Genomic DNA, 230686 nt, shown 5'->3' with positions numbered 1-230686 from the left:
CGATGTCAGCATGCCGGTCTATCGTTTTGGCCAGCAAGCATCGAATACGCCCACCGGCAGCGATCCGACTGCGGCACTGGAACGCTGGACGCCATCGCTGTATCAGGAAGACGCGCTCAAAGGTGTGCTGCTTCAGCGGCGTGGCGCTGGCCTGAACCTGAGTGCCGGGACCAATCTCTCCACGGGCGCATTGGCAGCGACCACAGCGCTGAATGTGGGCAAAGGTACGGTCGTCACGGTCGATCCAGGCCAAGCGATCAACCTGCGCAGCATCGGGCAACTGACGGTCGACGGCACGCTCAATGCCTGGGGCGGCACTGTCAGCCTCATGGGGTTGAGCAATGTCGACTCCGAAAGAGTTGAGGCCAATGGCCATGGCCGTTCGATCTGGATTGGCGAGCAGGCGGTAATTGATGTGGCATCGCGTGCAGTGACGGCGGTCAACAGTCGCGGCCATGCGTATGGGCAAGTGCGCAATGGCGGCAAAATCACGGTGGGCGGCGATATCGATCTGGCCAGCGGCATTGCCAAGGCCAGCGATCTGTTTGTGGTGGTACGTGACGGTGCGCGCCTTGACGCGTCCGGTAGCCAAGCGCAGTTGGATGTACCGGGGCAAGGCCCCACCCGAGTGGCCAGCAACGGCGGCAACATTGCCTTTGCCTCCAACAATGGCCTGTATCTGGACGGCAGCTTTATAGCCAATGCCGGGGGCGTCGGGGCAGCGGGCGGCAGTCTGTCGCTGGCTCTGGAAAGCCCGTACTCCATCAAAACGTCGGTGACGGATCGCGTGCTCAACGTGCGCGAAATGGTGCTGGGCCAAGTGCATCAGCGCAGTACGTTGGCAGACACCGCGCAGGCTGCCGCCGACAGCCTAGAGTACGGCCATGCGCGCCTCGGGGTAGACCAGATTAGCGCCGGTGGTTTTGACAACCTGGCTTTGCTTACGAATGGCCTGCTGAGCGTTGACGGTGATGTCTCGCTGAACATGGGCCAGAGCCTGCGCTTATACAGCGGGGCCATGGGGCTGAGTGACAACGCGCCCGTTGATTCGCGAGTTAACCTGTCGGCGCCTTACCTGCTACTCGCCGGTATCCTCGACCCGCTGCAAGCCAAAGATCAGTACCGCCACCCGGTGTTGACCACCGGCATGTCCCTGCGTGACAGCCAGGCGATGTTTGAGACCAACGCCAACCTGATTGATGTGCGCGGCAACGTACAGTTTGGTAACAACAGCCTCTTGTTGCCAAATGGCGTGTTGAATGGCGTCGATCGTCGTGGTTTTGATGATGTGCACCTGATCAGCCAGGGCGATCTGCGCTTCCTTGAGGGTGCGGACGAACTCAGTCAGGGTATTAACACTCAATTGATGACCCGGGGTGATATGACCCTGATGGCCACTCAGTTGTATCCGGCCACGGCCGTCGGTGCGCGGGTGCTGGCGGGCTACCTCAACGGCCAGCGTGAGGGTGGCTTTAACTACGACCCGACCCGTGTCCTGACCATTGGCCGCACCGGTAACAGCGATGTGCCTGTGCCTTACTCAGCCTTCGGCCGCCTGCAACTGGGCGGCCCCACCATCAAGCAAGGCGGGGTCGTACGGGCGCCGCTGGGGCTGATTGAAATTGGCACCTTGCGTTCACAGCGCGTCGAATTGCTGCCCGGCAGCCTGACGTCGGTCAGCGGCAAGGGGCTGATCCTGCCTTACGGCGGCACAGTGGATGGTCAGGTTTATAAGTACAACGGCAAGGACGTGTCGTTCCTGGGGTTGGGCGGGATCATCAACCTGGGTGGCGATCTGCAAGTCGGTATGATCCTCGGCGGTGAGTCGCTGGCCGTGATGTCTGGGGCCACGGTAGATGTTTCGGGTGGCGGTGAGTTACTGGGTGCGGGGTTTATTTCTGGGCGCGGCGGTTCTACCGATGCACGCTTCAACCCGTTGGTACAGTTCGGCGCCAATAGCGGCTTTACCCTGCCAGGGCTCGCGACCAACCCAGTCTATGCAATAGTCCCCGGCGTGCAGCCGGGCCAGGCGCCAATGGCACCAGAGGGCGGCGCGACTGAACCGCTGATTGGCCAGCAAGTCACGCTAGGTGCCGGTGTGCCAGGGTTGGCCGCTGGCACCTATACCTTGATGCCGTCAACCTATGCCTTGATGCCGGGTGCTTACCGGGTAGAGATCAACGGCCTGGCCGGGGTCGGTGTTGAAGGTAGCACTCAGCAGATGCGCAATGGTTCTTGGTCGACTGCCGGGCGCTTGTCCATTGCCAATACCGGGATTAGCAATAGCACGGCCACCCCGTTAATTCTGACGTCGGCCGATACCTTGCGCCGATATTCCCAGTACAACGAAACCCGTTACGCGCAGTTCGCCATCGCTGACGCCGCCAAGCTCGGGGTGCCGAGGCCGCAGTTGGAGGCCGATGCCAGAACCTTGAAACTGGCCTTACGCCCTGGCGCCGGAACACAGGCATTTTCCTTTGACGGCGTGGGGCGCTTTGATGCCGCCACGGGAGGGTATGCAGGCTCGGTGGCGGCGATGAATATGGGCACCGGCGGCATCGAAATCGTTGCGGCCGGCAAGGCCGCAACGCCGGGCTTTAGTGGCGTCACCGTGTATGCAGAGAGCCTCAATGCGCTGGCCCCAGCACGGCTAGTGATTGGCGGCCTGCCTCAGGTTACGTATGGCCAACTCGGCAATTACGTTAACTTTTCCAACTCCAACACGGGCTCGATCACCCTGCGTGAAGGCGCAACCTTGGCGGCACCCGAAGTGTTCTTGGTGACCTTGAACGGCGGCATTAACGTGGAGCAGGGCGCTGCAATCAATACCATCGGGCGTGGCAAAGCCACTTATGACGGCCGTGATGGCTTTGTCTATAACGTGTTAAATAACATGCTGGCGGTGTCCAATGGCTTGATCAACGCGATCAGCGCAGCGCCAGTCGGCGACAGTCTAGACATCCAACTGGCAGTGTGCGCCAGTGAGCCGTGCAGCGGCACCACGGCGCTGTACTCGGAAGGCAGCATCGTCGCCCTGACCAGCAAAGCCCTGAAAATGGGCGATGACATACGTTACGGCACGCGCCACCTCAACCTGGGTGTCTCGAGCATCAACGTTGGCAGCACTGAAGCCTTGGCGGCGGCCGCGTCTGCTAATCGCCTGCCAACCGGGATTACCCTGAATCAGCAATTGATCGACCGCTTGCTGCGCGGTGACACGCAGTTCGGCGCGCCCGCCTTGGAAACCCTGCAACTGTCGGCACGCGAGAGTTTCAACTTCTTCGGCACCACTGCGCTGGATACCTACGACTCGGTCACCGGTAAATCCTTGCTGGACAACTTGATGCTCTCCACCCCGGCGATTTATGGCGCGGGTAACGCCGGTGATGTGGCCACCATTCACACGGCAAATCTGATTTGGCAGGGCGCTGACAACCTGCCTTCGGCCCCGATAGCCGGTGGCGTAGGCAATGGTAGCGGGCGTCTGGATATCAAGGCCGAGAGCATTGCATTGGGTTACGGCAGTTTTTCTCAGCCGAGCAAACGCAATAGTCAGGATCGCCTGATCTTGGGGTTTACCGACGCGAACATGAATGCCAGCCAGCGCATCACCGCCAATTACACCGGCAGCCTCTCGGTCTATCAACGCCAGGGCGCTTTTGATCCGATCAGCGGCTTTGCTTACACGGGTGGCAACTTCAACATCCTGACGCCGTTGATGACCGGCGAGGCAGGGTCGATCAATCGCATTACGGCCGGTGGCAACATTGATATCAGCGCCTCGCCGGGCACCTATAAAGAGGTCAAGGGCGTTGGCGCTGAGCTGTCCCTCAAAGGCGACAGCATTCGCGTGGCCAGCGCCGTGGTCCTGCCCAGTGGCAAGCTCACACTGGATGCCCGAGGCAACCTTGTATTGACCGATGACGCGCAGATTGATGTCTCAGGCCGCGCAATTGCATTTAACGACGTGACTAAGTATTCGGCGGGCGGCGAGGTGCTGCTGCAAAGCCGCACAGCCAATGTGCTGCAAGCTGCAGGCTCGACCATCAATCTGTCAGCCACCCATAACCAAGCAGGCAAGCTGCGCGCAGTCGCGGTGCAAAGCGGCGCCGGTACGGTTGATCTGGCTGGCAAGGTCATCGCCGGCAGCAGCGGTGTATACGACGCCGGTGGTACGTTCGTGCCGTACCTGGCAGGCGTGCTAGAGATTCAAGCCCAGCGCCTAGGGGGCAATGGCTCCCTCAGTGAGCAGTTCGCGACCCTCAACCAGCGCCTTAACCAGGGCGAAGTGTTTGGCGCGCGTAGCTTCCAGATCAAACAGGGCGACCTGGTGATGGGTAACGACGTCAAAGCCAACAACGTTAATGTCTCGCTGGACAACGGCAGCCTGCGCGTTTCTGGCCGGGTGGACGCCAGTGGCGAACGAGTCGGCACTATCAGCCTGGCCGCCAAGCATGGCCTGACCCTGGACGGCACTGCGGTACTGGATGCCCATGGCAGCCAACTGCGACTCGACAGCTACGGCAAGATTATTGATTCACCGAACCGCGCCATAGTGGTGCTCAGCTCGGGCGAGGGCCTGTTGACCCTGAGTGATGGCATGCACATCGACGTGCGTCACGGCACCGCCGGCACGGTTGGCAATGATGGACGCAATCGCGGCACCTTGGAATTGAGCGCACCACGCCTTAACAATAAGGACATCGCCATCGATGCCCGTGGTCAGTTGACGATTCAGGGCGCACGCTCGATCGCGGTCAACGGCATGGCCCGCTATGACGATGCCCCGACAAAAACCGATGACAGCGCCAGTGGGCGTCCATATCAGGTGATTGATCAGGCTTACTTGGATCAAAAGCATGCGCTGAGCGTGCAGTTCATCAACGCTGCCCTGAGCAACCAAGACCTGATGAACAACAGGCTTTCGGGCCTGAACAATGCCACTTACGCCGACGCTTTACACCTGCGTCCGGGCGTTGAAATCGTCAGCAAAACCCCGGACGGTGATCTGGTGGTGCAGGGCGATCTCGACTTATCCGGGTATCGCTATGCCAGCCTCAACCCGCACACCCAAAAGAACAATGCCGTGTATGGCTCCGGTGAAGTGGGCAGCCTGACCTTGCGCGCCGGGGGTGATCTGAACATCTACGGCAGCATCAACGACGGCTTTGCACCGCCGCCGCCGACCGATGACGACAACGGTTGGGTGCTGCTGCCGGGTATTGACTACACCAACGGCACACGTGTGATTCCGGGCAGCGGTGTGACCCTGGCTGACGGGACGGTGTTCCCCGGCGGTTCCACCCTCAACTTCGACCTGCCAATCAAGGCCACAACGCTGCTCCCGGGCAGCCGCTTGCCGGTTGCTGCCACACTGACCCAGCCACTGGCTCTGAGTGCCGGTACCGTATTGGCGGCTGCCGTACGCGATGCTTCAGGCAACGTACTGATCGCCGCCGGTACCCGGTTGATTCAGGATCAGACGCTGCCAGTTGGCACCGTTTTGGAGGCCGGGAACGTGTTCCCAAGCTACTTGGGTGTCGCTGCGATGACCTGGCCCAAGGGGGTGCCGTTGACGGGCAGCGTGACGCTCAATGGCAACCAGGTGATGCCACGTGGGGCTCTGCTGCCTGCGGGCACCAACGTCAAATTGGCCAATGGCGCAACCTCGGTACAACTGCGCGTCGAGGAAGCAGGCAGTCAGGGCAAGAACTGGGGCATTGCGCCTATGTTGACCGAAGGCTCGCAAGCCTGGTCGATCCGCTTGGTGGCCGGTGCTGATACCCAAGCCGCGGACAGCCGTCAGTTGCAACCCATTCCCGCCACGGGGCACTTGCGCCTTGCCGACACCCATTACGGCTCATTTGGTAAAGGGACGCAGGTCTGGACACTCGATGGTTCTATGGACTGGTTTGGCGACGACAGCATGGTCGGGCAGCCAATCGACTTTGTGAACGATGCCTACCCCGGCATGTGCGATGACTCGCCGTACTACTGCGCTGCAAGCGGCGGGGCTTACGACCTTGAAATCGGCGGCAGCACCCGTTTCAGCGTGATCCGGACCGGCGCGGCTGATCTGGAGTTGCTCGCGGGTGGCAACCTGAGCATGGAATCGCTGTTCGGGGTGTATACGGCGGGCAGTTCTTCTTATGCCGCCTCGTCCAACGACCCATTCAACCTTGCGCGGAGTAAGGGCGGCGATGGCAAGGTATTGGCTAACGCTGGCGGGAACGAGCAATGGGTCAATGGCGGGCCAGATAGCCTGTACCGTGCGTGGTACCCGGAGGGTGGCGGCAACCTGTTGTTAAAAGTGGGCGGCAACCTGACCGGCGACATCATGAGCATGGCGCCGATCAGTTTAGGGCGATTGACCCGCAGCGATGTGGGGCACGACACGGCGAACGTTGGCGATTGGTTGTGGCGCCAAGGCAATAACAAGACTGGTAGCCAAGCGCAGTCAACCGCCTGGTGGATCAACTTTGGCACCTACATCGCCAATATGTCCGATAACGGCGGCGCCGATCAGATGACCGGATTCACCGGCTTTGGCACCTTGGGCGGCGGTAACCTAGATATCGACGTGCGCGGCAATGCCGGGATCAGCAAGCCGCTGGGCTTTGGCAGTCAAAGCCTCAACGGCCGCAGCCCGGGACTGGTCCTAGCGGTGGGCAGCACGGGGCGCGTCGGGGCTGATGGCAGCCTGCAACTGACTGGCGGGGGTGATTTGAACCTACGCGTGGGTGGCTCCCTCAACGGCGGCAGTGACGTCTACCGGGACCACCTCAATGGCGCATTGGTGAATCTGCGCGGGCATGTGCAGATGACCGGCGCCGCGCTGGGCAACCTGACCTTGCGCTATGGCATTCGCAGTGACAGTCAGAGCCCTAGTGAGGTTCGGGCCCTAGATGCCTTGCGCTCTACGTCGGCGATTGCCGCTGGCGGTTTGAGCCTGTTACCGGGCGACGCCACGTTCAGCTTGGCAACTCGTGGCGATTTGGTATTGCAGGATGTGGGAGACCCTGGACGTGCGTCGCAAATGAATGCCCTGGCGTATGAGCGAGGTGGCGTTTACGGCGTTGGCCAGAGCTGGTTCAGCCTCTGGACCGAGCGCACGGCCGTGGACCTGTTTTCCAGCGGGGGCAACCTGACACCGCTGACCGTGACCCAAGAAACGGACATGGCTGCTGTATACCCCGCAACCTTACGCGCCGTCGCGGCCAATGGCAGCCTGTATTACGGCTATTCTTCGGCGTTTAACACCGATGACAAGGCGATGCGGGCGTTGGTTTTGGCACCGTCGACCAAAGGCCAATTGGAACTGCTGGCGAGGGACTCGATTTATGGCGGCGGCTTGAGCATTAGCCGCTCCAGTGCCGCTCCAGACACCTTGGCGAGCATTCTGAACCCGGCTTACACGGGGTTCATCAATAAAATCGTGGTAAACGGCAGCGGTAATTTGGGCAGCGATGGCAATATTGCCCGTTGGGGCCTTCACCCACTGTTTGCCTTTGGCCCCAACACCGCGAGCATGGCCTGGGGCGATGCCCTTGAGCCTGCACGTTTCTATGCCTTAGACGGTGATCTGCTGGGTGTCAGCAGTGGGCGCACACTCACTATGATGGGATCAAACGACCCACGTTATCGCCAGACCTATTACGAAGGTGCAGGGCCAGTGTGGATGCTCGCGGGACGCGACATCGTCAGCAGCGGTACGCCGCTGGGCGGTATCTTCGGGGGGCTGTCGGGCACCGGTGAATACACCCTGTCCGGTAACGTGTTCGTGCACAACAACCCCAATGACATCTCTATTGCCAGTGCTGGTCGCGACATTCTCTTCAGCAACTTTAGCGTGGCCGGGCCGGGCACGCTGGAGCTGACGGCGGGCCGTAACATCCTTATGCAAGACAAGGTCAGTGTCACCAGCCTAGGCGGGGTGGCTCCCGGCGACATACGCCCTGGCGCAAGCATCGTGATGCAAGCAGGCTTTGGTCCCAATGGGGCGGATTTCCTGCATTTTGTCCAGGCTTACCTTAACCCGGCCAACCTCGTCCAGCCGGGTGAGGCGCTGTCCATCCAAGGCGGCAAAGTCGCCAAGACCTATGAAAACGAACTGGTCACCTGGCTGGCCGAGCGCTTCGGTTTTGTCGGTGATAGCGCTCAGGCTCGGGGCTTTTACGCGGCGCTGCCCTCCGAGCAACAACGGGTCTTCGCCCGTGACGTGTATTTCGCCGAACTCAAGGCCTCCGGTCGTGAGTACAACCAGCAAGGCGGCGTGCGCCAGGGCAGTTATGTGCGTGGGCGCTCGGCAATTGCCGCGCTGTTCCCGGAAAAGGACGTGGCTGGAAACCCGATCACTTACAAGGGTGATATCACAATGTTCGGCGGCGCTGGCGTACACACCGATTTCGGTGGTTCGATCCAGTTACTGACCCCCGGCGGTGGCCAAACTTTCGGTATCGAGGGTAATGCGCCCCCGGCGTCGGCGGGCATTATCACTCAAGGCGCGGGCGACATTAGCCTGTATTCCCTGAGGAGCATTTTGCTGGGCCAAAGCCGGATCATGACCACCTTCGGCGGTTCAATCATGGGTTGGTCGGGGGCCGGTGACATCAACGCCGGTCGTGGCTCCAAGACCACCGTGGTGTACACGCCACCGAAGCGGGTTTATGACTATTGGGGCAACGTCGGCCTAGCGCCATCGGTACCGAGCACCGGTGCCGGTATTGCAACGCTTAACCCGATCCCAGAAGTACCGGCAGGTGATATCGACCTCATTGCGCCACTGGGCACCATTGACGCGGGGGAGGCGGGAATCCGGGTATCCGGCAACATCAACATCGCCGCTTTGCGTGTGGTCAATGCCGCAAACATCCAGACCCAGGGCAAATCGAGCGGAGTGCCGGTGTCGGCCACTGTCAATACCGGGGCCTTGAGTTCTGCCAGTTCTGCTGGCTCGGCAGCAGCCCAGGCCGCCGACAGCGCAACACGCAACCAGCAAGCAGCCGCGCGGCAGGCAAGGGCTTCAATCGTGACAGTTGAAGTCTTGAGCTTTGGCAGTGAACCGGTGCAACGCGATATAGAGCAAACCCCAAAAACCACAGGCTACAACCCAAACAGTCCGGTGCAGATCATCGGTGCTGGGCCGTTGAGTGACCATGCGCAAGCCAGCCTCACCGATGAGGAGCGCCGTCAAATAAGTCTCTAACCGCAGCACGGTTTTGTAGTTTTCCCTTGGGGTGGTCGTTGATCACCCCTCTTTTTTCTCAGCACCGCATTCGTGTTTTTTTATGAACTTTCAATGACAAGGGTTCGGTCCAGCCCTCCCGCAACGGCCTATTTCCTGAACGTGAAGCTCACCTTAGGGCGAGAACCAATGAGGATGACCCCAGATGGTCCGTTGCAAAGCACCGATTAACTCCAAAGCTCAAGGCCCTGGCGGCCCTACGATTCTGCGGCTTAAGCCCTTGGCCCATGCCATCGCCTTACTGATGGTCGCAGGCAGTGCCCACGGTGCCACAGTGTTCAGCGCTGGCTGGTTCGCCGACAAGGGCGCGTCTCAAGCCGCCACTGCTGCGCGAACGCAGGCGCAGATGCCGAAGATCCCGTCGCTGAACCAGCAGGCCAAAGTCAATCAGCAGTTGCAACGGTCCCTAACCACGCTCAATACCACGGTCGCGGCCATTGCTGCTCAGCAAGCGGCTCAAGCTGCCGGACGCCAAGCGGCGTTGGGCCAGGTGACGACTATTGCTGATGGTCTGGGCAAAGGCGGCTTGCAGGTCGACAACAGCCTGACCCAAGGCTGGACCAACGCCAAAAGCCCGACTCAAAGCCAATCAGGTGGCAAGACCACCGTCAGTATTGAACAGACCGCTGACAAGGCGATCCTCAACTGGGAAACCTTCAACGTAGGGCGCAACACCACGGTCGATTTCCAACAGCAGTCGAACTGGGCTGCGCTTAACCGGGTCAACGACCCCAACGCCAAGCCAAGCGAAATTCAGGGGCAGATCAAAGGCGCCGGTACGGTCATGATCATGAACCGTAACGGCGTGGTGTTCAGCGGCACCAGCCAGGTCAACGTGCGCAACTTGGTGGCCGGTGCCGCCACCATCACCGACGACCAATTCACCCAGCGCGGTATTTACGTGGATGTGGACGGCTCTAGTCCGACCTTTACCGACGCCGCAGGCAACGTTGAGGTCCAACGTGGCGCAGTGATTCAGACCCACGCCGCCACGCTGTCTACCGAATCCGGTGGCTACGCCTTGTTGCTAGGCTCGGAGGTTGAAAACGCCGGCACCATCATCACCCCAAAGGGCCAGACCACACTGGCCGCGGGCGACAGTTTTTACATCCGCCGTGGCGTGGGTACCTCGGGCAACCAGAACTCCACCACACGCGGCAATGAAGTCGCGACCAGCCTCGAAGCGGGGAGTACGGCAGGTAAGGTCAGTAACAATGGCCTGATCATGGCTTCGACGGGTGACGTCACGCTGACCGGGCATAAGGTCGAGCAAAACGGCGTGGCCTTGGCCAGCACCTCGGTGGACACCCGAGGCACTGTCCACCTGTTGAACTCGGTCACTGACAGCACTGGCACGGTCACCTTGGGCAAGGGCAGTACCACGGCCATTCTGCTGGAGGGCAGCGACGCCACTGCGCTTAACAGCCAGCGTGATAATGGCCTGCTCAACCTCGACGGTCGTCCGAACCCGGTCAACAATGCTACCGGGCTGTTCGATAACCTGAGCACCATCAGTGATCGTATCGACCAGTCGCGGATCGACATCGTCAGCGGCGGCACCGTTGAGTTCAAGGACGGTTCCACCACCTTGGCCACGGGTGGTCAGGTTGCTGTGACAGCCGCGCAGCGCAGCCTGGTTCGCGACGGGGCAATGGTTGACGTGTCGGGTGCGGTTGGCGTCAAAGTGTCGATGGAATCCAACATCATCAAGATCAACATTCAGGGCAACGAGCAGCGCGATGCGCAGGTCAACCGGGATGGCGGCAAGCTGATCAACAACGATGTCTGGGTCGACCTGCGCGCGCTGGTATTTGTGCCAGCGGGCACCAACGGCTATGCCACTGATCGCTGGTACACCGCTGGTGGCCTGCTGGAAGTCGGCGGCTATCTGGGCACCCAAGGTCATAGCGTTCGTGAGTGGATGGCACAGGGCGGCACACTGACCTTTACCGGTAACGAAGTAGTCACCGAAAAGAACGCGCAATTCAATCTGTCGGGTGGCACGGTCGATGTGCAGGGCGGTTCAATTCGCCAAACCTGGCTTAAAGGTCCGGATGGTCGCTTGTATGAATTGTCTAAGGCGCCCGGCGACATTCTTTACTCCGGTATCTATAAAGGGTTTGAAGACACCAACGCGCGCTGGGGTCGCACCGATTTTTACTACAACCCGCTGATTGCCCCGAAAAGCCGAAACGAGGCCGGTTATACCGTGGGCCGCGACGCTGGCAAGCTGGTGATCAGTACCACTGGCGCAGTGCTCGAAGGGCACTTGATCAGTGACGTGTTCGAGGGCGAGCGCCAGGTCAAGACCCCAACGATCAATACGGATGGTTATCAGCAGACACCCAAAGCTGCGGCCCAGCGTGCGCAACTGATCATCGGTAACTACACGCCAGTCTTTAATAAGAGCACTGGCACGTTGCGCTACAGCCTGAACCCGGTCACCAACGAGATTGTGTTTGAGTCCAATGCGCAAAAAATCGCTGATGGCCTGAACCTGGACACAGCATTGCCTACGGATCGTCAGGGCAAGGTCGTTCTCGACAGCGACCAGCTTAATGGCGTTGAACTGGGCGCAATCAAGACCTCTGCCAATCAGCAGATCACTGTCAACGGCGCACTGAAAGTGGCCGATGGCGGCGACATAACGCTGTTCACTCCTAAAGCGGCGATTAATGCCAACCTGACCGCTCATGCGGGCAGCATCAATGTGGGCAATATATTCCTTCAGCCCGACAGAGAGCGCGACATGGCCGTGGGTGATGTGTACCTACAGCCCACAAGCGAGGCTCCGGCATGGGTCAAGTTGGCTGGCGGAGTCAAGCTCGACGCAACTGGACGCTGGAACAACCTGGCTCAGGACGGCGTGAACAACAGTGGTGCCGCGTACATGAATGGCGGCAATGTGTCGCTGCGCACCACCGGCGACCTGAATCTGGCCCAAGGCAGCGTGATAGATGTGTCTTCCGGGGCCACGGTGGGTCTGGATGGCAAGTTCATCGGCGGCAAGGGCGGCAGTGCAACCCTGGCGGCCATGGATACGCTCGAGTTAGGCAGTGAACTGCGCGCTTACGGGCTGACGGGCGGCGGAAAGCTGGCGGTACAGGCGCGTAAAGTCCAGATCGGTGAAAGCGCCACGGCACCTGACGCCGACACCCTGCATGTCTCGGGTGATTTCTTCAAAAAAGGCTTCTCGGCCTACGACATTACCGGCAACGAAGGCCTGCTGATCACAGATGGCACTCAGGTCGATGTCACGATGCCGGTTTATCGCCAAGGTGACAGGGCGTCGACCTCGCCAACCGGCATCGACCCGGCCACCGTACTAGAGCGCTGGACACCCTCGCTGTACCAGGAAGATGCGCTCAAGGGTGTGTTGACTCAGCGTCGTGGCGCGAGCCTGAACTTGAACGCGGGCACCACCATCGCCTCCGGCGCGCTGGCCGAGACCACTGCACTGACCGTGGGCAAGGGCTCAGTGATTAATGTCGACCCTGGCCAGGCAATCAACCTGCGCAGCATCGGCCAACTAACGGTCGATGGCACGCTGAACGCTTGGGGCGGCAGTGTCAGCCTTACGGGCCTGAGCAACAGCGAATCCAGTGCAGTTGATGGTATCGGTCACGGCCGCTCGATCTGGATCGGTGGGCAGGCAGTGATTGACGTGGCCTCGCGTGCCGTGGCCGCCACTGACAACCGCGGACGTGCGTATGGGCAGGTGCGCAATGGCGGGCAGATCATCGTCGGTGGCGATGTCGACCCCGGCACCGGCATCGCCAAGGCCAGCGATCTGTTTGTGGTCGTGCGTGAAGGCGCACTTTTGGATGCGTCCGGCAGTCAGGCGTTACTCGATATACCGGGGCAGGGCCGGGTTAACGTGGCCAGCAATGGCGGCAACATTGCCTTCGCCTCCAATAATGGTCTGTACCTAGACGGCCGCTTCAAGGCGAATGCCGGGGGCGAGGGTGCCGCAGGCGGGAGACTGTCGCTGGCGCTGGAAGCCCCGTATTACTTGAGGGAATACGTCACAGACCGAGTATTGCCAGTGCGTGAACTGGTACTGAGCCAGCAGCATAAAACCATCAACGTGCCTGACAGCGCCGAAGCTGCGGCAGACTCGTTGATCTACGGTCACGGCGCGCTGGGTGTGGACCAGGTCAAGGCCGGTGGTTTTGACAACCTGACGTTGCTGGTCCGTGGTGTGTTCAACGTTGACGGTGATATCTCGCTGAACCTAGGGCAAAGCCTGCACCTGTATACCGGTGGCATTAACCTGACACGCAACGCCAACCCAACGTCGCGCGTTAACCTCAGCGCCCCGCATGTGGTGCTCAGTGGCATGCTTGAACCGGACAAATCCGGTATGGAAGCTTGGACCCGACCTTACATCGCTGACACGTCGCCAGGGTTGCGCAGTCAGGGCACGTTAATCGTTGACAGCGGTTTGCTGGACATTCGCGATCGCTTTGGGTTTGGCGACACGAAGAGCTTCGATAACGTCCAGCTCAACAGCAGCGGCGATCTGCGCTTTCTTGCTGGGCGCGATGGCGGCGACACTTCCAGTGGCTTCAGCACCCAATTACGTGCGGCAGGTGACTTGACCCTGCGCGCCGCGCGCATCTACCCGGGCTCTGACATCAAGGCCCAAGTGCTGGTGGGCGACGTTGACACCCTTAACAACCAAGTGGTTTTTGATCCGACCCGTTCCCTGACGATCGAAAAGGTCGGTGATGATCATGGTGTGGCCCCGGACTCTGTGTTCGGCCGCCTGCAATTGGGGGCTTACACCATTAAACAGGGCGGTGTATTACGTGCGCCGCTGGGGCTGATTGAGCTCGGTAACGCGGGCAACTCCCGGGTAGAACTGTTGCCGGGCAGCCTCACATCGGTCAGCGCCAAGGGCCTGGTGCTGCCATACGGCGGCACAGTGGATGGTCAGGTGTATCGCTATAACGGTAAAAATGTGGTCTTCGTCGGGCAGGGCGGCTTGGGGCAGACAGGCAGTGGCGAGCTCACAATAGGCGTGATTCTAGGGGGTACCAAGGCAACGGTATTGCCCGGCGCCACACTGGACTTGTCTGGCGGCGGTGAGTTGCTGGGTGCAGGCTTTATTTCCGGGCGTGGGGGCTCTACTGATGCACGCTTCAATCCGCTGGTTCAGTTTGGTGCCACTGGCGGCTTTAGCTTGCCAGGGCTGGGCACCAACCCGATCTATGCCATTGTGCCGGGCGTTCAACCGGGTTATGCACCGGCCACGGGCGAAGCTGGCGCGAGCACGCCGCTGGTGGGCCAGCAAATCACCCTTGGCGCAGGCGTACCGGGCTTGCCCGCGGGCACCTACACCTTAATGCCATCTACCTACGCCTTGAAGCCGGGCGCCTTCCGGGTGGAAATCAACGGTTTTGCCGGGCAGGGCAGTGATGGCGCAACAACACTGATGCGCAACGGTTCGTGGTCAACGGCCGGGCAACTGTCGATTATCAACACCGGCATGCACAACAGCGTTAACAGCCAAGTGATCCTGACGTCTGGCGACACCTTGCGCCGCTATTCGCAGTACAACGAAACCAGCTACGCGCAATTTGCCATCGCCGATGCAGCCAAGCTCGGTGTACCACGGCCCATGCTGGAGGCGGATGCCAAAACCCTCAAGTTGGCGTTTGGCGGCGGCGCAGGCAGAGATACCTTCACGTTCGAGGGCATTGGCCAATTTGAAGCGGCCCAAGGCGGTTACGGCGGTACCGTGGGCGTGATCAACCTGGGCGGCGAAACGGTCGAGAACTGGCACACCCAAATCGTCGATGCCAACAGCCCTCTGGAGGCCTTCGAGGGGCTGACGCTCACGGCCCAAAGCCTTAACAATCTGAATGCCAAACGCATCTTTATTGGCGGCTTGCCGCAAGTGGAATATGGCCGCAACGGGAATATCATCAAGTTCCCATTTGGTGTGAACACACCGGGCAACTCGGTGTTCCTGCGCAGCGGTGCGACTCTCTCGGCCCCCGAAGTGGTGATCGTGGCGGGCCCCGGCAATATCGTGGTGGAACAGGGCGCTTCGATTACAACCTTAGGCCGTGGCGCAGCGATCTATGACGCCCGTGATGGCTTTATTTATGAAGGCGTGCCGAGCCTGTTGGCCGTGTCCAATGGCCTGCTCAATGTGCTGCCTTATCTCAACCTCAATAAAGAACCGACGGGCAATATCCAGATCGGCGTGTGCCCGAACAGTAACTGCTCAGGCCAGACCACCATCTATTCGCAGGGCAGTATTGTCGCGGCGACCGACAAAGCCCTACAACTGGACGATGCCGTGCGTTATGGCACCCGTCACCTGACGCTGGCCTTGAGCAATATCAACGTCGGCAGCACGACTGCGCTGGCGGATGCCAGCGCACGCGCTGTGCTGCCATCGGGCTTGACCCTTAACCAGCATGTGCTTGAACGCTTAATGCGCGGTGATACCAGCACGGGGAGCCCGGCACTGGAAACCCTGCAACTGTCGGCGGGCCAGGCGTTCAACTTCTATGGTTCCACGTCTCTGGACACTTACGACGCACAGACCGGCAAGTCGTTGCTGAACAACCTAGTGCTGACGACCCCGGCGATCTACGGCTCGGGCAATGCCGATAATGTGGCGACCATCCACACCGCCAATCTGATCTGGCAAGGCGCCACGGGAGCACCGGGTGCGGTTATCAGCAACGGTGCGGGCACGGGGAACGGGCGTCTGGATATTAACGCCGAGCGTATCGAGTTCGGCTATGGCCCGTTTGCCCAGCCAAGCAACAACACAGTGTTTGACCGCCTTGTGCTGGGCTTTGCCAGCGTCAACCTGAATGCCAGCGATCGCATCACCGCCAACTACAAAGGCAGCCTGTCGGTGTATCAACACCAAGGCGCGTACGATCCGGTCAGCGGTTTTGCCTACAGCGGCGGCAATCTTAATATTTTGACGCCGCTGATGACCGGCGAAGGCGGTTCGTTGAGTCGCATAACGGCGGGCGGCACGATTGATATCTCCGCGTCTGCCGGCCCCCGCGGCACGGTCAAAGGCTACGGTGGCGAGTTGTCTCTCAAGGGCGATTCCATTCGCCTGGCGTCGGCAGTCGTGCTGCCGAGCGGCAAGGTCACACTGGACGCCACACATGATGTGGTTTTAACCGATGAATCGTTGATCGATGTGGCCGGTCGTGCCGTGGTGTTTAACGACATCACCCAGTACGGTGCAGGCGGGGATGTGCTGCTCGACAGCCGCTACGGCAATATCCGTCAGGCGGCAGGTTCGACCATAGACCTGTCGGCCAAGCACAACCAAGGTGGCAAATTGCGCGCCGTGGCGCTGGATGCGGCGAATGGCATGGTTGATCTGCAAGGCAAAATCCTGGGAGGCAACAGCGGTTACTACAATGCCGTTGGTACGCTTGTGCCGTATCAGGGCAGTAGCGTCGAAGTTCAAGCCCAGCGTCTGGGCGCCAGTGCTTCGCTGGATCAACAGTTTGCAGCGCTTAACCAGCGCCTCAATGACGGCGAAGTCTTCGGTGCACGTAGCTTCCAGCTCAAGCAAGGTGACCTGACGATAGGTGACGGCCTCAAGGCCAACATTATTAACGTCTCGGTAGACAGCGGCAGCCTGCGCGTCACAGGCCGAGTGGACGCCAGCGGTGAACGCGTGGGCAGTATCAACCTGGCCGGTAAAAATGGCCTGACCTTGGACGGCAGCGCAATGCTCGACGCCCACGGCAGCCAAGTGCGCGTCGACAGCTACGGCAAAATCATCGATTCACCGAACCGGGCAATGGTGGTACTGGCTTCCGGCACCGGGCAACTGACCCTAGCGGATGGCCTGAGTATCGACTTGCGACACGGCACTGCGGGCACCCCGGGCAATGATGGGCGCAATCGCGGCACCCTGGAAATGAATGCGCCTCGTCTGAACAGCAACGACATCGCCATTGATGCCAGCGGCCGACTGGACATTAAAGGTGCGCGGGCAATCACCCTCAACGCAATGGCGACTTACGACGACGCGCCCCTGATGACCGATCCGACGGCTAGCGGTAGGCCGTATCAGGTGATTGATCAGGCGTATTTGGATGGCAAGCACGCCTTGAGCACGGCGTTTATCAATGCAGCGTTGAAAAACAGCAATCTACTGACCCAAAAACTCGCCGGTTTGAACAACGCCACTTACGCCGACGCGTTCCATTTGCGTCCGGGCGTGGAAATCATCAGCAAGACTCCGAATGGCGATCTGGTGGTGCAGGGCGATGTCGACCTGTCCGGCTATCGTTACGCCAGCCTCAACCGCAACAGCCAGAAAACCTCGGTGTACGGCTCCGGTGAGTCTGGCAGCCTGACCTTGCGCGCCGGGGGGGACCTGAGCATCTACGGCAGCATCAACGACGGCTTCGCGCCCCCGCCGCCCACCGTGGATGACAACGGCTGGGTACTGTTAAAAGGACGCGACTTTAGCAGCGGCGGCACCATCGTGCCGGGCAATGGCGTGGTTCTGGCGGATGGCACCACCTACATGGCGGGCTCGGTGTTGAACTACGACTTGCCGATCAAAGGCACGACGGTGGTGGCTGGAACGCGCTTACCAGCGCGGGCGACATTGGCCCAGGAACTCACCTTGCCTGCTGACACGGTATTGGCGGCGGCGGTACTGGACGCTTCGGGCAATACGCTACTGGCGGCAGGCACGCTGCTTAAGCAGCCGGTCACCCTGCAAGCAGGTACTCAACTAGATGCCGGTACCCTGTTGGGTCAACCCATCGAACTGCTGGCCATGCTTTGGCCTAAAGGGGTGCCATTGCCAGCCCTGTACCAAGCGCTGGACCCAGGCCGAAATGTCGTCACCCTAGATGGCAACATTGCGTTGGCGCGTGGGTCGCTGATTCCGATGGGCACCGATGTGAAGCTGGTAGGCAACGTTGATTCGATCAAGTTGCGGCCTGAAGTGGCCGGGCGCCAAGGCAATAATTGGGCGATTTCACCGATGCTGGCCGAAGGATCGCAGTCGTGGTCACTGCGCCTGGTGGCCGGGGCGGACACCGAAGCTGCGGACAGTCGTCTACTTCAGCCTCATCCGAGCAGCGGCACACTGCGCCTAGCCGACAGTCACTTCGGCATGTTTGCCAAACTGTTGCCGCCCAAAGGTGTGCTGGTGTGGAGCGCTTATGCGGTTGAAGACCTCGGGAATGCCGGGGTTGAAGTCAAGGAAGGTGATCCGGTAGATCAATCAATCCTGGATGAGTTTGGGCTGGGGACGGTTGCCGATTTTTGCACCAATTTCGCCGACTACTGCCAAGCCAAAATGATGTACGTCTGGACCTCGTACGCAGCGGGCATCCTGCAGAGAAGAGGCATCATCGTTGAAGTCGGAGGCGTGGTCGAAGATCGGATCCTGGAGTCTCTTGGGGTGAGAGGGGGCGCGTCTAAATTCTGCGTGGCCACACCGAGCTACTGCGTGTCGAAGAGCCCCAAGGAATATGCACCTCTGCCTTCCAGTTCGCGCTTCAGTGTGGTCCGTACCGGCACCGGCGACCTGCAATTGCTCAGCGGCGGCAACCTGAGCGTGGACTCTTCGTATGGCGTTTACACGGCGGGCACCTCGTCCACTGGCACTTACGCGGGTGACCCCTTCAACCAGCCTAGGGCGCTGAAGGGCGGTAGCACCGTGCTCAAGGAAAAACCTAGCTACTTTGAGCAGTTCGTCAACGGCGGCAGCGAAAGCCTGTACCGCGCGTGGTACCCGGAGGCGGGGGGGAACTTGACGTTGAACGTAAACGGCAACCTCACCGGCAATCTCGATAACGGGGGGAGTTACAGCCAACTCAGGCCTAACTCTGATGACAGCGGCAACAATACGGCCGATGTCGGCAACTGGTTGTGGCGCCAAGGCAGCGGCGATGTCGCAACAGGTGGGAAGGCTCAGCCGACAGCCTGGTGGATCAACTTTGGTACTTACACCAACATCATTTCTGACAACCTGATTGGCTTCACGGGTTTCGGCACCCTGGGCGGCGGTGACGTGGACGTTACCGTGGGGGGCGACGCGGGCTCCTTAAAAGAACCGACCTACACGATTGATGGGAACAACAAACGCACTCAGGGCCTGGTGCTGGCAGTTGGCAGCACGGGCCGGGTGAGCAACGATGGCAGCCTGCAACTGACCGGTGGCGGCGACTTACGACTGCAGGTCAGAGGTGCACTCAACCCTGTGAGCATTATTGAAACGGCCGGCAATCGTGACGGGGTGCTGACTAACACTCGCGGTAATGTGCACGTGCAGGCCGCCAGCATCGGGCGCGTCGATACGTTATACGGCACTACGGCTCAGGTGCCGGGTGATGTGCGTGCGGCTGACCCCCTGCGTGCCAGCCGCAGCCGACCGCAAGGTGGGGTGACGCTCGTGGCAGGCGATGCAACGTTCAGCTTGCATACCTTGGGCGACCTAGTCGTGCAAACGGTTGAGGATGCAGGGCGCGTGCGCCAGTACAACCAATCGGCCTTCAGCCGTAATGACGTGACTGGCGGCTCCAGCAGTTGGTACACCTTGTGGACCCCAAACACGGCCGTTGATCTGTATGCCGAAGGTGGCAACCTGACGCCTTTTCTGGTGGGTACGAACACGGACATGGCGGTGGTGTATCCATCGATCCTCAGGGCCACCGCTGCCAGTGGTAGCTTTTACTACGGCAAGGCCGCCACGAACCGTGATTACGACAGCTACAGCTACCCGATACTCCTGGCCCCGGGTAAAAACGGGCAATTGCAGTTCCTGGCGCAGGATTCGATTTACGCCGGTGGCTTTAGCGTCACCCAATCCGGCACGGCGCTCAGCAGTATGGCAACTCCATGGAATCCGGCCTTTTTTGCCACCCTAGGCTGGCAGAATTACAGCAATCTGTCGCAAACCGGTAACTACAACACTTACGGTAATCAGGGGCTGTCACTGTTTACGTTTGGCCCGGGTACTGCGAGTGAGCCGTTGAGCAATACCGCTGACCCTTCACGCTTTTATGCGGTGCAGGGCGACCTGATTGGGGTCAACAGCGGTCGGATCATTGCTTACAAAAACGCTGGCGTGCAGCATGCCGGCGAGACCTGGTACGAAGGCAGTCGTCCGGTGTGGATGATGGCCGGGCGCGATATCGTCAGTAGCGGTGCCAACCCGGGTGACAATGGCCAGATTTATCCGGAGGTGTTCGCCACGGGTAACCTGTTCGTTCACAACAATGCGACCGATATCTCCATCGTCTCAGCCGGGCGCGACATTATTTACAGCAGCTTTAACATTGCCGGGCCTGGCGCGCTGGAGATCACTGCCGGACGCAACATCGTGATGGACGATAAGGTCAGCGTGACCAGCATGGGTCCGATTGTTGCCGGTGACTTGCGTCAAGGCGCCAGTATTGCCATGCAGGCAGGGGCGGGGGCCAGCGGTGCGGATTACCAACGTTTTGTCGAGGCCTACCTTAATCCGGCCAACCAGTTGGCGCTGGGTGAACCCTTGTTGGCATCGGGCGCCAAGGTGCCCAAGACCTACGAAAAAGAGTTACTGGTCTGGCTAGGCGAGCGCTTTGGTTTTGTCGGTGACAGTGAGCAAGCAGTGGCTTACTTCAAGCAATTGCCAGGCGAGCAACAGCGCGTGTTTGCCCGCGATGTGTATTTTGCCGAGTTGGAGGCGGGCGGCCGTGAGTACACCCAAGCCGGTGGTGTGCGTGAAGGCAGTTACGCCCGGGGTCGGGCAGCGATTGCAGCACTGTTCCCAGCGAAAGACGTGGCGGGCAATGCCCTGAATTATCTGGGCGATATCCGCATGTTTGGCGGCGCTGGGGTTCACACCGACTTCGGTGGCTCGATCCAGATGCTCACCCCGGGCGGTAACCAGACGTTCGGCATCGAGGGCGTTGCACCACCGGCTTCGGCGGGGGTCATCACCCAAGGTGCGGGCAATATCCAGCTGTACTCGCTGGGTAGCATTCTGCTGGGCCAAAGCCGGATTATGACCACCTTCGGAGGCTCGATCATGGGCTGGTCCGCCGAGGGTGACATCAACGCCGGTCGGGGCTCAAAAACCACCGTGGTCTATACGCCACCGAAACGCACTTATGACAATTGGGGCAACGTTGCCCTGTCGCCGTCGGTGCCAAGTACTGGTGCGGGGATTGCAACGCTGAACCCGATACCAGAAGTGCCAGCAGGCGACATCGACCTGATTGCACCGCTGGGCACCATTGATGCGGGTGAAGCGGGGATTCGCGTGTCGGGCAACATCAACATTGCCGCCTTGCGCATCGTCAACGCGGCGAACATCCAGACCCAGGGCAAATCGTCCGGGGTGCCGGTGGCGGCGACCGTCAACACTGGGGCCTTGTCTTCTGCCAGTTCGGCGGGCGCCGCAGCGTCCCAAGCAGCGGACAACGCAGCACGAAACCAACAGGCGGCAGCACGTCAGAGCAGGGCTTCGATCGTCACGGTTGAAGTGTTGAGCTTTGGCAGCGAGCCGGTGCAACGCGAACCGGAACAGACCCAGGCGGTGCCGGGTTACAACCCCAACAGCCCGGTACAGGTATTGGGCGCAGGGCGACTGAGTGACCAGGCACGTGCGAACTTGACCGAGGATGAGCGAGGTCAGATCAGCCTGTAACCGCGAGACATCTTTGTAGTTCGACCTTTGGGGTGATCATTGATCACCCCTTTTTTTTGGCTCCTCATTGCGCTCCTACAGGGATTTTGGTGCGGCAAACGGCCCTGTTAAAAAAGATGAATGAAGCTTTTATGACATCAGTTCGGTAGCCCCCGACCACGCCGGTCTTACCTGTGTAACACGCTAGGCAACGGGTTTTATTACGGCAATTTAGGGGGCGGTGTGGAGCATTTGTTCAAGTCAATCAGGCCGGTTGGTGGCGCTGCGCTGTGCTGGCTGGCGCTAGCGCAACCGGTACTCGCCGAAGAGCAAGGCGCTCAAACGCAGAGCCCGGAGCGGCGGGTAGACGTCAACGAGTACTTTGTGCGCGGCAATACCGTGCTCGACGCCCGAGCCATCGAAGAAGCGGTATACCCGTTTCTTGGGCCGCAAAAAACCTTAAAGGACATCGAAGGTGCCCGTGACGCTCTACAGAAGACTTACCAAGAGCGCGGCTATCAGTCGGTGTTTATCGAACTGCCAGAGCAAAAGGTCGACGACGGTATCGTTTATCTGCAAGTCAGCGAAACCAAGGTGGGTCGCGTGCGTGTCGTCGGCGCCAAGCACTATTCCCCTGTGGAAATCCGTGAAGAAGTGCCTGGTCTCAAGGAAGGCACCGTGCCGGATTTCGCTACCGTGCAAACCCAGCTCGCAGGCCTCAACCGCACCGCTGGCCGCCAGGTCACACCGTTGGTACATGAAGGCCAGCGCCCCGGCACCATGGACGTCGACTTGCAAGTCGAAGACCAAAGCCCTTGGCACGCCAGTCTCGGCTTGAACAACGACTACAGTGCCGACACCGAAAAACTACGCAGCGTCGCCACCGTGGGTTACGACAACCTGTGGCAGTTAGGCCACAGCGTATCTCTGACGTTTTTCACCGCCCCCCAAGACATGGACAACGCCAAGGTCTGGTCCGGCTCCTATACCGCGCCGTTGAGCGAGCGCTGGAGCGTGCAGTTCTCGGGTTACCAGTCTGACAGCAACATCGCCACCATCGGCGGCAGTAACGTACTGGGCAAAGGCCATTCCTATGGCGTATCGGCCATTTACAGCCTCCCAGCCAGTGGTACGTGGGCCAACTCGTTCTCGGCCGGAATCGACTTAAAGGACTTCGACGAGCAACTGCGTTTTGGCGACAGCAGCGACCAAGTCCCGCTCAAGTACGCACCGCTGACCTTCGGCTACAACGGCTACAACTACACCGAACAATCGCAGCTGGGCCTGAACCTCAACTTGGTGATCGGCACCCGTGCCTTCTTCGGTTACGGCAGTGATTCCCAGGAATTTCGCGACAAACGCTGGGACTCCAGCCCAAGTTTCGCCGTGCTCAAGGGCGACGGGAACCTCACCCTCTCGTTCACCAATAACTGGCAAGCGGCAACCAAGGTTGGTTTCCAACTGGCGTCCGGTCCGCTGGTCTCCAACGAACAGTATTCCGCTGGCGGCGCCACCTCGGTGCGCGGCTATCTGGCGGCCGAACGCACGGGTGACGAAGGCTACTTGCTGTCGCAAGAGCTGCGCACTCCGTCGCTGGCCAAATACCTGGGCAGCTATGTGCAGGAATGGCGCTTCTACGCCTTCGCCGACGCGGCGCAGCTCTACCTGCGCGACGCGCTGCAAGAGCAAGAAGATGATTACCGGTTGGCCAGCGTTGGCCTGGGCACCCGCGCCAGTTTAAGCAAGTGGCTGTCCGGCAGCATGGACTGGGGCTACCCGCTGGTTAATGGCCCGAACACCCAAAAACATGACTCTCGTTTGCACTTCAGTGTGCAGGCGACTTTCTGATTCGTTTTCACGGAGATCCTTTGACATGCAACGCTTATTTCTGAGTTTGTTGATCTGCCTGGGCTTCGCGCTCCCGGCAACCGCCCATGCCTGGTGGCAGGATGACTGGCACTACCGCAAGCAAATTTCGATCGACACCACCCCGCAAGGCGCGGCGATTAACCAGCCTTTAGGGCGCACTGCACTGCTGGTACGTCTGCATACGGGCAACTTCACATTTGATGGGGTCAAGGACGACGGTTCCGATCTGCGTTTTGTCAGCGCCGATGACAAGACTGTGCTCAACCATCAGATCGAAAGCTTTGACCCGCTGATGGGCATGGCGCTGATCTGGGTCGATGTGCCTAAAGTTGAGGGCGGTCAGCGTCAGGACGTGTGGATGTACTACGGCAATCAGAAAGCGGTGGCCACCTCGAACGGCCAACTGACGTTCGACCCGAATTACACCGCGCTTTACCATTTTGAAGGGGCTAACGGCACACCGGCCCGTGATACCACGGCTTATGGCAACACCGCACAAAACGCCACGGGCGTGAGCATTGATGGTGTGATCGGTCGTGCACTGCAACTCAATGGCCAGCCTTTGCTGCTGCCCGCCAGCCCGTCGCTGCAACACAGTGCGGGTGGCGCCTTTACCTTGAGCACCTGGTTGCGTCTGGACCAAGCCAGTGGCGAGCAACTGTTGCTGGCCCGACGCGAAGCCGGTAACAGCCTGCTGGTCGGCGTTGACCAAGGCGTACCTTTCGTAGAAGTCGATGGTCACCGCGCTGTGTCGACTCAGCCCTTGAATCCGGGTCAATGGCAACATCTGGCTGTCAGCGCCGAGGGCGATAAAGTCTCGCTGTTTGTCAACGGGCGTGAAACTGCGAGCCTGGCTGTCGCCATGCCTGCCTTCAACTCGGCAATGGCCATTGGTGCTGATCTGCCGCATGCCGCCGACGCTGAACCCAGCCATTACCTGCCGTTTGCCGGTGCCATCGATGAACTGCGCCTGTCCAAGGTCGCGCGCCCGGCCAGCCTGTTGTTGGCCGATGCCACCGCACAAGGTTCGGAATCCAAACTGGTGGCTTACGGTGTAGACGAAGAGCAGTCGGGCTTTGGCTTCGGCAGCCTGGGTTTTCTGTTTAACGCAGTCCCGATGGATGCCTGGATCATCATTGTGGTGCTGGTGGGCATGATGATTCAGTCATGGATCATCATGATTCGCAAAAACAGCATGGTCAGTCGTGTCAGCAAGGCCAACGAGATTTTCCGCGAGCAGTTCTCGCAAGTGGGCACCCGCCTGGAAATGTTTGCCGATGACAAAGCCCTGGCCGAGCGCCTGACTCACTCGCCGCTGTGGCGCCTGTACCTGGTGGCAGTGAAGGAAATCCGTACCCGTCGCGCTCAAGGTGCAGACACTTCATCGGTTTCAGCCGCCACCATCGAAGCCATCCGTTGCTCCATGGACGGCGTGCGTACCCGCGAAAACCAGCAACTCAGCGCCAAGCTGTCGACGCTGTCCAACGCCATTGCCGGCGGCCCTTACATCGGCCTGCTCGGTACGGTGATGGGGATCATGGTGGTGTTCCTCGGCACTGCGATGGCCGGTGACGTGAACATCAACGCCATTGCTCCAGGGATGGCCGCGGCCTTGCTGGCAACTGCCATGGGGCTGTTCGTCGCCATCCCAGCACTGTTTGGCTACAACCGACTGATTACCCGTAACAAGGAAGTCAGCGCCGACATGCGCGTGTTTGTCGACGAGTTCATCACCCGTCTGGCGGAAACGCACGGCGAGAGCCAATTCAGTGAAGCAGCGCATCAGCGCGGACACCACGCCAACGCCGCTTTGCCGGCCTGAGGAGAAACGTCATGGCTTCTGTAAACGCCGCCCACGACGATGACGATGATGCTCCGGTAGACAGCATCAATATCACGCCCCTGGTGGACGTGCTGATGGTGGTGTTGGTGATGTTTATCCTCACGGCCACCGCGCAGGTCTCGGGTATTCAGATCCACCTGCCTAAAGCCAGCGCCTCGGTGTCGTTATCCGAGGCCAAGACCAAGGCCATTTCGGTGAACGATGCCGGTCAGGTGTTCTTGGACGCCTACCCGGTGACGCTGAGCGAACTGGAAGAACGTCTGCGTATCGAGAAAGCGCAGAGCCCGGACTTTCCGGTGATCGTGCGCGGTGACGCCATGGTGCAGTACCAGAAGGTCATTGAAGTGCTGGACCTGCTGCGTCGCCTGGAGCTGTCGCAGGTTGGGCTAGTCACCGGCAAACCGAATCAGGGCTGATACGACATGACCGCACAGCCTCAAAACAAACGCTTGCGCCCGTTGAAGTGGGGCGCCGGTCTGCTGCTGACAGGCGTCGCTGCCTGGTTTATCTGGCAGTGGGCCAATGACATGAGTGGCGTGCGCAGGGAAGCGCCGAAGGTGCCAACGATTATCCCGTTGCCGCCACCGCCACCACCGCCACCCGAGAAACCCAAGGAGCCGGAGCCTCAGGTGGAGGAGAAAGTGGTAGAGCCCGAGCCGTCGCCTGAACCCGAAGACGTCAAGCCCGAGGAGGAGGCACCGCCTTCGCCTGCGGATGATCTGGCTAACCCGATGCAGATTGATGGCGACGCCCAGTCTGGTAACGACGGATTCAACGTCGGTGCAGGCAAAGGCGGTGGCATGGCAGGCGGTGGCGGTGGCGGCGGCGGTCTGGGTACTGGGACTTACAAGCAATATCTGGCTGGGGTGTTTCAGCGCTTGTTGCGCGAAGACCCGGAGTTACGCAAGAAGGCCTACCAGGTGCAGGCCGACCTGTGGTTAAGCGCTGACGGCCAAGTCACCCGCGTGGTGTTGGTGCAGTCCAGTGGCGATGCGCAGACCGATGCCCAGGTGCTGGCCGCGTTGCGTGCCCCGCATGCAACGCAACGTACACCGGCTTCGCTGACCTTGCCGGTACGTCTGTCCCTGAAGGGCCGACGCCCGGATTGATCAAACTTTTTACAGTTTTTAACAGGAGTTGTGAGCACATGATTTCCCCCGTGAATCGACTGACCCTAGCGGTCGGCATGGTCATCGCGACCCTGGTTGGCCAAGCGACGGCAGCCCCAGCAGCGCCCTCGGAAAACGCCACAATCAACCTGATCCGCCTGTTGGTAGAACAAGGCGTACTCAAGCAATCCGCCGCAGACGGTTTGATCGCGCAGGCTGAAAAAGAAGCCCAGCAAGCTCGTCAGGCCAGCGCCACCGTAGTGGCCGCAGGCCCCGTGGCAGCGCCGGGTGATGTTCGCGTGCAGTACGTACCGGCTGCCGTGCGTGATCAGATCCGTGATCAGGTCAAGGCTGAAGTCATGACCACTGCCAAGAATGAAAACTGGGCCCAGCCCAACACATTCCCAGAATGGGCATCGCGTATCAGCTTTGACGGCGACCTTCGTCTGCGGACCGAATCGCGCTACTTCTCGGGTCACAACAGCAACGAAATACTCGATTACGCCAAGTTCAACGAGAGCGGCCCTTACGACGTCAACAAAGACACCAACACCAAGTTGCCGCCGTTGCTTAACACCCGTGAAGACCGTGAAAACCTGATGCGCCTGCGTGCTCGTCTGGGCATGAAGGCGATTATTTCGCCGGAGTGGACCGCCGGTATTCGTGTGGGCACAGGTAACGACAGCAACCCGGTGTCGGCTAACCAGACCTTGGGAGGCGGTTTTGGCAAAAAAGACCTGTGGCTCGATCAGGGCTATTTGACCTGGAAAGCCACGAAGGACCTGACCCTGACCGGCGGCCGATTCAGCAACCCGTTCTACTCCACCGACATGATGTATTCCAAAGACCTGAACTTTGACGGCGCGGCGGGCATGTTCGACCACAAACTCAATAAAGACTGGGGGCTGTTCGCTACCCTTGGCGCGTTCCCGGTTGAGTACAGCTCGGACACGGCCAGCAGCAACGGTAAGGACAAAGAAGACAGCCGCAATAAATGGATGTTCGGCGGCCAGATAGGCACTGACTGGAAGATCAACAACAGCAATAGCCTGAAAGGAGCGATGGCCTACTACCGCTTCGAAGACATCGAAGGCCAGCGTTCCAGCCCTTGCAAGCCGTGGCAAGGCCAACCAGCGTGCGACACCGACGGTTCACGCCTGACGTTCATGCAGAAGGGCAACAGCGTGTTCCTGCTGCGCGACATCGTGCCAAATCCGGATACCCCGGGCTTGACCCCACAACCCCAGTACGTGGGCCTGGCTTCCAAGTTTGATGTACTCGACCTGAACCTGGTCTGGGACACCGAACTGCCGCAAAACATGATGCTGCGCACTCAGGGTAACTACATCCGAAACCTGTCTTACGACAAAAAACAGATGCTCAAGCGTGCCGATTCCGAGATCGTCAACAACATCAACAGCGAAGACCAGTTTGAGAGCGGTGGCAACGCGGTGATGGTGCAGTTCACCCTCGGCAACGCGCTGGACATGCGCAAGCGTGGCGACTGGAACGTGTTGGCTGGTTACAAGTACATCCAGCCTGACGCCTTGCCTGACGGTTTCAACGACTCGTCCTTTCATTTGGGCGGCACCAACGCCAAGGGCTACTACATCGGCGGCAGCTACGGCATCGACAAGAATATTTACGCCAGTGCTCGTTGGTTGAGCGCATCCGAAGTGTATGGCGCACCGTTTGAAGTCGACGTCATGCAGCTGGAACTCAATACGCGCTTTTGATGCGCCGGGAGACACCACATGAACACGCGAATTTGCTGCCTGGTATTGGCCTTAAGCAGCCTGGGCACAGCCGCTACAGTCTCGGCTGAAACCATGGAGGAGCGTCTGCGTACTCAACTGCGTAGCACTACCGCGCAATTGCAAACGCTGCAAAGCGAGCAGGCTCAGGCCAGCGCTGCGCGTATCGCGGCCGAGAACCAGGCTAAGCAGGCTCAGGTGCAGATCAAGCAATTGATGGGCGAACTGGACAAAACCCGTGGCCTGGCCCAGCAACTGGTCGGCCAGCAACAGAACCTGCACAGCCAGGCACAGGCTCAGGTCGCTGCCAGCAACGAGCAGACCGGCAAGTACAAGAAGGCCTATGAAGAGCTGTTGGTGCTGGCGCGCGGTAAAGAGACAGAGCGTGCGCGCTTACAGACGCAATTAACGGAACGTGACACACAAGTGCAGCAATGTTCAGCCAAGAATCAACAGATGTACGGCGTGGCCCAGCAACTGCTCACGGCCTACGAAAAAATTGATGTGGCGCAAGTCATGAGCATTCGCCAGCCCTTCGCCAGCAGCGCGCGGGTCAAGTTTGAAGAACTGGCCCAAGGCTTTGGCGACGATCTGTACAAGACGCGTTTTGATGCACCCCAAGCTGCACTCAATCATTGATAGACAAGGAAGCACACCATGAGCGATTTGATCACTAGCGTTACCGTCAAGAGCCTGACTGAGCTGCTGCAAGCTGCCGGCTACCGTGTTAACGAAACCGAACAGAACGGCATCGTACAGTTGCTCAGCGCCAGCCAAGGCATCGGCTTTGCCGTGCGTTTCGGCAACCTGGCAGTGGAAGAGGGCAGCTACGTTGACTTCACTTACAGCTGCGCGCTGCGTGTGCAAGGTCAATTACCTGAAGGCCTGACCCAGGTGTGGAATGCTTCGCGTCGTTTTGCCCGGCTGTCGCTGCAAGGCGAATTCCTGTTGATGGAAATGGACGTGGTTGTGGCGGGCGTGGGCGAAGTGCACCTTCGCAGTCAACTGGAACTGTGGGATCGCCTGTTGCAAGAATTTATTGTTTACCTGCGTGAATACAGCCAGCAAGCGGCACAGCTTCAGGCGCAAGGCGAAGAAACCGAGCCAGCCCAAGCTGAAGAGTCGCGTGAAGAGGCGACTGCCCAGTGAAAAAACCAACCCTCGTGGTCGGCGCTGGTGCGCTGACCTTGCTGGTGGTTGCGATGGGGTTGATTCTGCGCCCGGGTAACGACCCGGTAGCAGCTCCGCAACCGACACCCGTGCCGAGCATCGAGCGCAGCGGTCCGGCCGTCGCCCGCCTTGGTAGCCAGCAAATCGATGTACAAGAGCTCAAGGTCGTGATGGCGGCCTTGCCTGCTGATTCTCGCGAGCAACTGCGCACTAACCGCAGTGCTCTGGAAACCTGGCTGCGTTCCCGTCTGGCGCAAAAAGCAGTGCTAGAACAGGCCGATGCCCAGGGCTGGCGTCAACGTCCAGAAGTGGAACAGCAGACCCGCGCTGCTGCCGAGCAGATTGTGTTCCGCGACTACATGTTGTCGGTCAGCAAGGTACCAGCTGGCTACCCCAATCAGGCCGAACTGCAAGCCGCCTATGACAGTGGTAAGGCGCAATGGGTAACGCCGCCGTTATACCGTATCAGCCAGATATTTCTGGCCGTGACTGACCCGCAAAACGTCGATGTGATAGCACGTAAGGCACAGGAACTAAGCCGTAAGGCGCAATCAGCGCCGGGCGAGTTTATTGCCATGGCGAAGCAGTACTCGCAGGAGTCTGACAGCGCCAGTCGTGGCGGTGATTCTGGTCTGCAGCCATTACAACAATTAGTGCCAGAGGTGCGTAACACCGTGGCCCGGTTGAAAGTGGGTGCCGTTTCGGAGGTGGTGCAAAGTGCGGCCGGTTTTCATGTGCTAAAACTGATCGAGCAACGACCGGCGCGCACGGCGACCCTCGATGAACTGCGCGAGCGCCTGACGCAGGCCCTGCGTGATCAGCGTCAGGAACAAATCGCCAAGTCATACCTGGAAGGCATGCTCAATACTGCGACGTTGAGTATTGATGGCGCCGAGCTGAACAAGTTTCTCGAGTAAATCATTTGGCAAGGATGCATAAACCGATCTGTAGCGTCTTTCTATGCCCACACGACAAGGAGAGTCCCCCATGGCATTTCTAGAACCGGCTGCACACCAAGACAACACCCCGTACCGCAAACCCTGTGCGTTGCCAGAGCCAAGGACGGCACTGGCGCACACTGTCGACCCCGTCGTCGCGCGTTATTTTCTGGTGAGCGCCCGTTGTGGCTGCTTCACCCAGGCCGCCCGTAGCCTGAACATCAAGGCTACGGTGCTGCGCAAACAACTGGCCCAGTTGGAAGAGCAGATGCGCAGCACATTGTTTGTCTTCCAGGGCCGGTCACTGGTCCTCAGCCCCCAGGGGCAAGTGTTGCAAGCGCAACTCAGCGCTTTGGCCCATGAGCATAATTTGTCGGTATCCGCCTGCGAGCAGCCGCGAATTCGCCTAGCCGTAGCCGAGCCGATCCTGCATGACATCCTTGGCCGAGACCTCATTGCCTTGTTACGCCGTAATGCCAGCGTGCGTCTCGACATCATCTCGCTTAACAGCGAGCAGGATTTGCAAAAGGTCGAGGCTGACGTCGTGGTGTGGCTATCCGATATGTACGGCATGGGTTCGGCCCCGAGCTTCTGCATTCAGCCAGCAAAGGCGCTGGCCTGCGTCAAATACCTGCCGCACATTGCCAAACGTTATTCGCGATTGATCAGTGGCCCTGACAGTCTTGAAGGCTTGGCTGACTACATGTTGGTGCAATGGCAGCCCGACGAAAACATCGACGCCCTGCGGCCTTGGAACACCCTGATTGAGCAACGTCAAGCGGCCGTGGTGCACGTCCAGGACTACTCACTAATGCTCGAAATGATCCGTTGCGGCGCGTGCATCGGCTTGCTGCCGCGCTACATGAGCTACTTCGACCGTGCGCTGATTGCTATCCCTGGATTGTTACCCGAGAGCTTGCAGCGCCAGGCATGGATGGCCGTGAGTGCGGATGTGAACCACCCGAATGAAGTACAGATGCTGGTGGACTTGATTGCCAGCACCTTTGAAGGGCGCAAGGAGTGGTTTGACACCCCGCTGCGTTCGCAACTGTAGCGTTTGCCCGCGCGCAGGGGCGATCCAACGGAGCAGCCGATCAGTCCCGATAAAACACCTGCACCAAGTGATAACCAAACTTGCTCTTCACCGGCCCATGGACCACGCGCAAGGGTTTTTTGAAGATGATCTGGTCAATCACGCCGACCATCTGTCCTGGCCGCACTTCGCCCAGATCACCGCCGCGTTTGCCTGAGGGGCAGGTGGAGAATTTCTTCGCCAGTACATCAAAGGCTTCGCCCTTGGCAATGCGCTGCTTGAGCGATTCGGCTTCTTCGGCGGTTTTCACCAAGATATGGCGTGCTTGAGCTTTCATGTGACGTTTACCTTGCAACTGTGGGGCACTTTACGAGGGCGCGGATTATGCCTGAGTTTTCTCGTCTTCGTGGTGATGGCGGGGCAAGTGCAGACGCACCCGCGTGCCTTGGCCACTTTCACTGACGATGCTCACATGCCCGCCTGACTGCTGGGCAAAGCCGTAGATCATTGACAAACCTAGGCCCGTGCCTTGGCCCACGGGTTTGGTGGTAAAGAAGGGGTCAAAGGCTTTGGCCAGGATTTGCGGGGTCATGCCCGACCCATTGTCGCTGACTTCAAACATCACATATTCCCCAGCCGTGATCGGCTCTAGGGTGCTGGTACGGCTGTCAGCAAGGTAGAGGTTGGCGGTTCTGACAATGAGCGTCCCGCCTTGCGGCATGGCGTCGCGCGCGTTGATGATCAGGTTAAGCAGGGCGCTTTCCAATTGCCCGGCGTCAGTGCTGACGGGCCAGATGTCTTGGCCCAGTTCAACCACCAAAGCAATATGCGAACCCTTGGTGCTGCTGAACAGTTCTTGCAGCGAGCTGACCAGATGGTTGGGGTCCAGCGGCTTGCGGTCCAGGGATTGGCGGCGGGAAAACGTTAACAAACGATGGGTCAGCGCCGCAGCGCGGCGGGCTGAAGAGACGGCGGCCTCGGTAAAACGGCCGACTTCAGCGCTACGTCCTGCGGCAATGTAACGCTTCATTAGGTCTAGGCTGCCGATAATTCCGGTCAGCATGTTGTTGAAGTCGTGGGCAATGCCGCCGGTCAACTGGCCTACAGCTTCCATTTTTTGCGAGTGACGCAGGGCTTCTTCGGCCCGCTCACGCTCTTGCATCTCGCGTTGCAACTGCTCGTTAGCCTCGGCCAGCGCTTGTGTGCGCTGGGCAACTCGCTCTTCAAGGGTGTTGTTGAGTTCGCGCAAGGCGTGTTCGGTTTGCTTGAGTGCTGCACGTCTGCGACGCAAGGTTTTGACCGCGGTCATCAACAGGCCAGCTACCTGGCCTTGCTCATCGAGCACCGGGCTGAATGTCAGGTCCAACCATAATTCAGTCGCTTGCTGAGGGTCCGGGAGTAAAAAGTACTGATCGGAAAACGAACGGTGCTGACCGGCCCGGACGGCGTCGATGATTGGCTGACTGAAATCCGTGTATTCCGGCCAAGTCAGGTGCAGAGGCTGGCCAAAGGCAGACGGGTGCTTATTGCCCGCTAGGCTGGCGAAGCTGTCGTTGTAGATTTGCGTCAGTTGCTCGCCCCACAGCAGCAACATCGGCATGGGCGAGTTCATCACAACCTGCGCGCAGGTGCGCAAACTGTGTGGCCAACGGGTGACATCCCCCAAGGGGCTATGTGTCAACGCCGACAGTTGGCTAACGGTAAAAACGGCGCTCATGGATAAGTCCCGAGAGTGAATCTGAGAAGAGGTGCATTTAATGCCGGATACCGGCCCAAGGCCATCAGCGTTCCTGAAATGCCCAGTCTTGAGCGTGCGACTAAGGTCGAATGAGTGTGAAGCATAGCCTTTCGTACAATTGCCGGCCTTTTTTAAATTGAATGGTTTCGCTTGGGTTTTTCACCGCAGGTGCGCCTTCTCTTGTCTTGTTGTGCGAATGATTCGCTGCTGGAGCGTGTACATGGTTCTTCCTTTTTCATCGTCAGTACCACGTCGCATAGCAGGCGTGAGTGCGCTGGCGGTATGCGCAGGTTTTGCAGCGCAGGCACAATCGGGCGGATTCATTGAAGACAGCAGCGCCTCGCTTGAGGCCCGTACGGTGTACTTCAACCGCGACTTTCGCGATGGCGGCAGCTCAAGCCCGCAAGGCGCGTCCAAGCGTGACGAGACCGCACAGGGCTTTATTCTCAACCTGCAATCGGGCTACACCAACGGCACCGTGGGGTTTGGCCTCGATGCGCTGGGCATGCTGGGGATCAAACTCGACTCGAGCCCATCGACCAGCAACAGCGGATTGCTGCCTTTGACCGGCAGCGACCCGCGTCGTTCCAAAGATCAGTACGCAAAAGCTGGCCTGACCGCCAAAATGCGTGTGTCGCAGACCGTACTCAAGGTCGGCACGTTGTTGCCCGACCTGCCATTGCTGAAGTACAACGATGGCCGTTTGCTGCCAAACATGTTCAGTGGTGCGCTGCTTGAGTCTCAGGACCTTAAAGACCTGAAATTTATGGCCTCGCGTCTTGACCGTTACACGGCGCGTGACTCCACGGACTCCCAGGACTTGCGCCTGAACTGCAAAAACAAGCGCTACGCGTGCAACATCACCGCCGACCATTTCTCGATGTACGGGCTGGATTACAAGGTCAATGAGCGCCTGACCGCGCAGTATCATTACGCGGAACTGGAGGATATTTACCGACAGCAATTCATCGGCCTGTTGGCTAAACAGCCCATCGGCCCTGGCGTGTTGGCGGCAGATGTACGTGTGCTGAAAAGTGATGACGCGGGTTCGGCTAAGGCCTCGACTATCGATAACCGGGCCATGGGCGTGCTGCTGACTTACTCACTGGGCGGGCATAAATTGGGCGCTGGCTGGCAACGGCTGAACGGCGAGACGTCTATGCCGTATCTGGATGGCACCAACCCTTACCTGGTCAACTATATGCAGGTCAACGACTTCGCCAATGCGCAAGAGCGCTCGTGGCAACTGCGTTACGACTACGACTTCAAGGCCATGGGCATTAATGGCTTGTCATTTATGACCCGCTACGTGAACGGCGACAACATCAACGTCGTGGGGCGCAGCGAAGAGGGCAAAGAGTGGGAGCGTGACAGCGAGCTGAAATATGTGGTGCAGAGCGGCACCTTCAAAGACCTCAGCGTGCGCTTTCGCAATGCGACCTATCGCACCAACTACTCGAAATTTGCCCGCGACGTTGATGAAACGCGCTTAGTCGTGGGCTACAACCTGTCGATCTGGTAACCGCACACGCTCTGTAGCCGCAGCCCGCGGCAGCGGCTACAGAGTTCTCGATTAATCCAACTGATGCCTGTACGGCAGGTCTGGCCCGGTTTTGCTGCAAGTCAGCGCCGCAGCCCGGCAGGCGAAGTCGAGCAGGGCGCCAATCTGCACTTTGCTGAGCTGTTGCAAACCCTCGATTGAATCCAGCCCCTGTTCGGTCAGCCAGGCAATCACCGCCGCTTGAAAGGTGTCACCCGCACCCACAGTGTCGGCCACGGTTATCGCGTGTGCCGGCAGCGACCAATGCCCGTGTTCACGACTAACCACACTCACGCCCTGGCTGCCACGGGTCAAAAACAGCAATTGGCAACGCTGCCCTAACCAGAGTTGTGCGACCTGTAGCGGATCTTGTCCCGGATACAACAAGTCAAGGTCCTCATCGCTGACCTTGATCAGGTCGGCATAAGGGATCAGTTGATTGATCCGCTGACGCCACACGTCAATATCCGGCTCAGGATTTAAGCGCACATTAGGGTCGAGGCTGATCAGGCGCTGCCCGCTTTCACGCTGCACCAGTGTCAGCAGTGTGTCGGCAATCGGTTGCACCACCAGTGAAAATGACCCGACATGCAACCCCCGTACTTCTGGCCCTAATACGGGCAGGTGCTGTGGGTGCAGTTGCCGGTCGGCGCAACCTTCGCCGCGAAAGCTGTAGGCGGGTACTCCACTGGCGTCCAGCGCGACCATGGCCAAGGTGGTGGGCGCGTCTATTTCCAACCAATACTGATCACTCACGCCTTCATTCAACAGTACGTGCTTGAGGCGTGTGCCCAGATAGTCAGTCGACAGCCCGGCAAAGAGCCCGGCATCAACCCCTAATCGGCGTAAACCCACGGCAACGTTGAAGGGCGAACCTCCGGCAATGGCCTTGAAGCCCACCTGGTTAGGCGGCTCGTTGCTGTCCGCTTGCGCGAAAAAATCAAATAACGCTTCACCACATACCAAATACATAAGACTTACTCGGATAAGGCGGCTACCTGATCGCGGTAGCGCTGGTAGACACGTTCATAGGCCGCGACATGCGTCGCATCGGGTTGGGTATGGCTGTCGAGGTCGAGCCGCACACAGCGTTGGCACAGATCTGCCAGCGTCTCGGCACCTGCGCTGGCACACCAGGCGGCCTGAATAGCGGCCCCCAGTGCAGCCGCTTCGCTTTGCTCGGCGCAGACCACCGGGGTATTCATGATATCGGCCACCATTTGACGCCAAAGAGGGCTTTTTGAGCCGCCGCCCACCAAGCGAATGGTTTGGCTCTGCACAACGTTGCGTCGCAGCAGATCGAGGCCATAACGCAAGCCAAAGGTCGTGCCTTCAAGTGCTGCGCGGCACAGATTGGCTTGGTTCAGGTTAGTCAGGGTCAACCCCTGAAGGCTGCCGGTAGCGTTGGGCAGAGCGGGCACACGCTCTCCGTTTAGAAATGGCAGCATGCTGATCCCATCTGCCCCGATGGGCGCCTGACTGGCCAGGGTATTGAAGCCCTCAAGTGAGAGTGCTAACAGCTCACGAATGGCGCCGGTAACGTTGGTCAGGTTGAGCGTGCAGATCAACGGTAACCAGCCGCCGCTGGAGGAGCAGAAACTGGCCACGCAGGCGTCCGGGCTGACCTGCGGCTGTTCGTTAAACGCGTACACCGTGCCCGACGAGCCCAAACTCATGGTAATGATCCCCGGCGCAATATTGCCGGTGCCGATGGCGCCCAGCATATTGTCGCCGCCACCGCTGGACACCACGGCATCAGGGTTTAGCCCCAGCAGATAGGCAACTTCCGGGCGCAGCGTGCCGACTGGCTGGCTGGACTCGATCAGTTCAGGCAGGGCGTGCTCAAGCCCTGCGTCGGGGTCGATATGGCGCAGAATGTCGAGGTCCCACTGGCGGGTTCGTACATTGAAATAGCCTGTGCCGGAAGCATCGCCGTATTCACTGCAACTGCGCCCCGTCAACCAGAAATTCAGGTAGTCGTGGGGCAGCAGAATATGGGCGGTTTGTTCAAGCACCTGCGGATGGTGGATGCGCGTCCAGAGCAATTTGGACACCGTGTAGCCTGGCGCTATCACCAGCCCCAGACGTTCGAGTGATCCGGCGTCGCCTCCCAGCCAATCCAGTAACTGCTGGTTTTCGGCCGTGGACTCGGTGTCACACCAGAGTTTTGCCGGGCGCAGGACGTTGCCGTGTTTATCCAGCAACACCAGCCCGTGTTGCTGACCACTTACGCCGATGCCTTTGATGTGCTGGCCGCTGACTCCGGCATTGGCCAGGGCTTGTCGAGTGGCTTCTTGTAATGCATGCAGCCATTGTTCGGTGTCTTGCTCGCGGCGCCCGTGTTCGCCTTGAATCAAGGTGTGCGGTGACGCACCCAGCCCCAGCACTTGGCCGGTCTGGCTGTCGAGGATCAGGGCTTTAGTGCCCTGAGTGCCACAATCGATGCCTAGGAATAAAGGGTTCATAGAGACATAGCCTTAGCTGAAATAGTGCAGTTCTTGTAGCCGCTGACGAGGCAGCGGCTAAAGAGAGCGGGAAAGGCGCTTCTACAGTTTTAAAACGCTTTCCAGGGTTTTGCTCACGCCCACCTCACGCAAACTGTTCAGGCACCATTCCAGCGCCGCCACGAACGCCGCCGACTGAGGAATCGCTGTGCCAAAAATGGCTTCAACCCCCAGTAACCGCTGCACGATCAACGCATCGTCGGCCACCAGCGCCTGACAAAACGGTGCCCGTGGATCTGGAATGGCATACCGCTGCCCCGTCTCATCCACCCCCTTGAGGTACAGCGCCCACGCGGCGACCACCAAGGCGGCACGCTTCAACTCACCGCCGTCGGCGATCAGCCGATTAATGGTCGGGATCGTAAATTTGGGGAATTTCGACGAGCCATCGGAGCACACGCGCTCCAGTTGGTCGGCTATCGCCTGATTGGAGAAACGCTCGACCAACGTGTCTTTGTACGTCGCAAGGTCAATCCCCGGCACTGGCGCCAACTGCGGGGTCACGTCTTTGTCCATGTAGGCGCGCATGTACGCCACAAATAGCGGGTCGTTCATGGTCTCGTGGACGAAGCGATAGCCCTTCAAATAGCCCAGGTAGGTCAGCGCCAGGTGGCTGCCATTGAGCAGTTTTATTTTCATCTCTTCATAGGGAGTGACGTCATCGGTGAGCTGCACGCCAACCGTTTCCCAGGCTGGACGGCCGTTGCTGAACTTGTCTTCGAGTACCCATTGAATAAACGGCTCGCAAACCACTGGCCAAGCATCATCAATGCCGAGCTGATCGTGCAGTTGCAGGCGGTGGGCGTTGCTGGTCATGGGCGTGATGCGGTCGACCATCGCATTCGGGAAGCTCACGTGGGCGGCGATCCAATCGTGCAACTCCACATTGCTTAGGGCTGCGAAAGCCAGCAGGGCTTTACGGGCTACGCGACCGTTGTGCGGCAGGTTATCGCACGACATCACGGTAAACGGCGGGGTGTGGCTGGCCCGGCGTTGGGCGAGGGCGGCACATAACACGCCAAACACCGTGCGCGGTGCTTCGGGGTGGGCAAGGTCCTGCTGAATCTGCGGCAGCGAGGCCATGAACTCGCCTGTGCTGTCGTCGATGCAGTAGCCGCCCTCGGTGATGGTCAGCGAGACGATGCGGATGTGTGGGCTAGCCAGTTTGTCGATCACTGCCTGAACGCTGTCTTCGGTCAGCAACATGTCGCTAATCGAGCCGATAACACGGCTTTGCGTGTCGTCACTGTCGCCTAGTTCAAACAAGGTGTAGAGATAGTCCTGGCTGGCCAGGTCATCGCGCACTGTGCGGTCTTCGGGGCGTAAGCCGATGCCGCAAATGCTCCAGTCAAGATCACGTCCCTGATTCATCAGCACGTCGGTGTAAAACGCCTGATGTGCGCGGTGAAAGCCCCCGACCCCGATGTGGGCGATGCCGTGCTGCGTGACGCTGGCAAGGTAGGTAGGTTTGACCACTGCGTCGTTCAGATTGTCGAGGTTACGGCGATTTAGTTTCATGGGTGCGATCTCAAAAAAGGTCGTCAGCGTCAGGCAGCAGCGCGCAATGGGCGGCTGATGGCCAGCCCTTGGGCGTCGAATAAATGGCAATGCTCACTGTCCAGATGCAAGTGCAATTGCTCGCCGTACTGGCTCGCCATGTCACCGCGAATACGCATCGTCAGCGGTTCGCCACAAGCGGTAATCACATGGCAATAGGTGTCGCTGCCCAGCCGCTCACCGACGTCAGCGGTGACGGTCAGGGTGCAATCACCGGGCTTAGCAAGGTTCAGGTGCTCAGGGCGAATACCCAAGGTCACGGCGCTGCCAAGGCTCAGCGAAGGGCCGCTTAGTGGCAGTTGGATGCGCGTGCCGGCGTCCAGCTCCACTTCGCAACTCTGGGCTTCGACACGGCTGATCGTGCCTTTCAAGAAGCCCATTTTCGGGGTGCCAAGAAAACCTGCCACAAACAGATTGGCCGGATGGTGATACAGCTCCAGCGGCGAGCCGACCTGTTCGATTTTTCCGGAATTGAGCACTACCACCTTGTCGGCCAAGGTCATGGCTTCGACCTGATCGTGGGTCACGTAGATCATGGTCGCTTTGAGTTCCTGGTGCAGGCGCGCTAGTTCAAGGCGCATTTGCACCCGTAACGCTGCATCAAGGTTGGACAGCGGTTCGTCGAACAGGAAAATCTTCGGGTTGCGCACAATCGCCCGACCAATCGCAACGCGTTGGCGTTGACCGCCAGAGAGGTGTTTGGGTTTGCGTTCCAGCAACGGCGCAAGTTCGAGAATACGTGCGGCTTCGTTAACTTTTTGCTCAACCTCGGCTTTGGCCACGCCCGCCAGATCGAGGGCAAACGACATGTTTTTGCGCACGGTCATGTGCGGGTACAACGCATAGGTCTGGAATACCATTGCCAGGTCGCGTTTGGCTGGGCTGACTTGGGTAATGTCGCGCCCATCCAGTTCAATGGTGCCATCGGTGACTTCTTCGAGTCCGGCAATCAGCCGCAGCAGGGTTGATTTACCGCACCCCGATGGCCCGACAAATACCACGAATTCGCGGTCATGCACGTCAAGGTCAATGCCCTTGATGATCGAGAAGCCTTCGAAGCCTTTTTGCAAATTCTTGATTTTCAGGTGAGCCATGATAGGCCTCCAGTCATTATTTTTATTTAACCGCGCCGAAAGACAAACCACGCACCAGTTGTTTCTGGCTGATCCAGCCAAAAATCAAAATCGGCGCACAGGCCAAGGTCGACACCGCCGACAACTTGGCCCAGAACAAGCCTTCGGGGCTTGAGTAAGAGGCGATCAGGGCCGTCAGCGGGGCTGCGCTGGAGGACGTCAGGTTCAGCGACCAAAACGCCTCGTTCCAACACAAAATCAGCGACAGCAGCAGGGTCGAAGCCAGTCCGCCCTTGCTGATGGGCAGCAACACGCGAACCATTTCTTGCCACAAGGTGGCGCCATCCAACCGGGCTGCTTCGAGGATGTCCTTGGGGATGTCTTTGAAGTAGGTGTAAATCATCCAGACCACAATCGGCAGGTTGATCAAGGTGTAGATGATGATCAGCGCGGCACGGGTATCGAGCAGGCCGAAGGTTTTGGCCAGCAGGTAAATGGGCATCAGCACGCCCACCGGAGGCAACATTTTGGTGGAGAGCATCCACAGCAGCGTGCCTTTGGTGCGCTTGGTCTCGTAGAACGCCATTGAGTACGCCGCCGGGATCGCAATCAGCATGCACAGGACGGTGGCGGTGAATGAGATCAGTACTGAGTTCCAAGCAAAGTGAAAGTAACCACTGCGCTGTTCAATGTGCAGGTAGTTCTCCAGCGTAGGGGTGAAGATGAACTGCGGCGGTGAGGCAAACGCGTCGAGTTCGGTCTTGAAGCTGGTCAGCACCATCCAGAAGATCGGGAAAAAAATCAGGATTGCGATGGCCCAGGCCAACGTGCCGAGCAGCACGCTTTGCAGGCGGCGAGATTGTTGAAGTGTCATCACTGAGCCCTCACGGCTTGTCTGTCAGGTTTTTGCCGAGCATGCGCACCAAAATGATGGCCGCAATATTGGCAATGACCACGGCGATCAACCCACCGGCCGAGGCCATGCCAACATCGAACTGCACCAGTGCCTGGTTGTAGATCAGGTACGCCAGGTTGGTCGACGCGTAGCCGGGGCCGCCGTTGGTGGTGGTGAAGATTTCAGCGAACACCGACAGCAGGAAGATGGTTTCAATCATCACCACCACAGCAATCGGTCGCGCCAAGTGCGGCAAAGTCAGGTGCCAGAAAATCGCAATCGGACCCGCGCCATCCAGGCGTGCGGCTTCTTTTTGCTCTTGGTCGAGTGACTGCATGGCCGTCATCAGAATCAAGATGGCGAAGGGCAGCCATTGCCACGACACAATGATGATGATCGACAGCAGCGGGTAGTGCGCCAGCCAGTCAACCGGTTGGGCGCCGAACAGCTTCCACACGGCAGCCAATAGGCCGGACACCGGGTGAAAGATCAGGTTTTTCCAGATCAGCGCACCCACCGTAGGCATGATGAAAAACGGTGAAATAAGCAGCACGCGCACAATACCGCGACCCAAGAAATCAGTGGCCTCCAGCAGCGCACTGATCAGTACCCCGAGCACCACACTGATCAGCAATACGCTGCCCACCAGCAGCAAGGTGTTGGTCATGCCCGGCATAAAGCCAGAGTCGGTGAGGAAGTAGGTGAAGTTTTCCAACCCCACGAACTGGTTTTCACCGGGGTAAAGCAGGTTGTAGCGGATCAATGAAAAGTACAGTGTCATGGCCAGCGGCACGATCATCCACAGCAGCAACAGGGCCACTGATGGCGTAACCAGAAACCAGCCGGGGTTGAACAGCCGTGATTGACGCACCGGGGGCGGGGCGTCAATCGCTGTCTTAACAGTCGAAGTCGTCATGGTGAATACCTGAAAATACGCAATGCTTTTGTGGGAACGGGCTTGCTCGCGATCGCATCACCTCAGTGAATCAGGTGTGCCGAGTTGCCTGTGTCGCGAGCAAGCCCGCTCCCACAAGGTTTGGCGTTGGGTCGACTACTTTGGATAACCCGCACGTTTCATTTCGCGCTCGGTGTAGGTTTGCGCATCAGCCAAGGCTTTATCCACGCTGGTCTGTCCGACTAGCGCGGCAGAGAAAGACTTACCAACCTGGGTGCCGATGGCCTGGAACTCAGGAATCGTCACCAACTGGATGCCAACATAAGGCACGGGCTTGAGGGTAGGGTCTTTGGGGTTGGCAGCTTTGAGTGACTCCAATGTGACTTTGGCAAACGGAGCGGCCTGGAGGTAGGCGTCGGTATAGGTCGAGTTGCGGGTGCCCGGCGGCACGTTCGCGATGCCGTCTTTTTCAGCGACTAGCGCGGCGTACTCTTTAGAGGTGGCCCACGTACTGAAGGTTTTGGCGGCGTCTTTGGCTTTGGAGCTGGTCGGAATGGCCAGCGCCCAGGAGTACAGCCAGGCGCTGCCTTTGTCGGTGACTTGATGTGGGGCGAAGGTGAAGCCGACATGGTCAGCGACTTTGCTCTGGGTCTTGTCGGTGACAAACGAACCGGCCACGCTGGCATCGACCCAGATGGCGCATTTACCGCTGTTAAACAGCGCCAGGTTTTCATTGAAACCATTACTGGTTGCGCCCGGCGGGCCTGATTCCTTCAGAGTATTCACGTAGAAGTTCAGCGCATTCTTCCACTCTGGGCCGGTGAATTCCGGCTGCCATTTTTCATCAAACCAGCGCGCACCATAGGCATTGGCGACCGTGCTGATCAACGCCATGTTCTCGCCCCAACCAGCTTTGCCGCGCAGGCAAATGCCGTATTGCTCCTTTTCAGGTTTGTTCAGTTGTTTGGCAAAGCCTGCGATCTGCTCCCAGGTCGGACGCTCAGGCATGGTCAATCCGGCATCCTTGAACAGGTCGGTGCGGTAATAGGTCATTGAGCTTTCGGCGTAAAACGGAAGCGCGTAGAGCGTACCTTTCACTGACAAACCGTCGCGCACAGACGGGAACACGTCTTCAATAGCGTAAGTGGCTGGCAAGTCTGTCATAGGTTCGAGCCAACCCTTGGCGCCCCAGAGTGCAGCTTCGTACATGCCGATGGTCAGGACGTCGAACTGGCCGCCCTGGGTCGCAATATCAGTGGTCAGACGCTGACGCAGTACGTTTTCTTCCAGGACTACCCAGTTGAGCTTGATCTCGGGGTGCTCGCTCTCGAAGGTCTTCGAGAGTTTTTGCATGCGGATCATGTCGCTGTTGTTGACCGTGGCGATGGTCAGGGTTTGCGCCCCCAAACTAATGCCGCTGAGGGTCATGCAAGTCGCAATACACAACGCTTTGACAGGAATATTCATCGAGCACTCCTCTTCATCAGCCAGACGGCTTTTGAAGGACGGTTATTGTTTTTATCACTGCTTACCCTTGAGTAAGCACGTGGGCTGATTACAGCCCTCAATTACCGCCGTGACAACGCTTTGACAACACGTGAACCGATACTATTTTGCACTGCGCAAACGTTCACTCTGTTCCGGTAGGTTTGGCTCGGTTAAACGTTGCACCGCAAGGCGCCGGTAGTGCGAAGGGGTCATGCCTTTGAGTTGCATGAAGCGCCGATTAAAGTTGGAAATATTGTTGAAACCCGACTCGAAACACACGTCGGTGACGGCTTTTTCACCATCAGTCAGTAACTCGCACGAGCGGCTGATGCGCAGGCGGTTCACAAACTCGATGAAACAGCGCCCGGTGGCTTGCTTGAAGACGCGAGAAAAATAGGTGGGCTTCATGCCCATGTGCGCCGCAACCTCCTCAAGGGTCAGCTCTCGGGCGTAGTGGCTAAAAATATAGTCCACGGCGCGGTTGGTGCGGTCGATGGTCTGCTCGTCAGGCAGGTGCCCAGCAGTCACGCCGGACAGCAATTGATAGTCATCACAATCGGCCAGCAATTGCAGGAGGATCAAAAAGTGCCCTAGGCGGGTGATGCCCTTGGAATCGGCAATCGCCTGCATCAGGTCGACAGCTTGGCGAATAGTCTTTTTGCAGCGAAATTCGATGCCGTACTGCGCCCGCTCCAGCATCGGTGCCAAGCTTTTCAGCTCGGCAAACACCGAACTGGCACCTTCCAGCAGTTCATCGGTGAAATTCACCAGCATGTCGCGCAAGGGTACAGCTTCATCCTCGGCCACCTGGCTGATCCAGTTGTGCGGCAGGTTAGGGCCGGTCAGAAACAGTGTTTCGGGGTAAAAATTGCCGATATAGTCGCCGACAAACACCTTGCCACTGCTGGCAATAATCAGGTGCAGTTCGTATTCCTTGTGAAAATGCCAGCGCACCAGCGGGCACGGGAAGCCATGCTGGCGATAGATGATGGACAACCCATTATGGTCGTCCATCAGTTCGTAAGACGGGTCTGTTGGTCTGGCTGGTCGAGTCATGGGCGCAGGCTTTGAGTGTTGTTATGTGGCAGATCATGCTGCCTTTTCAATTTTCCTACCAGTGACGGGTAAGTTTCGTACCCGAAGAGGACACGACCCAATGAAAACACTGCTACTCATCGGCATCGGCGCGGGCGACCCCGAGCACATCACTGTGCAGGCGATCAACGCGCTTAACCGTGCCTCGGTGTTTTTTGTGCTGGATAAGGGCCAAACCACAGAAGATTTGGTGCGCCTGCGCCTAGAGATCTGTGAGCGCTACATCACCGAGCCCAAGTACCGCGTGGTGCACGCCAGTGACCCGCAGCGTGAGAGTTCAACCCCTTCCTATACGCAAGGCGTGGAAGACTGGCATGAACAGCGCGCCGAGGTGTTTAAACGTTTGATTGAAGATGAGCTGGCCGAGGGCGAGTACGGCGCGTTTTTGCTGTGGGGCGAGCCGGGGCTGTATGACAGCACCTTGCGTATTCTGGAACGAGTGCGCGCCAATGGCTGCGCGGACTTTGACTACGAAGTGATCCCCGGTATCAGCAGTGTGCAGGCGCTGGCGGCCCGGCATCGCGTGCCGCTGAACGGGATTGGTCAGCCGATTCGCATCACCACCGGGCGACGTCTCGTCGCCGATGACCTGGATAACGTGGTGGTGATGCTCGACGCGCACTGTGCGTTTCAGCAATTTGTGCACGAAGACCTCGATATTTACTGGGGCGCTTATATCGGTACAGCGGATGAAATCCTGATTGCGGGCAAGCTGTCGCACGTGTGTGAGCAGATCAAACTTACCCGCGAGGCAGCCCGGCAGCGCAAAGGGTGGATCATGGACACGTACTTATTACGCCGCCCCTAACTAGACTGGATTAGAACGGTTTTTCGCCTCGATCCACTGCGACATGTATTGGGTGCTTTTGTGATGGTGGTGGCGCAGCATCGCCCCGATAAAGTTGTTGCGCCGGTGCTGCTCTAGCACAGCGCGGTGGTCTTTGATGCGTTGCACCAGTGCTGGGCCGTGGCTGGACTTTAAGTAGCGAGCTTTGAGTAGCGCATGCCCCTGTTGCTGTGCCTGATGCCAGGCATTCGAATTTTGATACAGCTCGACAGCGGCAGCAGCAATGGCACTGGCGCTCTGTTCAATGGCTCCGGCCCACAGCATGCCACCGTGCATGCCTTCAGCGCCGATCGGGGTGGTCACGTTTGGCGTTCCGCAGAGCATCGCGTCAGCAATCTTGCCTTTAATGCCCGCGCCAAAACGCAGGGGCGCCAAGCAAATGCGCGCGCTGCTCATCACCGCCAGTGCATCTTCGGCCCAATTGAGCACATAGAAACCTTGCTTGGGGTTGTGCAGGGCGGTGGCTTTAGGCGGGGTATAGGCGCCATAAATGTGCAGCTGCGCCTCGGGCAGTTGTTGGCGGATCAGTGGCCAGATATGGGTTTTCATCCATAACACGGCGTCCCAGTTCGGCGCATGGCGGAAGTTGCCGATGCTCAAGAAGTGTTGGCGTTGTTCAAACGGCACGAACTTGGCCGGGGCGCTGTCGACCATCAGCGGGCACCAGTGCAGCAGCGAGTTGGGGACATGGAATTGCTCAACCAGCAGATCAATCTCGTACTCGGAAATCATCAGGTTAAGGTCGCAGCGATAAATAGCGGCGATTTCTCGCTGCGCCAGGTCAGCATCGGCCATATGCCCAAAGGTTTCGACGGGGGAAGGAGCGAACAGAAGGCTGAAATCGTCCTGTTCGGGGTGGTGCTTAAGGTGTGACTTGAGCTGTTGCTGGCGGGCGTCACGCAGACTTTGCAAGTCGGAGGTTTCGAGCACGCGCAGGGCGTTGGGGCATTGCTTCTCGACACGCCAGCCGAACTGCTCTTCCATCATGAAGCGATCAAACAGCACGATGTCCGGGGCCAGTTCACTGATGAAGGCATCAAAGCTGCTGTTGTTCAGCTCGATAGTGACTTCATTTATACCCAGCGCCGCCAAATCGGCTTTGTGTTCGCCAATGCCTGCGGGGCTGCTGAACGTGATCTGCCAGCCTTCCTGCAAAAAACTCTCGATGATTTGCATCATATGGCCGCCCGCCGCCGAGGAACGTGGCTCGGGCCACACGTAGCCAATGATCAAGACGTGGGTAGGGCGGGACGACGACATGGGCAGATCCTTGGAGCCTGAAGACTGAAAAAAGGCGGCAATTAAAGCACAACTGGGCCGACCCTTTGGGTGCATGGATCAGCCCAGCTTGCGTGATGTTAGAGATCGTCAGGTTGTTGCGGGGGCTCGGTCTGGAGGGCTTTGAGGCTTTCCAGTGCGGTTTCGGCTTTCAAGGCTCTTAAGGTCAGTGCGGCATTGGCATCTTGGGCGTTGGCGTGGGCTTGCTTCAGTGACTCGCTTTCTTGCGTGGCCACGCGCAGGCGTTCCTGAAGCAAGGTGCGCTCACTGTCCTGCTGGCTTAGTTGTGCGCTCAGGCGTTCATTGAGGTTGCTGAGTTTGTGTTGCTGGTCGTTGGCTTGGTTCAGTTCTTTGCTCAATGCACGGCTTTCGCTCAGCACGCGCTCATTGTCGCGGTGCAACTGGGTGATTTCATCTTGGCGTACCAAGGCGCTTTGCTGTGCCTGGCGCAGTTCCATTTGAATCTGTTGCAACTGGCCTTCATGGCGCCGCTGATCTTGCTCGCGCTGCTCTTTGACGGCGCTGCGGTAGTGCTCAAGTGCGTCGCGGGCGTGCAGATGTTTTTCTTCCAGTGAGCGAATTTGCTCGTCGCGGTCATTCAGGCGCAGCTCAAAATCACTGCACGCCTGATTGAGTGCCGCGTTGCGGGTTTGCTCGGTTTGCAGCATGGAGCGAGTGGACTCCAGGTTGGCCGTCTCTTGACCCAGCGCGCTGCCCTGAATCTCAAGCTGTTGCTGGAGTTGAACCTGCGCCTGTTGCGCTTCGGCCAGTTGATCCTGAAGTTCGGCCTTGAGTTGTTCGTAGTGCGCTTGAGCGCGATCAATCGGTTCCTGTGCCTGTTCTTGCAGGCGCTGAGCGAGGCGAGCGACCAGTTCGGTCAGCTCATCGCCTATTTGCTCGCGCGGTGCGCCACGGCGCGAATCAACCTCGTCCAGCTCCTTGAGGTAGCGGTGGATCGTGGTTTTCGAGCCGGTATTGCCCATTTCAATACGGACTGCATCGATGCTCGGGTGTTCGCCGCGAGCCAGGATTGCCGTGCGTGCAATTTGCACCACCGCCTTGTTTACGCCGCCACGAGCCATGGCTTTCTCCTACGATTATGTACTGTGGTATGTACCATGTAATTACGTACTATCTTAGCACTTATTTTTTATCTTTAATTGATATTTTACACGCGGGATATACTGGTATTATCCCGTGCTAGAGCCTTAAAACTGATTTTGAGGCTCTATTTCAGTACGCCAATCAAGGGAGCCGTGCATGAGTGAGCTGGATCGCTACTTAAACGCTGCGACCCGCGACAACACCCGACGCAGCTATCGGGCAGCCATCGAGCACTTTGAAGTGACGTGGGGTGGCTTCTTGCCCGCCACCAGCGACAGCGTGGCGCGCTATCTGGTAGCGCACGCCGGTCAACTGTCGATCAACACGCTTAAACTGCGCCTGTCGGCGATTGCGCAGTGGCATAACAGTCAGGGGTTTGCTGATCCGACCAAGGCACCTGTCGTGCGCAAGGTGTTCAAGGGCATTCGCGCGCTGCACCCGGCACAAGAAAAACAGGCCGAACCGTTGCAGTTGCAGCATCTGGAAAAAGTCATCGACTGGCTCGAAGGCGAGGCACAAATAGCGCAGACCAACGCTGATCAACCAGGTTTGCTGCGTGCACGACGCGACGCTGCGCTGATTCTGCTGGGGTTTTGGCGCGGGTTTCGCAGTGATGAGTTGTGCCGCTTGCAGGTCGAGCACGTGCAAGCCGTAGCCGGCTCCGGCATTACCCTGTATTTGCCACGCAGCAAAAGTGACCGTGACAATCTGGGCAAAACCTTTCAAACCCCAGCCTTGCTTCGGCTCTGCCCGGTACGCGCCTACATTGAGTGGATCAATGCGTCGGCCTTGGTACGCGGCCCAGTATTCAGGGGTATTGATCGCTGGGGGAACTTGGGGGAGGAGGGTTTGCACGCCAATAGCGTGATCCCATTGTTGCGCCAGGCTTTGGAGCGCGCCGGGATTGCGGCCGAGCAATACACCAGTCACTCACTTCGTCGCGGTTTTGCAACATGGGCGCATCAAAGTGGGTGGGACTTGAAGTCGCTGATGAATTACGTCGGCTGGAAAGACATCAAGTCAGCCATGCGCTATGTTGAATCCACCCCGTTTACCGGGATGAGCATTACCGCTGAAAAAAGAATTGAAAGCTGATTGAGGTCAACTGAAGAGTCGGCCCATCGTCCATATTTGTTTTTTGACTCTTTATAGGCTCGCCTGATAGTCAAAACCAATCATGAGCATCAGCTTTGCCAATGAGCCAGATACGAAATGAGTTGTTAGGATTCACCCCATCAACTTTTCAACCCTGACGGAGAGTCAACGATGCCTATCATCAACAGCCAAGTAAAACCGTTCAAAGCAACTGCATACAAAAACGGCAACTTCGTGGAAGTGTCGGACGCTGACCTGAAAGGCCAATGGTCGGTCGTGTTCTTCTACCCAGCTGACTTCACCTTCGTTTGCCCAACCGAGCTGGAAGACCTGGCTGACAACTACGAAGCGTTCAAAAAACTCGGCGTAGAAATCTACAGCGTATCGACTGACACCCACTTTGCTCACGCTGCCTGGCACAACACGTCGCCAGCCATCGGCAAAATCCAATACACCATGATCGGCGACCCTACGCTGACCATCTCGCGCAACTTCGACGTGCTGATCGAAGAAGCAGGCCTGGCTGATCGCGGTACGTTCGTGATCAACCCAGAAGGTCAGATCAAAATCGTTGAACTGAACGACGGCGGCGTTGGCCGTGACGCTTCTGAGCTGCTGCGCAAAATCAAGGCTGCTCAGTACGTTGCTGCTCACCCAGGCGAAGTGTGCCCTGCCAAGTGGAAAGAAGGCGAAGCCACTCTGGCTCCATCGTTGGACCTGGTTGGCAAGATCTAAGTCTGTGAACCAGCCAAGGGCGGTGATCCGCACCTGAGTTGTAAGCTGCATCGCCCTCAAAACGCCCGGGCGACATTCGCTCGGGCGTTTTTTTTACACAGAATTTATTGTTTAAGGAGATCGCCCGTATGTTGGACGCCAATCTAAAAGCTCAGTTGAAGTCATACCTGGAGCGGGTCACACAGCCGATCGAGATCGTTGCTTCGCTCGACGACGGTGCGAAATCCCGTGAAATGCATGACTTGTTAAAAGAAATTACCAGCTTGTCCGGTCACATTACCTTGCTGGATAACGGCAACGATGCGCGCAAGCCTTCGTTCTCGCTGAACCGCCCAGGCGGCGATATCAGTCTGCGTTTCGCTGGCATCCCGATGGGGCACGAATTTACATCGTTGGTGTTGGCCCTGCTGCAAGTGGGTGGCCACCCCTCGAAAGCCAGTCCCGAAGTGATTGAGCAAATCCGCTCGCTCAAAGGTGAGTTCAACTTCGAGACCTATTTCTCGCTGTCATGCCAGAACTGCCCGGACGTGGTGCAGGCGCTGAACTTGATGGCGGTACTCAACCCGAACATTCGCCACGTAGCGATTGACGGTGCACTGTTCCAAGACGAGGTCACCGAGCGCCAAGTAATGGCGGTGCCTAGTGTTTACTTAAACGGGGTTAACTTTGGCCAGGGCCGCATGGGGCTCGAAGAGATCCTCGGCAAGCTGGACACCAGCGCCATTGAGCGTCAGGCCGAGAAGATCAACGCCAAAGAAGCGTTCGATGTGCTGGTCATCGGTGGGGGGCCTGCCGGTGCGGCAGCTGCGATTTACGCGGCGCGCAAAGGCATTCGTACCGGTGTGGCGGCAGAGCGCTTTGGCGGTCAGGTACTAGACACCATGGCCATCGAGAACTTCATCTCGGTTCAGGAAACTGAAGGGCCTAAACTGGCTACTGCGCTTGAAGAGCACGTTAAGCAGTACGACGTCGACATCATGAACCTGCAGCGTGCCGACACGTTGCTGCCAGGCAAGGCGGGCGAGTTGCACGAAGTCAAATTCGCCAGCGGCGCTTCGCTGAAAGCCAAGACTGTCATTCTGGCAACCGGTGCCCGCTGGCGCGAAATGAATGTGCCCGGCGAGCAGGAATACCGCAGCCGCGGTGTGGCGTACTGCCCGCACTGCGATGGCCCACTGTTCAAAGGCAAGCGCGTTGCCGTGATCGGTGGCGGCAACTCGGGCGTTGAAGCGGCTATCGACCTGGCCGGCATCGTGTCTCACGTCACCCTGCTTGAGTTCGACACCAAGCTGCGCGCAGATGCTGTGTTGCAGCGCAAGCTGAACAGCCTGCCTAACGTGACCGTAATTACCAATGCACGGACCACCGAAGTAACGGGCGATGGCCAGAAAGTTAATGGTCTGCGCTATGAAAATCGCGAAACTAACGTTGTGCATGACATCGCGCTGGAAGGGATCTTCGTACAAATTGGCTTGTTGCCGAACACCGACTGGCTCAAAGGCACGATTGAGCTTTCACCACGCGGCGAGATCGTTGTTGATGCACGCGGTGAAACGTCCATCCCGGGCATCTTTGCTGCCGGTGACGTAACGACCGTGCCTTACAAACAGATTGTGATCGCGGTAGGCGAGGGGGCCAAAGCCTCGCTCAGCGCTTTTGATCACTTGATCCGCTCTTCCGCGCCGGAATAATCGTGCGGACATAAAAAAACCCATGAGCGATCATGGGTTTTTTTTGCGTCCGATTTTTACATCGGTGCGGGCTGAATGATTTCTACCCAATAAGCATCAGGGTCTTTCACGAATGCCAGCGACTTCATGCGGCCATCCGTCAGGCGCTTCTGGAAATCCACGCCCAGCGCTTCGAAGCGCTCGCAGGCGGCCACAATGTCAGGTACGGAAATGCAGATATGACCAAAGCCGCGGGGGTCAGTGTTGCCATTGTGGTAGGCAAACTCAGGGTCGTTCTCGGTGCCGTGGTTGTGAGTCAACTCAAGAATGCCGGGAATCGACTTCATCCATAGCGTGCGCGCTGCATCGTCTGCCGGGATTTGCGCCTTGTCGACCAGTGCCAGAAAGTACAGGCTGAATTCGGCTTCAGGGAAGTCGCGCTTTTCAACCAGCGAGAAACCCAGGACGCGGGTGTAAAAATCGAGGGATTTCTCGATGTTCTTGACGCGCAGCATGGTGTGGTTAAAAACGAAGTTGTGGGTAGCGTCATCCGGCTGTGCGGTAACGCCAGGGATATTGCTCAGATCTTGCAGGCTCATGAACCCTCCGAAAGTGATGCATGGGTAATGGGTCGATGGGCGAATGATACGGAATGTGGCGGCTTGCGCCAAACCCGTTTGCGGCAAAAGACCTTTGTCCGAGGGCATCCCTGATGATGGGATCGGGGCTAATTGACAAAATCCGGGCAAAAAGAAGCCCGCCGAAGCGGGCATGGGGCGCTAGTCCTTTAGCAGCCTCTATCCTGTGACGCATCGTGTGAAAAATCTGTGAAAGTTTCTGATCCCGCTCCGCCTTTCTGCTCAAAAGACTAGCCAGTCGTCTGCGACAGATTTTTCCTACAGGGCTTTGCGCAATAAGACTTCATTGATAGTTGTAATTGTGAGGCCCAGGCTAACTCGCGATCTTACCAATCGTTAAAAGATCGCGAGTATCGGACGTCAACCGGCTCTTCCTGCAGTTGACCGTGAGCACTTATTAAGTGAACAGTATTTTTATACCCACTAACGAATTACGCCCTGAGCCAAGTCTCGACGGTCGCGGCGCCGTATTGTTCTTTCCATGCTTTAAGACCACGGTGGTTGCCGCCTTTGGTTTCGATCAGTTCGCCGGTGTGCGGGTTTTTATACACTTTCAGAACCCGAGCCTTACGCTGCTTGGGCGCTGCTGAATGCTTTGCAGCAGAAGGGTTTGGATCAAGTATGGCGACAATCTCGCGCAAGCCTTTGCCATAAGACTTCATTAACGCTTGGAGTTTTTGTTCGAACTCGATTTCCTTTTTCAGTCCGGCGTCATTTTTCATGGCTTCCAATTGCGCCAGTTGTTCTTGAAGCGCCTTTTCGGCTGCGCGGTATTCAGCAAGTCTAGACAAAGTCATTACTCCAGTCATAGCTTCGGCGCAGAGGGCCGAAGTGAATTAATGAGGCATGGGATGCAGCTAGTAGACAGGGCCGTGAGCTAACAGTTCAGCCATAATTAAAAGGCTTTGAAATTTACTATTAACAATCTTGAACCAGTCAAAAAATTGTAGTTGTTAATTCTCACAGCGCCAGCCGATGTTCGCCTTGCATGAACAACAGCTCAAGTGTCTTTAGTCTGCTCCACGCCTCGCCACTAATGACGTGATGAAATCGTCAGCGGGTAATGGTCGTGCAAAGAGATACCCTTGTAAAAATTCAACCCCTTTACACACCAGATATTGGCTTTGTTCCTCTGTTTCTACACCTTCAGCCACGACCCCTAAATCCAGTTTGGCGCTGAGTTCGATAATGCTATCGAGAATATGTCTGGACAGGGCATCGGCGCCGATCATGGCAACAAAGCTTTGGTCGATTTTCAAATAATCAACGTTGAAATCATGCAAGTAACTCAGGCTTGAGTGACCGGTGCCAAAGTCATCAATGGCTATCATGACCCCCAATTCGTGCAGCGCTGCAAACAGCGTGTGGGTAGTGTCGTTCGGTATGATCAATTCGCGTTCGGTTAACTCAAGCACAAGATGAATGTGCCCCTTAGGGAAGGCGCTGAGGAATTGGCGGCAGTCTTCAATTAACTCAAGGTCCTGGCAATGGCGAGCGGTGATATTGAACGCCAAATGAAAGCCCGGGTTCATGCTATTGACGTGAGGCGCCAGCAACGCTGAGGTTTGCTGCATCAGCGAGCGCGTCATTGGAACAATCAGGCCAGAGTGTTCAGCGAAAGGGATAAACAAATCAGGTCGCACCAGACCTTCTTTCGGGTGTTGCCAGCGCATTAGCACTTCGGCACCAGCCCATTGCTGGGTATCACCGCGAACAACCGGCTGGAAGTACGGAATAAACTCTGCGGCGTCGAGACCGCGTTGTAATTCATGAGTTGGGGCCGATGAACGTTTCTGCAAGCGATGGACAGTCGCCGCCGATACAAGACCCAAAAATACAAGTAAACCGATTAACCCTGAGTATTCGTCAAGCACATGCCGCACGGTTACCCCGTCCTTAAATCCCGCCACCACTTGATAGGGAAATTGAGTCGAAGGGACGGTAACTTGTGCTACAGCAAAGGCTGGCGCAGGTGTGTCACGTACTTGGCCGTACCGATCAATCCAGCGGTTGCCCACTTGAATCAATAGCTGGGTTTTCTGGTTGATTAGCCCCAATACGTTAACCAAGTGAAAACCATAAATACTGACCAACACCCCTTTATGGTCTTTCTGTTTCCGGTAAACCAGCAGGGGCTCATCGGGGGTCACCGGATTGCCGGGCAGCAGCCACAGTACGCCGCCGGCATAGTTGTCCGGGGTGACTTCTTCTTTAAAGCTGCCCAGTAAAGAGGTGCAGTAAATTTGGTTGTCCCAGACCAAGTTCACTGAGCGTACAAAAGGCCGTCGAGTGACCTGATCACGCAGGGCTAATGCAACCTGAGCACAATCCTGGCCTGAAAGTGGCAACACTATATCGGCAGCAAGGGATGCATTGTCTATCATCAAATCAAACAGACGAACTGTCTCGGCGGCAGTTTCAGAGGCCAGTAATTCGAGTGAGCGCTGGGCCTGCCAGGTAATGATGAACACGCCCAATACAATCGGAAGTAATCCGCTGAGCACAATCAACGCATAGCGATCGGTCCATTTTCGGGTCAACTTCAGCGCAAGGGGCATTAGGGATCCTGCGGACGAGAGAGGGGTTGAGCCTAAGTTAGCGCGCAACCGCGTAAGGCTACCACTGCTTGCGGGCTATTTCACATGGGGGTAGTGCAAATCAGATTACGCCATGTAGAATCGGCTTACGCATACAAGAATAATGACTTCTGCCAGCAGGAGTTCCTACCGCGTAAGAGATGGGTCGAAATGAAGATATTTGGGTTGCAACTGATCTACGGAGATTTCCTGGCGCGCAGTGTGCGCGGGATCTCTTGCGCGCCGCCTGTGTGCCTCAGCATTCTTAGCAAATAACCCACTGTTAATTCTAAAAATGACTCTGATGAGGCGCCAAAATGGCTGATCTATACGAAAACCCAATGGGCCTGATGGGCTTTGAATTCATCGAATTCGCAGCACCAGTCCCGAATACCCTCGAACCGATTTTTGAAATCATGGGCTTCACCAAGGTGGCGACCCATCGCTCCAAAAACGTGCACTTGTATCGCCAGGGGCAGATCAACCTAATCCTCAATAACGAGCCACACAGCGTGGCCTCTTATTTTGCCGCTGAGCATGGGCCGTCGGTTTGCGGCATGGCATTTCGCGTGCGCAATGCGCAGAAAGCCTACTCGCGCGCACTGGAACTGGGCGCTCAACCCATCGAAATTCCGACCGGCCCTATGGAGTTGAACCTGCCTGCCATCAAAGGCATTGGCGGTGCGCCCCTGTACTTGATTGACCGCTACGGCGAAGGCAGCTCGATTTACGATATCGACTTTGTGTTTATCGAAGGCGTTGAGCGCAATCCTGTTGGCACAGGACTAAAAATCATCGACCACCTGACGCACAACGTGTATCGCGGTCGTATGGCTTACTGGGCCAACTTCTACGAAAAACTGTTTAACTTCCGTGAAATTCGTTACTTCGACATTAAGGGTGAATACACCGGTCTCACTTCCAAAGCAATGACCGCACCCGATGGCATGATCCGCATCCCGTTGAACGAGGAATCGTCCAAAGGCGCTGGTCAAATCGAAGAGTTCCTCATGAAGTTCAACGGTGAAGGCATTCAGCATGTGGCCTTCCTGACAGATGATTTGATCAAAACGTGGGACGCGTTGAAAAAAATCGGTATGCGCTTCATGACCGCGCCACCCGACACATACTACGAAATGCTAGAAGGCCGTTTGCCGAACCATGGTGAGTCGGTTGACGCGTTGCAGTCGCGTGGCATTCTGCTGGATGGTTCTTCGGTCGAAGGTGACAAGCGTCTGCTGCTGCAAATCTTCTCTGAGAACCTGATGGGGCCGGTGTTCTTCGAGTTTATCCAGCGCAAGGGCGATGATGGTTTTGGCGAAGGCAACTTCAAGGCACTGTTCGAATCGATCGAACGTGACCAGATCCGTCGTGGTGTGCTTGCAGCGGACTAATTAAGTCGGTTATTGATCTGTTGCCTCGCGATCTTTTGAACGTCAAAAGATCGCGAGCAAGCTCGTTCCTACACGGTGATTTACGTCAAAACAACCCTGCCGCGATGTTGATTGAAAAACCCAAAACTGCGGTATTGAACAAAAACCCCAACAGCGAGTGGCCAAGCACTGCTTTGCGCATTTCGCGGGTGGCGATACACACGTCCGACGTTTGTACCGCAACGCTCAGGGTGAAAGAGAAGTACATGAAGTCCCAGTAATCTGGGTCCAACTCACCTTCGGGGAAGCGCAATGCTGGCTCCGGTCCATCGTTGTTATAAAACAGCCTCGCGTAGTGCAGACCGAAAATAACCCCAATCATTAGCCACGAGCCCACCACCGTCATTCCGGTGAAGGCGTAGTGAATCAGTTGATCGGCACTGCTGAGTTTGCTGTTACCAGAGAGTTCTAGGGTGATGGCCGCCAGGCTGGCAACAGCGGCAATGCTCACCATGAACAACACCACGCTGGCATTTTCGTCTTCGACTTCGGCCGTGCGCTTAACGTCGGCAACCTTGGAGCGCAGCATCAACCACAAGGTCAGGAGTAAATACAGCCAGACACCGGCGTTCCAGCCCAATAGAATCTTGGTAGTCAGTGTGGCGGCAGGAGTAAAGATGCCGACCGCTACCCCCACTAAGGTGGCAGCGGTCAAGCGGGGGTGGGTGCGTGCTAGGTGCGGCATCGACAGTCCTTGTAACTGAGTGTTGCCGAACCTTAACACGCGCAGCTGTACTTAGCCTTGACGTGGCTTGCTACGAGTCAATTTCATGACCACGACAAAAAACACCGGGACAAAGACCACCGCAAGCGTGGCAACTATCATGCCGCCGATGACTCCGGTACCAATGGCTTGCTGGCTGGCCGAACTGGCACCGGTAGCAATCGCCAGCGGCACCACGCCCAAGATAAATGCCAGCGAGGTCATGACAATCGGGCGCAAGCGCAAGCGTGCCGCCTGGACAGTCGCATCTACCAGATCATGGCCTTCGTCGTACAAGGTCTTGGCGAACTCGATGATCAAAATGGCATTCTTAGCCGACAGGCCGATGATGGTGATCAAGCCCACTTTAAAGAACACGTCATTCGGCATGCCGCGCAGGGTGACAGCCAATACCGCTCCAAGAATGCCCAGGGGCACCACCAGTAATACGGCGGTTGGGATCGACCAGCTTTCATAAAGCGCCGCCAGGCACAAGAACACCACCAGTAGCGACAGACCAAGCAGCATCGGAGCCAGCGTCCCGGAGAGTTTTTCCTGGAGCGATAAACCCGTCCACTCAAGGCCCATGCCTGCGGGCAGTCGATCAACCAGGCGCTGCATTTCAAGCATCGCTTCGCCGGTACTGTGGCCGGGTGCTGCTTCGCCAGAAATACTCACCGCCGGGTAGCCGTTATAACGCGATAACTGAGACGGCCCCTGAATCCAGCGTGCTTCGACAAATGCCGACAGCGGGACCATTTTGCCCAGGTTATTACGTACATTGATCTTGAGCAGGTCTTCAACCTGGCTGCGCTGGTCACCCTCAGCTTGAACCACGACCCGCTGCATGCGTCCCTGATTCGGGAAGTCGTTGACGTAGGCTGAGCCCACGGCTGTCGACAGTACGTTGCCAATGTCAGCAAATGAAATGCCCAGTGCATTCGCGCGTTTGCGGTCAACCTCCAACTGAACTTGCGGACTCTCAGCCAAGGCGCTTTCACGCACATTGACCAGCGCAGGGCTTTTCTCGGCCAGCGCTAACAGTTCGGTACGGGCTTGCATCAGCACGTCATACCCAACGCCGCCACGGTCTTGCAGGCGCAACTCAAAACCGCTGGAGGTGCCCAGTCCGCTGACCGCAGGCGGCAAGACTGAAAACGCCACCGCATCTTTGAGTTCGCTGAAGGCACCGTTGGCCCGATCGGCGATGGCAGAGGCGGAATCCTTGACGCCACGGGTCGACCAATCTTTGAAGGTGGTAAAGGCCAACGCTGCGTTTTGCCCGCTACCCGAGAAGCTGAAACCCAGAATCATCGTGACATTACCCACGCCTGGTTCTGCGGCGTAGTGCGCTTCGATCTGCTCGGCCACTTTAATGGTGCGATTCTGGCTGGCACCCGGCGGCAGTTGAATGTCGGTAATGATGAACCCCTGATCTTCGACCGGCAGAAAGGAGGAGGGCAGGCGCGCGAAACACACCACCAGCACCACCACTAACGCGCCGTACAGCAGGAGATAACGTCCGCTGCGCTTAATCAGATGCACTACCCAGTGCTCGTAGCCTTCGGACATGCGCTCAAATGTGCGGTTGAACCAGCCGAAAAAGCCGCCCTTGGCATGGTGCTCGCCTTTGGCGATGGGTTTTAGCAAGGTCGCGCACAGCGCCGGTGTTAGCGACAGGGCTAAAAACGCTGAAAACAGAATCGAGGTGGCCATTGCCACCGAGAATTGCTGGTAGATCACCCCAACCGAACCTGGCATAAACGCCATCGGAATGAACACGGCGACCAGCACCAGAGTGATACCGATAATGGCGCCGCTGATTTGTGTCATGGCCTTGCTCGTGGCCTCGCGGGGTGACAACCCTTCGCTGACCATGATTCGCTCGACGTTTTCAACCACCACAATCGCATCGTCCACCAGAATACCGATGGCCAACACCATGCCGAACATGGTCAGTACGTTGATCGAGAACCCCATGACCAGCATGGTGGCAAACGTGCCCATCAGAGCTACGGGCACCACCAACGTTGGGATCAGGGTGTAACGGATGTTCTGCAAGAACAAGAACATCACTGCAAACACCAGCACCATGGCTTCGACCAGGGTGTAAATCACCTTGGTGATCGAGACTTTGACAAAAGGCGTGGTGTCATAAGGGATTTTGTATTCAACACCTATCGGGAAGTAGCGACTTAGCTCGTCCATCTTGGCGCGAATCAGATTGCCCGTACTCAAGGCATTCGCCTCGGGAGCCAGTTTCAAGCTGAAGGCGCTGGAAGACTTGCCGTTGAGGCGAGTGCCGTACTGGTATTCCTGACTGCCGATTTCAACCCGAGCCACATCGCTGATGCGAACCGAAGAACCGTCAGCGTTTGCCCGCAGCACAATATCGCCGAACTCCTGCGGGCTCGACAGTTGGCCTTTGACCAATACTGTGGCGGTTATCTCTTGAGTCGATCGACCTGGCAAATCGCCGATGCTCCCTGCAGAGACCTGGGCGTTTTGACTGGCAATGGCTTGATTGACATCGGCCGGTGTTAGGTTGAAAGCAATTAGCTTTTGCGGGTTGATCCAGATTCGCATCGCGCGCTCAGAGCCATACAACTGCGCCTTACCGACCCCTTCGACACGCTTGACCTCGTTCATGACGTTACGCGCCAGGTAATCGCTAAGCGCAATTTCATCCAGGCCACTGGTTTCGTCTGCGATGAGCGTCACGAGCATCAAAAAGCCTGATGAAATCTTCTCAACCTGCAAGCCTTGCTGGATCACCGCCTGCGGCAGACGTGACTCCACCGCTTTTAGGCGGTTTTGCACGTTAACCTGCGCCAATTCCGGGTCGGTACCGGGTTTAAAGGTCGCGGTAATACTGGCACTGCCAAGGCTACTCTGGGACTCGAAATACAGCAGGCCGTCGGTGCCATTGAGCTCTTGCTCAATCAGGCTGACCACGCTTTCGTCCAATGTTTGTGCAGAGGCGCCGGGGTAGACCGCATACACTTCAACTTGCGGCGGCGCTACGTTCGGGTATTTGGCCACTGGCAACTGCGGGATTGCCAATGCCCCGGCGAGCACAATAAACAATGCCACGACCCATGCGAAGATCGGGCGATCAATAAAGAACTGCGGCATGCTCACTGATCCGTGGAGTGTGCGAGAGGAGGTGTGGGGTCATCAATTTGCACCTGTTCGCCGGGGCGAGCATGTTGCAGACCTTCGATCACGATGCGGTCGCCAGCCTTGAGGCCGTCGTTGACGATCCAGCGATCATTCAACACACCGCCCAATTGCACAGGCTGCTGCTTGACCCGGTTTTCGGTGTCGATCAGCAGCACTTGGGCGACACCGGCGCTGTCACGCACAATGGCGCGCTGTGGCACGCTGATCCCTTGCTTGTTGACCGCTTGCTCCAGACGCACCCTGACAAAGCTGCCCGGCAGCAGGTCGTGGTCTGGGTTGGCGAACTCGCTGCGCAGAATGATTTGCCCGGTGCTCGGGTCAACACTCAGGTCCGTGAACAACAGCTTGCCGGGCAGCGGGTAAGGGTTGCCGTTATCGCGGATTAAGGTGACAACCGCTTGATTCTTGCCCACCTGTTGCAAGTCGCCTGCACGAAATGAATCACGCAGGTTGTCGAGGTCGCGGGTCGATTGCATCAGGTCAACCTGAATCGGGTCCAATTGCTGAATGCGCGCCATGGGTGTGACTTCGCCTTGGCCAACCAATGCGCCTTCAGTGACCAGTGCTCGACCGATACGCCCGGAAATCGGGGCGGTAACGGTGGCATAGCCCAGGTTCAGTTTGGCGCGTTGTACAGCAGCCTTATTGGCAGCTACATCGGCTTGAGCCTGCTGGGTTTGCGCGCGCGCATTGTCGTAGTCTTGGCGGCTGACGGCGTTGCTGTCTACCAAAGCGCTGTAGCGTTGATCTTGCAGTTTTGCCTGTAGCGCCAGCGCCTCGGACTTGCGCAATGCTGCCTGAGCGCTGTCCAGTTCAGCCTTCAAGGGCGCCGGATCAATCACAAATAACAGGTCGCCTTGTTTGACTTCGCTGCCTTCCTCGAAAGCGCGTTTCAATACCACGCCGGCAACTCGGGCGCTGACCTGAGCCACTCGCGGAGCAACCACGCGGCCACTCAGTTCATTCGTGATCGACAAGGTTTGCGGGACGATGACTTCAGTGCTGACCTTGACCAAAGGTGCTTTTTCTTCAGTGGCGGGGCTTTTGCCGCAGGCACTGAGGGCCAGAGCCAGTGCCGAAAGACAGAGCGGGACGAAGAGCTTTTTCAACGTTCGTGCCTTCTTATAAATGCAGGATATGTCTGTAAAGAACTTGGCATGCTAAGCGCAGCACGCACAAGGCGTTGTGAAGCTGTGTAGGTGGAGTGTGAAAAAATGTGAAGGTTCTGCTCCTATCCCTTGAGGTTGTATATCCTTCGGGCTTTCCCCGTTTGTAAACATTTATTATGCCCACTATTTTTCTGGTCGAAGATGACGCCGCACTTTCGGAGCTGATCGCCAGCTATTTGGAGCGTAACGGCTACCAAGTCAGCGTGATTGCACGCGGTGACCAAGTCCGTGACTTGGCACGAAGCAACCCGCCAGACCTAGTAATTCTCGACCTGATGTTGCCGGGTCTTGATGGTTTGCAAGTCTGTCGTTTGTTACGAACCGACTCCGCGAGCCTGCCGATCCTGATGTTGACTGCGCGCGACGATAGCCATGATCAGGTGCTGGGACTAGAGATGGGCGCCGACGATTATGTGACAAAACCTTGCGACCCCCGGGTACTGTTGGCGCGGGTACGCACTTTATTGCGGCGCAGCAGCCTGGCAGAGCCGCAAGTAGCAAGCGACCGGATTCTAATGGGCAATTTGTGCATCGACTTGTCGGAACGCACTGTGACATGGCGCGGTGACATCATCGAGCTCTCGAGCGGCGAATACAACCTCTTGGTGGTATTGGCCCGGCATGCGGGTGAAGTGCTGAGCCGTGACCAGATCCTGCAACGTCTGCGAGGCATTGAATTTAACGGCACCGATCGCTCAGTGGACGTGGCCATTTCCAAGTTGCGACGCAAGTTCAACGATGACGCGGGTGAAGCGCGCAAGATCAAAACCGTGTGGGGCAAGGGTTACTTGTTCAGTCGCTCGGAATGGGAATGCTGATTCGTGTTCAAAATTCTTATACGGTTGTATCTGGTTACGATTGTGACCTTTGCGGCAGCGATTTACTTGGTGCCCGCACTCATCGTTACGGTGTTCCACGATCGCTTCATGAACTACAACGTCGACATGTCGCGTGGCATGCAAACCCTTCTGGTCAAACAATTCCACACGTTGCCGGCTGAGCAGTGGCCAGCGCTTGCTCAGCAACTGGATACACAGTTCGAGCCGTTGCGCGTCAACCTGCTACCGATTACCGACCCTCAGTTCACGGCCAAAGAGCAGCACCAGTTACATCAAGGGCAAGGCGTTCTGCGCATTGGTGAGTGGGGCTGGCGTACGCGCGTGGTATCGCCGCTGAATCAACAACAGGCCATTGAGTTGGTGATGCCGCCCGACCCGTTCGACATGAACGTGCTGTATTGGAGCATCAACGTACTGATCGGCGCGGCCTTGCTGGGTGGTTTGCTGCTGTGGCTGCGCCCGCACTGGCGCGATCTTGAGCAACTGAAACGCACAGCGGCACGCATTGGCCAGGGCCAATTAAGCGAGCGCACACAGATTTCAGCGCGCTCCAACATCCATGGCTTGGCCAGCGCTTTTGACGCCATGGCCCAGGACGTTGAAAACCTACTCAACCAGCAGCGGGATTTGCTCAACGCGGTCTCACATGAGTTGCGTACCCCATTGACCCGGCTCGATTTTGGGCTGGCGCTGGTCTTATGTGACGACCTGCCAGAGGCCAGCCGTGAGCGTTTGCACTTGCTGGTCGGGCACATACGCGAACTGGATGAATTGGTACTGGAATTGCTGTCGTTCAGTCGCCTGCAAAATCCTGCGCTGGTGCCTGAGCGTGTAGAGGTATCGCTGACTGAGTTTATCGACAGTATTCTGGGTAGTTTTGACGAAGAGCTCGAAGCGCCGGAAATCGTCCTCGATGTGCTGTTGCAAGGCACCGAAGAGCGTTTTGCGCTGGACCCACGCCTGACTGCACGCGCACTGCAAAACCTGGTGCGCAACGCCATGCGCTATTGCGATCGGCGGATTCAGATAGGGGTGAGCTTAGGTTCGCAAGGCTGCGAATTATGGGTGGATGACGACGGAATTGGCATCCCCGAGCAAGAGCGCGAGCGCATTTTCGAGCCGTTCTATCGACTGGACCGCAGCCGTGATCGGGCAACCGGAGGCTTCGGGCTGGGCTTGGCGATCAGTCGGCGCGCCTTGGAGGCCCAAGGCGGCACGTTAAGCGTTGAGCAATCACCTTTGGGTGGCGCCCGCTTCAGGCTGTGGTTGCCAGCGTGAAGCCAGGCACTACACCGACCGCCGTTGTCGGACCAGGTGCTTGAAACCTTCAAATATCAGCACCATCACGGCCAGCCATATCGGTATGTACGTGAACCATTGGCCGGCGCTGATGCTTTCGCCCAGCAACAAGGCGACACACACCAGTAAAACCGGTTCGACGTAACTGAGCAGGCCAAACAGGCTAAAAGGCAGCATCCGACTGGCGATGATGTAGCTGATCAAGGCCAGGGCGCTGATGCCGCCCAGCACCGGGATCAAGAAGTACAGCGCCGGACGCAGGCTGGCCACGTTGAAACCGTGATCACCGCTTTGTACAAACCACCACGCCACCGGGATCAACAGCAGCATGTCAAACCACAGCCCGCCGAGGTTGTCGGTGCCTGCGCGCTTGCGCAGCACAAAATACATTGGGTAGCCGAGGGCAACCACCAGTGTGGTCCACGAGAACCCACCGACGCGGTACACCTCATTAGCAACGCCGATGGCAGCCAGAGCAGCGGCAATTTTTTGCAGGTGTGACAGGTGTTCGCCAAACACCATGCGAGCGGTCAGGAGCATCGTCAGCGGCAGCAGGAAATAGCCCAGCGAAACGTCCAAGCTATGCCCATTAAGCGGTGCCCACAGGAACAACCAAAGTTGCACGCCTACCAAGGCGCTGGACGCCAGGAGAACAGCCCACAGCCGGGGTTGTTCGCGCAGTCGGGAGACAATCGCGGGAATGCGTCGCCAATCGCCTGAAAAACACATGAACAGCGTCATGCACGGTAGCGTCAGGAGCATGCGCCAACCGAAGATTTCGGCACCGTTCAAGGGCCAGAGCAGGGACGTGTAGTAATACATGACAGCGAACAGGCTCGATGCCAGAACCGATAAAACAATACCTTTAGACACAACAGCCTCGTTGAAACGCACTTTATGATTTTTAGGAGTGCGTAGCTTGAGGCCTGAAGGTGTTGTAGGGCAAATCGCAAGTGGATTCGCGACCAAACAAGCCTCTGTCAGTCATGCGCAGCGCCAACCGATACAAGGCTAGGTCGTCGCCATCAGGTAGAGCCTCTATTGCGTCGATCAGCGCCAAACCTACGGCTTTTGCGTGCGCGCTGAGTGGGCACTCTTTGACATTTTATGCCGCACTTTATTATGTTTTTTCACGATCCGAGGTTAACGTTGATCGCTGCATGCGTCGCTGTCACTACAACGTCGCTGTCTTTGTACCGCCGCACAGCATTTCGCTGCTCCCCTGTGCCCATGAACAAATGTTTCCAAGGATTGCCACCCTATGTTTGAACTGGATCATGATTTGGCGCAGGACATCGTAGATCGCGCGATGGCCATTCTGCCGTTCAACGTAAATGTCATGGACAGCCAAGGCCTGATTCTAGGCAGTGGAGAACCCGAGCGTATCAATACTCGACACGAAGGCGCGCAACTGGTGCTGGCCAATGGGCGTGTGGTCGAAATCGACGCGCAAACCGCCAAGCACCTCAAGGGCGTACAGCCCGGTATCAACCTCCCATTGCTGCTCGACCAGCGCCTGATTGGCGTGCTGGGTCTGACAGGTGAACCTGAATTGCTGCGCACGTATGCCGAACTGGTGCGAATGACCGCTGAAATGCTGGTGGGCCAGCGGCATCAGCAGGCGGAGCAACAATGGCGGCGTCAACGTTGTGATGATCTGGTGGCGTTGTTGCTTAGCGACACCGGGGATTCGCCGCGACTCATCGACGAAGCTCAACAGTTGGGTCTCAAGCCTCAGTTGTCGCGCATTCCATACCTGTTTGAACTGGACAAGGGCCAAAGCGCCGAAGCACTCAGCGCGTGGTTGCAATCGCGCTACCCGGACAGTTGGTGCGTGACCCCAGCCACGGGCTCGTTGCTGTGGTGTCGCTCAGCCACGGCTGTGCTGGATGACCTGCGCTTGCTTGAGAAGCTTGAGGGCCAGGGCTGGAAAGTGCTGCGCGTGGCAACAGGCGATCAAGCCGAAGCGCTAAAAGGCTTACGTCGCGGTTATCGACGGGTTGCAGACCTACTGGCTTATGGTCGTGATGTCGTGCCACACACGTGTTTGCTGGCGCTCAATCGTTATCGACTGCCGGTCATGTTGTGGCGCTATCGCAACGACGACGCCGTCGAGGAACTCTTAGGGCCGTTGCACAAAGTGGTGGCCAAAGACAGCAACGGCCAACTGATCACCACGCTGCGCAGTTGGTGTGAACACGATGGCCAAAGCCAGCCTTGTGCCGATGCCTTGGGCATTCACCGCAACAGTCTGCGTTACCGCATGGAGCGCATCGCTGAATTAAGCGGCGTGGATCCGTTGAGCCTCAATGGCATGCTGGCGCTATATCTGGGTGTGCAACTGCTGGCGCAGAACTAAACCCTGCGTCTTGTGAAAATGAACAACAAACCCTGTGATTGCTTGTGCACCAGACTGGCGTGTTTAACCCCGGTAACTGGCAGCATGAAGGGCATAAGAACTGGAGATTCGCCCCATGAAAATCGTGATTGCCCCTGACTCGTTCAAAGACAGCCTGAGCGCCGAAAAGGTCGCCGATGCCATTGCCGCCGGATTGAGCGATGTATTGCCTGATGCGCAACTGATCACGTGCCCCATGGCAGATGGCGGCGAAGGCACCGTCGATGCGATTGTCGCAGCGGGTAATGGCCAGTTACGCCGACAACGTGTGCAAGGCCCATTGGGAGCGCCAGTCGAGGCCCATTGGGGCTGGCTGCCGGACAGCCGCACGGCAATTATTGAAATGGCCGAAGCCAGTGGTTTGCAGTTAGTTGCTCGCAGCGAGCGCGACGCGTGCATCAGCAGTACCTTTGGCACTGGCCAATTGATCAAAGCGGCGCTAGATGCAGGTGCCCAGCGGATCATCTTGGCCATCGGCGGTAGTGCCACCAACGACGCGGGCGCCGGGGCTTTGCAAGCGTTGGGGCTGGGTCTGTTCGATGAGCAGGGCGAAAGCCTGGTGCAGGGTGGTCTGGCGCTGGCGAATGTGGCACGCATTGAGCTGGCTGGGCTTGATCCACGGTTGGCCGAGGTGCGCTTCGAAATAGCCGCCGACGTTAACAATCCGTTGTGCGGCGAACACGGGGCTTCGGCTATTTTCGGCCCGCAAAAAGGGGCCGCTCCTGAGCAGGTCCGTTTGCTGGATAGCGCCTTGAGCCATTTTGCGGACCACTGCGCCACAGTCTTGCCTAACGATGTGCGTGATGAGCCTGGTTCGGGCGCAGCCGGTGGGCTGGGGTTTGCCGCCAAAGCGTTTTTGGGTGCGCAATTTCGTGCCGGGGTTGACGTGGTTGCAGAGCTGGTGGGCCTTGCTGACGCCGTCAAAGGCGCAGATTTGGTGATCACCGGCGAAGGGCGCTTTGATGCACAAACCCTGCGCGGTAAAACCCCATTTGGCGTGGCGCGTATCGCCCAAGCACAAGGCGTACCGGTGGTGGTACTGGCGGGCACCTTGGGCGAGGGTTATCAAGCGTTATACGAGCACGGGATTAACGCCGCGTTTGCCTTGACCAGCGGCCCGATGAGCCTTGAAGACGCGTGCGCACAGGCTGCGCAACTACTCACCGACCGTGCGCGCGACATTGCTCGATTGCTGAGTCTTGCTCATAACGCGTAGCCGTGGACGCGACAGTAAATGCTAGCGACTACAGCTTCAAAGCCCATTCGTGTAAGCTTTGCGGTCATTTGCATTCGACCCATAGCGAGCCCTATGCCGTTGCTCTTCAAACGTTCTTTGCTACCTAAGCTGCGCAGCTTCCCGCTGTCTGCCGATGCGTTCAGCACCTTGCCCAGCGCCGCCGAGTTTCGACGTTGCTTGCTGGAGCACATTGCGGGCGCTCGACAGCGCATCACGCTGGTGGCTTTGTACCTGCAACAGGACGAAGCCGGACAAGAAATCCTCGACGCCTTGCACGCCGCCAAAGCCGCACGGCCCGAGCTTGAAATTGCCGTGGTGGTTGATTGGCTGCGAGCCCAGCGCGGCTTGATCGGGGCGGGTAAGCAACCCGGCAATGCGGCCTGGTACCAGGCGCAAACCCAGGCACACGCCAGTGAAGTACCCATTTATGGCGTGCCGGTGCAAACCCGTGAGCTGTTCGGGGTGCTGCACCTAAAGGGTTTTATTGTTGACGATTGCGTGATCTACAGCGGCGCCAGCCTGAACAACGTGTACCTGCACAAGTTCGACAAGTACCGCTTCGACCGTTATCACGTGCTGCACAACAAGCCGCTGGCAGACTCGATGCAGCGCTTTATCCAGGAAGACCTGATCGAGACCAAGGCGGTTCATCGTCTGGATCTGCCTTCATTGCCGTCAACCCGCAGTTTGCGCAGTGCCATCAGTGACTTGCGCAGCCGCCTGAAAAAAGCCAGTTACGACACCTACTTAGGGACCACCGGGCATTTTGGTTTATCGGTCAGCCCATTGTTAGGTGTGGGCAAAAACAACCCGCTGAGCCGGGTAATTTGCGAGCTGATCGCCAGCAGCCAGCAGCAACTGACCATTTGCACGCCTTACTTCAACCTGCCATTACCCGTAACCCGTGAAATCAATCGGGCACTGGAGCGTGGGGTGAAGATTGACATCGTGGTCGGTGACAAGACCGCTAACGACTTCTATATCCCTCCGAGCGAGCCGTTTCGAGTGATTGCGGCGCTGCCGTATTTGTATGAGCTGAGCTTGCGCCGGTTTGCCAAAAGTCATCAGCGCATGATCGACAGTGGTCTGCTCAACTTGCATCTGTGGCGTGATGGTGACAACACCTATCACCTTAAAGGCATGTGGGTCGACGACCGTTACACCTTGCTCACTGGCAACAACCTTAATCCGCGGGCGTTCCGCCTGGATCTGGAAAACGGTCTGCTGATCGACGACCCGCGGCGTGAACTGCTGGAGCAACGCGGCAAAGAGCTGGACGCGATCTTCGCCCATACCCAGCGCATCAATCACTTCAAAAACCTGGAAACCCTGACAGATTACCCGCCAGCGGTGGCCAAGTTCCTGCGCCGCGTGAGCCGGGTACGGATCGAGCGGTTGTTGTACCGCATTCTCTGAATGCAGCTGCAAGCGGCAAGTTACAAGCTTGCCCGTTTTAAACGTGCCGCTTGCAGCTTGCCCCTAGAAGCTCCCGCCTGCGGCGGGAATATACGCCACGCTGCCGCCCTGACGGTGGTGCAGCAGGCGGTCACCGTTGTCGGCCTGGCTGGTCACGACACGGTGATCAACGCTCAGGTAGCCCAGCGGTAACGGATCGCCACTGCGGTATTGGGCGAAAATCAGCGTGCGTTGCGGGTTGAAGTGTTGACCGCTGGTTTTATCCAGCCACGCCATCAGCTCTGCACTGCTGCCTTGACGCGCAAAGTCCTGATCCTGATTGACGTAATAAAACGCTTGCCCCTGATTCTGAACATACAAGGGCAGTTTGTTATCTGCGTCGATCATGACTATGCGCCATTGATTCCAAGGCGCTTGCTCACTGGCTTGGGCTTTGACGTCCTGGCCGAACTGGATCACCCCACCGCCTCCGTTGGACCACGGATAAAACACCCCAAGCACTAACAGCAGCAAGGATGCACTCGCACCAACGCTAATCTTCCAGCCTAGGCCGATGGCTTTTTTGCGCTGCTCCAGACGCCGTGCCACCCACCATGCCGCCAACAGTTGGGCAAAAGGGACCAAGGGCAGCACGTAGTAACTGCGTCGGCTGCCACTGGCGGTAAAGAATATGAACAACAGCGCCAGCCCCCAGACCAGCCAGCGCGTATTAGGCTCGATATGCCGCCAGTTGCGCACAGCTACCCACAGGCCAATGATCCACAGCGGCGCCCACGGCAGGGTGTAAACCGGCAGGTAGATCAGGTAGGTGTATATCGGCCCCATATGATCGAAAGGCTGGAAGAAGCGCACCACATTTTCACGCACTACCAGTCCCAATCCGCTTTGTCCGTAGGTGGGCGCGCCATATAGCTGCGAGAGCACAAACGGGATCATATAGACCATCAGGGCGATGGACAGCGCCAGCACTATCCTGACATTCAGATGGCGCCTCCAGCGTTGCTCGCTGAGCACATGGGGCAACAGCACCAGCCCCGGTAGCACAAAGCCGATCAGCCCTTTGAATAAAGACGTTAAAGCCAGCAGCAGGAAGAACACGCAATAGCGGCTAAAGCGCGTGTCTTCTGGACCGCGAAAATACCACCAGACGGCTGCCAGCAGGCCGAACAGGGTCAGTATGTCGGCGGTGGCCACGCGACCCCAAAACACGAAGTAAAACGTGGTGGCCAACATCCAGCCCGCTATCAAACCGGTGCTTTTGCTGAACAGGCGCTCGCCGACTAGGTAAATCAGCCACACGCTAAGCCACGCCGCGATGACTGATGGCAGGCGCAGTGACCAATGATTCAACTCACCAAACACGCCCGCCGTCGCGGTAATCAGCCAATAGGACGGCAAGGGCTTGTCGTAATAAGCGCTCCCCATCAGGTACGGGTCCAGGTAATCCCCCGTTTGCAACATCTGCAGGGCAATGTTGGCCCAACGGGTTTCCGGCCCCCAGAGCTCCCGTGAAGCGAGCCCCAGTAACAACAGTAAGGCGGACACGGCCAATAGCATCAGCAACGCCCGGCGTGCTGAAACCCAATGTGTGAGAGCCATCATTCAGACTTGACCTGAGGAAAGATAAAAATTGCCAGGTTGCCACGCTCATAGCGTTTGCCCCCCAGAGGTAACAGTTCGACTTCATGGACTTCCTGGGCCGAATTAACCCGCATCACCACGCCAACAGAACCGCGTGACTGAGCGTCTTTCAGCCACCCGCTGATGGTAGCGACATCCACCTTACGCTTAGCTGAATCGGCGTAACCCAGGCCGTATTTGAGCTCGCCCACAGTGTCGTAAAGGGTGACTTCAGGGCGACCCAATCGCCAAGACAGTGCAGAAGCGGCACCCAGATCATTACTCAGCAAGGTGCTGGTCTGGCTCAGCTCCCGGGTATGTTCGGCAATAAACTGGTCGGGCATTTTGCTGTTGACCACCGTGGCAGGCATCGCTGCAGGCAGCAAAGCCACGAGTAAGCCCATGCCTAATGCCGGTGTGGCCCACAAGGTCAGCGGTCGCATGGCTTGCAGAGCGTTGGTCAGCAGCCAAGCCATCAGCACGATAAAGCCTAGAGACAAGCTGAACATCTCAGTGTTGGTATAGACCGGGCGGGCGACTTGCAGGTAAACCAATCCCGCCAGTCCCACCACGGCCAGCAGCGTATTCAACAGACCATTAACCCGTATGCTCCGGCCACGGGCTTGATTGATCCACGCAATCAACGCATGCCCCATCAACAGAGCTAAAGGCAGCAGGCACGGCAGGATGTAGGTCGGCAGCTTGCCCTTGCTCAGGCTTAAAATGCCCAGTGGCAGCACTAGCCACAGCAGCAGATAGCCGATGGCGGGCTGGCTTTTTTGCTTCCAGGCGTCCAGCAGTGCCGCGGGCAGTAATGCTGCCCATGGCAGGCTGGCCGCGAGCAGCAACGGCAGGTAGAACCACCAAGGCTGGGTGTGCTGCGCGTCGTTCGCGCTGAAACGGCGAATGTGTTCGTTCCAAAAGAAGAACTGCCAGAAGTCAGGTGCTTGATGCTGGATAGCCAGCGCCCACGGTAGGCACACGGCTGCCGCGACCAACAGCGCCAGCGGACCATAGATCAACAGGTCTTTAAAGCGGCGCTGCCACAGGGCATAGGGCACACCAATCAACACGGGCAGAAGCCAGGCCAGAAAGCCCTTGGTCAAAAACCCCATGCCGCAAGCAGCGCCCACGACCACCCAGGCTGTCAGCCGCGCGCGGCGATGCTTGGCGTCAAAAGCGAACCACAGGGCTACCAGACTCAGGTTGACCCAAAGCGTGAACTGCGGATCAAGGTTGGCGTATCCCGCTTCACCGGCCACCAGACCAAAACTCATGTAGAGCAGGGCGCTGGCAAAGGATTTGCGCGGATCATTCCACAGTCGGCTGGCAATCAGCCAGGCCAACCAGACGCTTAGCCCCGTACTCACTGCCGAAGCAATCCTTACGCCGAACAGGTTGTCACCGAATACCGCTTGCCCGATGGCGATCATCCAGTAGCCCGCAATCGGCTTTTCAAAGTAGCGCAACCCCATGAAGTGCGGCGCAACCCAATTACCGCTTTGGAGCATTTCCTGACTGATCTGGGCGTATCGGGTTTCGTCAGGGACCCACAGCCCGTGGGTCATTAAGGGCACTAGATAAAACAGTACAAAGGCCAAAAGCAGGCAGGGTATTGCCCAGCGCTCAAGACGATTGGTCGGTATTTTTTGAGAGGCAACAGCCGCCATGCATTCCACCTGCGAGCCCTACTGGACGTGATTTATGGCGGGCACGGTAAAGGGCGGCGGGTAGAGGCGAGGTGAAGGTGATGTGAAAAAAATGCAGGCCTGCGATGCCGACGGACGTAGCCAGTCGCTTGTGTTGGCGACGATCTTTAGAGAGGCCCGAAGCGTTCATGCAGACACATAAATGAAGTGATAGGTATTCTCTGTTGCAGCAATCCGCGAAACTTCACGAAACCTTACTTGATTTGACTTTTTACTGAGATTGCCAGCCTCGGCGCCACGGCTTTTCGCGGCCAGCCCTGAGTCGATTTGTCGCAGGCTGTCCGTGTCGCCCGGTTTTACTGGCGTTGGGCGTAGACGTGCACCACAACTGGGCGCAGTCGCTGTGCGAGGTAGTCGGGACAATGGTAGATTCGGCGCCCATGAAACGCGTTTACCCCACAGCAATCGTGCGCAAACGGGTAATGGCCGGTCCATTAGTCGAGCAGCGCGCACACCTGTCGCCTACTGCGCGGGGCAAAGGTGTGGCTTTTAAGAGCCGCACCGCTTAAAGGAACCTGACATGAATGCATTACTGACTCGCCGCCATGTGGTTGCCGGTCTTGGCTTGCTCAGTCTCGGCGTGTTGGCCGGTTGTGACCCGGGCAGTGGCTTGTCGTACAAATACGGTAAAGACCTGAGCAATGAGATTCTGGGGCGCAAGTTCAAGCTTCGAGACGCCCAGGGCAACGAAATGATGCTCGGCAGCTTTCGCGGCATGATGCCGATGATTTTCTTCGGCTTCACCCAATGCCCGGCCGTATGCCCGACCGCCTTGGCCCGCGCCGCGCAAATCAAGAAGATGATGGGGCCGGACGGTGATCGCCTGCAGGTGGTCTTTATTACACTGGACCCGGAGCGTGACACTCCGGCGATGCTGGATGCGTACGTCAAAGCCTTCGACCCAAGCTTTATTGCGCTGTCCGGCACCCTGGAAGAAACCGCCGCCACGGCCAAGGAGTTCAAGGTGTTTTACGAAAAAATCCCGACCGGATCGTCGTACACCTTGTCGCACACCGCCACCAGTTTTGTGTTTGACACCCGTGGCGTGCTGCGCCTGGGCCTGTCGCCTTCACTGTCGGCAAAACAGTGCACCGAGGACCTGTTAACAGTGATGTCGGTCTGCTAATCAATGTTCCTTTTCAAAGAGCACGTGTTATGAAACCTGTGAATCGCTTGTTGTTGCTGTCACTCCTGGGCCTGAGCCTGCACGTTTCAGCGCAAACCCAAGTCGACGATGCCTGGGTTCGCGCCACCGTTGCCGGCCAGCCTACGACCGGTGCTTTTATGCACATTACGTCGAGCACTGACAGCAAACTGGTTGAGGTCAAATCTGCGGTGGCCAAGACCGTGCAGATTCACGAATCGACCATGAAAAACGACGTGATGAGCATGCAAGCGGTGCCGTTTGTAGTGTTGCCTGCTGGCAAAACCGTGAACATCGAACCCGAGGGGTATCACGTGATGCTGATTGACCTGGTGGCCCAGGTTAAAGACGGCGATCAGGTGCCGCTGACCTTAATCGTTGAAGATGCCAAAGGCGTCAAAGAGTCGATTGAAGTCAACGCCCAGGCCCGTGCGTTGAACAGCATGCCGATGGACATGGACATGCATGACCACGGCGCCGCTCACTGATTAGAAACGCCCGGTCAACGGGTATTCAATCGCCAGGCGAATCTGGTCTGTGTCCAGTTCGGCCTGTGCGGTGTTGCCACGATGCACGTTATGGCGCAACGACATAATGGTGCCCTTGGCAGCACCGCTCTGCACCACATAGCGCGCCTCAAGATCGCGCTCCCAGTGTTTACCGCCTTCGCCATAACCCAAATAGGCATAACCTCCGTTGGGATCCACATGGCTGCCGTTGATATCACTTCCGCGCACATAAGCGGCACTGAGCATCAACCCCTGTAGGTTCCATGGCGACATGTCGAGATCGTAGCGGGCTTGCCACGACTGCTCATTGGGCGCGCTGAAGTCAGACAATTGCACCGAGTTGGTAATAAAAATGGCTCCACGGGTCACGTAATCGAACGGCGTGTCACCGTGCACCTTCTGATAACCCAAACTGAAACTGTGCGGGCCTTGAGCGTACGTGCTCATCAGGCTCCACGCAGTGTTGTCGATATTGCCCGACAGCGCCCGGCCTTCATCGGTCGTGCGGTACAGGTTGAAGGTGAACGTCAGCGCGCGGTTTTCATCGATCGGCTGGCTCAATAGGGCACCCATGTACTGCTGGTTCCAGGTGTCTTCGTAGCGTGAGGTGTAAAGGCTGGCGCTGAGTTGTTTGCTTGGGGTGTAGACCACACCGGCCAGGTCAAAAGCATCGCCTTTGGGACCGTTCGAGTAGTTCACCACTAAGCCCTGGTCGTGGCTGCTGGCGTTGCGGTCGGTGCTTGCGGTGAAGTGCCCACCCACTATTTTCAAGGCATTGAATTCGTTGCTAGTGACAAACACTCCGGTGGCGGTCTCTGGCAGCAAACGGCTGTCGGACGAACTGAACACTGGGGTCTTGACCCGCTGTTCGCCATAGGAGACCACAGTATTGGATAGCCGCAGCTTGATTGCCGCGCCACCCCGACCATAGGTGTCTTTGGGGTAGCCGTCGTTATCCAGCTCAAGCAAGCGGGCTTTGCCTGCACGGCCGCCGCCACTGTCCAATTTGACCCCAAGGTAGGCGTGCGCATCGACGCCCACACCGATCATTCCCTGGGTAAAACCGGACTGCAACGTCCCCATCAAACCGTAGGCCCATTCCTCGGCAAAACCGTTACGCTCGGTCTTGGCCTTGTAGGCATTGCGCGCACCGCTGTTACTCGCGCCGTGCCGGTAGCCTCGATGGTCGTAGCCCATGCGGTTGATCACAGCCCACGTGCTGTCTTCGACAAAGCCATTGGCCTGGGATTGCGCAGAGTCAGCCAGTGCCATGGGGCTGGCGAGGGCCATCAGAATTGCTGAGCGCATGCCAACTGCCGTCATTGTTCAGCCCGCTGTTTTTGCAGGGCGGCGTTCATGCGATCCAATGCGCGCTTGGGCAACTTCGCTGGCAGTTGCGCTGCCTGAGCGTCCGGCTCACCGACCTGAATTAGCATCACCATGCCCATCGCCAGGTGTGGAGTGCATTGGATGCCGTATAGCCCTGGGATGGAGAAGGTCTGTTCGATCTGTTGATCGATCTTGCCTTGAAAGGACTGAGCGCCCTCAGGCAACAGCTCAGGCAACGTCGCCGCATTGTGGCCACTGTGCGTGGGCACGAATTTGACCGTATCGCCGGGGGCAATCTGCAAATAGTCCGGTTCAAACACCATGCCAGCGGTTGCCGTTCGAGTGAGCATCTTCACTTCATAAGTCTGGGCCCACGCTGACGAGCCAAGCAGGGCGGTTGCCAGCAAGAAGATCAGGGATGAAATACGCATGTCTGGCTGTCCATAAAATCAAAAAAACCTCTCAGGACGCGCGCTTTTGACCTTCAAAGCGCGGGCCTAAAGAGTTGAGCGAGCAACAATGCACTCACTGGAGAAAATGTCCGAATCAGAAGTATTTCAGCCATGAAATATCTCGGCGACGTGCCTTCAACGCAGCAAACCAGCGCACCGGCAGATAAAGCGCAGTCGCCAACAAAACGGCCGAAAGCCACACCGCACCGATGCCGTCAAAACCGAAGTAGTTACCCTGATTCAGGCCAAATAGGCCAACGCACACCACATACAGCACTTTAAGAACGTACAAGTGCAGCAGATAGAAGAACATCGGCGCCGCGCCAAATACCGCCAGAGTGCGAATCCAGCGGCGTTGCCCGGCGCGTTCAAACCCTAGCAACAGCAGCAGGCCAACGCCTAAGGTCAAGGTCAAAAACAGCAGTGAAGGCGGGTATTTGGTGATGTTGAAAAAGCTCATCAGGGTTTGCGTCACGTTGCTGTAGCCACTCCATTGCGCTTCGCCATAGCCATTAAGCAGGCGCAGCGCGACAAAGCCGAGTAGGGCACCTGTCCCAGCCAGAAACAGATAACGCTGACGCAGGGCTGGCGAGGCTGAGCGTGCAAACCATGGGCCGATGCAATAGCCCAGCGCGATGACCCCGATCCACGGCAACACTGGGTAGGAAGTACGCAGGCGCAAGCTGTCCGAAAACTCGATCCAGCCGCGATCATGCAAAATTGCCCACGGCACATGCAGCACCGAGCCGTCAGTAAAATGCAGGTTATCGAGCAGGTTGTGCCCGGCGATGATCACGATAGCGAGTAACAACAGCACTGGGCGTGGCAGCCAGACCAGCGCTGCAAGGGCAATCATGCTGACACCAATGGCCCAGATCACTTGCAGGTAAATCACCGTGGGCGGAAATTGGAACGTCCATGCGAAGTTCACCAGTGTGAACTCCAGCACCACCAAAAACAGCCCGCGCTTGAACAAGAATGCCGAAACGTCGCGTGTGCCCTGATATTTCTCGCCGTACAGATACGCCGACAATCCAGTCAGCAAAACAAACACCGGCGCACACAAATGCGCCAGCGTGCGACTGAAAAACAGTGCAGGTTCGGTGACATCGATGTTCATCGGGTCGACCACCTGGCGATGCAAGAAGAACGTCTCGCGCACATGGTCCAGCAGCATAAAGATAATCACCAAGCCCCGCAGGGCATCGATGGACAGCAGGCGTTGACTTGGAGGAGGTGCTTGTAGAGCTATCGACATTGAGGATTCACACGCAAGGAGAGGCACAAGATATTGTTACCTTATAACGTCTCCGCAGCGCTTTGTCATCCCTTTGAGAAATATTCCCAATAAACCGACCCGTCGGCGAGGTGTTAAACGGGTTGATGAGGCGGCGCCCGGTCATAACCAAGACGCCGCCTGTTTACGGCGCTTTGCCCGCAGAGTTAACGACGAACGTTGACCCACGCCATTAACAATGCAGAAGACAACACGCCGACCGTCATGAAGATATACGCCGCGCCAGGGTTGCCCGTGAGACCGATCAGGTAGCCGACAATCCACGAGCCGACAAAGGCTCCCAGTGCACCGCAGGCATTGATCAGGCCAATAGCGCCGCCGAATACGTTGGCCGGAAGGATCTCTGGAATCAGCGCAAAGAACGGTCCGTAAGGCGCATATAGCGCTGCACCCGCCACGGTCAGCAAAGCAAACGATAGCCAAAAGTGCTCAGAACCCAGCAGGTACGAACAGAAGAAAGCCAAGGCGCCGAGTGCCAGCAACGGCCAGACGAAGTGTTTACGCTGCTGCGATTTGTCCGAAGCCCAAGACACCACCAACATCGCCGCCACGGCAGCCACATAGGGCACGGCACTCAACCAGCCAACGGTGACAATGTCGGCCGCTGCGGCCTGTTTGATGATGCTCGGCAACCACATGATGAAACCGTACACGCCGATGCTCCACAGCGCGTGCACGCAGCACAGTTGAATCACAATCGGGCTGGTGAACGCCTGACGGTAATTGCGCACCTGCTTCATGCCTTTTTGTTCTTCGGCGAGGGTCGCTGCCAATTGGGTCTTTTCCTGCTGGGTCAGCCAGTCAACCTGCTCAGGTTTGTCCCGTGCCATGCGCCACCAAACAAAGGCCCACAGCACCGCAGGTGCCCCCTCAATCACAAACATTTCGCGCCAGCCCCAGGCCTGAATCAGATAACCCGAGACCACCGACATCCATAACACGGTGACTGGGTTACCCAGTACCAGAAAGGTGTTGGCCCGCGAGCGCTCTTTACGGGTGAACCAGTTGCTGATAAAGATCAACATCGCCGGCATCACGGCTGCTTCGACAATCCCCAGCGACACCCGAATGAACATCAGCATCGGGATATTGGTCACCAACCCCGTGGCCATGGCGCAAAAGCCCCACAGGATAAGGCTCCAGAACACCAATTTGCGCACGCTGTACTTCTGCGCGTAGATCGCTCCCGGCACCTGGAAGAAAAAGTACCCCAGAAAAAATAGGGCACCGATCAGCGAGGACATGCCTTTGGTGATGCCCAGGTCGTGCTCGATCCCGGCGGCACTGGCAAAGCCATAGTTGGCGCGGTCCAGATAAGCGAGGCTATACGTGATAAAAATCATCGGAATCAGGTACAGCCAGCGTTTGGGTGCAAAGCCTTTGGCCTTGACCAACGGAGCGCCAACGTCCGTTAACGGCAGTGCATGGTCTTTGAGCGTGTTCATGGGGATCCCCCTGTTATTGTTGTTTTGTGCTTTTTAAACGACGCTGGTCAGGCCGCCATCCACGAACAGAGTTTGACCATTGATGAAATCTGAAGCCGCAGAGGCTAGGAAAACCGCAGCACCACACAATTCTTCGACGCGGCCCCAGCGACCGGCGGGTGTGCGCTTGCACAGCCATTCAGAAAACTCCTGGTTATCCACCAGTGCGCGGTTCATTTCGGTTGCAAAGTAGCCGGGCGCCAAGCCATTAGCCTGAATGCCATGGCGCGCCCATTCGGCGCACATGCCTTTGGTCAGCATCTTCACGGCGCCCTTGGACGCGGCATACGGCGCGATGGTGGGGCGTGCCAACTCGCTTTGAACTGAGCAGATATTGATGATCTTGCCGCGACCACGGGCAATCATGTGCCGGGCAACCGCCTGTGAGACATGGAACACACCGTCCAGATTGACCCGCATCAGATCGTGCCAGTCGTTGGCGTCGTAGTCTTCCAACGGCGCGCGGCGTTGAATGCCCGCGTTGTTGATCAGAATATCGATGGCCCCGGTATCGGCCTCAAAGGCATTGATTGCCGCGAAAAGCTGTTCGCGCTGGGTAACATCAAACGCTGCAAACTCGGCGTTGATCCCCTCGTCGCACAACTGGCTCGCAATGGCACGGGCTTTGTCGATATTGCGATCATTGATCACCACAGTAGCGCCGGCAGCGCCCAAACCGCGCGCCAACTCAAGCCCGATGCCCTTACCTGAGCCGGTGATCAAGGCACGGCGGCCATCAAGCTGAAAGTTGCTGATATTGAATGACATGCTGTTCTCCACAAACGGCCATTTATTATTTAGGCTGTACCGCATTCCCGCAGGACCGAACTGGGCTCGCCCAACAGAGGGTTGGCTTCGTTTTAGCTACTTCATCCTAGGCAGTCGGCAGCGTCCAATCGTGATTAGTGATCTCGTGATCAAATTTTTTGATTACCACGCTTTTATCGCTGTTTAACGCAGGGCAACATATTGGAAATCAAGCATTTACGATCATTTGTGACGTTGGCGGAAGAACTGCATTTCGGCCGCGCCGCGCAACGCCTGTCCATTGTGCAGCCGGCCTTGAGCATGCAAATCAAGATGCTGGAAGAGGAGTTGGGCGTTCGCCTGTTCGAGCGCAATCGGCATTCAGTGATGCTCACGCATATCGGCGCCGTGTTCTTGCCCGAAGCGCGTGCCACCTTGCATCAGGCCGCCCATGCAGCCGATGTCGCCAAAGCCAGCGGGCGAGGGGAAATAGGCCGCGTGCGCTTTGGCTTTGTCTCATCGGTGCTGCCGGAGCTGCTGCCCACACTGATTCGCACGCTGCACACGCGCTTTCCGCGTATTGAGTTGGAACTCAAGGACATGCCAGGCCCAGATCAGGCCACCGCTTTAAAAAATGGTCAGCTCGACTTCGGCCTTATGCGTTTACCAGCGGTGATCCCCGGCATTCACACCCGCGAAGTGTTGCAAGAGACTTTTGTGGTTGCGCTGCCCAGCGATCACCCACTGGCACTGTGTGACGGCGTGCCCGCCACAGCGCTGGCCCAAGTGCCGGTGTTTATCCTCGCCAGACGTTATGCCCCAGGCTTCTATGACGAACTGATGCAATCGTTAAGCAACCACGGCGTGCAACTGCACATCGGCTCAGAACTGGGTGAGTTCACCACCATGTTGGCACTGGTTTCAGCCGGGCTGGGCATCGGTTTATTACCAGCCAACGCAGGCCGGGCATTGCCCGCCAATGTGATCTCTAAACCGTTGGCGTTGGGTGACTACAGAGCGACCACCGGTTTGGCCTGGGTGGATCTGGACAGCGCAGTCAAACTCACGGTGTTCAACGTGCTCAGCGAAATGCTTTCACCAGCCTCTGTCGAGGCGAGCGCGCTCCAACAGAGGCAGGGTTAGGCCACGGGAATCGGGTACAGCCCGTGTGCGCTGTCATGCCAGGCAAACTCCAGTTTAAAAGCTTGCTCCAGCCAGCCCGCTTCACGCACCAGCTGTGGGCTGCCGTGGCCCAGGAGTCGGCCTTCGGCCAGCACAGCGATCCGATCAGCAAAGCGCATGGCCAACCCGAGGTCATGCAACACCAGCAATTGCGCGCACTGCTCCAGACGACTGCGCAAGTAACCCAACAAACTGAGTTGATGGGTAATATCCAACGCTGCCGTGGGCTCATCGGCCAGCAAAAGGGGCGAATCAGCTGCCAAGGCCCAGCCAATGCCTGCTCTGGCCCGTTCGCCTCCCGACAACTGCGACAGGCGACGTTGCAGTAAATGGCCAAGGTCCAGTGACTCAATAAGCTCTGTCGACAACGGTTGGCCAACGCGGGCGGCATTGCGCCGTGCGCCGAGCTCGAGCAATTCCGTCACCTGTAAATCCCATTGGCTACGAAAGTCTTGCGGCAGGTAAGCCAAAGTCTGTGCGCGCTGCGACGCTGGCCATTGATGAAGGGGTCGCTGTTGCAGTTGCACGTGCCCCGCACTCAACGCTTGCACCCCGGCCAAGGCGCGCAACGCGCTGCTTTTACCCGAGCCATTGGGTCCGACCAATACCAACAGTTCGCCAGGCCTGAGGTCGAGGTTAAAATCATGCAGCACTGGCTTGCCAGCGTGATGCACCGACAAGCCCTGCGCCTGTAACACGGGGGTTGTGCTCATGATGCAGGCCTCGCACGGGTTAGCAGCAGGAGAAAGAAGGGTGCTCCGAGCAGTGCAGTCAGCAACCCCAGCGGAATTTCAGCAGGCGGCAAAATGCTCCGCGCCAAGCCGTCGAGCAAGGCCAGCAAGGCGCCGCTGGTGAGCGCACTGGCCACAATCAGCCGCTTGTGCGTAGGCCCGATCAACCAGCGCACCGCATGCGGAGCAACCAACCCGACAAACCCTACCAGCCCGCCCCAAGACACGGCCAGCGCGGTAATCGCAGCGGCCAGCAACAGCGCTAGGTTGATAAATCGTTGTGGCCTTAAGCCCATGCTGTACGCCACATGATCGCCTAGCCCCAACAGGTCGAGACCATGGGCCATGCGCTGGGTGCAAATCAAGGCCAGCCCTGTCAGCAATGCCAGTAACCCCAGCGCGGGGAAGTCCGGGGTATGAATGCCGCCCAAGGTCCAACTCAACACCACCTGCAAATTCACCGTTTCATCCGACAAGGCGAGCAGTAACAGACTGCGCAATGCGCCGAGCAATGCCGCCACCGCAATCCCCGCCAACAGCAAGCCACTGGTGTCGTTGATCCGGGTGAGGCGGGTGATCAGCAGCACCAGTAACGTCGCGCTCCACGCGCCAATAAAGGCCAGCAGTGGCAAGCTGACAGCCATCGCCACGGGCAACGGCACCAGCAAAGCAATGGCTGCGCCGACCGCGGCTCCTGGAGCGCTGCCCAGCAAGTACGGCTCGGCCAGCGGGTTACGAAACACACCCTGGAAAATCACCCCGGCCAGCCCTAGGCACGCACCCACGCAAAACGCCGCCAGCACTCTGGGCAAGCGCCACGTCATCAGCAACTGGGCGAAGGGTGTGTCGTCACCTCGCCACAAAGCCCACCAGTCAGCCCAATGCGCCAGTTCGGCGCCAAGCCACAGACCGATGAAAATCGCTGGCAAAGGCATCAGGCACAGCAGGCGATAGCGTCTGTCGACGGCGCTCATGGCGGGGTCTCGGCATGCGGGGGAAACAACTCAGGATGCAGCAGCGCCGCCAACTGCTCGACACCTTCAACCACCCGGGGTCCGGGAATTAGGAGCAAAGCACTGGGAATGCTGTCGACACGGCCTGCCGCAACGGCTGGAATGCTTTGCCAGCCGGGTCGTTGGCTCAGGCTGGCCGCCTGTTGCGCGGGGCCGGCCACGATAATGCGTGCCGGGTTGGCGTGAAATACCGACTCGCCGCCTACCTGACTTAAACGGCTATCGGCGAACAGATTGACCCCGCCTGCCAAACGCAAAATATCGCTGGTGTAACTGTGTCCGCGCAAGGTCAGGTAACTGCCACGGTCATTGCTGCCGGTCTCCAGATAGACCGGCACTGGGGGCTGTCCACTCAAACGCGCTTGCACGGCATCGAGTCGAACCTGCATCCGGCCGATCAGTTGTTCGGCGCCTGCTTCATGGCCGGTGGCCTGACCCAGAAGCCGAATATTGGCCAGTACCGCCTCAAGATCGCGATGGTTGAGTACCAGCGCCGGAATGCCGATGCGCTGCAACGGATCGACCATGGTGGCGGCTTGCCTGGCTGGGGTCATGACCACCAGATCAGCACGCAGGCGGGCGATGGCTTCAACCGAAAACCCCAAGCGCCCGCCGACCTTAGCCCGTTCGGCAATGTCGGCGGGGTAGCGGGTAAAGGCCTCGACACCGACGATGGCATCCCCAGCGCCGATGGCCGCTAGCATTTCAACATTGCTGGCGAAAATCGCGACGATTCGCTGCGGAGCGCGCTCGATAGTCACTTCACGCCCAAGAGCATCCACCACCGTTCGTGGAAACCCGGTATCTGCACCAACGTTAAGGCTAATCAGCAGGCACACCCATACAAGCCAGCGCACCCGGCTTAAAACCGGTAGTGCGCGCCGAGGTACAACTCACGCCCCGGATTGCTGTTGCCCAGACCACCATTGGACGCTCGCGGGTCCGCCAGTGACGAATCATTGCCGGTGGCGATAAACAGCGTGCTGCGCTCAATGTCGAACAGGTTATTGACCCCGCCGAACAGGCTCAATTGTTCGGTCAGGTGGTAATTGCCGCGCAGGTTGAAGACCCAAAACGGTGACTTGCGGTACACGTAAGTGGTGTCCGGATTAAGCAGTTTTTCTTCGGTGCGGTAGTACACCGGCCCACGCAAAATGCCATTCACGCCGACATCCCAGTCGCGCTCGCGGCCGTAGGTCAGGGCAATGCTTGCCTGGTACTGATACATGCGCTGAATCTTGTCGCGGTAAGGGCCGGTCAAGGTCGATGCAGCGCCCTTGTCGTCCATGTCGAAGTTCCACACGGCATTGGTGTTCAACCGCAGGATGCGTTCATCACCCAACGCTAAAGCGTTGGCCAGATCGTATTGCCATTGCGCCTCAAGGCCACGAATCACCGCGTCCCCATCACCGTTGACGTACTGGCTGATGTTCTTGGTCAGCGGTTGGGTGGTAATACGGTCCTGAATCCGGTTTTGGAACAACGCCAGGTCGAAGAACTGGTTGTTGTTGGTCAGGGTAATCCCGGTTTCAAATTGCAGGCTGGTTTCCGGCTTTAGGTCGGCGTTGCCCAGTGTCTGCGTGCCGCTGGTAGTCGTGAAGTCCGCCGCCAGCTCGCCTGCCAGTGGTGCACGGAACCCGGTAGAAACCCCTGCACGCAATTTGACGCCTTGCAGGGCTTCGAAGGCTGCGCCAAGGCTGTAAGTGACTTTGTCGAAGTCGCGGGTTTTCTCGTCCAGCAGCGGCATGTAATCGGTCTTGACCGTGCTCGATTGGCCATAGCTGTATCGCGAGCCCGCGCGCAGGGTCAGGCGGTCGTCCATCAGGCGCTGGATCACTTCGGCGTACAACGCCGCGCTGAGGTCATCCGAGTTGATGTCATAAGGTGCGACCTGGCTGCTAATAGAACCATTCACGGCTACACGGAAGCGGTCGTTACGCAGTTTGCTTTTTTCCAGATCCACACCGACCAGCAAGTCAGTGCTTGGGGTCAGCAGAAACTGCGGCGTCAGTTTCAGGCCATACGCTTCAAGGCGCCGTTCGATGTGATCCTTGCTGAATCCCGGGCTGCCATTGCCCTGGACTTCCGAACCCCAGTGCAAGTCATCGACATCGCGAAAGGCATACGCCTGCGAAGACCAGTTCAACCACTCAGTGGGCTTGGCGGTCCAGTTGGCTTCTACGGACTGGTTATAGCGATTGTCGTAGTTGTTGTAGTCCCATTGCGAACCTCGGAAACCGGCGTCGTAGATACCGTCAGAGCGCACGGTCAAGTCGACGCGTTGATCGTCGGATAGCTCATAGCCCAAGGCCAACAGCCCACCCCGGCGCTTCCACGAAGTATTTTTCTGCGTGCCGCTAGCGCTGTGATAGTCATTGCGACGGCCGTCATCCAAGCCGAAGTAGTAATCCAACGGGCCTGATGTGCCGCTCTGGTACACGCTGCCCTGAGCCAAACCCCACGAACCGCCCTGCAAGGTGGCGCCACCGCCCTCGGTATTACGGCCATTGCGGGTGATGATATTGATCACGCCGCCGATGGCCTGGCTGCCATACATCACCGACGCCGGGCCACGGATCACTTCAATACGCGCCACCTGCGCCGGTGACAGCTTGGAGATATTGGCGGTACCTGCACGGCGCCCGTTCACCAGCACCGTGACCTGGCTGCGATAATCGCGGCCTTGGCCATCGGTATTGCCGCCACGGATGTTGATTGAGGTCTGGCCCGGGGTCCACTCACTGAAAAACCCTACCGCGTTCTCGGCCAACAAGTCAGTCAGGTTGCGCGCTGAAGAGCGTTCGATCTGATCACTGTCGATGACCTGCACAGTACTGGTCACATCTTTGAGCGACTCACCGGCTCGCGGGGCGCTAACTAAGGTTGAGTCCATGTGCAGGACGGACGGGTTTTCAGCGGCAAAAGCCGCCAGGCTGGTGCCCAGCCACAGGGGCAGGGAGGCGCGTAAGGAAGTGCGAAGGTTGAGCATGGAGAGGTCCGTGGGCATTTTTATAGGCATTATTTACGACTGCCAGATCAGGCTGGCGGCGCGTTTGGGGGCACTCGCAAGCCAGCCCCCCGGCACCTTTTGCAGGTGATCCTGCACGTGGCGTTCAAGCATCCCCTGTGCCGCGCCATCCAGAGCGCCGAGTTTCTCCATAAAGTGCATCAATGCTGCCTCCGGTGAGGCAAACAGCGTGCTGAATGCCCAGTCGGTGAAGTGAATGTGGTCAGGTTGCCAACGGTCCGACAGCTCGGCCAAGGTCAATTGGTAGCCGGGCGTCATGTCACTGCCGTGCAGTTGCGGCGGCAAGAAACCGGACAGGCAATAGGTGCGTGGCCCTTCTTGAGCGGGCAGGTTCCAGATCAGCGTTTGCGTGGCCAAAGGGCGAACCTGCTCAAGAAAGGCATGAGCCTGGCCATCGGAAACCGGAATGTTGGCGCACAGCACGGTGGGTGCAGGCGAAAGTGCTAAGGCCGCAAGATCTTGCCAGAGGCCATCGTGCAGGCTCAGCTCCACGGCCGGCGCTTGCGCCGCCAGTTGCCGGATACTGCCGCGCATAAAAGCGTTGGGCTCAACCACCGCCCATTGGCCACCGGGTGCCAGTAAATGGCGGCCGAGAATCCCCGAACCGGCGCCGATATCCAGCAATTGTGGTTGCGGGCCGAACAGCTCTAGCAGGCGGCCGCCGACGCGCTCAACATAATTTGAGGCAGCCAAATGCTCGGCATAAAACGCAGCCTCGCGGTCTGGCCAGACAAAAGGTGTACAAGAAGGCTGCTGCGCTGGAAGTGTCATGGGGGAGCCGTCGGGTTGAGCCTGATCGGACACCCACGGGAGCTAACGCAGAAAAATGACGGGCAGAGGGGATTTTGCGCACGCCAAGGCCTGCATCCGCCCACCGCGGAGTGCCATATGTTGGATCAGGCCGGTCTCCGGGCTCACGAGGGTCATGAAGCATTCGCCTTCCCATGCCAAAGCACAGTGGCTATTTGAATGTTTCGCTCGCATACCGTTGCGGGGGCAGCGCCGGATTGGCCCGAAAGGACGTACCGGCTTCCCGTTTCACCCACAGCGCGATGGCTGAGGACACCTGAAACAGGGGCGCATCTGACCATTCGTCGCCAGAAGCGTCAACCATGAGTGTAAAAATTTTTACATTTGGGTTTAGAGGCCAATGCAATCTGCTTAGCCGATAACCAGGACAACTGAAGGCAGAGCTGATCAATGTTCGATTGCTCGCGAGCTTCTAAACGATCAAATGGCCACACGCAAGCTCGCTCTTATTTGGACACAAAACGTGTCCTTTTAAACCCGTTGGCATGAAGCCTGGTCACTACACTTTTTAATCATTGTGCAGTTCAGGACATCAATTAATGCCTGCGTCATTACATCACCACACACCATCACTGATAGCACTCGATCCGCGAGGCTTAACCGTTCGCAGTGTGGCTTATTACCGTCAATCCACGCACGACGTGCCTCAGGCGCGAATCAGCCGCCAGGTATTCGGTAGCCGTGGTGTACTCCAAGAACACTGGGACCCGCGCTTGAATGCATTGCGCGAAACCGATACAAGCGTGCGGCCCAATCAGCGCCTGCGCTATTCGCTCTCGGGGCAACTGCTGTTGAGTGATAACGTCGACCAAGGGCGTCGCCTGACGTGGCTGGGCGCTGCCGGGCAGGTGCTCAACAGTTGGGATGCACGAGGGGCTTGCCAAGCGTTTGAGTACGATCAGTTACTGCGTGTTACCCGGATCTATGAGCAAGCCAGCGATGATGTTAGCCGAGCGCTGGTTGAGCATTTGACATACGCGGCTTCCTCGCCGCATGACGCTGCGAGCAACGCTTGCGGTCGGTTAATCAACCATGATGACCCGGCGGGCACCCTGTTGTTCGGTGCCTACGACGTGCTTGGGCAATTAAAGAGTCAGACCCGGCGTTTCAGCGACGAGACAGCAAACAGTGCAGGGCACACCACCACATGGCGCTATCAGGCAACGGGGCAACTCAGCGAGCAGACCGATGCTCAGGGCAATATTCAGCATTGGCGCTACACATTAGACGGTTTATTGGCGAGTGCGGGTGTCACGCTGAAAGACCGGACTTTCCAGGCCGTGATCGAACAGCGGGTGTACAACGCCTCAGGCCAAGTGCAAAGCGAGCTCGCGGGTAATGGCGTGATCCGCGAGCTTGAGTACAGCCCATGGAATGATCGCCTACAACGTTTGCGCAGCCTTCGCTCAAACCGCCCCGACGAAGCCTTGCAAGACCTGACCTACACCTATGATCGGGTTGGCAATGTCGTGAGTATTCGTGATGCGGCGCAAGCTGTGCAGTGGCATGCCAACACGCAAACCGAGGCGCTAAGTACCTATCGCTATGACAGCCTCTCCCAACTGATCGAAGCGACGGGTCGTGAAAGCGCGCAGCCCTCAAGCGGACCGGGATTGCCGCAGCCGTTGTTGTTCGGCTCAACCCAGCCCCACCTGAGCCGTCAGTATCGCCAGCGCTACACCTACGATGCCGCTGGCAACTTGCTGTCTCTGCAACACGCGCCCGTCAACGCGACCGGGTATACCCGGCACATGACAGTGGGGCGCCAGAGCAATCACAGCCTGCAACAGATCGACGCGCCAGAACCCAGCCGAGGATTTGATCAAAACGGTAATCAGCAGGCGCTGGGGCCGGGTCAGGCAATGGTCTGGAACGTGCGCAATCAGTTGCAGCGTGTCACTCAAGTGGTGCGCTCGGACGGCGACAACGATGACGAAGTGTATTGCTATGACAGCAACGGGCAGCGCGCCTTAAAAGTCCGGCGCAGCAGCACGAAAAGTCAAACTCACCACAGCGAGGTGCGTTACCTACCGGGTCTGGAAATCCGCCGAAACACTGCCACCGGTGAGTGGCTTAATTGTGTGACGGTGGCCGGCGAACTGAGCAGCGTTCGAATCTTGCAGTGGATACAAGGGCGCCCCAGCACGATTGACGACGCACAGTTTCGTTACGGGCTTGCGGACCATCTGGGTAGCAGCACCTTGGAACTGGATGCTCGTGCGCGGGTGCTCAGCCAGGAAAGCTATTACCCCTATGGAGGTACCGCGTGGTGGGCGATGAAAAACGCCGTTGAAGCGGCCTACAAGACCGTGCGCTATTCGGGCAAGGAGCGCGATGCCAGCGGTCTGTATTACTACGGTTACCGTTATTACGCGCCCTGGCTATGCCGCTGGGTCAGCGCCGACCCGGCAGGAGATATAGACGGTTTGAATCTGTACGCCATGGCGCACGGCAACCCGGTCAGCCAAGCTGATAGCCAGGGGCTGGCAGCGCCCGGCACGGTGTCACGAGTGGGCTGGTTCGGTGCTTTGCGCAATAATCTTGGGCTGATAATCAACCGTGTTCGCCCTGTGTTTCAAGCGGCCAGTTCGGCAGGTATTCGCGATGCCTTGAGCACCTACACGAGTAATGCCATTGGAGCGGCGGTTGACTACGTTCTCTTTGAAGGACGCCAGCCTACTCGGACGATGAATAATGTATTGCGCAATACCGTGGCAGTCCTTGATGCAGCCGTAGCCCTGTACATGACCAGCGGTTTTGTGGGCAATTGGACCCGCTTGAGTCCGTTGCTTGGATTAGCCGCTATGTCGGCGGCGGATCAGGGTTTTGCCGGACGTGCAGGCAGTGAAGCTGGCGACAGTGAACAACAGTGGGACCCCGTGGCGCGGATGCGCCTGTTCGGGCATGTTCGAGCGTTCAGTCGCGAGATTGCACAACAGGTGGTTCGAGGTCTGGGAACCAGTATTTCATGGGGGCAAACGCCGTTGGGCAGCAGGCTTCCAGGAACACTGCTGGCGGCAGGAGCCTATGGCTTGGCAACCGTCCCGAACGCGATGTTTGGACCGGCAATACCGGGGACGCTGGCCCCTAACATTGGTCCACTGATTGAGGCCTATGATGCCGGGGCGGCGACGCTAATTCGCGCTGGGCACGCGGGCACGGTGCATGAGCCGCACGTTGACGCGATGCAACTCCCCAACCTGTCTAACGCAGTCCATGGCGGACTGAGCCGAATGTTCAATCAAGTGTGGGGGTACTGGGCCGGTGTCGGCATTGAGTCGCTCGCAACGCTCGCCACAGGTTCGCCCAGTACTGCGCAGAGTGCCCGGGCAAGGCTCTGGGTCGGCGTAGCTCGAGGTGTTGCATCGGCCTTGACCGAGCTGCGTGGCCTGGTGGTACTCAAGGTCAGAAGTGGCTTTATGAACCTGCGCCGGGCGTGGACGTCGCATACAACGTGAACGTCAAACTGCACCCTGCGTTGCCAGTGTTGGACAGGCAGGGTTGAGCTAGCGAGAGAGGCGTGGTGAGGGCTAACGCATTAATCAGGATAAAAACCCGCCATCCACATTCAGTGAAACGCCCGTGGTATAGCTTGAAGCATCGCAGGCCAGATACAGCACCGCACCGGCCATCTCACTGGGAGCCGCCACACGTTTGAGCGGAATCTGTTGCAGCGCGCCCTTGAGGATGCTGTCGTTCTTGACCAGAGCCGAGGCGAACTTGGTGTCGGTCAAACCAGGCAGCAAGGCGTTGCAGCGAATGCCAAAGGGGGCGCACTCCTTGGCGAATACTTTGGTCATGTTGATCACAGCCGCCTTGGTCATCGAATAAACACCCTGGAACACACCCGGCGATACGCCGTTGATCGAGGCTACGTTAATGATGCTGCCGCCGCCGTGTTCACGCATCAGCTTGCCGGCTTCGACCGACATGAAGAAGTAACCGCGAATATTCACATCAACGGTTTTCTGAAACGCACCAAGGTCGGTGTCGAGCACGTGGCAGAACTGGGGATTAGTCGCTGCGTTGTTAACCAGAATATCGAGGTGGCCAAACACTTCGCGAATACGGGCGAAGGTCTGAGTGATTTGCTCCATCTCGCCAATATGGCAAGCCATCGCGGTGGCTTTGCCACCCTCAGCGATGATCGCGTCAGCGACCGGCTGGCAGCCCTCCAACGTGCGGCTCGACACAATCACGTGGGCGCCTTGCTGGGCCAGTAGTTTGGCGATGGCTTCACCAATGCCGCGACTGGCACCGGAAACAAAGGCAATCTTGCCATCAAGGTCGAACAGTTGGGTCTTGGACATGCTGATTCCTCGTTTATCACGGGTTTAGAGGCTCGACTGGCGGATGACCTTGAGGCTCATCTGTTCTAGCAGCGCGTTCATGTGGACGAATGGTGCGAAACGCTTGTCCTGAGTTTGGCCGTGGTAGTAACGGTAGTAGATTTGCTGAACGATACCCGCCAGGCGAAACAGCCCGTAGGTGTAGTAGAAGTCGAAGTTATCGATCTCGATACCCGAGCGCTTGGCGTAGTAGTCAACACATTCGCGGCGCGTGAGCATACCGAGGGCATTGCTGGGTTGGCGGCGCATCAGTTGGATCGGTGCCGGGTCGTCCGCTTCGATCCAGTAGGCGAGGGTGTTGCCCAAATCCATCAATGGGTCACCGAGGGTGGTTAGTTCCCAGTCCAGAACGCCGATGATGTGCATCGGGTTGCGCGGATCAAGAATCACGTTATCGAAGCGCCAGTCGTTGTGAACAATGGCTGGCGTCGGGTGGTCGCTAGGCATTTTGGCATTGAGCCACTGTTTGACCTCTTCCCAGTGCGGCGCGTCCGGGGTGAGGGCTTTTTCATAACGCTGGCTCCAGCCCGAAATCTGGCGTTGCACATAACCTTCAGGCTTGCCCAAATCACTCAGCCCACAAGCGTTGTAGTCCACTTGATGCAACTCCACCAACGTGTCAATAAAGCTCATGCACAAGCTACGGGTATCATCGGCACTCAAGGCGAGTTCGGGCGGCAGCTCAGATCGCAGAATGATGCCCTTGAGCCGCTCCATTACATAAAACTCGGAGCCGATTAATTGGCTGCCGGTGCAATGTACGTAAGCCTTGGGGCAGTACGGGAAGGCATCCTTGAGCTGGTTAAGAATGTGAAACTCGCGGCCCATGTCGTGCGCCGATTTGGCTTTTTGACCGAACGGCGGGCGGCGCAAGACCAACTCAACGCCTGGGTATTCGATCAGGTACGTCAGGTTCGAGGCGCCACCGGGAAACTGGCTAATCGCGGGTGTCCCCGACAGCCCTGGAATATGAGCTTTGAGGTAGGGATCAATATGGCTGACGTCGAGTTCTTCACCAGTACGGATGCGGGTAGATGAGTCGGTAAGCGTCATATTTATCTCTTCTGCTTATTTTCGTGACCTGACAACATTCGCTAATCTAATGCGCAGACAAGGCAAGTGCAGCCTTAATAGGTGTGGGTGTTAGTGAATTATCAGTGGGCTTGATAGCCATTGAGCGAAGCACAAGGCAAAAAAAACCGAAGCGCGATGGCTTCGGTTTTTGGATATTGCGTGTGGCTTACGAAGGGAACAGTTCGCTCAGCTTCATGGCCAGCATCATGTCGCCTTCAGCGCGCAGTTTGCCGCCCATGAACGCTTGCATGCCATCGGTCTCGCCGCTAACGATGCCTTCCAGAGTTTCGCCGTCCATCACCAAAGTAACTTGTGCGTCCGGGTTTTCGCCTTCCAGCAGTTCGCAGGTACTGTCTTTAACAACGAGAGAGAAATTCTTGGTGTCATCAATGCGAAAACCGAATACCAGGTCCAGGCCGGCAGCAGCGGCTGGGTTGAATTTGGCTTTCATTGCTTGAACAGCATCAGCTACAGAAGTCATGGTTCGATCCTTTCAGGGTGGGTTACGGCGACCCGCAGGTCACGGTTGCCAACGCTTATCGGTAAGTGATCAGCGATGGCGTCTTCAACAGTTGTAAGTGCACGTGACTGTTAAAGGAAGCCAGGGTGACCTCGCGGCCACGAAACTTGAGTTGGCTAAGCGAGGTATTAACAATTTGCCAGGTCAGCTTGAAGGCCTCACTGGCAGGAATTTGGGTCAGTAGGTGGAGCAGGGCAGTGATGCTTCCGCCGGAGGTGAACACGGCAATGTTCTGTTGATGGCTGGCCAGGTCGAGAACACGGTTCAGGCCACCTTGCACGCGTTCGACAAAGCTCAGCCAGCTTTCTAGCTGCGGGGCGTCGTAAGTGCCGCTGATCCAGCGCGCAATGACCAGATCAAAAATTCGCTGAAATTCTTCAGGATTATTGGCCGCATTTTTCAGTGTGTTCAGGGCTTGCGGCTCTTGCGGCAAGAGACCCGGGAGCAGGGTTTCCAGTACTGCAAAGGCATCGAACTCATTGAAGGCCGGGTCTATTTCAAGCTCTGGCGCGGTTAGTCCGGCGGCAGTGAACTGGGCCAGTGCATGTTGGGCAGTGTCTTGTTGGCGCAGTAGATCACCCGATAGGCAGCGATCAAAGCGCAGGCCAAGGTCAACCAAATGTTGGCCGGTGATTTGCGCTTGGCGAACACCCAAAGCTGACAGTACGTCGTAGTCATCTGCACCAAAAGAGGCTTGTCCATGTCGTATCAAGTAAATGCTGCCCACGTCCGCATCCCGGTACGTTGAAAGTCAGGCGAGGTTAGGAGGATGCCGGGGACCTGTCAATAAAAAAACATACGCTTGTTTGAATTGCCCGTAAGCCTTGCGCCAAGGTGTTTCGCGACTGGCTGCTGGGCAATCACGTCGGTATGCTGGGCATCATTACGCGGCCCTGATCCGTGGGTTGCGAGCGTTTTAAGGAGAGGCTGTGGAATTTCTTGCCGATTACGCCAGTTTTCTGGCTAAGACTGTGACCTTAGTGGTTGCCATTCTGTTGGTGTTGGTAACCATTGCGGCATTGCGCGGCAAAGGGCGTCGTCGCTCTGCCGGGCAATTGCAGGTCAGCAAGATGAATGATTTTTACAAAGGCCTGCGTGACAAACTTGAACAGTCATTGCTGTCCAAGGATCAACTTAAGGCATTGCACAAGCAGCAGAGCAAAGCCGAGAAAAAACTGAAGAAGCAGCCTGAAGAAAAGCCTCGGGTCTTTGTGCTTGATTTTGAGGGCGATATTAAGGCGTCGGCCACTGAAAGCTTGCGCCACGAAATCACCGCGCTGCTGACCCTGGCCACCCCGGAGGATGAGGTGGTTCTGCGGCTGGAAAGTGGTGGTGGCATGGTACACAGCTATGGCTTGGCATCGTCGCAACTGGCGCGTATTCGTCAGGCCGGCATCCCGCTAACGATCTGCATCGATAAAGTGGCTGCCAGCGGCGGTTACATGATGGCGTGTATCGGGCAGAAGATTATCAGCTCACCCTTCGCCATTCTGGGTTCCATCGGGGTGGTGGCACAGTTGCCTAACGTCAACCGCCTACTTAAAAAACACGACATTGACTATGAAGTGCTAACCGCAGGTGAATACAAGCGTACCTTGACCGTGTTTGGTGAGAACACTGAAAAAGGCCGTGAAAAGTTCCAGCAGGATCTGGACATCACCCATCAATTGTTCAAGAACTTTGTGGCGCAATACCGACCGCAATTGGCGATTGATGATGTGGCCACCGGGGAAGTCTGGTTGGGGGTTGCGGCAGTCGAAAAACAATTAGTTGATGAGCTGAAAACCAGCGATGAATACCTGTCGGATCGTGCGAAAGACGCTCATCTTTATCATGTGCATTATGCGCAACGGAAAAGTCTACAAGAGCGTGTAGGTATTGCCGCAAGCGTGTCAGCGGAACACGTAGTTGATTCGGTATGGCGTCGTCTGACACAACGTAGTTTCTGGTAAGAAAGCTCTGCAAGGTAACTGTATGGCGCGTTATTAATAACGCGCCATACATGTTTATGGGCGACAACCAGCGCAATAAAGTAGTTTTTATGTGCGTTATTTATATAGTGTATACACCTGATTTTTAGTTCTAAATTTAAGTTAAGGATCGGTTAATTAGTCCAATAAGACGTCGCTCCGGGTATACGCTAGCGTTTCGATTAATAACGTAGACTTGCCTCATGGACGACCCTGTAAAGTTAGTTGTAACGAACCCGAATGCGTCAGCCGTAGAAGAAGCCTCCGTGCTGGCTAATACCGTATTAATCAATGCGCATGAGTTTCTGATTCCAACGCTATTGCCCGCTTGGTTCAAGGAGGCTCCGTCCTTTGTCCGCGAAGCGTTGCGTGAAAGCATAAAGCAGCACAACGTGACCCAGAAAGCCGTCGCGCAAGTACTGGGGCAAATAAAGCCGATGGAGCAGTTTTCTGAGCCTTTGTTGAAAGCTGCACTTGTTGCACAGGGGTGGGGCGATATAAACCCCCGCACTCATGGAATAAAAGAAATCCACCTATTAAGTAATGTGCTGGTTTTTCTCAGTCAGCAGCAGTTGGCACTGGCTGACACACTGGTTAAGTTACTGCTTCCCGATTTAATGGTGCCTCAAAGTCTGGAGGTTAATATTGTGTCTAGCATTACCCGCCAAAGCCTGTTGCAAGCGGCTATGCAAAACTTTGAAGCCCGTCACACCCTGGCGGATGGTTTTGATTCGGGTACTGTGATTTACAAAGCCCAAGCGGCTTCACCGAGCATTACCTCACGTTTGAAGCCCGAGAACTTTGCTGTGATTTGCCGCAATCTGGACTTGGGCACGCAGTATCAAATGCACCTAGGTCGGGTATTTGAGCCTCCTGATGATCCCTGGCCATCTGACGATCCTCGATCTACACGCCATAAGATAAACAGGCTGTTCAGTTTAAATAAGCACTACGCATTTTCATCGGCAATGCACCTCGCCTATATGAAAAATGAAATCAGTGTAACGCATTATATGTTTATGGTTGATCTGCTCTCTGACACAAGTACTTTGCCTTCGGGAGAACACCCTAGGCATAGCACACTAAAGATCATGGGGTGTGAAGTGCCAGGCATTGTGTTGATATGGCCGGAGAATAAACCTGTGACTGTTGCGCAACGGTGCTTTGTGTATTTACCGAAGTTTCCCGACCGGTCCTTTCATCTATTTCAATCGTTCGATGAGTTCAAAGCGCAGTTATGGGCCTGGCTCAGCGAGGGCACGTACACCCATTATTTTGCCAGCCTGATGCCAGTACGTCATCGCGCCGAATTTATACGCAGAACAGATATTAAAAACCTGACGTTGGATTCACTCTTGATACGACGCCCGCCCATTATCAATGAGCCGGCATTGTATTTAGAAACCCGTCACATTCCTCAGTCACAGAACCCTTTTGAGGTGGGTTGGCGCCTGCACCTTGAACAGATAAAGGATGATGCTCGGATGCTGATGGTGCCAACGGGAGATGAAGACACTAAAGCGCGTTTGACACGTTTGGCGTCGTATTTAAATGTTGGCGTCAGTGTGCTCGGTATTGCCTTGGGTTTTGTACCGGTGCTAGGCGAGTTGTTATTAGCTGTCAGTGTGATTCAGCTAGGGGCTGAAGTGTTCGATGGCATCGTGGCCTGGAGACGGGGTGATCGGGCCGAAGCGCTCGAATACGTATTTGATATTGCCCAAAACCTCGCGTTGGTTGCGAGTACCGCAGGGGCGGCCAAAGCGTTAAAGCCTTCTCCCTTTGTTGATGGGCTTAAGCCTGTTACTTCCGTGCGGGGGCATAAATGCTTGTGGATTCCCGACTTGAAGCCTTACGAGGTCAAACACATCTCACTCACGGGTCTCAAGCCAAATGACAAGGCCGTGTACTTACACCGAGGTAAGTCCTTTATCAAGCTAGAAGGCAAGACTTACAGCATCACCTCGGACCCGCTGACCGGAGCGGGCTATATTCAACATCCCTACGACCCACAAGCTTATACACCAACGTTGCAACACAATAATCGCGGCGCCTGGACCCATGAGCTGGATAACCCGAGGCTTTGGCGTCGCGAGCAATTGTTCCGGCGATTAGGGCCTGAAGCCGAGTCGTTTTCCCGCAGTACCATGGACGCTGTCTTGCAGGCCTCAAACACCTCCGACGACATGTTGCGGGCATTATTCATGGATAACTTGCCGCTCCCACCATTACTTGCAGACACCCTCTTTCGGGCGAGTATCAGTGAACGCGTCGAAGGGTTTATCCAGCAGATGGAGCAAGGCGTTAATCGATCCATTGGTAACGCTGACGTACAACTGGAACTTTTGACTGAACTGGCAGGATGGCCCGCGAACCAAGTGTTACGTGTTGTGAATGCAGAGGGGGGGGGTTGTTAAAGAGTATGGCAATGACCTCGCTCCACTCCATCCACGGATGCAAATAACTGCTACACAGATCAATAATGGCGACTTGCTCAAGGTCGTAATCGAACGAATGCCTCAGGACCAAAGAGTGGTATTGCTTGGAGATGATTTGCTCACGCTTGATCAACAGGTTCAAGGGTTGGCGAGCAAACTTGGAGATCACGCTAAATCGATAAAACCTTCATTGGTGACTCGGCTGTACAGCGCCAGCGAATCCATAGCGCCGGAGCACAACGCACTTCACAGTCAGTTTCCTGGGTTGCCCGTTTCTGTCATGAGTGAATTGATAAGTACGCTGACGCCCACCGGGTTATCCACCCTCAATACAACCAGTCGCCTCCCTTTGCATGTCTTGGAGGAGGCACGAAGCTATGTGCAGAACGTTCGGTTGAATCGCGCATTGGAAGGCCTTTTCTTTGAAGGCCTAAGTAATGTTGACTCACAAACCCTTGCCTGGAACACAGCGTCACGCCTGCCGGGTTGGCCAGAGAACTTAAAACTGGTGTTGCGTGATAAAGGCACAGGTATGGATTTAGACGTTTTGGGCAGTGCGTCTTCCACCAACCGACTCGAGATATTCAAAAATAACGATAAGTATGAGTTTTTTAGCAGCACTTCAGAGACTGTTTACAGCAGCCCTCAACTCTTAAAGTGCATCGCAAAAGCGCTTAGCCCGCAAGCACGTAGTGCATTGGGCTTGCCGGAGGTTGACGTGAGCCAAGCGCTTGCCAGTAAAGTCGCTGAATTGGCTGCCCGTGAGCGCACGAACAGTGGCATAAAGCTTGGTTTGCAGACGATCAAGCCCTGGTTGAAATCCCCCATGCGCTTGGCGGATGGCCGTATTGGTTACACCTTGGGCGGACGTTCGGGGCATATGCTGGATGAAAACAAATCACTGCTACTTAAAAACCTTGTGTTAGAGCTTTACCCCTTGATGACTGACGTTCAGGCGGGGCAGTTTTTGTACCATTTGCGGCTCAGTCCCGCCTTAGCAACCCAAGCACTGGTGTCCCTCAAGGCGCAATTGCAGACATTGCGCTCAGACTTGGCACAGTGGGAGGCCAACCCTGTTTGGAGTCGACCCCAAACAGGGCCGCAGGTGCTGTTGTCCGCCGCTGAAAAGCGCGCAATCAGCCAGCGACTGATACTCGCTTGGAGACGGCAAACCCCTAGTGTCAATGTCGGAGACCATACCGGCTACGTCCTGGATCTAAATAGCTGGCCTGTCGCTAACTTGCCTGTGCTCTCTGCTGATTTTAGTCACATCAGCGCGCTGCACTTGGCTGACTCACCTAGTGGTCATCTTCCTTTTCATTTTCTGCAGCGGTTCCCCAATTTACGTGTGCTATCGCTCGAAAATAATCATTTGCTCGAATTGCCAGCCTCATTAGCTTCCCTGTCCAACCTCACAGAGTTGAACCTGCAAGGAAATCAAGTGGTGCTAACGCCTGGTGCTGTAGATCTGTTGTCTGGTTTGACGACACTTAAATCGCTTAACCTCACGGGCAATCCTCTGGGGCGACGAATTTCAGTGCGCCAACTGACGAACCTGGAGCACTTGCGACTGCGGTACACCCAGATCAGTGAGTGGCCAGAAGGGGTTGAAACCCTTACCCACTTGCAAACCCTTGATTTACGCGATAACGAAATTACACATATTCCAACTGCCGTGTTGACGGCTGAAAGAGCAGCAATCAATCGAGTTACAAACCTGCACGACAACCCCTTAAATGCCGATTCAATTCGTCGTCTTGATAGGTACCGGCGTGAACAGGGCATCAATTTAGGTGTTCATAGGCAATATATTCACTCGAGTGCGGCCAGGGGCATATTGCATTGGGCCAGTCGACCGACTCCTGGACAAACGCGTATATGGAGTGATTTGTCGAATCTCAGAAAATCAAAATCGTTTTTTCGGGTGCTGGAGGACATGAGTGAGTCAGAGCAGTTTTTACGAACTCAGGGTGATTTGACCGACCGTGTTTGGACAATGCTCAATGGCATGTATGAGGACAGTGAATTGCGGCAACTGTCCTTCGATATAGCGGCTAACCCGAGAACCTGCCGAGATGGGAGTGCAATGACGTTTGCCAGTCTGGAATTGCAACAACAGGTGTACACGGCATTACGGAAACAGGACACAGAGAGTGAGCTATTGAAGTTGGCGCGCGGGCTCTTTCGGTTGGAGTTGCTCGATAAACACGTGACACAGGTCGTTAGCACTCGCCATGCCGCAATCATTGCGGACCAACGCAGGCATGTAGAGCAATTACAAGTGCTGATAGATGCAGTGCGTCCCGACTTTGCTCCTCGCCCCCTGATTGAACTGAGTGCCGAAGAACAGCAAGGGGTTGCTTATAGATTGGGTACACCCGAGGCATTAGCGTTAGCGCCATTACTGAGTCCGGCCGGAATGCGTAGCCGCATGGTCCGGCACGATCCGCTGGAGATTCAAATGTACTACCACATCCAGTTAGCCAATCGATTGGGCTTGCCGGCGCGTCCAACCAGTATGCGTTTTGAGCGAGTCGCCGACGTCACGCAGGCAGAGGTAGAAGTCGCACGTCAATTTGTCATTAATGAAGAAACAGCCCCGGCATTGAGCGCGTCAATCGAAATGAGGGATTTCTGGATCGATTTTTTGGAGAAAAAATATTCCGAACTGTTCAGGATCTCAGATGAACCCTACCAGATGCGTTTAGATGTTCTGTTTTCGGAGCGAGAAAGCGAATCCAGCGGTAACTACCTTGCACGCTTGGACGCGATTAAAGAGGAAAGAAATTTAGCCCGAAAGGCATTGGTTGCAAGGCTTACCGCCCAAGAACTGCAGGAGCACCCACTACCAGAGTCTCAAGCATAGAGCGGGTTGAAAGGTCCTGGATTAGAGGGTCCAGAACCTTTCTGCGGATCAACGGCGACGGAACAGGGGCATAGGCTCATCGGTTGAAGACTGATAAGTCACCGAAAAATCCTTCAGGCCTTCCAGTGCTTCATACGGGTCTTTGTCAGCGCGAATGGCAAATGCGTCGAACCCGCAGCGATGCAGGTAGAACAACTGATCGCGCAATACATCGCCAATCGCCCGTAATTCACCTTTAAAACCATAACGGTCACGTAGCAGACGGGCGTTGGAGTAGCTGCGCCCATCAGTGAAGGCTGGGAAGTTCAAGGCAATCACTTGGAAGTTCGCCACGTCTTCGCCAATTTCTTCAGCTTCTTCATCGCTGTCCAGCCACACACCCAGGCCGCCATCGCGGGCCTTGAGGGCGTGACCATGCTCGCGCCACAAAGCCAACGGAACGATCAGGTCGTCGCAGTTGGAAATACCATCGAAGCTCGCGTCCTTTGGCAGCAAGTGCCAGGTTTCGTCGATGACTTCGTTGTTCTTAATGATTCGCTGCATAGACGCGCTCCTTGAAAGGGTCGATGCCGATACGTTGATACGTGTCGATAAAACGCTCATCTTCATTGCGTTTTTCAACATACACGTCGATCAGCTTTTCAATCACATCCGGCATGTCTTCTTGCGCGAACGATGGGCCGAGGATCTTGCCAAGGCTGGCGTCACGGCTGGCGCTGCCGCCCAGTGAAACCTGGTAGAACTCAGCACCTTTCTTGTCTACACCCAAGATCCCTATGTGACCGACGTGGTGGTGACCACAAGCGTTCATGCAGCCGGAGATATTGAGGTCTAGTTCGCCGATGTCGAACAGATAGTCCAGGTCTTCAAAGCGACGCTGGATCGATTCGGCAATCGGGATCGACTTGGCGTTGGCCAGTGAACAGAAATCGCCGCCAGGGCAGCAGATCATGTCGGTCAGCAGGCCAATGTTCGGCGTGGCGAAACCTTGCTCGCGCAACTCGCCCCACATGGCGAACAGTTGGTTCTCTTCAACATCGGCCAGGATGATGTTTTGCTCGTGAGAGGTGCGCAACTGACCGAAGCTGTAACGGTCAGCCATATCGGCGATGCCGTCCCACTGTTTGTCGGTAACGTCGCCCGGCGCGACACCGGTTGGTTTCAGCGACAGGGTAACGGCCACATAGCCCGGTTTCTTGTGCGCCAAGGTGTTGCGGGAACGCCAGCGAGCGAAGCCTGGATGCTGCTTGTCGAGTTCAGCCAGTTCGGCGCCGAAGTCGGGGAGGGCTTTGTAGTCTGGATCCACAAAGTGCTTGGCAATACGCTGAACTTCAGCTTCGGTCAGGGTATTGGAGCCGCCGCGCAGGTGAACCATTTCAGATTCGACACGCTCAGCGAACACTTCAGGGGTCAGGGCTTTAACTAGGATCTTGATCCGAGCCTTGTACTTGTTGTCACGACGGCCATAGCGGTTATAAACCCGCAGGATGGCTTCGAGGTAACTCAACAAATCTGGCCACGGCAGGAACTCATTAATGAATGCGCCAACGACCGGGGTACGGCCCAGGCCGCCACCGACCAAAACGCGGAAGCCCAATTCCCCGGCTTCGTTGAACACCGGCTCTAGGCCAATGTCATGCACTTCGATGGCAGCACGGTCGGACGCCGAGCCATTGATCGCAATCTTGAACTTGCGTGGCAGGTAAGCGAATTCCGGGTGGAAAGTCGTCCATTGACGAACGATCTCGCACCATGGGCGCGAGTCAATCAACTCGTCAGCCGCAACACCTGCGAACTGGTCAGTGGTGACGTTACGCAGACAGTTACCGCTGGTCTGGATCGCGTGCATTTGTACGGTGGCCAGTTCTTCCAGGATGTCTGGAATATCTTCCAGTGCAGGCCAGTTGAACTGCACGTTCTGACGGGTACTGATGTGGGCATAGCCCTTGTCATAGTCGCGGGCAATCTTTGCCATCATTCGCGCTTGACGCGAAGTCAACTGGCCATACGGCACAGCGACCCGCAGCATTGGGGCAAAACGTTGAACATAAAGGCCATTTTGCAGGCGCAGGGGGCGGAACTCTTCTTCGCTCAGCTCCCCTGCCAGATAGCGTCGGGTCTGATCTCGGAACTGCTTTACGCGGTCCTCGATGATCCGCTGATCGTACTCGTCATATACGTACATATAGGTCCTGTTCTCAGGCTGCTAACAGCTTATCTGCGCGCACGGCCGCGCACTCCCCACGGAGCGGTGGCACGATACCAGTTTGTAGTTATGCGCAAAAGTGATGTTTAAGCATATGCAAAGAACCAAAACGACTATAAGAGGTTAATTCTCAATCACTTACTTGTTGAAAGGGCATTGAGGGTCTTAACTAAAAGGCAGTCATCTAAGTATTCACCCATAAAACCGAAAAAAGGCGATGCGATGAGTACTCCAGTCAAAGCGCGTAAAACCGCGAGCAAGGTCGATGCATGGGCCATCCTGTTTTTAATCATCCTAGTGGCGGCGGCCGCCATGTTTTGGAGCAGCCATTCGTAAGCGCGGCCGCTTCGCACCCGATCGCAGCCTTCGGCAGCGGCTACAAATAGCTGTTGTAGCCGCTAAACCACAAGGCTCGTGATTATCTAAAATCCGCATAAGGAATCAACGGCTGTATCGGCAAGGGCAAATTGCCTTGCCAAGTATCAAAGGTATAACGCAGATAAAGCATGGCCCGGCTCGGGGCATAGCCTTCGCTGTGCTGATAAAGCAACCCACCGCCCAATACCAAGTTGTCCGACAGCCTGCGCTCAACCAGCCCTTGCAGGCGTATGCCAACCCCATTACTGGTTCCGCCAGAGGTTTCACCTAATGGCTTTGCCAGTTTGAAACCTTGCTCATCAACCACATTCAAAATCTTGTCGTTGAGCCCACTCAACGGATAAAGATCGTGGGATGTGGTCTTTGCAAACGACCAACCCACAGAGCTTTCCAGTGACACCGACCAGTTAGAAGTCCGCCACGCGTAGTTGAGCGGTACTCCGAGCGAAAAGTATTGCTGCGGGCTGTAATACCCACCCTGACCCAAGGTGTACTCACTCAAGTCTTTGTCATAACTCCAGTACATCACCGTCAATCCAGTACGCAAGCGCTCATCGGCACGTTCGACCAAACGGTAGTAGTAACCGGCCATGGCCGTGTTTTTGTGGTTATTTTCGACGTTTTCACCCCGCAACCAGTGCTGGCCGAAGCTCGCCCATACACCGTCAACGCCGCCTTCATCATGACTCAGGCTTAAGGTAAGGCCGTTGGAGGTGACACCACCCCACGTCACCCCTGTATTGGGATCTGTGGCCCCGGCATACGACAGGATCGAGTTGCTCAACGGACGGCGCGAGCCAGTCAGGGTCCAGCCCAACGAGCCAATTGTGTTGCTGTATGCCACACCCCCGAGCCAATTGGGCACTTTGAAGGTGTCCGGGGTGCGGCCAATGTCGACATTCCACGTTTGGTTTTTCCAACCGGCTGCCATGGTGGTGCCTCTTGCCGACTGTGAACGGTCTTCGCAGCCCGAATAATTCGGCTCATCAGTGTCTTTGCGATTGACTGCCACCGCGCAAGTTCCGTAAGCCTCGCGCACATAGCCGTCTTCGTCAGCGTCGAATTTGCCCGCGTCCATATCGATCTGCTCAGCCCGAACAAAACCGCTGCCATCGGTAATCGGCAAGTCCAATTGCAGGATGGTGGTCTGGGTATCAGTGTCGGAGGTACCCGCCGACGCATCGTCCGCTCGCCAGCCGTAGTCGGTGTACAGGTGCAGGGTCGGATTTTGCCGCTGATACAGTTCATCCACGTCACTGCGTAGGCTGCGTGCAAGCCATAGGTCGTTGTCTTTTTCACGGCTGGCCAGGGTCATGGCGCGGTTATCACGCGGGTTGGCCTGTGCCTGGTTCAGCAGTCCGACGTTGGCCATACCTTGGGCGTAATAGTCCAACGCTTGTTGCGGCTGTTTAGCGGAAATCAGGCGCGCCGCATCGCGGTACATCAGCGGGTCGGCTTGCGGGGTTTTGAGCAGTTCTGCATACAGGGCCTGCGCGTTGCCAGGTTCGCCAACAGCCGCCCAGGCATTGGCCACTTGTCGTTGCTGCGCAGGCGTCAATGGCGTAGCCGGTGCGGGTTTGAACTGATCAAGCTGGCGGCGGGCAGCGGCCAGTTGCTGGCGCTCCACCAGGGTTTCGATTTGCCCCAAGCGAGCGTCAATGTTGCCCGGGTCCCGGCGCAGCACCTGCTCAAAGAGTTTTTGCGCGTGCACGTAGTCTTGGCGTTCTTGCGCCCAGCCAGCAAGTGTCAACAAGTCGTCGTTGTCTGGCTTTTGCAACAGCAGGGCGATGGCTTGCGGCTCTTGGCCTGCTTTGCGCAGGCTGTCGACACGGGCCAGCAGCACGTTGCGTTGCAGACGGGCATGCAGATCACGCATCGAATCGGTCCATTGCGCGTTGGGGAGTTGCTCCAGCACGCTCAGGGCGCTGGCATCCCGGTCGGAATTGGACAGGTACAGTGCGTAGGCGTATAGCGCTTCAGGATTTTTTCCCTGACGCTGCATCAGCTGTTTGAAGCTGTCGTCGGCCGCACCCCGTTGATTGATGGAGCGTTGGGCATTGGCCAGTCGATAGGTTAGCCACGGCTCATCAGGCGTCAGGTTGCGAATTTTGCTGAGCAGCGTGACCATGTGCGGCCAGTCTTGACGCTCGTTGGCCGCATCGGCTTGCCGGTTCAGTTCGTCCAGTTCCAAGCTTTGCCGGGCGGCGGCAAATTCTTTTTGCCGAGCCGGTGGCAAGCTATCCAGAAACTGTTTGGCCTTATCCGGTGACTGCGTCGTGTACAAACGCACCAGCCCGCGCACGGCACTGCCATTGCCGGGTTCCAGGCGCCGAGCTTGAAGCAATAAGGTCTCGGCCTGCGCGGTGTCGTGCTTAGCCAAGGCCACGTCGGCCAAGCCGATCAGCGGTTCAGCGTCACGTGGTTTGGCTCTACGTGCCTGTTGGTAGGCATTGCGCGCGGCGTTGAAGTCGTTTCGCTGCAAGGCTTTGTCACCTTGACTCAGCAGCATCCGATAGCGGCTGGCGTCTAACAGGTCTTGCCATTTGCTGATGTTGGACGTGTCTTGTTCTTTGCTACGCGCCGTGGTGAACGCTGCGTTGGCTGCGTCATACCGGCTTTGCCGAAACAAGGCCATGCCCAGCGCGCCGTACAGGGTTGGGTCATCGGGGTACTGCTTGAGCGCACGGCGCAACAGGGCCTCAGCGGCGACCGGATTGCGCGACTGATCAATCATCTGTTTGCCTTTAGCCCCTGCAACCCAAGCAGGATCATTGAGCAAGTGCTGTTGATCTTGGAGTTTTTTAGTGGCGTCGGTCAGTGCCGGGGAGCGCGGATAGCGTTGTAGGTACGCTTGCCAAGCCAGCGTGGTGGAGCGGTCGATCGGCAGGGTGCTTAGGTACTCATATTCACGTTGTGCGGCGGCATTGCTGGCAATGGGGTTGGTGGACAGTTGATGCAAGACCACCAGCGCTTCGGCTTCTCGCTTTTCGCGAAACAGCAAATCAGCCAAGGTTTGGCGCAACCCGATATTGCCTGGGTATTGCACGTCCAGCGCTTTAAGTTGGTCAATCACCCGAGGGCGCTGCCCGGCAATGTTGCTGCGAATGCGCAGGTATTCCAAGGTGGTGGCGAAGTCCGGCGGGGCATTGCCGAACAGTTGCTCAAAAATAGCAGCGGCTTCCTCAGGGCGGCCAGCGGCGGCAAACAGGCGCGCCTGCTGCAGGTGCTTCTGGCTTTGTGGGTCTTGCAGCTTCATCAGGTTTTGGGCCTGCCGCAGCGCCGCAGAGTCAGGCGCCAACTGTTGCAGCCGGTCAAGGCGTTGTTTGGCCAACGCCGGGTTCTTGTCCAGCAAGGCCTGACGTACTGACGCCGCCAACGCTTGGGGGTTGTTGGGGGCAATCAGCCAGAGCCGTGCCAGCGAGTCACGCACTAGGTCTTCCTGATACAAGGCCTCGCCAATGCGTACTTGTTCCAGCAACCACTGTTGCTGGTCTTGCACGTTGACCGGTTGCGCCATGGCTACAGTGGACAGGCCGCCAAGCAAAAATGCCCATGTCATAACTCTTGTTGTTGTCCCACGCAGGCCATTCACAGGTCAGTCGTCCTTATGGAGGCGGCGGTTGGCAGCCCAGCTCAGTGCGCGCCACAGCAGGAAGGCGCTCAGCAATACGCTGATAACCGCAAGAATGGCCAGAAACACTGGGTGCTCGGACAGCTGATACCACAGCAGCAGGTACCACGGCAGATTACCGACGTAATATTGCTCACCCACCAATTGACTATAAATGCCGCTGCTGCGGATCAATGCCACTGAACCCGCCACAGCGTCCATTTTTCCGCTGTCGCTGAGTGCCTCACGTAGCAGGCTGTAGTCGGCATCGTCATTGCCCAGCAACGCCACAATGCTGCGTTGGTTATGGGTCGGCGACTGCATGCCAACCATGGCCGCGATAGGGGCGTGGGCGGTGACTTCAATACGGTTGGCCGGCTGATTGCGCCCGTCGATTGAAGGGCCACGGCGATTGGTGGCATCGAGGGTGCTGTTGCCGTAAGGCTGAACCAGCATGTCGTGTTGGCGTTGCAACAACAGGCTCAGGTCCGGGTTGTCACGCATCTCGGGCGCCATTTCGCCCAATAGCAGCAGGTCGACATCTTCCTTTGAGGCCGATTGCCAATCATCACTCAAGCGCACGCCAAAGGCCGGATAGCCAGAACGGGCGGAAATACTCGCGATAGCTTCCAGCAAGGTGCTGATTTGCGTGGCGGTGCCTTTGCTTGGGACCACCACAATCGATTCCGACAAATCGGCCATACGGCTGAACGGGAAACCGCTGCGAGCAAAAGCCTTGAGGTCCGGCATGCTGATGTAGTGGTGATAGCCAGACAGGTCGATGGTGGAGTCTTCGTCGATGATCGCTTGGGTGTTGGCCGGCAAAATAGTCTGGCAACGATCACGTTGGGCGCTGCCCACGGTACTGGCGAAATTGAAATCAAAGCGCAGACGGTTGCGGTCGCCAATTTTCAGCGACGGCACAATCAGTTTGTCGTTAACGTTGGCCGAATCATTGGACAACACCGACAACCGCAGTTCTTCAAAGCTGCTGGTGTCTTTGCGCAATAGCGGCAGGCTGGTGATGAACTGATCATTGAGGCTGATGTTCAAGCGCGAATCATCATTGGCCGATGGCGCGGTGTAGCGGTATTGGGTGCGCAGCGGGATACCCTGGTTGCGCCACACAAACAGGTCGGGGGGCAGGTTCACATCCAGGGTAATGGGGCGCGGCTGTAACCCGCTGACCTGTAATTGTTGAGGGTAGGTAATCAGCTCGGCAAAACGCACGGGGCGGTCGGTCCGCATCCAGGCCGGGGCGTCGTAAGGCTTACGCGGTTGCAACTCCTGAACGTTGTCGATAGTGACGCGTGAGCCGCGCAATAGGTTACCGCCCAGGGCGAGAGCCTTTGCTGCGGTGGTCAGGTCGTCTTCGTTGCGACCCATCACCAGCAATACTTTGCTGTAAGGCGCATCCGGGTGGTCAATTAACGCCACCACGGGTGCATTAACGGCCGGAAACTTCTCCAGATCACGCATAAACGCCGGACGGTGATCGTTGGTGGCAAATACCACAGAAGGCTGTGTGGCTTCTTTGCTTGACACGCTGGGGAGCGCATCAAACGAGACAGCAAACTTGGAGCCGCGCCAGTTGGCCTGACTGCCAAAGTAGGAAGCCAGAATAGCGGCGGCGCGCTGCTCGCCAAGGGTCGGGTTGGCGGCAAATACGAACGGCAACTCCAGCTTGCCGCTGTTGCGGGGATCAAAGAATGGCAGCGGGAAATACGCCAGATCATTGGTCAGGCTCAAAGCCTGCTCTTGCAGGGTGATGCTACTGCCCCGACTGATGTTGACCCACAAGGTGTTGTTGGCCGGGTCTTCGCAGATATCGGTGTAATGCCCGATGAACTCCAGGCGAATGCGATTGAAGTCCGAGACCAGTCGCGGATCGAGGGCCATTTTCTGGCGGGTCTGACGCCCCAATTGCTCTTTTTCAATTGGCAGCACGCCCATCAACACGTCATTCAAGTAGACCCGGATATGCGACAACGTCGGGATCAAGGAAGGTGAGGGCGTGTAGTCCAGTTGCAGACTGGCATCGCTGGCTATCCGGTCGCGGCGCAGGCTGAACTCAACGTGTTCTGCACTGTTGATGCCCAGCAGTAGCGTATCGGTCGCACGTCCCATCTGTTCGAAGGTGCGGGTCACCGTCCAACTCGGCAGCGGATCAGTGCTTTCCAGTATCGGGAGTTTGGGCAGTGGCGCAGGCCCAACCGTCGGTAAAGGCAAGGGGGCAGCCATCAGTTCCGAGACGAAGGTCATAAGCGCAAGGCTGGCGAAGAATGCTTTTTTTGAGAATCGACTCATGATCTGCTCACTGGCCCGGAAATAAGAGGGGTGGATGCTTTTGGCATGCGTGGAAAGAAGCTGCCCAACCACTGCAGCACTCGTACCAAGGGCCGCGCCAGATGGCGCATCCACGCAGGTAGGTATTCGTAAAGGCGGTAATAGCCTTTGGCACCCAGGGCGAGGATCTCCCTGAGGCTCTGAACCGGCTTGTCGGCTTCAAATCCGCTGTTGTGATCGAGCCAGGCATCTGCCCGGCCAAACGTGCATTGCACAAATTCGATCTTTTGCTCGGCTGGCAACTGGGCGAAGTTCAGTCCCATAAACAGGTCATGGGAGCGCGTCAGGCTGCCGCTGAAGACAAACTCGCGGTTGCCGCGCTGAAGAATCAGCGACACCAGCGAGCCAACGGGCAGCGCAATGGGTTGGTTGAGCAACAGACCCACCCCGCCGTCGGAGTAGTCAACCAGTTCGCAGGGGTAGCGGTGGCCGTCGGCCAGTTTGATGGCGCCCGGCAAGCGGGTTTGCACGCGATGGGTATGCCGAACTTGCCGCACTTCAGCCGCCACCGCGACAGCAGCGCCAATGATCAGCAGGTTATAAATGACCCACAACACACTGACGATAATGGTGATGATTTCATCTGCCGGGCCAGTGAACAGCCGCCACACTGCAAACCCGAGGCCGAGCACATTGAGCACGGACAACACCAGATACGGCTTAGCGGTCTGCCAGTCGAACTGGTTCTCTTCCATCATCCCGCCCTTGGCCGTCACGTTGAACTTGCCGCGTGAGGGGCTGAACAGCGCCACAGTGGTGGGCCTGGCGATGTACCAGGCCAAAACTGTTTCGTAGACCTCACCCCAGAATGTCTGGCGATAAGCGCCTTGCATCCGCGAGTTGGTCAGGCTGGCGTGAATCATGTGCGGCAACACGTAGAGCAAAATCATCAAGGCCGGGGCGTAGATGATGTAGGCGTGCAGCAACAAGAAGGCCAACGGTGCAGTGAGGAACACCAATCGCGGCAGGCCCACCAGAAAGTGCAGCATGGCGTTGGCGTAACACACTCTCTGGAATACCGTGAGGCCTTTGCCCAACAGCGGGTTGTCGGTGCGGAAGATCTGCACCATGCCCCGCGCCCAGCGAATGCGCTGGCCGATGTGCGCCGAAAGACTTTCGGTGGCCAGCCCGGCCGCCTGCGGAATGCGCAGGTAGGCCGAATTCCAACCGTTGCGGTGCAAACGCAAGGCCGTGTGGGCGTCTTCGGTGACGGTTTCGACGGCAAAGCCGCCAATCGAGTCAATCGCCGTGCGCCGCACGATGGCACACGAACCGCAGAAAAACGCCGCGTTCCACATGTCGTTGCCGTCTTGCACCAGGCCATAAAACAGTTCGCCTTCGTTGGGACGGTTGCGGAAGGTGCCGAGGTTGCGCTCAAACGGGTCCGGCGACAGGAAGTGGTGCGGGGTTTGCACCAGCGCCAGTTTGGGGTCGCGCAAAAACCAGCCCACGGTCAATTGCAAAAAGGAGCGGGCGGGCATGTGGTCACAGTCAAAAATGGCCACCAGATCACCGTCGATCTGGGTCAGCGCATGGTTAAGGTTGCCAGCCTTGGCGTGGCGGTTGTCAGTGCGGGCGATGTAGTTGATGCCCACTTCCTCGGCAAACATCTTGAAGCTGGCGCGGTTGCCGTCATCCAGCAAATGGATGCGCAGCTTGTCTTTTGGCCAGTCAATGCCCAATGCCGCGTACACCGTGCCACGGGTTACCGACAGTTCTTCGTTATAGGTGGGGATCAACAGATCGACCGTCGGCCACAGGTTCAGGTCAGGCGGTAATTGCGCCGGTTTGCGGTTTAGTGGCCACGAGGTTTGCACATACCCCAGGATCAGGACCATCCAGGAATACGTTTCGGCCAGCAGCAAAATCAAGCCGCAGACCAGATCCAGCTTGTCGCTCCAGTTCAGGGTCGAGGTGTAGCGCCACCATAAATAGCGGCACGAGATGATCACCGACAGTGCGATCAGCAACAGCGTCGGAAAACGCCCCGGCATGCGTCGCACCAGCATCGCAATGGCCCACAACAGCACCACAAACACCAGTTGCGCCAAGTAACCGAAGGGTTCAGTCACACAGATAAAAATCAGTACCACCGCCAGCGCGCCGATGGCGATGTACAGCAATTTGCGCATTGGCCAGTGCACTGCGCCCCACCAGCGCGACCCTTTGCGCACTTGCGGGCTGATCGCCGTTGGCAACTGTTCAAAGGCATCAGACAGCAGGTTCCAAGGCCGCTGCACAATACTGAACACAGCCATCAGGTAGCCTTTAAGACGCCGCCGCGTGCGTTGGCGCTGAGGCAGGGTTTGCGCAGCCGGACGCACCAGCAACAGCCACGCGGTCTGAGTCAAATAACGCAGCGGATCGCCAAGGGTGATGCGTTTGTCTGCCAAGTGTGGGTAGAGCTGTCGATGTTGCTCGCGCAATGCCTGCCAGGCGGGCGATTCAAGGCGTAGGAAGATCCAGCCGCAGACTTGAATCAGCGCCAGGATAAAGGCGGTGAAACGGGTGCAGTTTTGCTCACGCCGTAAGTGCGTATAGGGAAACAGGCGGGCTGTCATTCAAGCCTCCCGCCACGTAAAAGGCACCAACTGGCCAGGCTGATGATGTCTTGGGCAATCAGGCTGCCCGGTGCATAGCGGCCAACAGGCTCGCGCCTGGCCAAGGCTTCGGCCATGGCTTCGTCAGCATGCAAATGGATCGGCAGCAAGGATTGCGCATAGTGATGCTGCCATAGCAGCAATAGATCGCGCTGAAACTGGCTGGCAGGGTCAAAACGATTGACCAGCAAACGCTGCGCGCTGTTGCGTTGGGGCTGTAACAGCACATGGCTCGCCGCGTCCAGGTTCAGCACGTTGAGCGCAATCTCACAGCGCGGGTTGGCTATATGCCCCGGCAAGCGTTGCGGCAAGTCAAAGAGTACCCAGTCAACGCTGTGGGCTAGGCTGGCCTGTCGCGTGGACCACAATGGCGGGTTATCACGCAGCAATTGATCGAGTTGCAACACGTCTACATCGGTCAGCGTGCCGTAGGGCAGCACGTCCAGACCGGATTCAATGTTCCAGGCATGTTCATACCAGGGTGTTTGGTCCAACGTCGCGCGGGCCCAGCCTTCGGCAGGTGCGTAATCAAGGTTGAAATGCAGGCCGAGGGCGTTTTCCGGGCACATGTCGATCACCAACACTTTTTGCCCCAGCGAGCTAAGCGCAAAGCTCAGCGCTGCAAGCGTAGTGCTGGTGCCCACTCCGCCGCGGATGCCTTGAAGGCTCATGGCGATCATGGCGTGTCGACCCTAGTCTTTTGCAGCTCGGCAGGCTTAGGCAGTCGATGGCGCGCTTCGAGGTGCGCCAGTAATGGCCAGCGTTCTAGCGCCTGTAACAGCTCCATCTGCGCCGAGATGTCGACGTAGGCCAGTGTCGGTAAATCCATCATCGACTTAAGCCGTTCAATGTCATCGGCGCGCTCATTGCGCGACAGGATATCGGCGCTTATTTGAGTTGCTGTGGGTAGGGTAGCCATCCGCCGTTCTCCTTGATTCGCACATAGGGCTTGCCGTTGTAATCGAGCACGACGGTGCCTGAGTTCTCCGATACTTTTGCGGTCTGTGGCAAGTCAGTCAGTAAGGTCGACCAGTCCACAGGCTGGCCATTGCTCAATGCCGGGGCGGCATATAGGCGCGCAATGATTTCAGCGATGGCTAGGTAGCTGCTCGTCTGGGCGACATGCACGGGGGCGGTCTGGCCGGTCTCGCCCATGTTGATCAACTTGAGGCCCACCGGAACATGGGTGATGGCGTCACTGGGGATTTCGCGCATGCCGGAAATCTGCATCCGGTCGCCATGTAACGCGGCACCATGTTCAGGAACGATGGCGACCACCACCCGGCGCCCGCTTTTTTGCAGTTCTTTCAGGAAGCCATTCAAATCGTCAAGCAACACCTGAGCCCGACTGCTGTAGTCCGCCGGTTGAGTGCCACCATCGGCCGTGACCTGTCGATTACCGTCATGCAGGCTGGTGGTGTTGTAGAACAGCGCCATGCTTGGCTGGTCTGTGGCCAGGCGGTGTTGCCACCATTTGCTCAGTACGTCACGGTCACGCCAAATCGGTGAACCATCAAAGCCGACGTAGGTGCGCGCTAAACCGACCGGGGTAACGCCCAGCGCAGGCGGCGGCAATTGCCCTTGGTCACGCACTTCTTGCAGAAAACCATCGAATTCGCCGGTGTGATTGAGCATCAACTCATCCGCGAAACCCAGCTTGCGTAAGTCGTCGAACAACAGGCACTGATCGGCGGGGGCCTTATACAACTGAGCGTGTGAGGTTTGCCCGCAACTGGCGCGTAACAGTCGAATGGCGGCCGGGCCACTGTAGGCTGTGGCTGAGTTGAAGTTGTCAAAAATCACGTCCATCTGGCTGAACAGTGCGTTGTTGCGCAATCCCACCGTGTCGAGGTCGTCCCAGGCCAATGAACAAATGTTGATCACCAGCAAGTCAAACGGCGGGGGTTTAACGGTCGGTTCCTTGAACTCGACCTTACGTTTGACTTCAGTCTGGTAGAACGTGTCGAGGTAGCTGTTAAGCGTTGCATCGTCCGGCTCACCCACGTTATTGGTGGCTGTGGTGCTACCGGGCTGGGTGCTGGCCATAGGCTGCACAGTTGCTGGAGGCAGTAACCACTGCAAGCTGCCCAGGCTTAGCCACGCAAAGCCCACTAGCGTAAAAGTGGTCAGGCGCAGCCAAGGGCTGAGGAACACATAACCCACACCTAGCAGCAGCAACATGGCTGTCACTTGCCAGTCGATGAAACGGCCCAGCAACTCGACGATGTAGTCAAAAGAGAAATTCAGCACGCCGGGCTGCGCCAGCAAGCGGCTAAAGGGCGGGAACCAAGTGTCCTGATACAGCAGTGCGACAGCCACCGGAATGGCAATCAGACTACGGGCGCGGCGTAGCATCGGGTGAGCGATGGGGATGAGCAACACCAGTGCAAAGATCAGGTTGGGCAGAATCTGAAAATTAAGGTGCCCGGTCCAGGTCAATAAAAACTTGGCTAGGAAATACAGGTTCCACGCACCAAGACCGCGCCAGGGGCCGGTCATTCCCTGCGCAGGAGCGGCGGATTTAGACGGGTTCATCAGGCGCCCTCGTTGATGGGCTCGCGGGGGCACGACGCCTGACACCGCGCGATTTCAGGTAGCGAGGCGCAAGATACTGCTCAAAATGCGCGTTGAAGAGGAGGCGAATACGCTGCGAGAACAGGGTCAGCAGCACACTCACCACGCAGGTCAGGCCGATGAGTTGAACAAGCTCCAAAAATGTCATGGCTGCGGCTCGCTGACAGACAACGTGATGCGTTGCGGTTTTAACGGGGCGCGGCTGCCAGCAGGCGGTTGCGCCATGACCAAGATTTCGACGGGAATACTCAAGTGCTCAGGCACTGACGCCTCCTCCATAAAGGCCTCTTCATTTAGCTCCGCCGGGCCACTCAGCACCTGGCGCTGTAAAAACAGATCGCGCCAGGGCAAGCGACAGATATTGCCCAGCGCGGGGTCTAGGCCATCGGCGCGGCAGGCAAACAGAAACAGGTACATGTCCTCATTGTGCAAACAGGCAAAGTCGCCATATCGGCGCAGGCACATCTGATTCAAGAACAGTGTTTGCTTGAGTCCGGGCACTGGCTGGAACTTGACCAGTTGATGGGTCACTTCTCCCGAGCTGTCCGCATAAATGCGCTTAACTTCGGTGAAAAATTCACACGGACTCACCAGGCCACGAATGCTTGGCGGGCGCTGGCGTTCGAGCAATGTGGCGAAGTCGGTGCCCTGAGCGTATTGCCAGTGCTGGCCCTGAACGCTTTCGATCATGCTCAAAAACCGCGAGAGCAAGGTGCCGTCTGGCACGATCAGATTGACACCGCATGCCAGCAGCAGACGCTCGTCGCGATAACGCACAGCGGGCTCAAGTTCGCGAACCACTATCTTCAGGGCGCTGCCGCACTGTTCGCGCAGGTCGTGCAGTTGCTGCGCGAGATCCAGTAACTGATGGCTGCTGTCGATGCCTACGATGATCGTCGCGGCGCTAGCGGAGGCTGCCTGTTCGAGTAATGCCTGGCGGTCATTGAACAGGTACCAGTGCTTGGACAGTGGCGGGGTGCCTTCGAGGACTTCACGCTCAGCAAGGTAAACGTGCTGGTCATCCGCGATACGAGGCGTTGACACAGCAACGGGTTCGGGAATCAGGGCCAATGTGTTGCCCGCAGTTTGGAGCTTGAATTCCTGCCCGGCACTGACGCCCATGTCGTTGTACCAAAAGTGCACGTGGTAACGAATTTCACCGTTGTGCCGGTACAAATGGCTCAAGCCAGACACGTGCTCATTTAGCTTCAATAACTGGGCATGCAGCAGCGTGGACTCACCATGGGTGATCACCAGCAAGGTGACTTTTCGGTCCCGCAGCCAGGAGCGCAGATTTTCACACCAGCGCTGCAAACGTTTTGCCGTAGAGGTGTCAGCCCAACTGCTGGCAGGAACAACCAGTAAAATCTGACTATTGGGCGCGATACCGGAGCGGCTGAGATCCCGGGGCAACGCTTTCAACCCGCGGTCAACGACCCCAGGGGCAATTTCAAACAGCTTAAGTTTGTCAGGTCCGCGGTCGGCGGCCAGGTCATTGATAACGTTTTGCACGGCGTCGACACACACGATCAGCGAAGCGGGCACAGCAGGCGGGATGCACTCCAAAAACTGGCGAGCCAGCAGTTTTGCATCCATCGCCTGATCGACCGTGACCCAGTACAAGCCGCCAGTACGTAAAGAGATGTGTTGATCGAGTAATCCGTGGATACCCAGGCTGATGTACTGCAAATGCTACGTCCCCCTTCCTAGAGGTTCACGAACGGATGGCTTGAGCATGTGTAAAGCCATTCGTTCGCTGCTAGCAGGGCGAACGTCTGTCGCCTTGAAGCCTTTATTTTTTTTATTGGCGTCAATCAAATGTTGATTGGTTATACGCCGACGTGATCCTTGTCGCGAAATCCTGTGACACTGGCAGAACCCTTCAAACTGCTCCGTTTCCTGTTTGGCTCATGTGTTACAGGCGTGTTTCAAGCGGACATATTCCTACATTGAGCTGAGCATAGTCCATGAATAAAACCGAAAATTGTCAAAAAAACATCATTTTATGAGTTGGAGTCATTTAATTGACTGTTTGAAAATCCGTTCCCACAACCCGCTTTCAGCTCGATGTACACAGGCTAAAAGGTGTAAACACGATGAGACAGACGTGGGGATTTGCGAGGAAAGCAGGCCGGTGACTTTCTCAGTGAGAGGTTGCGTGCTATTGCTTAAGGGGGGGTCAGCAAGGATGAACCCTTTTTCGCTGACTCATCCTCGGAGTCAGCAGTCGACACCGAAATATCGATGAGGTGCAGATATGCCCGTTAAACATGATTTGTATCAGGACTTGAAAATTTCAAAAGACACGGCCGCAAAACTTGAAGGTCAAAACGGCCACTTTTTGGGGCTGGTCAATAAATACAAGGCCGCCGATGATGCCGTCGTCGAGGCTGAGGCCAAGAATGCGATTGGCGTATCGGACGAGTCATTGCTCGAACTCAAGGCCAAGCGGCTGAAAATCAAGGATCAAATCGCTGACTACGTGCATCAGGCCGAAAAAGGTCTGAGTAACTGACCACTTTGCGAGCGTGGATTGAGAACGCTGAACCCTTTTTCTGGAAACCTATATGTCTAAAACCATCAAGATTGTTGCCATTCTGCGTGCCAAAGCGGGTCACGAAAATACAGTCAAAGAGGCGCTGCTAGCCTGCGTCACAGGCTCACGCGCTGAAGCTGGCTGCGAGTTCTACGACCTGCATCTTGATCGTGCCGACCCGCAACGTTTTGTGTTTATCGAGGGCTGGAAAGACATGGCAGCCATTGATTTCCACAAAACAACCCCACACTACCTGGCGATGGGCAAGGCCGTTGCCGATCTGCTGGAGCACCGTGAAGTGCTGGTGCTTGACGCGTTGCAGTGAGTCTTGAATGTATGAGCGGCGGCCTGTGAAGGCCGCCTTTTATATGGATGGGGCTAAAAGCTTGCCGCGTCCAACTCAAACAGCGATTCACTGCCAGCACGAATCGATTGTTCCAAGCTCGATGTTCGGGGCAGCAGGCGGCTAAAAAAGAACCTGGCCGTCGCCAGTTTCGCAGAGTAAAAGTGCGGGTCAGTCTGCAATGACCGCTGTGCCACATCGGCCATTCTTGCCCAGAGCCAGGCATACGCCACGTAGCCAAATACCTGCAAGTACTCAACCGACGCCGCCCCGATTTCGTTGGGGTTGATTTTGGCCCGAGCCTGCAGCCAGTCACTCAGTTCTTCAAGTTGCTGTACTGCCTGTAACAGTTCACAGGCGTAGGGTTTACCGGGTTGGGACGCAAAGTCGCGGATGGCCGCGGTAAACAAGCGCAGGGTCACGCCGCCATTGGCGATGACTTTGCGCCCCAGCAAATCCAAGGCCTGAATGCCGTTGGTGCCCTCGTAAATTTGCGCAATGCGTACATCGCGCACCAGTTGCTCTTGTCCCCATTCGCGGATGTAACCATGACCACCGAACACTTGCTGGCCCAATACGCAGCTATCCAGTCCGGTATCCGTAAAAAATGCTTTGGCCACCGGCGTGAGCAAAGCCACTAGCGCGCTGGCGTCCTGCTGCTCTTGTGGATCGGCCGAGAACTTGCTCAAGTCCAGTTGCTGGCCCACGTAACTGGCGAATGCGCGGCCGCCCTCGGTCATGGCTTTCATGCTCAGCAGCATGCGCCGCACATCGGGGTGAGCGATGATTGGGTCGGCCATTTTATCGGGCGCAACCGCGCCGGTCGGAGCCCGACTTTGCAGGCGCTCGCGGGCGTAAGTACGGGCATTCTGATAGGAGGCTTCAGCGCAACCGATGCCCTGAATTCCGATCGACAACCTTTCGTAGTTCATCATGGTGAACATCGCTGCAAGGCCTTTATTGGCCTCACCGATCAGCCAGCCTTGGGCGCCATCGAAGTTGATCACACACGTGGCTGACGCTTTGATGCCCATTTTGTGTTCGATAGAACCGCAGCTCACGGCATTGGCTTCACCCAGCGTACCGTCGACCTTGACCAGCACCTTGGGGACCAAAAACAGGGAGATGCCCCGCGGCCCGGCAGGCGCGTCCGGCAATTTGGCGAGTACTAGGTGGACGATGTTCTCGGTCAGGTCTTGATCGCCGCCAGTGATGAAAATCTTGCTGCCGCTAAGGCTGAAGCTGCCATCGGCCCGGGGTTCGGCACGGGTGCGGATAATCCCCAAATCGGTACCTGAATGGGCTTCGGTCAGGCACATAGAACCGGCCCAGCGACCTTCATACATTGGCGGCAAATACGTGGCTTTTAATTCATGGCTGGCGTGAGCATCAATCGCCAGGCAGGCGCCCGAGGTCAGAGCCGAGTACAAGGCAAAGCTTGAGTTGGCGCCGTAGAGCATTTCTTCAAATTGCACCGCGAGCATTTTCGGCATCCCCATACCGCCAAACTCAGGGTTGCCCGACAGGCCGACCCAGCCGCCCTCGATGTAAGTGTGATAGGCCGCCTGGAAACCGCTCGGAGTGCTGACCTTGCCGTCGCGCCACGACGCGCCTTCTTCATCGCCGCTGCGGTTTAGCGGCGCAATCAGTTGGCGGGTGACCTTGGCGGCTTCTTCAAGAATCGCGTCAGCGGTGTCGGCATCCATGGACTCGGCCAAGGCAGGCAGCCGCGCCCAGAGTGCGGGCGCTTCAAAAACCTCGAGCAGCACAAAGCGCATGTCACGCAGCGGTGCATTGAATTCAGGCATCACAAAACCTCGTGCATGTTTTTACACATAGCGTTTAGGAGCGAGCTTGCCTCGCGATATGTCGATCTTGGGTTACAGGGCTTTGGCCAGGTCGCGCAGCACGTATTTCTGGACTTTGCCCGTGGACGTCTTGGGCAACAAGGTGAACACCACGGTGCGTGGCACTTTGAATCCGGCCAGATGCTCGCGGCAAAAAGCGATGATTTCGACCTCGCGCACATGCTGGTGATCGGCCTTGAGGGTGACGAAGGCACACGGGGTTTCGCCCCATTTTTCATCCGGGCGAGCCACCACGGCCGCTTCCATCACTCCGGGATGGCGATACAGCACGCCTTCGACCTCAATGGTCGAGATGTTCTCACCGCCGGAAATGATGATGTCTTTGAGGCGATCACGGATTTCGACATAACCGTCCGGGTGGCACACGGCCAAGTCGCCGGTATGGAACCAGCCGCCTTCAAACGCTTCGGCAGTAGCGCTGGGGTTCTTCAGGTAACCCTTCATCACGGTGTTGCCACGCATGAAGATCTCGCCCATGGTTTCACCGTCGCGCGGCGTCGGCTCCAGAGTTTTCGGATCAGCCACCATGACGCCTTCGAGCGTGGGGTAGCGCACGCCTTGACGGGATTTGATCTGGGCACGCTCAGCAAGGGTGTGTTCGTCCCATTTGTCATGCCAGGCGCAGATCGTCACTGGGCCGTAGACTTCAGTCAGGCCATAGACATGGGTGACTTTGATGCCCATTTCTTCAACCGCACCGATCACTTTGGCGGGCGGCGCAGCGCCTGCCACCATGGCATTGACCGGGTGGTCGATAGCGGCCTTGGCCGAGTCGGGCATATTGACCAGCGCATTAAGCACAATCGGCGCGCCGCACAGGTGAGTGACCTGATGTTCACGGATCAAGTTAAGGATTTTTTGCGGGTCGACGCGACGCAAAAACACATGCACGCCAGCCAGCGCGGTGATGATCCACGGGTAACACCAGCCATTACAGTGAAACATCGGCAGGGTCCACAGGTACACGGGGTGGTTGCCAATGGCCCAGACCATCTGATTGCCCAGCGAGTTGAGATACGCCCCGCGATGGTGGTACACCACGCCCTTGGGATTGCCGGTGGTGCCCGAGGTGTAGTTCAGGGCGATGGCTTGCCACTCATCCGTAGGCCATTGCCAGTTGTACTCGGGGTCACCTTCGGCCAAGAACGCTTCGTAATCCAGCTCGCTGACCGGTTGGCCTTCGCCGTATTCCGGGTCATCGACGTCGATGATCAACGGCGGATGATCGAGCATGGCCACGGCCGCGTGAATCACATCATGGAATTCACGGTCAGCAATCAGTACCTTGGCTTCGCCGTGAGCAAGCATGAAGGCAATGGCTTCAGCGTCCAGGCGCACATTGAGAGCATTGAGCACGGCGCCTATCATCGGCACGGCAAAATGGACTTCCAGCATGGCCGGGATGTTGGGCAACATCACGGCCACGGTGTCGTTCTTACCAATCCCGCGTCCGGCCAGCGCGCAGGCCAAACGGCGGCAACGGCTGTAGGTTTGCGCCCAAGTGCGGCGAATGGAACCGTGGATCACGGCAGGGTAGTTGGGGTAGACGCTGGCGGTGCGCTCTATAAAGCTCAGAGGCGACAGGGCAATATGGTTGACAGCACTGGGCTCGAGGCCCTGCTCAAAGATCGACATGAGGGTCATTCCGGTGGCTGATTGTTAGCTCTATGGCTGCCCACTTTGCCGGTGGCGAATGGGTCAGTGTTATGTCCGGCCTGATTTATAGCTCAGTTTGTATTTGATATGGAAGTAATACCTAAGCAATATAGTAGTTATTCTATATCCCGCATTCCCCTACCCATGGATGCCCAATGCCTGTTTCGCTGCTCACCTATGACCCGCAACCGTCGGTGGTACTAGACGCCCAAGGCTTGCCGCTGGCGGCTAACCCGGCATTGGCGCGGCTGCTAGCAGGCAAGCCGCTAAGCCATGTGCGTACATGGTTACCGGGCAATCTGAATGAGTTGATCAGCGCGTGCCTGCACCAGGCGCGCGCGATTGAGCAGGTCGAGGCACACAGCCATGAACAGATCTGGCTTTGGACTCTGATCCCGGACCCGCAAAACCAATGCGTTGTGGCCCGTGGGCGTGAAGCGAGCAGCGAACAATTGGCGGAGCGTGAAGCCGCCAAGGCCCGGCGCCTGTATCGACTGATTACTGAAAACACCACCGATTTGATCTCGCGCCATACACCCGACGGACGCTTTCTGGATGCGTCCCCGGCGTCCTGGACGTTGCTCGGCTATTGGCCTGAACGTTTGCGCGGGAGTTTGGCGCAACGCCTGTTCCATCCCCACCACCTAGCCCAAGTGCTGCGCCAGGCTCGCGATGCGCTGGAACTCGATGGCTACCACACCATGACCTATCGCATTCGGCATCAGGCCGGGCATTACCTGTGGTTCGAAACAGCCAGTCGGGCGATCCGCGAAACCTACACCGGCGCAGTGGTTGAGGTGGTCAGCGTGTCACGCGACATCACGGCGCGGATTCAGGCCGAGGAAAACAAGCGGCGTCTGGCTGATGTGGTCGAAGCCAATCCAGACCCTGTTCTGTTTATTGATCCGGTGGGCAGCGTGTCATACCTCAATCCCGCGGCTCGTAGAATTCTCGGCTTGGAAGGTGGGAATAGTCTTCTTTCACTGGCTGATTTTTTAAGCCCGCAAGACCTGGCGCAACTGAAATCGGTGGGCTGGCGCAATGCCGAACAACAGGGTTTGTGGAGCAGCGAAACCCGCTTGCAGCCGTTGAATGGCGAGCCGTCTGTGCCCGTGTCTCTGCTGTTGCTGGCCCATCGTTCGACCGCCGGTGAGCGGTTTTTTTCGCTGGTGGCCCGTGACATGCGAGAGCGTGAATTGCGCGAAGCCCAGCAGCGCCATCATCAGGACGAAATGGCCCACACCGCGCGCCTGATCACCTTAGGAGAACTGGCATCCGGAATTGCCCACGAGATCAACCAGCCGCTGGCCGCCGTGGTCAATTATGCGAATGCCAGTCAGCGTTACCTGCAAAACCTAGAACACAACCCCGATGCGGTTGCCCGCGTTACGCAAGGGCTGGAGCGGATCACCCTGCACGCTAACCATGCGTCGCAGGTGATCAAGCGTCTGCGAGGGTTTTTACGTAAGGGGCGCCGCACCTTGCAGCCATTGGATGTGAGCGATGTGGCGCGTCAGGCAGTTAACCTTTGCGCTTGGGAAGCCCGCGAGCGGCATGTGAACATTGAGCAGCAATTACCGGAAATATTGCCGTTGGTGTACGCCGATAGAGTGTTACTGGAGCAGGTGTTGCTCAACCTGTTACGAAATGCAATTGATGCCAACAGCGAGCAACAACCGGGGCAGCCTTCACGTATTACGTTGCAGGCGCAGGTAATGACCAGTGGCTGGTTACACATCAGTGTGCAAGATGAAGGCCCAGGCGTGACGAGCGAGCAATTCGAGCAATTGTTTACCCCGTTTTACACCAGCAAGGCCGAAGGGCTCGGGCTGGGTTTGTCGATGAGTCGCAGTATTATCGAAGGCTTTGGCGGCGAACTGAACGCCGAGCCACAACCCAATGGACTGCGCCTGTGTTGCAGCCTGCCGCTGATGGCCGTGATCAAACAACAACAAGAAGAAGAGGGCACTTAACCCATGACAACCCCAGAACAACATGTGGTGTACGTGGTCGATGACGATCAGGGCATGCTCGATTCGACGGTCTGGTTATTAGAATCCGTAGGCCTGAATGCGCAGCCTTTCACCAGTGGCCAAGCTTTTTTAGAGGCGTGCGACCCAATGCGCAGCGCCTGTGTGCTGCTGGATGTCCGCATGCCCGCCATGGGTGGCCTGAATGTGCAACAAGCGCTGCAGGAGCGCGGGATCAAAATGCCGGTGATTTTTGTCAGTGGCCACGCCGATGTACCGATTGTGGTGCGCGCCTTCAAAGCGGGGGCCCATGACTTTATCGAAAAGCCCTATAACCAGCAGTTGCTGCTGGACAGCGTGCAGCAGGCCTTGAGCGGCGGTAGTGCCCGGCAAACCGCCAGCCAGGAACAGACCGAGCTTGAAGCCCGCCTGCAAAGCCTCACCCCTCGTGAGCGTGATGTGTTCCTTCCGCTGGCCAAGGGCTACACCACGCGCGAAATTGCCGAGCAACTGGCGGTAAGCACGAAAACCATCGACCTGTATCGATCACGGGTCATGAAGCGCATGCAGGCTGAACATTTGCCAGATCTGGTGGGCATGGCGATTGCGGCCGGGTTGATTGATCCACTGAAGTTGCGGGCAACACTAGAAAACCCATAACCCCTTGTAGGACCGAGTGGTTAATCCGTGCTTTGCGCACAACGCTCTAGCACTGGATAGCCCAAGGCGGCGATGTGGTGATGCACGCGGCGGTAGTCGCGCAGCACGCGCTGGAAGATGTCGCCCGACTCGGCCCAGGCGGTTTTGTCGTTTTGCAGTTTTCGAAAGTGTTCGCGGCTGGCGCTGGCCTCAAGCTTGCGCACGATTTCTTTGTGGCTGACCAAGGCGTTGGCCGCCGTGATGTCCTCACGCAAAAAGGCCGTGATCGCTAGGTTGAGGCTGTCCAGCAACGCCAGATGAAAAGCCTGGATGTGACGCAGTTCAAACGCCGAAAAGTGTTCGCCACGACGCGCCCGACGAATCGCTAAGTGCGCCAAGTTGCTGAGGATGTCACCGGCATGTTCAAGGTTGATGACGAACATGAGGATTTCTTGAGCACGGTCTGCATCATCGTCGCTCAATCCGTCTTGGCCTATATCGGCCAGATAGGCGCGAATCGCTGCGCTCAGCAGGTCTACGGAATGGTCAAGCTGGCGAACTTTTTCGAAGGTATCTCGCTCAGGCTTTTCGAACAGTTGCAGCACTTGGTTGAGCATCAATGACGCCATGTCTGCCAAGCGCAAGGCTTCACGCACTGCGTTGGAAAGACCGATGTTGGCCACTTCGAGCCCGGCTTCATCCAGGTATTGCGGCATGCCGGGGTCTGCTGGACGTTCTTGTTGGGGAAACACGCGGCTAAGCGCATTGGCCATGGGTTCGATCAGGCCAATAAACATAACGGCCAACATAAGGTTGAACGCGGTATGCAAATACACCACTAAGTGGGCTGGGCCAATATCGGTTTGGGCCAGGTATTTAGCCAGCCACGGCAGGCAGGGCAGCAACAGCAACGTGCCGAACAGGCGAATCAGCAGGTTGCCCACGGGCAGACGCAGCGCCACGGTCGATCCGGCACCGATGACTGACGGCAAAGCGCCGCCGATGTTTGCGCCGAGCATCAAGGCAATTGCCGTCACCGGGGTCATCATGCCAGCACCGGCCAGTGAGGCAATCAACAGCACCACGGCAACGCTGGAGTGGCAGAGCCAGGTCAGCAGCACAGCGGCGACCACGGCAATGATCAAGTCACCGTCCAAGCCCTGCATGACGGCGCGAAAGACTGAGGTGGCCTCCATGTGGCCCAAGGTAGCGCTGAGCAAGCCCAGAGCCGATAGCATTAGACCCAAACCGATCAGCGCGCAGCCGATGCTTTCGTAGCGCGAGTCGTCGCGCAGGCGAAACACGATAAAGCCCACTAGCAACATGACGGGCGTGGCCAGCGAGGTGTCAAAGCTCAGCAGTTGCACCACCAGCGTCGAGCCGATGTTGGCCCCCAGCATCACGGCCAAGGCGGGTGCCAGGCTTAGGGTGCCAGCGGCCGTAAATGAAGTGGCCATCAGGCTGACGGCGGTACTGCTTTGCAGCACGCCGGTTATACCAATCCCAGAGATCAGCGCCATCCAGCGATTACTCAGATTGCGCCCCATCCAATTGCGCAGTTGGGTACCGAAGCCGCGCAGCAGCGCGGTTGAAATCATGTGCGTACCCCACAGCAACAGTGCAATGGCACCGGCGAGGTTAAGCAAGAGAGTGGTTCCTGACATGAGGAATCTCCACAGAACAAACATTCATGTTTTACGAGGTCGTAATACGGGGCCGGGCTGACGCGGGTGCGCGTCAGCCCGGTATTTCAGATCAGAACCATTGTTTAAAGCGGCGGATGTACAGGGTTTTCATCAGTTGCGCGACGCAGCAGTAGCTGACCAACGTGGCCACTAGCCAAGGGAAGTACGCCAGCGGCAGCGGCTCCAGGCCGACCATAGTGCCAAGTGGCGAGAACGGTACGTAGATACCCAGCACGATGACGACCAGGGTCATCATCATGACCGGCCAGGCCGCAGTGCTTTGGAAGAACGGGATTTTGCGCGTGCGCAGCATGTGTACGACCAAGGTTTGCGACAACAGCCCTTCGATGAACCAGCCAGACTGGAACAAGGTCTGCATTTCGACGCTATTGGCCGAGAACACGTACCACATCAGGGCAAAAGTGGTGATGTCGAAAATCGACGAGGTCGGCCCGATCCAGATCATGAAGCGACCAATGTTTTTGGCGTCCCATTTGCGGGGCTTTTGCAGGTACTCCTTGTCCATCTTGTCCCATGGCAAGGCCAACTGGGAGATGTCGTACATTAGGTTTTGCAGCAACAGGTGAATCGACAGCATGGGCAGGAACGGGATAAAAGCGCTGGCCACCAACACCGAAAACACGTTGCCGAAGTTGGAACTGGCAGTCATGTTCAGGTACTTCATGATGTTGCCGAAGGTTTCGCGTCCTTTGAGCACGCCTTCTTCGAGCACCATCAGGCTTTTTTCGAGCAGGATGATGTCTGCCGATTCCTTGGCAATGTCGGTGCCGCTGTCAACCGAAATACCCACGTCGGCATCGCGCAAGGCTGGGGCGTCGTTGATGCCGTCGCCGAGGAAGCCTACCGTGTGGCCGTTGGCTTGCAGCGCCTTAAGCACGCGAGATTTTTGCAACGGAGTGAGCTTGGCGAAAACGCTGCGTTGCTCAACTTCTTGCCTCAGGCTCTCGTCGTCCATGAGCTCGATTTCCGGGCCCAACAGCGGTGTACCAGGGTCCAGACCAACCTGACGGCAGATCTTGCTGGTGACCACGGCGTTGTCACCGGTCAGCACTTTGACGGCCACGCCAATGTCTTGCAGCGCAGCAATCGCTGGGCCTGCGGTTTCTTTCGGTGGATCAAGGAAGGTCAGGAAGCCACGGATGACCAAGTCCCGCTCATCGCGGGTGGTGTATTGCTTTTGCGACTGTGCCTTGGGAATGTCGCGGGTGGCCACGACCAGCACACGGAACCCGTCTTCGTTGTACTCGGTCGCCCGCGCCAGCAACTGATCGCGACGTGCCGGATCGAGTGCGACGCTGACGCCGTCTTCCATAACATGGGTCGAAATGCTCAGCATTTCTTCGACGGCACCCTTGCACACCAGCAAGTGATCGCCACGGTTGTCCTTGACCACGATTGACAGGCGACGACGCACGAAGTCAAAAGGCAACTCATCGACTTTGTTGTAGGCGAACGGCAGTTTGAATTTGGGATCTTGCTGTGAGAACTGCACCACCGCCTGATCCATCAGGTTGCGAATGCCGCTTTGGTGATGACTGTTGAGCCACGCGAGGGACAGCACCGACTCATCACGCTGACCGTTCGGGTCCACGTGGTGCTCAAGAATGATGTGGTCTTGGGTCAGGGTGCCGGTCTTGTCGGTGCACAGCACGTCCATCGAACCGAGGTTCTGGATCGCGTTAAGACGCTTGACCACGACTTTGCGCTTAGCCATGGCCGTCGCGCCTTTGGCCAGGTTGGCGCTGACAATCATGGGCAGCATTTCCGGGGTCAGGCCGACCGCTACCGCCAATGCAAACAGGAAGGCCTCGCCCCAATCGCCCTTGGAGAAGCCATTAAGGAAGAACACGATTGGCACCATGACCAGCATGAAGCGGATCAGCAGCCAACTGACGCTGTTAACCCCGCGATCAAACGCGGTTTGCGAACGAGAGCCGACAATGGCCTTGGCCAACGAGCCAAAGTAGGTCCGCGGGCCAGTGGCCACCACTACAGCACGGGCTGTACCGCTGACGACGTTGGTGCCCATAAAGCAGATGTTGGGCAAGTCCAGCAGGTTGCTCTGGTCTGCGGCCATTGCGCTCGCCGATTTTTGTGTGACATCGCCCAAGGTGTCGTATTTCTCAACGGGCAATGCTTCGCCGGTGAGCACGGCCTGGCTGATAAACAGGTCTCGAGACTCAATCAAGCGTATGTCAGCGGGGATCATGTCTCCGGCCGACAGTTGCACGATGTCTCCGGCAACAAGTTCGCGCATAGGGATTTCGAGCACTTTGCCGGGGTTACCGACGCGGTCGCGGCGCACAACGGTTGCCGTGGTGCGGACCATGGCTTTGAGGGCTTCGGCGGACTTGGCCGAGCGGTGTTCCTGCCAAAAACGCAACAGGCTACTAAGGCCAACCATCAAGCCGATGATGATGACCTTGGTTAAATCGGCTTCTTCACCATCTTGTTTAGGGAGCCAGTAGTCCGTGAAGAAACTGATGATGCCCAAAGTCAGCAGGACATAGATGAAGGGGTTATGCAGAGCCAGTAGGAACTGCACCAAGGCATGAGGCGGCTTGTCATGCGCCACTTCGTTGTAGCCTTCATGTTCCAGGCGTTCGGCGGCATCCAGTACAGTCAAGCCATCGACAGTGCCCCGGACATTGGCCAGGGTGGCCGATAGGCCATGTTGTGCCTCTCGGGCAGCACGCATCGACAATTTGCTGTTTTCGCCTGCGTTATTCTTGTCTCGAACGTTGCTGTTTTTTACGGCGCTCATTACGAGTACTCCTGTCGCCAACTCTCGACAAAACATACGGTGGCTTGCCGTATTCAAGACGAGCCAAAGTAGGCCGATTCACACACTTTGCGATCGGTTTATATAAGGGTTTAAGTGCGCTCTTAATTCCCGCTACTGCACTCTATTTAGTGTGCGCGCAACGGGCATCTACTGGCTTCTTCCATAGGGAACTCCAGTTAATTAACAGGGTTAATAGACCGATAACTGTCAGCGGTGGACGCGACTCTGAGGTTCCTGAGAGTCGTCCATGCTCCAACGCTGCTCAAGTCGGCCTGTGGCCGGGCTGACCCGCCAATGCACCGGATGATGCGCAGGTTTTACGCTGAAAACGGGGGTAGAGAAGGGCGCGGCATTGGAGCGAGCAGCAGTGGGCTCACGCGACAACTTCACCCGCATGCTAGAGGTAAAGGCGCGAACGCCGGGTAGAACAGGGGTTTTAAACGTCATAACACACCTCGTGACCGGACCGATGCCGGGGAGGTCGCGACGTTTGAGCATCAAGCTCTGGCGCAGTTGACCTCGCCCGGCGGGCGTATCCCATCAATGTCTGAATTGGGCGCCCGGACCTCTGTTTTCACAGTGACCGGACAGCGACTAGATACTGTGTCCATTAGATTCTTTTGTGAGTGTATAAAGTGCCGATTGAGTAGGCCCATGCAATCTACTTAGGCGGGTATATCAAGTCAATATTAAAACCCAGTAAGTGCAGGCGGTACAGCGAACGTTCAGATACATTTGAACGAACTGTAACTTAGCGCTAATAAGACAGTTATATGACACGCGAACATTAATGCGTAAAAGAAGAACAATAATAGAACGCATAAAACCCGTAACCGTTTACGAGCCTGCGAAACTACGCCCGAAGTAAACTGACACACTGCGGAGTCTTACTTTACGACTGCTACGCCGTCACGAATCGCTATCGAGTGAATTGAAAGGCTATAAGTACGCATGAATTCTATGGGTTTGGGTTATATTACGGCGTGTTTCGATCCGTATTGAGAGTGGTTGTGTCGATTATTGACCCCGCAGCAGTTCAGCTTCACGCGATCCCGTTAAATGCGGTCCAAGCGCCTGTCGCGCTGTACCTACAACGTTTGGCGCCGTCCAGTCGTCAGACCATGCGTTATGTGTTGCAGGACGCGGCGGATCGTTTGGGCGTCGATGACGTCGCGATTGATGAATTTCCCTGGCACCAATTACAGCCCGGCCATATCACCGCTCTGGTGGCAGCGTTGCGAGCAGATGGTTATGCACCCAACACCTCGTCGCTGTACGTGAACGCTATTCGCGGCGTGATGAATCAGGCCTGGCAACAAAGCCTGATCACTCAGGATCAGTTGCTGAAAATTCGTGCTGTGAAGGCTGGCGGCGGTTCGCGCCTGAGCAAGGGCCGCAACCTGCGCCGCACCTTGATTCGCGAGTTGATGGATGTATGTGAAGCAGACCCGCGCCCCCAGGGGCTGAGGGATGCCGCGATCATTGCGATTTTGTATGGCTCGGGCATGCGCAAATCCGAGTCGGTGAACATGGACCTGCGTCAGGTCAACGTGGCAGAGCGCAGCTTGCAAGTGATGGGCAAGGGCAATAAGGAACTGATCAAGTTCGCACCGGCCTGGGCCTTTGAAAAGCTCGAGGCGTGGCTGGCATTTAGGCGGGAAAACTTGCCCGAAGGTGTTAGCGATGATGACTTTCTATTCAACCGCATTCGCCGCGGCCACCACATCACCCGTGAGCGCATCACTAAGCATGCGATCTACTACATTGCCAAGCAGCGCGGTAAACAGGTGGGTGTGGACATCATGCCGCATGACTTCCGGCGTTCATTTATTACCCGTGTGATCGAAGAGTACGACGTGTCGATTGCGCAAAAACTGGCGCATCACGCCAATATCGCCACCACGGTCAGTTATGACATGCGCAATGACAACGAGCGGCGCAATGCCACGGACCGTTTCTTACTGTGATCGGGGGCAATCTCAGTCTCATTTTGAAAATTTAATGAACCCTCACGCCATCAGCCGACCTAAAGTTTTACAACTGGTGAGGTGATGTATGCAAATTCCTACGTTTTGGGCCGTTTTAGCCGTCATTTTGTTGCTTTTAGAACTATGGACCCTGCGCGGTGTGCTGAAGAGCAATGCACCGGTGAACAGCCGGTGCATGTGGGTGGCGGTGGTGATTTTTGTACCTCTATTCGGCATGTTGGCGTGGCTGTTGGTCGGCGCCAAGCAGCACGCTCCCCCTAAAACCTAAGTGTTGGTTTTGAGCTTGGTCCACAGTCGCGTGGTAAGGCGTGCGATTGACGCAGGCAGGTCCTGCACGGTGAAGAGTTTGTCCACGACCTCTTTGGGCAGATAAATCGCTGGGTCCTGTTTGACCTCCGGCGTCAGGTAAGCAGTGGCCGCCAGGTTTGGATTGGCGTAGTGAATGCTATTGCTAATGTGCGCAATGGCCTGAGGGTCAAGCAGGTAGTTCATGTAGGCGTATGCATTCTTTTCATGGGGCGCGCTTTTGGGCATGACCACCATATCCAGCCACAACGTAGAGCCTTCTTCAGGTATGGAGTAGGCGATGTTTATGCCATTCCCTGCTTCCTTGGCGCTTGCCGCCGCCTGCACAACATCACCGTTGAAACCGATAACGGCGCAAATATTGCCATTGGCCAAGTCGCTGATGTACTTCGATGCATGAAAGTACTGAATGTAAGGCCGGATCTTGAGTAGCGCCTGTTCAGCTTTCTTGTAGTCCTCCGGCTCATGGCTGTGGTGGGGCAAGCCTAGGTAATTGAGTGTAATCGGCAGGATTTGCGTCGGATTGTCGATAATCGCTACCCCGCACTGGCTGAGTTTTTTGATGTTGTTCTCATCAAAGAACAGGCTCCAGGAGTGGGTGACATCCGTGCTGCCAAAGATCTCTTTGATCTTGTCGACGTTGTAGCCAATGCCCGCAGTGCCCCACATGTAGGGAAAACCGTAGAGATTGCCCGGGTCGTTGACCTCGAGTTTTTTCATCAGTACTGGGTCCAGGTTTTTCCAATTGGGCAACTGGCTGCGGTCGAGCTTTTGAACGGCCCCGGCCTTGATCAGTCGCGACATGAAGTGGTTTGAAGGGCTGACCACGTCATACCCGGTGTTGCCGGTCATTAACTTGGATTCCAGCACTTCGTTGCTGTCATGAATGTCGTACGTAGCCTTGATCCCGGTTTGTTGGGTGAATGTGATCAAGGAGTCGTCGGCAATGTAACCGTTCCAGTTAGATATGTTGACGCTCTCGTCTGCGTAGCTAGCGGCAGAGAACGCTGTGAGCATGAGTGCAAGGGAGGCCGTATTGATGTGCATGTTCAATCACCGGGTCTAGGGTTTTTGTTCTTTTGTGATCTTCGTTTTTTAGATTTCGGTGCGGGCTCTGATCGCCTCGACACGCATGCGTACTGCCGCACCAATGTCGAAAAACGGCCGCGGCGGGAGCCAACCCGGCTGGGCGCGCTCCATAACGCTTTGCAAAAGTGGCGAGCTGGCGCCGCTGGCCAGTTCTGCCAGCAAGCGGCCCCATAAACTGCCGCGCGCCAAGCCCGAGCCATTGCACCCGGCTACCGCAAAGATGCCTGGCTGCACGCTGGCGAAGTAAGGCTGGCCACTGCGTGAAGCGCTGAGGTGGCCGGTCCAGGTGTACTGAATGTCGCGAACGGACAACCCGGGAAAGCGTCGTTGTAAACCCACAGCATGGTGCTCGCGACGCTTTAACAGGTTGCTCTCGGACAAGTCCTTGGTCCTGTACTCCGCCGTGTTGCGGATCATCACGCGTCGGTCAGGGGTCAGGCGCACCGTGGCGCCGAGCGGGCGAGTGGAGAGCACACCCCAGGGTTCAACACTGCCGAGAGCGGCAAACTCCTGATCGGTGAGCGGGCGAGTCAGGCTTGCGCTGAGTTCCATCGCAAATGTGTGGCTGTGGCTAATCCCGGCTCGCGGAATGAAGGCATTAAGGCAGACCAAAACCTGCTTGGCTTCGACGTTGCCATTTGGACTGTTGGCCCGTATAAGGCCGTTGCTCATGCGCTCTAGACTGCTGATCGCTGTGTTTTCGTAGAGGGAGACCGCATCTGGCAGCGCGTCCAGCAATCCTTTTACGTACTTGGCTGGTTGCAGCAGGGCATTGCCGTTGCCGCACCAGATCGCCGCCGTGTAGTGCTCAGTACCTAGCTTTTGCGCCAGTTGCGGGCCTTGCACAAATTGCGCTGAAGCACCCACTGCGTTGAGCGTTTGCAGTTTGGCCTCAATCTGTTGCAGCTTGTCTGGGTCATTGACCGCGAAGTAGTAACCCGAATCACGGTATTCACACTCGATGCTGTGACGGGCAATGCGTGTACGTACCTCTTGGCTGGCGGCCAGCCCGATGGATGAGTCCAGTTGGTAGCCCGCAAAGCCGCTACGGCCGAGCAGTTCGCTAGTCGCCGGGTTCTCGTGGGCGACGGCGAACCCTGAATTGCGCGCCGAGGCACCTTGCGCAGCGCGCTGTCTATCGACAATCACGATGCGTGCCTGCGGATGCATTTCGGCCAGCGAATGTGCCGCGCACAACCCGGTGATTCCCGCGCCAATAATCAGCCAGTCAGCCTTTTGCGAGCCCGCGAGGTGTTCGCGACTGGGCGACGTATCAGCGAGGGCAATCCAGCCACATTGATTTTTCAAGCAACACCTCGAATGTTCGTTTTTGCGCCGCTGCATTCATCGTGATTCATGTACTGGATACATAGCTTAGATAACGCAGCGCTCGCCATGCCTTGAATTTATGACGCGCGCGGTGATACAACCAACGTTATAAATTCATTGATCAATGCAGAAAACGCATGGATAAGCTGCGCCACGTTCCCTCGCTCCACGCCATGCAGGCTCTGGTAGAAGTTGCTGAGTCCGGCAGCTTTACTCAGGCCGCACACACGCTGTGTTTGACCCAAAGCGCGGTGAGTCGAAAGATCCAGCAATTGGAGACGCACTTTGGTGTTGCGCTGTTTGCCAGAAACAGCCGCAACGTTCGCTTAACCCCGCTAGGCGAGCAGGTGCTAGGCAGTGCACGCCATATTCTTGAGCACTTGCGGGCACTAGAGGATCGCCTGTCGCCGCAGAAACGACCGTTTCGGATTCGCATGCACGTGTCGTTGGCTGTTCGCTGGCTGTTGCCCAAGCTGAGCGATTTCTACCTGGGTCATCCCGATATTGCGCTGTCGATTGAGACCGTCGCCACCGAAGTTGTCGAGCCCAGCAATGACAGTGACGCCTACATCCTTTATCTGAGTGAGCCTTCTAGCGATCCGGCCTGCCTAGCCCTGTTCGAAGAAGCCTTGGTGCCGGTATGCGCGCCAGGGCTCGGTGGTTTGTCATCAATGGATGATCTTGTACGCTTTGCCTTGTTGCACCGTTCGGCGGATCAACAGGCGTGGATTGCCTGGCTGTCGGCCAATCACGGTAAGCCTCTGGCTACCTACCGGCATATTCCTTTCAACCTCGATGAGTTGGCCCTAGACGCCGCCGCACGCGGCTTGGGCGTGGCCGTTACGGATATGACCCTCGCTGAGGAGTCCATTCAGCGCGGGGTGTTAGTGATTCCGTTTGGGGAAGCACTGAAGACGGGCGGCAATTACTCGCTGTGCCTTCAGTCATCGGCCACGGCCCATCCAGCATGTTCAAGGGTATTGCAATGGTTCGCAGAGCAAGCCGGGCAGGGGGCGAGTAAGATTTTGTAATAACTATCTAAAGCGAGTAGATCGGGAGTCGCTGTAGGATTGCCTCCCGAATTTAACCAAGGTTTATATGAACACCGTCTTGGAGCCTCCCAGTCGCTCGTTACACCCCGCCTCAGCCTCGCGCTCAGTCGCCACTCTTGAATCCATCTCGCATTCCCCACACTTATTGAGGCCCGGCATCACGTCGGTTGCTTTGCATGTGCGTGCGCGTCATTCGCTCACCCTGATTATTCGAGAGACTGAGTAACCCTTATGGAATGGATTGCAGATCCCACGGCCTGGCTTGGCCTGTTGACGTTGATCGTGCTGGAGTTGGTACTCGGCATCGATAACCTGGTGTTTATTGCGATTCTGGCGGACAAGTTGCCGCCCGAGCAGCGCGACCGCGCGCGGGTTATCGGCCTGACGCTGGCCCTGTTGATGCGCTTGGGCCTGCTGGCTAGCATCTCGTGGATGGTGACGCTGACCGAGCCGTTGTTTGAGGTGTTTGAAAAGTCCTTTTCCGGACGCGATTTGATCATGCTGTTTGGTGGTCTGTTTCTGTTGTTCAAGGCAACTATGGAGTTGCACGAACGGCTCGAAGGCCACGTTGCAGAGCGCAAGTCGAATGCGGTGTATGCCATGTTCTGGCCCATCGTCGCGCAAATTGTGGTGCTCGATGCCGTGTTCTCGCTGGACGCGGTGATTACCGCAGTCGGCATGGTTGAGCATCTCTCGGTGATGATGATCGCGGTTGTCATTTCCATCGGCCTGATGATTATTGCCAGCAAGCCGCTGACCAAGTTCGTTAACAGCCATCCGACCGTGATCATGCTTTGCCTGGGCTTTTTGATGATGATCGGCTTTAGCCTGACGGCTGAAGGCTTGGGCTTCCACATCCCGAAAGGCTACTTGTATGCGGCGATTGGCTTCTCGATTCTGATCGAGCTGTTTAACCAGATTGCCCGCTCACGCCGCAAACGCAGCCTGCAAGGCATGCGCCCGATGCGCGAACGTACGGCCCATGCGGTGATGCGCCTGCTGGGCGGTCGCAAGTTGAACGAAGATGAGGTGGGTGAGGAAATCGCCGACATGCTCGACGGTGATGAGGCTGAAGAAGTCTTCCATCGCCGTGAACGAATCATGATCAGGGGTGTGCTGCAATTGGCAGAGCGGCCCATCCGCACAGTGATGACCCCGCGTGCCGAGGTCGATCATATTGATCTGACAGATTCGCAGGAGAGTATCCGAACCACTTTAATGCACTCTTCGTACTCGCGATTGCCGTTGATAAGGGCAGGGCGCATTGATGAGCCATTGGGCTTTGTGCACAAGAAGGAGCTGCTGAAAGAGCTGCTGGCGGGCCATCAACCTGACCTAGAGGCGATGGCTCGTAAAGCAATCAACCTGCTCGACAGCTTCACCATTCTTAATGCCTTGGAGCAGATGCGCAAAGAGTCGACTCACATTGCCTTCGTGATCAACGAATTCGGCGACTTTATCGGCATTCTCACTATGACTGACATTTTGGAGTCGATTGCCGGTGAGTTGCCGGATGCAAGTGAGATTGAAGGCCCGAATATCGTCACGCAAGACAACGGTTATCTGGTTAGCGGCGCTTTAAATCTTAGCCAGGTGCGCCAGTACACTGGTTTTCCGGGCAAGGCAACGGATGACTATCAAACAATGGCTGGGATGGTCATGAGTTTGCTGGACCGCTTGCCAATGATTGGCGACACGCTTTCTTGGGAAGTCTGGACATTGACCGTGGTTGGGGTCGAAGAACGGCGAGTAACGCGGGTGTTGTTGGCAAAGGAGGGGTAGGGCCAGAGCTGTAGCCGCAGCCTGCGGCAGCGGCTACAACGTAAAAAAAACCCGCCTAACTAGGCGGGTCTTTTTTTACAGCTACTTACTTACTTACTTACTTACTTACTTACTGACTGTCAGGCAACGCGTAAGCAATCACGTAGTCACCACGATCAGGCGACTGGCGTGCGCCACCCGCGGTGATTACAACGTATTGCTTACCGGTTTTAGGCGACACAAAGGTCATCGGGCCACCTTGGCTACCAACAGGCAAGCGGGCTTTCCAGGCTTCCTCGCCGTTGGCCGAGTTGAAGGCGCGCAGGTAGTAATCCTGAGTACCGGCAATAAACACCAAGCCGCCTTGAGTGGAGAGGGTGCCACCCAGTGTCGGCATGCCGATTGGCAGTTGCAGGTTCATTTTGACGCCCAATGGACCGGTGTCTTGCACCGTGCCAACCGGAACCTGCCAAGCAATTTTCTGGGTCTTCATGTCAATAGCGGTCAGCGTACCGAAAGGCGGCGCTTGGCAAGGAATGCCAGCCACAGACAAGAAGCGATTTTTGTTCACTGCATACGGCGTACCTTTAAGCGGAACTGCGCCCATGCCAGTGTTCAGGGCTTCGCCACCCGAGGATGCCTTGGCGTCTTTTTTCTGTGGCACCATCTGGATCCACAGGCCCAGACGCATGTCATTGACGAAGATAAAATCGTGCACCGGGTCAGTCGACAGGCCGCCCCAGTTCATGCCACCGAGCGAACCCGGGAAGCTCAACGAAACGTCAGTACCCGGAGCGGTGTAGAGGCCGTCGTAGCGCATTTTCTTGAACGCGATACGGCACAGCATCTGATCAAATGGCGTAGCGCCCCACATGTCCGACTCAGTCAGCGTTGGCGCGCCAATCTGCGGCATGCCCACCGATTTAGGTTGAGTCAGGGAGTAAGGTTCGTCCGGGATGTTAGAGGCTTTGACCGGAACTTCTTTCACTTCAGTCAGCGGTTGACCGGTGTGACGGTCCAGTACAAAGATCTGCCCAGCTTTAGTACCAATGACCACGGCAGGCACTTTGGTCCCGTCGGCTTTGGCGAAGTCGATCAGGCTTGGCTGCATCGGCAGGTCAAAATCCCACAGGTCGTTGTGGACCGTCTGATAAACCCACTTCTCATCACCGGTGGTGGCGTTCAAGGCCAATACCGAAGCGCCGTACTTGTGGTTCAGTGCAGTACGCTCAACGCCATAAATGTCGGTGGACGAGCTGCCCATCGGCAAGAACACGGTGTTCATCAGCGGGTCGTAAGACATGGGTGCCCAGCTGTTCGGCGTGCTGCGAACATAAGTCTGGCCGTCTGCCGGTGCCTTTTTGTCTTGCGGATTACCAGGGTCAAACGCCCAGCGCATAGCGCCAGTCACCACGTCAAAACCACGAATCACGCCACCAGGCATGTCGGTTTGAACGTTGTCGGCCACACGGCCACCGACCACTACAGTGGTACCGGCCATCAAGGGTGCGGAAGACAGTTGGTAGTAGGAGTCAGGCACATCGCCCAAGCCTGCTTTGAGATCAACCTGGCCATTAACGCCGAAGTCCTCACAGAACTTGCCGGTGTCAGCGTCGACAGCAATCAGGCGGGCGTCGATAGTGTTGGTCAACAGACGACGCTGGCAAGCGGCACCGGGAGCCACACTAACAGCAGCGGCCGCAGTGCTGCCATCGGTTGGCGCTGCGATAGGCGCGGTAGCGTCAAAGTAGGCTAGACCACGGCAACGCTGCCAGACCGCCGACTTAGCGTTGATTTCATTCTTCCACAGCTCTTTACCCGTGTCGGCGTCCAGAGCAATGAGGTTGTTGTGTGGGGTGCAGATGAACACCTTGTCACCCACTTGCAGTGGGGTCATCTGGTCTTCCGCGCCGTTACCATTGCTGATCGCGACGTCACCTGTGTTGTAAGTCCAGGCCGGTACCAGCTTGGAAACGTTGCTGCGGTTAATCTGATCCAACGCGGCAAAGCGGCTGCCGCCTTCGTCGTTACCGTACTGTTCCCAGTTTTTCTGTGCCTTGGCAGGATCAACTTTGGTCAAGCCGGGGCCGTCACCCGTGGGTGAAACTGAAGCGTGGGGCTGAAACATTCCCCAAGCACCCGCAGCAACTGCCACCGCCAACAAGGCGCTGAGCACATAGCCACCGTTGCCATTCAGGCCATTGGCTTTGCGCAATGTTGGGTAAGCCAACGCCACCACCAGGCTCAATACACCCAGCGCAAACAGACGCGATATGAGCGGCCAGAACACCAGCCCGACATCAAGCAGCGACCAGATAATGGACGCCACCATCACCGCAGCGAACAGCCAAGCACCCAACACACGGTGTTTAAACATCAACACCGAAGCGACGAGCATCCCGGTACCGGCGAGGACGAAGTACAAACTGCCGCCAAGCGTGGCGAGATAACCGCCGCCCGCCATAAACAGCAAACCGAAGACCAGCACACCCAAGGCGGCGATCCAGATAGGCCAACGGCTGACAGTAGCCGCAGGTTGAGATTTATTCATGGTGAATGACCCTATTGATGCATGAAAGTGGTGGAGAGATTTCAGGGTGGCCAGCGTTAACACTAGCGCTGATTCCAAGAAACGGGGCTTGCAGTGGCACCCACTGCCCGTGAGAGGGCAGCCTCGAATACGCTTTGAACCAAATGGTTAATTCTCGACACAATATCAAAAAATACACCCCTGCGACAAATTGTCAGTCTCGGCGGGCAAGAAGCACCGTTGCGGGGAGCGTAATAATCGAGCAGGGCAGCCGGACGGGAGAGGGCACGGAGAACGTTACTTACCAGCTATTGGCTTGGGAAAATGGTCGTATATGTTTACTCAACTAAACAGACATTTAGTAGAGTTATAACTGAATGGAATATCAAAGGAGCAACATACTGCAAAATCGCCAAGGATTGAAGCCTTTACTCCTCGCTCCTGCGTATTCTCACTTACAGGTAGACTGCTTATTTTTGAGATTAGGAGCAAGGAAACATGGACTTTGAGCCTTTGCCAAGCACTTGGGTTATCGAGGAAGCACGGGCTTTTTTGAGGGCTGCGCAGATCTTAGAGAAAACAGCCTCTGATGGTGATACAGCTCTGTATTGGCCAGCAGTTATGAACTCAGCGCTCGCTTCGGAGCTGCTTCTTAAATCATTCCTTGTAGAGGCTGATCCTCGTTTCCCAAGAAGCGAATATGATCCTGAGGGGCATCTACGTTTGATCGCTGGCTTGCCCGGAAATAGGCACGGTTTGATCGATCTATACAACGCGATTCCCATGGAGCTGGCCAACCATCTTCGTGAAACCTCAGAACGATTGGCTCCGGGTTTTGAACTGGAAAAATGGATCACAGCATCTTCAAAGCTGTTCGTTGGCACTCGATATCCATATGAAGGTAATTCCGTTCAAGCTATTGACCTCGATGTGTTGAAGCTCGCGCCACACTTGGACAAGGTGCTGGATGAAATGACGCGTCGGTCAATTTAATCGCGAGTGACTTGAGACGGTTTCGTCAGTATTAACGAGCCGTCAGGCTGTTTTTCAACAGTCAGCGTGTCACCAATGACAAGGCCGATTTCGCTGAGAAGATCATCGGGCAACGGCACGATCATGTCACCAGTGCCGTCGGCAGCGTCTTGGCAGGTCACAGTCCAGCGTTGGATTTCAGTACCTGGTGCACGGTTCATGGTTTTGATCCCAAGATGGTCAGAGGTCGATAATGCCTGTCTGCCTGTTGAAAAGCAGCCTCCACTGACCCAGACGTCCCAATACGAAGATTCGCATAATGTATATTATGTTAAATCTAATACCCTATTAAGTAAGCGGTTGCCAGTCACTGGCGCGCTCCAAGGCGCCAAGTTCCAGCGTAGACCACAAAAAGCCAGGCAGCAGAATCTTCAGTTGAAGGAAAGCAAGCCATACGACGCTGCTCTTTTTACGACTCCGCTATCCGACGGCGCATCCGTAGGTTTTCATCTGACTACCTTGGCTTGCTGGCGACACGTCCGAAGTCTTGTGAATATAAAAGGGTCTTCTAAAAGAAGACCCCTGGACACAGCACCTAATTTAAACGAACAACTGACCTTTAAATCCAGCTCGCACCCGACACTTTCTCGATGGAGAACGTGAGAATGTCAATTAGGTTATCAACATCGGCTTTGGTGTAGTTCAGCGACGGCGCAAACCCAAGAATATCGTCTGCAAATGCTCGGAAAACAAGGCCTTCGGTAAACGCATGCGCTAGGATTTTTTGTCCAAGCTTCAAGTTCGCATCAGGCTTGGTTCTGGCATTTTTGTCCGTAATCAGTTCCAAACCTGCCAGCATGCCCTGCCCACGAACCTGACCCACAAGGCTCAGGCTCTCAAGGCTTCGAAGCCTTGTCTGGAAGTATTCGCCCACTTCAGTTCCATTTTGCAGCAGGCCGTTTTCGTACAGATCTAACGTCGCGTTCGCGATCGCAGCGCTGACGGGATGACCTGCATACGTCTGACCGTGCCCAAACGGGATCCCCCCTGCCCCTGCCTCGGCGATCGCCGCAAAGATCTTGTCGGAAATGATCGTTGCCCCCATTGGGGCATAGCCCGATGTCAGACCTTTCGCAAGGGTCATAAGGTCAGGGCTGACACCTTCGTGTTCGCAAGTAAACATTGGCCCAGTACGACCAAAGCCTGTAATAACCTCATCAACGATCAGCAGGATGCCCAACTTGTCACAGGTTGCACGCATGGCCTTGAGGTAACCCGCCGGTGGAACTATCACCCCACCAGAGCCAATGATCGGTTCACAAATGAACGCTGCGACTTTATCTTCGCCGATTTCTTGAACCTTACTTTCAAGCGCTGCGACGGTGGCCCGTAGAACAGCAGCTTCGTCTGGGCCTGCACTGTGACGATAGGTGTAGGGCGCTTCAATGTGGTGCTGAGTGGGCGTCGGCACATCAAAGTAGCGGTGAAACACAGGAAGAGCCGTCAACCCACTGCCCATGGCAGATGAGCCGTGATAGCCGCGTTGCACTGCAATGAAATGCTTCTTTTCAGGTCGGCCGATAGCGTTGAAGTAATAGCTGACAGTTCGGATGGCGGTATCGACTGCATCGGATCCGCCCTGCCCGAAAATGACGTGATTCAACCCCGCAGGTGCCAATTTAGCCAAACGATAGGCCAACTCAATCGCCGGTTCGCTACCAAAGCCAAAGTAACCCGTTGCGTAAGGCAGGACTTCGAGTTGCTTTCTGGCCGCCTCCACAATAGTGGGTTGTCCATATCCAGCATTCACACACCAAAGACCTGAGAATGCATCTTGTACTCGATGTCCGTTGACATCCGTCAGGTGAATTCTGTCTGCACTTTTCCATGCGCAAACGCCTTTCGCTTGGTGATCCATTAAAGCGGTTACCGGATGAACCCAGTGCTGATCTTTTTCTTGAATGCTGCTCATACGACCTCTGAACTCAGTGACATAGTAGGTCGGCTTTGCACCCGTGAAATGCCAGGGTGCAGAGCGCGTTTAACTAGCGAAAAATGAAGTAATTAATCCAGGCCGCCTTGGCAGACATATTTGATGTGCATGTATTCTTCTAGGCCATGAACCGAGCCCTCTCGCCCGTAGCCGGAGTCTTTGACGCCGCCGAATGGCGCGGCCTCGGCAGCCAGAGCGCCTTCGTTCACACCCACGATGCCGCACTCCAGTGCATCGACCACTCGGTTCACGCGGCGCATATCATTGGTGTAGAAGTACGAGGCCAACCCGAATGGAGAGTCGTTGGCCATTTCGAGGACCTCTTGCTCCGCGTCGAACTGAGTGATGGGCGCAACAGGGCCAAAGGTTTCTTCGTGAAAACACTTAGAAGAACGGTCTACATCAGCCAGAACGGTGGGTGCGTAGTAAGTAGACTCGGCGCGTTGCTCGGTAAACAGACGTTTACCACCTATCAGAACCCGCGCACCCCGCTTAATGGCGTCATTGACGTGCTCTTCAATCTTGGCAATAGCCTTGGCGTTGATCATTGGCCCAATCTGAGAGGCTGGATCACTCGCAGGCCCTACGACTAAAGCAGCGACACGTGCACTCAGCTTCTCTAGGAAGGTGCCGTAGACCTTCGACTGAACGTACACGCGATTAGGGCATACGCAGGTTTGGCCGCCATTGCGAAACTTCGCAATCATTAGACCTTCAACGGCAGCATCAATGTCAGCATCGTCGAAGACGATAAATGGTGCGTTTCCGCCCAGTTCCAACGCCAGCTTCTTCAGCGTGCGCGAGGACTCGTGTGCCAAGTGCTTACCTACCGGGGTGGAACCTGTGAAGGTGATCTTGCGAACGCGTGCATCATCAAGCCATACGTCAGCGACCACTTTGGAGGCAGACGTAATCACGATGTTCAGCACGCCTGCCGGAACGCCCGCTTCTTCAGCGAGTTTGACCAAAGCCAACGCTGTAAGCGGTGTTTCAGCAGCAGGTTTGCACACAACGGTGCAACCAGCCGCCAGAGCTGGCGCGATTTTCCTGGCGATCATGGCTGCAGGAAAGTTCCAGGGCGTAATCGCCGCAACAACACCCACTGGCTCTTTGTAAGCCCACATTTTTCGCCCACGAACTGGCGCGGGAATTATGTCGCCGTTGGCGCGTGTCGCCTCTTCAGCAAACCACTCAACATAACTTGCGGCATAAGCAATCTCACCGATGGCTTCGGCGAGCGGCTTACCTTGCTCAGAAGAAATGATTTTCCCAAGATCCTCAGCGTTGGCCAGGATGAGGTCATTCCAGCGTTTAAGAATGGCAGCGCGCTGCTTGGCAGGCGTTGCGCGCCACGTGGCAAAAGCCTGGACCGCAGATTCAACGCTCGCCTTGGCATCTTTCTCATCGCTATCGGGCACCAACGCAACACACTGGCCTGTGGCAGGGTTATTAACTGGAAACGTTGCACCGGATTCTGCACCCTGCCATTCACCGGAAATGAAGTTCTGGGTTGCCATTAGCGCGTTGCGTTGCAATTCAAAGTTCATAAGTACCCCACATAATTCCATCAGAAGACTTCCCACCCTGTTATCTGAGGGATGTTTCCAATCCACTGAGTTGAATGACATTGCAACTTGAGCCGCAGGGTTTAAGGCTCAATTAACTTCGCCCGATTACCTGTGTCACAAGTCACTGTTTCAACGATTCGTAAGGGTTAAATCCTAAGCAACCCATGCGCGGCTAACTATCTAGTTTAAGTAGGATAAAACCACCCACTTTAAGTCGTTTAAGTAGTACTTGCCGTGTGGGGGGGGGTAGACCCAGTGACTGAACGTAAAAAAGGCCAGTTGAGAACTTCTCCCCAACCGACCCTTTACACGACACGTTACCTGCTTATTAACTGCGTCGGGCGCAGCGAGCTTGATGGATCATACCGATCAGGGCCAAGACCAAGCCCGCTCCCCCAGTCGAGATCACCAGCACCTGATAGTCCGGCATGAACGACATGGCGGTAAGGCATATCACGATGAAAATGATGACTATCCAAGTCAGCCATGGGTAGAGCCACATTTTAAGAGGAATGTCGCTGCCTGCCTGGTCAAGCTTGCGGCGCATTTTCAATTGAGAACAAGCGATCACCAAATAGACAAGAAGAGCAATTGTGCCGGTCATGTTCATGAGCGTATCCAGCACGTCCTTAGGGCGCAACGCCTCGCTGAAATTGATCAACGCCAACACAATAGCGACGGCACACGAGCCGACAATAGCGAATACGGGAACCCCAGTTTCCGGCCTGACGGTCTTGAACATCGAAGGTGCGTCGCCACGCGTTGCCAACGAGAACAGCATGCGAGATGCCGTGTAGTGAGCTGAAATCAAGCAGCTGCTAACGGAGGTAAGAACGACAAAGTTCATCAATAACTCAGCGCCAGGAACACCCAATAACTCGAGAGTACGACGATATGAGCCGTAACCGGACACACCCAGCATCGGGTCGTTCCAAGGCACGAGGCACACAATGAGGAAGATCGAACCGACGTAAAACAGACCCACCCGCCAAACAACTGACTTCGTTGTTTTGATAATTTGCTGAGACGGGTTTTTCGACTCAGAGGCAGCGATTGTGGCGATTTCCGCTCCGAGAAAGGCGAACATAACACCCAGCATGGCCCCCACTACCGGCTCAATGCCGTTGGGTATAAAGCCGTGCGCCGTTAGGTTGCTGATGCCATGTACCGTCCCTCCTGTCCAAATGTTTGTGACCGCCAGACAGCCAATCACGAGGAAGCAGACGATTGCCACTACTTTAATCAGAGCAAACCAAAACTCGAATTCGCCGTAATTTTTCACGTTAAAAAAATTAATGCTGATAAGTACCAACGTCACCGCGAGTACATACACATTAACGCTGAACATTGGGAACCAACCGTTCAGAATTTTACCGGCCACATAGGCTTCCCACGCCATTAAGCTGACCCAGTATCCCCAGTAAAGCCAGCCAATGGTGAAGCCTGCCCAACGACCAATGGCTCGGTCAGCGTAGGTTGAAAAAGAGCCTGTATCTGGCGAAGAGGTAGCCATCTCGCCTAGCATTCGCATGATCAGCATCATTAAGATGCCGCCCGTTAAGAACGCGAGTATCGCCGCAGGCCCTGCACTGTGGATGACGCTGCCAGAGCCGACAAATAAAGACCCACCAATAACCCCTGCAATTGACATCATTGTCAGATGTCGGGATTTCAATCCCGCCTTAAGGCTTCCGGTTGCCTCTTTGTTACTGCTTAGACTCGTGCTTGTCGTGTCCATTTTCTACTCTCTAGTTATTGTAGTAAGTGCAGAGTCACTCACAGGCTCTGGCCACCAACGTTGCGACGCCCCCGCAGACAGGAGCGTCGTACTGCTTTGCGTGTGACTGCGAGGGTTAAGCGTTAGCCGCGATCAGAGCACGCTCGAACATGCCCAGCGCTTGCGCAACATCGTGCTCGCTAATCACCAAGGGGCAAATAAAGCGAACGACGTTGCGGTACACACCGCACTTGATAACCAACAAGCCTTCTTCGCGCGCCGCATCAATCACGCGCTGCGCCATCGCCGCATCCGGTGCTTTTGTGTCGCGGTCAGAGACAAACTCAACAGCTGCCATCGCGCCGATAGCACGCACGTGACCAATACTGTTGAAGCGACCTTCCAGTGAAGTGAAACCTTCCAAGAGCTGAGCGCCAATGGCGCGGCTGCGCTCGGTCAGCTGCTCCGATTCGAATATCTTGATGACTTCCAATGCCGCAGCGCAGCCCAGCGGATTACCGCCATAAGTTCCGCCCAAACCACCAGGCAGCGGGGCATCCATGATCTCTGCACGCCCGACCACACCCGAGATCGGCAGCCCTCCCGCCAGACTTTTGGCAACAGTGACGAGATCGGGCTGAATCCCCGAGTGTTCGAAACCAAACATCTTACCGGTCCGGCCAAAGCCAGTCTGGATCTCATCGCAGATCAGAACGATGCCCAGTTCCTGGGTTTTCTTACGCAGCGCGCGCATGAAATCAACCGGCGCGGCAATAAAGCCGCCATCCCCTTGAACAGGCTCAATGATGATGGCTGCAACGCGATCCGCAGCAATCTGGGTGTCGAACACTTCCTGCAGAGCCGCCAACGCTTTCTCTGTAGTAATGCCACGGTATTCGTTGGGGTAAAGCGTGTGATAGATGTCCGGTGCGTATGGGCCAAAGTTTTGGCGATACGGCTGGCTCATACCGGTCAATGTCATGCCCATCAATGTACGACCGTGGAAGCCCCCACGGAAGGCAATCACACCCGGGCGGTTTGTATAACCGCGGGCAATCTTGACCGCGTTCTCAACCGCCTCTGCACCTGTGGTTAAGAACACAGACTTGAAATGTTCTGGGCCGCCAACCAACGTATTCAGTTTGGCTGCCAGATCGGTGTATTGATCGTAAGCGGCTACCTGAAAGCAGATGTGCGAGAAGGTTTCTAACTGTTTGCGTACCGCTTCAACTACTCGCGGGTGGTTGTGACCGACGTTAAGAACGCCAATTCCGGCAACGAAGTCCAAGTACTTTTTACCTTGGTCATCCCACAGATAAGCCCCAGCCGCACGGCTAACTGTAATGGGGTGGGCAACTGCTACCCCATTGGATACGTGTTGGGATCGGGGCGATATAGACAGTTTTTGTTGAGAAGACATGGCATCCACCTTTGTGAGTCAGTGGGTCAATGCTAACCAGCCCCCTAGTCTTGTCGCTTCGGCCGATAAATAGGAATACCTCAAAAAGTTATCCTGTTTAGAGTAGGAGTGCCGTGCAGCCCGACTAACGACTGCTTACAGATAGTCCAACTTCCAACGCCCTTCTTGCTATTTGTCATCGCCAGCCAATGCATACATCTGGGCTGCCACTTGCAACTTGAACTTATGATCTGGATTGTCGAGCGAAATGTTTAACATTGACTCGATTCGCTCAACCCGATACCGAAGGGTACTGATATGAATATCCAGTACCTTTGCCGTATTAATCAGTTGGAAGCCTTCTTTGGCCAAGGTTAATACGGTATCGATTAAAGCGTTACCACGCTTAGGGTTACCCAGCGGCTCAATCAGTTTTTCAATCAACAAGCGCCGCGCATCCGAATCGCCCATCAGCGCCCTCGGGAATAAAACTTCATCGAAGTCATGCAGCTTGCCGGGTTTGAGCAAAGGCAATAGGGCCAATACGTCCTCAGCCCCTTGAGCCATTCCGGTGACGCCTTGATGCACGCGACTGACTGCCAGAGCCCCACCTTCTGAGCGCACTGAACGCCAAATAGCATCGGCGGAATTTTCCGCCGGAAGTAAAAAATTGATCTGGTTGAGCGAGACAGACATCAGCGGCGCAATATTCAATCCCAGCATCGTTTTTGCTATTCGATCAGCCATCCGCGTGCGCCGATTGAATCCCTCCACCGAAAGCGGAATCGGTTCATTCAACAGCACTAGACAGACCCGATACCCCCTGCTTTCACTCCACCCAGAGACCTGCGCTCTTTCGATCGCGCTTGGTGTGGCAGAAAATTTTCCCTCCAGCAAACCCGCGACAAAGGCATACCCAAGCCGTGTTTCTTGATCGGATAACTGTCGCTGATAGGTGAGGTGCAACGCTGCAATAACGGCTGCGTGTTCGAGGGCGCGAGAATCCAACTCCTCGAACTCCTCGTGCTCACTGTACAACCAGACAATGCCAATCACCTCTCCGCGAAGCCTGATGGCACCGCCCAGCCTGGAGCGCCCTGAAGGCTCTAAAACAACCTTTGGCGTGTTGGACTCAAAGAAGCAGGGAAGCGACTCCAACTGAGTGATCGTTTTGACGAGCGCACGTTCCTCAGACTCATTCACCGAGGGATCGGAAGCGCCCAACACAGTACCGTCCACGGCGACTACGGTGGCGTTTTTGTCCAACGCAGAGTGCAAAGCCTTCGCCACCCCCTCCAGATTGTTACCTTCTAAGGCAGCCTCTGTCAGCGTGCGATGAATATGGTCTGAACGGCGAATGGTCTCAGCCTGGATATTGATGATCCGGGCCAAAACATCGTACATGATCTCGCTAAACTGAATTTCCCAGGGCAGTTCCAGCAGTGGCAAATGACAAAGATTCGCCTCGTCAATCGCGGCCTGAGTGAAATGCTCGCGAAAATGTGGAACGGCTAGCACTACCCCTGCCAAACCAATTTCGCTCAATCGGCGAACCATCGCTCGACATTCTTCGTCGTCGACCGGCCAGTTATAACCTGTCGTTAACAGCAGCTCGCCCGGTTTTAGCCAATTGGTAATTTCTGGGTGATCGACGATGTGAACCCATGTAATTTCGCGATTCATGGCGGCTGCACCTGCAACCACAGTGACCTCGCGTAACACCGTGTTCTCTATCGCAGCATCGAGTTTCATGATTTAGCTATCCCACTTAAAATGACAAAACGGCCATACTCAATGGCTGCCGAGCATAAAGGACCTCAGCAACCAAACGCTTGAGTAACACGCGCCAGAGTCTCTAGCTCAGAATTTTCGCTAGGTACTCAGCCAGATGCATCGCCTCCCTGCCACTCACATTGCGAATTTGCCCGCGACAGCTGAAACCATCAGCAACAACGGCAGCTTCGTGCGGAATTTTGTCAATGTGAGGCTTGAACTCTTTCTCGCCAATGATTTTCGCAATCGGGGCTGTTTTGCTGTGGTAAGCGTAGGCACCTGCAACCCCGCAGCACCCCGCAGCAATCACCTGCCCTTTGCCCCCCAACTTTTCAAGGACGCTTTGCTCGCCCCCCATTCCTCCACAGGATTTCTGATGGCAATGGCCATGGATACGAATATCTTCATCAATCACAGGCAACTGAAGTCCACGACTGCTTATGAACTCGCTCAGCGTCATAATCGACTTCTCAAGCGTCTTGGCTCGCTGGTCTGTTGGGAATAACCCCGGCATCTCATCTCGGAAAACCGACAAGCAACTTGGCTCCAGTACGATGACGGGTAGCCCCTCCTCCAGCACCGGCTCCAACTGAGTCAGAATTTGTTCAAGGTTGGACTTGGCTTGCTCAATCATCCCCACATCGTAGTAAGGACGTCCACAGCACACATGGCGCTTCATGAGCTTAACGGTGAAGCCCAAGGCTTCCAGTACCGTCACACCCGCCTCAAGCACCTGGGGTGTAAAACCGTTATTAAAGCTGTCCACCCATAACAGCACCTCAGTCCCTGAACGAGCATCATCATTTTTCAAGATCCGCTTAGCGGTATCGCTGTTACGAAAGCTCTTGGGCGCGATCTTCGCAAACTTAGCGTGGCGCGCCAGCCCCGCAAAAGTCCCTACTTTGCGAACCAGAGAATTACCCATAGCGTAATTAAGTACAGGCGAAAAATGAGTGGCGTAAGGCAGCCACTCGCCAATACGTCCAATCATGGCCTCCATTATTGGGCGGCGCTTTTCACTGTAATAGCGGCTCAGAAACTCGGTTTTGTAACGGGCGATGTTCACATTGGTCGGGCAGTCTGTTTTGCAACCCTTGCAACTCAAACACAGATCAAGAGAGTCTTTAACCTGCTCGTTCTGCCAGGCGTCATGGATCACCTCGCCTTTCAAGAGTTCGAAAAACAGACGCGCGCGACCGCGTGTGGAGTACTTTTCATCACGCGTAGCCCTAAAGCTTGGGCACATGGTGCCGCCATCGAGGGAGCGACACTTGCCCATGCCTATGCAACGCTCCGTCTCACGCGCAAACCCTTTGTCACCCAGTCGAGCGTCGTAAGTGAACAGGCTGGGAACATCGCGGCGCTGATAATCCGGACCCATTCGCAGGTTAGCGTCAACCGGCATGGCATGGATTAACTTTCCAGGATTCATCTTGTTCAAAGGATCCCAAATGGCTTTGAACTCAGCAAAAGCATTCATGATTTCTTCGGCGTACATGATGCGCAGGTACTCGCCCTTAGCCTGACCATCGCCATGTTCGCCGGACAGCGAACCGCCATAACGCACCACCAGATGAGCCGCTTCACTCAGGAATGCCCGCCAGTGATCAACGCCACCTTGGGATTTGAGGTCAAACGTGATGCGAGAGTGAATGCATCCATCACCGAAGTGCCCGTACAGGTTAGTTTTGTAGCCGTAGCGGCTGACTAGGCTTTTGAACTCACGCAGGTATTGACCCAAGTGCTCTGGCTCAACCGCAGCGTCTTCCCAACCCACCACAGGATCTGGCTCGTTAGGGTCCAAGCCTAAAGAGGTTGCAGAGGCTCCGGTTTCGCGAATCGTCCAGATGCGATTCATTAAGTGCTCATCAGTCACCAGACGCACACTCGGGCAGCCAGGTAAGTCAGGCGCTATATCCACGGCTTTGCGAGCAAACGCCACAGCCTGGTCAGTTGACAGTGCGCCAAATTCGATCATCAGCCAGGCATTGCCTGCCGGCAACTGGCTGATATCGTCAAGCTTCATACCACGAGCCTTCAGACCATCAATAATGCCGTCATCCAACCCTTCCATGGCTATTGGATTAAGCGGCAACAACTGCGGTACCGAGTCAGCGGCGTAGTAAATATCTTCGTAGCCCAGCACCACCAGAACACGGTGGGTTGGGTTTTTCACCAAAATCGTCTCGGCCTGCAGAATGGTGACGCACGTGCCTTCGACACCGACCAAAGCACGCGCAATGTTGAAACCATTTTCAGGCAGCAACTGATCGAGGTTGTAACCTGATACCCGACGCTTGAGTTTGGGGAAGCCTTGACGAATGTGCGCTTCGTTACGCTCGACCAAGGCCTTTAGTCCGCGGACGATCTCTGCTCGCCGCCCACCCGCATTTATATGCTCCTGATAAGCAGCCTCGTCGGTTGGCCCTACCCAGAAACGCTCCCCGTCATAGGTTAAAACCTCCAGGCGCTCAACGTTCTCAACAGTTTTACCGGCCATCACCGAGTGAGCGCCGCAAGAGTTGTTGCCGATCATCCCGCCCAACGTACAACGGCTATGGGTCGCTGGATCGGGGCCAAACGTCAACCCTACCTTTGCCGCTGCCGACTTCAACTGATCGCAAATAACCCCCGGCTCGACCCTTGCCAAACGCTTGGCAAAGTCAATTTCATGGATGGCGTTGAGGTACTTCGATGCATCAATCACGACCGCCGCGTTGACAGCCTGGCCACACATGGAGGTGCCCGCGCCACGAGGCAGGATAGGTATGCCGGCCTCATGGCAGAGGCGAACGGCGGTCACGATATCCGCCGTGCTTTTGGGAATCACAATACCGATAGGCAACTGGCGGTAGTTCGAAGCCTCGCTCGCATAGATCGCTCGACTGGCGGCATCGAATCGGACCTCCGCCGACGTCTGCGCCTCAAGCTTTGAGCGTAGATTCAACAGAAGGTTAAGGTCGAAAGGAATAGGGGCATTTTTTGTCATGTGTAAAAGCCTGGTCTCGATCATCAGCACGGGAACGCATCGCTCAAAGGGAATAACCTAGGGCAGAGCTACGGACGTTGAATACTGTAAATAGAGAATGCACAAGGCTATACACACTATAAATAGGATGAAAGAAGCAGTTTCTCCTACTTAAAGACGGACAGCGTGAAAACCTTAAACACGTGAAATCTTCTTTGTAGTGGTCTGATAAACCCGGCACTTATTTTTGCGCTCAACCAAGGCAGTCTATCTCCAACACAATTTGCATCACCGCATCTTCAATTGCGCCTTCATTACGGCATAAAACCCAGCCGTGAGCGGCGATTGCTTGCTCGAACGCCTGGGTACTAGCGATCTGCTCTTCCAGCTTATGAATCACCGTGCTGCCCAACCCTCGTCGTCGTGCCGCTGCTCTTGCCCATGACAGTTCAGGGTTTGTGACAACGCCGACGTGCAGGTCTGGCACTTGCACGTGTCGATCACTGTTTAACTGAAGAATCTCTGCAAATGGGACGATCCGGCGAAATGCTGCATCCGATGGGTACCAGCGATCAATCAGGATGATGCTGTCTGAAGGCTGCTGAGTGAGTATGTGTTGCGAAATCCAGGCGCGGCTATCTGCAAGGCGCTCACACACTCGCAACTCTAAATCTCGGGAGGGATTTCTGACGAGTTTGTTAACGAGGTTCATTGTTTCGCTTCTGTAGGGATCGCTTTTTTTCTCGCACAGTCGAATCACCTTTTTGTTGTCTGCCCTCAGTGCTTTCGTCACGGCTTCCAACAGCGTGGTTTTGCCGGTGCCTTTGGGACCATCTAGAGAAACAAAAAAAGGACGATTCATTTTTGCCTTAACGACTGATGTGCGATTTTGGCGCGATTACCTGAACTGATACACCCACAAACTCAAGCGCGGCGCCCTGCCCTTACGCATGCCAGCAGCGATACCAGCCGTTGTTCTCTGAAACCTGCAGTTCAGTTTGATAAAGAGCCGACAGGTTCTCACTGGTCAGGATTTCGCGCTTTGGTCCATCGGCAATCAACTGGCCTTGGTTGATAAGAATCACGCGATCGATTTCCGGGATGATTTCGTCAATGTGGTGGGTCGTTATGATCATTGCGCGGCCGTCTCCACAAAAGCTGCGCATAAGCGACAGCAATCCCAAACTGGCTCCCATGTCGAGACCACTAGTGGGCTCATCAAGAATTAACGCCTGAGGGTGATGAACCAGTGCGCGTGCCAGCAGCAATCGACGTTTCTGCCCAGTCGATAAACGCTGAAACATACGTTTCTCGTCGATATCGATGCTCAATTCCTTCATCAGGCTGCGGGCCAACTCGACTTGCTCTTCGTTGGGCTGTAGGTGCGCGTGGGCGCCCATGGAGCCAAAAAAGCCCGACAGTACGACATCCAGTGCAGAGGTATACGGGGTGTAGTCTTCCTGCATGTCCTGTGACACAAAACCGATCTTGCTACGCAAGGCCCACAGGTTGACGGTTTCATCGCCGAAAAGCTTCAGGTAGCTGCCTTCACGCTCAACCGGGTAAATCTCACGATTGATGAGCTTTAACAGTGTGCTCTTCCCCGCGCCATTAGGGCCAAGGATGGCCACTCGCTCGTTGTAGCCAATGTTCAATGAGACGCGGTCGAAGACCTGTGTTTGCAGTTGAAAAGCGGAAACCTGATTCAAGTCGATCATTGATGTGCCTTGGTTGGCCATAGGATTCGTGCAGGGGGTTCTACTCATTTCCACGCATGATTGCAACGGGATGCTTGGCATGACGTTGTGCCTTAATTATCAGTTTTGCGGCAACCTCACTCGCGAGGGAGGTTGTATAGCGCGCTGCACGCCGAGTGATTTCTCTGCACTTCTAGATGTAAAACACGTCGCAGCGTATGCCTAATCTGCATAGCCCATTCTGAAACGTCATAATTCTCTGTTTTGCTGCGTGGTAGTCTCGTTCGACCATAAATAGGCATAGATCGTATTTCGACGATGGCCAGAACCAGGAAAGATCATGCCCAAAAAGTCCCACTCAGCTCTGCGTAATGATTTTCGTCACTTGCTTGCAACACCAGCGTGCGTTGAAACAGCCTCAGTGTTTGACCCCATGTCTGCACGTATCGCCGCAGACTTGGGTTTCGAGGTCGGCATCCTCGGTGGCTCAGTCGCTTCCTTACAAGTCTTGGCAGCACCCGATTTTGCCCTTATCACCCTCAGTGAGTTTGTAGAACAGGCCACCCGCATTGGCCGTGTCGCTCAACTGCCTTTCATCGCAGACGCTGACCACGGTTATGGTAATGCCCTAAACGTGATGCGCACAGTTGAAGAGCTGGAACGTGCCGGGGTTGCCGCACTGACGATTGAAGACACCCTTCTGCCCGCACAATTCGCTCGTAAATCAACCGATCTGATTTCTATCGAAGAAGGCATCGGCAAGGTCAAGGCGGCCCTTGAAGCCCGCGTCGACCCTCTGCTGTCTATCATTGCCCGGACCAACGCAGGCGTGTTGCCAGTTGAGTCGGTTATTGAGCGCACTCAGGCGTACGAAAAAGCCGGCGCCGACGGAATCTGCATCGTTGGCATCAGCGATTTCGAGCACCTTGAGAAAATCTCGGAAAAACTCACCGTCCCACTGATGCTGGTGACCTACGGCAACCCGAAACTCAATGACAGCCAGCGCCTAGCCAGTTTGGGCGTGCGTATCGTAGTGGCCGGCCATGCCGCCTACTTCGCCGCGATCAAGGCCACTTACGACAGCTTGCGTGCTCAGCGCCATCTGACCAACAGCACCAGCAACCTCAGTGCCACAGAGCTGACCCACACCTACACGCAACCAGAAGACTATGTGGCTTGGGCCAAAGAGTTTATGGATGTCAAAGAGTGATCCTGAGCGGATTGGATAATACGGCCGTTACCTCACCACGCTGAAACACCGGTGGTTGGTTAACGACCGCATCGTAGGCAAAACCAGGCTGCACCGGTTCCTATGGTGTCAGAACTGTATTTCTATCGATTCCAACACGTTAAATTGCTCGTCGACTAGGCAGCCGCTGCGCCATTTGTCGAAGGTCAGACACGGGTGGGAGGTGCCAAAGCTGATGATGTCGCCAATGCGCAGTTGCACGCCCGGCGCGATGCTCATGAAGGCGTGCTGATCCATCACCGCAGTCACTCGACACTCACTGATGTCATCGCCCTCAGCAGGCACAACACCTTCGCGGTAGCGGATCAAGGGCTTAGGCAATCCGGCATCGTAGGCAACATCACGCTTACCCAAGGCAATGATCGCTAATCCTGGCTCTGGCAACGATTGCACATGCGCCCAGACTTCCAGTGCCGGGCGCAAGCCTTCCTGTAAGTCACTGCGTCGATCCAGCACGCAGCATTGCGCATCTTTGTAGATGCCATGGTCGTGAACCACGTAGCTGCCAGGGCGCAGGACGCTAAGGAAACGTCCGCTGGCCGCTTCTGCGGCGAACGCTTCGGCGATCAGGTCGTACCAAGCCGAGCCCGATGCGGTGATGATGGGTTTGTCCTGCGCAAACGCGCCATCCTGTTGCAGTTGCAAGGCAAGACGCACCAACGAGGCCGCAAAGTCACGAATTCCGCTGACAGCCTGCTCGCCGTGTATCACTCCTTCGTAGCCTTCAATGCCGGTCAGAGCCAAGGCCGGTTGAGCCTTGATGGCAGCCGCCAATGCCAGCACTTCTTGCTCGCTGCGACAGCCACAACGCCCGCCCACCACGCCATATTCAATCATCACATTGAGATGCTGTCCGCGCTCGGCAAAAAACTCGCCCAGCGCAACAATGTTTTCCGGGTGATCTACCAGGCAGTAAAACTCGAACGCGGGGTCGTTTTGCAGCTCGGCAATCAGCGCCATATTGGGTCGACCCACCAGTTGGTTGGCCATGAGTACCCGACGCACGCCACCCGCATAGGCCGCGCGGGTTTGCACAGCGCTGGCCAGGGTCAAGCCCCAAGCGCCCTGCTCCAGCTGACGGCGAAACAAGGCGGGGGCCATGCTGGTTTTTCCGTGCGGTGCCAGCACCGCGCCGCTGCGCGTGACGAAGTCCTGCATCCAGCGAATGTTGTGCTCAAGCGCAGCACGATGCATCACCAGCGCGGGCAAGCTCACGTCGCGCAGTAAGTTGTCGCCAGGAGTGGTGGCGCCCTTGGGCACCTGTGCGTTGATCAATGGCATTGGCTTACCTCGTGGTCAGGCCTTGGCTTTGTAGGCAATACAGTCGATCTCGACTTTGCAGTCGACCATCATCATGGCCTGCACACAGGCGCGAGCTGGCGCATGCTCACTCTTGAAGTACGAAGCAAAGACCTTATTGAAGCTCCAGAAGTCGCGCGGGTCTTGCAACCACACACCAGCGCGCACTACGTCTTCCAGGCCATAACCCGCTTCTTCGAGGATGGCGATCAGGTTCTGCATGGTTTTGTGGGTTTGCTCAACAATCCCGCCGTTGATGATTTCGCCGTTTTCCATGGCCACCTGCCCCGACACGTGCAACCAGCCATCGGCCTCGACAGCACGGGCGAATGGCAAGGGTTGACCACCAGCGCCCACAGCACCGGTTCCGAAACGTTTGATGCTCATAGTAGTGAACTCGATTAACTGGACAGGCTGGGCAGTGTGCCACACGCCACCTAATCAGCCCAATTGCCACCAACTTGGCAGCAACTGCTGCACCTTGGGCTCGGCAAAGCGGTCGTCGATCAAGAACAAAGTCCCCTGGTCGCTCTGAGTTCGAATCACTCGCCCAGCGGCCTGAACTACCTTTTGGACCCCTGGATACAGATAGGTGTAGTCATATCCGGCGCCAAATAATCCGGTCATACGCTGTTTGATCTGCTCGTTTACCGGGTTCAGTTGCGCCAAACCTAAGGTGGCGACAAACGCGCCAATCAACCGTGCACCGGGCAAATCAATCCCTTCGCCAAAAGCACCGCCCAGCACCGCAAAACCAACACCTTGGCTCGACAAGGTGAATTGATCGAGAAAGCCCTGACGCGCCGCTTCATCCATGCGCCGCGATTGCAACCACTGCGGCACATGCGGAAAGCGCTCGGCAAGTAATTCAGCAATTTGCTGCAAGTAGTCAAAACTGCTGAAAAACGCCAGATAGTTGCCGGGGCGCTGTTCAAATTGGTGAGCGATCAACTCTACAATCGGCGCCAACGAGGCTTGGCGGTGCACATAGCGGGTCGAAATCTGGTTGACCACCCGCACCGTCAGTTGCTCGGCGCTAAACGGCGACTCGACGTCAATCCATACCGTGTCGGTCGGCAGCCCCAACAGATTGCTGTAATACGTCCGCGGGCTGAGCGTGGCCGAAAACAGCACATTACTTTGTGCGCTAGCCAGTCGCGGGCCGATAAACCCGGCTGGCACAATGTTGCGCAAATTGAGCTGTGACAGTCGCTTTTTGCCAGCATCGCGCACGCTGACGTCGAATAAGAAGTGTGAATCAAACAGCTCTGCAACCCGATTGAATTGCAGAGCTTCGAAGTAGAACGCTTGCAGGTTGCCCGCAAGACCTTGTGGGTGATCGTTGAGGTAGTCACCGATGGCGGTGATGCAGCCTGACAACGCGTTCAGCCATTTAGCCGGGAGTTGCGGGTGCACTTGGTAAGGCCCGACTTGGTCCTTGTGCAGGGCATTCCATTCCCGATTCAGGCGCTTGAACGATTTATCGAGTGGCACCGGGGCGTTTTGGCGTACGTTATTGAGGGTTTGCTGATCAAGGCTGGCGCTGTACATCTGCCGCGCCCGCTCTACCAAATTGTGCGCTTCGTCCACCAGCGTAGCGACCCGCCACTGGTTGGCTTGGCCCAAACCATAGAGTAAAGCCGTGAAGTCGAAGTAGTAGTTGTAGTCGGCGATCACCAAATCAGCCCACCGGGCCATTTCCTGCCCCAGGTAATACGGGCACACCTGATGCGCCAAGGCTATGTTGCGCAGTGTTTGCTGGTCCAGCGGTGATTGCTCAACTGCCGCTGCACGTGCAGCAGGCAAGCGATCATAGAAGCCCTTGGCCAATGGGCAGGCATCGCCATTGCAGGCGTTCTCCGGGTATTCACAAGCCTTGTCCCGCGCAATCAGCTCCAACACCCGCAGGGGAACGTCAGCCTCTGCAGGGAAAAGGACCTGCACTGCATCTAGGGCCAACTTGCGACCGGGGGTCTTGGCAGTCAGAAACACCAACTTGTCGAGTTGCTGCTTGGGCATGGCCTTGATCAAGGGAAACAAGGTTCCGATGGTTTTACCAATTCCGGTGGGCGCTTGCGCCATCAGACAACGACCACCGCTGGCGGTTTTATAGACCGCCTCGGCCAAGGCACGCTGCCCGGTACGAAACTGCGCATGGGGAAATGCCAAGTGCTGCGCCGTATCATCACGGGCCTGACGATGGCGCATTTCTTGTTCTGCCCAGCTCAAAAACAGCGCGCATTGCTGATTAAAGAACTGTTCTAGGTCCCCCGCGCTCCAACGTTCTTGAACCCGGGTTTCCTTCTCGCTGACGATATCGAAGTACACCAGCGCCAGATGGACCTCGGGCAATTTGAGGCTCTGGCACAGCAGCCAGCCATAAATTCGAGCCTGAGCCCAGTGCAATTGGCGATGGTTGCCGGGGATGGAAGCAAAGTCGCCGCGATAGGTTTTGACCTCTTCGAGCACATTGCCCTGCGGGTCATATCCGTCTGCCCGCCCGCGTACGCTAAGACTTTGGTACTGCCCTTCCAGACTCACTTCGGCCTGATAGCCCGCGCTGCGCCGCGAGGCCACGGTGCGGTGCCCGGCGATGCCTTGCTGTGCGGTGGGCGACGGGGTAAATCGCAGGTCAAGATCGCCGACCTTGGCCGTGAATTCGCACAAGGCACGCACTGCTACGCGATAGTTCAAGCGCCGGGTTCCTGCCATTGCACATAACACACCGTCACCGGCATTTTGTGCTGCTCGCACAGAGCCAGCCAGCGCAGTTGGTTATCTTGCAGGCGGTCGCCAGGTCCTTTGACTTCAATCATTCGGTAGGTTTTTTGCGCGGGCCAAAACTGAATCAGGTCAGGCATACCTGCGCGGTTGGTTTTTATGTCCTGCAGTAAACGTCGGAACCAGACCTTCAGGTGTTCAGGCGGTAGGCACAACAAAGCGTCTTCAAGCAGGCTCCCGCTCACGTAATCCCACGCCACAAAAGGTGATTGCACGCCAAATTTGGCGGCATAAGTAGTGCGGATGGTGTCTAGGTAATCGCCGCTATCCAACTGCGCCAGACAGGCGTCGAACAAAGCCGCCCGCCTGGGGTAAAAATCTTGGTCCAGCAAGTCGGCCGGTCCGCTTTGGTAAGGATGGAAAAACGCTCCCGGTAAAGGCGCAAAAATGGCAGGCCAGCACAGCAGGCCGAATAAACCGTTTATCAGGGTGTTTTCTACGTAATACACCGGCGCTTCGGGGGCTTGGAGGTGGCTCACCACTTTGAACTCAACTGAGAGCGCTTCATTGCGCTCAAGGCTCAAGTCCAAACGCTCGATCGGCACAACCTTGGGACGCGCAAGTGCCGCCAGCCCCAGTTTACGCCGCAGCCGAGGGAGCACCCGCAGCAGTTGCTGCTCTTCGGCATCGCTGAAAGGCGCGTCTTCGCAGGGTTCAGTGAGGGCTAAGGCCTGCGCGTACTCGCCCAGCAGTTCAAGCACCCGAACGATGCGCAGTCGCGCTTCGGCGTAGCCACTGTGCCGGTAAACCTGCAACGCCAGAGCCAACGCCCCTGCTCGTTCGTGATACTGCCCCAACTGGAACAACAAGCGTGCGCGACGCCTTTGCAGCCAGCGATTGTCGGTGTGGTAGTCGAGAATTTGCGCCAGCACCTCGTCCGTATCACCGCCCGCTTCAAACTGTTCGCGGCAGGCATAAAGATGCAGGTAGCCGTCAATGTCGGGCCGAGAGCGCAAGGCACGCGATTCAGGGCTGAAATCAACCTTTTCATAGTTAAACAACCCTAGATCGGCCAAGACCAGATCCGACCAACCCTGGCTCAGGTTGCCAAAAAACATCAGCCGTAGGCGATCGCACAGCGCACGATGGTTGAGGGTATAAAGGTGTTCATCTAACGCCGGATGCCATTCGGCCATGCTTTGCGGCTGAGTGAACTCAGCGGTCAATTCATCAAGCCATTCGCTCTTTTTACCCTTGGGCTGGGCGAGGTGCGGACCAAAACGGCCAAGAATCTCAGGCTTGGTCAACACATCAAATACCTCAACCAGCGCCAAAGGCGCGCGATCACACACCCACCCATGGGTCAAAAGGGCTGTCGCAGCAGATCGCGTATCGCCGATTTCAGGGTAGTTCAGCTTACTGGCCCGAAAATGCGCCCCTTTGCGCATAGCCATGCGGACCCACAAGGCTTGAGAGGCGCCAGGCAACTGTCCGAAACCCGTAACGAACTGTTGCTCGTCAGGGTTCAAGACGTCCGCGTACCGCGCGGCGACCCAGTCGAGCACGTGCTGAAAGTTTTTAAGGTAGTAAAGCGGGTCTTCAAGGGGATCAGAAATCACAGGCAGAACAAACCACTGGTTTTGGTTACTGGTTATGCATACAGATAGCAGTTAGCCCACCGATGTGGCAAATCCTATTGGATGAGCGGTTTCCTTTCACTCCGCCCGTCAGCCGGGCTGGCTGACGGGCACTGGAGAAAATAATTCACGTTTGATTGTTGGGGTCATGAACCCACAGGGTGCCAATCAAGGAATCGCCGGACGTAAAATCTATCTTTTGCATGTTGAACAACACGCGAAGCGATGAAAAAGGCAGCCCGCTCACAGATTCGAGCCAAAGGGCGTCAGGGGTTGATGTCGCGTTAGGGTTCATCAAAATCTGGCGAAGTTCATCCAGCGATTGTAGTTTTTCGGGGTAGCAATGCTCTAGAAAAGCCTTGAGTCCGCGCGCTTGCTCGACAAACGGTGAATACATAAAGCACCCCAAATGTTCGTCGTTAACCCCGTGTAACTCACTGAGGTATTGCGTCACAGTCATGCGCAGTTTCTCTATGCGCTTAGGCGTATTGAAGGTGACCCCCATCTGTTTTATTAACTGGCCTTTATAACGCTCGTTGGTTTGATTTTCGATGGCCACGCGACGCAAGTACTCTTCCACCCCCACACGGTACTCAAGCCCCTGCTGATAGATACCCCGCAAACCTTGCAAGTGCGCTGTCAATAACACGACAGCAGCTTGCGGCTCTTCAATATCCAGCACTTTTATATCCCCTACACCCTCAATAAACATCAGCACCTGAGAACGCAAAATATCTATCTCGCAGGAGAGACAATCGAATACATTGATCACATTCACTTTATTATCGGCCTCTGCTGCGGTGAGCCTTACTGGCGCAGACAGGCACAACAAATGTTTATACTCGTCATCCAGTTTTGAACATAATTTCACGGCCCCCGCAAAACCTTGCAAGTGCTGATCATTCAACACATGCCCTTGTTGTTGTGCGACCCGTTGAATCCACGCCATGTATTCACCCAGGTGCTTGGGTGGCCGTCGATCGATTAAAGCGTCCACCTCCCCGCCCCATTCGCAGGCACGGCGATAGAGTTTGGCGCGGGACAAAAGATCGGTATAAAAAAACGTCGCACGAGCATCACCTTGTGTGAGGTGCCCTGACATCAGCACTTGCGTGCGTTCCATAACGGGTTGCAGTCGCTCTAAACCAGTGGGCCTATGCTTGTCTAGATGACTTATTTGGGCCTCATCCACGAGCACTAACTCTACGCGCGGGTCGTCATACATAAACAATTCACTGCATTGCGCCTGTATTCGATCCATCAACTTGGCGGTCACTCGAGGTTGGCGCAATACGGCAATACGGAGCATAAATGTCTCAGGCGTGCGGCCCGCGATACTGAGTTGAGCGGCCCGCAGAAAAGCCAACATATAGGCGCATTCTTTGCCGCCTTCATGCACCACCATCACCCGATAACGACCAATACGCTCAACGCCTCCCGCTGCGACTAACAAACGTTGAATAAGTAGCTGCAAGGCAATGCGTTCAGAGCGACTAAAGAAACCCAATAACCGGTGCAGAACTTGTTGATAAACAAAACGCATGGCTTGTTCATGATAATTACTCATGGGCTATCCCTCCAATTAGAGAGCTGTATTATCAGCAGCCCTATGGAACACGCCCACACTTACCTTACAGCTTCAGTTCATAACAGACAGGACTCACATATGCACAGGAATAGACCTACATGAAAACACACTCAAAAGAATATTTCCGCGACCAGAGAGCATCTGAACAAATCTGTTAAAACGATTGAAAAAAACATTGATCCAAACTGGGATACACAAAATCGAGTAAAAACGTTTAATTACGCGCAAAAAAAAGCCCCTGAATCAGTCATTCAAGGGCGGCATCATCATTAGAGTGTGGATTGTGCAGGCTTCACCAAGCGTCAAGCCGGAGTCAATTGCAACGCGACTCGCCCGCGGCATGGACAATCGTCCATAAAACGATGGGCTTCAACAAACTCTTCAAACGGGAACACTTTCACTTCCAGAGGCAGCAACACACGGTCGGCAGTCAACTGGTTGATCTCACGCAAAGCGCGCTGAATAGCCTCTACGTCCTGGACAATGCCCAACTCTGGCTTGCCGGTGAAGTTACCGATGCAGTGAACAAAAAACTGAATGTTCTTCTGAAAGCATGCATAGGCTGGCAGTCGAGTCTGATTACCACCTTGCAGGCCATACAACACTAGGCTGCCACGGGGGGCTAGCACATCGCCCAACACCGACATTTGAGGGCCGCCAAGACCATCAAAAACCGCGTCTACACCTCGGTTATCGGTGATCTTATTAATTTGCATCAACAAGTCTTGCTCTTCGGTCACGATCACGTGGTCGGCACCCAAGTTCAACAGACAATCACGCTCTTCACTTTCTTTGGTGGCAGCAATCACCTTGACGCCCAAGGCCTTGCCCAACTGCACAAACGAGGGACCGGCACAGTGGCTGGCATCGGTAATAAGCACCGTTTGCCCAGGCTTAACTCGCGCCAGATCGACATACGCGAAATACGCGATCAGCACTGGTGTGTAATGAGTGCTGGCCTGAACCGGGGTCAAAATGTCCGGATAGCGCGTAAGGGCTGAGCGTGGCATCACAATTACTTCGCCATACACGGGGTAGTCGTTGGCACTTTGAGCCGGAAAGCTCGCCACTTTGTCGCCTACCGACAAATCATCAACCCCCGCACCGACAGCGGTGACAATCCCCGCCATTTCATGGCCGATGCCCGCCGGCAAACGCGCAGGGCTTGGGGCCAGATTCTGCCGCCAGAGCACGTCATACCAGCTTATGCCGATAGCCTCGACACGCACCTGCACTTCACCAGGCGCAGGCGCAGCGGCTTCGTGCTCTTCGCACTTGAGCACCTCAGCTGAGCCAAACTTGTGGAAACGGATCGTGCGCGACATCGCAAACCTCGCCTTATTAATCGCTAATACCACGGGACTTTATCCGGGCTTTGTGCGCAAGACTAACAGACAGCATTAATAGTCGACATGCCTGTCATTGATCCACAGACATTTTCTCGCCACAAAAAAGTGCTATTTGCGCTGATAAAAAGGGGGAAATACGCGTTTTTACAAGGCGATATCTCCAGCATCAAACCGAGAAAACCAATCTACCGAGTGACGATTTATCACCTTTGCCAGTAAGATCCATTTCCTGAATCCCCGTTGACCCTCCAGTGAAACCGCCAGATGAACCGTAACGACTTACGTCGCGTCGATCTGAACTTGCTGATCGTCTTCGAAACCCTGATGCATGAACGCAGTGTGACCCGTGCAGCCGAGAAGCTTTTTCTGGGGCAGCCGGCGATCAGTGCTGCGTTGTCGCGCCTGCGAAATCTGTTCGATGATCCTTTATTCGTCCGCACAGGGCGCAGCATGGAACCGACAGCGCGGGCGATTGAAATCTTCGCCTTACTGTCACCGGCGCTGGACTCTATCTCTACCGCCGTCAGCCGTGCATCAGAGTTCAACCCCGCCACCAGCACTTCAGTGTTTCGCATTGGACTATCTGATGACGTTGAGTTTGCGCTGCTGCCACTGCTGCTCAAACGCTTACGGGCAGAGGCGCCAGGCATCGTCCTGGTGGTTCGTCGGGTCAACTACATCCTAATGCCACCGCTTTTGGCGTCGGGCGAGATATCGGTCGGCGTCAGCTACACCAACGACCTGCCCGCCAACGCCAAGCGCAAAGTGCTGCGACGCAGCAAATCCAAGCTCTTGCGGGCAGACTCCATGCCTGGCGCACTGAGCTTGGATGACTTCTGCGAGCGACCGCATGCACTGGTCTCATTCGCCGGTGACTTAAGCGGCTTTATCGATACCGAACTGGAAAAAATGGGCCGCAAACGCCACGTAGTGCTGGCCGTCCCACAGTTCAATGGCCTCAGCACACTGCTGGCTGGCACCGACATTATCGCCACCGTCCCTGACTACACCGCTGAAGCCCTGACGGCAGCGGGTGGCGTACGGGCAGAAGATCCTCCACTGGATACTCAGGCCTTTGAATTACACATGGCCTGGCGAGGGGCACAGGACAACGATCCAGGGGAGCGTTGGTTGCGGTCGCGGATTCAGATGTTTTTTGGCGACCCAGATAGTCTATAGAAGCCGTCTGGCGGGCTGTTTATGTGATCATTTCTGCGTTTTCATAGAACCGGATCAAAGGTGCAGCGCGGGCTTGGGCTGGCGAACGCCACTGGCAGAAGGGACGCGGACCCGCAGCGCAACCAGAAGCGCTGCCAACAGCATCAGCACGGCCGCTGCGACGAAAACGCCTGCACTGCCGCCGAAGCTGAACACTGCACCGCCAGCGGCGGCGCCTGTTGCGATGGCGGACTGCACAGATGCCACCACCATGCCTCCGGCGCTTTCCGCCTGATCAGGTACTGCACTGGCAACCCAATTCGACCACGCCACCGGCACACCACCAAAAGCCAAGCCCCAGATCGCCAGGAGTATCGCCTGCCCTGGCAACGATGCTGGCAACAGCACCAACGCCAGTGCTGCAATGCCCACCACTGCGGGCATCAATACCAGAGTGGCAAGAGGGTGACGCTCCAGCAGCCTCCCGGCCAACAGCGTACCGACGAAGTTGGCCACACCGAACCCCAGCAACATCAGTGACAGCCCTTGCGGGCCAATGCCGGTAGTTCCTTCAAGGAATGGCCGAACATAGGTGAACATCGCGAAGTGCCCGCTGTGCACCAACACACAACCGAACATCGCCACGGCTATGCCTGGGCGCAGCAACACCTCTAAAACAGTGCGCAGTCTTGCTGGTCGACGCGGCGCGAGACGCGGCAGAGTGAACGACTGAAAAGCCAGGGTCACCATTCCTACCGCCGCCGCTACAAAGAACGCGCTGCGCCAGCCATACAGCCCACCCAGATAGCTGCCCAGCGGCACTGCAACGACCGTCCCGATGGCAATGCCGCTAAAAATGATCGATAGCGCCCGGGGTAGTAGAGCACTCGGCACCAACCGCATCGCTACCGCCGCCGCCATGCTCCAGAACCCGCCAAGGGCAATACCCAGCAAGATGCGCATCAACAACAGCACCGCGAAGCTGGAGGAAACGGCGACCAACAGATTGGAAGCGACCATCAACGTGGAAAACCCCAGCAACACCCAACGCCGATCAATGCCACGGGTTAGGCCTGGCACCAACAAGCCAGCGAACAGCGCTACTACTGCTGTCACCGTTACCGCTTGGCCAGCCAGTGCTTCGGACACTCTTAGGTCAGTAGCCATCAGCGTCAACAAACTGGCCGGAAGGTACTCAGCGGTCAGTAAACCGAATACCCCCATTGCCAACGAAAAGACCGCCATCCACGCGGGGGTCGCAGGTTCTACATCCAAGCCGACACCAGGATGGCGGTCGGGTACGGCATTACAGACACAGTCGTTCATTGTACGGATCTCCCAATTTTCATTGCGAGCCGAAGTCTAGGCGCCTGAATCTGGATGATCTATGATTGAAAATCTCTACTTTTTGACCAAAACACCTAAATGATGTCTGCTGATCAATTTGCGCTCTCCTCCGACCTCATCAACGAGCTTTTGCGCGGCATGCGCCTGCGTGGTGTCGAATACCGGCGTATCCAGACAGGCCCTACCTTCGGTTTGGGGTTCACGGAAAAGCCTAGGCACGCCTGGTTCCACTTCATAGCCGTCGGCAATGCGGTGCTGCGAATGGAGGATGGCACCCTCTACGAGCTGTCTGCCGGCAACGCCGTGTTCATCTCCCATGGCGCGGCCCATCAACTGCTTTCACATCCAGACGCGCCTGTTCTAGACATAAACCGTCTAGACAGCGCCCCGCTCGGTGAAACCGTCAGCGCAGTGGCTACCGGAGTCGATGCCAGCCTCACGCCGAGCACTATTTTGTTCAGTGGTTGTATGGAGTTTGAACTGGGCAGTATCCATGGCCTTGGTAGGCTGATGCCAGGCCTGATGCTGATTGATGCCGGCGGCCAGCGTTACCCCGGTCTGGTACCGATCCTGGCAACCATGGAACGCGAGGTTAGCGCCGCGCGTATCGGCTTCGCCGGTATCCTCGCGCGTTTGGCCGACGTGGTGGCAGCCATGGTCGTTCGCGGCTGGGTAGAGTGTGCATGTGGCAATGCCTCAGGCCTGGTCGCCGCCTTGCGCGATCCACGCTTGGCCGGTGCACTGCTAGCGCTCCATCAGCAACCGGGCCACGACTGGACCGTTGCGCAGTTGGCAGCGCACTGCAATTGCTCACGCTCGGTCTTCGCGGACCGCTTCCAGGCGACGATTGGCATGGCCCCGCTGCGTTATGTCACCGAACTGCGAATGCGGCTTGCGAGCCAGTGGCTGACCCTTGAAAGGCTACCGATTGAAGAGGTAGCGCAGCGTTTGGGCTATACATCGCAGGCCGCTTTTAGTCGTGCATTCAAGCGCATTACGGGCAAAACACCTGGGCTAAGTCGTAAGGTGAGGCAGCCCGCTGTTACTTCAAACCAAGTGCAAGTAGTCGATGATCCATGCCTCTGACTCATTTACCGCCCGTTACATCCAAGAATGTACCGGTAACGAACGATGCCTCCGCACTCGCCAACCATAGAATCGCGCGTGCCACTTCCTCAGGCTGACCGCCCCGCCCCATGGGGATCGAGTCCTTGACCCGATCGACCCGCCCCGGCTCACCGCCACTGGCATGCATTTCGGTATAAATATGTCCGGGGCGAATACAGTTAACGCGTATGCCTTCCCGAGCCACCTCCTTTGCAAAGCCAATGGTGAACGTCTCCAACGCCCCCTTTGACGCAGCATAGTCGACGTACTCATTGGGACTGCCAAGGCGAGCGGAGGCCGATGAGACATTGATCACCACGCCGCCCGGGCCGTTGTGACGGTAAGACATGCGCTTCACCGCCTGTTGGGCACAGAGAATTGGCCCAATGGCATTGACCGCAAAGATGCGCTGCATACGCTCGAAGCCGAGGTCTTCCATACGTGACTGAGGTGCCAGCATTCCGGCGTTATTGACCAATACGTCAATGCGTCCGAAGGTGCGATCGATGGCCGTGAACAAATCGGCCACCTGCTGGGGATCCGCACTGTCGGCCCGCACCGTCAACGCCCGGCGCCCCAATGCTTGCACATCCGCAACCACAGCCAGCGCTGCAGGCTTGTTGGCAACGTAGCTGATCGCGACGTCATAACCTCGCGCGGCCGCCAGCCGGGCCGTTGCGGCCCCCACTCCACGACTTCCACCCGTAATGAGAATCAGCGGTGCCTGCCAGACGTTCACCATTACACATAACTCCTGGGCCGTTGGCTGTATTAGCCGATGATGAAGGTGCCACTGGCGATCACTACGCACGCCAGTATCCGGCGGGTGGTAAGCGTCTCACCGAGAAACACATAGCCGATCAACACCGCAAACAGCACGCTGGTTTCGCGCAATGCTGATACCGCACCATGCAGCAACCCCGAAAGCACCCCGTAGCCCCAGCTCTCAATCGCGGGGGGCACCATGAACATTGCGGCGACGACACTGGTGATGGCGATAGCAATGCACATCACCGTCATAGACCACAACCGATCGGCACCACTACGCAGCAGCGCATTCCAACTGGCATGCAGGAGCGCGGCGAAAAGCACGAGGAAGATGATATGAGTAGGCACGCGCCACTACTTTAGGTAATGCGGCGTCGGGACTAAAGCGAAGTCTCCTCATCGCAGCATGAACGGATGCTCATAACTCACTCATACAATCATTGGACTCTCAGTGCCTCGCTGACCAACCACTGGCGCGGCAGGTCTCTCATGGGGCATTTTCCAGCGAATTGTCAGAAAGGTGCATGCATGAAAGATAGCTCATGATAGAGCCTGGCTCACTCGAAACGTCACTTAGGGAGCCAGCACACCAGCATGGGCAGCGTTCACTTCTTCATTTGCACATTGCTTGTGCATGAAGAGCAGAACATCAAGATGGTTGTGGTAGACGTTCAATTCATACGCCGCTTTTTCAAGACCTTCCATACGGTCATTTTCCGTAGTCCGGTACATGACCACACGGCCCGCGTCAGAAATCGCTATTCGCTATCGCTTGCACACCCGGCGCGAATGGGAGCACATTTCGTCTTTTTCAGGCTATCACCACCATGCTAGTACGAAGCCAAAATGCTCTTTGGCGAGCCTGAGAGTCTTTAAGCGGTCGGGCAGGCATCGCACCCGACCCCTAAGGCTCGATAAAGGGCAGTGGTGCTAAGGTATCCCGGCGCACGGCAAACACATTGAGGGTCATGGCGACCAGCGCGTAGTAGCCCAAAACGCCAACCAACTCGACCACCGCAGCCTCACCAAAGGCTTCGATCGCCTGCCCATAAAGTGCTTCGTCAACCCGGCGAGTCTGGTAAAGCGTCTTGGCAAGACGGTATACGACGCGCTCGTCATCGCGGTCGAAATCAGGCTCACGTTGCTGATGCAGTGCTTCAATCACCGCATCACTGACGCCCGCCTCACGAGCGATGGGCTCGTGGATCTGCCACTCGGCTTGGGACTGCCACCAACTGGCGGTGAACAAAATTGCCAACTCAGTCAGGCGCAACTCGAGGCGCGTGTGATAACGACAAAAAGCTCCCAGGCGCTGCGCATGATCAGCCAGTTGCGGACTGTGAATCCAGGCCAGGAAAGGTCCATCCAGATTACCTCTTGGTCCACTGAGGATCTCAGCCAGTACCGCACGCTGGGCGTCATTCATTTGATCATTGGCAAGTGGCGTGAGGCGTGATTGAAGCGGCATCTGGCAAACTCCTTACAGGTCTTTGTGCATCGTGCGAATAGCATTCAACAAGGTGCTGACGATTTGAACCAAGCGGCTGTTATCCACGATTAAAGGCTGCATCTTAGGCAATTAATAACTCGCCGATGAACCAATCAAACGATGGGTGCCGTTCTGCCACGGGTCATATGGATGAGCGCGGTTCGTGAACCGTCCACAGACGCTCGCTCTTCGATAGCAAAGGGCGTAAAGCCCAGCTTCGGATAAAGCAGCAAGCCCACTATATTTTGGCTGAAACAGGAAAGTTGAACCTCTGTGGCGTCATAACGATCGAACGCTAGCGCGGTCATGGTCTCCACGATTAAGGCCCCTACCCCTTTACCACGTACCTGCGGTGCAACGATTACATTGCCGATACAACACAGGCCACCCACTTTGGCCTGATAAAAGTTAGCAAAGCCAACGACCTGACCCTCGGCTTCGACTACCGTCGACTCGAATCGCTGGGCAATCGAATCAGCCAACTGTTCCTCCGTCAGCGGATACTGAGCCTTGGGAAACATGAAATACAGTTCTTGGGCATCAGAAGGAAAACTGCAGATGGTTTTCACGTCCTCGGCCTTCACAGGCCTATGAGTCAGTTTCATGGCGCGTCCTTAATATCCAGGTTCCAGTCTTTTAGCTGAGCACAATCTACTCAAATAGCGCGAAAGTTTAAACGGGCATTTGTGGTGTGACACTGCACCGTCTCATGCATAACAAGACCGTGTAAGCCATCAGAAAACAGATGCCTTAGCGAACTTGCGTGCTTAATAAAGTGAGCATCTTCTTTGCCTGATCGTTGCCGAACAATCCCGCCAGCACGTCGCTTGCTGGCTTGGCCTTGGCGAAATCTTCAGCCGACCATTCTGGGTTTGCCGTATCCACTCTCTCCGGATCACGTTTCTGGGTCATAGCTTATGATCTCCCGTTTGCTGGCTTAACGAAAACTGGGGGCATCGTGCCGCCGAGTCCTAAAAGATGCCCAGAACACTCTGAGTAAAATGCTAGATAAACAGCGTTTTAACCCAGCAGAAAAGCGTCTGCCAAACACATCTTAATTGATCACCGATTTCTATCTGGCCTCAGGGCATTTTCCGCGCAGATACCCCGGGCCGTACGAATGGTTATTATGCTTCGCTTATCAACGTCCTTTACCGGCCCCTTTGTGCAGGAGATACAAAATGAGCATTGATTGGATCAACTTCACGCCATGGACTGCATTGTGCGGTGGAGCCTTAATAGGAATAGCCGTCAGCGTGTTCGTTCTCGCAAATGGCCGTATCGCAGGCATCAGCGGTTTGCTTGGAGGTATGATGCAATTTGCCAGTGAAGGCTGGAGCGAGAAAGCATTATTTCTGCTTGGCCTAGTGATTTCGCCATTGTTGTGGGGAGCGTTCACTGTCTTACCAAAGATAGAGATTAATGCAGAGTGGCCTGCCCTCGTCATAGCGGGTCTGCTCGTTGGCGTGGGAACGCGTTACGGTTCGGGCTGTACGAGCGGCCACGGAGTATGTGGGGTCTCTCGACTATCACCTCGCTCCATCGTAGCAACGGCGTGCTTTATGACTACTGGATTTGCGACGGTATATGTCAGTCGCCATGTGCTGGGAGTTTAAAGATGATCAAATTAGCTGCTTTTTCTGCAGGCTTGATATTTGGATTGGGTCTACTACTGGCAGGCATGGCAAACCCCGCTAAGGTATTGGCTTTTCTTGATGTGGCTGGGGCCTGGGATCCGTCACTCGCACTGGTTATGGTAGGTGCCATCTCAGTAGCGGTCATCCCTCTAAATTGGGCGCGTAAGAAAAAGCAATCTTTGCTGGGAGCTCGCATGCAGTTACCACTGAAAAACGAGCTAGACGCACGTTTGATTGGTGGCAGCTTGTTGTTCGGTATTGGATGGGGAATTGCAGGAATCTGCCCTGGGCCAGCAGTCGCTCTTTTACTTACCTGGCATTGGCAAGCCCTCATATTCTTTTTAGCCATGCTGGCCGGCATGTACTTTTTCTCTACTTTGGAAAGTCGGCGCACGTCTTACTGAGCATGCACAACACGCTCCTCGCAATGTCCTGCTATCACGCTTTGCGTGATTAGATCGACTGCCCCCTATGCGGCAACACCTGATCGATTTCACTCGCGCGCTGCATAGGCAGGCGCGTCAGGACATCTTATAAACCCATCCCGAGACATGGAGTGACACTGACGCAGCACCCTTTGTTCAACACTTGCGCGGAGACAAACCCAATGAAAAGACAAAAGCTTCATACGTACATGGTCGCCCCTCCTGAGCCAGGTTTTAAATAACCAAGCTGCACGCGCTCGCTAATCTAAGTCAGCACCAATGCAACCAGGCATCGATTACTTAGTAGAAAAGCCCGACCCGCTTCATCAACCGAATAAATCTCCCTTAGGGCCAGATCACGATCTGAGGCCCATGGGGCGGCCTGTATACGGGCGAAAGCCTGGCTCTCTTGGTAGACTTGCACTCCGTCGCGCTTGATGCGGATCTGAGCCGTATACATCGCAGGCCCGTCAGTCAATTTTCTTGTTCGGATCGTAGCCATAGGGAAAGTGGTAAACGTCAGTTCTGAAGTGGTAACTTTTACCACCGATATGAGAAAAACACCTGAAAACGCCCCAAAACCGCCAAGAACACGTTGAGTAAAATGATTCAAAAAATGAGCTTTAGCCCTGCAGAATCAAGCCCTGCGCTGTCCCGCCGCTTCAGTGTGGCCCCTATGATGGACTGGACTGATCAACTCTACAGTCCCCGTAATACAAGCGCTGTAGAACCTCGGTAAGAATCCGTACCACTTTTTTACCAACACTACTTCAACGCAGTGACGCGCAGCCTCTCACGACAGGCGGCAATCGATCCTTAGCTATCCTCTGCGGAGCAGTGCTAAGGGCCAAGAATGTGTAAAAACGCTCTCTCGAACCCTTGCGATGAATAAGATATCATATGGCTATCATGGGTCGTGATTTTCGCTCAATAGCTGAGCCATCAAGGACGAACACAATGCTTGATCGATTGATTAACTTTTTTCACGAAAAGCCCGCCCCAAATGGCGATGGGCGAACCCCAACGTTGAATGTGAAGAAGGTAATTGCTGCAGGAACATTGCTTGTTGTGCTTACGGTAGGTGCTTTCGCGGTATCGCTGATTTGGCTCACCTGGCCGGTAAGCGAGTTATCGATAGATAAATCTGGCACCTTTGGGGACAGCTTTGGCGCCCTCAATGCTTTGTTTACAGGCCTAGGATTTATGGGATTGTTGGTAACCATTTTTCTCCAGCGTGAAGATCTTAAACTTACTCGTGAGGAATTATCAGAGACGCGTCAAGAGATAAAAACTCAAAGCAAAACCTTTCAGCAACAGCAATTTGAAGAGTCATTCTATCGTTTACTGACTCTCTACAAAGAAAACCTAAGCACTCTATCGGCAAACAATATACTTTCCTCTCACGAAAAATCTTATGGGATTGATGCGCTAAGCGTATTCCTGACCCGTTTTGATAATGCATGGCGCAAACACAAAAGCTACAAATTTCCTGACCATATTGAGGATAAGGAAGAATACGTCTACTTGCTGTTTCAAACATCCCACTCGGTGTTTATCAGGCAAGGAAGATATATAGCAACATTCATCGCACTGCTAAATATGATCGAAAAAGACAGTCATGCAGCTGAGCGAAAAGAAAGTTATTTAGCCATTTTATCATCTCAACTTACGATATATGAACTCAAGTACCTCTTTTACCAGTCTTTCATCATGACTGATGCTGCGCCTATAAGAGCACTATGGCGACTCTCTCCATCATTCGGACAGCGATTAGGTACTGCTGGCATCCCAGATAGTCATCGAAAATCATTTGAATTTTACTGGGAGTGCTTACTGCCTATTGGGTCATCGAGATGTAATCCAATGGATCAGGGAAAATGGAAAGCGGTACGTAAGCGGACGCAGAAGCATAAAAGGTCATTATCGAAAACACATCTTGGAGATTCCCCCCAAGTAGATGAGAAAAAATCTGGGCAAATTCGCAGTATGCGGCAGTCATACCCCTAAAATGCACAGTGCGGTTCGAAGAGGACTCTATGCATTTAGGATTATGCACAATGATTGATAAGCTTTTAACAAAACCAGCAATTAATAATGGCAAATCATTCGAAAAACGAAAACGGTTATGAACTTTAAATTACCCAATATTTCGCAGGAGTCTTCATACCAAAACCTTACCTCATAACGAAACTATCATAGCAAAGTATTAGCAAGAGTTAACCTGCCGAGTAACCACCATGAAAGTCACTTGGCTTTTGTTACTGCTAGCGTTCTGACGCACGGCAGTAATTAAAAAATTAAAAAAAGGACCTAATCATTGAAGCTTATCGAAGACAAACAAGTTAAGGTTTGGGGAACATCTGGCATCCTCAAAGTAGCTACATCTATTAGCGCTCAATGCCCATTTTGTGCAGAAAAAGTTATTTTCTCTCTCAGCAGTATTACTACCGACCAGAACCGCAACTCCGTAGCTTCGACTGGGATTTGTCCGGGTTGCGGTCGAGCGGTATTTTTCTGGACTATCAAATCAACAAAAGACGCCAATGGAAATGGTAGAGATCGGGAGTATGATGTTTTTATGTATCCAGCCTCAGAGTTTGGATATCCCCATCCGAAATTGCCAAGTGATGTCCCGGAGCCTCTTCAGAAGGCTCTGTTCTCCACGATAGATTCACTTAACTCCCAAAATTTTCCGGCTACGGCGGTCGGAGCAAGGCGGACGTTAGAGGGCATATTTAAGTACCGCGTGGAAGAGAGCAAAAGGAGCAAGTCGCTTTTTCAGCTTATCGACGAAGTGAAGAACAACGTCGATTTGGCTGCGCCACTCGAATCGCTTTCACATGTTATACGAGCCGGCGGCAACCTAGGGGCACATTTCGATGCAGAGCATGAACCAAGCGAAGCTCAAGCCAAGCATATGGTTGAATTACTCGACTACCTGATATCCTACCTTTATGTTCTGCCATCACAGATAACAGAACTTGAGAAGTCCCTAGCGCGAGAGTAGCTATAAACAACTTACGAAAAGCCCGTCATAGTGCGGGTTTTTTGCACCTTTAAATTTGTGGTACGCATGTAATATCACATGACTGCTCGCACGCAACGTTATCCTATTACTCATTAACGAATGTCACACACTTAGTATCAAAACTGACTTACATAACTCAACGTGGAAGCTGCACGGCAAGTTACAACACCCTGCTGCAATATCTTCGAAAGCTCGCTTCTGGCCATTTGCTGCCTTTAATTATGGCCAGGTTAGCATCGCTTGCTAAACTCAACAGCTCGTGTAATACATGCTTGGTAGCGCGCCATAGCCCCTCTTCCTATCGCTTTCAGACCACCCAACTCCTGCGACAACGCTCCTCTGGCCAATGAAGCCACATATGTATGATTACCGCTGTGATTATCGCCGGTGCGTGTCACTCCAATCCAAACATCGCCTGCAAACGCCAACATCTGACGCTGTGTCCGTGAGAGTGCGGACACGTGAGCGTAAAGATCGAGCCTAAAGCATATTTCACGTTTTCATGTTGACCCACGGGAAACAGGTTAGGAAGGTTAGTTTTTTGCTGGATGCCCTGAAAACCTTGCCTGTAACGGCTTTTGGAGTGTTTGACAAGGTTAGCTTTACGGTTAGGTAAGGTTATTTCCTAACCTTTAAAACTGTTAAATATTCAATATATTTATTCCTTTAAAAACAGATGGTTACGAACTCCTAACTTTTAAACTAACCCAACCTAACCCCTCGAAGTTAGGCCTGCAGCCCAGTAAACACGGGCCTTCCAACTCACAACACCCGCCTCAAATAAAAACTTACCCCTTTCCCGTGGCACCTACAGAAATCAGGTGTCCGTGCGTGCCTATAAACTTTGCGTAAAACCTCCATCTTCGCAGGGTTCCGCAGGGTTCTGCCCTCTCCAAAACTCCAAGCACGCGCCCAGCCTGGCCCGCCGCGAGTAGTCTGCAGGGGTGCAGAATAAGCGACCCATTTAGCCCGCAGGCGAGGTGGGGGGACGACGGCGCGCGCCAGGTGCGAACGAACCCTGTTGAACAAAAAACGTCCGCAATCTTCAATAACCAGAGGGGGGGATGCAAATAGCTAATGCACGCTGCAGTGAACACTGCGATTGACACTCGTCGCTTAAGCCAGGTGTGACCCCTTCAAAGTGCTTGCGTGTGTTGACATGCAGAGTGGATGTGCTCAAAAATGAGGAACAAGCGTTTCAGCACGCTTAACCCAGCCCGACACATGTCCGGTGAGGTTTCGGCTAAGCCGATCTATTCGCAGCACGTATTGCTGCAAGGAAACGCCAATGGCAATCAAAAGTGATACTTTCAGCCGCGTTGAGCTGAGTGATGCTGACGCAGCACGCTTTGTTCAACACATGCGCGAAGACAAGCCCAATGAAAAGGCAAAGGCTTCATACGCACGTGGTCGCGCCCTCCTGAGCCAGGTTTTAAATAACCAAGCTGCACGCGCTCGCTAATCTAAGTGAGCACCGATGCAACCAGGCATTGATTACTTCATAGAAAAGCTCGACCCGCTTCATCAACCTAACAAATTCTCCTTGGGCCCAGATCAAGATCTGAGGCCCTTGAAGTCTTTCATCCAGCAAAATGCGCTCGAATACCAAATTGCCAACGTTGCAGTGACCTACGTGGCAGTCCTCCCCCCACTAGAGCCTAATGCTCGTCCTCGGGTGATTGGCTACATCACGCTGACCTGCAGTGAAATTGAGCTGCATGGCACGTATCCTCTACAAGATTGCGAGCATGCAAACCGCTACTCTTCAATGCCTGCCTTGAAGGTCGCTCGCCTAGCCAGCCATGCTGAATATGCGGGCAACAGAATAGGCCGAGTCCTTATGGAATTTGCCATCGCAATGGCGGCAGATCACATTGCTCAGAATGTTGGTTGCCGTTTTTTGATTACAGACGCAAAAGCTCGATCCATTGAGTTCTATGAAAAAATTGGCATGACACTTCTGGATACAGAAGACAACAGGGCCCGCAAGGAACCCGTCATGTTCATAGACTTGAACAAACTCGTGCAAGACGCAGACTGACTCCACGCTCAAAAAAGCCGCCTCAGTGGGCGGCTTGGTGCTGCAGCTACGAAAACCCTCAACTCAAAACAACCTCCCCAACTCCTCTGGCACCCAATTCATAATCACCAGCTCCCCACTCACCTCCGGCCTGCCCTGCCGCTGATTGGCTGTGCTGTACCGAATATCCAACGCCTCAAAGTGGAACCCATCAAACACCCGCCGAATATCCGGGTGATCGTTGATGCTGACCATCACCTTGCCCTTACAGCGCCGCATGAAATCCGCCATACGCTCATAGTTATCGAACCCAAATTCCACCCCATACCCAGCAGTCTGCCAGTAAGGCGGGTCCATGTAGTGAAAGGTATGTGGCCGGTCATAGCGCTCAGCGCATTCAAGCCAAGGCAAGTTCTCTATGTAAGTGCCGGACATCCGCTGCCAGGCCGCTGAGAGGTTTTCCTCTATACGCAGCAAATTGATGGCGGGTCCGGTAGTCGCTGTGCCAAACGTCTGGCCAGTGACCTTCCCCGCAAAAGCATGGTGCTGCAGATAGAAGAAGCGCGCAGCCCGTTGAATATCGGTCAGCGTTTCGGACCGGGTCATCTTCTGCCACTCAAACACCTGCCGTGAGCTGAGCGCCCATTTGAACTGGCGCACAAACTCTTCCAGATGATTTTGCACAACGCGGTAGAGCGTCACCAGATCGCCGTTGATGTCGTTTAACACCTCAACAGGCGCGGCTTGGGGGCGCATGAAGAACAGCGCGGCACCGCCGGCAAAGACTTCGACATAGCATTCATGCGGTGGGAACAGTGGAATCAGGCGATCTGCCAAGCGGCGTTTGCCGCCCATCCACGGGATTATTGGAGTGCTCATAAGTGATCCTTGTTTAGACAATTGGATTCGCTTAGGCTTCATCCCCCCTGCGCAGTGGGGCGAGGCCTTGGTTGGAGCACTCGGCCAGATCGAGTGTTTCGGCGTCGAGCCCGGTGTTTGCGCACCGGATCGTCGCCTCGTTTACTGCGCAGGGGGCTCTACTTGCCCCCTGTTGGCAATTCAAATTCCTTGAAGCTGACAACCTCCTCCCCTAGCCATTCGTTGACCTGGGCCAAACGCGCCTGCAACGGCTCCAGCTCGTTGACCGCCCAAACCTCAGCAGCTTCCCGCAATGAACCAAACCCACCCGCGTTCTGCGGCACGATGCCCATCAACTGCGGCGGAATGCGCAAGGCCGCGAGCAAATCGTCGCGGCTGATATTTTTGATAGAGCTGAATTCGTCTTTGGCTGCTACTTCACTCACTGGAATCAACTGAATGCCGTCTTTCTTCCCGGCCGGTGCGTAAACGAACAGGTTGCGGAAATTACCTGGGCCTTTGGAGTTCTTCAGCGCGGTGCGCAGAGCGTCGATGTCTTCTTCTTTCTGCGCGGCATCGGTCATGTAGAGGATGAATCCAGCGTGACTGCCGTTGTTGTAGTACTTGCGCCGGAACAGTGTGGCGCTCTCATTGAGCAGCGCGCTTTGCAGCGCCGCCAGCCACTCCGGCAGGCCGTAAATTTCCTGATTGATATCGGCCTCGCGCAGGTGGCAAATCGAACCGGGTGCGAACTCGTGTTCATCCTTCCAGCCGCGCACCTGGTAATACGTCTGCAGATCGACACCTCGGCGCATGTACTTTGCCAACGGCGGCACCAGGCCCAGTGTGTCGCGAAGTATGTTGCTGCGTTTTTCGAGGTAACAATTGCCACACCACAGCCAGTCAAGGGCGAACTGTTCGAACGCTTGGCGACTCAGCAGTCGATGGGGAACGAACGTCCGAGCCAGCATATTGCGTTTGAAGTTGAGCCCGGACTGTAGATAGACACTGGCCCGCGTAGTCTTGGCCAAACCGTCCATGGACATGGGTGTCTCATACCAGCGCCCATTGGCCCAGCACTCTAGATAATCAAGGATCTCTCGCCCATCCAGCACTGGCGTTGGGTCACCAAACGTGAATGCTTCAACTGGCCCGGATTCAGCCTGCAGCAGTTCGCCCTCTATGGGCGTTTTAGCGGTGGCCAAGTGGGTAACGCGCTTACGTCTGCTCATCAGTAGGACTCCATAAATCCGGTGTTGGCCGTGGTTTGCCCTTCGAGGGGTTCGTTTTGCAGCGCATGGAACGTCGCCCACGCCAAATCGGCATGGCCCGTCTCGTCGGTACGACCGGCCGTGTAAGTGAACTGACGCCCGGAGGCGGTGATGGTTTTACGAATGGCCATGAGGGACTGCGCGAAGTCAGTCCAGCCAGCGTCGAACTCAAGGCGGCCGTTTTTGATGACGTCGTAGGCCTTAAGTACCAAGCGGGTTTTGACTTCAGGCGAGTAACTGAAAGTTATGATGTTCGGAAAAAACTGCTTCACCAACTGGGCCACACCGGAGCCCATGCCCGTAATATCAATCCCGATATAGGTCACCCAGTAGCGCTTGGTCACTTGGCGAATGGCCTCGGCCTGGGCCGCAAAGTCCATGCCCCGGAACTGATGCTTCTCCAGCACCCGGAACTTGCCGCCGGCCACCATGGGTGGGCCAATCACCACCAAGCCCGCACTGTCGCCACTCTCGGCAGGGTCATAACCCACCCAGACCTGCCTGTCGCCAAACGGCCGTGCAGCAAACGGCTTATAGTCAGCCGCCCACAGATCCCAACTGTCCACCATGCATGGTTGCAACATCGCCAACGGGAAGATGCTGGCTCCATCGTCGATGAACTGGCACATCAACAGGTTTTGAAAGGCCTCGGCGTCGTACTCCTGGCGCAACTCCTCAAGGTCAAACAAATCGCAGCCGCGATCCTGGGCATCGAGAATGGTGACGATCTGTCGCCAGATCCGATCCTCACACAGACGCCCTTGTTGCAAAGCGTTATGGGAGACATCGAGCTTGATCCGTTGCGCCGCCGGTTTCCCTTTGTTGAAGCGCTCTCCTGTCCAGAACGTATACGCCTCGTGGGCCATGCTCGAAGGCGTTGAAAAGTAGGTTCGGCGGTATTGCTTCTGCATCGCCATGCCGCTGGCGACCTTGTTCAATTCCTTGAATTTGAACGTCCAGAAGAACTCGTCGAAGTAGAAATTGCCGTGGTAGCCCTGAGCCGTGCGGGCGTTGGTACCGAGAAAGTGCAACTCCGCGCCGTTCGCCAGAATAATGGGATCACCCGTCAGCTCGACACCCACCACCTCACGGGCAAAGGCTTGAATGTAGGCTTTGAAAATGTGTGCCTGATTTTTCGAGGCAGACAGGAATATCTGGTTACGCCCGGTGGTCAGCGCATCAATCAACGCTTCCCGGGCGAAATAGTAAGTCGCACCGACCTGCCTAGACTTGAGGATAGCGCGGGTGCGCTGATTACCCGCTTTGTACCAATCCAGTTGATAACCAAAGCAGCCATCGATGAAGGCTTCAGTCAGTTTTTCGATATGTTCTGCGTCGAATTCGTTGCGTTTCGGCGCCTTCTTCGGCCCCTCGTTGCGCTTGGCCAGGTTCGGATTCAGCTCGGTTTCGGTACCGCCATCGTTGAAGCGTTGAATACGCGCCTGACGCTCTAATTGGCGGTGCAGCAAGTCAATTTCTTTGTAATCCGATCCCGACTTCGGATCCTTGAGAATTAACTGCACCAGGCGCGCTTCCGTTGCGGCCTGAATTCGCTCCAGCGGCGTGGCCCGGTCCCACTCGTCGCGGGCCTTCCAGCTGTGCAGGGTCTTTTCCTTCTCCCCGATCAGCTCGGCGATCTCGCACACGCGATAGCCCTGCCAGTACAAATGCTTGGCATGGCGGCGGTGATCAGTGGGCAGTTCGGCGATGGCATTCATGGCGCAGATGCTGCCGCCCACGCGCGAACCCCGCCCGCTCCGGCCTTTGTAATGCCAGGGCCTACAAGGCCGGATCGTTGCCCGTCTCGCGCTGGCTCAACAACATGCCCTCATCGCCAAGGCACACAGCCACCGCACGAGGATTCACGCATGGCCGGCAAAACCGACATCCCAGCCAAGAAACACCGCTCCAAGTTCTTCCGCGTTGCCGTCGAAGGCGCCACCACCGATGGTCGCCAGATCGAACGGCAGTGGCTGGTCGATGCCGCCGAGACCTATAGCCAAAACACCTACGGGGCACGGGTCTGGATCGAGCATATGCGCAGCTTGCTGCCCGACAGCCCCTTTCGGGCTTACGGCGACGTGGTTGCGCTGAAGACTGAGGAAGTCGAAATCGCCGGAGCCAAAAAACTCGCCCTGTTTGCCCAAATCGAACCGACTGCCGACCTGGTCACCATGAACAAGGCCCGGCAGAAGATGTTCACCAGCATCGAGCTGCGCCCGAAATTCGCTGACACCGGCCGGGCCTACCTCGATGGCATTGCTGTTACCGACAGCCCGGCAAGCCTGGGCACTGAAATGCTGACATTCAGTGCCCAACATCCCGACAACAACCCGCTGGCAAGCCGTAAGCGCGACCCCGGCAACCTGTTTTCCGAGGCCATCGAAGTTGCACTTGAATTCGAGGAAGTCGAAGACGAAAGCGTAAAGGTCGTAGGCCTGTTCAACCGCGTGCTTGAACTCCTCGGCAAAAGCAAAGAAAGCAAAGACGTCGCTCTATTCACTGAACTGGGCGAGTCCATTGAAGCAATGGCCGAGCATGTCGCCAGCCAGGCAGAAGCCTTCAAGGCCGAAAAGTCCGCCCGCGAAACGTTGCAAGCGGCTCACGACAAGCTGTCCAGCAGCTTCGCCGAGTTGGTCAAAAAACTCGAAAACACCCCGGACACCACCGGGCATAAGCCGCAGTTCTCAGCACGCCCCCCGGCCACGGGTGGTGAAGGCAAGCTCGTCACCGACTGCTGATCGACATCAAGGGCACCGCAAAGCCAAGGAACATCGGAGAACACTATGCGTAACGATACCCGCGTCCTGTACAACGCCTACCTGCAGCAGCTCGCGCAATTGCACGGGGTGAGCGACGTCACCACCAAATTCACCGCCGCCCCGAGCGTTGCGCAAACCCTCGAAACTCGCATTCAAGAGTCCAGCGCCTTCCTCAGTGCCATCAATGTGTTTGGTGTGTCGGAACAGTCAGGTGAAAAAATCGGGATCGGTATCGATGGCACCATCGCCAGCACCACCGACACCACCCTCAAAGACCGCGAACCGCGCGACCCAAGCGGTCTGGATAACCGTGGGTACACCTGCACCCAAACCAACTTCGACACCGGTATCCGCTACCAGAAGCTTGATCAATGGGCCAAGTTCAAAGACTTTCAGGCGCGAATTCGCGACGCCATCATCAAAGCCCAGGCCCTCAACCGGATCATGATCGGTTGGAACGGTACCAGCCGCGCAGCAACGTCCAACCCCGCACTCAACCCGCTGTTGCAGGACGTCAACATCGGCTGGCTGGAGAAAATGCGCGTGGAGAACGCGGCTCGCGTCCTGCATGAAGTGGTTGAAGGCAGCGGCCAAATCCAGATCGGCGCCGGGAAGGACTTCGAGAACATCGATGCGCTGGTGGTCAGCATGGTCAATGAATTTATCGAGCCTTGGTATCAGGAAGACACCGACCTGGTGGTGATTTGCGGGCGTCAACTGCTGGCCGACAAGTACTTCCCGATCATCAACAAAGTGCAGGCGCCGACTGAAATGCTCGCGGCCGATATCGTCACCAGCCAGAAGCGTCTCGGTAATTTGCCAGCAGTGCGTGTACCGCACTTCCCGGCCAACGGCCTGTTGGTGACTCGCCTCGACAACTTGTCACTCTACTGGCAGGAAGGCACCCGCCGCCGCACCGTGGTCGACAACGCTAAACGGGACCGCATCGAAAACTTCGAGTCGGTCAATGAAAGCTATGTGATTGAAGACCTAGGCTGCGCTGCCATGGCCGAAAACATCACTCTGAGCTGAGGCGGCAATCATGACCAACCCTTGCCGCCATCACTTTCAGCGCGTCACAGCCGCCGTTGCAGCAGCGGCAGTGGCAGGCCCCGCCATGACCATGGAAGGCGCGTCCATATACGAGCTGCACCTCGCAAAACTCCAGCAGGATTACTTGCGCCTGAAACAGGTGCAATCGACTGAAGGCAAGGCTGAGCTGAAGCGGCAGTTACTGCCGGAGTACATCCCTTACGTAGAAGGTGCGCTCGCCGAGGGCAAAGGTGCACAGGACCAGGTGCTGACAACGTTGATGGTCTGGCGGATGGACGCCACCGACTTCACCGGCGCCCTGGACATCGCCGATTACGTGATCAAGCACTCGCTGTTGATGCCAGATCGGTTTGAACGCACCACCGGCACCATCGTTGCCGAAGAAATCGCCGAAGCGGCACTGAAAGCGCAAAAAGCAGGCGGCGCGTTTGATTTGAGCCTGCTGCTGCGCACCGCGCAAATCACAGCCCAAGAAGACATGCCCGATCAGGCCCGCGCCAAGCTGCACCTGGCCATCGGCAAGGCCCTATCGGCACACGTTGCTGAAGACGCCACAGCAAGCGCTGTCGCGGAGCCACTGGAACAAGCCAAGACCCATCTGGCCCGCGCCATTGAGCTGCACACCAACTGCGGTGGCAAAAAAGATCTGGAGCGCGTCGAGCGTCTCCTCAAGAGATTCGCTGCACCTGGCAGCTAACCGAGCGTCCCCACGCACCCCGCCGGCTCGGGGCGGATCGGCCAGACCGCTCCTCCTGAACGTGAAGCCCCGACCACCGGCGATCTATTTGTGAGTGCAGTCACATGAGCGCATTTGTAGCCAGCGGCCCAGTCGACAGCGGTCGTATCAACACCGACCCGTTCTGGCCGTCGATTGACCTGGACCATTTACGCGCCACTTTGCGCATTGATGCCAGCGTCACGCCCGCTCGCCTGGAGACTGCCGTGATCGCCGCAGTCGTCAACCTCAACCGCGAACTGGGCGAATGGCGGACCACCCAGCTCGCTGCCGGTTACTCCACGCTGGACGAAGTACCAGGTGATCGAATCAAGGACGTGTCCGTACAGGTTCACCTGTACCGCCGCGCCATCGAAGCCGGGACCGGCGCCGAAGTCTGCGAGCGATACCGCGACTATAGCGCGACCAATACGGGCGCCAACAAGGCCGTAGAACTCACCCCCAACATCGATGACTACCGCCGCGATCTTCGCTGGGCCATCCGTGACTTCCTTGGCCGCCCCCGCACCACCGTGGAGTTGATCTGATGGCCAACCCCGTACGCACCCAGCAAAACGACAGCGTCGACGCCCTGTGCTGGCGGCACTACGGCCGTACTGCCGGCGTGACCGAGGCCGTGCTTACGGCAAATCCCGGCTTGGCCGACCACGGCCCGGTCTTGCCTCAAGGGCTTGTGGTGAACATGCCCGAAGCCCAAGCCAGCGCGCCCCAGCGGCAGATGGTGAATTTATGGAACTGACACCGCTGCACCCAGCCCTTGAACCCACCACTACTGGACTACGGAATGAAGCGCATGCCTGACCGTCCCGAAACATGGGCCTGGCTCGCCGCCTGGCTTGAACAGCACTGGCCGACGTTCTATGCCGGCTTTCTGGCCCTGATCATTGCAGCTCTTCGCATCATGTACGGCGGCGGGACGCTGCGGCGCATGCTGATCGAGGCGCCGCTATGCGGCACCTTGGCGCTGGCCGCTAGTCATGGCTTGGCGCTACTGGGCATTGCAACATCGGCTGCGCCGTTCTTCGGCGGGGTGATCGGTTTGCTCGGCGTGGAAGGCACTCGCGCCGCCGCCAAAAAGTTTTTCACCCGCAAGGCAGAACAACCATGACTACCCTCCGCCACGGCGACCGCTCACAAGCAGTGCTCATCCTGCAAAAAAACCTTAACCGGCACGGCGCTAACCTTAAGCCCGATGGCGACTACGGCGACATTACTGAAGCCGCCGTACGGGCCTATCAACTCAAAACCGGGCTGGTAGCCGATGGCATTGCTGGCAGCAAAACCCACATCAGCCTGGCCGGTGGCGACTGCGCCCAACTGCTGCGCAACAACGATCTGATAGCCGCCGCTGAACGCCTCGACGCTCCTTTGGCCTGCATCTATGCAGTCAACGAGGTTGAATCCAGGGGCAGAGGCTTTCTCGACAATGGCAAGCCGGTGATCTTGTTTGAGCGACACATCATGCATCGCCTGCTCGCCAAGGTGCGAAACGAAGGAGATGACCCCGCTGAACTCAAGCGCCATGCCGACCAACTTGTCATCACCAACCCCGCTCTGGTCAACCCGAAAGCAGGCGGGTATATCGGCGGCACGGCTGAACACCAGCGCCTTGCCATGGCGCGCCTGATCGATGACATCTCTGCGCTGGAATCGACGTCATGGGGCGCCTTTCAAATCATGGGCTTTCACTGGCTGCGCCTCGGCTACAGAAGTGTGCAGGACTTCGTGACAGCCATGTGTATCGGTGAATCGCAGCAGTTCGACGCCTTCACCCGCTTCATCGAAACCGACCCGGCGTTACACAAGGCTCTGAAAACCCGCAAATGGGCCGAATTCGCGAAGCTCTACAATGGGCCGGACTATCAGCGCAATCTCTACGACATCAAGCTACAGCGCGCCTACGAACGCCACGCTGACTGTGGTTGCGGCCAGGCGGTGACGTCATGATCGACTTTGAAGCGATACGCAAACTGCAAGTGCAAGACGGCGATCTGCTGGTGGTGCCCGAATCCACCGGGCATGACGACATGCAGCTTTTAGGCGAAGCCATCCAGTTGATGAGTGGCGCCAGAGCCGTGATCGTGCGCGGCCCCATTAAACAACTCGATACCGGCGCCATGAACAAACTCGGCTGGTACCGCGCTTGAGCCCCCTGCGCCAAACCCTGTTCGGCCTTGCCCTGCTCGGCCTTGTGGCGCTGCTGATCTGGGGCCAGCAACAACGCATCACGGTTGCCCAAGCCCAGACCGAACTCGCTGAAGCCAAGGCCACCAGGGCACGCGAGGACGCACACCGTAACCTCACCACCGCCAACTCCCTCACCACCACATTGCAACAAGAACGCGCCGCCCAAAACGCTCTGCGTACGCAGCAGGATCAACTGCACCAAGGTCTGCAACAGCGTGAGCGAACCATAAAGGAACTGAAACGTGAAAACGCTGAACTACGCGATTGGGCTGCTCAGCCTTTGCCAGACGTTGCTCGCAGGCTGCGCGAGCGTCCCGACGTCACCGGCGCCGACGCTTATCATCAGTGGCTGTCCGGCCGTGGTGCCCTGCCAGTTACCGGCGACCCGTCCACTCAATAACGGCGACCAACTCACCGACCAGGACCGCGTTGAAACCGCCTGGGCAGCCTGCGCTGCGCAGGTCGACATGGTGTACCAACATCAGCAGGCCACCCCATGAACAAGCCCGAGCACCTGCGCGCACATCTTCTAGCCACCGTGGCCGAGTTCAAGCACAACCCCGATCGTCTGCTGATCTTCATCGACAACGGCAAAGTGCGCTGTACCGCTGCCGCCAGCTTGTCGTTTGAGTACAGCTTTGACCTGCAGATCATCCTCACCGACTTCGCCGGTCACCCAGACAGCGTGATGCTGCCCATACTCGGCTGGCTCAGCGTCAACCAATCGGAGTTGCTGGAAAACCTCGACAAGGTTAAAAACGGTATTCAGTTCGAAGCCGATATCCTCGACAAAGATAAAGTCGACCTCAGCGTGACCCTGCCGCTGACAGAGCGGGTGATCGTCGGCCAAGACGAACACGGCAACACCACCGTCAAACATGTCGGCGAGCCGCTGCGCGTTGCGGGTTACCTCGACCCGAACTGGAGACCTGGCGCCCAAGGCAACACCAGCGAATGGTTTGTTCCCGATGGCCAATAATCTGGAAGCACTGGAGACCTGGGCCGCGGTGCTGCTGGCCCGGTTGGAGCCAGCGGCGCGCAATAAACTGGCCCGCAGCATCGGACAGGAATTGCGGCGTAGCCAACAGAAACGAATCGTTACCCAGCAGAACCCGGACGGCAGCAAGTTCGCCCCACGTAAACAGCGGAACTTGCGCGGTAAACAGGGGCGTGTTCGGAGAAAACTGGCAATGTTTAAGAAACTACGAACTGCCAGTTACTTGAAGGTCCGGGGTGACAGCAACGCCATAAGCGTTGGTTTTACCGGGCACATTGCCAGAATAGCCCGGATTCACCAGTTCGGTTTGAAGGATCGTGCAGAGCGCGGTGCGCCGGACGTTCGTTATAATCAGCGTGAATTGCTTGGATTCAACAATACAGACCTTGACTTGATCCGGGATGGGCTTTTAGTTCACCTTACACGTTCTGATCGTTGACGATAGAGCCTGGTGGAAGTACTCGCAAGCGTGGAAACTCCCCGCTTTCAAGGCCGTGATTAAACACTCTCGTAAACGCTTCAAAAAATGCCTTATCTCCATGAATGAAACGAGAGTACTGGTGTAGCTCGCCATATGATAATGGGATGCACGAAATCCCTGTTTGCTTGAACAATTCGAGCATGAGATTCGTATAGTCACGATACTCATCATCAAACAACTCTTTCATCACCACAAGGGAATATATTTTTTTACCCTCCAAACTTATCTCTACCTCCGCGCCATCCATGATCACAACGAACGGTGAGTACTTCCGTATGTAACCAATAGCTCCTTTGACCTGTCCAACTGCTTTTTTCAGTGCCTTATTAGTAGCAGACCTTTTTTTCTCTAGAGTTTTATTAATAGTACTTTCAAGATTTTGACTATCTTTAGCTTGGATCAAGATCACGCTCTCGTCAGTTACGACTAGGACATCGACCACTTCTTCTTTATCATAAGTTCGCTTAGGTCCCAGATAAATACTCTCAGAATCAAATGTTCTCTCAAGCAGAGCAATTATCTCTTTTTCTTGCGCTGGACCTGGTACCTCGCGCTCCAACGTAAACATACTGTAGCCTGGACTGCCATGATAGCTATGATTTTCTGGACGCATATCTATATAAACAATGTCCTCGAGCATCAGGGGCTCAGTCAAACTAACTTTGATTGCACGGCAATCGTCTTCCGGCGTACTAAGCATGAACCATTCAGTCAGTTGGGTAAGAATTGCACTCTGATTGAGCCCCTGAAAACTTGGAACTACGGCTCTCCTCAGCATTTCTCGATGTGCTTTTGTAGAGCTGAATTCCGCTCTGTATGCCAAAAGCTCTCTTCCAAGCTCATCAAAAAAATGAACATCAACCTGTGGCGAGATAAAAAGCTTGGAAAGCTCCCGCCCAGAAAATTCTTTAATCAATGCTCCTGCAACAGTTAGAGGGTGGTTTTGATCGTCAAAAAATGTAGCTATAAAACCAACAGACTTTAGTTGACCGACCTCATATGGAGCTAAGTGTATTAAAAATTCGCGACGCACCTTGGCAGTAAGAATTGTTTCCTTAGATGCTTTAACGATCAACTTCGGAATATAATCCCCTTTCACAGTAACAGGGAACAACCCTATCAAAATTTCGTTTACTTTTCGCATAACGCTGGGATGACTGATGGATAGCATATCTTTCGCTCCTTGAATTCCGTCACTTTTTTGGGCTGTTTTTAATTAAGTACCCTATCGTATAAGCCCTCACCTGTAACCTCCGCTCTTACAAGATGAAGCTGCTGCGCTGGCACACTCGCGTCGCCACCATCATCGCCATGGACAACTTCGCCGCTCTCTCTCGCATGCTCGAAAACCTTATCCGCTTTGGCGTCATCGCCGCCGTGCAGATGAAGCCCCCGCGCGTGAAGGTCAAAACCGGTGCGCTGACCACCGCTTGGCTACCATGGCTCGCCCTCCGCGCAGGCTCTGACAAGCAATGGGACCCGCCCACCGTAGACGAGCAAGTCATTCTGCTCAGCCCGTCCGGCCAACTCGCCAATGCCATTGTTGTGACTGGCGTGTTCAGCGATCACATCCCGGCGAACGGCGAACGCACTGGTCTGCACCGCCGTACTTACGCAGACGGCACGGTGATCGAGTACGACAGCGTAGCCCATCATCTCAACGCGACATTGGCCGACGGCGGCACTACGCAACTGATCAGCAGCGGCGGCATCAATATCGTCGGCCCGATCACGCACCAGGGCGATTACACCCAAACCGGCAATCAAACTGTCACCGGCAAAGTCACTGTTTCAGAGGATGTGGTAGCGGCCGGCATCAGCTTAGTCAATCACGTGCACAGCGGCGTCATGCCTGGCAGTGGAAAAACGGGGGTACCTGAATGAACCGACACACCGGCGGCGCCATCGACACCCAAGCGCATATAGCCCAGTCCATCACCGATATCCTCACCACCCGCCTCGGTACCCGCGTCATGCGCCGTGAATACGGCAGCCTGCTCCCGGAACTGGTAGACCATCCCTTCAACGACATAACCCGCCTGCGCGTATGCGCAGCCACGGTCATGGCGTTAATGCGCTGGGAAGCTCGCATCAGCCTTAGCCGTGTGCAATTCAACGGCACCAACCTGCAAGGCCAAGCCGTGTTGGATCTGGAAGGCCGCGTGGTGAACACCAATGAACCGCTAAGCCTTAGCGTGCCGCTGCAACTGGGGGGCAGTGTATGAACAGCTTCGCCGCCATCGACCTTAGCCAACTCCCGCCGCCGCAGATCGTCGAGCAGATTGATTACGAAGTGATCCTGGCCGAGCGCAAAGCGTTCTTGATTAGCCTGTGGCCGATTGCAGAACAGGCAGAAATTGCCGCACGTCTCGACCTAGAGTCCGAACCATTGACCAAACTGCTGCAAGAGAACGCCTATCGCGAAACCATCTGGCGGCAGCGGGTCAATGAAGCATCCCTTGCCAACCTACTAGCCACCGCCCGTGGTGCTGATCTTGAGCAGTTGGCGGCCAACTTCAACGTCAAACGCTTGGTGATTCAGCAAAGTAATGCATCGGCCGTACCGCCGGTACCGAAACTGATGGAGAGCGAGGACAGTTTGCGCGAGCGCGCCCAAATGGCCTGGGAAGGTTTGAGTACCGCCGGCCCGCGCAACAGCTATATCTTTCATGCCCGCGCCGCTGATGGCAGGGTAGCCGACGCCACTGCTGAGAGTCCGTCGCCGGCCGTGGCCGTGGTTACTGTGCAATCGTTGCTCGGCGATGGAGCGGCCTCTGCGGAATTGCTGGACGTTGTAAGCACCTACCTTAACGACGAAGACCGCCGGCCAGTGGCCGACCGTTTGAACGTTCAGAGTGCGCAGATCATCCGCTACCAAGTCAAGGCAACACTCTATTTACTGTCCAGCGGGCCAGAGTCCGAACCTATTCTGGCCGCAGCAGAAAAACGCTTGCTCGCCTACGTCAACCAGCGTCGTCGACTGGGAATGGAAGTCTCCGAATCCGCCCTGCATGCGGCCTTGCATGTCGAAGGTGTACGCAAGGTAGAGCTAGAAAACTGGGTCGATATTGTCGCGACCAAAGCCCAGGCTCCCTATTGCACAGATGCTAGCGTCGGCCGTGGGGTTGAGTGATGAACGCCCTGCTGCCTGGTAACGACACCCCGCTCGAGCGCCATGCGGCTGAAGCATTGGCTCAAATCCAGAACGTACCCATCCCACTAAGGCAACTGTGCAACCCCAACACTTGCCCTGTGGGTCTGTTGCCGTATTTGGCATGGGCCTTTTCGGTGGACCGCTGGGACAGCAAGTGGAGCGAAGCCACCAAACGGGCAGCCATTCGCGCATCCCATTACATCCATTCGCGCAAAGGCACCATTGGCGCGTTGCGCAGGGTAGTAGAGCCCTTGGGCTTTTTGATCGAGGTCGTCGAATGGTGGGAAACCTTGCCAGAGGGCATTCCCGGCACATTTGCGCTTGAAGTGGGCGTGCTGGATTCGGGTATCACCGAAGAGATGTATCAGGAGCTGACCTTTTTGATCGAGGACGCCAAACCCGTTAGCCGTCACTTGACCGGGTTGGCAATCAGCTTGGAAAGCACCGGGCTCATCAACGTTTTTTCTTGCGTCTACGAAGGCGAAATCATCGACGTATATCCGCCTGCACCCCGTGACATTGAGGTGACCGGCCAATTCGGCCCGGTGGGCCGCGAACATCAAATCGAAACCCTGGACGTATACTCATGATTGATCAAAACAGCCAGTTCATGGCGATCCTCACTGCCGTCGGGGAAGCCAAACAAGCTAATGCCGACGCGTTGGGCATCCCTTGGTCGTTCTCGCAAATGGGTGTGGGTGATGCCAACGGCACCGATCCAATTCCTGACAGGCTGCAAACACAGCTGATTCATGAGCAACGTCGAGCCCCACTGAATCAAGTCAAGATCGACCCCAAGAACAGCAACGTGATCATAGCCGAGCAAGTCATCCCGGAAAACGAAGGTGGCTGGTGGATTCGCGAAATTGGTCTTTACGATGAAGGCGGTGACTTGGTGGCGGTGGCCAACTGCGCGCCGAGTTTCAAACCATTACTGGCCCAAGGCAGCGGCAAAACCCAAGTAGTACGGATGAATTTCATTGTCACCAGCGCAACCAATGTCACGCTAAAAATCGATCCCAGTGTGGTGCTAGCAACCCGTGAATATGTAGACCAGTGGATCATTGAAGTATTGCCCGCTACGCGTATGGCAGGAACCTACCAAAAGGTCACGATTAATGAGCGCGGTGTGGTCATTGAAGGCAGCAACCCGAACACGCTGGCCGGACATGGCATCACCGATGCGTTGACCCAGGTTGAAAGCGATGCCCGTTACTTTCTAAGATCGGACTACCCCGGTGGGATTCCGCGAAACACTGCATCAATGGGTGAATCCGGCTGGTGGCTATGTGCAGATACCGGATTAATTCGACAGCGTACTTTTTTACATGTCGGAGACATTGTCAGCGGCAACCCTGTGCAAGTGATATGGCCAACCCAATTTCCTAAACAATGCTCATCTATTGCTGCAACGCTTCAAGCTACAAACGGTGGAAGTGGTATTGAAATCTCCGCGCAATTCGCAGTTCAAGCAAAAAGTGTATCGGGCTGCATACTTTTCTTTGCTGAATGGGGGAGTCAAATACAAGCCTTGTCTTTATATATACAAGCAGAGGGGTACTAAAAATGGCTTGGTATTTTCATAAGCAAACAGCCGGATTCCTCACAACGCTGATCTACGGCGAACGAACACTGTTGAAGCCTGATCCAGATTGGCTCCCAGATCCAGCGGACGACAACCCAACTGCGCCCCCTTTAGTCAGGATGCAGAACCCTGATTGCACACTGCCACCCGAAGAGCTATTGCTGCCCCTGAGCGATCAGCAGTACACAGAACTAATTGCTGGACAAGAATCAGGGCGGATGATCGGTATTAATGCCAAGGGATACCCCGTCTTGCAGGACCGACCTGCTCCTACTCAAGAGCAAATTCAGAGCAGACAAGCAGCCGATAAAACCCGCCACATCGCCGTTGCTAATACTCAAAAGGCTAAGCTGGCCGACCGCATAGCCACCCTGAGAGATGCAGTGGCCAATATTGAACAGCCGGGAATGCAAGCTTTTGCCGCTACTGCAGAAGAGCAGGAAGAGTTATCACGCTGCGAGTTGGCACTGGTGCAATGGAAGAACTACGCCATTGAATTGGGACGTGTAGCGCCAACAGGCGCTCCTATCGTGTGGCCCGAAATACCAGATAACTGAAACAAGTCACTCCAACTTCTGTGCCCTGTAACCTCAACGCCTACAAGCCTCACCCCTCGCCCAACCGCCACGCGCGCGGCAGCCTGTGCAGTGTCATTCCACTGCGCAGGCACCACCCATGGCCGACTATCTTCACGGCGTGCGGGTCATCGAACTCAACGACGGCACCCGCCCCATTCGCACCATCCCTACCGCAGTCATCGGCATGGTTTGCACCGCCGAAGACGCTGACGCAACTGTCTTTCCTCTGGACACGCCGGTACTGATCACCAACGTGCAAACCGCCGTCGGCAAGGCTGGGGTCAAAGGCACCCTTGCGGCCAGCCTGCAAGCCATTGCTGACCAGACCAAGCCCTACACCATCGTGGTGCGTGTGCAGGAAGGTGCCGACGAGGCCGCAACTGCCAGTGCCTTGATTGGCACCACCACCGCCGAGGGCAAATACACCGGCATGAAAGCCCTGCTCGCCGCCAAGGCCCGCTTGGGCATGACACCGCGCATTCTCGGTGTACCAGGGCTGGACAGTTTGCCGGTGGCCACCGCCTTGATCGCCATCGCCAAAGACCTGCGTGCGTTCGCCTACGTCAGTGCGTGGGGCTGTAAAACCAAGGAAGAAGTGGTCGCCTACCGCGAGAACTTCGGCGCCCGCGAAGCCATGGTCATCTGGCCGGACTTTCTCAACTGGGACACCGTGGCCAACCAAACCGCGATCGCACCGGCGGTCGCCCGTGCATTGGGTCTGCGCGCCAAGATCGACCAGGAGATTGGCTGGCACAAAACCCTGTCAAACGTCTCGGTCAGCGGCGTGACCGGTATCAGCGCCGATGTGTTCTGGGACCTGCAAAACCCGGCCACCGACGCCAATTACCTCAACAGCAATGAAATCACCACCCTGATCAACGCCAACGGCTACCGCTTCTGGGGCAGTCGCACCTGCAGCGACGATCCATTGTTTGCTTTCGAGAACTACACCCGTACCGCGCAGATCCTCGCGGACACCATGGCCGAGGCGCATATGTGGGCCGTTGACCGCCCGATGCACGCCTCTCTGGTACGCGACCTGGTCGAAGGGATAAACGCCAAGATGCGCGAGCTGATCTCCCAGGGCTATTTGATCGGCGGTAGCTGCTGGTACCCGGAAGACATCAACACCAAGGACACCCTCAAGGACGGCAAGCTCTGGGTCGACTACGACTACACCCCCGTGCCACCTCTGGAAGACCTCACCTTCCGCCAACGCATCACAGATCGCTACCTGATCGACTTTGCCAAAGGCATCAACAGTTAAACGCGAATTCCGGAGAGCACCACCATGGCCCTGCCACGCAAACTTAAAAACATGAACCTGTTTAACGACGGCAACAGCTACACCGGTGTTGCCAAGTCCGTCACCCTGCCGGCCCTCGGCCGCAAGATGGAGGCCTATCGCGGCGGCGGCATGAACGGCCCGGTCAAGGCCGACTTGGGCTTCTCCGATGACGGTATACAGCTGGAATGGAAGACGGGCGGCCTGGATCTGATCTCACTCAAACAGTTCGGTGCGGTCAACGCTTCAGGCGTTGCACTACGCTTTTCCGGTTCTTTTGAGCAAGACGACACAGGCGAAGTTAGCGCCGTAGAAGTCGTCGTGCGTGGTCGTCACGAGACCATTGAAATGGGTGATGCGCAGCCAGGCGAAGACACTGAACACGCCATGACCACCGCCTGCACCTACTACAAGCTGACCGTCGACAACGAAGAAATCATCGAGATCGATCTGCTCAACTTCATCGAGAAAATAGGTGGCGTGGACATGCTGGATAAACAGCGCTCAGCCATTGGCCTCTGATACACCCCCTCAATCCACAGCCGCAGGAGCTTCATCCATGACCACAAAAGCGACCACCGAGCAGCCCGACGTTCAGCCCTTGGCCGACGATAACACCGTCATCCTCGACACCCCGATCCGTCGCGGTACCACCACCATCGACAGCATCACCCTGCGCAAACCCAACTCGGGCGAACTGCGCGGCGTGAGCCTGGCCGAGCTGCTGCAAATGGACGTCAACAGCCTGATCAAGGTGCTACCGCGCATCAGCACGCCCACCCTGACCGTGGTTGAAGTCAGCGCCATGGACCCGGCCGACCTGTTCGCCCTCAGCAGCAAGGTGTCTGGTTTTTTGCTGCAGAAATCGATGAAAACGGACGCATCCCTCGTTGCGTAGAAGACGCCATGGCCGACTTGGCCGTGGTGTTTCACTGGGCACCGGCTGATATGGATCACCTGGGCCTGCAAGAACTGATGGACTGGCGCGAGCGTGCCAGGGTGCGGAGTTCGACCGATGGCAAATGATCTGCGAATTCAGGTATTGCTTAATGCCATTGACAAAGTCACCGGGCCGTTACGGCGTATCACAGGAGGAAGCACGAACACTGCTAAAGCGTTGAAAGCGGCACGCGACCAACTCAAGGCGCTGAAAGATCAGCAATCCAATATTGCTTCTTTTAAAAAGCAACAAGGCGCCATCGCCGCAACCTCCGACAAACTAAACACCGCACAGGAAAAGCTGCGCCAGTTAAAGACAGCGATGAACAATAGCGGCAACGCTGCGTCAGGGAAATTTAAAAATGACATGCGAAAAGCCCACGAATCTGTTCGAGATCTGACCACAAAGCTGCAAGAACAACGCAAGGGACTAACGCCCCATATGACCAAGCTTAAGGAGGCCGGAATTGCCACTGGCAAGCTTGGCGAACACGAAGCGCGACTGAAAACAGAAGTCGACGCAGCCAATCGCTCACTCAACACCCAAAAAGACCGTCTTAACGCCATCGGTAAACGTCAAAACGCCCTGGCTACCGCCCGAGCGAATTACGACAGACAACGACAAACTGCCCAGTCTATGGCAGGCACGGGAGCCATGGCCGCAGCCAGCGGTGGTGCTGCACTGTATGCCGGGGCACGACTGATAAAACCGGGGGTTGAGTTCGACGCCAGCATGAGTCGTGTCCAAGCCATCAGTCGACTGGATAAAGATGACCCACAACTCAAGGCCCTGCGAGACCAAGCACGTCAACTGGGCGGCTCGACCCAATTCACTGCGGGTCAGGCTGCTGATGCGCAAGGGTATTTAGGCATGGCTGGCTTCGATCCGAAGGCCATAAAAGCCGCCATGCCCGGCATGCTCAACCTGGCTGCCGCTGGGGGCGCAGATCTGGCACAGACCGCCGACATTGCTTCAAACATCATGTCTGGACTTGGTTTACAGGCAGATCAGATGGGAAAACTCGGTGATGTACTGGTGGGAACCTTCACCCGCTCAAACACCAACCTACAAATGCTTGGCGAGACAATGAAGTACGCGGCGCCCATGGCAAAAACCTACGGCGTAGAACTGGAAGTCGCCGCCGCCATGGCGGGCAAACTGGGTGACGCTGGGCTACAAGGCAGCATGGGCGGGACAGCACTCAGCTCAATCATGAACCGCTTGGCTGCACCCCCCAAGGCTGCGCGCAAAGCCCTCGATGAATTGAACATTAAAACAGCTGATGCCAATGGCAATCTGCGGCAAATCCCTGACATCCTTAAAGAGATTTACGATAAGACCAAAGCCATGGGCACTGCCAAAAAAGGGGGGTTGTTCAAGGCTATCGCAGGGGAAGAAGCGGTCAAGGGCATGGCCCAGTTGGTGGATCAGGCGGGTATCGGCGAGCTGCAAAAACTGATTGCCACCTTGCGCGATACCCAAGGCGAAGCAAGCAAAACATCCCGCGTGATGGCTGATAATCTCAAGGGTGATATGACCACCCTTAGAAGCGCGTGGGAAGACTTCGGCATAGAACTGGAAGAGCAGCAAGATGGTCCTTTGCGCGACTTGGTGCAGTCAATCACCGATGTTGTCCGCAGCGTAAAAACTTGGGCGAAAGAAAACCCGACTCTCAGTGCAGGATTGGTCAAGGCAGCAGCAGTTATTGCTGGTCTCACTGCAATAGTAGGTGGCCTGATGATTACTGTCGCCAGTGCGTTGCTGCCATTCATTGCGCTGCGCCTGATGTTGGCTCAACTGGGTATTCGCCTACCCAGTTTGATCGCAATGTTTTGGAGCCTAGGCAAGAACGTACTGCCCTTTGTTGGCAAGGCCGTGCTTTGGCTCGGTCGAGCGCTGATGCTCAATCCGGTCGGTATCGCTATCAGCGCCATCGCCGCAGCCGCCTACCTGATCTATGACAACTGGGATGCCGTCAAACGCTACTTCATCAGTGCCTGGGCAGAAATCAAAGCCGGTTTTGACGGGGGTGTTGGCGGCATCGTGACGGTGCTGACCAACTTCAACCCAGTCGGCCTGATATACCAAGCCTTTGCCGAAGTACTGAGTTATCTGGGCATTGACCTGCCCAACCGCTTTACCGAGTTCGGCAACATGATCGTCAACGGCCTGGTCAACGGGCTGTATGCCGGTTTGGGCAAGATCAAAACTGCCATCAACGACATCGGCGATTCGACCATTGCGTGGTTCAAGGAAAAACTCGATATCCACAGCCCATCGCGCGTGTTCGCCGAACTGGGCGGCTTCACCATGGCCGGTCTAACCCAAGGTCTGGAAGGTGGCCAGAAAGGCCCGCTCGACGCACTGACTCGAATGGCCAAGCAATTGACAGCGGCGGGCACCTTTGCCCTGAGCGCGACCACCTTGCCCGCCTTGGCCGTGGATGATCGCCCACCCATCGGTAGCTCGCCCGTTGCTGCCATATACGACAGCCACGACACCTACGAATTCACCTTAACGGCGGCGCCTGGCATGGATCTGCAAAGCATGGAAAAGAGCCTGCGAGCCATGCTGTCCCGCATAGAGAACGAAAAAAAGGCGCGCCAGCGCAGCAAACTTTCCGACCTGGAATAACCCCCATGATGCTTGCCCTAGGCATGTTCGTGTTTAGCCTCTCAACCGCCGCCTACCAGGAGCTGCAGCGCCAAACCGACTGGCGCCACGCCAGCAATAACCGTATCGGCGCGCCTCCCGCACGGCAGTTTGTGGGCCGTGGCGACGACACTATCACCCTGCCCGGCATCATATTTCCCGAGCTGGCCGGTAGCGCCCTCAGTCTTGACGCCCTGCGCTTGATGGCGAACACCGGCAAAGCCTGGCCCATGGTCGAAGGCAGTGGCCGCATCTATGGCCTCTGGGTGATCGAGAGCTTGAGCGAAACCAAGACCCTGTTTTTTCGCGACGGCACACCAAGGCGCATTGAGTTCACCCTGAGCCTCAAGCGTACCGACGATGACCGCATCGACCTGCTCGGTGCCAGTACCAGCATTGGCGCCAACATCCTGCGAGGCTTGTTGTGATCGGGTATCTCAACGGCAGTGCCGAGCGCGACGCTGCTTACCCAGTTCCTGCCTTCCGCCTCACCGTCGACGGCTACGATATCGCCCAACTCATCAGCCCGCGCCTGATGAGCCTGGAATTGACCGACAACCGTGGCGTCGAAGCGGATCAACTCAGCCTCACCCTCAGCGACCATGACGGCCTGCTGTCCATCCCGCCCAAAGGCGCGGTGCTTAGGCTATGGCTGGGCTGGAGTGACACCGGCCTGGTGGACAAAGGCATCTACACCGTCGACGAAATCGAACACAGCGGCGCCCCGGACGTGTTGAGTATTCGCGCTCGATCGGCAGACCTACGCAAAGGCCTGAAAACCAAACGCGAACGCAGCTGGAGCAACACCACCCTTGGCGAGGTCCTGAGCGATATCGCCATCGGCAACGGCCTGACCGCCACCATTGCCGTCCCTCTCTACGGCTTGCCCATCCTGCAACTCGATCAGGCCAACGAGTCTGACGCCAACATGATCAGCCGTCTGGGTGAAGAGTTCGACGCAGTGGCCAGCGTCAAAGCCGGCTGCCTTCTGTGCATGCCAGCAGGCGGCGGTAAAGCCGCGAGCGGCCTGGACCTGCCCCACATCACCCTCACCCGCGCCGAGGGCGACCAACACCGCTACCTGCAAGCCGACCGCGACAGCTATGACGGTGTGCGCGCCTATTACTACGACGTCAACAGCGCCAAAAAGCAGGAAGCCATCGCTGGTGGCGGCGACAATCTCAAAGACCTGCGCCATACCTACAGCGATCAACAATCAGCCCTGCGTGCTGCTCGATCAGAATTCAAGCGGTTGCAACGGGGCAGCGCGACCATCAGCTACAGCCTGGCCATGGGGCGCCCAGACCTAATCCCCGAGCTGACCTACACGCTCCAAGGCGTCAAAGCCGAGATTGACGAAATCATCTGGTACGGCGGCAACGTGCAGCACAGCCTCACCGCTGACGGCGGCTATACCGTGAGCCTGGAGCTGGAAAGCAAGTTGCCGGAGGATGGAGTGGAGGATCTGGTCGAAGAAGATCAGGGTGATTTTACGGGGGTTATTGCGTATTTCCGTGACCCAAAAACTGAGAAGGTAAAGGCAGTCACTGCAGGAGACCAGTCAATGCCTAGGCGGTTGAAATGGTTATATGCGGCAGGAGATTCTGCAAAAAGAGCTGTAGATCGTGAGTGGAAGAAGATGAAAATGTAGCCATAAGCCACTATTCTATGCATGCCTGAGAATAATGGAGCTATCATGTCAGATCAATCAGCAGAAGATATTGAATCAAAACTTACCGAGTTGGAAAATAAACTTCCAACTCTAGACTTGGTAAATAACTTGCTATGGAGAACTACTCCCCAATGCCAAGTACTACTGAATGAATCTTTGGCAACGGCCAAGCCGGTAAAAATCACAAGAGCAGCAAAACGCTTTACACCGGAAGAACCTTTTTACTTAGATTCCATTAATTTTTATGGAGAAAACTCTAAAATACCCACAAACCTAGCAGTAATTATTAAGCCATTAGGAAAACCTTCGTACAATTTAAATCTAATAACCCTTGACTCCAATATCAAATTTGTTTTTGGCTACGCACGTAGCTTTTGCGAATGGTTCGAAATATATAGCAGCTCTACTTTAAACAACCCAAAGCTCACAAAGATACGAATCTACGGTACTGGCATCAAAGAAATTTCGGAGCATTCCGAAGACATTGTAGCGATAATTAATTTAAAGCGAGACTTAGAGAAATTCAAAGAAACCCTTAGAAATGACTGCACTGAACTGCACGAAAGTATCAGCTCACTGACCGAAGATAAAACTTTATTAGAGTCTTCCCTAGCCAAGGTATCAAATGCTCATGCCCTCAAAATGTCTGAGCTCAGACTCATTACCGCCAATCTGCAGACTGAAAGCGAAAAATTTGAAAATGCACAAGACTCATTAGTACGAAGTGAATCATTACTTACTCAAACAAAAAACAACATAGAACAACTCAATGAAACCGTACTTAGCCACAATAAAGACATTTCAAAACTCAAAGCAGAACTTACAAAATTAACCTCTGACAAAAACCTCATATCAGATGAGTATGGACCTTACGTCAAAGAAGGAAGATCACAGGCAGCAATTTATGTATTCTTAATTACCCTCCCATTATTAGCTATTATTTTTTCTATTTACGAACTATATTCCGGGGCAAGCAAGCTATTATTAGCCGACTACAAAAATACCGCTGAGATTATTGGATCTTTCATCCTGCGAATTCCATTCGCAGCCGTCTTCGGAATAGCTATCTATTACAGCTGGCGATTAACATCTACAATAATTCAGAAAATATTTACAATTCATAGCGACCGACTCACATTAGCAAAATTGTTAGTCCTCGCCAGAGAGTCAGTCCATTCGGCAGCCAAAAATCTCGACATTAGCAATGAGATTCTGTTTCAAGAACAAGTACATCTTAAAGTAGAGGTACTAAAAAGCCATCTATCAAAAGACTTGGGGAACAGCTTCGAATACCCTACAGCCATGCCAAAATCAAAACAACCAAAGCGCAACGAAGCTGTTAATGATAACGAAATAGAATCAACTGAAGAAGCGGCAAAATAAAACACCTATCAACATATATAATTACAAAGCCCCGACTATTGCCGGGGCTTTTCTTACACATGACCTTCGCAACTTGACTCGATCAACAGTACAGCGCCAGTACGCCTAAATATTGCTATTCCCACCTCAGTACGGAAAGCTACTGAACCTATGTATCCTCTGAGATGTTACCTGTTTCTAACATTTCCAGCAGTTGCGCCGAACTCAAAATAAAAGCGTCTTTTTCTACAGCGGCTTTTACCTTTGTCCACCCGGCATTGCAGCCTGCACAAAGAAATGCCAGTCCCTTGGTTGGAGTCTTGACTACCCGTAGACCGTTGGCTGATGCAAGCGCTTCCAGGTTAGCTCGCTCTTCTGCCCTAAATCCGGTAAAGAGGATTTGCCCCCGCACATCAGTTGGCAAGGATGTAGAGAAAACTGGTGGGGGCGGAGCCCTTTCAAGGAGCAGGTATTGAGTACCTTGGAAATATTCCAACACACGATCCTTGCGGAAGGTTCGGTAAAAGGAATCATCACCAACCCGGCCTTGAATGTACATTGAGGTTTCCTTCCAGTGTGAGAGTTCTCGCTCACTCACACGGCCTTTGCTGTCCTTGTAAGAAAAGGACAGCAATCGATCAGTTTTCTGGGCTCCTACTGATGACATGCGGCAATTACTCCTATCTGGTTTGTTCCCAATGGGAACAGACTAGATCGAACTTTTACCGTCCGCCATCACTGCACTCAAATCGTTCAAGCGCCTCTCTATGTCCAACAATCGCTTCTTACCAGCGATAACAAACTCTATTTCTCGTTGATCTTCATCAGGCAACAGGCGGAATAGAGCCATCACGGCCCTCTCCCGAGCGCTATCTGCATAGGCCTCACTAGAAGCCTGTACCTCTCCTTCTACGCGGAACATCCGGCCATCCCCGGTCAATAACCAATCGATGGAAATACCCAATTGGGACCCTATAGCTACAAGAGCATCTGGGCGGGGCTCTCGCAGCCCCCCGACCCAGTTCTGCAACGAGCTATAAGAGATATCACAGGTCTTTGCAGCTTCTTTGAGGGATAAATTACGAGCTTCAATCGCTCGACGGATTCTTTCTCCGATGCCCATTTGAGACCTTTACTCCTTGACAAATACCCAACCGAGAATTTAGCCTTATTCCCATGTGAGAACATTCTAACCAAATGGGTACATTCAAACCATGCGCGGATCACAACCACACATGAGCAATCCTAAAGTTTCGTGGGAATTTTCTTTAGATATACAGCTGGAGCATAGCTCATGAATAAGCGCCAAATTCAAGCAGGACTCATCGAAAGCGGAAGCAATTTTCGACAATTTGCCCTGACACATGGCTATGAGCCGCGCACCGTTACCCAGGTAGTGAAACGCTGGGCTGGCCACGACACTCTGCCTAGAGGCCGGCTGTCATTTCGCATCATGCAAGACTTATCGCTAATCATTGGTATTGAAGTCCTCCCCGGCATCCTAGCTGACCACTTTGAACGGCAGGCTGCTTCAAAAACGGCATAAAGAAACTGTAGGGGCGATTACTCCGAGGAGATACCAGAAGATGAAACGTCCAGTTCTAGCAACCAAGCGCCAGGTCATGAGCGCAGTGATCAACGACTACAAAGGTGGTCGGGAATGCGCCGCATCGCGCTTGGGGTACGAACTGAAAAAATTTGATAACCACATCTACGAGAACGCTGGCAGCCGCCCGTTGAGTGATGAGCAAATCCATCGGCTGGAACAGGACTCAGGTACCACTCACCTGCCGGAATACATCGCTGCGATGTACGGCGGCATGTTCGTCCCCTTGGCCAGGCCAGAAGTATTAGACAACGTCGACCTTTACAGCCGGTCCGTAAGGGCCGCCGCCAAGCGCGGTATGGTCGATCAGATCATTGCCAAGGCGCTGGAAGACGAAGTGATCGAGAGGGACGAAGCGGATGCAATCCTCGCCGCGCACCGTCGCTACATGTCAGCTCGCCAGTCCGAGGTTCTGGCAACGATTCTGCTGCACAGCCGGGGGACCAAACAGTGAGCGCCTGTCACCAGCCCTTGCCGAGACGCGTCTTGATCTCCTTCAGCACGGTGGCTACATCGTCGACGGCGAAACGTATGTCTTCGGCACGCACGCCTGGACCAGGTTCATCCTTTCTACTTCCTGTTTTGAGTGAATGGCCATGACTTATATCTCCGAAAAAGACAGACAACATTTATTGGATCTACTGGCTATCGCCCAGCAGCGTCTCAACACCCTAAAAGAAATTGCCGCTACCACCAATAACCCCTGCTCCGGCACTGATATCCGGTTAGCCATCGGTGATGCAATTACCCCGCTAAACATCGCCCATGAAACTGCGGAACTGCTGTAAAGGACGTGACCATGAGCACCTACAAGCTGGTCTGCCCCCACTGCCACGGCCGTATGCGCATCCGTACCAGCGAAGGCCAGCATATTTTCCTGCGGATCACGTACATGCAATGCACCAACGAAGCCTGCGGCTGGGCGGTGCGGGCAGAATTCCAAATGACTCATGAACTGAGCCCCAGCGGCATGCCCAACCCCGAGGTATGCCTGCCAGTGGCTGATGTGGTCATTCGGCGCCAGGCAATGCGAACCGCCAATGATCAACCCGATCTGCTCGATAAACTGGTACTGGAGGCCGCAACATTATGAACTCGATCACCCTGACCACGAACCCGGCCAGCGACTACCGCGTCGCGATGCAACAAGCAGCCGTGGCCTATCTGTACCGCCACAGCTCTCAGCATTTGGCCGGTGATAACCAGTTGCTGGATAACTGCATCAGCTATCTGACACTGTCGCTTGAAGTGCCTTCGCACCTGGTGCAGCGCATCGCAGAACTGGCTGTCGCCGAGTTTGAAAGCATGACCTGTAAACGTGTCGACTGGCTTGGCATTCACCCCAGTAGCGGGTTGTTCCGCCCGGTTATCTTGCTGCTGGACACCTGTACACAGCAACGACACCCCGTTTCTGCACGCCTGCTACCGGCGCGCATGTTGCTGACGCGCAACCTCCCGCACTAACCCGAAACCACTCCCTGATGGATGCCCGCTGTGCGTGGGTAGGGGGAATTTGCACCTTACTGGTGGCCGAAATGAACAAGATCACCATAAAACTTGAGATGGACGAACATCAGGCGCAGCACTACCTGCTGTGGCTGACCACTCAATACGAAGTCACCTTGGCTGATATCTGGTACTCCGATCGCTACCGGCATGTACCGACTGGTCAACGGGCGCCGAAGGTGCTTGAGGACATGCCCTATCTGGCAGGCCTCTGCAAAACGCGCAGCGAGCTGAAAAAGCAGCTTGTTGTGGTTGCGGAGCATGCGCAGTGAATCGCAAGCCCATGGAGCAGCAGATCCGCGCTGACGTGATTCAGCGTTTAGAGTCTGATTACGGCCTTCAGCACATGAAGGACACGCATTACATGCGTAAGGGCACCTGCCCGCAGTGCAACCAGAAACGCCTGTTTTCCCGACACGACGAGCCTTGGTTTATCCGCTGTGGTCGCGAAGAAAAATGCCGGTACATGGTGCCAGTCAAAGAGCTGTATCCCGACCTGTTCGACAACTGGAGCAAGCGCGCCCCGGCTAGCAGCGAGCAACCCGCCGCGAGCGCTAAGGCTTATCTCTCATTTGCCCGTGGGTTTCGCCTCGATCTGATTGAGGGCTGGTATACGCAGGACAGCTATTTCGACGGCAGGCTGAATATGGGTTCAGCCACCGTACGGTTCCCTCTGGAACGCGGCGGGTACTGGCAACGCCTGATCGACCAGCCTTCGCGCTTCGGCAAGATGAAAGCGCAGTTTGAAAAAGGGAACAGCTACAGGGGCTACTGGTGGTGCCCGCCTTGTCTTGATCTGCTGCAGGTCGATGAACTATGGATCGTAGAAGGCATCTTCGATGCCATCGCGCTTATTCATAACAACGTTTCAGCTGTTTCGGCACTGTCCTCGAATGCCTTTCCCGAGGAGTCATTGAAGGCCCTTATCACCGCTCGCGGCGGGAAAACACCCAAGTTGATCTGGGCTCTGGACAATGAGCCAGGCGCCCACAGATACACCCACATGTGGGTCATGCGCGCCCGTGAACTGGGCTTCACATGCGAAGCCGCGCAAATTCCGCAACCAGATGCGCGGAAAGTTGACTGGAACGATCTGCATCAACGCTGGGCATTTATTGACGACGACTCAGCACGCGCAGAGCGCATCAAAAAAGATCTGAGGGAAGCCAGGCACCAGGGCGATCTGCTTATTGCCGAGAGCGCCAGCGACAAGGCGTTGCTCATGTACCAGTGGCGGGAGCGCGAGGAGTTCCACTTCTGTTTCGATTCACGCTTGTACTGGTGGAAGTTGGACATCGTGAAGTTCAACGCCGCCAAACAGACATTCGACAAAAGCGAGAAACAAGAAGCGCAAGTGCTTACCGAAAAGCAGATTCGGGAAAAGGCTTTGCAGATGGCCGGCTGCGTGGTGGAGATCGCCAATTGCTACCCAAAAGCCCTTTATTTCCAGCGCAACGAAATCACAGACGAGTCCTGGTACTTCTTCCGCGTCGATTTCCCGCATGACGGCGGCTCAGTGAAGAACACCTTCACTGGCGGCCAGGTTGCTGCCGCCAGCGAATTCAAAAAAAGACTTCTCGGCATGGGCGCCGGAGCCGTGTTCACCGGCAGTGGGCAGCAGTTGGACAAACTCATGAAAGACCAGCTCTTTGGCATCAAGACCGTTCAGACCATCGACTACGTGGGCTACAGCAAGGAGTACCGCTGCTACGTGTTCAACGACGTCGCCATCCGCGATGGCCAGGTCATCCACATCAACGAGGAGGAATTCTTTGAAATGGGCAAGCTCAAGCTTAAAACCCTGCAAAAGGGAGTGCGGATCAATCTGGAGAAAGACGGCAAAAAGTACGACCAACAATGGCTTGGCCTTCTTTGGCAGTGCTTTGGCGCCCAAGGCATTGTGGCGCTGACCTTCTGGTTTGGCTCGCTGTTCGCCGAGCAGATCCGGGGTCGCTACCAGTCATTTCCGTTTCTTGAAGCCACCGGCGAGGCCGGCGCGGGTAAAACCACGTTACTCACCCTGCTATGGAAGCTTGCAGGCCGGGACGGTTATGAAGGGTTTGACCCGTCTAAATCGACCAAGGCAGGCCGCAGCCGCTTGATGGGCCAGGTGTCCGGCATGCCCATCGTGTTGCTGGAATCAGACCGCAGTGGCGACGACAAGACCCACGCTAAAACCTTCGAATGGGACGAACTCAAGGATTACTACGGCGGCGGCACTCTGGCGACCAAGGGTGTTAAAACCGCCGGTAACGAAACCTACGAGCCACCGTTTCGCGGCACCATCGCCATTAGCCAGAACGCCCCTGTGGTGGCGTCTGAGGCGATTATGACGCGGATCGTCAAACTGCACTTTGTACGACCGAACATCACCGCTGAAAGCCGTGCGGCGGCAGATCGCCTTAATGCTCTGGAGGGTTCTACGCTCAGCAACTTTGTGCTGCAGGCCGCACGCAAAGAGCTGGAGGTGATGGAGTTGTTTGGTCAGCACATAGCGGGCTACGAAGCGAAGTTGCGCAACCTGCACGCCCACTGCTTTGCCTGCGAGACACCATTCAAAGACGAGCACGGCGAATGCAGCAATTGTGGCAACAAGCTGCGCGGCTACATCCGTGTGGAACGGATCAACAAGAACCACGCCCAACTGCTCACCCTGCTGGACTGCCTGCGCATGGTAGTGCCACTCACCGACGTACAAATCGACCACACCCGCGCGCAGATCATTCGCATGGCACTTGAGCGACAGGCTTCGATCAGTTCCGACCATCCGGTGGTGGCTGAATTCTGGGAAGTCTACGAATACCTGGAAGGCCTCGATGCCGACGGCCCGGTGGTCAACCACAGCAAAAAAGACCACGTCATCGCCATCAACCTCAATGACTTTGTGAAGTGCGCCGCCGAGCATCGCCAGAAAATCGCCGACGTCAGCGAGTTACGCGAGCGCCTGAAAGACTCCCGCTCGCGGAAGCTGCTCGACATCAACAAGGCGACCGACAGCGCAGTACGGTCCCACCAGGCCAAGAACTCTAACGCGACAGTCACCAAGCAACCCATCGTGAAGTGCTGGCACTTCCAAGCCTGATGAATCATCTGAAACACCCGTTAGACGCTGCAACGTCTGACACCACCCCAAAGGAGAAGCACCATGCAATCTCACTGTTCAACCACCACAGCAAATCAAGCTATAGCGGCCCAGTTAGCCGCCGAAGAACAAGAACGCCCTGCTATTCGCGATGCTGGTATCGCCGCGCTGAACCGGTTATTACCCATCGCTCAGCGTTATTCAGGCCAAAGCCGCATCGTCGGCGGGTTCTTGCTCAGCCTGTACAACGGTAGCGCATTCCCTTTTCCACTCACCGAGTTACGCGGCTTGGACACAGCTCTGTTCAAAGACTGCATAGACCTGCTGCACATGGACCAGCGCCCGGAAATGGAGGTACACGAATATGTCGAGAACGGCGAGGCCGTCTGGTCACAACTGAAAAAAGACTGGGCTGCACAACAAAACTGACACCGATTGAGCCGGAAAAGAAGTGGTGCCGAGGGGCTGCAACCCCTCGACACCGACCACCAAAAGGAGAAGCACCATGCAAGTGAATCAACCCAAAGGCGGCACCGCAGAAGCTACCACGAACCGTTACGACTCACGCACCGCCGACAAATTTGTGCTGCGAATGCCCAACGGTATGCGCTCACGAATTGAGGCATTGGCCAGCGAACGCCATCGGAGTATGAACTCTGAAATAACCATCCGCCTCGAGCGCTCCTTCGTGGACACCGATCTGGTCGCACGCCAGTCCCTACTGATACAGCAGCTCAGCGCCCGAATTCAGGAGCTTGAGCAGACGGTATCTCATGATTAAGGGTACCCTCACCCCTCCTCACAGGCATCGGAGGCAGCATGAACACCGCCTTTATCCTGATGGCCCAATACGATGGCCAGGTGATTATCTCGCTGGAACTGGTCTGCCGGGATTACTTCACGCACCTGACGCCAGACATGTTCCAGCGCAAGGTGATGAGTGGTCAGATCAAGCTTCCGATCACCCGTCTTGAACCGAGCCAGAAGTCCGCCAAGGGCATTCACATCACCGACCTGGCTGCCTACCTCGATCGACAACGTGCGGCCGCGGTTAAAGAGTACAACCAGCTCAACGGGTCAAAACCCGTCTGTTGAGCCACTTCATTGATGCGGCGCCCAGTTGAACGGGCGCTTTCAATATCTTTTCATGCCATTCCCATTCCAAATAACGGTCTCCCTTGCCACGCAGGTGGGTGTATCGCCGCAGCGAGTTCCAATCCCTGTGGCCAGAGACACTCGCCACACGCGGAATGTCCCATTCCATTTCAAAAAGACGGCTGACTCCTTCGTGGCGAAGGTCATGGAAGTGCAAATTATCGATCGCCAACAGCTTGCAAGCCTTGGCCCAGGACGTAGAGATAGATTCAGGACTGTAGGGGAAGATATCGTCGCCGACTTGGGGCATTGTCTTGATGATCTGCCAAGCCTCGTCCGGCAGATAACACCACACGTCATTGCCGATTTTCTGCCCAGGGTTCTTCATGTCGCGCACCAGCACCCGCTGCCCAGCCTCGTCGATGTCCGACCAACGAATACGGGTTATTTCATCCAGGCGGCGCGTGGAGAACAAGGCAAAACCAACGACCTTCAACATATTGATGACAGACGCACGTCGCGCCTGCATGGCTTGGTAGTGTGTCAGCAGCTCTCCTAATTCGTCCAAAGTGGGCCGTCTATCACGCTCGCGGCTTTTCAGGTTATAGCCCAGCTTGCGCAGCACACGCCGGGCACCGCCCATGGCGAGAGGATCGACCAAGTAGCCCCAGGCGTCTTTGGCGATCGCCAGAACAGCCCCAAGGTGTGCCAGGTCATTGCCGGCGGTTTGTGGCTGAACCCCACCGCCCTCCTTGCTCATCCGCCACAGGGCAAAGTCGACCAGGCATTGGGTATTGATATCTGTATCGGTGAGTTGGCCAAGGTAAGTCTCGCCTATGGCTGTCAGCGTGGCACGCTTGGTTTTGCCAAGCGGTCGTGCTTTTTCGACTTCGACCAGGTAACGGACGTTCATCTCTTTTACCGTGGCGCCTTTGAGGCTTGCCCGCTCGATAGCACCGGGCTCATCCAACTGCGTTTCGCGCTTACGCGCCCACACGTGGGCTGCCTGTTTACGGGCGAAAGTCTGGCTCTCTTGGTAGACTTGCACTCCGTCGCGCTTGATGCGGATCTGAGCCGTATAGCTCACCGTCCCATCTGCCAGTTTTCTTGCCCTGATGGTCGCCATATCGAAAGTGGTACGCGTCAGTTTTTGAGTGGTACATCGTACCACCGAGCCCCCAAAAACGCCTGAAAACGCCCTAAAACACGCCCAGAACACGTTGAATAAAATGCTAGATAAACACAGCTGTAGCCCAGCAGAATCAAGCCCTGCGCTGTCCCGCCGCTTTAGTGTGGCACCCATGATGGATTGGACTGACCGCCATTGCCGCTTCTTCCTGCGCCTGCTGTCCAAGAATGCGTTGCTGTACACCGAGATGGTCACTACTGGCGCGTTGCTGAACGGTGATGCTGAGCGCTTTTTGCGTCATGACGAGGCGGAGCATCCTCTGGCGCTTCAATTGGGTGGTAGTACTCCGGCTGATTTGGCTGCCTGTGCGCGTATGGCGCAAGCCGCTGGGTATGACGAGGTGAATCTGAATGTCGGCTGCCCGAGTGATCGGGTGCAGAATAATATGATTGGCGCCTGTTTGATGGCCCACCCAGCACTAGTTGCTGAGTGTGTGAAGGCAATGCGCGATGCAGTGTCGATTCCGGTGACGGTCAAGCATCGGATCGGGATCAACGGGCGAGACAGTTACGCTGAGCTGTGTGATTTTGTTGGAACTGTGCGCGACGCCGGCTGCGAGAGTTTCACGGTGCATGCGCGAATTGCGATTCTTGAAGGGCTTTCGCCCAAGGAGAATCGTGATATTCCACCGCTGCGCTATGACGTTGCCGCTCAGTTGAAAGCTGATTTCCCTGAACTGGAGATTATTCTGAACGGTGGTATCAAGACACTGGAGGAATGCCGCACTCACTTGCAGGTGTTTGACGGAGTGATGCTGGGCCGTGAGGCGTATCACAATCCTTATATTCTGGCCGAGGTCGATCAGCAGTTGTTTGGCAGTGCCGATCCGGTTATTTCACGGGCGCAAGTGCTGGCGCTGTTGCGACCTTATATTGCCGCGCACATCGCCGCCGGCGGTGCGATGCATCACATAACGCGGCATATTTTAGGGCTGGGCCAGGGGTTTCCTGGCGCCCGGCGCTTCCGTCAGTTGCTGTCGGTTGATATCCACAAGACCAAGGATCCGCTGGCACTGCTGGATCAAGCCGGGGAATTGCTAGAAGGCCGCTGAATCGCAGGCAAGCAAAAGGGGCCGCCCTATGCAGGACGGCCCCTTTTTTATCGCCACACGAGACTTAATGACGCTCGAGGGCGTTCACTAGGTCATGAAAGGCTTCACGATTGGAGTCGTTAAGGCCCATCAGGATTTTGTGCGCTTCTAGCACTTTGACTCGTACTACTTCTTCAGACTGGTCTTGCGACGGCAAGTCTGTCAGGCAATCAGGGCAAGGTATGGGCCTATTGATGATATTGAAGACCTGATCGAAGCCCATCGACTGCAGGAGCCGAGTGATGTCCTCATGGGTGGTCACGACGGTCGGCAACAACCCTATTTTTTGACGCGACAAAATCGACAGTTTCGCCAGCAAGCCCAATGTGGTGCTGTCGATGCTGCGGGTTTCGGTTAGGTCTATCACGATGGCCGTAAAGTTGCGCGCCGTGAAGATCCTTTCGATTGTCGCATCCAGTGCTGAACACAGTGTCAGGCGCACTTCACCCACAAACTTAAGGACGAAGGTGCCATCCTGTTCGGCGAACTGAATTCTACCGGTACTCATTTAAGATTCCTGCTTAACACCAACAGGGCGATATCATCCGGCATCTCCCCTAGCGTAGCTAATCCAAAAACCTGGCGCAGACCATCCAGGCTGCCACCTGCCGCTTTCACCAGTTGTGGTAAAGCCGCCTCTTTCTCTTTGAGCGTCTGCTCGGTCAAAAGGTCCAAAATTCCGTCAGACATTAGCGTTAGGCTGAATGCTTCAGGCAATTGCAAGACGTGATCTTCATAAGTTGCTTCGTTAAACAAGCCAACCGGCAACCCTCGCCCTTGCAGATAAGACACGCTGTCTGGCGTGTAGAGCACGGGCAGTGGCAGGTGCCCGCCGATGCTGTAGGTCAGCCGCCCGGTCTCTTCGTCAATCACACCGCCAACCATGGTCACATGCTTGCCCAGCTTGCAGTTGATCAAGCCACGGTTGATATGCCCAAGCACCTCTGAAGGCTTGAACTCGGGCAAGGTGCCGTTGCGCTTGGACTCAAACAGCAGACGTGTAGTCATGAACTTGAGCAGTACCGTCACAAACGCTGAAGAGGCACCGTGTCCGGACACATCAGCTAGGTAGAACGCAACCCGGCGCTCGTCGACCCTGAAGTAATCGACAAAATCGCCAGACAGGTACAGGGACGGAATGATCTGGTGCGCAAAATCAAACTCGGCAATGGACCAGGGGCTGATCGGCAGCATGTTCATCTGAACCTGTCTGCCCGCGTTTTGGTCTTCCTGCAATAAGTGCAGGCTGGCTTCTAGTTCGCGATTGGCCGACTCCAGCTTGTCACGGTAGCGCTGGTTCTCGAGCAGCAACCGGGCACGGTCTAGCGCCCGATGGACGGAGTGCTCCAGAACGGCCAGGTCTTCAAGCGGCTTGATCAGGTAGTCCGCGGCGCCCAAACGCAACGCTTCGACCACATCGCTCATCACGCCAGCACCCGAGATCACGATCACTGGCGTTTCTGAGGAGCGCTGAGCGACCTGACGAATCAACTCAAGGCCACTCATTTGCGGCATGCGCAGATCGCAGATCACTAAGTCTGGTTGCTCTTGCTCGAACACCTTAAGACCCTGCATGCCATTACTGGCCTGGAGGACGCTGAAGCCGCTGTCTTCCAAATAGGCTGCCAAACTGGCACGCACTACTTCGTCGTCATCAATGATCAGCAGCGTGGCACTGGTTTTGTGCATGTGGGCAAATGGCGCCAGAATTGGGTTGGCGTAAGAACTCGAACACGTCGGGCTCTACGACTGAATTGGCTTGTGAACATCCCTACTCAAATCGATTGTCGCGCTCGATCCTACAAAGGTTGCCCGTGTAAGGCGCAGACGGTACTCCCATCCGCCAGGGGTTTCAAGCTCAGGCAGAGAGTGGCCTCAGGTGTTAGTTGCGTTAAATTACATCGGGTTATAAGAACCTCGCGAACAGCAACTAAAACCTAGGTTTCAACCCGTTTCAATTGATAAATTTTCTCATTTCAAGAGGTGCAAAAAAACGGCCACCTGGGCCGCTTTTTATAAGGGGGAAACGGCTTAAAAGTCGTCTTCAACTTGCCCGTCTTTAACTCTGAACTCGCGGCTTTGCAGGTAGGCGTTACGAATAAAGATGTATTTGTCACCCGTGATCAGCTTTTCAGCCGACAACAAACTGGCGCGCGCGTCAATAACGTCCATACCAATCGCCATGTTACGTGCCGGAATATCGTTCATGTACCGGTAAGGCTTTGTGAAGGAGTCCGGGTAAATGCCCGCGGTGTCACGTACGGTGCTAGGGCCCAGCAGTGGCAGAACCACATAAGGACCACTTGGCACACCCCAACGACCTAGAGTCTGGCCAAAGTCCTCATCGTTGCGGTGCAGGCCCATTTTGGTGCCCACATCAAAAAAGCCGCCGATACCGAAAATGGTATTCATCAGCACGCGAGAGGTATCAACACCGGCTGCATAAGGCTTGGCTTGTAGGATGTCGTTGGCCAGGTTGCGCACGTCACCGATATTTCGGTACATGTTGTGGATGCCATCTTGCAGAAATTGCGGCGTAATGAACTGGTAGCCCTGCGCAATTGGCTTCAAGGCATAGGTATCAAGTGTGTCGTTAAACTTGAAGGTGATGCGGTTGATCCCTTCCCACGGATCATCCTCAGTGGCTGCATTGGCGGCAAAGGGAACCATGGCCACACTGGCACAGACACATAATTGAGCAAGACGACTAGTCCAGCGCATAGCAAAACTCCTTGAGAATACTTAACACTTGGGCGCTACGCCCTGGGTCAGGCGGTGAGTATAACGGCAATTACATTTTTGACAGCCCCCAAGAGGCACCCTAAGCAGACTGGATGAGCTACCAGACGTTCCGAAACCCTAAGGATTCTTTTTAAGCGAGCCATAGTCGCGTAAAAAAGTGTCACTGTGTGATTTTGATAGAGATCATGCACTCTCAGCGTGAGTGGATTATTCTAGACGCCCGTTTACAGACCTTTGGCTCACTTCGAAGGTCTACACCAGTGCCTATCAATAAAGGATGAATGCTATGCCTGCGCGCGAACTGCAAGAAAAACTCGACTCCTTGCGCGAGCAACTGGATAAAAATGCGCCATTGTCTCAAGCCGAACGTGATGACCTGAACGAGCTGTCACAAAAAGTCGAAGCACAAATCAAGTTAGACAACGCAACTCAAAACACCAGCCTTTCTGACGAGGTCAACCTCGCCGTAGAACGTTTCGAAGTTGATCATCCTGCCTTGGCCGGTACCCTGCGCAATATCGTTCAAACTCTGGGTAATATCGGGATCTGACTCTCCGTCAAACGTCAGAAACGAAAAAGCCCCGACTCAGTTCACCTGAGTCGGGGCTTTGTTTTACTGCTTAGGCTGTCAGAGCCCTGTTTGACCGCTCATTGCCAGGTCCAGAAGTTCACGGTTGGCCACCGCATACATTGCGTAATCGTTGCCGGTGGCTGCACGCAGATCCACCAACATCGAGCGCCAGCGCTCACCCATCGACTGATTCTGTTCAAGCCACAACGCCAAACGCGCTTCGATCTCGACCGGGGCATCGGTCATCTGCAATACCGAGACGGTAATTGCACGCTGCTGCCAATCAATATCGTCGCGGAAGGCTTCACGGGCCAGCGCCTGCCAGTTGTTTTCTACCGGCAAGTTGCTGATCTGCTGCAAGTACCAGGTCAGGTCCAACGCGCTGCCCACGGCGAAGTACGCTTTAGCGACATCCACTGCATTCTGGCCCGTGACGTCCGAGGCCTCGATAATCGGCAGCAAGGTGTACAGGTGCGTCGTGCCAGCAACCATACGGGCCAGCAACTCCGGCACGCCTGCTTCAACGTACGCCTGATAGCGGGTCTGCCAGCCTTCGCGGGTTGGCCCTTCCAGCAGTTCGTCGAGCTTGAGCCCTAGCGCTGCCAGATGCGGCCCGAAGTGCGCTACATCGCGTGCGGCGTCCAGTTCGTTGCGACGGCTGCGCAGGAACCAGCGTGTGGCACGACGCCCCAGACGCATCAGCTCGTCCATCAGCGCCAGCTGGATCTCAGCCGGGACTTGATAGTCCAGCGCTTCGATCTGACGGAACCAGTGCGGGAGGTGGAAAATGTCACGCACGATCACATAAGCACCAGCCACGTTGGCCGCGCTCATGCCCGTCGACTCTTTAAGGCGCTCCACAAAGGTGATGCCCATGTGGTTGACCAAGTCGTTGGCGATCTGCGTGCTGACGATTTCACGCTTCAGACGGTGACGACGCATGGCCGCCGCAAACTTGCTAACCAGCATCGGCGGGAACGCTGTTTCCATGTCGCGAGTCAGGTAGTCGTCATCCGGCACCTGCGAGTTGAGCAGCGCTTCCTTAAGGTCGATCTTACTGTACGAGATAAGTACCGAGAGCTCAGGACGGGTCAGGCCGTGGCCAGCCGCTACGCGCTCGTTCAGTTGCTCTTCGGACGGTAGGAACTCAATGGCACGGTCCAACTTGCCACGGGCTTCCAGATCGCTCATCAGGCGTTTGTATTCAGCAATGCGTTCATAGGCACGACGCTCTGCCAGAGAAATAGCCTGCGTCTGCTTATAGTTATTGCCCAGTACCAGCGCGCCGACTTCATCAGTCATGCTGCCGAGTAGTTGATTGCGCTGTTTCTCGGTCATATCGCCAGCCTGCACCACTTCATTGAGCAGGATTTTGATATTCACTTCGTGGTCGGAGCAGTCAACGCCACCGGCGTTGTCGATAAAGTCGGTGTTGGAGCCGCCGCCATTGAGGCCGAATTCAACACGCCCCAATTGGGTCATACCGAGGTTGCCACCCTCACCCACAACCTTGCAGCGCAGCTCATTGCCATTGACGCGCAACGCATCGTTAGCCTTGTCGCCCACATCGGCGTGACTTTCGGTGCTGGCCTTGACGTAAGTACCGATACCACCGTTCCACAACAGATCCACCGGTGCCTTAAGCAAGGCATTCAACAGCTCAGTCGGGGTGAGCTTGTCGGCGCTGATCGCAAAACGCTCTTTCATCTCAGGCGAGATGGCGATGCTTTTCGCGCTACGGGAGAAGATCCCGCCGCCTGCCGACATGATGCTGGTGTCGTAATCCGACCAGGCCGAACGTGGCAAATCGAACAGACGCTGGCGTTCAGCGAAACTGCTGGCCGGCTCAGGATTGGGGTCAATAAAAATGTGCAGGTGGTTAAACGCAGCCACCAGTTGCAACTTGTCGGACATCAACAAGCCGTTACCAAACACGTCGCCGGCCATATCGCCCACGCCGACCACGCTGATGCTGTCTTTTTGAACGTTGATCCCGCGCTCTCTGAAGTGGCGCTGTACGCCGACCCAAGCGCCTTTGGCGGTGATGCCCATTTTTTTATGGTCATAACCGGCCGAGCCGCCGGAGGCAAAGGCGTCGCCCAGCCAGAAGCCGTAATCAATCGCAATACCGTTGGCAATGTCAGAGAAGGTCGCGGTGCCTTTGTCGGCAGCCACCACCAAGTACGGGTCATCGTCGTCGTGACGCACCACGTTCAACGGTGGTACCAGCGCACCATCTTTGAGGTTGTCAGTGATGTCCAGCAGGCCGGAAATAAAGATCCGATAGCAGGCAATCGCTTCAGCCTGAATTTCGTCGCGCCCGCCGCCCAATGGCAGACGACGCGGCACGAAACCGCCTTTGGCGCCGACGGGCACGATGACCGAGTTCTTCACTTGTTGCGCTTTTACCAAGCCCAACACTTCGGTGCGGAAGTCTTCTTCGCGGTCCGACCAGCGCAACCCTCCGCGCGCAACGTTGCCGAAACGCAGGTGAACGCCTTCAACTCGCGGTGAATACACGAAAATTTCAAACTTCGGTACTGGCTTCGGCAACTCAGGAATGAGGTGCGGATTGAACTTGAAGCTGAAGTACGAACGGTTCTGGCCATTGGCATCCGGCTGGTAGAAGTTGGTCCGCAGCGTGGCTTTGATCAAGTCCAGATAACGACGCAGGATGCGGTCTTCGTTAAGCACCTGAACGTCGTCCAGCGCCGTCAGAATCGCCTGCTCCAGACGTTGCTGCTTGTCTTCTAGGTCATCGGCGGTCAGCTTGCGCGCCAAGTAGAAGCGGGTTTTGAACAGCCGGGTCAGTTCACGTGCAATGTCAGTGTGGTTGTTTAGGGTGCTGGCGATGTAGCCCAGATCGAAGCCCAGACGGATTTGCTTCAAATAACGGGCATAAGCACGCAGCAACGCAACATCGCGCCACGGCAAGCCAGCGGTAAGCACCAAGCGGTTAAACGCGTCATTCTCAGCGTCGCCCTTAACAATGTGCACAAACGCATCTTGCAATGTGTCGTTGAGCTGCTGGATGTCTAGGTTCAAGCCTTCGCCTGCGGTAAAGGCGAAGTCATGGATCCAGAACTCACGACCGTTAACATGGCGCAATCGATACGGGAACTCGCCCAATACGCGCAACCCGAGATTTTCCAGAATCGGCAATACATCAGACAGCGCTAATGGCGTATCCGCGTGGTAGAGCTTGCAATGCAGCTCTTGGCCCGCGCTCTGCCCCAAAGGCTGGTAGAAACTCATTACCAGCGGGTTTTTCTCGCTGAGGCTCATCAAATGCTGCATGTCGACCACGGCCGAGTGCGCGGCAAAGCGCTCGCGGTAACCTGCAGGGAAGCCTTTTGGGAAGTCGGCCAGCACTTTGGTGCCATTGGCTTCGCCGAAGCTTTCAACCACTAGGCTGGCATAGTCGTCCTGCCAACTGCGGCAGGCTTGAACCACTTCTTTTTCCAGCAGCAACGGATCAATATCGATCCGGTTTTTTGGATCAACCCGCAAAATCAGTTGCACGCGGGCCAATACCGACTCCGAGAAGAACGTCCAGAACTCGCAGTCAGAGGCTTGCAAGCGGTCCATCAGGACCTGCTGGATTTTCTGCCGCACTTCAGTCGAGTACACATCACGCGGTACGTAAGCCAGGCAGTAGCAAAAACGGCCATACGGGTCTTTGCGCAGGAACACGCGGATCTTGTTGCGCTCTTGGATCTGCACAATCGACATCACGGTGCTGAAAAGCTCATCCACCGGGGTCTGGAACAAATCATCACGCGGCAACACTTCAACGACCTGCGCCAACTCTTTGCCTAGGTGAGCCTTAGGCTGGAAGCCAGAACGACGCTCGATCTCAGCCACTTTGCGACGGATATAAGGAATAACCCGCACGCTCTCGCCGTACACCGAAGAGGTGTACAAGCCCATGAAGCGACACTCTTTGATCACTTTGCCGTCGGCGTCAATCTGCCGAATCGACACGTAGTCCGGGTACGCTGGGCGGTGTACGCGGCTTGGATGCGCGGCCTTAGCGAACGACAGCAGGGTCGGTTCACGCAGGTAGCTCACCGCGTAATCTTCGATGCGCAGGTCTTCGGCAGTCAGCCCGGCGCGCAGCAATTTAGTCAGGCCAAGGAACGACTGCGGGTCATATTCGATATGACCGCCATCTGCCTCGTCACGCACCACAAACTCTTCATAGCCGAGGAACGTGAAGTGGTTGCCCACCAGCCACTCCAAAAAGCTCTTGATCTCGGCCTTCTCATCGGCGTCGACGGCATACGGGCAACTATCGACACTTTCCAGCAGTTCCTGAACCTTGGCCTTCATCGGCTCAAAGTCAGCGACCGCGACACGCACTTCACCCAAGACTTGTTCGAGTTCCTTGCTCAGTACATTCAATTCAGCGGCGTTCGAGCAGCGGTCAATCTCCAAGTACATCAGCGACTCTTGCGAGATACCTTCACCGGTCGTGCCCTTCGGCAAGACTTCCAGCAGTTCGCCCTTACCGCCACGACGAACGCTCAACACGGTGGTTTGCAGGGTGTGAATGCTGTAACCGCGGCGGTTAAGCTCAGTGCGTACCGAGTCCACCAGAAACGGCAGGTCGTGATGTAGCACTTCAACCGCCGTGTGGGTTGACTGCCAGCCGTGACGCTCGTAATCCGGGTTATAGACCCGCACTTGAGGTTGCGCCGGATCAAAACGTTCAAGCAGGCGCCAGGCCGACAGCGTACAGCCAGCGAGGTCGGACATGCGACGTTGAGTAAGTTCATCCAAAGAAATGATGCCGAAGAACTGCTCGGCAAACAGCGCTACTTGTGGCAATGCCTGTTCACTGATGTGCTGGGCCAGTGCTGCTTGCAGTTGATGCTGGAAGTCGGCTTTGCTGGCTGCGGTGAAGAACGCCATCTGTGGTACTCCGCTTGGGCTTGTTATTGAGAGAAGCGTCGCGTGATGTTCCCGCGTGGGGAGCTGCCAACACTGTGCTCAATCTTCAAGAACACAGCGTGACAAGGAGGTGAAGCTGATTGTGACCCAAGGGTCACATTCATGTTCCGTGATGGGCATCTGCAAAAACGACTGCCGGATAAACAGGCTGTGCCTTTAGAGATAACTATCTGCAGCGCAGCTTAACGACTGTTTCGCCCGGCCTGCTTGCGGTGCGGCGACATATTCGGTCATGGGGAGGCAACCTTGTGGCCTGTTCAAGAACAACCCTAGCACTCGATAGTCATAAAACTTCATAAAAACGTCTTAATTTCAGTCGACATTATCAGAAATGACTCACACGCCATGGTTGGGTGTTACTTAGAAACCACGATTCACCCTGCATAAAATTGCGCAGGCTGGCAAAATCGGCTTTTTAGTTGCGCAGCAAGCGCTAGGAATGACCTTCATGCAAATGACCACCGCCCTTCTAATGGCCAACCCATGCGATGACGAAGAAGACAACATGGCCATGCTGTGCTGCCACAGTGACCAGGATGAGATGTTTCTGATGAGCCGTTACCCGGACGAAGACGTACTGGAGATCACCCTTGGCGATGCAGATCCTTCAACCCTTGATGGGGTCAAGGTCACGCTTAGCGCCACTCGCCTGCTGATTGAAGTGGCCGCCGATGATACCGACGCATTGAACGGCGCTGACCACCTTGAAATCTTGCACACCCTGGACAGCAGCGACTTAGCCGAAGTTGACGAAACCCTGAAAAACATCCTCAAGGACACCGGCACGTACATCAACGAACTGAGCTAAACCGCCGGCCATCTCCTACGGGGGATTTGCACACCTAGAGGGAGAAACACCATGCGCCCACGCTTCGATGCCCACTGCCACATCATCGACCCGGCTTATCCGCTGATTCCAAACAATGGCTATGTGCCCGAGTTTTTCAGTGTCGATGACTATTTGGCACGCACCCAACCCTTGGGTATCGTCGGTGGCGCTGTGGTATCGGGCTCCTTTCAAGGCTTTGATCAAACCTACCTGATTGCCGCGCTAAAGCGACTTGGGCCAGGTTTTGTCGGGGTCACTCAGTTACCTTCCAACGTCACCGACGCCGAGCTAGAAGCGCTCAATCAGCATGGCGTGCGCGCCCTGCGCTTCAACCTCAAGCGCGGAGGCTCTGAACAACTCGACCAACTCGAATCGTTGGCCAAGCGCGTCTTCGAATGCGTGGGCTGGCATTCGGAGTTGTATATCGACTCGCGTGAACTGGCGCCGTTACACGACCGTTTACTGCGCTTGCCGGCACTGAGTATTGATCACCTGGGGTTGAGCCGCGAAGGCCTGCCCAGCGTGTTGCGCCTAGCCGAGCGCGGCGTACGCATCAAAGCCTGTGGTTTTGGCCGGGTGGACTTTGCCGTGCCGCAGGCCCTTCAAGACATCCACAGCGCCAACCCGTACGCCCTGATGTTTGGTACAGACTTACCTTCAACCCGCGCACCAATTCCCTTTAAAGACAATGACATAAAGATACTTATTGATGCGCTTGGTGAAGACGAGGCAGAAAATGCCCTGTGGCACAACGCACGGGATTTGTATCGCTTGGCCTAACGGCTGAGCACCCGCTCCCGATTCATCGCAATCACGCTGCCCAACACAATCGCAGCACCCGCGACCACGCCTGCAGAGACCTTACTGCCCAACACCACTGCCGCTAAGGCCATCGCCACCGGAGGAATCAAATACATCACGCTCACCGAGCGGCTGACCTCCGTATGGCTCAGTACAAAGGCCCACAACAGATAAGCCAACGCACTGGGAAACAACCCAAGGATCAGTACCGCGACATTCACTCGTAGCGGCGCCTTGAGCACTTCGTCCGTGAGCCCCGGCCAATACACGCACAGCAGAAGCGTCCCACACCAGACCATGTAGCAGACGATGGTCAAAGGGCTGTAACGCGTGGAAATATGCTTTTGCAACACGAAATAGAGGCTCCAAGACAGCGCTGCCAACAGCAGCACCAAGCCCTGCGGATGGAACTCTCCTGCACCGATATCGCCCCAGATCACCACCAACACACCGACCAAACCCACAGCCACCCACCACCAGCGCCAGCCACTGACCCGCTCCTTCAGGAACACCGCCGCAATAAACGTGCTGAACAGCGGCGCAGTCTGCGCTAGCACACTGGAGGCACCGGGGCTGACCCAGCGCTGCCCCATGTTCAATGCCATGTGGTGCAGCGCCACGGCGAACAGGCCCAACAACACCAGCCACGGCACATCGCGAAAACGCGGAAAACCGATACCTTTTATCAATGCAATCAATGCCATAAGAGCAGAAGCTATCAAAAATCTGAGCAAAGCCAGATGGCCTGGCGAATAACTCTCGAGCCCGATGTGGATCCCGACGGGTGAATAGGCCCAACACAACACAACAGCCGCCATGGCGAGGTTACGCATGGTCAAGGCCGTGGCCGAGTGCGGCAGCATCGCGCTGGCCGCCGAGCAATTGCATTGTGTTCCGTCGAACATCACCACCCGGATCAAGCAACTGGAGAGCGAACTCGGCACCGCGCTGTTCACCCGTGCGGGTCGAGGTTTGCGCATCAGCTCTGCTGGGCAGGTGTTTCTGGGCTACAGCGAGCAGATTCTGGCGCTGCTTGATCAGGCAAAGCGCGCCGTTAGGCCCCACGCCGTGCCCAGTGGCAAATTGCGGATTGGCGCGATCGAATCCTGCGCCACCGGGCGCTTGCCGCCGTTGCTGGCGGAATATCATCAGCGCTACCCGCAAGTCACCCTAGAGTTGGTCACCGGAAAATCAAAACAATTGCTCGAAGACGTCAAGCACCACCGCCTTGATGGGGCAATGGTCGCAGGCAAAATAACTCAAGCAAAACTAGAAAAAACAATGCTTTACAAGGAACAGTTAGTGTTGATTGCGAGCCCGAGGCTCGCACCGTTGACCCAGCTTGCAGATGTGCACCAACACACCGTGTTTATGTGGCCACCCGGCTGTCCTTACCGTGCAGCACTGGAAAACTGGGTGGCGGAGCACGCACTTGAGGTCAACAGTATTGATTACGCAAACTGGGGCAGCATCATCGGATGTGTCAATGCTGGCGCAGGTTTAGCGTTGATACCTGAAGGAATGCTTCAACACTTCGGCGCGTGTGCCCAGCTCACGACCTACCGCTTCCCGGAGCTTGCGCCCATGCCCAACCTATTTTTCTGGCACAGCGAAACCGGACAGCACACGGCACGTGACGCGTTCGCGGCGCTGCTGACAGAGCATTTCGCACAATAACCTGCCGGTTTAAGGGTTTTTCTATAAAAAGCCCGACTGCCATTAGTCCGATAGACCTCCAATGGATTAAAGTACCGTCCCCAGCCCCGGCGTAACCTTTGCGCCGCCGGTGTCCTTATCAGGAACAGTCATCGATGGAACATCGTGAAGCGCTACTGGCGCTGCGAACCTTTCTTTCAACGCAGATTCTTGGTCAAGAAAAGCTCATTGACCGTTTGCTGATCGCGTTGCTGGCTGACGGCCATATGTTGGTCGAAGGCGCCCCCGGCTTGGCCAAGACCAAAGCCATCAAAGAATTGGCAGAAGGTATCGAGGCACAGTTCCATCGCATTCAGTTCACCCCCGACCTGTTGCCTGCCGACATCACCGGCACCGAAATCTATCGCCCCGAAACCGGCAGCTTTGTGTTCCAGCAAGGGCCGATTTTCCACAATCTGGTACTGGCCGATGAGATCAACCGTGCGCCGGCCAAGGTGCAATCGGCTCTGCTGGAAGCCATGGCCGAGCGCCAAGTCAGCGTCGGACGCAGCACCTACGACCTGTCGCCTTTATTTTTGGTCATGGCCACCCAGAACCCGATTGAGCAGGAGGGCACCTACCCACTGCCTGAAGCCCAGCTCGATCGTTTTCTGATGCACGTCAAAATCGGGTTCCCGGACGCGGCCGTCGAGCGGCGCATCTTGCAACAAGCGCGAGGCGAAGCCCTCAACGGTGAAACCAAGCCTGAGCGCCGGGTCAGCCAACAGGCTATTTTTGCAGCACGCAAGGAAATCCTTGGGCTGTACATGGCGGATGCGGTTGAGGAATACCTGGTGCAACTGGTGATGGCGACCCGTACGCCCGGAAAATTCGACCCCGAAATGGCCGAATGGATTGCCTACGGTGCCAGCCCACGCGGCTCAATTGCGCTGGACCGTTGCGCCCGTGCCCATGCCTGGCTGGCCGGGCGCGACTTCGTCAGCCCCGAAGACATACAAGCCGTATTGTTTGATGTACTGCGACATCGCATCATCTTGTCGTTTGAGGCCGAAGCTGCGGGCATCGACCAAGACCGCGTGGTGCAGCGCATTCTCGATGTTGTAGCCGTTGCCTGACGATGAACAACCCTCTGCCCGCCGAACCCGGCATTCGCGTGACCCTTGCCGAACTGATCGAGATGCGGCATCGGGTGCGCGAAGTGCAACTGTTCTCCTCCCCCGGCCAACGTAGCCCCCTCGTGGGGTTGCACCACTCAAAACTGCGTGGGCGTGGGGTCGACTTCGATCAGGTACGGGTTTATCAGGCCGGCGACGATGTACGCACCATCGATTGGCGTGTGACCGCACGGACCCAAGAACCGCACACCAAAATGTTCCATGAGGAGCGTGAGCGGCCGATCTTCATCTTGGCCGAGCAAAGCCGTCGCTTGTTCTTTGGCTCAGGGCTGATGTTCAAGTCAGTGCTCGCGGCGCAAGCGGCGAGCCTGATCGGTTGGGCCGCGCTGGGCCATAACGATCGAGTCGGTGGCTTGGTATTCGGCGACCACGAACATTACGAAATCAAACCGCGGCGCAACAAGCAAAGCCTATTGCAGTTGCTTAACCGCCTGGTGCGGGTTAACCAGTCGTTGCACACCGAAGTGCAGTCCGACCGCGATGCGTTGGGCATGGCGCTAATCCGCGCCCGCGAAGTGCTACGCCCCGGCAGCCTAGTGATTGTGATCTGCGATGAGCGCGCCCTTACCGATGCCGCCGAACAGCAACTAAGCTTGCTGTCGCGCCATTGCGACTTGATCATGCTGCCGCTGTCTGACCCGCTAGACCATGCTCTGCCCGCCGCCGGGCTGCTGCGTTTTGCCGAGCGTGGCGCGCAACTGGAACTCGACACGCTCAACTATGATTTGCGTCAAGCCTACCGCGCGCAGGCAGAAGCGCGCATCGCACGCTGGGAGTTGCTCGCACAAAAACTGCGGGTGCTGTTGATGCCACTCAGCACGCAGAGCGAAATGATCGAGCAACTGCGTGAATACCTGAACGCCAAACGTCCCGGCAAACCGCTATGAAAGACCTTGAACAGTTGCAACCGCTGATCCCCCCGCCCGCTATTGGCCTGTGGCCACCGGCGCCGGGCTGGTGGTTGCTGCTGATCCTGATTCCCGCACTGGCTTGGGCTTTGTGGTGGTTGCGCCGCTACCTACCTGCCAAACGCCAACCCCAGCGAGTAGAGCAACCCCTTGACCCCGTGCGGCTGGCAGCGCTCGAAGAACTGGCACGTTTTAACAAACCCTACGATGGTGCGCCCGCCGGGGCGTGGCTACAACAACTCAACGGCCTGCTCAAACGCCTGTGCCGCAGTCATTACCCCTACAGCCAGAGCCACACGCTCAATGGCCGAAAGTGGCTGGCGTTTCTCGACAACCGCTGCCCTGCGGCAGGCTTGACGCGCTGGATGGTGCTGGTGGAAGGCGCCTACAAACCCGAATGCAAGCTCGATGACAAGGCCATTGCCGGGCTCAATCAAGCGGTTGAAACCTGGATTCGCAAACATGTTTGAATTTGCCTGGCCATGGCTCTTCGCCTTACTGCCATTACCTTGGTTGATGCGCCTAGTGCTACCGGCTGCCGACAGCGGCGAGGCCGCGCTCAAGGTCAGCTTCCTGACTGATCTGGAAGAACTGACACGACGCAAGGCACGGGCGACCATGCCCTCTGTGCGTCAGCAAACGCCCTATCTGCTGCTGTGGCTACTGCTGTTGACGGCGGCGGCCCGCCCACAATGGCTCGGCGAGCCGTTGCCCATCGCCGCCAGCGGCCGTGACCTATTAGTGGCCGTGGATGTGTCGGGCTCGATGGACTACCCCGACATGCGCTGGAATAACGAAGACATCACCCGGCTAGATTCGGTTAAAAACTTGCTGGGCGACTTTCTCGAACACCGCGAAGGCGACCGAGTGGGTCTTATCCTGTTCGGCAGTCAGGCTTATCTGCAAGCACCTCTGACCTTCGACCGCCACACCGTGCGCACCTGGCTCGACGAAGCCCGCATCGGCATCGCAGGTAAAAACACCGCCATTGGCGACGCGATTGGCCTGGCCCTCAAACGCCTGCGCCAGCGTCCGGCAGAAAGCCGAGTGCTCATTTTGGTTACCGACGGCGCCAACAACGGCGGCCAGGTCGACCCACTGACTGCGGCGCGCCTAGCGGCTGAAGAAGGGGTCAAGATCTACCCGATCGGGGTGGGCGCCGCCCCCGAAGAAAGCAGCGCCAAAGGCATGTTCAGCATTAATCCGGGCGTAGACCTAGACGAACCCGCCATGGAAGAAATCGCTAAAATCACCGGAGGCCGGTATTTCCGGGCGCGCGATGGACAGGAACTGTCAGCCATCAAAGACACACTCGATCAGCTCGAACCTGTCGCCCAGCAGCCAACCCAAGCGCGCCCTGCGAACGCACTTTATAGCTGGCCCTTGGCAGGCGCCCTGCTGCTGAGCGTGCTGCTGGTGATCCGCGAACTGTGGCCCAACAATCCACTGCAACGCTTGCTCAGCAAGCGGCATTTTCTGCAACAACACCCCGACTGGCGCTCTCGGCTCAAACGTCTGCGCCTGCGGAGACGCCGATGAGCGCGCTCTGGCCTCACTGGTTTCGCCCCGAGTGGCTGCTGGCATTGCCCCTGTTGAGCTGGCTGCTATGGAAGCTCTGGCATCGAAAAAAACGCGCTGGCCGCTGGCAGATGATCCTGCCTGAAGCCTTTCATCGAGTTTTGCTCAGTGGCGGCAAGGGTCGCGACAGCAAACTGCCGTGGATTGCTCTGGGGCTGGCCTGGCTGCTGGCGCTGTTCGCCTTGCTCGGTCCTAGCTGGGAGCGCGTGGAGCAATCGGCGCAAAAACCTGCCGACCCACTGGTGGTGATGCTGGAATTGACCCCAGAAATGCTCGCCACTGACAGCTCGCCCAATCGGCTGGAACAAGCGCGACGTAAACTCTACGACCTGCTGCAAAGTCGCAGTGATGCGCAAACCGCCGTGATTGTGTATGCCGGTAGCGCCCACACACTGGTGCCGTTGTCTGACGATCTGGCGACAAGTCGCAACCTGCTTGAAGCCGTGAAGCCTTCGATCATGCCGCAACCGGGCAATCGCGCTGACCTAGCCGTCAGCAAAGCCCTGCAACTGCTGGACCAGGGTGCGCTGGGCCAGGGTCGGCTGCTGTTGGTCACCTCCTCGCTCAGCGAGCAAGAACGTGCAGGTATTCGTCAGGCACTGGATGGCCACACCCCGCCCCTGCTAATACTCGGCATCGGGACGCGAGAAGGCTCGCCGGTGGTCGAAGAAAACGGCGAGTTCCTCAAGGATGCCCAGGGTGCAATTCTTTTACCGCGTCTTGACAGCCCGAGCCTTAAAGCCTTTGCCCTAGACGTGGGCGGGCGCTATCGACAGGCACGGCTGGATGACATCGATCTGCGCGGCCTGGGCTTGCTCGACGGGCCGCAGCACGTGCGCGATGACGGCCAGACCTTGCGCCTCGACACCTGGGCCGACCAAGGCTACTGGTTACTGCTGCCACTGCTGTTGCTGGCGGCCTGCGCGGGCCGCCGTGGCTGGCTGTTTTGCCTACCCTTGCTGCTTATGCTGCCGCAACCCAGCTATGCCTTTAGCTTCACCGACCTGTGGCTGCGCCCCGATCAACAAGGCCTGCGCCTGCTGGAACAGAAAAAGCCACTGCAAGCCGTAGAGCATTTCAAAGACCCACTATGGCAAGGGTTGGCGCTGTACCAAGCCGGCGACTACACCGGCGCGGTGCAGCGCTTCGCCGAAGTCAACAGCGCCCCCGCCCATTACAATCGCGGCAACGCACTGGCCATGAGTGGCGAACTCGAAGCCGCCATCGACGCCTACGAACAAGCCCTCGAATTGCAACCGGACATGCAGGTCGCGGCGCAAAACAAAGCCTTGATCGAGCAGATACTTGAGCAAAAGCGTGAACAAAGCCTCACGCCGCCGAACAAGGCCCCCGATACCGCGACCGAACCCGAAGCCACTGACCCCTCGATCAGCAGCAGTAGCTCCACCGCCGCAGGCGATACTGGCCCGCATCAGCAAAGCAGCTCGGCAACCGACCCTGCCGCGCACGCCAACACCAACGACTCGCTTGAGCCTGCGCCGGTACCCAATGCAGAGCCCACCAGCGAACCCGATGATGAATCGACCACGCGCCGACCTACCACATCAACCACCCCGATGGATGACGAACACCATCAGGCGCTAGAACAATGGCTCAGACAGATCCCCGACAACCCCAGCGAGTTGTTGCGACGAAAATTTTGGTATGAACAGCAGCAACATCAGGACACGCCTCAATGAATCGCTTCTGCGTTTTGCTACTTTTGCTCTGTTGCTGGACCTTGCCCGCCCATGCGCTCGGGCTGGTCGCCAGCGTTGACCGCGACCAGCTCAGTTCCGGCGAAACCGTCGAACTGACGCTGGAGAGCAACGACGCCACCTTGTTCGGCAAGCCCGACCTCACCCCACTGGACAACCTGTTTGAGGTACGCGGTACGCGTCAGGTCAACCAACTGACCACACTCAGTGATGACAACAAAGCCACCACCCGCTGGATCATCACACTGCAACCCAAGCAAACCGGTACGGTGGTCGTCCCGTCGCTGCAAGTGGGTGATTACCATAGCCTGCCGATCAACCTGACTGTGACCCAAAGCAGCGCCAGTGAAGCCGAGCTGGCACCGGTATTTATCGAAGCCAGCCTCGACCAATCCAGCGTCTACGTACAAGCTCAAGCGATATTGACCCTGCGTGTTTACCATTCCGTCGCACTGTACGACGACAGTAACCTGACCCCGTTGCACCTGACCGACGCCATCGTTGAGCAACTGGGCGAGTCGCGCACCTACGAGAAGATGATCAACGGTGTGCGCCATGGCGTGATCGAAGTCCGTTACGGGATTTACCCCCAGCACAGCGGCGATTTGCTCATACCGGCGCTCACCTTCAGTGCCACCCAGGTCGACAGCCAGCAAGCCAATGCCCCTGCACCGCTGGGGCCTAAACCCGGAAAGATGGTCCACGTGACCTCTGCGGACATCTCGTTGAGCGTTAAGCCTAAGCCCGAGGATTACCCGGCCAATGCCGCCTGGTTACCGGCCCGCAGCCTGAGCATGAGTGAAACCTGGAACCCCGAGCCGGATCACTGCAAGGTCGGCGACTCGTTGACCCGCACCCTCACCCTCAAAGCCGAAGGTTTGTCCAGTGCGCAGCTTCCACCGTTGCCCGCGACCGACGTCAACGGTTTACGGCGCTACCCAGACTTGCCGCAGTTGAGCAATCAAATCACCGAAAACGGTCTAATCGGCAGCCGTGAAGAACGCGAAGCGCTGGTGCCGACCCGCGTCGGCCAAGTGGAACTGCCTGCGGTCGAAGTAGTGTGGTGGAACACCCATGAAGACCGACTGGAGCGCAGCTACCTGCCCGCGCGCACTTTGCAGGTCGCGGTCAATCCCAACCTAGCGGCTGAAAACCCTGGCAACACGATCGCCCCTCCCTTAAGTGATGACTCAAACCTGTGGTGGTGGCAACTCAGCACCTTACTGCTGGCCTTCACCACCCTGATTGGCTTCGGCCTGTGGTGGCGCGCACGCTGGCAACCGGCGATTTTACGCGCTACGCAAACGGGCCCGAGCCCGCGCACGCTGCTCGACGATATCAAGCGCGCAAGCCTGGCCAACGACCCGCAAGCCACACGCCAGGCCCTCGATGCCTGGGCCCGGCAACAACCGGAAAACCTGGCCGAAATGGCCGCACGTTTTGTGCTGTTGTCCGATGCACTGGACGGTCTCAACGGCGCCCTCTACAGCGAAACCGGCCAATACTGGCAAGGTGAAGAATTGTGGAAAGCCATTCGCAGCATCCCGGCCGCCGAGCGCGAACACGATGCAACAGGCGAACCGAGCAGCTTGCCGCCGCTCTACCCAAAATAATCACGGGTAACGATCCTGTAGGTCAGGCATTACCCTTTTTAACGGATTCTGTTATGCGCCTGTTTCACACCTCCGACTGGCACCTGGGGCAAAACCTCCACGGCCAGGAACGCGACTTCGAACACGCTTGCTTCCTGAGCTGGTTGCTAGCCCAACTGGCCACCGAACAACCCGATGTGCTGCTGATTGCCGGCGATATATTCGACACGGTCAATCCGCCAGTCAAAGCCCAGGAACGGCTCTACGACTTCATCGTCAGCGCTCACGAGCAGCAACCCACGCTGACCATCGTGATGATCGCGGGCAACCACGACTCCGGCTCACGCATCGAGTTGCCCGCACCGCTGATGCGCCGTTTGCACACTCACGCACTGGGCCGGGTCATGTGGCTGGATGATGGCCAACTGGATGCCGAACGCCTGCTAATCCCCCTGCCCGATGCGTCCGGCGAAATCGCTGCATGGTGCTTGGCGCTGCCCTTCCTGCGGCCTGCCGAAGTCACCGGCGCGCACTTGGGGGATGACTACCTGCGCGGCATTGGACAGGTTCACGAATGGCTGATCGAGGCCGCCAACGCTAAGCGCAAGCCAGGACAGGCGCTAATTGCCATCAGCCATGCACACATGGCAGGCGGCTCGGTGTCGGAAGACTCAGAACGCAGCCTGATTATCGGTAACGCCGAAGCCCTGCCCGCCAGCCTCTTTGGCCCCAGCATCAGCTATGTCGCGCTGGGCCATCTGCACAAGCCACAACGGGTGAATAGCGAAGACCGAATCCGCTATTGCGGCTCGCCTATTCCGTTGTCGTTTTCAGAAATCGGCTATCAGCACCAGATCCTCGACGTCACACTGGACGGAGAAACCCTGGTCAAGGTCGACACGCGCCTGATCCCACGGGCCGTCAACCTACAACGCATCGGCCCGGCGCCGCTGGCCGAGATTCTCAGCCAACTGGCCGAACTGCCCGACATTGACTTACTCGCCGATACCCAACGCCAGCCCTGGCTCGAAGTGCGGGTCAAGCTTGACGAGCCGCAACCCGACCTGCGCCAGCAAATCGAAACCATCCTGCAAGGCAAGGCCGTGCGTTTAGTACGCATTGGCGCTGAATACGCGGGCAGCGGCAGTCGCTCGGGGGATGACGACTCCACACAACTGATCGAACTCGACCAACTGACCCCGCAGGAACTGTTCAGCCGGGCTTGGCAAGACAGCTATGGCAGTGAAGCAGACGAGCAGACCCTAAAGGACTTTGCAGTGCTGCTGCACGACGTACAGTTGGAAGGTGACCAACCATGAAAATTCTCGCCATCCGCCTGAAAAACCTAGCCTCTCTAGCGGGGCCGTTTGAGTTGGACTTTACCGCCGAACCCTTGGCCAGTGCCGGCTTGTTTGCGATCACGGGCCCCACTGGTGCTGGCAAAAGCACCTTGCTCGACGCCCTGTGCCTGGCCTTGTTTGGTGCCGTGCCGCGTCTCAACAACACGGGCCGGGATGCCAAAGTCCCGGATGCCGACGGCGAGATTGCCACCGGTGACCCGCGAACCCTGTTGCGCCGTGGCACCGGCGAAGGCTATGCCGAAGTCGATTTTATGGGCATCGATGGCCGTCGTTATCGTGCGCGCTGGGAAGCCAATCGGGCCCGTGAAAAGGCTAATGGCAAGCTGCAAGCCAGCCGCCAAAGCCTGCGCGATCTAGACAGCGACCAACTGCTGGCCAGCCAGAAAAGCGATTACAAAGTGCAGTTGGAGTCACGGTTGGGGCTGAACTTCGAACAGTTCACCCGCGCTGTCATGCTGGCCCAAAGCGAGTTCAGCGCCTTCCTCAAAGCCGACGACAACGAACGCAGCGAGCTGCTCGAGAAACTCACTGACACCGCGCTGTACACCCGCCTCGGCAAGCGTGCGTTCGACAAAGCCAAAGAGGCCCGCGACGTACACAAGCAATTGCAGGATCAGGCGGTCGGCGTTACCCCGATGGAGCCAGAAGCCCGCGCCGAACTGGACCAACGTTTCAGCGACGCCCAACAGCAACTCAAAACCCGGCAAAGCCAACTCAAGCAGCTCGAACTGCAACACACATGGCTCAAAACCCTAGGCGAACTGCAAGAGCAGCAACACAGCGCCGCCGAACAATTGCAGCAGGCGCAAACCTTGTGGAACGGCCAAGCCGAGCAACGCCAGACCTTGGAGTTGCTGGAGCAACTCGCCCCTCAACGTCATCAATTCGCCCGTTTAGCCGAGCTGGACGTACACCTGAGCCCGCTGGCCGAGCAAATCGCTGCGCATCTGCAACAGCAAGTTGAATGTGGCCAAGATCAAACCCGGCTTGAGCAAACACTCCAGGATGCGCAACAGGCCGCCAGCCGCGCACAGGCCGAACAACGTGATGCCGCGCCGCATTTGCAAAAAGCGCATTTAGAACACGCTAACCTCAGCCGCCTAACGCAAACACTTAACGCGCAACAGACGCTTAAGCAGCAGGCCGAAGAAGCCTGCTCCGAGGGGCAAAAAGCCCTGGACGCGTTGCTTGAACGCCAGCAGCACAGCACCGAACGCCTGGCGCTGATTGCCGCGCAACTGGAGCAAAGCACTGCGCTTGCCCCGCTGGCCAGTGCTTGGGACGGACATCGTCGCGGGCTGCAGCAGTTGGTGCGCCTGAGCAATACGCTCAATAAAGGCCGCGAAGAACTACCGGCGCTTGAGCAACGTGCCGGCGAAGCTGTGCAACACGTCAACGAGCTGAACAGCACCCTGGAAATACTGTTTCAGGAAGCCAAAGCCGAACCGCATGCCGTCAACGAGCAAATCCAGACCTTGGGCAACCTGCTGGCTGAGAACCGCCAGCAACAGCGTGCCTTTGAAGACTTGCAGCGCCTGTGCAGCGGCCAGTTAGCCCTTGAAGCACGCTTGCAGGCAGTGCAGCTCAAGTTGCAAACCCTGCAAACCGAACGCGAACACCTGATCGAGCAAGGCACCCAGACCAAAAAACAGTTTGAGGCCGCTGAGCAGGCACTCCAGGTGACGCAGCAACTGCTTGAGCGCCAGCGTTTAGCCCGCAGTGCCAGTGTCGAAGAGTTGCGCGCCCAACTGCAAGACGACCAGCCCTGCCCGGTTTGCGGCAGCCATGAACACCCGTATCACCAGCCAGAAGCGCTGTTGCAAAGCCTGTCGCGTTTTGATGAGCAAGAAGAAGCCAATGCCCGCGAGGCGGTGGATGCACTCAAGGAAACATTGATTCAGTTGCGCGAGAAAGTCGGTGGTGTCAACGCGCAACATCGCGAATTTCTGCAACAGCACCAGCAGATCATCGAAGAACAGCAAACCCTGGCTCCAAGCTTGGAAGCGCACCCGTTGTACACACAATGGGAGGCACAAGACCCAGCCAAGCGCGAAGCCTGGCTGACGCTGCGTCTGAGCCAACTGCAACACAGCATCACCCAAGACGAGCAGCGTCAAAACGCCCTGCTCACCCTGCACAAAGAAGCCGCGAAGGTGCAGCAGCAACTTCAGCGTTGCAACGAAGCCAGCCAACTCGCCAAACAGCAGTTGAGCGATCAGCAACAGCACCTAAAAACCGACAGCGCGCGTTTTGAGGAAGAGCTGGCCGGGTTTGTCCGCGTGCTGCCCGATGCCACAGTGGCTGCCTTGCGTGAGAACGCGGCGGCCTGCTTCATGGCCCTTGATCAGCAGGTGACGCAACGCCTGGAACAACTCGATCAGCAACGTGACGAACTGTCCGAACAGGCAGAGCGGACCAGTCGCATCGAGCGCGAACAGTACCAACACGCCAGCCACGCCAAAGAACGGGAGACCCTGCAACGCAGCGTGGCCGAGTTGCTCGAGCAGCAACACGCCAGCGAACAGAATCTCAAGGATCTGTTGGGCAAACACAGCAGTGTCGAGCAATGGCAGCAACACCTTGAACAGGCCGTTGAACTGGCCCGCATCTCCCTGACCCACGCCAGCGAGGCCTTGCAAACCACCGCCAAACAGTTGGTGCAACTGGCGGCCGAGCTCAAGGCCCATCAGGAGCGACTGCACGCGCAACAACAAGAACACGACACTTTAAGCGCACAGGTTGCGCAATGGCGTGCGCAGCACACGGCACTCGACAATACCCGCCTGCAACAGTTGCTGGCCTTCGACGACACGCACATGCGTGACCTGCGCCAGCAACTGCAAGCCAGTGAAAAGGCCGTGGAGCAAGCACGCGTCTTGCTGCAAGAGCGCGAGCAACGTTTAAGCCAGCATCAGGCCCACGCTAATGGCAACCTCGATGCCGAAGCGCTCACTAACGCACTCAATGAGCTCAATGCATTGCTTGCGGACAGCGATCAGCAACTGGCTGAATTGCGTGCCCAACAGTCCGAGGACCAGCGACGCCAAGAGGCTAATCAGGCCTTGGCTCAACACATCGCTCAAGCTTATGGCGAATGGCAGCGCTGGGCACGTCTCAACGCCTTGATCGGCTCAGCTACGGGCGACACCTTCCGCAAAATCGCTCAGGCCTACAACCTCGATTTGCTGGTGCATCACGCCAACGCCCAGTTACGGCAACTGGTAAAACGCTACCGCCTCAAACGCGGCGGCAGCATGCTCGGGTTATTGGTGATGGACACCGAAATGGGCGACGAACTGCGCTCGGTGCATTCATTGTCCGGCGGCGAAACCTTCCTTGTGTCGCTGGCATTGGCGCTGGGTCTAGCCTCCATGGCGTCCAGCACGCTGAAAATCGAGTCGTTGTTTATCGACGAAGGCTTCGGCAGCCTCGACCCTGAGTCGCTGCAATTGGCGATGGATGCCCTTGACGGTCTACAAGCCCAAGGCCGCAAAGTTGGGGTGATTTCCCACGTGCAGGAAATGCACGAGCGCATTCCCGTGCAAATCCAGGTCCGCCGTCAGGGCAATGGCTTGAGCACCGTGGAGGTCAAATGACTCCACACGTGCTGTATTCCTTCCGCCGCTGCCCGTACGCCATGCGCGCGCGTATGGCATTACGCTACAGCGGCGTGCCGTTGTCGGTTATAGAAGTCAGCCTCAAGGCCAAGCCCGCCGACATGCTGGCCCTGTCGCCTAAAGGCACGGTGCCGGTACTGGCCTGTGCAGATGGCCGGGTGATCGAACAGAGCCTGGAAATCATGCACTGGGCCTTGGCTCAGCACGACCCAGACAACTGGCTTGGAGCAAACAGCACAGCGCTGATTGAAGAAAATGACCAGGTGTTCAAGGCTAATCTGGATCGTTACAAATATGCGATTCGCTACCCCGAGCAACCGATGGAGCACTACCGGGCGCAAGGAGAGCAATTTTTGCAGCGTTTGGAAGCGTTGCTCAAACAGACGCCATACCTTGCAGGCCACACCCTGGGCTTGGCGGACGTGGCGCTAGCGCCGTTTGTACGCCAGTTCGCTCACGTGGATCATGAGTGGTTCGAGCGAGCGCCCTACCCGCGCTTGAACGCCTGGCTGGAACGATTTTTGGCCTCGCCCTTGTTCACCTCTGTCATGACCAAAACCTGACGCAAATCCCGTGGGAGCGAGCTTGCCTCGCGATCTGTTGATCCTTAAAAGATCGCGAGGCAATCGAGCGTCGACCGGCTGTTCCTACAGGGGAGTTACTGATTAATCCTTGCCCCGAAGCATGCTTTCCAGTACTCCATCGCGCCTCACCCAGCCATGAAAAAGCGCCGCCGCCAGATGCAACAGCACAGTAAAAAACAGTAAATACGCTAAGTACGTGTGAGCCTTGCGCAGAAAGGCAAAGGTGGTGGGGTTAGCTGGCAAAATCGATGGCAGTTGCAAAGAGCTGCTTAGCATCACCGGGTCGCCCGCCGCCGAGATCATCGCCCAGCCAACAATCGGCAAGATGAACATCAACGCGTAGAGCAACACATGGGAGAACTTAGCCGCCAGCACTTGCACAGCAGGCAAGTCGGCAGGTAGCGGCGGTTGCCGGGTTGAGAACCGCACAAACAGCCGCACCACCACCAACAGCAAAATGGCGATGCCCAAAGGCTTGTGCAGATTGAGCAGCCATTCATGGCGCTCGGAAACTGACGCCGCCATGCCCGCGCCAATAAACAGCATGGCAATGACCATCAGCGCCATCAACCAGTGCAGCAGGCGTGCCAAGGGCGCAAAATGCGAGGTGGGTGTGCTCATGGACGTTTCTCCAGGGAGAGTTGGTCAACTTCACTGGTTCTGCGCAGATAGGAACTGGCATACGCGGCTGAGCGCGCAGCGAGCAAGGGGTCTGCCGAGCCTTCAATGCCACTGGGCAAAATCAGCGGGTCATAATTGATGTCGCGGCACTCGCCATTGTTCTGCGGCTCTGCGCGTTGCAGAACCAAGGTCCCGGCATTGACCACCTTACGCTCGGCTGGCCAGGGTTTGCTCGCATCATTAACGGGGTCGCCCGACTCGGCCAATGTCAGGTTGAACTGCCATTTCAATGGCCCGACCGACAAGCGTTGCGCCAGATCTTTTTCCAGATAATCCGCTTCGTTGGGCGCACTCGCACCAGGAGCGTCCTGACCTTCAGGTACCACACCC

184 protein-coding genes, 2 pseudogenes and 1 riboswitch (1 of these 187 cut by a window edge) are annotated in these 230686 nt (G+C 56.4%); of the genes and pseudogenes, 97 read left to right on the top strand and 89 right to left on the bottom strand.

All coding sequences use genetic code 11. From position 1 onward, the window contains the following. The 11 genes from B347_RS0110285 to B347_RS0110235 all read left to right on the top strand — a co-directional run. A protein-coding gene (locus tag B347_RS0110285; protein ID WP_019409633.1) for a filamentous hemagglutinin family protein crosses the window boundary here: on the top strand, positions 1 to 9205 show its 3' portion. 3104 nt of this gene lie to the left of the window's left edge; only the last 9205 of its 12309 coding nucleotides appear in the window; its start codon lies off the left edge, out of view; its stop codon occupies positions 9203 to 9205. A 184-nt stretch (positions 9206 to 9389) separates the two neighbouring features. Then, positions 9390 to 21899, top strand: a complete 12510-nt coding sequence (locus B347_RS0110280) for a filamentous haemagglutinin family protein (RefSeq protein WP_019409632.1) — start codon at positions 9390 to 9392, stop codon at positions 21897 to 21899. 222 nt (positions 21900 to 22121) lie between these two features. After that, positions 22122 to 23726 (top strand): ShlB/FhaC/HecB family hemolysin secretion/activation protein, encoded by a 1605-nt coding sequence (locus B347_RS0110275; protein WP_019409631.1) that lies wholly within the window; start codon positions 22122 to 22124, stop codon positions 23724 to 23726. A gap of 25 nt (positions 23727 to 23751) precedes the next feature. Next, positions 23752 to 25569 carry a DUF2341 domain-containing protein gene (locus tag B347_RS0110270; RefSeq protein WP_019409630.1) on the top strand — a complete coding sequence of 606 codons (1818 nt, stop codon included), beginning with the start codon at positions 23752 to 23754 and terminating at the stop codon, positions 25567 to 25569. 11 nt (positions 25570 to 25580) lie between these two features. Next, positions 25581 to 26006 carry an ExbD/TolR family protein gene (locus B347_RS0110265; protein ID WP_019409629.1) on the top strand — a complete coding sequence of 142 codons (426 nt, stop codon included), beginning with the start codon at positions 25581 to 25583 and terminating at the stop codon, positions 26004 to 26006. Between the two features lie 6 nt (positions 26007 to 26012). Continuing rightward, entirely contained in the window at positions 26013 to 26699 is a 687-nt protein-coding gene (locus B347_RS0110260) for an energy transducer TonB family protein (protein ID WP_019409628.1), read from the top strand. A 38-nt stretch (positions 26700 to 26737) separates the two neighbouring features. After that, positions 26738 to 28435 carry a putative porin gene (locus B347_RS0110255; RefSeq protein ID WP_019409627.1) on the top strand — a complete coding sequence of 566 codons (1698 nt, stop codon included), beginning with the start codon at positions 26738 to 26740 and terminating at the stop codon, positions 28433 to 28435. Positions 28436 to 28453: 18 nt separating this feature from the next. Next, positions 28454 to 29092, top strand: a complete 639-nt coding sequence (locus B347_RS0110250) for a hypothetical protein (RefSeq protein WP_019409626.1) — start codon at positions 28454 to 28456, stop codon at positions 29090 to 29092. 18 nt (positions 29093 to 29110) lie between these two features. Then, positions 29111 to 29602 (top strand): YbjN domain-containing protein, encoded by a 492-nt coding sequence (locus B347_RS0110245; RefSeq protein ID WP_019409625.1) that lies wholly within the window; start codon positions 29111 to 29113, stop codon positions 29600 to 29602. Then, the gene (locus tag B347_RS0110240) at positions 29599 to 30540 is read left to right on the top strand and encodes a peptidylprolyl isomerase (RefSeq protein WP_019409624.1); all 942 of its coding nucleotides are present in this window, start codon (positions 29599 to 29601) and stop codon (positions 30538 to 30540) included. Before B347_RS0110245 ends, B347_RS0110240 begins: the two co-directional genes overlap by 4 nt. Positions 30541 to 30610: 70 nt before the next feature. Then, on the top strand, positions 30611 to 31615 hold the full coding sequence (locus B347_RS0110235) for a LysR family transcriptional regulator (RefSeq protein ID WP_019409623.1): 1005 nt from the start codon (positions 30611 to 30613) through the stop codon (positions 31613 to 31615). A gap of 40 nt (positions 31616 to 31655) precedes the next feature. Here B347_RS0110235 and B347_RS0110230 read toward each other — a convergent pair whose 3' ends face one another. Both B347_RS0110230 and B347_RS0110225 read right to left on the bottom strand, forming a co-directional pair. Next, positions 31656 to 31931 carry a peptidylprolyl isomerase gene (locus B347_RS0110230; protein WP_019409622.1) on the bottom strand — a complete coding sequence of 92 codons (276 nt, stop codon included), beginning with the start codon at positions 31929 to 31931 and terminating at the stop codon, positions 31656 to 31658. A 72-nt stretch (positions 31932 to 32003) separates the two neighbouring features. Next, positions 32004 to 33311 (bottom strand): annotated as a pseudogene (locus B347_RS0110225) (ATP-binding protein); the annotation flags it as partial. Between the two features lie 241 nt (positions 33312 to 33552). Here B347_RS0110225 and B347_RS0110220 point away from each other — a divergent pair. Beyond that, positions 33553 to 34854 (top strand): OprD family porin, encoded by a 1302-nt coding sequence (locus B347_RS0110220; protein WP_019409620.1) that lies wholly within the window; start codon positions 33553 to 33555, stop codon positions 34852 to 34854. A 51-nt stretch (positions 34855 to 34905) separates the two neighbouring features. On the opposite strand, the gene B347_RS0110215 is transcribed toward B347_RS0110220, so the two are convergent. The 8 genes from B347_RS0110215 to B347_RS24870 form a co-directional block, all read right to left on the bottom strand. After that, positions 34906 to 35844 carry a carbohydrate kinase family protein gene (locus B347_RS0110215; protein ID WP_019409619.1) on the bottom strand — a complete coding sequence of 313 codons (939 nt, stop codon included), beginning with the start codon at positions 35842 to 35844 and terminating at the stop codon, positions 34906 to 34908. A 5-nt stretch (positions 35845 to 35849) separates the two neighbouring features. Then, positions 35850 to 37337, bottom strand: a complete 1488-nt coding sequence (gene xylB / locus B347_RS0110210) for a xylulokinase (RefSeq protein ID WP_019409618.1) — start codon at positions 37335 to 37337, stop codon at positions 35850 to 35852. An 81-nt stretch (positions 37338 to 37418) separates the two neighbouring features. Continuing rightward, positions 37419 to 38894: a mannitol dehydrogenase family protein gene (locus B347_RS0110205; protein ID WP_019409617.1), complete on the bottom strand. Its 1476-nt coding sequence runs from the start codon at positions 38892 to 38894 to the stop codon at positions 37419 to 37421. Positions 38895 to 38923: 29 nt separating this feature from the next. Beyond that, positions 38924 to 40027, bottom strand: a complete 1104-nt coding sequence (locus tag B347_RS0110200; protein WP_019409616.1) for an ABC transporter ATP-binding protein — start codon at positions 40025 to 40027, stop codon at positions 38924 to 38926. Positions 40028 to 40049: 22 nt separating this feature from the next. Beyond that, the gene (locus B347_RS0110195) at positions 40050 to 40883 is read right to left on the bottom strand and encodes a carbohydrate ABC transporter permease (RefSeq protein WP_026014101.1); all 834 of its coding nucleotides are present in this window, start codon (positions 40881 to 40883) and stop codon (positions 40050 to 40052) included. Between the two features lie 7 nt (positions 40884 to 40890). Next, complete coding sequence (locus B347_RS0110190) at positions 40891 to 41817, bottom strand: carbohydrate ABC transporter permease (RefSeq protein ID WP_019409614.1); 927 nt, start codon at positions 41815 to 41817, stop codon at positions 40891 to 40893. A gap of 135 nt (positions 41818 to 41952) precedes the next feature. Then, positions 41953 to 43263, bottom strand: coding sequence for an ABC transporter substrate-binding protein (locus B347_RS0110185; RefSeq protein WP_019409613.1), 1311 nt, complete (start codon positions 43261 to 43263; stop codon positions 41953 to 41955). 141 nt (positions 43264 to 43404) lie between these two features. After that, positions 43405 to 44340 carry an AraC family transcriptional regulator gene (locus B347_RS24870; protein WP_050997499.1) on the bottom strand — a complete coding sequence of 312 codons (936 nt, stop codon included), beginning with the start codon at positions 44338 to 44340 and terminating at the stop codon, positions 43405 to 43407. A 100-nt stretch (positions 44341 to 44440) separates the two neighbouring features. Here B347_RS24870 and cobF point away from each other — a divergent pair, with 100 nt between their 5' ends. Then, on the top strand, positions 44441 to 45187 hold the full coding sequence (gene cobF, locus B347_RS0110175; RefSeq protein ID WP_019409611.1) for a precorrin-6A synthase (deacetylating): 747 nt from the start codon (positions 44441 to 44443) through the stop codon (positions 45185 to 45187). Here the strand turns inward: cobF and B347_RS0110170 are convergent, their stop codons facing one another. Both B347_RS0110170 and B347_RS0110165 read right to left on the bottom strand, forming a co-directional pair. Then, the gene (locus B347_RS0110170) at positions 45188 to 46486 is read right to left on the bottom strand and encodes a glycosyltransferase (RefSeq protein ID WP_019409610.1); all 1299 of its coding nucleotides are present in this window, start codon (positions 46484 to 46486) and stop codon (positions 45188 to 45190) included. Between the two features lie 98 nt (positions 46487 to 46584). Then, entirely contained in the window at positions 46585 to 47586 is a 1002-nt protein-coding gene (locus B347_RS0110165; protein WP_019409609.1) for a DNA-binding protein, read from the bottom strand. Between the two features lie 178 nt (positions 47587 to 47764). On the opposite strand from B347_RS0110165, the gene B347_RS0110160 reads away from it, so the two are divergent. The 3 genes from B347_RS0110160 to ahpF all read left to right on the top strand — a co-directional run bounded on the left by B347_RS0110160 (position 47765) and on the right by ahpF (position 51129). Continuing rightward, complete coding sequence (locus B347_RS0110160) at positions 47765 to 48703, top strand: site-specific integrase (protein WP_019409608.1); 939 nt, start codon at positions 47765 to 47767, stop codon at positions 48701 to 48703. 171 nt (positions 48704 to 48874) lie between these two features. Beyond that, positions 48875 to 49438, top strand: coding sequence for an alkyl hydroperoxide reductase subunit C (gene ahpC / locus B347_RS0110155; RefSeq protein WP_019409607.1), 564 nt, complete (start codon positions 48875 to 48877; stop codon positions 49436 to 49438). 128 nt (positions 49439 to 49566) lie between these two features. After that, entirely contained in the window at positions 49567 to 51129 is a 1563-nt protein-coding gene (ahpF, locus tag B347_RS0110150; protein WP_019409606.1) for an alkyl hydroperoxide reductase subunit F, read from the top strand. Positions 51130 to 51185: 56 nt separating this feature from the next. Here the strand turns inward: ahpF and gloA are convergent, their stop codons facing one another. From gloA to B347_RS0110135, 3 genes are all read right to left on the bottom strand, one after another. Further along, the gene (gloA, locus tag B347_RS0110145; RefSeq protein WP_019409605.1) at positions 51186 to 51707 is read right to left on the bottom strand and encodes a lactoylglutathione lyase; all 522 of its coding nucleotides are present in this window, start codon (positions 51705 to 51707) and stop codon (positions 51186 to 51188) included. A gap of 470 nt (positions 51708 to 52177) precedes the next feature. Further along, positions 52178 to 52537: a histone-like nucleoid-structuring protein, MvaT/MvaU family gene (locus B347_RS0110140; RefSeq protein ID WP_026014100.1), complete on the bottom strand. Its 360-nt coding sequence runs from the start codon at positions 52535 to 52537 to the stop codon at positions 52178 to 52180. A 219-nt stretch (positions 52538 to 52756) separates the two neighbouring features. Then, positions 52757 to 54304, bottom strand: coding sequence for an EAL domain-containing protein (locus tag B347_RS0110135; RefSeq protein WP_019409603.1), 1548 nt, complete (start codon positions 54302 to 54304; stop codon positions 52757 to 52759). Between the two features lie 335 nt (positions 54305 to 54639). On the opposite strand from B347_RS0110135, the gene hppD reads away from it, so the two are divergent. After that, entirely contained in the window at positions 54640 to 55716 is a 1077-nt protein-coding gene (gene hppD / locus B347_RS0110125) for a 4-hydroxyphenylpyruvate dioxygenase (protein ID WP_019409601.1), read from the top strand. Positions 55717 to 55801: 85 nt separating this feature from the next. Here the strand turns inward: hppD and B347_RS0110120 are convergent, their stop codons facing one another. Genes B347_RS0110120 through B347_RS0110110 form a run of 3 tightly spaced genes read right to left on the bottom strand, consistent with a single transcriptional unit; the run spans position 55802 to position 60750 of the window. Then, positions 55802 to 56440 carry a DUF1345 domain-containing protein gene (locus B347_RS0110120; RefSeq protein WP_019409600.1) on the bottom strand — a complete coding sequence of 213 codons (639 nt, stop codon included), beginning with the start codon at positions 56438 to 56440 and terminating at the stop codon, positions 55802 to 55804. Between the two features lie 51 nt (positions 56441 to 56491). Continuing rightward, positions 56492 to 59593 (bottom strand): efflux RND transporter permease subunit, encoded by a 3102-nt coding sequence (locus B347_RS0110115; RefSeq protein ID WP_019409599.1) that lies wholly within the window; start codon positions 59591 to 59593, stop codon positions 56492 to 56494. 2 nt (positions 59594 to 59595) lie between these two features. Next, on the bottom strand, positions 59596 to 60750 hold the full coding sequence (locus B347_RS0110110) for an efflux RND transporter periplasmic adaptor subunit (protein WP_019409598.1): 1155 nt from the start codon (positions 60748 to 60750) through the stop codon (positions 59596 to 59598). 176 nt (positions 60751 to 60926) lie between these two features. On the opposite strand from B347_RS0110110, the gene B347_RS0110105 reads away from it, so the two are divergent. Beyond that, the gene (locus B347_RS0110105) at positions 60927 to 61628 is read left to right on the top strand and encodes a response regulator transcription factor (RefSeq protein ID WP_019409597.1); all 702 of its coding nucleotides are present in this window, start codon (positions 60927 to 60929) and stop codon (positions 61626 to 61628) included. 3 nt (positions 61629 to 61631) lie between these two features. Beyond that, positions 61632 to 62927 (top strand): ATP-binding protein, encoded by a 1296-nt coding sequence (locus B347_RS0110100; protein ID WP_019409596.1) that lies wholly within the window; start codon positions 61632 to 61634, stop codon positions 62925 to 62927. Positions 62928 to 62936: 9 nt separating this feature from the next. Here B347_RS0110100 and rarD read toward each other — a convergent pair whose 3' ends face one another. Beyond that, the gene (rarD, locus tag B347_RS0110095; RefSeq protein ID WP_019409595.1) at positions 62937 to 63821 is read right to left on the bottom strand and encodes an EamA family transporter RarD; all 885 of its coding nucleotides are present in this window, start codon (positions 63819 to 63821) and stop codon (positions 62937 to 62939) included. A 388-nt stretch (positions 63822 to 64209) separates the two neighbouring features. On the opposite strand from rarD, the gene B347_RS0110090 reads away from it, so the two are divergent. The 3 genes from B347_RS0110090 to pssA all read left to right on the top strand — a co-directional run bounded on the left by B347_RS0110090 (position 64210) and on the right by pssA (position 67999). After that, a complete protein-coding gene (locus B347_RS0110090; RefSeq protein WP_019409594.1) occupies positions 64210 to 65307 on the top strand; it encodes a sugar diacid recognition domain-containing protein in 1098 nt (365 codons plus the stop codon). 115 nt (positions 65308 to 65422) lie between these two features. Next, the gene (locus B347_RS0110085) at positions 65423 to 66562 is read left to right on the top strand and encodes a glycerate kinase (RefSeq protein WP_019409593.1); all 1140 of its coding nucleotides are present in this window, start codon (positions 65423 to 65425) and stop codon (positions 66560 to 66562) included. A 93-nt stretch (positions 66563 to 66655) separates the two neighbouring features. After that, on the top strand, positions 66656 to 67999 hold the full coding sequence (gene pssA / locus B347_RS0110080; protein WP_019409592.1) for a CDP-diacylglycerol--serine O-phosphatidyltransferase: 1344 nt from the start codon (positions 66656 to 66658) through the stop codon (positions 67997 to 67999). A gap of 63 nt (positions 68000 to 68062) precedes the next feature. On the opposite strand, the gene B347_RS0110075 is transcribed toward pssA, so the two are convergent. Both B347_RS0110075 and arnT read right to left on the bottom strand, forming a co-directional pair. Next, positions 68063 to 69601 carry an ArnT family glycosyltransferase gene (locus B347_RS0110075; protein ID WP_019409591.1) on the bottom strand — a complete coding sequence of 513 codons (1539 nt, stop codon included), beginning with the start codon at positions 69599 to 69601 and terminating at the stop codon, positions 68063 to 68065. Then, complete coding sequence (gene arnT, locus B347_RS0110070; protein WP_019409590.1) at positions 69598 to 71289, bottom strand: lipid IV(A) 4-amino-4-deoxy-L-arabinosyltransferase; 1692 nt, start codon at positions 71287 to 71289, stop codon at positions 69598 to 69600. Before arnT ends, B347_RS0110075 begins: the two co-directional genes overlap by 4 nt. 559 nt (positions 71290 to 71848) lie before the next feature. On the opposite strand from arnT, the gene B347_RS0110065 reads away from it, so the two are divergent. Further along, positions 71849 to 72454, top strand: a complete 606-nt coding sequence (locus B347_RS0110065) for an SCO family protein (RefSeq protein WP_019409589.1) — start codon at positions 71849 to 71851, stop codon at positions 72452 to 72454. A gap of 29 nt (positions 72455 to 72483) precedes the next feature. Then, a complete protein-coding gene (locus B347_RS0110060; protein ID WP_019409588.1) occupies positions 72484 to 72960 on the top strand; it encodes a copper chaperone PCu(A)C in 477 nt (158 codons plus the stop codon). Here the strand turns inward: B347_RS0110060 and B347_RS0110055 are convergent, their stop codons facing one another. The 5 genes from B347_RS0110055 to B347_RS0110035 form a co-directional block, all read right to left on the bottom strand. After that, positions 72961 to 74304, bottom strand: a complete 1344-nt coding sequence (locus B347_RS0110055) for an OprD family outer membrane porin (protein ID WP_019409587.1) — start codon at positions 74302 to 74304, stop codon at positions 72961 to 72963. Beyond that, the gene (locus tag B347_RS0110050) at positions 74301 to 74741 is read right to left on the bottom strand and encodes a pseudoazurin (protein ID WP_019409586.1); all 441 of its coding nucleotides are present in this window, start codon (positions 74739 to 74741) and stop codon (positions 74301 to 74303) included. Before B347_RS0110050 ends, B347_RS0110055 begins: the two co-directional genes overlap by 4 nt. 115 nt (positions 74742 to 74856) lie before the next feature. Then, positions 74857 to 76020 (bottom strand): DUF1624 domain-containing protein, encoded by a 1164-nt coding sequence (locus tag B347_RS0110045; protein WP_019409585.1) that lies wholly within the window; start codon positions 76018 to 76020, stop codon positions 74857 to 74859. 185 nt (positions 76021 to 76205) lie between these two features. Next, entirely contained in the window at positions 76206 to 77504 is a 1299-nt protein-coding gene (locus B347_RS0110040; protein WP_019409584.1) for an MFS transporter, read from the bottom strand. A gap of 33 nt (positions 77505 to 77537) precedes the next feature. Continuing rightward, the gene (locus tag B347_RS0110035; RefSeq protein WP_019409583.1) at positions 77538 to 78311 is read right to left on the bottom strand and encodes an SDR family NAD(P)-dependent oxidoreductase; all 774 of its coding nucleotides are present in this window, start codon (positions 78309 to 78311) and stop codon (positions 77538 to 77540) included. Between the two features lie 201 nt (positions 78312 to 78512). Between B347_RS0110035 and B347_RS24860 the strand changes: the two genes are divergently transcribed. After that, positions 78513 to 79433 (top strand): LysR family transcriptional regulator, encoded by a 921-nt coding sequence (locus tag B347_RS24860; protein ID WP_033387559.1) that lies wholly within the window; start codon positions 78513 to 78515, stop codon positions 79431 to 79433. Here B347_RS24860 and B347_RS24855 read toward each other — a convergent pair. Genes B347_RS24855 through B347_RS0110005 form a run of 5 tightly spaced genes read right to left on the bottom strand, consistent with a single transcriptional unit; the run spans position 79430 to position 85015 of the window. Beyond that, entirely contained in the window at positions 79430 to 80185 is a 756-nt protein-coding gene (locus B347_RS24855; protein ID WP_019409581.1) for an ABC transporter ATP-binding protein, read from the bottom strand. The two genes, B347_RS24860 and B347_RS24855, sit on opposite strands and share 4 nt — an antisense overlap. After that, the gene (locus B347_RS0110020) at positions 80182 to 81177 is read right to left on the bottom strand and encodes a FecCD family ABC transporter permease (RefSeq protein ID WP_019409580.1); all 996 of its coding nucleotides are present in this window, start codon (positions 81175 to 81177) and stop codon (positions 80182 to 80184) included. The genes B347_RS24855 and B347_RS0110020 overlap by 4 nt, the downstream gene beginning before the upstream one ends. Further along, positions 81174 to 82073, bottom strand: coding sequence for an ABC transporter substrate-binding protein (locus B347_RS0110015; protein ID WP_237719115.1), 900 nt, complete (start codon positions 82071 to 82073; stop codon positions 81174 to 81176). The genes B347_RS0110020 and B347_RS0110015 overlap by 4 nt, the downstream gene beginning before the upstream one ends. A 5-nt stretch (positions 82074 to 82078) precedes the next feature. After that, entirely contained in the window at positions 82079 to 84205 is a 2127-nt protein-coding gene (locus B347_RS0110010; protein WP_019409578.1) for a TonB-dependent receptor, read from the bottom strand. Between the two features lie 33 nt (positions 84206 to 84238). Continuing rightward, positions 84239 to 85015: an SAM-dependent methyltransferase gene (locus B347_RS0110005; protein WP_019409577.1), complete on the bottom strand. Its 777-nt coding sequence runs from the start codon at positions 85013 to 85015 to the stop codon at positions 84239 to 84241. 111 nt (positions 85016 to 85126) lie between these two features. After that, positions 85127 to 85329, bottom strand: a riboswitch (cobalamin riboswitch). Positions 85330 to 85593: 264 nt separating this feature from the next. Between B347_RS0110005 and B347_RS0109995 the strand changes: the two genes are divergently transcribed. Beyond that, positions 85594 to 88512, top strand: coding sequence for an RHS repeat domain-containing protein (locus B347_RS0109995; RefSeq protein ID WP_019409575.1), 2919 nt, complete (start codon positions 85594 to 85596; stop codon positions 88510 to 88512). 84 nt (positions 88513 to 88596) lie between these two features. Here B347_RS0109995 and B347_RS0109990 read toward each other — a convergent pair whose 3' ends face one another. The 4 genes from B347_RS0109990 to B347_RS0109975 form a co-directional block, all read right to left on the bottom strand. Beyond that, positions 88597 to 89364 carry an SDR family oxidoreductase gene (locus B347_RS0109990; protein WP_019409574.1) on the bottom strand — a complete coding sequence of 256 codons (768 nt, stop codon included), beginning with the start codon at positions 89362 to 89364 and terminating at the stop codon, positions 88597 to 88599. A gap of 24 nt (positions 89365 to 89388) precedes the next feature. Continuing rightward, entirely contained in the window at positions 89389 to 90456 is a 1068-nt protein-coding gene (locus B347_RS0109985) for a phosphotransferase family protein (RefSeq protein ID WP_019409573.1), read from the bottom strand. Between the two features lie 187 nt (positions 90457 to 90643). Beyond that, on the bottom strand, positions 90644 to 90958 hold the full coding sequence (locus B347_RS0109980) for an SCP2 sterol-binding domain-containing protein (RefSeq protein ID WP_019409572.1): 315 nt from the start codon (positions 90956 to 90958) through the stop codon (positions 90644 to 90646). Positions 90959 to 91013: 55 nt separating this feature from the next. Then, on the bottom strand, positions 91014 to 91724 hold the full coding sequence (locus B347_RS0109975) for a histidine phosphatase family protein (RefSeq protein ID WP_019409571.1): 711 nt from the start codon (positions 91722 to 91724) through the stop codon (positions 91014 to 91016). Between the two features lie 202 nt (positions 91725 to 91926). Between B347_RS0109975 and sohB the strand changes: the two genes are divergently transcribed. The 3 genes from sohB (at position 91927) to B347_RS26910 (ending at position 98268) form a co-directional block, all read left to right on the top strand. Next, positions 91927 to 92949, top strand: coding sequence for a protease SohB (gene sohB, locus B347_RS0109970; RefSeq protein WP_019409570.1), 1023 nt, complete (start codon positions 91927 to 91929; stop codon positions 92947 to 92949). Positions 92950 to 93170: 221 nt separating this feature from the next. Beyond that, positions 93171 to 95381, top strand: coding sequence for a dermonecrotic toxin domain-containing protein (locus B347_RS26915; protein WP_019409569.1), 2211 nt, complete (start codon positions 93171 to 93173; stop codon positions 95379 to 95381). Between the two features lie 115 nt (positions 95382 to 95496). Further along, positions 95497 to 98268, top strand: a complete 2772-nt coding sequence (locus B347_RS26910; protein ID WP_237719114.1) for an NEL-type E3 ubiquitin ligase domain-containing protein — start codon at positions 95497 to 95499, stop codon at positions 98266 to 98268. Between the two features lie 48 nt (positions 98269 to 98316). Here B347_RS26910 and B347_RS0109960 read toward each other — a convergent pair whose 3' ends face one another. The 10 genes from B347_RS0109960 to bcsE form a co-directional block, all read right to left on the bottom strand. After that, positions 98317 to 98811, bottom strand: coding sequence for a DUF934 domain-containing protein (locus B347_RS0109960; protein WP_019409567.1), 495 nt, complete (start codon positions 98809 to 98811; stop codon positions 98317 to 98319). Further along, complete coding sequence (locus B347_RS0109955) at positions 98795 to 100453, bottom strand: nitrite/sulfite reductase (RefSeq protein ID WP_019409566.1); 1659 nt, start codon at positions 100451 to 100453, stop codon at positions 98795 to 98797. The genes B347_RS0109960 and B347_RS0109955 overlap by 17 nt, the downstream gene beginning before the upstream one ends. A 439-nt stretch (positions 100454 to 100892) precedes the next feature. Beyond that, complete coding sequence (bcsC, locus tag B347_RS0109945) at positions 100893 to 104411, bottom strand: cellulose synthase complex outer membrane protein BcsC (RefSeq protein ID WP_019409564.1); 3519 nt, start codon at positions 104409 to 104411, stop codon at positions 100893 to 100895. A gap of 36 nt (positions 104412 to 104447) precedes the next feature. Continuing rightward, positions 104448 to 106769: a cellulose biosynthesis cyclic di-GMP-binding regulatory protein BcsB gene (gene bcsB, locus B347_RS0109940; RefSeq protein ID WP_019409563.1), complete on the bottom strand. Its 2322-nt coding sequence runs from the start codon at positions 106767 to 106769 to the stop codon at positions 104448 to 104450. Beyond that, a complete protein-coding gene (bcsA, locus tag B347_RS0109935) occupies positions 106766 to 109369 on the bottom strand; it encodes a UDP-forming cellulose synthase catalytic subunit (protein ID WP_019409562.1) in 2604 nt (867 codons plus the stop codon). Before bcsA ends, bcsB begins: the two co-directional genes overlap by 4 nt. Further along, the gene (gene bcsQ, locus B347_RS0109930; RefSeq protein WP_337459889.1) at positions 109366 to 110079 is read right to left on the bottom strand and encodes a cellulose biosynthesis protein BcsQ; all 714 of its coding nucleotides are present in this window, start codon (positions 110077 to 110079) and stop codon (positions 109366 to 109368) included. The genes bcsA and bcsQ overlap by 4 nt, the downstream gene beginning before the upstream one ends. A gap of 5 nt (positions 110080 to 110084) precedes the next feature. Continuing rightward, on the bottom strand, positions 110085 to 110327 hold the full coding sequence (gene bcsR, locus B347_RS0109925; protein WP_019409560.1) for a cellulose biosynthesis protein BcsR: 243 nt from the start codon (positions 110325 to 110327) through the stop codon (positions 110085 to 110087). After that, on the bottom strand, positions 110297 to 111943 hold the full coding sequence (bcsG, locus tag B347_RS0109920) for a cellulose biosynthesis protein BcsG (RefSeq protein ID WP_050997498.1): 1647 nt from the start codon (positions 111941 to 111943) through the stop codon (positions 110297 to 110299). Before bcsG ends, bcsR begins: the two co-directional genes overlap by 31 nt. Then, entirely contained in the window at positions 111930 to 112130 is a 201-nt protein-coding gene (gene bcsF / locus B347_RS0109915) for a cellulose biosynthesis protein BcsF (RefSeq protein ID WP_019409558.1), read from the bottom strand. Before bcsF ends, bcsG begins: the two co-directional genes overlap by 14 nt. After that, positions 112127 to 113671, bottom strand: a complete 1545-nt coding sequence (bcsE, locus tag B347_RS0109910) for a cellulose biosynthesis protein BcsE (protein WP_019409557.1) — start codon at positions 113669 to 113671, stop codon at positions 112127 to 112129. Before bcsE ends, bcsF begins: the two co-directional genes overlap by 4 nt. Positions 113672 to 114239: 568 nt before the next feature. Here bcsE and B347_RS0109905 point away from each other — a divergent pair. Together B347_RS0109905 and B347_RS0109900 are read left to right on the top strand one after the other, a co-directional pair. Continuing rightward, positions 114240 to 114497, top strand: a complete 258-nt coding sequence (locus tag B347_RS0109905; protein WP_019409556.1) for a YdcH family protein — start codon at positions 114240 to 114242, stop codon at positions 114495 to 114497. 52 nt (positions 114498 to 114549) lie between these two features. Further along, on the top strand, positions 114550 to 114843 hold the full coding sequence (locus B347_RS0109900; protein WP_019409555.1) for a putative quinol monooxygenase: 294 nt from the start codon (positions 114550 to 114552) through the stop codon (positions 114841 to 114843). Between the two features lie 53 nt (positions 114844 to 114896). On the opposite strand, the gene B347_RS0109895 is transcribed toward B347_RS0109900, so the two are convergent. Together B347_RS0109895 and B347_RS0109890 are read right to left on the bottom strand one after the other, a co-directional pair. Next, complete coding sequence (locus B347_RS0109895; protein WP_019409554.1) at positions 114897 to 116669, bottom strand: acyl-CoA dehydrogenase C-terminal domain-containing protein; 1773 nt, start codon at positions 116667 to 116669, stop codon at positions 114897 to 114899. 72 nt (positions 116670 to 116741) lie between these two features. Beyond that, the gene (locus B347_RS0109890; protein ID WP_019409553.1) at positions 116742 to 118364 is read right to left on the bottom strand and encodes an acyl-CoA synthetase; all 1623 of its coding nucleotides are present in this window, start codon (positions 118362 to 118364) and stop codon (positions 116742 to 116744) included. Between the two features lie 176 nt (positions 118365 to 118540). Between B347_RS0109890 and B347_RS0109885 the strand changes: the two genes are divergently transcribed. Both B347_RS0109885 and B347_RS0109880 read left to right on the top strand, forming a co-directional pair. Beyond that, complete coding sequence (locus tag B347_RS0109885) at positions 118541 to 120358, top strand: PAS domain-containing sensor histidine kinase (protein ID WP_019409552.1); 1818 nt, start codon at positions 118541 to 118543, stop codon at positions 120356 to 120358. A 3-nt stretch (positions 120359 to 120361) separates the two neighbouring features. After that, on the top strand, positions 120362 to 121015 hold the full coding sequence (locus tag B347_RS0109880) for a response regulator transcription factor (RefSeq protein WP_019409551.1): 654 nt from the start codon (positions 120362 to 120364) through the stop codon (positions 121013 to 121015). A gap of 20 nt (positions 121016 to 121035) precedes the next feature. Here the strand turns inward: B347_RS0109880 and B347_RS0109875 are convergent, their stop codons facing one another. From B347_RS0109875 to B347_RS25885, 3 genes are all read right to left on the bottom strand, one after another. Beyond that, positions 121036 to 122658: a Na/Pi cotransporter family protein gene (locus B347_RS0109875; RefSeq protein ID WP_019409550.1), complete on the bottom strand. Its 1623-nt coding sequence runs from the start codon at positions 122656 to 122658 to the stop codon at positions 121036 to 121038. A 91-nt stretch (positions 122659 to 122749) separates the two neighbouring features. Further along, on the bottom strand, positions 122750 to 125464 hold the full coding sequence (gene mgtA / locus B347_RS0109870; protein WP_019409549.1) for a magnesium-translocating P-type ATPase: 2715 nt from the start codon (positions 125462 to 125464) through the stop codon (positions 122750 to 122752). A 228-nt stretch (positions 125465 to 125692) separates the two neighbouring features. After that, positions 125693 to 125932: a hypothetical protein gene (locus tag B347_RS25885; protein WP_081498279.1), complete on the bottom strand. Its 240-nt coding sequence runs from the start codon at positions 125930 to 125932 to the stop codon at positions 125693 to 125695. A 674-nt stretch (positions 125933 to 126606) separates the two neighbouring features. On the opposite strand from B347_RS25885, the gene B347_RS0109865 reads away from it, so the two are divergent. Next, the gene (locus B347_RS0109865) at positions 126607 to 127452 is read left to right on the top strand and encodes a tyrosine-type recombinase/integrase (protein WP_033387582.1); all 846 of its coding nucleotides are present in this window, start codon (positions 126607 to 126609) and stop codon (positions 127450 to 127452) included. An 88-nt stretch (positions 127453 to 127540) separates the two neighbouring features. After that, the gene (locus B347_RS0109860) at positions 127541 to 127741 is read left to right on the top strand and encodes a PLD nuclease N-terminal domain-containing protein (protein WP_019409547.1); all 201 of its coding nucleotides are present in this window, start codon (positions 127541 to 127543) and stop codon (positions 127739 to 127741) included. Here B347_RS0109860 and B347_RS0109855 read toward each other — a convergent pair. Together B347_RS0109855 and B347_RS0109850 are read right to left on the bottom strand one after the other, a co-directional pair. Further along, entirely contained in the window at positions 127738 to 128826 is a 1089-nt protein-coding gene (locus tag B347_RS0109855; protein WP_019409546.1) for a polyamine ABC transporter substrate-binding protein, read from the bottom strand. The genes B347_RS0109860 and B347_RS0109855 overlap by 4 nt on opposite strands. A gap of 48 nt (positions 128827 to 128874) precedes the next feature. Beyond that, positions 128875 to 130176 carry an NAD(P)/FAD-dependent oxidoreductase gene (locus B347_RS0109850; protein ID WP_026014096.1) on the bottom strand — a complete coding sequence of 434 codons (1302 nt, stop codon included), beginning with the start codon at positions 130174 to 130176 and terminating at the stop codon, positions 128875 to 128877. A gap of 158 nt (positions 130177 to 130334) precedes the next feature. Between B347_RS0109850 and B347_RS0109845 the strand changes: the two genes are divergently transcribed. After that, complete coding sequence (locus B347_RS0109845) at positions 130335 to 131228, top strand: LysR family transcriptional regulator (protein WP_019409544.1); 894 nt, start codon at positions 130335 to 130337, stop codon at positions 131226 to 131228. A 252-nt stretch (positions 131229 to 131480) separates the two neighbouring features. Further along, positions 131481 to 133031, top strand: a complete 1551-nt coding sequence (locus B347_RS0109840; RefSeq protein ID WP_019409543.1) for a TerC family protein — start codon at positions 131481 to 131483, stop codon at positions 133029 to 133031. A 109-nt stretch (positions 133032 to 133140) separates the two neighbouring features. On the opposite strand, the gene B347_RS0109835 is transcribed toward B347_RS0109840, so the two are convergent. Then, the gene (locus tag B347_RS0109835; RefSeq protein WP_019409542.1) at positions 133141 to 135561 is read right to left on the bottom strand and encodes a glucose/quinate/shikimate family membrane-bound PQQ-dependent dehydrogenase; all 2421 of its coding nucleotides are present in this window, start codon (positions 135559 to 135561) and stop codon (positions 133141 to 133143) included. 477 nt (positions 135562 to 136038) lie between these two features. On the opposite strand from B347_RS0109835, the gene B347_RS0109830 reads away from it, so the two are divergent. Beyond that, positions 136039 to 136533: a hypothetical protein gene (locus B347_RS0109830; protein WP_019409541.1), complete on the top strand. Its 495-nt coding sequence runs from the start codon at positions 136039 to 136041 to the stop codon at positions 136531 to 136533. Here the strand turns inward: B347_RS0109830 and B347_RS0109825 are convergent. From B347_RS0109825 to B347_RS0109785, 9 genes are all read right to left on the bottom strand, one after another. After that, the gene (locus B347_RS0109825; protein WP_019409540.1) at positions 136530 to 136733 is read right to left on the bottom strand and encodes a hypothetical protein; all 204 of its coding nucleotides are present in this window, start codon (positions 136731 to 136733) and stop codon (positions 136530 to 136532) included. The genes B347_RS0109830 and B347_RS0109825 overlap by 4 nt on opposite strands. Positions 136734 to 137131: 398 nt before the next feature. Beyond that, positions 137132 to 138484 carry an aminotransferase class III-fold pyridoxal phosphate-dependent enzyme gene (locus B347_RS24840; RefSeq protein ID WP_033387554.1) on the bottom strand — a complete coding sequence of 451 codons (1353 nt, stop codon included), beginning with the start codon at positions 138482 to 138484 and terminating at the stop codon, positions 137132 to 137134. 92 nt (positions 138485 to 138576) lie between these two features. Further along, positions 138577 to 140052 carry an NAD-dependent succinate-semialdehyde dehydrogenase gene (locus tag B347_RS0109815; protein WP_019409538.1) on the bottom strand — a complete coding sequence of 492 codons (1476 nt, stop codon included), beginning with the start codon at positions 140050 to 140052 and terminating at the stop codon, positions 138577 to 138579. A gap of 349 nt (positions 140053 to 140401) precedes the next feature. Further along, positions 140402 to 141811, bottom strand: a complete 1410-nt coding sequence (locus B347_RS0109810; protein ID WP_019409537.1) for an amino acid permease — start codon at positions 141809 to 141811, stop codon at positions 140402 to 140404. Between the two features lie 115 nt (positions 141812 to 141926). Continuing rightward, positions 141927 to 143210, bottom strand: coding sequence for a 4-aminobutyrate--2-oxoglutarate transaminase (gene gabT / locus B347_RS0109805; protein ID WP_026014095.1), 1284 nt, complete (start codon positions 143208 to 143210; stop codon positions 141927 to 141929). A gap of 168 nt (positions 143211 to 143378) precedes the next feature. Then, positions 143379 to 144941: a PucR family transcriptional regulator gene (locus B347_RS0109800; RefSeq protein ID WP_019409535.1), complete on the bottom strand. Its 1563-nt coding sequence runs from the start codon at positions 144939 to 144941 to the stop codon at positions 143379 to 143381. A 103-nt stretch (positions 144942 to 145044) separates the two neighbouring features. Further along, on the bottom strand, positions 145045 to 147951 hold the full coding sequence (locus B347_RS0109795; RefSeq protein ID WP_019409534.1) for an FAD-binding and (Fe-S)-binding domain-containing protein: 2907 nt from the start codon (positions 147949 to 147951) through the stop codon (positions 145045 to 145047). Between the two features lie 232 nt (positions 147952 to 148183). Then, positions 148184 to 148792: a dTMP kinase gene (locus B347_RS0109790; RefSeq protein WP_019409533.1), complete on the bottom strand. Its 609-nt coding sequence runs from the start codon at positions 148790 to 148792 to the stop codon at positions 148184 to 148186. An 82-nt stretch (positions 148793 to 148874) separates the two neighbouring features. After that, on the bottom strand, positions 148875 to 149648 hold the full coding sequence (locus B347_RS0109785) for an ABC transporter ATP-binding protein (RefSeq protein WP_026014094.1): 774 nt from the start codon (positions 149646 to 149648) through the stop codon (positions 148875 to 148877). Positions 149649 to 149967: 319 nt separating this feature from the next. On the opposite strand from B347_RS0109785, the gene B347_RS0109780 reads away from it, so the two are divergent. Next, entirely contained in the window at positions 149968 to 150837 is an 870-nt protein-coding gene (locus tag B347_RS0109780) for an isocitrate lyase/PEP mutase family protein (RefSeq protein WP_019409531.1), read from the top strand. A gap of 108 nt (positions 150838 to 150945) precedes the next feature. Here B347_RS0109780 and B347_RS0109775 read toward each other — a convergent pair whose 3' ends face one another. From B347_RS0109775 to B347_RS0109750, 6 genes are all read right to left on the bottom strand, one after another. Then, complete coding sequence (locus B347_RS0109775; RefSeq protein WP_019409530.1) at positions 150946 to 152157, bottom strand: amino acid deaminase; 1212 nt, start codon at positions 152155 to 152157, stop codon at positions 150946 to 150948. A 15-nt stretch (positions 152158 to 152172) separates the two neighbouring features. Further along, the gene (locus B347_RS0109770) at positions 152173 to 152562 is read right to left on the bottom strand and encodes a RidA family protein (RefSeq protein WP_019409529.1); all 390 of its coding nucleotides are present in this window, start codon (positions 152560 to 152562) and stop codon (positions 152173 to 152175) included. Between the two features lie 54 nt (positions 152563 to 152616). Further along, the gene (locus tag B347_RS0109765; RefSeq protein WP_019409528.1) at positions 152617 to 154869 is read right to left on the bottom strand and encodes an ATP-dependent DNA helicase; all 2253 of its coding nucleotides are present in this window, start codon (positions 154867 to 154869) and stop codon (positions 152617 to 152619) included. Continuing rightward, positions 154866 to 156515 carry a VRR-NUC domain-containing protein gene (locus B347_RS0109760; RefSeq protein ID WP_019409527.1) on the bottom strand — a complete coding sequence of 550 codons (1650 nt, stop codon included), beginning with the start codon at positions 156513 to 156515 and terminating at the stop codon, positions 154866 to 154868. Before B347_RS0109760 ends, B347_RS0109765 begins: the two co-directional genes overlap by 4 nt. Before the next feature lie 145 nt (positions 156516 to 156660). Then, complete coding sequence (locus B347_RS0109755) at positions 156661 to 158100, bottom strand: hypothetical protein (RefSeq protein WP_019409526.1); 1440 nt, start codon at positions 158098 to 158100, stop codon at positions 156661 to 156663. Positions 158101 to 158423: 323 nt separating this feature from the next. Continuing rightward, positions 158424 to 159446: a zinc-dependent alcohol dehydrogenase family protein gene (locus B347_RS0109750; protein ID WP_019409525.1), complete on the bottom strand. Its 1023-nt coding sequence runs from the start codon at positions 159444 to 159446 to the stop codon at positions 158424 to 158426. A gap of 288 nt (positions 159447 to 159734) precedes the next feature. On the opposite strand from B347_RS0109750, the gene B347_RS0109745 reads away from it, so the two are divergent. Beyond that, complete coding sequence (locus B347_RS0109745; protein ID WP_019409524.1) at positions 159735 to 160649, top strand: LysR family transcriptional regulator; 915 nt, start codon at positions 159735 to 159737, stop codon at positions 160647 to 160649. Positions 160650 to 160703: 54 nt separating this feature from the next. On the opposite strand, the gene B347_RS0109740 is transcribed toward B347_RS0109745, so the two are convergent. Continuing rightward, the gene (locus B347_RS0109740) at positions 160704 to 161954 is read right to left on the bottom strand and encodes an MFS transporter (RefSeq protein WP_019409523.1); all 1251 of its coding nucleotides are present in this window, start codon (positions 161952 to 161954) and stop codon (positions 160704 to 160706) included. A gap of 102 nt (positions 161955 to 162056) precedes the next feature. Here B347_RS0109740 and B347_RS0109735 point away from each other — a divergent pair, with 102 nt between their 5' ends. Beyond that, a complete protein-coding gene (locus B347_RS0109735; protein ID WP_033387581.1) occupies positions 162057 to 163061 on the top strand; it encodes an AraC family transcriptional regulator in 1005 nt (334 codons plus the stop codon). Between the two features lies 1 nt (position 163062). Here B347_RS0109735 and B347_RS0109730 read toward each other — a convergent pair whose 3' ends face one another. From B347_RS0109730 to B347_RS26560, 6 genes are all read right to left on the bottom strand, one after another. Further along, positions 163063 to 163824: an SDR family oxidoreductase gene (locus B347_RS0109730; RefSeq protein ID WP_019409521.1), complete on the bottom strand. Its 762-nt coding sequence runs from the start codon at positions 163822 to 163824 to the stop codon at positions 163063 to 163065. A gap of 29 nt (positions 163825 to 163853) precedes the next feature. Beyond that, positions 163854 to 164198 carry a hypothetical protein gene (locus B347_RS0109725; protein ID WP_081498278.1) on the bottom strand — a complete coding sequence of 115 codons (345 nt, stop codon included), beginning with the start codon at positions 164196 to 164198 and terminating at the stop codon, positions 163854 to 163856. A 225-nt stretch (positions 164199 to 164423) separates the two neighbouring features. Further along, positions 164424 to 164555 (bottom strand): hypothetical protein, encoded by a 132-nt coding sequence (locus tag B347_RS27035; protein WP_019409519.1) that lies wholly within the window; start codon positions 164553 to 164555, stop codon positions 164424 to 164426. A gap of 199 nt (positions 164556 to 164754) precedes the next feature. Beyond that, positions 164755 to 165318 (bottom strand): carboxymuconolactone decarboxylase family protein, encoded by a 564-nt coding sequence (locus B347_RS0109715; RefSeq protein ID WP_019409518.1) that lies wholly within the window; start codon positions 165316 to 165318, stop codon positions 164755 to 164757. A gap of 134 nt (positions 165319 to 165452) precedes the next feature. Next, a complete protein-coding gene (locus B347_RS0109705) occupies positions 165453 to 165944 on the bottom strand; it encodes a GNAT family N-acetyltransferase (protein WP_019409516.1) in 492 nt (163 codons plus the stop codon). A 145-nt stretch (positions 165945 to 166089) separates the two neighbouring features. Continuing rightward, a complete protein-coding gene (locus B347_RS26560) occupies positions 166090 to 166251 on the bottom strand; it encodes a hypothetical protein (RefSeq protein WP_019409515.1) in 162 nt (53 codons plus the stop codon). 269 nt (positions 166252 to 166520) lie between these two features. Between B347_RS26560 and B347_RS0109695 the strand changes: the two genes are divergently transcribed. The 6 genes from B347_RS0109695 to B347_RS0109665 all read left to right on the top strand — a co-directional run bounded on the left by B347_RS0109695 (position 166521) and on the right by B347_RS0109665 (position 172470). Next, entirely contained in the window at positions 166521 to 166955 is a 435-nt protein-coding gene (locus B347_RS0109695) for a YeeE/YedE family protein (protein WP_019409514.1), read from the top strand. Positions 166956 to 166957: 2 nt separating this feature from the next. Beyond that, complete coding sequence (locus B347_RS0109690; RefSeq protein ID WP_019409513.1) at positions 166958 to 167380, top strand: DUF6691 family protein; 423 nt, start codon at positions 166958 to 166960, stop codon at positions 167378 to 167380. Between the two features lie 978 nt (positions 167381 to 168358). Beyond that, positions 168359 to 169408 (top strand): putative phage abortive infection protein, encoded by a 1050-nt coding sequence (locus B347_RS0109680; protein ID WP_019409511.1) that lies wholly within the window; start codon positions 168359 to 168361, stop codon positions 169406 to 169408. A gap of 310 nt (positions 169409 to 169718) precedes the next feature. Continuing rightward, complete coding sequence (locus tag B347_RS26555) at positions 169719 to 170408, top strand: DUF4145 domain-containing protein (RefSeq protein WP_157786883.1); 690 nt, start codon at positions 169719 to 169721, stop codon at positions 170406 to 170408. A 1309-nt stretch (positions 170409 to 171717) separates the two neighbouring features. After that, positions 171718 to 171891, top strand: coding sequence for a hypothetical protein (locus tag B347_RS26680; RefSeq protein WP_019409509.1), 174 nt, complete (start codon positions 171718 to 171720; stop codon positions 171889 to 171891). 15 nt (positions 171892 to 171906) lie between these two features. Then, a complete protein-coding gene (locus B347_RS0109665; RefSeq protein WP_019409508.1) occupies positions 171907 to 172470 on the top strand; it encodes a GNAT family N-acetyltransferase in 564 nt (187 codons plus the stop codon). A gap of 63 nt (positions 172471 to 172533) precedes the next feature. Here the strand turns inward: B347_RS0109665 and B347_RS0109660 are convergent, their stop codons facing one another. From B347_RS0109660 to B347_RS0109650, 3 genes are all read right to left on the bottom strand, one after another. Then, on the bottom strand, positions 172534 to 173328 hold the full coding sequence (locus tag B347_RS0109660) for a DNA adenine methylase (protein WP_019409507.1): 795 nt from the start codon (positions 173326 to 173328) through the stop codon (positions 172534 to 172536). 158 nt (positions 173329 to 173486) lie between these two features. Beyond that, positions 173487 to 174539: a phage portal protein gene (locus B347_RS0109655; protein WP_019409506.1), complete on the bottom strand. Its 1053-nt coding sequence runs from the start codon at positions 174537 to 174539 to the stop codon at positions 173487 to 173489. Further along, positions 174539 to 176296: a terminase ATPase subunit family protein gene (locus B347_RS0109650; RefSeq protein WP_026014093.1), complete on the bottom strand. Its 1758-nt coding sequence runs from the start codon at positions 176294 to 176296 to the stop codon at positions 174539 to 174541. Before B347_RS0109650 ends, B347_RS0109655 begins: the two co-directional genes overlap by 1 nt. Positions 176297 to 176446: 150 nt before the next feature. Between B347_RS0109650 and B347_RS0109645 the strand changes: the two genes are divergently transcribed. The 12 genes and pseudogenes from B347_RS0109645 (at position 176447) to B347_RS0109595 (ending at position 182752) form a co-directional block, all read left to right on the top strand. After that, complete coding sequence (locus B347_RS0109645; protein WP_019409504.1) at positions 176447 to 177319, top strand: GPO family capsid scaffolding protein; 873 nt, start codon at positions 176447 to 176449, stop codon at positions 177317 to 177319. A gap of 45 nt (positions 177320 to 177364) precedes the next feature. Then, positions 177365 to 178372 (top strand): phage major capsid protein, P2 family, encoded by a 1008-nt coding sequence (locus B347_RS0109640; RefSeq protein ID WP_019409503.1) that lies wholly within the window; start codon positions 177365 to 177367, stop codon positions 178370 to 178372. A 10-nt stretch (positions 178373 to 178382) separates the two neighbouring features. Then, positions 178383 to 179090: a phage terminase small subunit gene (gene gpM / locus B347_RS0109635; protein ID WP_019409502.1), complete on the top strand. Its 708-nt coding sequence runs from the start codon at positions 178383 to 178385 to the stop codon at positions 179088 to 179090. 104 nt (positions 179091 to 179194) lie between these two features. Further along, complete coding sequence (locus tag B347_RS0109630) at positions 179195 to 179656, top strand: head completion/stabilization protein (RefSeq protein ID WP_019409501.1); 462 nt, start codon at positions 179195 to 179197, stop codon at positions 179654 to 179656. Beyond that, positions 179656 to 179868, top strand: coding sequence for a tail protein X (locus B347_RS0109625; protein WP_019409500.1), 213 nt, complete (start codon positions 179656 to 179658; stop codon positions 179866 to 179868). Before B347_RS0109630 ends, B347_RS0109625 begins: the two co-directional genes overlap by 1 nt. A gap of 45 nt (positions 179869 to 179913) precedes the next feature. Further along, on the top strand, positions 179914 to 180237 hold the full coding sequence (locus B347_RS0109620; RefSeq protein WP_019409499.1) for a phage holin, lambda family: 324 nt from the start codon (positions 179914 to 179916) through the stop codon (positions 180235 to 180237). Beyond that, positions 180234 to 181076: an N-acetylmuramidase domain-containing protein gene (locus tag B347_RS0109615; RefSeq protein ID WP_019409498.1), complete on the top strand. Its 843-nt coding sequence runs from the start codon at positions 180234 to 180236 to the stop codon at positions 181074 to 181076. Before B347_RS0109620 ends, B347_RS0109615 begins: the two co-directional genes overlap by 4 nt. Beyond that, positions 181073 to 181276: a hypothetical protein gene (locus B347_RS0109610; RefSeq protein ID WP_019409497.1), complete on the top strand. Its 204-nt coding sequence runs from the start codon at positions 181073 to 181075 to the stop codon at positions 181274 to 181276. The genes B347_RS0109615 and B347_RS0109610 overlap by 4 nt, the downstream gene beginning before the upstream one ends. Continuing rightward, entirely contained in the window at positions 181273 to 181716 is a 444-nt protein-coding gene (gene lysB / locus B347_RS0109605) for an Rz-like lysis system protein LysB (protein WP_019409496.1), read from the top strand. Before B347_RS0109610 ends, lysB begins: the two co-directional genes overlap by 4 nt. After that, positions 181631 to 181816 (top strand): annotated as a pseudogene (gene lysC / locus B347_RS26905) (Rz1-like lysis system protein LysC); the annotation flags it as partial. The gene lysB and the pseudogene lysC, both read left to right, overlap by 86 nt. Further along, the gene (locus tag B347_RS0109600) at positions 181813 to 182295 is read left to right on the top strand and encodes a phage tail protein (protein WP_019409495.1); all 483 of its coding nucleotides are present in this window, start codon (positions 181813 to 181815) and stop codon (positions 182293 to 182295) included. The pseudogene lysC and the gene B347_RS0109600, both read left to right, overlap by 4 nt. Next, entirely contained in the window at positions 182285 to 182752 is a 468-nt protein-coding gene (locus B347_RS0109595; protein WP_019409494.1) for a phage virion morphogenesis protein, read from the top strand. The genes B347_RS0109600 and B347_RS0109595 overlap by 11 nt, the downstream gene beginning before the upstream one ends. Here B347_RS0109595 and B347_RS0109590 read toward each other — a convergent pair. Further along, positions 182733 to 183965: a hypothetical protein gene (locus tag B347_RS0109590; RefSeq protein ID WP_019409493.1), complete on the bottom strand. Its 1233-nt coding sequence runs from the start codon at positions 183963 to 183965 to the stop codon at positions 182733 to 182735. The two genes, B347_RS0109595 and B347_RS0109590, sit on opposite strands and share 20 nt — an antisense overlap. Before the next feature lie 140 nt (positions 183966 to 184105). Between B347_RS0109590 and B347_RS0109585 the strand changes: the two genes are divergently transcribed. The 14 genes from B347_RS0109585 (at position 184106) to B347_RS0109520 (ending at position 196043) form a co-directional block, all read left to right on the top strand. Continuing rightward, complete coding sequence (locus B347_RS0109585; protein WP_026014091.1) at positions 184106 to 184678, top strand: phage baseplate assembly protein V; 573 nt, start codon at positions 184106 to 184108, stop codon at positions 184676 to 184678. Then, on the top strand, positions 184675 to 185019 hold the full coding sequence (locus tag B347_RS0109580; RefSeq protein ID WP_019409491.1) for a GPW/gp25 family protein: 345 nt from the start codon (positions 184675 to 184677) through the stop codon (positions 185017 to 185019). The genes B347_RS0109585 and B347_RS0109580 overlap by 4 nt, the downstream gene beginning before the upstream one ends. Next, positions 185016 to 185927: a baseplate assembly protein gene (locus B347_RS0109575; protein WP_019409490.1), complete on the top strand. Its 912-nt coding sequence runs from the start codon at positions 185016 to 185018 to the stop codon at positions 185925 to 185927. Before B347_RS0109580 ends, B347_RS0109575 begins: the two co-directional genes overlap by 4 nt. Next, entirely contained in the window at positions 185927 to 186538 is a 612-nt protein-coding gene (locus B347_RS0109570) for a phage tail protein I (protein WP_019409489.1), read from the top strand. Before B347_RS0109575 ends, B347_RS0109570 begins: the two co-directional genes overlap by 1 nt. After that, a complete protein-coding gene (locus B347_RS27160) occupies positions 186535 to 187512 on the top strand; it encodes a phage tail protein (protein ID WP_019409488.1) in 978 nt (325 codons plus the stop codon). The genes B347_RS0109570 and B347_RS27160 overlap by 4 nt, the downstream gene beginning before the upstream one ends. A gap of 2 nt (positions 187513 to 187514) precedes the next feature. Beyond that, positions 187515 to 188090, top strand: coding sequence for a tail fiber assembly protein (locus B347_RS25565; protein ID WP_019409487.1), 576 nt, complete (start codon positions 187515 to 187517; stop codon positions 188088 to 188090). 118 nt (positions 188091 to 188208) lie between these two features. Further along, positions 188209 to 189378, top strand: coding sequence for a phage tail sheath protein (locus B347_RS0109555; RefSeq protein WP_019409486.1), 1170 nt, complete (start codon positions 188209 to 188211; stop codon positions 189376 to 189378). Between the two features lie 24 nt (positions 189379 to 189402). Beyond that, positions 189403 to 189918, top strand: a complete 516-nt coding sequence (locus tag B347_RS0109550; RefSeq protein ID WP_019409485.1) for a phage major tail tube protein — start codon at positions 189403 to 189405, stop codon at positions 189916 to 189918. Between the two features lie 37 nt (positions 189919 to 189955). Then, the gene (locus B347_RS0109545; protein ID WP_019409484.1) at positions 189956 to 190294 is read left to right on the top strand and encodes a phage tail assembly protein; all 339 of its coding nucleotides are present in this window, start codon (positions 189956 to 189958) and stop codon (positions 190292 to 190294) included. 8 nt (positions 190295 to 190302) lie between these two features. After that, positions 190303 to 190422 carry a GpE family phage tail protein gene (locus tag B347_RS25875; RefSeq protein WP_019409483.1) on the top strand — a complete coding sequence of 40 codons (120 nt, stop codon included), beginning with the start codon at positions 190303 to 190305 and terminating at the stop codon, positions 190420 to 190422. After that, positions 190412 to 192970 (top strand): phage tail tape measure protein, encoded by a 2559-nt coding sequence (locus tag B347_RS0109535; protein WP_019409482.1) that lies wholly within the window; start codon positions 190412 to 190414, stop codon positions 192968 to 192970. Before B347_RS25875 ends, B347_RS0109535 begins: the two co-directional genes overlap by 11 nt. A gap of 5 nt (positions 192971 to 192975) precedes the next feature. Continuing rightward, entirely contained in the window at positions 192976 to 193416 is a 441-nt protein-coding gene (locus B347_RS0109530; protein ID WP_019409481.1) for a phage tail protein, read from the top strand. Next, entirely contained in the window at positions 193413 to 194639 is a 1227-nt protein-coding gene (locus B347_RS0109525; protein ID WP_019409480.1) for a phage late control D family protein, read from the top strand. Before B347_RS0109530 ends, B347_RS0109525 begins: the two co-directional genes overlap by 4 nt. 45 nt (positions 194640 to 194684) lie before the next feature. Continuing rightward, positions 194685 to 196043, top strand: coding sequence for a hypothetical protein (locus B347_RS0109520; RefSeq protein ID WP_019409479.1), 1359 nt, complete (start codon positions 194685 to 194687; stop codon positions 196041 to 196043). 148 nt (positions 196044 to 196191) lie between these two features. On the opposite strand, the gene B347_RS0109515 is transcribed toward B347_RS0109520, so the two are convergent. Together B347_RS0109515 and B347_RS0109510 are read right to left on the bottom strand one after the other, a co-directional pair. Beyond that, a complete protein-coding gene (locus B347_RS0109515) occupies positions 196192 to 196689 on the bottom strand; it encodes a BRCT domain-containing protein (RefSeq protein ID WP_026014090.1) in 498 nt (165 codons plus the stop codon). Positions 196690 to 196731: 42 nt separating this feature from the next. Further along, positions 196732 to 197145 carry a helix-turn-helix domain-containing protein gene (locus tag B347_RS0109510; RefSeq protein WP_019409477.1) on the bottom strand — a complete coding sequence of 138 codons (414 nt, stop codon included), beginning with the start codon at positions 197143 to 197145 and terminating at the stop codon, positions 196732 to 196734. Positions 197146 to 197316: 171 nt separating this feature from the next. On the opposite strand from B347_RS0109510, the gene B347_RS0109505 reads away from it, so the two are divergent. The 10 genes from B347_RS0109505 (at position 197317) to B347_RS0109455 (ending at position 203311) form a co-directional block, all read left to right on the top strand. Continuing rightward, positions 197317 to 197568: a hypothetical protein gene (locus B347_RS0109505; RefSeq protein WP_019409476.1), complete on the top strand. Its 252-nt coding sequence runs from the start codon at positions 197317 to 197319 to the stop codon at positions 197566 to 197568. Positions 197569 to 197608: 40 nt separating this feature from the next. Continuing rightward, entirely contained in the window at positions 197609 to 198082 is a 474-nt protein-coding gene (locus B347_RS0109500; RefSeq protein ID WP_019409475.1) for a YmfL family putative regulatory protein, read from the top strand. A 142-nt stretch (positions 198083 to 198224) separates the two neighbouring features. Next, positions 198225 to 198416 (top strand): hypothetical protein, encoded by a 192-nt coding sequence (locus B347_RS0109490; RefSeq protein ID WP_019409474.1) that lies wholly within the window; start codon positions 198225 to 198227, stop codon positions 198414 to 198416. An 11-nt stretch (positions 198417 to 198427) separates the two neighbouring features. Next, the gene (locus tag B347_RS0109485; protein WP_019409473.1) at positions 198428 to 198721 is read left to right on the top strand and encodes an ogr/Delta-like zinc finger family protein; all 294 of its coding nucleotides are present in this window, start codon (positions 198428 to 198430) and stop codon (positions 198719 to 198721) included. Then, on the top strand, positions 198718 to 199092 hold the full coding sequence (locus B347_RS0109480; protein ID WP_019409472.1) for a hypothetical protein: 375 nt from the start codon (positions 198718 to 198720) through the stop codon (positions 199090 to 199092). The genes B347_RS0109485 and B347_RS0109480 overlap by 4 nt, the downstream gene beginning before the upstream one ends. A gap of 71 nt (positions 199093 to 199163) precedes the next feature. Then, positions 199164 to 199406 (top strand): hypothetical protein, encoded by a 243-nt coding sequence (locus tag B347_RS0109475; protein ID WP_019409471.1) that lies wholly within the window; start codon positions 199164 to 199166, stop codon positions 199404 to 199406. An 11-nt stretch (positions 199407 to 199417) separates the two neighbouring features. Next, a complete protein-coding gene (locus B347_RS0109470; RefSeq protein WP_192812368.1) occupies positions 199418 to 202216 on the top strand; it encodes a toprim domain-containing protein in 2799 nt (932 codons plus the stop codon). 63 nt (positions 202217 to 202279) lie between these two features. Beyond that, positions 202280 to 202645 (top strand): DUF7673 family protein, encoded by a 366-nt coding sequence (locus B347_RS0109465; RefSeq protein WP_019409469.1) that lies wholly within the window; start codon positions 202280 to 202282, stop codon positions 202643 to 202645. A 76-nt stretch (positions 202646 to 202721) separates the two neighbouring features. Then, positions 202722 to 202997 carry an Arc family DNA-binding protein gene (locus B347_RS24820; RefSeq protein WP_019409468.1) on the top strand — a complete coding sequence of 92 codons (276 nt, stop codon included), beginning with the start codon at positions 202722 to 202724 and terminating at the stop codon, positions 202995 to 202997. Between the two features lie 38 nt (positions 202998 to 203035). Beyond that, positions 203036 to 203311: a pyocin activator PrtN family protein gene (locus B347_RS0109455; RefSeq protein ID WP_019409467.1), complete on the top strand. Its 276-nt coding sequence runs from the start codon at positions 203036 to 203038 to the stop codon at positions 203309 to 203311. On the opposite strand, the gene B347_RS0109450 is transcribed toward B347_RS0109455, so the two are convergent. After that, a complete protein-coding gene (locus tag B347_RS0109450) occupies positions 203286 to 204437 on the bottom strand; it encodes a site-specific integrase (RefSeq protein ID WP_026014089.1) in 1152 nt (383 codons plus the stop codon). The two genes, B347_RS0109455 and B347_RS0109450, sit on opposite strands and share 26 nt — an antisense overlap. Positions 204438 to 204540: 103 nt before the next feature. Here B347_RS0109450 and dusA point away from each other — a divergent pair, with 103 nt between their 5' ends. After that, positions 204541 to 205551 carry a tRNA dihydrouridine(20/20a) synthase DusA gene (dusA, locus tag B347_RS0109445; protein WP_026014088.1) on the top strand — a complete coding sequence of 337 codons (1011 nt, stop codon included), beginning with the start codon at positions 204541 to 204543 and terminating at the stop codon, positions 205549 to 205551. A gap of 64 nt (positions 205552 to 205615) precedes the next feature. Here dusA and rssC read toward each other — a convergent pair whose 3' ends face one another. The 3 genes from rssC to B347_RS0109430 form a co-directional block, all read right to left on the bottom strand. Then, a complete protein-coding gene (gene rssC / locus B347_RS0109440) occupies positions 205616 to 206098 on the bottom strand; it encodes an anti-sigma factor antagonist RssC (protein ID WP_019409464.1) in 483 nt (160 codons plus the stop codon). Further along, positions 206095 to 207279, bottom strand: coding sequence for a two-component system response regulator RssB (rssB, locus tag B347_RS0109435; protein ID WP_019409463.1), 1185 nt, complete (start codon positions 207277 to 207279; stop codon positions 206095 to 206097). The genes rssC and rssB overlap by 4 nt, the downstream gene beginning before the upstream one ends. A gap of 342 nt (positions 207280 to 207621) precedes the next feature. Then, complete coding sequence (locus B347_RS0109430; protein ID WP_019409462.1) at positions 207622 to 208311, bottom strand: MlaA family lipoprotein; 690 nt, start codon at positions 208309 to 208311, stop codon at positions 207622 to 207624. A 307-nt stretch (positions 208312 to 208618) separates the two neighbouring features. Here B347_RS0109430 and B347_RS0109425 point away from each other — a divergent pair, with 307 nt between their 5' ends. Further along, a complete protein-coding gene (locus B347_RS0109425; protein ID WP_019409461.1) occupies positions 208619 to 208882 on the top strand; it encodes a DUF4404 family protein in 264 nt (87 codons plus the stop codon). Positions 208883 to 208960: 78 nt separating this feature from the next. On the opposite strand, the gene B347_RS0109420 is transcribed toward B347_RS0109425, so the two are convergent. After that, complete coding sequence (locus tag B347_RS0109420; RefSeq protein WP_019409460.1) at positions 208961 to 213817, bottom strand: NAD-glutamate dehydrogenase; 4857 nt, start codon at positions 213815 to 213817, stop codon at positions 208961 to 208963. A gap of 487 nt (positions 213818 to 214304) precedes the next feature. Between B347_RS0109420 and B347_RS0109415 the strand changes: the two genes are divergently transcribed. Both B347_RS0109415 and B347_RS0109410 read left to right on the top strand, forming a co-directional pair. Next, the gene (locus B347_RS0109415; protein WP_019409459.1) at positions 214305 to 214664 is read left to right on the top strand and encodes a hypothetical protein; all 360 of its coding nucleotides are present in this window, start codon (positions 214305 to 214307) and stop codon (positions 214662 to 214664) included. 51 nt (positions 214665 to 214715) lie between these two features. Further along, on the top strand, positions 214716 to 215465 hold the full coding sequence (locus B347_RS0109410) for an amidohydrolase family protein (RefSeq protein ID WP_019409458.1): 750 nt from the start codon (positions 214716 to 214718) through the stop codon (positions 215463 to 215465). Here the strand turns inward: B347_RS0109410 and B347_RS24815 are convergent. Beyond that, positions 215462 to 216319, bottom strand: coding sequence for a DMT family transporter (locus B347_RS24815; RefSeq protein ID WP_019409457.1), 858 nt, complete (start codon positions 216317 to 216319; stop codon positions 215462 to 215464). The two genes, B347_RS0109410 and B347_RS24815, sit on opposite strands and share 4 nt — an antisense overlap. Here B347_RS24815 and B347_RS0109400 point away from each other — a divergent pair. The 10 genes from B347_RS0109400 (at position 216303) to B347_RS0109355 (ending at position 229654) form a co-directional block, all read left to right on the top strand. Continuing rightward, entirely contained in the window at positions 216303 to 217163 is an 861-nt protein-coding gene (locus B347_RS0109400) for a LysR family transcriptional regulator (protein WP_033387568.1), read from the top strand. The genes B347_RS24815 and B347_RS0109400 overlap by 17 nt on opposite strands. A 134-nt stretch (positions 217164 to 217297) precedes the next feature. Beyond that, the gene (locus tag B347_RS0109395; RefSeq protein WP_019409455.1) at positions 217298 to 218257 is read left to right on the top strand and encodes an AAA family ATPase; all 960 of its coding nucleotides are present in this window, start codon (positions 217298 to 217300) and stop codon (positions 218255 to 218257) included. A gap of 2 nt (positions 218258 to 218259) precedes the next feature. Beyond that, complete coding sequence (locus B347_RS0109390) at positions 218260 to 219204, top strand: DUF58 domain-containing protein (RefSeq protein WP_019409454.1); 945 nt, start codon at positions 218260 to 218262, stop codon at positions 219202 to 219204. Further along, positions 219201 to 219695, top strand: coding sequence for a DUF4381 domain-containing protein (locus B347_RS0109385; protein ID WP_019409453.1), 495 nt, complete (start codon positions 219201 to 219203; stop codon positions 219693 to 219695). Before B347_RS0109390 ends, B347_RS0109385 begins: the two co-directional genes overlap by 4 nt. Beyond that, the gene (locus B347_RS0109380; protein WP_019409452.1) at positions 219688 to 220764 is read left to right on the top strand and encodes a vWA domain-containing protein; all 1077 of its coding nucleotides are present in this window, start codon (positions 219688 to 219690) and stop codon (positions 220762 to 220764) included. The genes B347_RS0109385 and B347_RS0109380 overlap by 8 nt, the downstream gene beginning before the upstream one ends. Further along, complete coding sequence (locus B347_RS0109375) at positions 220761 to 222503, top strand: tetratricopeptide repeat protein (RefSeq protein ID WP_019409451.1); 1743 nt, start codon at positions 220761 to 220763, stop codon at positions 222501 to 222503. The genes B347_RS0109380 and B347_RS0109375 overlap by 4 nt, the downstream gene beginning before the upstream one ends. Then, on the top strand, positions 222500 to 224134 hold the full coding sequence (locus tag B347_RS0109370) for a BatD family protein (RefSeq protein ID WP_019409450.1): 1635 nt from the start codon (positions 222500 to 222502) through the stop codon (positions 224132 to 224134). The genes B347_RS0109375 and B347_RS0109370 overlap by 4 nt, the downstream gene beginning before the upstream one ends. Positions 224135 to 224187: 53 nt before the next feature. Next, positions 224188 to 225432 carry an exonuclease SbcCD subunit D C-terminal domain-containing protein gene (locus tag B347_RS0109365; RefSeq protein WP_019409449.1) on the top strand — a complete coding sequence of 415 codons (1245 nt, stop codon included), beginning with the start codon at positions 224188 to 224190 and terminating at the stop codon, positions 225430 to 225432. After that, positions 225429 to 229070 carry an AAA family ATPase gene (locus B347_RS0109360; RefSeq protein ID WP_019409448.1) on the top strand — a complete coding sequence of 1214 codons (3642 nt, stop codon included), beginning with the start codon at positions 225429 to 225431 and terminating at the stop codon, positions 229068 to 229070. Before B347_RS0109365 ends, B347_RS0109360 begins: the two co-directional genes overlap by 4 nt. After that, positions 229067 to 229654 (top strand): glutathione S-transferase, encoded by a 588-nt coding sequence (locus tag B347_RS0109355; protein WP_019409447.1) that lies wholly within the window; start codon positions 229067 to 229069, stop codon positions 229652 to 229654. Before B347_RS0109360 ends, B347_RS0109355 begins: the two co-directional genes overlap by 4 nt. Before the next feature lie 102 nt (positions 229655 to 229756). On the opposite strand, the gene B347_RS0109350 is transcribed toward B347_RS0109355, so the two are convergent. Both B347_RS0109350 and B347_RS0109345 read right to left on the bottom strand, forming a co-directional pair. After that, positions 229757 to 230296 carry a cytochrome b gene (locus tag B347_RS0109350; protein ID WP_019409446.1) on the bottom strand — a complete coding sequence of 180 codons (540 nt, stop codon included), beginning with the start codon at positions 230294 to 230296 and terminating at the stop codon, positions 229757 to 229759. Further along, a partial coding sequence (locus B347_RS0109345; RefSeq protein ID WP_019409445.1) for a catalase occupies positions 230293 to 230686 on the bottom strand: 394 nt, incomplete at its 5' end. The genes B347_RS0109350 and B347_RS0109345, both read right to left, overlap by 4 nt.

The organism is Pseudomonas psychrophila HA-4, assembly GCF_000282975.1.
In the GTDB taxonomy this organism is placed as follows: Bacteria; Pseudomonadota; Gammaproteobacteria; order Pseudomonadales; family Pseudomonadaceae; genus Aquipseudomonas; species Aquipseudomonas psychrophila_A.
Note: the sequence above shows the minus strand (reverse complement) of the source record. Positions and strands in the feature narration are given on the sequence as shown.

What these genes read in the sequence shown, in the direction of transcription:
- B347_RS0110280 (WP_019409632.1), top strand. Translation starts at nt 9,390, where the DNA reads ATGGTCCGTTGCAAAGCACCGATTAACTCCAAAGCTCAAGGCCCTGGC.
- B347_RS0110270 (WP_019409630.1), top strand. Translation starts at nt 23,752, where the DNA reads ATGCAACGCTTATTTCTGAGTTTGTTGATCTGCCTGGGCTTCGCGCTC.
- B347_RS0110265 (WP_019409629.1), top strand. Translation starts at nt 25,581, where the DNA reads ATGGCTTCTGTAAACGCCGCCCACGACGATGACGATGATGCTCCGGTA.
- B347_RS0110260 (WP_019409628.1), top strand. Translation starts at nt 26,013, where the DNA reads ATGACCGCACAGCCTCAAAACAAACGCTTGCGCCCGTTGAAGTGGGGC.
- B347_RS0110255 (WP_019409627.1), top strand. Translation starts at nt 26,738, where the DNA reads ATGATTTCCCCCGTGAATCGACTGACCCTAGCGGTCGGCATGGTCATC.
- B347_RS0110250 (WP_019409626.1), top strand. Translation starts at nt 28,454, where the DNA reads ATGAACACGCGAATTTGCTGCCTGGTATTGGCCTTAAGCAGCCTGGGC.
- B347_RS0110245 (WP_019409625.1), top strand. Translation starts at nt 29,111, where the DNA reads ATGAGCGATTTGATCACTAGCGTTACCGTCAAGAGCCTGACTGAGCTG.
- B347_RS0110235 (WP_019409623.1), top strand. Translation starts at nt 30,611, where the DNA reads ATGGCATTTCTAGAACCGGCTGCACACCAAGACAACACCCCGTACCGC.
- B347_RS0110230 (WP_019409622.1), bottom strand. Translation starts at nt 31,931, where the DNA reads ATGAAAGCTCAAGCACGCCATATCTTGGTGAAAACCGCCGAAGAAGCC.
- B347_RS0110220 (WP_019409620.1), top strand. Translation starts at nt 33,553, where the DNA reads ATGGTTCTTCCTTTTTCATCGTCAGTACCACGTCGCATAGCAGGCGTG.
- B347_RS0110215 (WP_019409619.1), bottom strand. Translation starts at nt 35,844, where the DNA reads ATGTATTTGGTATGTGGTGAAGCGTTATTTGATTTTTTCGCGCAAGCG.
- xylB (WP_019409618.1), bottom strand. Translation starts at nt 37,337, where the DNA reads ATGAACCCTTTATTCCTAGGCATCGATTGTGGCACTCAGGGCACTAAA.
- B347_RS0110205 (WP_019409617.1), bottom strand. Translation starts at nt 38,894, where the DNA reads ATGAAACTAAATCGCCGTAACCTCGACAATCTGAACGACGCAGTGGTC.
- B347_RS0110200 (WP_019409616.1), bottom strand. Translation starts at nt 40,027, where the DNA reads ATGGCTCACCTGAAAATCAAGAATTTGCAAAAAGGCTTCGAAGGCTTC.
- B347_RS0110190 (WP_019409614.1), bottom strand. Translation starts at nt 41,817, where the DNA reads ATGACGACTTCGACTGTTAAGACAGCGATTGACGCCCCGCCCCCGGTG.
- B347_RS0110185 (WP_019409613.1), bottom strand. Translation starts at nt 43,263, where the DNA reads ATGAATATTCCTGTCAAAGCGTTGTGTATTGCGACTTGCATGACCCTC.
- B347_RS24870 (WP_050997499.1), bottom strand. Translation starts at nt 44,340, where the DNA reads ATGACTCGACCAGCCAGACCAACAGACCCGTCTTACGAACTGATGGAC.
- cobF (WP_019409611.1), top strand. Translation starts at nt 44,441, where the DNA reads ATGAAAACACTGCTACTCATCGGCATCGGCGCGGGCGACCCCGAGCAC.
- B347_RS0110170 (WP_019409610.1), bottom strand. Translation starts at nt 46,486, where the DNA reads ATGTCGTCGTCCCGCCCTACCCACGTCTTGATCATTGGCTACGTGTGG.
- B347_RS0110165 (WP_019409609.1), bottom strand. Translation starts at nt 47,586, where the DNA reads ATGGCTCGTGGCGGCGTAAACAAGGCGGTGGTGCAAATTGCACGCACG.
- B347_RS0110160 (WP_019409608.1), top strand. Translation starts at nt 47,765, where the DNA reads ATGAGTGAGCTGGATCGCTACTTAAACGCTGCGACCCGCGACAACACC.
- ahpC (WP_019409607.1), top strand. Translation starts at nt 48,875, where the DNA reads ATGCCTATCATCAACAGCCAAGTAAAACCGTTCAAAGCAACTGCATAC.
- ahpF (WP_019409606.1), top strand. Translation starts at nt 49,567, where the DNA reads ATGTTGGACGCCAATCTAAAAGCTCAGTTGAAGTCATACCTGGAGCGG.
- gloA (WP_019409605.1), bottom strand. Translation starts at nt 51,707, where the DNA reads ATGAGCCTGCAAGATCTGAGCAATATCCCTGGCGTTACCGCACAGCCG.
- B347_RS0110135 (WP_019409603.1), bottom strand. Translation starts at nt 54,304, where the DNA reads ATGCCCCTTGCGCTGAAGTTGACCCGAAAATGGACCGATCGCTATGCG.
- hppD (WP_019409601.1), top strand. Translation starts at nt 54,640, where the DNA reads ATGGCTGATCTATACGAAAACCCAATGGGCCTGATGGGCTTTGAATTC.
- B347_RS0110120 (WP_019409600.1), bottom strand. Translation starts at nt 56,440, where the DNA reads ATGCCGCACCTAGCACGCACCCACCCCCGCTTGACCGCTGCCACCTTA.
- B347_RS0110115 (WP_019409599.1), bottom strand. Translation starts at nt 59,593, where the DNA reads ATGCCGCAGTTCTTTATTGATCGCCCGATCTTCGCATGGGTCGTGGCA.
- B347_RS0110105 (WP_019409597.1), top strand. Translation starts at nt 60,927, where the DNA reads ATGCCCACTATTTTTCTGGTCGAAGATGACGCCGCACTTTCGGAGCTG.
- B347_RS0110090 (WP_019409594.1), top strand. Translation starts at nt 64,210, where the DNA reads ATGTTTGAACTGGATCATGATTTGGCGCAGGACATCGTAGATCGCGCG.
- B347_RS0110085 (WP_019409593.1), top strand. Translation starts at nt 65,423, where the DNA reads ATGAAAATCGTGATTGCCCCTGACTCGTTCAAAGACAGCCTGAGCGCC.
- pssA (WP_019409592.1), top strand. Translation starts at nt 66,656, where the DNA reads ATGCCGTTGCTCTTCAAACGTTCTTTGCTACCTAAGCTGCGCAGCTTC.
- B347_RS0110075 (WP_019409591.1), bottom strand. Translation starts at nt 69,601, where the DNA reads ATGATGGCTCTCACACATTGGGTTTCAGCACGCCGGGCGTTGCTGATG.
- arnT (WP_019409590.1), bottom strand. Translation starts at nt 71,289, where the DNA reads ATGGCGGCTGTTGCCTCTCAAAAAATACCGACCAATCGTCTTGAGCGC.
- B347_RS0110065 (WP_019409589.1), top strand. Translation starts at nt 71,849, where the DNA reads ATGAATGCATTACTGACTCGCCGCCATGTGGTTGCCGGTCTTGGCTTG.
- B347_RS0110060 (WP_019409588.1), top strand. Translation starts at nt 72,484, where the DNA reads ATGAAACCTGTGAATCGCTTGTTGTTGCTGTCACTCCTGGGCCTGAGC.
- B347_RS0110055 (WP_019409587.1), bottom strand. Translation starts at nt 74,304, where the DNA reads ATGACGGCAGTTGGCATGCGCTCAGCAATTCTGATGGCCCTCGCCAGC.
- B347_RS0110050 (WP_019409586.1), bottom strand. Translation starts at nt 74,741, where the DNA reads ATGCGTATTTCATCCCTGATCTTCTTGCTGGCAACCGCCCTGCTTGGC.
- B347_RS0110045 (WP_019409585.1), bottom strand. Translation starts at nt 76,020, where the DNA reads ATGTCGATAGCTCTACAAGCACCTCCTCCAAGTCAACGCCTGCTGTCC.
- B347_RS0110040 (WP_019409584.1), bottom strand. Translation starts at nt 77,504, where the DNA reads ATGAACACGCTCAAAGACCATGCACTGCCGTTAACGGACGTTGGCGCT.
- B347_RS0110035 (WP_019409583.1), bottom strand. Translation starts at nt 78,311, where the DNA reads ATGTCATTCAATATCAGCAACTTTCAGCTTGATGGCCGCCGTGCCTTG.
- B347_RS24855 (WP_019409581.1), bottom strand. Translation starts at nt 80,185, where the DNA reads ATGAGCACAACCCCCGTGTTACAGGCGCAGGGCTTGTCGGTGCATCAC.
- B347_RS0110020 (WP_019409580.1), bottom strand. Translation starts at nt 81,177, where the DNA reads ATGAGCGCCGTCGACAGACGCTATCGCCTGCTGTGCCTGATGCCTTTG.
- B347_RS0110010 (WP_019409578.1), bottom strand. Translation starts at nt 84,205, where the DNA reads ATGCTCAACCTTCGCACTTCCTTACGCGCCTCCCTGCCCCTGTGGCTG.
- B347_RS0110005 (WP_019409577.1), bottom strand. Translation starts at nt 85,015, where the DNA reads ATGACACTTCCAGCGCAGCAGCCTTCTTGTACACCTTTTGTCTGGCCA.
- B347_RS0109995 (WP_019409575.1), top strand. Translation starts at nt 85,594, where the DNA reads ATGCCTGCGTCATTACATCACCACACACCATCACTGATAGCACTCGAT.
- B347_RS0109990 (WP_019409574.1), bottom strand. Translation starts at nt 89,364, where the DNA reads ATGTCCAAGACCCAACTGTTCGACCTTGATGGCAAGATTGCCTTTGTT.
- B347_RS0109985 (WP_019409573.1), bottom strand. Translation starts at nt 90,456, where the DNA reads ATGACGCTTACCGACTCATCTACCCGCATCCGTACTGGTGAAGAACTC.
- B347_RS0109980 (WP_019409572.1), bottom strand. Translation starts at nt 90,958, where the DNA reads ATGACTTCTGTAGCTGATGCTGTTCAAGCAATGAAAGCCAAATTCAAC.
- B347_RS26915 (WP_019409569.1), top strand. Translation starts at nt 93,171, where the DNA reads ATGGACGACCCTGTAAAGTTAGTTGTAACGAACCCGAATGCGTCAGCC.
- B347_RS0109960 (WP_019409567.1), bottom strand. Translation starts at nt 98,811, where the DNA reads ATGCAGCGAATCATTAAGAACAACGAAGTCATCGACGAAACCTGGCAC.
- B347_RS0109955 (WP_019409566.1), bottom strand. Translation starts at nt 100,453, where the DNA reads ATGTACGTATATGACGAGTACGATCAGCGGATCATCGAGGACCGCGTA.
- bcsC (WP_019409564.1), bottom strand. Translation starts at nt 104,411, where the DNA reads ATGACATGGGCATTTTTGCTTGGCGGCCTGTCCACTGTAGCCATGGCG.
- bcsB (WP_019409563.1), bottom strand. Translation starts at nt 106,769, where the DNA reads ATGAGTCGATTCTCAAAAAAAGCATTCTTCGCCAGCCTTGCGCTTATG.
- bcsA (WP_019409562.1), bottom strand. Translation starts at nt 109,369, where the DNA reads ATGACAGCCCGCCTGTTTCCCTATACGCACTTACGGCGTGAGCAAAAC.
- bcsQ (WP_337459889.1), bottom strand. Translation starts at nt 110,079, where the DNA reads ATGAGCCTTCAAGGCATCCGCGGCGGAGTGGGCACCAGCACTACGCTT.
- bcsR (WP_019409560.1), bottom strand. Translation starts at nt 110,327, where the DNA reads ATGGCTACCCTACCCACAGCAACTCAAATAAGCGCCGATATCCTGTCG.
- bcsG (WP_050997498.1), bottom strand. Translation starts at nt 111,943, where the DNA reads ATGAACCCGTCTAAATCCGCCGCTCCTGCGCAGGGAATGACCGGCCCC.
- bcsF (WP_019409558.1), bottom strand. Translation starts at nt 112,130, where the DNA reads ATGACATTTTTGGAGCTTGTTCAACTCATCGGCCTGACCTGCGTGGTG.
- B347_RS0109905 (WP_019409556.1), top strand. Translation starts at nt 114,240, where the DNA reads ATGCCCGTTAAACATGATTTGTATCAGGACTTGAAAATTTCAAAAGAC.
- B347_RS0109900 (WP_019409555.1), top strand. Translation starts at nt 114,550, where the DNA reads ATGTCTAAAACCATCAAGATTGTTGCCATTCTGCGTGCCAAAGCGGGT.
- B347_RS0109895 (WP_019409554.1), bottom strand. Translation starts at nt 116,669, where the DNA reads ATGCCTGAATTCAATGCACCGCTGCGTGACATGCGCTTTGTGCTGCTC.
- B347_RS0109890 (WP_019409553.1), bottom strand. Translation starts at nt 118,364, where the DNA reads ATGTCGATCTTTGAGCAGGGCCTCGAGCCCAGTGCTGTCAACCATATT.
- B347_RS0109885 (WP_019409552.1), top strand. Translation starts at nt 118,541, where the DNA reads ATGCCTGTTTCGCTGCTCACCTATGACCCGCAACCGTCGGTGGTACTA.
- B347_RS0109880 (WP_019409551.1), top strand. Translation starts at nt 120,362, where the DNA reads ATGACAACCCCAGAACAACATGTGGTGTACGTGGTCGATGACGATCAG.
- B347_RS0109875 (WP_019409550.1), bottom strand. Translation starts at nt 122,658, where the DNA reads ATGTCAGGAACCACTCTCTTGCTTAACCTCGCCGGTGCCATTGCACTG.
- mgtA (WP_019409549.1), bottom strand. Translation starts at nt 125,464, where the DNA reads ATGAGCGCCGTAAAAAACAGCAACGTTCGAGACAAGAATAACGCAGGC.
- B347_RS25885 (WP_081498279.1), bottom strand. Translation starts at nt 125,932, where the DNA reads ATGACGTTTAAAACCCCTGTTCTACCCGGCGTTCGCGCCTTTACCTCT.
- B347_RS0109865 (WP_033387582.1), top strand. Translation starts at nt 126,607, where the DNA reads ATGCGTTATGTGTTGCAGGACGCGGCGGATCGTTTGGGCGTCGATGAC.
- B347_RS0109860 (WP_019409547.1), top strand. Translation starts at nt 127,541, where the DNA reads ATGCAAATTCCTACGTTTTGGGCCGTTTTAGCCGTCATTTTGTTGCTT.
- B347_RS0109855 (WP_019409546.1), bottom strand. Translation starts at nt 128,826, where the DNA reads ATGCACATCAATACGGCCTCCCTTGCACTCATGCTCACAGCGTTCTCT.
- B347_RS0109845 (WP_019409544.1), top strand. Translation starts at nt 130,335, where the DNA reads ATGGATAAGCTGCGCCACGTTCCCTCGCTCCACGCCATGCAGGCTCTG.
- B347_RS0109840 (WP_019409543.1), top strand. Translation starts at nt 131,481, where the DNA reads ATGGAATGGATTGCAGATCCCACGGCCTGGCTTGGCCTGTTGACGTTG.
- B347_RS0109835 (WP_019409542.1), bottom strand. Translation starts at nt 135,561, where the DNA reads ATGAATAAATCTCAACCTGCGGCTACTGTCAGCCGTTGGCCTATCTGG.
- B347_RS0109830 (WP_019409541.1), top strand. Translation starts at nt 136,039, where the DNA reads ATGGACTTTGAGCCTTTGCCAAGCACTTGGGTTATCGAGGAAGCACGG.
- B347_RS0109825 (WP_019409540.1), bottom strand. Translation starts at nt 136,733, where the DNA reads ATGAACCGTGCACCAGGTACTGAAATCCAACGCTGGACTGTGACCTGC.
- B347_RS24840 (WP_033387554.1), bottom strand. Translation starts at nt 138,484, where the DNA reads ATGAGCAGCATTCAAGAAAAAGATCAGCACTGGGTTCATCCGGTAACC.
- B347_RS0109815 (WP_019409538.1), bottom strand. Translation starts at nt 140,052, where the DNA reads ATGAACTTTGAATTGCAACGCAACGCGCTAATGGCAACCCAGAACTTC.
- B347_RS0109810 (WP_019409537.1), bottom strand. Translation starts at nt 141,811, where the DNA reads ATGGACACGACAAGCACGAGTCTAAGCAGTAACAAAGAGGCAACCGGA.
- gabT (WP_026014095.1), bottom strand. Translation starts at nt 143,210, where the DNA reads ATGTCTTCTCAACAAAAACTGTCTATATCGCCCCGATCCCAACACGTA.
- B347_RS0109800 (WP_019409535.1), bottom strand. Translation starts at nt 144,941, where the DNA reads ATGAAACTCGATGCTGCGATAGAGAACACGGTGTTACGCGAGGTCACT.
- B347_RS0109795 (WP_019409534.1), bottom strand. Translation starts at nt 147,951, where the DNA reads ATGACAAAAAATGCCCCTATTCCTTTCGACCTTAACCTTCTGTTGAAT.
- B347_RS0109790 (WP_019409533.1), bottom strand. Translation starts at nt 148,792, where the DNA reads ATGAATCGTCCTTTTTTTGTTTCTCTAGATGGTCCCAAAGGCACCGGC.
- B347_RS0109785 (WP_026014094.1), bottom strand. Translation starts at nt 149,648, where the DNA reads ATGATCGACTTGAATCAGGTTTCCGCTTTTCAACTGCAAACACAGGTC.
- B347_RS0109780 (WP_019409531.1), top strand. Translation starts at nt 149,968, where the DNA reads ATGCCCAAAAAGTCCCACTCAGCTCTGCGTAATGATTTTCGTCACTTG.
- B347_RS0109775 (WP_019409530.1), bottom strand. Translation starts at nt 152,157, where the DNA reads ATGCCATTGATCAACGCACAGGTGCCCAAGGGCGCCACCACTCCTGGC.
- B347_RS0109770 (WP_019409529.1), bottom strand. Translation starts at nt 152,562, where the DNA reads ATGAGCATCAAACGTTTCGGAACCGGTGCTGTGGGCGCTGGTGGTCAA.
- B347_RS0109755 (WP_019409526.1), bottom strand. Translation starts at nt 158,100, where the DNA reads ATGAGTAATTATCATGAACAAGCCATGCGTTTTGTTTATCAACAAGTT.
- B347_RS0109750 (WP_019409525.1), bottom strand. Translation starts at nt 159,446, where the DNA reads ATGTCGCGCACGATCCGTTTCCACAAGTTTGGCTCAGCTGAGGTGCTC.
- B347_RS0109745 (WP_019409524.1), top strand. Translation starts at nt 159,735, where the DNA reads ATGAACCGTAACGACTTACGTCGCGTCGATCTGAACTTGCTGATCGTC.
- B347_RS0109740 (WP_019409523.1), bottom strand. Translation starts at nt 161,954, where the DNA reads ATGAACGACTGTGTCTGTAATGCCGTACCCGACCGCCATCCTGGTGTC.
- B347_RS0109735 (WP_033387581.1), top strand. Translation starts at nt 162,057, where the DNA reads ATGTCTGCTGATCAATTTGCGCTCTCCTCCGACCTCATCAACGAGCTT.
- B347_RS0109730 (WP_019409521.1), bottom strand. Translation starts at nt 163,824, where the DNA reads ATGGTGAACGTCTGGCAGGCACCGCTGATTCTCATTACGGGTGGAAGT.
- B347_RS27035 (WP_019409519.1), bottom strand. Translation starts at nt 164,555, where the DNA reads ATGGAAGGTCTTGAAAAAGCGGCGTATGAATTGAACGTCTACCACAAC.
- B347_RS0109715 (WP_019409518.1), bottom strand. Translation starts at nt 165,318, where the DNA reads ATGCCGCTTCAATCACGCCTCACGCCACTTGCCAATGATCAAATGAAT.
- B347_RS0109705 (WP_019409516.1), bottom strand. Translation starts at nt 165,944, where the DNA reads ATGAAACTGACTCATAGGCCTGTGAAGGCCGAGGACGTGAAAACCATC.
- B347_RS26560 (WP_019409515.1), bottom strand. Translation starts at nt 166,251, where the DNA reads ATGACCCAGAAACGTGATCCGGAGAGAGTGGATACGGCAAACCCAGAA.
- B347_RS0109695 (WP_019409514.1), top strand. Translation starts at nt 166,521, where the DNA reads ATGAGCATTGATTGGATCAACTTCACGCCATGGACTGCATTGTGCGGT.
- B347_RS0109690 (WP_019409513.1), top strand. Translation starts at nt 166,958, where the DNA reads ATGATCAAATTAGCTGCTTTTTCTGCAGGCTTGATATTTGGATTGGGT.
- B347_RS0109680 (WP_019409511.1), top strand. Translation starts at nt 168,359, where the DNA reads ATGCTTGATCGATTGATTAACTTTTTTCACGAAAAGCCCGCCCCAAAT.
- B347_RS26680 (WP_019409509.1), top strand. Translation starts at nt 171,718, where the DNA reads ATGGCAATCAAAAGTGATACTTTCAGCCGCGTTGAGCTGAGTGATGCT.
- B347_RS0109665 (WP_019409508.1), top strand. Translation starts at nt 171,907, where the DNA reads ATGCAACCAGGCATTGATTACTTCATAGAAAAGCTCGACCCGCTTCAT.
- B347_RS0109660 (WP_019409507.1), bottom strand. Translation starts at nt 173,328, where the DNA reads ATGAGCACTCCAATAATCCCGTGGATGGGCGGCAAACGCCGCTTGGCA.
- B347_RS0109655 (WP_019409506.1), bottom strand. Translation starts at nt 174,539, where the DNA reads ATGAGCAGACGTAAGCGCGTTACCCACTTGGCCACCGCTAAAACGCCC.
- B347_RS0109650 (WP_026014093.1), bottom strand. Translation starts at nt 176,296, where the DNA reads ATGAATGCCATCGCCGAACTGCCCACTGATCACCGCCGCCATGCCAAG.
- B347_RS0109645 (WP_019409504.1), top strand. Translation starts at nt 176,447, where the DNA reads ATGGCCGGCAAAACCGACATCCCAGCCAAGAAACACCGCTCCAAGTTC.
- B347_RS0109640 (WP_019409503.1), top strand. Translation starts at nt 177,365, where the DNA reads ATGCGTAACGATACCCGCGTCCTGTACAACGCCTACCTGCAGCAGCTC.
- gpM (WP_019409502.1), top strand. Translation starts at nt 178,383, where the DNA reads ATGACCAACCCTTGCCGCCATCACTTTCAGCGCGTCACAGCCGCCGTT.
- B347_RS0109630 (WP_019409501.1), top strand. Translation starts at nt 179,195, where the DNA reads ATGAGCGCATTTGTAGCCAGCGGCCCAGTCGACAGCGGTCGTATCAAC.
- B347_RS0109625 (WP_019409500.1), top strand. Translation starts at nt 179,656, where the DNA reads ATGGCCAACCCCGTACGCACCCAGCAAAACGACAGCGTCGACGCCCTG.
- B347_RS0109620 (WP_019409499.1), top strand. Translation starts at nt 179,914, where the DNA reads ATGAAGCGCATGCCTGACCGTCCCGAAACATGGGCCTGGCTCGCCGCC.
- B347_RS0109615 (WP_019409498.1), top strand. Translation starts at nt 180,234, where the DNA reads ATGACTACCCTCCGCCACGGCGACCGCTCACAAGCAGTGCTCATCCTG.
- B347_RS0109610 (WP_019409497.1), top strand. Translation starts at nt 181,073, where the DNA reads ATGATCGACTTTGAAGCGATACGCAAACTGCAAGTGCAAGACGGCGAT.
- B347_RS0109600 (WP_019409495.1), top strand. Translation starts at nt 181,813, where the DNA reads ATGAACAAGCCCGAGCACCTGCGCGCACATCTTCTAGCCACCGTGGCC.
- B347_RS0109595 (WP_019409494.1), top strand. Translation starts at nt 182,285, where the DNA reads ATGGCCAATAATCTGGAAGCACTGGAGACCTGGGCCGCGGTGCTGCTG.
- B347_RS0109590 (WP_019409493.1), bottom strand. Translation starts at nt 183,965, where the DNA reads ATGCTATCCATCAGTCATCCCAGCGTTATGCGAAAAGTAAACGAAATT.
- B347_RS0109585 (WP_026014091.1), top strand. Translation starts at nt 184,106, where the DNA reads ATGGACAACTTCGCCGCTCTCTCTCGCATGCTCGAAAACCTTATCCGC.
- B347_RS0109580 (WP_019409491.1), top strand. Translation starts at nt 184,675, where the DNA reads ATGAACCGACACACCGGCGGCGCCATCGACACCCAAGCGCATATAGCC.
- B347_RS0109575 (WP_019409490.1), top strand. Translation starts at nt 185,016, where the DNA reads ATGAACAGCTTCGCCGCCATCGACCTTAGCCAACTCCCGCCGCCGCAG.
- B347_RS0109570 (WP_019409489.1), top strand. Translation starts at nt 185,927, where the DNA reads ATGAACGCCCTGCTGCCTGGTAACGACACCCCGCTCGAGCGCCATGCG.
- B347_RS27160 (WP_019409488.1), top strand. Translation starts at nt 186,535, where the DNA reads ATGATTGATCAAAACAGCCAGTTCATGGCGATCCTCACTGCCGTCGGG.
- B347_RS25565 (WP_019409487.1), top strand. Translation starts at nt 187,515, where the DNA reads ATGGCTTGGTATTTTCATAAGCAAACAGCCGGATTCCTCACAACGCTG.
- B347_RS0109555 (WP_019409486.1), top strand. Translation starts at nt 188,209, where the DNA reads ATGGCCGACTATCTTCACGGCGTGCGGGTCATCGAACTCAACGACGGC.
- B347_RS0109550 (WP_019409485.1), top strand. Translation starts at nt 189,403, where the DNA reads ATGGCCCTGCCACGCAAACTTAAAAACATGAACCTGTTTAACGACGGC.
- B347_RS0109545 (WP_019409484.1), top strand. Translation starts at nt 189,956, where the DNA reads ATGACCACAAAAGCGACCACCGAGCAGCCCGACGTTCAGCCCTTGGCC.
- B347_RS25875 (WP_019409483.1), top strand. Translation starts at nt 190,303, where the DNA reads ATGGCCGACTTGGCCGTGGTGTTTCACTGGGCACCGGCTGATATGGAT.
- B347_RS0109535 (WP_019409482.1), top strand. Translation starts at nt 190,412, where the DNA reads ATGGCAAATGATCTGCGAATTCAGGTATTGCTTAATGCCATTGACAAA.
- B347_RS0109530 (WP_019409481.1), top strand. Translation starts at nt 192,976, where the DNA reads ATGATGCTTGCCCTAGGCATGTTCGTGTTTAGCCTCTCAACCGCCGCC.
- B347_RS0109520 (WP_019409479.1), top strand. Translation starts at nt 194,685, where the DNA reads ATGTCAGATCAATCAGCAGAAGATATTGAATCAAAACTTACCGAGTTG.
- B347_RS0109515 (WP_026014090.1), bottom strand. Translation starts at nt 196,689, where the DNA reads ATGTCATCAGTAGGAGCCCAGAAAACTGATCGATTGCTGTCCTTTTCT.
- B347_RS0109510 (WP_019409477.1), bottom strand. Translation starts at nt 197,145, where the DNA reads ATGGGCATCGGAGAAAGAATCCGTCGAGCGATTGAAGCTCGTAATTTA.
- B347_RS0109505 (WP_019409476.1), top strand. Translation starts at nt 197,317, where the DNA reads ATGAATAAGCGCCAAATTCAAGCAGGACTCATCGAAAGCGGAAGCAAT.
- B347_RS0109500 (WP_019409475.1), top strand. Translation starts at nt 197,609, where the DNA reads ATGAAACGTCCAGTTCTAGCAACCAAGCGCCAGGTCATGAGCGCAGTG.
- B347_RS0109490 (WP_019409474.1), top strand. Translation starts at nt 198,225, where the DNA reads ATGACTTATATCTCCGAAAAAGACAGACAACATTTATTGGATCTACTG.
- B347_RS0109485 (WP_019409473.1), top strand. Translation starts at nt 198,428, where the DNA reads ATGAGCACCTACAAGCTGGTCTGCCCCCACTGCCACGGCCGTATGCGC.
- B347_RS0109480 (WP_019409472.1), top strand. Translation starts at nt 198,718, where the DNA reads ATGAACTCGATCACCCTGACCACGAACCCGGCCAGCGACTACCGCGTC.
- B347_RS0109475 (WP_019409471.1), top strand. Translation starts at nt 199,164, where the DNA reads ATGAACAAGATCACCATAAAACTTGAGATGGACGAACATCAGGCGCAG.
- B347_RS0109470 (WP_192812368.1), top strand. Translation starts at nt 199,418, where the DNA reads ATGGAGCAGCAGATCCGCGCTGACGTGATTCAGCGTTTAGAGTCTGAT.
- B347_RS0109465 (WP_019409469.1), top strand. Translation starts at nt 202,280, where the DNA reads ATGCAATCTCACTGTTCAACCACCACAGCAAATCAAGCTATAGCGGCC.
- B347_RS24820 (WP_019409468.1), top strand. Translation starts at nt 202,722, where the DNA reads ATGCAAGTGAATCAACCCAAAGGCGGCACCGCAGAAGCTACCACGAAC.
- B347_RS0109455 (WP_019409467.1), top strand. Translation starts at nt 203,036, where the DNA reads ATGAACACCGCCTTTATCCTGATGGCCCAATACGATGGCCAGGTGATT.
- B347_RS0109450 (WP_026014089.1), bottom strand. Translation starts at nt 204,437, where the DNA reads ATGGCGACCATCAGGGCAAGAAAACTGGCAGATGGGACGGTGAGCTAT.
- dusA (WP_026014088.1), top strand. Translation starts at nt 204,541, where the DNA reads ATGCTAGATAAACACAGCTGTAGCCCAGCAGAATCAAGCCCTGCGCTG.
- rssC (WP_019409464.1), bottom strand. Translation starts at nt 206,098, where the DNA reads ATGAGTACCGGTAGAATTCAGTTCGCCGAACAGGATGGCACCTTCGTC.
- rssB (WP_019409463.1), bottom strand. Translation starts at nt 207,279, where the DNA reads ATGCACAAAACCAGTGCCACGCTGCTGATCATTGATGACGACGAAGTA.
- B347_RS0109430 (WP_019409462.1), bottom strand. Translation starts at nt 208,311, where the DNA reads ATGCGCTGGACTAGTCGTCTTGCTCAATTATGTGTCTGTGCCAGTGTG.
- B347_RS0109425 (WP_019409461.1), top strand. Translation starts at nt 208,619, where the DNA reads ATGCCTGCGCGCGAACTGCAAGAAAAACTCGACTCCTTGCGCGAGCAA.
- B347_RS0109420 (WP_019409460.1), bottom strand. Translation starts at nt 213,817, where the DNA reads ATGGCGTTCTTCACCGCAGCCAGCAAAGCCGACTTCCAGCATCAACTG.
- B347_RS0109415 (WP_019409459.1), top strand. Translation starts at nt 214,305, where the DNA reads ATGCAAATGACCACCGCCCTTCTAATGGCCAACCCATGCGATGACGAA.
- B347_RS0109410 (WP_019409458.1), top strand. Translation starts at nt 214,716, where the DNA reads ATGCGCCCACGCTTCGATGCCCACTGCCACATCATCGACCCGGCTTAT.
- B347_RS0109400 (WP_033387568.1), top strand. Translation starts at nt 216,303, where the DNA reads ATGGCGAGGTTACGCATGGTCAAGGCCGTGGCCGAGTGCGGCAGCATC.
- B347_RS24815 (WP_019409457.1), bottom strand. Translation starts at nt 216,319, where the DNA reads ATGCGTAACCTCGCCATGGCGGCTGTTGTGTTGTGTTGGGCCTATTCA.
- B347_RS0109395 (WP_019409455.1), top strand. Translation starts at nt 217,298, where the DNA reads ATGGAACATCGTGAAGCGCTACTGGCGCTGCGAACCTTTCTTTCAACG.
- B347_RS0109390 (WP_019409454.1), top strand. Translation starts at nt 218,260, where the DNA reads ATGAACAACCCTCTGCCCGCCGAACCCGGCATTCGCGTGACCCTTGCC.
- B347_RS0109385 (WP_019409453.1), top strand. Translation starts at nt 219,201, where the DNA reads ATGAAAGACCTTGAACAGTTGCAACCGCTGATCCCCCCGCCCGCTATT.
- B347_RS0109380 (WP_019409452.1), top strand. Translation starts at nt 219,688, where the DNA reads ATGTTTGAATTTGCCTGGCCATGGCTCTTCGCCTTACTGCCATTACCT.
- B347_RS0109375 (WP_019409451.1), top strand. Translation starts at nt 220,761, where the DNA reads ATGAGCGCGCTCTGGCCTCACTGGTTTCGCCCCGAGTGGCTGCTGGCA.
- B347_RS0109370 (WP_019409450.1), top strand. Translation starts at nt 222,500, where the DNA reads ATGAATCGCTTCTGCGTTTTGCTACTTTTGCTCTGTTGCTGGACCTTG.
- B347_RS0109365 (WP_019409449.1), top strand. Translation starts at nt 224,188, where the DNA reads ATGCGCCTGTTTCACACCTCCGACTGGCACCTGGGGCAAAACCTCCAC.
- B347_RS0109360 (WP_019409448.1), top strand. Translation starts at nt 225,429, where the DNA reads ATGAAAATTCTCGCCATCCGCCTGAAAAACCTAGCCTCTCTAGCGGGG.
- B347_RS0109355 (WP_019409447.1), top strand. Translation starts at nt 229,067, where the DNA reads ATGACTCCACACGTGCTGTATTCCTTCCGCCGCTGCCCGTACGCCATG.
- B347_RS0109350 (WP_019409446.1), bottom strand. Translation starts at nt 230,296, where the DNA reads ATGAGCACACCCACCTCGCATTTTGCGCCCTTGGCACGCCTGCTGCAC.